This window comes from Nonomuraea sp. CX421, from assembly GCF_059358955.1.
The window spans coordinates 1-223,199 of the sequence record NZ_JCADBK010000011.1 but is presented as its reverse complement, the minus strand read 5'-3'; the positions used below and the strand labels follow the sequence as shown (position 1 = coordinate 223,199).

The following is a 223,199-nucleotide window of genomic DNA, read 5'->3' as shown; positions in this document are numbered from 1 at the left end:
GTGATCGGCTCGACGTAGGTGGCGTCGGCGAACTCGGGATCCGTCATGATCGTCGCCGGGTTGCTGTTGACCAGGATCACCCGGAAGCCCTCGTCGCGCAGCACGCGGCAGGCCTGGGTGCCGGAGTAGTCGAACTCGCACGCCTGCCCGATGACGATCGGCCCGGAGCCGATCACCAGGACGGACCGTATGTCCTCACGCTTGGGCACGGGTCATGACCTCGCAGAACTCGTCGAAGAGATAGGCCGCGTCATGGGGGCCGGCGGCGGCTTCGGGATGGTATTGCACGCTGAACGCCCGCCCGTCGAGCAGGCGCAGCCCCTCGACGCAGCGGTCGTTGAGGTTGACGTGGCTCACCTCGGCCTGACCGAAGGGCGTGTCGAACGGCCCGTCGAGCGGCGCCTCGACGGCGAACCCGTGGTTGTGGGCCGAGATCTCCACCTTGCCGGTGCGTACGTCCTGGACCGGCTGGTTGACCCCGCGGTGGCCGTAGCGCAGTTTGTAGGTGGACAGCCCGAGCGCGCGGCCGAAGAGCTGGTTGCCGAAGCAGATGCCGAAGAACGGCACCCGGGCCTCCAGCACGCCGCGCAGCGCCGAGACGTCGGCGGTGGCCGGGTCGCCCGGCCCGTTGGAGAAGAACACGCCGTCGGGCCCGACGGCCATGATCTGGTCGAAGGTCGCGGTGGCGGGCAGCACGTGCACCTCGCAGCCGCGCTCGGCCATCCGGTGCGGCGTCATCCCCTTGATGCCGAGGTCGACGGCCGCCACCGTGAACCGCCTGGCGCCGATGGCCGGCACCACGTAGGGCTCGGTGGTGGCCACCTCGGCGGCCAGGTCGGCGCCCTCCATGCGGGGCGCCCGGCGTACGCGCTCGACCAGGTCCTCGACCGGCTCGGTGGGAGCCGTGAAGATGCCGGCGCGCATGGCGCCGCGCTCGCGCAGGTGGCGGGTGAGGGCGCGGGTCCCGGGGATGGCGATGCCGACGACGCCCTGCTCCTTGAGATAGTCGCCGAGCGAGCCGGTGGCCCGCCAGCTGGAGACCACGCGCGACGGCTCGCGCACCACATAGCCGGCCACCCAGACGCGGCGCGACTCGGCATCCTCGTCGTTGACGCCGGTGTTGCCGATGTGCGGGGCCGTCATCGCGACGATCTGGCGGTGGTAGGACGGGTCGGTGAGGGTCTCCTGGTAGCCGGTCATGCCGGTGTTGAAGACCATCTCGCCGAACGTCTCACCCTCCGCGCCGTAGGGGGTGCCGTGGAAGACCCGCCCGTCTTCGAGTACGAGCAGCGCGTCGGTCACGTGAGCTTCCCTTCGAGGACTGTGGGCTTGCCGCGCAGGAACGTCGCCACTACCCGCCCGGGCAGCGTCATCCCCTCGTAGGGGGTGTTGCGGCTCTTGGAGGCGAACGCGGCGGGGTCGACCAGGGTGCGGGCGGCCGGATCGTAGAGGGTGAGATTGGCCGGGGCTCCGGGCTCGATCGGCCGGCCGTGGCCGGCCAGGCGGCCGATCCGGGCGGGCACGACCGACATGCGCTGGGCGACGCCCGCCCAGTCGAGCAGCCCGGTGTCCACCATGGCCTCCTGCACGACGCTGAGCGCGGTCTCCAGGCCGACCATGCCCATGGCGGCGGCCGACCACTCGGTCTCCTTGTCCTCGACCGGGTGGGGCGCGTGGTCGGTGGCGACGATGTCGATCGTGCCGTCGGCCAGCGCCGCGCGCACGGCCTCGACGTCGGCGCGGGTGCGCAGCGGCGGGTTGACCTTGTAGATCGGGTTGTAGGCGCCGGCCGGGGAGTGCTCGACGAGGTCGTCGGTGAGCAGCAGGTGGTGCGGGGTGACCTCGGCGGTGATGTTCCAGCCCTTGGACTTGGCCCAGCGGATGATCTCGACCGAGCCGGCCGTGGAGACGTGGCAGATGTGCAGCCGGGAGCCGACGTGCGCGGCGAGCAGGCAGTCGCGGGCGATGATCGCCTCCTCGGCGACCGCTGGCCAGCCGGTCAGCCCGAGCCGGCCGGAGACGACGCCTTCGTTCATCTGCGCGCCCTCGGTGAGCCGGGGCTCCTGGGCGTGCTGGGCGACGACGCCGTCGAACGCCTTGACGTACTCCAGGGCGCGGCGCATGAGCACCGCGTCGTCGACGCACCTGCCGTCGTCGGAGAAGACCCGGACCCGGGCGGCGGAGTCGGCCATCGCGCCGAGCTCGGCGAGCTGCCTGCCCTCCAGGCCGACGGTGACCGCGCCGACCGGCTGCACGTCGCAGTGGCCGAACTCGAGGCCGAGCCGCCACACCTGCTCGACCACGCCGGCGGTGTCGGCGACGGGTGAGGTGTTGGCCATGGCGTGCACGGCGGTGTAGCCGCCGCGGGCGGCGGACTGGGTGCCGGTCTGCACGGTCTCGGCGTCCTCGCGGCCGGGCTCGCGCAGGTGCGTGTGGAGGTCGACGAGGCCGGGCAGGGCGACCGCGCCGCCGCCGTCGACGGACCGGCCGCCAGGCGGCTGCGGGCCGATCTCCGCGATCAGGCCGTTCTCGACGCGCAGGTCGGTGGGCTCCGCGCCGAGGATCCTGACATCACGAATGATCAACGCGTCTCCTTCGCCACCGGTGTGTGCGGTGTGCTCGCTCACTGTGCGATCTCTCCCCCGAGGAGCAGGTACAGGACGGCCATGCGGATGGTCACGCCGTTGGCGACCTGCTCGACGATCGTCGAGCGCGCGGAGTCGGCCACCTCGGCGGCGATCTCCATGCCGCGGTTCATCGGGCCGGGGTGCATGACGATGGCGTCGTCGGGCATCCTGGCGAAGCGGTCGCGGTCGAGGCCGTAGCGGCGTGAGTATTCGCGCTCGCTCGGGAAGAAGGCGGCGTTCATCCGCTCCTTCTGCACCCGCAGCATCATCACCACGTCGGACTTGGGCAGCACCGCGTCGAGGTCGTAGGACACCTCGCACGGCCAGGTGTCGACCGAGACGGGCAGCAGGGTCGGCGGGGCCACCAGCGTCACCTGGGCGCCGAGCGTGTGCAGCAGCAGCACGTTGGACCGGGCGACTCGGCTGTGCAGCACGTCGCCGACGACGGTGACGCGGCGTCCGTCGAGCCCGCCGAGCCGGCGGCGCATCGAGAAGGCGTCGAGCAGCGCCTGGGTGGGGTGCTCGTGGGTGCCGTCTCCGGCGTTGACGACACTGCCGTGCACCCAGTTGGCCAGCCGGTGCGGGGCCCCGGAGGCGCTGTGGCGGATGACGACGGCGTCGGCCCCCATGGCCTCCAGGGTCAGCGCGGTGTCCTTGAGCGACTCGCCCTTGGAGACGCTGGAGCCCTTGGCGGAGAAGTTGATCACGTCGGCCGACAGCCGCTTGGCCGCCGCCTCGAAGGAGATGCGGGTGCGGGTGGAGTCCTCGAAGAACAGGTTGACCACCGTGCGTCCGCGCAGGGTGGGCAGCTTCTTGATGGAACGTTCCGAGACCCTGGCCAGCTCCTCGGCGGTGTCGAGGATGAGCAGGGCGTCGTCCCTGGAGAGGTCTCCGGCGGAGATGAGGTGACGGTTCACCGGCCGCCCTCCTTCATGAGCAGGACGGCGTCGCGGCCGTCGATCTCCTGGAGGTAGACCTTGACCTTCTCGCTCTTGGCGGTCGGGAGGTTCTTGCCGACGTAGTCGGCGCGGATGGGCAGCTCGCGGTGACCCCGGTCGACCAGGGTGGCGAGTTGCACGGCGGTCGGGCGGCCGAGGTCGTTGAGCGCGTCGAGCGCGGCCCGGACGGTGCGGCCGGAGTAGAGGACGTCGTCGACCAGGACGACGGTCTTGCCGTCGATGCCGTCGGGCGGCAGCTCGGTGCGGCCGAGCGGGCGGGCGGGGCGGAGCCGGAGGTCGTCGCGGTACATCGTGATGTCGATGGAGCCGACGGGGATCTTGACGCCTTCGAACCGCTCGATGCGGTCACCGAGCCGGCGGGCCAGGGTGGCGCCGCGGGTGGGGATGCCGAGGAGGACGACTTCGTCCGCGCCCTTCGTGCGTTCGAGGATCTCGTGCGCGATGCGGGTCAGCGCCCGATGGATGTCCGGGCCTTCGAGCACGGCCCTGGATTCGGACATGGGTAAACTCACCACCTTTCCCGCCTCACAGGACGGGTCTTAAAGGGTCTGGTCGGGACACACAGTACCAGGGGCTACCAGCCACAACAGGACCGGCGCCGCCCCGCCCGGCGGCGGAAGGCGTCCGCGTTCCTCGATTGGCAAAAGCAGGTTAAAAGGTAAAAACACCTCGTGTCAGCCCCGCCTCACCAGGGCACGTCTCCGGCAGCCCCACGAAACGTGCGGCTCGAACGGATCGACGGCCGGCGTCCCCCATCCCCGGCAGTGGCGTGCATTTGCCGGTTCTGGGGGGATATACGAGTGATGACATTCCACGTCGACTCCGAAGTGGGCACGCTTCGCCGGGTACTCCTGCACCAGCCCGATCTGGCACTCAAGCGGCTCACCCCGACCAATGCCCAGGCGTTCCTGTTCGACGACGTGCTGTGGGTGCAGCGGGCGATGGAGGAGCACGAGGAGTTCCAGCAGGTGCTGCGCGACCGCGGCGTCGAGGTCCACCTGCTGGCCGACCTGCTGCGCGAGACCGTCGAGATCCCCGAGGCCCGCAAGCACATCCTCGACGCGAGCATCGACGAGCGCTTCATGGGCCCGCTGGCCGTCGACGGCATCCGCAACACGCTCGACGCGATGGACTCCGCCACCCTGCAGATGTACCTGACCGGCGGCATCACCAAGCGCGAGCTGCTCGCCGCCGGCTGCGAGCCCAAGTCGGTCGCCTACCACACGCTCGCCGACGACGACTTCGTGCTGCCGCCGCTGCCCAACCACCTGTTCACCCGCGACACCTCCTGCTGGGTCTACGACGGCGTCTCGATCAACGCCATGAGGAAGAAGGCCCGGATGCGCGAGACGGTCAACATGGAGGCCGTCTACGAGTTCCACCCCACCTTCGCCGACGGCTTCAGCCGGCCCGCGACCGGCGGCTACCGGATCTGGCTGCCGGGTCAGGCGATCGCGCCGGCCACGCTGGAGGGCGGCGACGTGCTGGTCATCGGCCGCGGCGCGGTGCTCGTCGGGATCAGCGAGCGCACCCAGCCGCAGACGGTCGAGATGCTCGCCCAGCGCCTGTTCCAGGCCGGCTCGGCCAGCAGGATCGTCGCGCTGCACATGCCGCAGGCCCGCGCGTTCATGCACCTCGACACCGTGATGACCATGGTCGACGTCGGCGTGTTCACCAAGTACGCGGGGCTCGGCATGCTGCCCTCCTACACGATCGAGCCGGGCGACACCGAAAAGGAGCTGAAGGTCACCGACCACCGCCCCGAGGACATGCACCGGGCCATCGCCCACGCGCTCGGCCTGGACGAGATCACCGTGCTCACCCCCACCCAGGACGTACGCGCCGCCGAGCGCGAGCAGTGGGACGACGGCTGCAACGTGCTGGCCGTGGAGCCGGGCGTGGTCGTCGCCTACGAGCGCAACACGACGACCAACAACTACCTGCGCGACCACGGCATCGAGGTCATCACGATCCGGGGCAGCGAGCTCGGCCGGGGCCGTGGCGGGCCACGCTGCATGAGCTGCCCGCTCGAACGGGACGGCATCTGATGACCTCCGGGCGCGTGCCGCCCGGCCACCTCACACCTCGCGAACCCTAGGAGACCGCATGCGGGTCATCGTCGCGCTCGGCGGAAACGCGGTGCTGGAGCGCGGGCAGAAGCCGGACGCCGACACCCAGATCGCCCGCGTCGCGCTCTCGGCCAAGGCGCTCGCCAGGCTGGCGGAGAAGCACGAGCTGATCATCACCCACGGCAACGGCCCGCAGGTCGGCATGCTGGCGCTGCAGAGCGCCGCCGACCTCGGCCTGAGCGCCCCCTACCCCCTCGACTCGCTCGGCGCCGCGACCCAGGGCATGATCGGCTACTGGATGCTGCAGGCCCTGCAGAACGCCCTGCCCGGCCGGCAGATCCTGGCCATGGTCACCCAGACCCTCGTCTCGGCGGTCGATCCGGCCTTCGAGCATCCCACCAAGTTCGTCGGCCAGGTCTACGGCCAGGTGGAGGCCGAGAAGCTGGCCACCGAGCACGGCTGGACCGTCAGGCCCGACGGCCCGTACTGGCGGCGCGTCGTCCCCTCCCCCGCGCCGCAACGCGTGGTGGAGACCCGGCTGATCCGCCGGATGCTGCGCGAGCAGGTCGTGGTGATCTGCGCGGGCGGCGGGGGCGTCCCCGTGATCCGCGACGAGCACGGCCGCCTGTCGGGCGTCGAGGCGGTCATCGACAAGGACCTGACCGCCTCGATGCTGGCCGAGGCGCTCGACTGCGACGCGTTCCTGATCCTGACCGACGTGCCGCGGGTGATGCGTGACTTCGGCACGCCCCGGCAGAGCGAGATCGGCCACACCACGCCGCACGAGCTGCGCGACCTGGAGTTCCCGGCCGGCTCGATGGGGCCGAAGGTGGAGGCGGTCTGCCGGTTCGTGGAGACCACCGGCGACATGGCCGCGATCGGCCGGCTCGACCAGGCGGAGCAGATCCTGGAGGGCACGGCGGGCACGATCGTCACGCCCAACGCCAGGTGGCCGCTGACCAGCACGCTCTAGGCGTGGAAGGGGTTCACCGTGACACTGGCCCAGCGGCTCTTCCGCACCAAGCCCACCGCCCAGATCGTGGCGGAGGGCGGCCATGGCGAGGGCGGTGAGCTGCGCCGCACGATGTCACTGTGGCAGCTGACCCTGTTCAGCGTGGGCGCCACGCTCGGCACCGGCATCTTCGTCATCCTGGGCCAGGCCGTGCCGAAGGCCGGTCCGGCGGTGGTGGTGTCGTTCCTGCTCGCCGCCGTCACGGCGCTGTTCTCCGCACTGTCGTACGCGGAGCTGGCCGGCACGATCCCGGTGTCCGGCTCGTCCTACTCCTACGCGTACGCGACGCTGGGCGAGCTGGTCGCCTGGGTCTGCGGGTGGTGCCTGATGCTGGAGTACGCCGTGTCGGTCGCGGCGGTGGCCGTCGGCTGGGGCCAGTACCTCAACTCGTTCCTGCGGAGCCTGTTCGGCTGGACGCTGCCCGCCGCGATCATCGGGTCCCCGGGCCAGGACGGCGGTGTGATCAATCTCACGGCCATCCTCATCGTGGCGCTGGCGACCTGGCTGCTGCTGGGCGGCGCCTCCGAGAGCGCCACGGCCAACGCCGTCTTCGTGCTGATCAAGATCGGCGTGCTGGCGTTCTTCTGCGTGGTGGCCTTCACCGCCTTCCAGGCCGCGAACTTCACGCCCTTCGCGCCTCTCGGCATCGCCGGCATCACGGCTGCCGCGTCCCAGGTGTTCTTCTCCTACATCGGCTTCGACGCCGCCTCCACGGCGGGCGAGGAGGCCAAGAACCCCCGGCGCGACCTGCCGCTGGCGATCCTCCTGTCGCTGGTCATCGTGACGGTCGTCTACGTGGGCGTGACCGTGGCCGCCGTCGGCGCCATGCCGTGGACCTCGTTCGATCCGGAGAGCACCGAGGGCAGCCTCTCGCAGATCGTGGACGCCGCCACGGGCTCGACGTGGGCGGGCCTCATCGTCTCGTTCGGCGCCGTCATCGCGATCGCCAGCGTGGTGCTGACCGTCATCTACGGCCAGACCCGGATCCTGTTCGCCATGTCCCGCGACGGCCTGATCCCCCGCGTGTTCCAGAAGGTGAACCCGCGCCGCCAGGTGCCGGTCGCCAACACGCTCATCGTCGCGGTGTTCATCTCCGTGCTGGCCGGGCTGGTGCCGCTCGGCCAGCTCGCCGAGGCCACCAGCATCGGCACGCTGTTCGCGTTCGCGATCGTGAACATCGGCGTGCTCGTGCTCCGCTACCGCAGCCCGGAGTTGCCGCGCAGCTTCCGCACGCCGCTGTTCCCCCTCACGCCGGTGCTCGGCGCGATCTTCTGCGTCCTCGTGATGGCCGGACTCGCCGGCGTCACCTGGCTCGCGTTCGGCCTCTGGATGCTGCTCGGCCTCGCCTGCTACTTCTTGTACGGCTTCCGCTACTCGCGGCTGAACACCGAGGTCCGCTGATGATCTTCGAGTACGTGCTGAGCGGGTTCATCCCCGAGCCGCGGGGACGTGACGGGCTCACCCTGGCCATGCTGCTGGCCCGCCAGACCGGGGCGCGCCTGGCGGTGGCGTACGTGCAGCCGCCGGCCTGGTCGGCCCCCGGGCCGGGCAAGGCCGAGGAGACCGTGTGGCGCGCCTACCTCGAGGAGCAGGCCGCCGCCGCGCTCACGCAGGCCCGCAAACTGGCCGGTGACGGCGTGGACTACGTCGTGCGGACCGACAAGGGCAGCGGACGCGGGCTGGTGGAGCTGGCGCGCGGGCGCGGAGCCGACGTGGTCGTGATCGGCTCGGCGCCGCAGGGCGCCCGCGGCCGGATCTCGCTCGGCAGCACCGCCGACCAGTTGCTGCACTCCTCGTCCGTGCCGGTGCTGCTGGCGCCGCGCGGCTACGCCGAGGATCCGCCCGCCGCCTTCGACCGGCTCACCGTCGCCTACCGGCGCGGCGCGGGCGCCGACGCGGCGGTCACGGCGGCCGCCAAGGTGGCCCTCTCACTGAGCGTGCCGCTCCGGCTGGTGACGCTGGTGGTCCGGAGCGGCCGGCGAGTCAGGATCGAGGAGGAGATGCTGGCGCGGCTGCGCGACCAGGCGGTGGCCGACCTCGAGGCGGCGGCCCGGGGGCACCGGCGGCGCGTCGGGGTGGAGGTCGAGGTGCTGGAGGGGCGGACCGTGGCCCAGGCCCTCGCGGAGACGTCGTGGCCATCCGGGGAGCTGCTCATCTGCGCGTCGAGCGGCAGCGGGCCGCTGCGGCGGGTCTTCCTCGGTGACACCTCGCTGAAGATCGTCCGGGCCGCGACCTGCCCGGTGATGATGCTCACCCGCCAGGCTTGAACCACTTGAACCAACTGGTTCGCTCGGGAAACAGGGACGAAGTACTGTTACCCCCACGGGATAAGAGGGGCGTTTGAGGCGAATCCCACCGGATCGGATTCGACATCTTTTTTCCAATCAGCTTGACCTTCGGCGTCCACCCCTTTACCGTCACTGTGCGTAACCATACTGCGCGGCGTTCTGGGCGAAAACCCAGAGCCATGGCTACCGATGGTGCCGAGCCTGGCACCAGACCCCCCGGTGGCTCCGGCAAACGCCGCGGAGGAGCACAATCTACTGAGAGCGCTACATACGAGAGCCGGGGGGCCACACGATGCCGTCTGAGTACGCAAAGTCGCTGGGTGCACGACTCCGCGCCATCCGCACCCAGCAGGGCCTGTCCCTGCACGGAGTCGAGGAAAAGTCGCGTGGCAGGTGGAAAGCCGTTGTCGTGGGCTCGTACGAGCGTGGCGACCGCGCGGTCACGGTGCAGAAACTTGCCGAGCTTGCCGATTTCTACGGGGTGCCCGTCTCCGAGCTGCTGCCCGGCGGCGCCGCCCCCAGCCCGCTCGGCCCGACGCCCAAGCTTGTGATCGACCTGGAGCGACTGGCCACACTGCCGAAGGAGAAGGCGGGCGCCCTCGCCCGCTATGCCGCCACCATCCAGAGTCAGCGTGGCGACTACAACGGCAAGGTGCTGTCGATCCGCCAGGAGGACCTGCGTTCGCTGGCCGTGATCTATGACAAGTCGCCCAGCGAGCTGACTGAGGAGCTCATCAGCTGGGGAGTGCTCGACGCCGAGGCCCGCAGGGCCGTCGAGTCCTTCTGACACAGCTTCGGACGAGGGGCGCGCCACGACGACGGCGCGCCCCTCGCGCCGTCCTGGCCGCCTCTCCCCTGGCGTCACGCCGCCTCAGCCGGGCCCACCGCCCGCTCCGGCCGGCGATCCGGGGCTATCGCTGGTCGGGATCAGCCGGCCAGGGGAACGTCGACGGGAAGTTGGGGCTGGGCGGGAACGCCCAGAATGCCCTCCACTGTGCAGACGAAGGTCTCCGCCTCGGCCAGCAACTCGTCGGCGTCGGCGCCCGAGACGCCACGCACCATGCCCGCCTCGGCGGCCGCGCGCTTGGCGGCGGTCACCGAGAAGTAGGCGGCCCACTCGGCCAGCTGTGGCTCCGCCTCGGGCAGGAGCTCCCAGGCGCTGCGCAGCCGGCGTCTGCGGCCCTCCATGGGCCGGGGCCGGGCGGCCAGGATCGCCGCCGCGGCGCGCAGGGCCGCCAGATGCGCCGCCACATATCGGGATGCCGGGGTGCGCGCGGCCGCCGCCTCCGCCAGGCAGGAACGTGAATCCGTCAGGTGCGCCCGGACCGCGGGCGACAGCCGGGGACCCTGCGGGTCTCTAGACCGTGGTGCCATGTGCACGCCTCCTTGGGGTCGTGACGGCGCCCGGCGTTGCCGCCGGTGAAGCCCACGATCGCAGACGCCACCGACATTTCCGCCGGGCCGGCCGGACGAGGAGCTTCCCCTCTCCCCGTCCGGCCAGGACGCGCCCACTCGTCTCCGCCGACGACGAGGACCCGCCCTTCGCCCTTGGAGCCTGGTCGCGGGTCCCGCTTGGGGGAAGCGGGACCCGCGCCCAGGACCTCGACGTGAGCCGCGAGCCTCACGTCACTAGGTCGAACATAATTTCGATCACGCTCTGTGTCAACCTGTTCCACGAACACAGGTTCGATGAACCTGTTCCCACGTGCGTGTACACCGAAACGGCGCGTCCCCGCGCCTACGGGACGACGGAGAGGGCCCCCGAGGGGCAGAGACCGACCGCGCGGCGGGCGGCGGCCTCCTGGTCGGCCGGAGGCGACGGCTGGAGCAGCACGACCGTGCCGTCGTCCTCGCTCTGGTCGAACACCTCCGGGGCGGTGAGCACGCACATGCCCGCGCCAATGCACACCGTCGTGTCTGCCTTGATCTTCATGGTGACCTACCAGGTGACAGGGAGGCGGTGCACGCCGTAGATGCTCATGTCGGAGCGCATCGGCACCTCCTCCGGTGATACGGCCAAGCGTAGATCGGGAAAGCGGCGCAGCAGCGCCGGGTAGCCGACGCGCATCTCGGTCCGGGCCAGCTGCTGGCCGAGACACTGGTGGATGCCGTGGCCGAACGTCAGGTGCCCGCCGGCCGGCCGGGTGACGTCGAGCCGGTCGGGCTCGGGGAAGCGCTCCGGGTCGCGGTTGACGACGGGCAGGCTGAGCGTGACCGCCTCGCCCCGCCCGATCAGGGTGCCCTCGATCTCGACGTCCTCCAGCGCGGTCCTGACCGGGCCGATGTGGATGATCGTGAGGTAGCGCAGCAGCTCCTCGACGGCGTTGTCGACCAGGCCGGAATCGTCGCGCAGGACGGCGAGCTGGCCGGGGTTGGCGAGCAGCGCGTAGGTGCCGAGGCCCAGCATGTTGGCGGTCGTCTCGTGGCCGGCCACCAGCAGCAGGAAGGCGACGCCGGTCAGCTCCTCGTCGTTCAGCTCGCCGCCCGCGACCAGCCCGCTGAGCAGATCGTCGGCCGGCTCGGCGCGCTTGCGCTGGACCAGGCCGTAGAGGTAGGCGGAGATCCGGGTCATCGCGCCGACGACGTCCTCGGCCCTGCTGTCGAGCGCGAAGAGCACCTTGGAGTCGTCCTGGAACCGCCCGCGCTCGTCGTACGGCACCCCGAGCAGCTCGCAGATCACCAGCGACGGGATGGGCAGCGCGAAGTGCTCGACCAGGTCGACCGGCCGGCCCGCCGCCTCCATCCGGTCCAGGCACGCCTCGGTGATCTCCTCGATCCTGGACTCCAGCTGCTTCATCCTGCGTACGGTGAACTGCCCCGTCAGCAGCCTGCGGTAGCGCGTGTGCTCGGGCGCGTCCATGCGCAGGAAGAACCCCGGCGGCAGCCGGAACTCGTGCTCGCGCAACTCGTTGCTGAGCTCCAGCCGGGCCGGGATCGGCGTGTGCATGTGCTCGGGCCGGTTGCTGAAGCGCGGGTCGGCGAGCACCGCCCGGGCCGCCGCGTAGCCGGTGACCAGCCAGCCCCGATGACCGTCGGCGTAGGTCATGCGGTGGATCGGGCCCCGTTTTCGCAGCTCGGCCAGCTCGTCGGGCGGATCGAACGGGCGTTGGCGGGCGGTGGTCAGCGTCACGTCGGTCATGTGGTGGCTCCCTTCGGGTCACCATCCACAAAACAACATCCAATGCAAAGTTTCAACGGATGTAAATCATTATTCTGTGCAGTACAGTTCACGACATGGTGGGAATTCGGGAGCGCAAGAAGCAGCGCACGCGCCGCGCGCTGATCGAGGCCGCGCTCCGGCTGTTCGGCGAGAAGGGGTACGAGGAGACCACCCTGGCGGAGATAGCGACGGAGGCCGACGTGTCGACCCGCACGTTCTTCAGCTACTTCGCCAGCAAGGAGGACGTGCTCTTCCACGACACGGACGGCAGCCTCGCCGAGAGGCTCGCCCTGGTCGCGACCAGACGACCGGACGAGACGCCGTCGGAGCTGCTCCTGCGGATGGTGCGCGCCAGTGTCACCTGGACGGTCGACGACCAGGACTTCCGGCCGGAGGACGTGCGGCTGCGGATGCGGCTCATCATGACCGTCCCGGCTCTCCAGGCCCGTGCCCTGCACCTGCTGTTCGACAGCCAGCTACGGCTCACCCGGGCGCTGCACGAGGCCTACCCCGGGCAGCTCGGCCTGATGGAGGCCGCCGCCGCGGTGGGCGCGGTGGTGGGCGCCACCAAACTGGCCGCCGTGGTCAGTCTCAACCACGACGGCTCCACGGAGCGGGCCGCCGAGGCCGCTCTGGAGGCCGCCGAGATCACCGTCCGCGGCCTCGCCTCCCTCGACCGGCCGACCGGCCGCTAGGCCCTGCGGAAGGCGCCCCGCACGTGCACCGGCACGCCCTTGCCGAGCATCCCGGGCAGCACCTCGGCCACGTTCATCGGCATCCGGACACACCCGTGCGAAGCCGGGTGGAGCGGCACCGACAGCGCCCCGTGGAACGCGATGCCGCCGTTGAAGAAGATCGGGTTGTAGAGCTGGCCCAGATAGGACTTGTGCCATCCCGAGGCGCGCCACGTGGTCCGGTAGTCGCCCGTGGGCGTGCGGGCCGAGCCGCAGAAGCGCTGGCTCCTGCCCTGCCAGACGGCGGTCTCGCAGTAGGGGACACCGCTCCCCGAGGAGATGTGGGTGATCAGCCGGGGCGCGCCGCCGACGTACAGGACCATGATCTGCTTGGTCAGGTCGACCTCGGCGCGGGTCGGCCGGCCGCTCGCGACCAGCACCCTGGGCGCCCTCGGGCGCTCCAGCGCGGCCCAGGTGCGCCGGGCCACGGTGCTGCTCGGCGTGATGCCGTTGACCTTCTGGAACGCCCAGACGGCCGCCAGCGTGGCGCCGCCGTAGCGTCCGTCGGCCCTGCCCGGACGGTAGCCGAGCCCGGTGAGGCGCTTCTGCAGCCAGACGACCTCCTCGCCCTTGGCACCGAGCTTCAGCGTCTTGCGCGGTGCCGTGACCGGCGCCGCCACGGCCGCGACGGGCGCCGGGAGAGCGGCGGGAGCCGTGACGGGGGCGGCGAGCGGCCGGGCGTGCGCGCTGGACGCGCCGAGCCCTGCCAGGACGAGGGCGCTCGCCGTAACGACGGCAGCCATGCCGGGCAGGCGTCGTGCCAGCACCAAAACCACCCCTCATTCGGTATCAATCAAAGCAAAGGACACTACACCACCACCATGGCGCGGTAATGCCGCCATCACTCGCTTTAGAGTGTCCGCATGTCTGAGAAGTTGCCCGCCAACAGTCTTCTGGTCCGGTCGGCTCTGCGAGAGCGCGCAGCCACGGGCGAGATCGTGGTGCTGCCCGAGAAGGCGCCCACCGCCGCCACCGCCGCGGCCCAGCTCGGTTGCGACGTCGGGGCGATCGCCAACAGCCTCATCTTCGAGGCCGACGGCGCGCCGCTGCTCGTGCTGACGAGCGGCGCGCACCGCGTCGATGTCGAGCTCGTCGCCCGCGCCGCCGGAGTCCAGCGTGTACGGCGGGCGACCCCCGAGTTCGTCCGCGAGGCGACGGGCCAGCCGATCGGCGGCGTGGCCCCCGTCGGCCATCCGGCGCCCGTGCGGACCCTGGTGGACAACTGGCTGGCCAAGCACGAGGTGGTGTGGGCGGCCGGCGGACATCCGCTCACGGTCTTCCCCACCAGCTACGACGAGCTGCTGCGCATCACCGGCGGAGCCCCCGTCGACGTCGAGTAGGGTGCGACGCGTGATCGAGTTTCGCGGCGCGGGGCCTGACGAGTTCGGCGAACGGCTGGACACGGTGATCGACATCTACACCGCCGCCATGCGCCCGCCCGCGGACCAGATCTCCGGCCGCGCCAGCATTATGCGAAACCACGGGACATATCCGTATTTTCAGTGCTATTTCGCAGAATTGCGAGAGCCGGAGCACGAATTCTCCGCGAGCGGCCCGGGAGCCCGCGGCGCCCGGGGCAGCGGACGGAGCGCCCCGCCCGCGATCATCGTCGGCTTCGCCTACGGGTTCCGCGGCGCCCCCGGCCAGTGGTGGCACGACGTGGTGTACCGGGCGGTGGAGGAGAAGTCGGGCCCCGAGGCGGCCGAGGCCTGGCTGGGCAGCGCGTTCGAGCTGGCCGAGATCCACGTCCACCCCGACTACCAGGGCAAGGGCATCGGCCGCGCGATGGTCACGACCCTGTGCGCCGGACGCAGGGAGCGCTCGGCCGTGCTCTCCACCCACGACCGGCCCACCGTGGCCCGCCACCTCTACCGGAACATGGGCTTCGTCGACCTGCTGACCGGTTTCGTCTTCCCGGGCGGTCACGAAGAGTACGCGATCGCGGGCGCCCCTCTCCCTCTCCGCTGACATCGCCGCTGGTAAAACCTTGACCCGTGAGTTTGGCGGCCATGACCGGGGGCACCATTGGCTACGCAAGGTAATGGACGCTTTACCCCGCGTCTACCCGTCCCCTACCGCCACCCGCCCGGTCCCCCTGCGGGCGGGTGGCGGCCCCCCACCGAAACCCGCACCCGCTTACACAGCGCGCCCGCCCCCTTCACGGGAGCGGGCGCTTCGTGTCGCCGGACGACGTCAGACCGACGTCAGGCCGACATCGCCGCGGCGGGCGAGAGCCGCCGGAAGACCTCGCGGGACGCGCTCGACCGGTTGAACGTGATGAAGTGGATGCCCGGCGCCCCCTCGTCGAGCAGCCGCTGGCACAGCTCGACCCCGTGGTCGATGCCGAGCCGGCGCACGGCGGCCGGGTCGTCGGCCACGGCCTCGAAGCGGGCGGCCACGTCGGGCGGGAACGGCGCCCCCGACAGCTGCTCCGAGCGCGCGATCGTGCTCATCTGCGTCACGGGCATGATGCACGGGATGATCGGCGTGTCACACCCCTGGGCCGCCACCCGGTCGCGCAGCCGCAGGTAGTCGTCCGCCTGGAAGAACATCTGGGTGATCGCGTAGTCGGCCCCGGCCTCGCACTTGCGCACGAAATATTCGGTGTCGGACTCGATCGACGGCGAGCGCGGGTGCTTGAACGGGAACGCGGCCACGCCGACGCAGAAGTCACCGGACTGGCGGATCAACCGCACCAGGTCCTCGGCGTAGCGCACGCCCTCGGGGTGGCGGACCCACTCGCCCGTGGGATCGCCGGGCGGATCGCCCCGCACGGCCAGGATGTTGCGCACCCCGGCGTCGGCGAACCGGCCCACCAGGTGGCGCAGCTCCTTGATCGAGTGGTTGACCGCGGTGAAATGGGCCACAGGGGTCAGCGTGGTGTCGTGGGCGAGCCGCTCCACGATCTCGACCGTGCGGTCACGGTTGGAGCCGCCGGCTCCGTAGGTCACCGAGACGAAGGTCGGCCGGAGCGACTCGAGCTCCCGGATGGCCCGCCACAGCTGGCGCTCGCCATCGTCGGTCTTCGGTGGCATGAACTCGAAGGAGAAGGACCGCCCGCCGGCGGCGAGCAGCTCGCGGACGGTGGGAACCCGGTCGGGCAGGACGGAGGGTCGGCCAAGTGCCATGGCCCCAGGTTACCGTGACAACCCTGGAACGGGCGGTCACAGCGGTGCCTGGAGATCCGTGCCCGGTCGCCCGGCCACTAGTCTCAAGGGCATGAGCACCGAGGTCGCGAGCATGGACGTCCTGCGTGAGCAGGTTGACCGTTCCCTGCGCGAGTTCGTCGGACGGCGGCTTCCCGCCACCGGCGCCCCCGAGTTCGAGCCCCTGCGACTGGCCGCCGAGGAGCTGCTGTCGGGCGGCAAGCGGCTGCGCCCCGCGTTCTGCTACTGGGGCTGGCGCGGCGCGGGCGGCGGCGAGCTGCCCGAGATCTTCACGGCGGCGGCGTCACTGGAGTTGCTGCAGGCCAGCGCGCTGGTGCACGACGACGTGATGGACAAGAGCGACCTGCGCAGGGGCATGCCGTCCGCCCATCGCCGCTTCCAGTCGATGCACGCGAAGTCGGGCTGGCACGGCTCGGCCGAGCAGTTCGGCGAGGGCGCGGCGATCCTGCTGGGCAACCTGCTGCTGATCTGGTCGGGCGAGATGTGGCGCACCAGCGGCCTGCCGCCCGAGTCGCTCGCGGCGGCCCAGCCGGTGCACGACCACATGCGCACCGAGCTGATGTGCGGCCAGTACCTCGACCTGCTGGAGCAGGCGGGCGGCGAGAACACGTTCGAGTCGGCCCTGCGGGTCGCCCTCTACAAGAGCGGCAAGTACTCCGTCGAGCAGCCGCTCCGGCTCGGCCTGGTGCTCGCCGCCGGCGGGGCCGCGCCCTGGATGGACGAGCTGTGCACGACGTACGGCACCCGGGTGGGCATCGCGTTCCAGCTGCGCGACGACATCCTCGGAGTGTTCGGCGACCCGGCGCGCACCGGCAAGCCGGCCGGCGACGACCTGCGCGAGGGCAAGCGGACGATGCTGGTGGCCCGCACCCTGGCGGCCGCCTCCCCCGGGCAGGCCGAGACCGTGCGCCGCCTGCTCGGCGACCCCGACCTCGACGCGCGGGGCGTGGCGACGCTGCGGGGCGTCATCGAGGACACCGGCGCGCTGCGGGAGTGCGAGGACCTGATCGGCGACTACCTCGCCGAGGCGCTCGCCTCCCTGGAGAAGGCGCCGATCACGGCCGAGGCGCGCGCGGCCCTCGCCGAGCTGGCCGTCGCCGCCACCTCTCGCCGCACCTGAGCACCTGAGCGGCTGAGCGGCGTCCGCGGCGGCAGCGGCAGCGCACGGCCGGTGTCGCGCGGCCTTCGCCGGGTGGCCGCCGCGGGCGGTCAGGCCGCCAGGCGCTTGGCGAACTCAGCCGCCGCGGCGCCCGGATCGTCGGCCTCGGTGATGGCCCGCACCACCACGACGCGGGTGACCCCGTACGACCTGACCTCGTCGAGGTTGCCCAGGTCGATGCCGCCGATGCCGAACCACGGCCGGTCCGTGCCGAGTGAGGCCGCGTGCCTGAGCAGGGGCGGCCCCGGCGCGTGGCGGCCGGGCTTGGTCGGCGTGGGCCAGATCGGGCCGCAGCAGAAGTAGTCGACGCCGTCCTGCGCCGCGGCGGCGGACGCCTCGGCGGTGGAGTGGGTGGACCTTCCGATGAGGACGTCGTCGCCGAGTATCTCTCGCGCGACCCTCACCGGCAGGTCGTCCTGCCCCAGGTGGAGCACGTCGGCACGGGCGGCGTAGGCCACGTCGGCCCGGTCATTGACCGCCAGCAGCCTGCCGTGCCGGTCGCAGGCGTCGCGGAAGACCTCGAGCAGCGCGAGCTCCTCGCGCGCCTCCAAGCCCTTCTCGCGCAACTGGACGATGTCGACACCGCCCGCGAGCACCGCGTCGAGGAACTCGGCCAGGTCACCGCGGTCACGCCGGCCGTCGGTGCAGAGGTAGAGCCGCGCGTCAGAAACCGAGAGCCTGGGCACGCCGCTTGACCTCGGTATGACGACCCGCCTTGAGCGCCTGGACGGGCGAGCCGGGCAGGGAGTCGTCGGGGGTGAAGAGCCAGCGCAGCGCCTCGACGTCGTCGTAGCCGGCGTCGCGGAGCACGGTCAGCGTGCCCGGCAGGCCCTTCATCACGTCCTTTCCGTCGAGGAACACCGCGGGCACCTGTGGCCCGCCTCCTCCCCGGCGTACGCCGAGCACTTTGTGGTCCTTGAGAAGTTGCTTGGCACGGCCGATCGAAAGGTCGAGGCGCTCGGCCACTTGAGGAAGAGTGAGCCACTCGTCGACGAGCTGGTCGGTCTCCCGGTCGATCTGTGCAACAGAAAGCGTCACGAAACCACAACTACCACATGCCGTGCTTGCTCAAACAACACAATCCCGTAGAGAGACATCGGGATCTACCAGGCGTTCCGTATCAAGTCGCTGGCCGTCGCCGATGATCCGGCGCCCTTGGACGAGATCGCGGGGCCGGTCGACGGCCAGCACGGCGGCCAGCGCGTCGTCGGCGGTGAGCCAGCAGGCCGACCACTTTCCTCCAGGGTCGCCCCGGTAGAGCAGGCGGGACCCGGCCTGGTGGTGACCGGCGTACTGCAGCATGTGGCCGAACTGCTCCGACCAGAAGTAGGGCACCGGGTCGTACACCGCCTCCTGCCCCAGCAGGGTCGCCGCGGCGACGTCGGGGGCGCTCAGCGCGGTGTCCCAGTGCTCGACCCGGAGCCTGGCGCCGAAGCGGCGCGACCACCAGGCCGCGCAGTCGCCCACCGCCACCACGCCGGGCATCGAGGTGCGCAGGTGCTCGTCGGTGACGACGCCGTTGTGCAGGTCGAGGTCGGCGTCGGCGAGCCACTCGACCGCCGGGCGGACGCCGACGCCGGTGACCACCACGTCCGCCGGGACGAACTCGCCGCCGGCCAGCCGTACGCCGCCCTCGTCGACCGAGCCCACCAGGGTGCCGAGCCGCAGATCGACGCCGTCGTACCAGCCCTGGGTGCGGGCGCCGATCTCGGCGCCGACGGCCTGCGCGAGCGGGGCGGCGCCCGCCTCGATCACGGTGACCGCGCAACCGGCCCGCCGCGCGGCGCCGGCCACCTCGGCGCCGATCCAGCCGGCCCCGATGACGACCACGCGGGCGTCGGGCGTCAGCAGGGCGCGCAGCTCCAGCGCGTCGTCGAGGGTGCGCAGCACGTGCTGGGGCCCGTCTCCGGGCAGCCGGACGGGGTCGGCGCCGGTGGCGATGACCAGGCCGTCGTAGCCGAGCTCGCCCTCGCTGGTGACCACGACGCCCGGCCGCAGGGACGTGGCCGTCACGCCGGGCCGGAAGTCGACCTCCAGCTCGGCGAGGTCGGAGTCCACGAAGCTGGAGTCGACGTCGCCGAGCAGCACCGCCTTGGACAGCGGCGGCCGGTCGTACGGACGGTGCCGCTCCTGCCCGACCAGCGTGATCCCGCCGCCGAAACCACGGGCGCGCAGTGCCTCGACGCTGCGCAGCCCTGCCAGGCCCGCTCCCACCACCACGACACGCTTCACGGTCAAGACCATAACGGGGGCGGTGCCGGCCCGTCGCGCCGAGGCCTTAGGGTGGAAGGCGCATGACGCGCGGGAGTCCGGCCGTGACCGGGCTGAGAGGAAGGCTGCACCGGGCCTTCGACCGCAAGACACCTGATCCGGATCATGCCGGCGAAGGGAGCGCGAATGGATCTGATCGTGGGTGGCGGCGTCGTCGGGCTTTCGGTGGCCTGGCGGCTGAGCCGGGCCGGCCAGGACGTGACCGTGGTCGATCCGGCCCCCGCCACGGGCGCCTCGCACGCGGCGGCGGGCATGCTGGCGCCGGTCAGCGAGGTCGCCTACACCGAGCAGCCGCTGCTCCGGCTGGGCGCGGCCTCGCTGCGCGGCTGGCCGTCGTTCGCCGCCGAGCTGGCGGCCGACGCGGGGTTCGAGCCGGCCGGCGACCCGGCCGAGGCCGCCCGGATCGGGCTCGACCTGCGCGCCGACGGCACCCTCGATGTGGCGTTCGGGGCCGACGACCTGGCCGCGCTGGACGAGCTGGCCGCGTACATGGAGAAGCTGGGGCTGCCGGTCGAGCGGCTGACCGGGCGCGAGTGCCGCCGCCTGGAGCCGATGCTGGCACCGTCGGTGCGCGGCGGGCTGCTGGCGCCGGGCGACGCCTGGGTCGATCCGCGCCGCGTCACGGCGGCGCTGCTCGCCGCCCTGGAACGGCGGGGCGTCCCCCTGGTGCGGGCCCGGGTGAGCGAGCTCCTGCGCGACGGTGACGACGGTGACACGGTCGCGGGCGTACGGCTGGAGCCGCCGGGCGTGCCCGCGGAGATCCGGGCCGAGCGGGTCGTCCTGGCGGCCGGAGCGTGGAGCGCCGAGCTGGCCGCCGTCCCGGTACGTCCGGTGAAGGGGCAGATCATGCGGCTGCGCTCCGCCGAGCCGCTGCTGGGCCGGTGCGTGCGGGGCACGGTGCACGGGACCCCCGTCTACCTGGTGCCGCGCGGCGACGGCGAGCTGGTGGTCGGCGCCACCCAGGAGGAGCTCGGGTTCGACACGCGGGTGACCGCCGGCGGGCTCTACGAGCTGCTGCGCGACGCCCGGGAGCTGGTGCCGGGCGTCACCGAGCTGGAGGTGGCCGACATCGTGGCCGGGCTGCGGCCGGGCACCCCGGACAACGTCCCGATCATCGGCCCGAGCGCCGTCCCCGGGCTCGTGCTGGCCACCGGTCACCACCGGGGCGGGGTGCTGCTGGCGCCGCTGACGGCGGCCATCCTGCTGGGCGAGGAGACCGAGCTGGCCGCGCTGTGCTCCCCCGCGCGATTCGACGACGCCGGCACTCCCGGCACCGGCGGCGGCACCGACGGCGGCACCACAGAAGAGACCGAGAGCACCGACGCCGCATGGGCCCCCCGGCCGGCCACCCCGGGCCGGGCCGCGACCGCGCACACGGAGGAACGATGAAGGTGACGATCAACGGCAGCGCTCGCGAGCTGCCCCACGGCACGACCGTGGCGCAGGCCGTACGCATCCTGACCAGCGCCACGACCGGCGTGGCGGTGGCCGTCAACGACGAGGTGGTGACGCGCGGCACGTGGGAGACCACCGCGCTGAGCGACAGCGACCGCGTCGAGGTGCTCACGGCGGTGCAAGGTGGATGACCTGATCATCGCCGGGGAGAAGTTCTCCTCGCGGCTCATCATGGGCACCGGCGGCGCCCCGTCGCTCGAGGTGCTCGACCGGGCGCTCGTCGCCTCCGGCACGCGGCTGACGACGGTCGCGATGCGGCGGCTCGATCCGGCCGCGCGCGGCTCGGTGCTCGACGTGCTGCGCAGGCGCGACATCAAGGTGCTGCCCAACACGGCGGGCTGCTTCACGGCGGGCGACGCGGTGCTGACCGCCCGGCTGGCCAGGGAGGCGCTCGGCACCGACTGGGTCAAGCTGGAGGTGATCGCCGACGAGCGGACCCTGCTGCCCGACCCGATCGAGACGTTCGACGCGGCGGAGCGGCTGGTGGCCGACGGGTTCACGGTGCTGCCGTACATCGGCGACGACCCCGCGCTGGCGCGGCGGCTGGAGCAGGCGGGCTGCGCGGCGGTGATGCCGCTCGGCGCGCCCATCGGCTCGGGCCTGGGCATCCGCAACCCGCACAGCATCGAGCTCATCGTCGAGGCGGCCGGGGTGCCGGTGATCCTCGACGCCGGCATCGGCACGGCGAGCGACGCCGCGCTGGCGATGGAGCTCGGCTGCGACGCCGTGCTGCTCGCCACCGCGGTCACCCGGGCGCAGCGGCCCGACCTGATGGCGGCGGCCATGAAGGGCGCCGTCGAGGCGGGCCGGCTCGCCCGGCTGGCGGGCCGCATCCCCCGCCGCCGCTACGCGGAGGCGTCCTCGCCGGTGGGCCCGTGAAACAGGGGTAAAGGAGGGCCACGTCTCGGCATCGGTTTCGGGTGGTCAGGCCCTACGGGTGGCAAATCGCCCGTAAACTCAGCCGGGTGGACACGACGACTGCTGACCCCCTGGTAGGGCGGCTGCTCGACGGGCGCTATCGGATCGAGTCCCGCATCGCGCGGGGCGGCATGGCCACCGTCTACCTGGCGCTGGACATCCGGCTGGACCGTACTGTCGCGCTCAAGGTCATGCACCGCTCGCTGGCCGAGGACCCGGCGTTCGTGCGGCGGTTCATCGGCGAGGCCAAATCGGTGGCCAGTCTCTCGCACCCCAACGTGGTGCACGTCTTCGACCAGGGCACCGACGGTGACGTGGTCTACCTGTCGATGGAGTACGTTCCGGGCCGGACGCTCCGCGACACCCTGCGCGACCGGGGGCGGCTGCCCGCCCGCGAGGCACTGGAGATCATGATCCCGGTGCTCGCGGCGCTGGGCGCGGCCCACCAGGCCGGGATGGTCCACCGCGACGTCAAGCCCGAGAACGTCCTGCTGACCGACGACGGCCGGATCAAGGTCGTCGACTTCGGGCTGGCCAGGGCGATCGAGGCGACCAACCAGACCCGCACCGGCGTGATGATCGGCACGATCGGCTACATGTCGCCCGAGCAGGTGATGACCGGCGGCGCCGACGTGCGCAGCGACGTCTACGCGGCGGGCATCATGCTGTTCGAGCTGGTGACCGGGCAGCAGCCCTACGACGGCGAGACGCCGATGTCGGTGGCCTACCGGCACGTTCACGACCGGGTCCCGGCGCCGTCGTCGCTGGTGGCCGACGTGCCGCCGCTGATCGACACGCTGGTGGCGCACGCCACGGCCCGCGAGCCGGCCGACCGCCCGGCCGACGCCACCGCCATGCTCGTGGCGGCCGTCGACGCGCACCGGATGCTGCCCCGCCTGACCAACCCGCCCGTCTCTCACCCGCCCGTCTCCCAGCAGTCCGGGGCGCACTCGCGGGCCCACTCGATGCCGCAGGTCGCGCCTGCCCACACGCTCATCCAGCCGCGCGTCGAGGTGCCCGCGCAGGCGCCGCCGACCGGCCACCGGCGGGCCGGGTTCCGGCCCAACTGGTTCCTGGTCGCGCTGGCCGCCGTCATGGTGGTGGCGATCGGGCTGACCGGCTGGTACTTCTCGCAGACGAAGCTCGTCGCCGTGCCCGACAACCTGGTGGGCAAGAACGTCTCGGTGGCCGAGAGCAACTTGATCGCGCGCGGTTTCCAGGTGCGCAAGGCGCCGGGCCAGCACGACGAGAAGATGGCCGAGGGCCTGGTGCTGAGCACCGCCCCGGTCTCCGGGCAGGAGGTCGAGGGGGGCGCGACGATCACGCTGGTGCCCTCGCTCGGTCCCAAGCGGGTGCTGGTGCCCAAGGTCGAGGGCATGTCCGAGAGCGACGCCCGCGACGCCATCGCCCGCGCCGGGCTGCAGGTCGGCACGGTCAGGCGGCTGCCCAGCCAGCAAATCGAGCGCAACAAGGTGATCCGCACCTCGCCGCAGGTGGGCGACAAGGTCAAGGAGGACTCCAAGGTCGCCATCTACGTGAGCGCGGGCCTGGTCATGCCCGACGTCGGCGGGATGCCCAAGGACCAGGCCGCCGGCTACCTGCAGCAGCAGGGGTTCCAGGTGCAGGTCAACGAGGTCGACGACGACGCCGAGCCGTGCACGGTCATCGCGCAGTCGCCCAAGGTCAACGCGGAGGTCGACCCGGGCTCGGCGGCCACCATCACGGTGGCGCGCTGCCAGACCGACTTCTGGGACTGGTTCCGGGGTGACAACGAGGGCCGTGACGACCAGGAGTTCCGGCTCGTTCCCCAGGTGATGGGCAAGAACGTCCGCGACGCCAAGGCCGAGCTGGAGCAGCTCGGCTTCAAGGTCAAGGTGCGCAGGCTCGGCAACGGCGGCGTGGTGCAGTTCCAGCGGCCGATGCCCAACAGCGAGCGGCCGCCGGGCTCGGTGGTCTACCTCTGGCAGTGAGCCCGGCCCGGTGCGCGAGTTCAGGCGAGGTGGCCGTGCAGCCGCACCCGGGCCAAACCGCCGTCGGGGTGGATGTCGACGCGCACGTGGGTGACCGGGTCGGTGTGCTCGATCCGGAAGCGGTGCGGGGTGTCGGGTTGCAGCCGGGTCCTCGGCAGCAGGCCGATCTCGCGGTCGCCGTCGAGGCCGGTCAGTGACACCGCGCCGGGGGCGTTGAACAGCAGGTTGGTGGTGTCGATCTCGGCCAGCCGGACCCGGCCCCGCCCGGCCAGCCGGATGACCAGCCAGTCGTTGCCGCCGTCGCGCCGGCGCGCGGTCTCCCAGCCTTCGGCCTGGTGGCGGGCCAGGCCGGGGGCGATGGCGTTGTTCGGCGAGGAGTAGAAGTCGTCGGAGCAGGCGGTGACCAGGGCGCCGTTCTGGAGCGCGGCCAGGTCGAGGCCGAGGCCGTCGTAGACGGACAGGTCGGGGCGGGCCTCGCCGTGCACGCGCAGCCGGGCGACCCCGCCGTCGGGGTGGATGGCGAGCCGTACGTGCGTGTAGCGGCGCTCGTCGGTCACCTCGAAGGCGTGCTCGGCGTCGCCCCTGAGGCCCGACCTGGGCACCAGTTCCGTCCACTCGGCGGCCTGGAGCTCGGCGGGTGACGGGTGGCCGCCGGCCGTCGTGCCCTCCACCGAGGCGTACGGCGGGTAGTTGCCCGTGAACCAGGCCGTGTCGATCAGCACGCCGCGGATCACGCCGGGCACACCGAGCCGGACGATCGCCCAGTCGTGGCCCGGCTCGCGGCGGCGGCGGGTCTCCCACCCGTCGTACAGCTGCCCCTTGCTGCCGAACGTGGCCGCCTGGAAGCCGGGCCGGCCGGGGCGGATCAGGCTCTCCTTCTCGGCGAACGACTCGTCGCTGGCGGCCACGACCGAGCCGCCGAGCGTACGCAGGGCCAGGTCGGGCAGTGCGGTGAAGCCGGCCATCTAGCGCTCTCCCAGCAGCAGGGTTCCGTGCGGCTCGTCGTCCACGGGCCGGCCGCGCAGCCAGGTGGTCAGGACGGCGCCCTTGAGGGTGCGGCCGTGGTAGGGGGTGACGGGGTTGCGGTGGTGCAGGCGGTGGGCGTCGACCGAGGTGGCGGCTCTGGGGTCGAAGGCGACCAGGTCGGCGTCATTACCAGGTTTTATCCCGCCTTTCCCCGAAATTTCGGCTATTGCGGCGGGATTCGTGGACATCCAGCGGACCACGTCGTCCAGCCCGTACCCCCGCCGGGACGCCTCGGTCCAGACGGCGGACAGGCCCAGTTGCAGGGAGGAGACACCGCCCCAGGCGGCGGCGAAGTCGGGCACCTTGAGGTCGGCGGGCGAGGGCGAGTGGTCGGACACGACGCAGCTCAGCACGCCGCTCACCAGGCCGTCCCAGAGCCGGTCGCGGTTGGCCGCCGAGCGGATCGGCGGGCAGCACTTAAAGCTGGTGTCGCCCTCGGGCACCTGCTCGGCGGTCAGCGTCAGATAGTGAGGGCAGGTCTCGGCGGTGATCGCCAGCCCGTCGGCGCGGGCGGCGGCCAGCGCCTCCAGGCAGTCGGCGCTGGACACGTGCAGGATGTGCACCCGGGCGCCGGTCTCCCCGGCCAGCCGGATCACCCGCTCGACCGCGCCGCGCTCGGCAGCGCCGGGCCGCGAGTCCAGGAACTCCCGGTACGTCGGGCCGCCGGGTTCGGTCAGCAGCGCCGGGTCCTCGGCGTGCACCAGCAGGAGCCCGCCGAACCCGGCGACCTCCTCCAGCGCCCGCCTCGTCCCCGCCTCGTCCAGCGGCGGGAACTCCGGCACCCCCGACGGCGACAGGAAGCACTTGAAGCCGCGGACCCCCCGGTCGTGCAGCGGCCGGAGGTCCTTGAGGTTGCCGGGGACCGCGCCGCCCCAGAACGCGGTGTCGACGTGGCACCGCCCCTCGGCGGCGCGCAGCTTGGCCTCCAGGGCCACGACGTCCACGGTGGGCGGGACCGAGTTGAGCGGCATGTCGACGATCGTGGTGACCCCGCCCGCCGCCGCCGCGCGGGTGGCCGACGCGAAGCCCTCCCAGTGCGTACGGCCCGGTTCGTTCACGTGCACGTGCGTGTCGACCAGGCCGGGCAGCAGCGCGATGCCGCGCAGGTCGACGTCCTCGGCCGCCTCCAGCTCCGCGGAGTACTCGTGCAGCCCCGCGATCCGCCCCTCCCGCACGCCCACCGCCGCGGCGCGCTCTCCCTCGGGCAGCACGGCCCGCCGCGATCGGACCACCAGGTCGTACGGGGTCATGGCTTCCTCTCGGAGGTGACGGTCAGGACCGGTCACAGGCGGTCGGCGGCCAGGCGGGCCACCAGGCGTTCCAGGAGGGGCCCGGCCTCGGCCATGCAGCGGACCGGGTCGGGCTCCAGGTCGGTGAGCGCGTACGCCGCCTTGATGCCGGCCACCTGGAGCTCGGCGTCGGACAGGGTGCGGCGCCCGCAGACCGCGACCACGGGGACCCCCGCCTTGGCCGCCGCCTGCGCGACCCCGACCGGGGCCTTGCCGCGCAGCGACTGCTCGTCCAGCGACCCCTCTCCGACGATCACCAGCCGGGCGCCCTGGACGAGCTCACCGAAGCCCAGCAGGTCGAGGAGGTAGTCGATGCCGGGACGGATGTCGGCACGCAGGAAGGCGAGGGCGGCGAAGCCGACCCCGCCGGCGGCCCCGGCTCCCGGGGCTCCGGCGACGCCCATGGGCCGGGGCGCGCCGTCGTGCTCGACGGCGCCGACGAGGCCGTGGGTCCGGGTGGCGACGGCGGCCAGCCTGCCGAGGGCGGCCTCCAGGATCCTGACGTCGTCCGCGGTGGCCCCCTTCTGGGGACCGTAGACGGCCGCCGCCCCGTGGGGGCCCAGAAGCGGGTTGTCGACGTCGCTCGCCACCACGAACTCCACGCCGGAGACGTCCGGGAAGGCGGCCAGGTCGATGCGGTCCAGCTCGCGGAGGGCCGCCCCTCCCGGGCCGAGTTCCCTGCCCTCCGCGTCCAGGAGCCGCGCCCCGAGAGCCTGGACCATGCCCGCTCCCCCGTCGGTGCACGCGCTGCCGCCGAGGCCGAGCACGACACGTCGCGCGCCCCGCTCGACGGCGTCGGCGATGAGCTCGCCGGTGCCGTAGCTGGTGGCGGTGAGCGGCTCCCGGTCCCCGGGCAGCCGCCGCAGACCGGACGCCTCGGCGAGCTCGATGACGGCGGTCGGCCGTGCGTCCCGCGCGGACGGCCGGACGTCAGGAGCGGGAGGCCGGGCGTCCCGCACCGGCGGCCGGACATCGCGCGAGGGCCGGTCGACATCGCGTGTGGGTGGCGGTGCCGATCCGGCAGGCCGGTCATCGGCGGGCTCGCCGGTGGGGTGCCAGGCGTAGGCGGCCTGGACCGGCCGGCCGGTGGGCCCCGTCACCTCGCGGGTGATCCGGGTGAAGCCGCAGGCCACGACCGCGTCCACAGTGCCGTCGCCGCCGTCGGCCACCGGCAGCTCGACCGCCGGGACGCCGAGCCCGGCCGCCACCCTGGCCGCCACCTCGGCCGCCGTCAGCGACCCCTTGAACTTGTCCGGGGCGACCAGCACATGATCAACCACTAGGTACTCCCACGCGTCGGGCGGACAGCGGGCGGGCGCGCCCCAGGTGCGAGCGGGCGTGCCGTTGCCGCTTCATCATCACACCCCGGCCCGCGGCGTCTCCGGCCGGTCGCGCCTACGCCCCGCCCGCCGTCGGCGAGGCACCGCGGGCCCGCCCTGGGCGTGGTCAGCGTGGCGTGCTCGCGGCCCGGCCTGCCCGATCACGGTCGGACCTTCCCGGTGGTGGCGACCCCTCGGTCTTCGGCCAGGCGCAGCAGGCGGCGGTGCGCCCGGGCGCCCGCCCGTCCGGCGGCGTCATGCGCGACGGTCCGCAGCTCGCCGTCCTCGACCAGCGTCTCACCCCCGGCCAGCAGGCGGGCCAGGGGCGGCTGGCGCGTCGCGAACACCAGCGCGCAGACGGGGTCGGTCACCGCGCTCGCGAAGGGCTCATCGACCCGCCACAGCGCGATGTCGGCCAGCTTGCCCGGTTCGAGCGTGCCGAGCTCGTCCTGGCGGCCGAGGTTGCGGGCGCCGCCGAGCGTGGCCAGCTCCAGCGCCTGCCGGGCGGTGAGCGCGGTGGGCCCGTACCTCGCCCGCTGGAAGAGCAGCGCCTGCCGCATCTCGCCGGACAAGGTGGTCAGCTCGGAGGAGGCGGCGCCGTCGACGCCGAGGCCGACGTTCGCGCCGCGCCGCAGCATCTCCGACACCCTGGCGATGCCCGCGCCGAGCCGCCCATTGGAGCTGGGGCAGTGCGCCGAGCCGGTGCCGGTGGCGGCGAACCGGTCGATGTCGGAGTCGCTCAGGTGCACGGTGTGCGCGAACCACACGTCGGGCCCCAGCCAGCCGAGCTTCTCCATGTAGTCGACCGGCCGCACACCCGCCTGTTCCAGGCAGAGCCTCTCCTCGTCCAGCGTCTCGGCCAGGTGCGTGTGCAGGCGGACGCCCTTGTCCCTGGCCAGTTCGGCGGCCTTGGTCATCAGGTCGGCGCTGACCGAGAACGGCGAGCAGGGCGCGACCGCCACCCGCAGCTTCGAGGAGAACGACGGGTCGTGGTAGGCGTCGATCGCGTCAGCCGTGGCGGCGAGGATCTCGTCGAGGCGCTCGACCACGACATCGGGCGGCAGCCCGCCCCGCGAGGCGCCCCGGTCCATCGAGCCGCGCGCCGGGTGGAAGCGGATGCCCAGCTCGCGGGCGGCCTGCACACCGGCCGCGAACAGGTCGCCCCGGCCCTTGGGGAACAGGTAGTGATGGTCGCTGGAGGTCGTGCAGCCGGACAGCGCCAGATGGCCGAGGCCGGCGAGCGCGGCGTCCCTGACGACCTCGGCGTCCATCGCGGCCCACACCTCGTACGACGCCACCAGCCACTCGAACAGGGTCGCGTCCTGCGCCAGGCCCTGTGAGGCCCACTGGTAGAGGTGGTGATGGGTGTTGACCAGTCCGGGCGTGGCCAGGCACCCCGTGCCGTCGATCCGCGTCAGGTCCGTGGCACCGCCCGTGGCACCGTCCATGGCGCCGCCCGTGGCACCGGGCAGGTCCGTCATCGGGCCGACGGCGGCGATCCGGTCCCCCTCGATCCGGATATATCCGGACTCGATCTCGGGGCCGGCGACCGGCGCGACGTACACGTTCTCGATCAGTACGGCTCCGGCCGCCACGCCGGTCACCTGGCCGCCGCCTTCCGCGCCGCCGCCAGCCGTACCGCGTCGAGGATCTTCTCGTACCCCGTGCAGCGGCACAGGTTGCCCGCCAGGGCCTCGCGGATGTCGGCGTCGGAGGGCTGTCCGACCCGTTCGATGAGGTCGTGCGCCTGCACGACGAGGCCGGGGGTGCAGAAGCCGCACTGCACGGCCCCGCACTCGGCGAACGCCTCCTGCACCGGGTCGAGCCGGTCGCCCTCGGCGAGCCCCTCGACGGTGCGCACCCGGCGGCCCTCGGCCTGCCCGGCGGCGACGAGGCAGGCGCAGACCGGCGTGCCGTCCAGGTAGACCGTGCACGATCCGCACTCACCCTGCTCGCAGGCGTTCTTCGAGCCGGGCAGCCCGAGCCGCTCGCGGAGCACGTACAGCAGGCTCTCGCCCTCCCACACGTCGTCGGCGACCTGCTCGCGGCCGTTGACGGTGAACGTGACGCGCATCAGGCGGCCCTCCTTCCTCGGTGGTCGTTCCACGCCCAGGTGAGCGTGCGGCGGGCGAGCACGGCGATGGCGTGCCTGCGGTAGGCGGCGGTGCCGCGCACGTCGTCGATCGGCGCGGCCGCCGCGGCGCACAGCTCGCCGAACCGGCCGAGCAGCGCCGGGTCGAGCCGGGAGTCCCAGTCGAGCTCCCGGCCCAGGAACTCCTCGGCCTCCACCGCTCTGCGCGGCGTGGGCGCGGCCGAGCCGAGGCCGGTGCCGACCCGCCGCTCCCCGGGGTGCAGCGCGACGGCGAACGAGCACACCGCGATGACCATGGCGTTGCGGGTGCCGACCTTGGAGAAGTACTGCGGACCGGTGGCGGGCCTGAGGTGGAAGGCCCGGATCAGCTCGTCGGGCCGCAGCGCCGACCGCTTGACGCCCAGGTAGAACTCGTCGGCGGGGATCATCCTGACGCCGCCGTCGCGTGACGCGACCTCCACCACGGCGCCGGCGGCGAGCAGCGGCGGGTGGCTGTCGCCCGCGGGCGAGGCCGCGCCCAGGTTGCCGCCGACCGAGCCGCGGTTGCGGATCTGCGGCGAGCCCACCGTCCGCGACGCCTGCGCGAGCCCCGGCAGCGCCTCGCCCAGCTCGTCGATGATCCTGGTGTACGGCACCGCGGCGCCGACCCGGCAGACGCCGTCGGCCAGGGTCCAGGTCCGCAGCTCGGCCACGTTGCCCAGGTCCAGCAGCGCCACGGGCCGGCGCACATCGAAGTTGATCTCGACCATCACGTCGGTGCCGCCCTGGATGGGCACCGCCTCGGGCTGGTCCGCCTTGGCGGCCAGCGCCTCCTCCCACGTCGTGGGGCGCAAGAAGTCCATCGCTACTCCCAGGCGAATCCGGCGTCGGGGGCGTCCTCGCGCAGCACGCCGCCCTCGATCAGGCCGTACGGCCGGTCGGCCGCGTGGAACACCTCGCCCGCGTTGTCCAGCCCGAACGGCGACAGGTCCACCGCGAAGTGGTGTTTGTTCGGCATCTCCAGCCGGACCTCGCAGATCCCGTCACAGGTGTCCAGTACCCGCTTGCCCATGGCGTACAGCGTCTGCTGGAGCGACAGGCTGTGCGTCCCGGCGAACGCCTCCAGCAGGCACCGCCGTACCTCTGTGTAGGACTCGCCGAAGGAGTCCGGGGCGCTCGCGTGCCGCCACCGGGCGGTCACGGCGGTGGCCAGGACCCGGTCGGAGGTCGGCTGGAGCGTGGTGTACTCGTCGACCGCGAAGCCGTGGAACTCCGACCCGGTCGTGTTGAGCAGCACGAGGTCCCTGAGCCCGGAGACCACCGTGGTGCGGCCGTCGCCGTCGTGGTGGACCACGCAGGTGCGCACCTCGCCGCCGGCCCGCACGAACGAGTGCCCGGAGACGGGGATCCGGGCCCAGAAGTACTCCTCGATCTCCACCCGGGCGTGCCGGATCGCCGGCTGCGTGTCCACGAAGTGCCCGGCCAGCAGCCGCGCGAAGTTCTCGATCTGGCCGACGCCGTGCTTGCCGGCGAAGGCGTACACGGTGTTCTTCTGCGTGTCGGTCGGCAGCACCGCGGCGTTGTCGCCGGTCAGGTGGACGGCCTCCATGTCGCCGGAGAGCGACGAGCTGACGTTGACGTCCTTGAGGTGGTGCACCGCGCCGTCCCTGACGACGCGGACGAGCCTGGTCTCCGCCTTGCCGTAGCGGTTCGGGCCCAGGATGATCGACATCTAGCTCCCTCGGTAGGTGGAGTAGGCGTACGGGCTGAGCAGCAACGGCACGTGATAGTGCAGGTCCGGGTCGGTCACGGTGAAGGTGACGACCACCTCGGGGTAGAAGGTCTCGGCGAGGTAGGCCCCGGTGTCGAAGACGACCCGGTGGACTCCGGCCCCCGGCTGCCAGCCCTTGAGCCGTCCGTCGTCGTCGGTGCGGCCCTCGGCCAGGACCCGCCCGTCGTGCTCCAGCCGTACGCCGACGCCGGCGGCGGGGCGGCCGGTGACGGCGTCCAGCACATGGGTCGAGAAGCTCACGGCGCCTCCCCGAGCAGCTTGGCCAGCCGCAGCCGGGTGATCCTGGCGAGTTCGTCGCGGACCGTGCGGCGTTCGGTCTCGTCGTCGTGCTCCAGCCGCTCGCGCAGCCTGTCCAGCATCTGGCCGCCGGACAGGCCGGTGGCGCAGATCAGGTAGACGTGACCGAAACGCTCCTCGTAGGCGCGGTTCCCCTCGGCGAGCGCCTCCCGCAGGTCGTCCCGCACGCCCGACTGCTCCTGCCGCGACCACGCCGACTCCCGGTCCGCGCCGGCCGCGCGCTCCCCGATGCGCGGGTGCGCGCCGAGCGCCTCCAGCACCTCGGGCCAGGTCAGGTCGTGTACGGCCGCGTCCGCGGCGGCGGCCAGCCCGGCCGGGTCGCGGTAGGGACGGCCGGCCGCGACCGTCCGGGCGAAGACGCGGGAGGCGCAGCAGGTCAGCAGCTCCCGCTCGGCCTCGGCCGGTTCGCGGGCGTTGAAGGCGGCCAGACCGGTGAGCGTGTTGGGCATGCCAGAAGTACACACATGCCCGTCGTGCCCGGTCCATCCGTAAGAACTCTGAACTGCGCAACCGGTTGGCCAGGACTTTTCGTGTCATGCTCCAAGCGCCGCCCCCGGGCAGGCCCACCACCTGCGCGGACGCCGGCACGAGCCGCCTAGACTGTCACCCACCATGACCCTGACCTCTCTCATCGGCGGGCACGTCCTCGTCGCCGGCGGCCTCGCGACGGGCGGCCTGAAGTACATGGCCGAGATCGGCGCCGAGATGATCCAGGTGTTCGTCACCAACCCGCGCGCGTGGGCCCTCACCGCCGGCCGGCCCGACGAGGACGCCAAGCTGGCCGAGTCGGGCGTCGACACCTTCGTCCACGTCCCCTATCTGGCCAACTTCGGCTCGCCGACCCCCGCGACCCTGGCCGGCTCCGTCGCGCTGGTCCGCCACACGCTGCGCCGCGGCGTCGAGACGGGAGCCAAGGGGGTGGTGGTCCACACCGGATCGGCGGTCACCGGGTCACGTGACGACGCGATGCGCCAGGTGCGCGAGCACCTGCTGCCGTTGCTCGACGAGATCCCCGAGGGCGGGCCCGACCTGCTGCTGGAGCCGATGGCGGGGCAGGGCGCGATGCTCTGCGCCACGGTCCAGGATCTCGAGCCCTACCTCGCGGCGCTCGACTGGCACCCGCGCGCGGGTGTCTGCCTCGACACCTGCCACGCCTTCGCGGCGGGCCACGATCTGGCGGCCGAGGGCGGCGTGCGGGAGACCTTCGACCTCCTGCACCGGATCGCGCCGGGCCGGCTGAAGCTGATCCACGCCAACGACTCCAAGGACGTGTGCGGGTCCAAGAAGGACCGCCACGAGAACATCGGCGCCGGCCACATCGGCACCGCGCCGTTCGCCGCGCTGATGCGCCATCCGGCCGTGGCGGGGGTGCCGATCTGCATCGAGACGCCGGGCAAGGCCGAGAAGCACCGCGCCGACATCGAGCTGCTCAAGTCACTGCGCGACAGCTGACCGGCCACCCGGCGGCGATCGCCCGTCGTGCCGGAGTGATCCGCCGACCGCTGGGCTGATCGGCCGTCGTGTCCAGGTGCTCCGCCGCCCGCCCGGCTGATCCGCCGTCGTGTCGGGGCGCCCGCGCCGGCGATCCGACCGCCCCCGGAAGGCCGGATCGCCGCCGAGTCTCCGCGGCCGCTGCGGGCGCCCCTTCACGTAACCGGCAGGCGGGCCCTACCCCCCGGTCAAGGGCCCGACAACCGTGGTGACCAGCATGGTCACCGTGGAACCGGAGCATCACGCGGGCCTTTCGGCCCGGTCCCCCGATGCCCCGGGTGGCTTCCGATGCCGAAACACTACGGTCGCGATCTTGAAGGCGAAACCCCGTTGGCTCACAGCGCGTCGAACGGTCTGTAGTCAGCGGCATACGGAGAGTGTGTACGCGATGAACGGTCCTTCTGATTCGACGAACGGTCGATTACGGGGCTCGCGCACACCTTACGCATGGAGGTCACGAGGGATACCCGATTCAGCGCACCAGCCGCCCCGGCGTGACCAGGGACATCGCGACCATCACGGCAAAGGCCCCAGGATCGAGGGCGCGGACCCGGCGCCACCCGCTTCACACCCGCCCGCCGGGCGGCGCGGAATCGGCTCTAGGAGATGACGCTCAGGAGATGACGCTCAGGAGATGACGCTGCGGTGCTGGCGGACCAGGAGCTCGCGCACCTCGCGGCTGTGCCTCCGGCTGACCTGGAGCGTCTCGGTGCCCACGGTCAGGGTCACCCGTCCGCCCTCGAACCTGAGCTCGTTGACGTGCCGCACGGAGACCAGGGTGCTGCGGTGCACCCTGATGAAGCCCGCCTCGGCCCAGCGACGCTCCAGCGCCGCCAGCGACATGCGCAGGAGATAGCTGCCGTCGACCGTGTGCAGCCGCACGTAGTCGCCCTGGGCCTCGACGAACAGGACAGACTGCTGCGGCACGAACCTCGTGCGGCCGCCCAGTTCGACCGGGATGACGTCGTCGCGGCCCGGCTCGGCCGAGGGAGCCGCGGCGGCCTCCAGCCTGCGCACGGCCTCGGCCAGGCGCTCGGCCCGGACCGGCTTGAGGAGGTAGTCGACCGCCTCCAGCTCGAACGCCTGCACCGCGCACTCCTCGTGCGCGGTCACGAACACCAGCCGCGGCGGGCTGGGAAAGCCGCCCACCAGCCTGGCCAGGTCGAGCCCGTCGAGCCCGGGCATCCGGATGTCGAGGAACACGCCGTCGAGCCGCTCGCCCGTGCCGATCATCTGGACCATGTCCTGCAGCGCCTTGACCCCATCGTAGGCGGTCGCGACGTGCTCGACCCGGCCGTCCTGGCGCAGGAGATATGCCAACTCCTCCAGCGCGGGCACTTCATCGTCAACGGCCAGCAGACGCAGCATGGGTCCTACGCTGCCGCATGAACACCAAGGTCACAAGGGACATGCCAACGTCGCGTAAAGATTTGGCTACAGAGAGCTAAATTGAGTCTTGGGTACGCGCAGCCGCACCTTCGTGCCCGCGCCCAGCGACGTCTCCACGACGAGGCCGTAGCCCTCGCCGTAGATCTGCCGCATCCGCACGTCCACGTTGGCCAGCCCGATGCCGTTGCCCTCCCGCCGGGGATCGTCGTCGAGCATCCGGCGGGCCTGCTCGGGGTCCATGCCGGCGCCGTCGTCCTCGACCGAGATGTGCGCCTCCGGGCCCGCGTCACGCGCCACGACGCGCACCTCGCCGCTGCCGCCCCGGCTGCCCATGCCGTGCTTGATGGCGTTCTCCACCAGCGGCTGCAGGCACAGGAACGGCACCGGCACCGGCAGCACCTCCGGCGCCACCTGGAGGCTGAACCGCAGCCGGTCGCCGAACCTGGCACGTTCCAGCAGCAGGTAGCGGTCGACGCAGGTCAGCTCGTCGGCCAGGGTGGTGAAGTCGTGGGCCCGGCGCAGCGCGTAGCGGGCGAAGTCGGCGAAGTCGAGCAGCAGCTCGCGGGCGCGCACGGGGTCGGTGCGGATGAACGACGCGATCGTGGTCAGCGCGTTGTAGACGAAGTGCGGCGAGATCTGGGCCCGCAGCGCCCGCATCTCCGCCTCCAGCGCGCGGCGGCGCGACGAGTCGAGCTCGGCCAGCTCCAGCTGCCCCGACACCCAGCCGGCCACCTCGGTGACGGTGCGGACCAGCCCCGCGCTCAGCTCGTCGTCGAACGCGGCCAGCGCCCCGACGATCGTGCCGTCCACGGTCAGCGGCGCCACCACCGCTCCATACGGCTCGCCGGCGAACACCTGCGCCCGGCCGGCCGCCAGTGCCGTGCGCGCGTAGGTGAGCACCTCGTCGGTGCACGGCCCGTCCCAGGCCAGCGCCGCGTCGGTCGAGGTGATGGCGACGGCGTGGGTGCCGAGCAGGGCGCGCAGGTGGCGGACGGCGTGACGGGCAGAGTCGCGGTGCAGCCCCGTCCGCAGTGCCGGGGCGGCCATCGCGGCGAGGTGCAGCGTGGTGAACGTCGCCTCGTCCTTGGACCGGCGGCCGGACGCCCGGGGGCCGCGCCGCGAAACCCGGGCAAGGCCGTAGCCGAGGACGAAGGTCAAGGAGGAGAGCACCACGCATGCGGTGGTCAGCATGCGGGCAACCGTAGCGGGCCACGGACCGTGTGCGGGCGGAAACCCTACGGAGGGCCCTCGCCGGGTTCTTCCTGGTAGGAGTAACGCTGCTCGCGCCACGGGTCGGCCACGTTGTGGTAGCCGCGCTCCTCCCAGAAGCCCCGCCGATCCTCCAGCAGATATTCGATGCCGCGCACCCACTTGACGCTCTTCCACGCGTAGAGGTGGGGCACCACGATCCGCAGCGGAAAACCACGGTCGAGGCTGATCGGCTTGTCGTCGACCTCCATGGCGAACAGGGTGCCGGGTGCGGTGAAATCGGACATCCTGAGGTTGGCGCTGTAGCCGTACTCTGCCCAGATCATCACATGCCGGACACCCGGGTCGGGTGGCGCGAGGTCGAGGATGGTGGCGGGGCTCACCCCGCGCCACTCGACGCCCATGAGCGAGAACTTGGTGACGCAGTGGAAGTCGGCCACCACGTCGGCGCGGGGCAGCCGTTCGAAGTCGTCCCAGGCGAACCGGTGCTCCTCGCCGGAGGCGGTGGCACCGAAGACGCGGAAGTCCCAGCTGTCGGGCCTGAACTGGGGGACCCTGCCGTAGTGGATCACGGGACGGCCGCGCGGGACGTACTGGCCTGGGGGCAGGCGCGGCTCCTGCACGATCACTCCAATCGCACGCTCTCGTGGTCGTGAGCCATCCTGCCATCGCGCCGCCCCCGGTTCGCGCCCGGGTTGGGTGCGCTATTCTTGGGCGCTATGCGCAAGGCGTTCCAGTTTTGGTATGGCGACGGACCCGAGTCCGTTCGCCACCTGACGCTGCGCTGACCAGCAGACAGGCGAACAGAAGGCCCCGGGTCCGTTAAGGACCCGGGGCCTTCTCGCGTTTCCGGAGGAGAAAGAGCAGATGGTTATCGTGATGGGCCCGGAGGCCACCCCAGTCGACATCGAGTCGGTCGTCACCGTCGTCCAGGCGGCCGGCGTGGAGGCGTTCGTGAGCAGGGGCGTGCGGCGCACGATCGTGGGTCTGGTGGGTGACGTGACCCAGCTGGACGCGGCCGGCCTGCGGGGCATGGGCGGGGTACGCGACGTGATGCGCGTGTCGACGCCGTACAAACTGGTGAGCCGCGAGAACCATCCGGAGCGCTCGACCGTGCACGTGGGCGGGGTGCCGATCGGTCCCGACACCGTGACGCTGATCGCGGGGCCGTGCGCGGTGGAGACGCCGGGGCAGACGCTCGACGCTGCGCTGATGGCCAGGGCGGCGGGGGCGACGCTGCTGCGCGGCGGAGCGTTCAAGCCGCGCACGTCGCCGTACGCCTTCCAGGGGCTGGGCGAGCGGGGACTGCGCATCCTGGCCGACGTGCGCGAGGAGACCGGGCTGCCGATCGTCACCGAGGTCGTCGACGCGCAGGACGTGGAGCTGGTCGCGTCCTACGCCGACATGCTCCAGGTCGGCACCCGCAACGCGCAGAACTTCGCGCTGCTGCAGGCGGTCGGCACGGCGGGCCGGCCGGTCATGCTCAAGCGCGGCATGAACGCCACCATCGAGGAGTGGCTGATGGCCGCCGAGTACATCGCGCAGCGCGGCAACCTCGACATCGTGCTCTGCGAGCGGGGCATCCGCACGTTCGAGACCGCCACCCGCAACACCCTCGACGTCTCGGCGGTGCCGGTCGCCCAGCGCCTGTCGCACCTGCCGGTGATCGTCGACCCGTCGCACTCGGGCGGCCGGCGTGACCTGGTGCTGCCGCTGACCCGGGCGGCCATCGCGGTCGGCGCCGACGGCGTGATCATCGACGTGCATCCGCAGCCCGAGCTGGCGCTGTGCGACGGCCCGCAGGCGCTGATCGACGGCGACCTGGAGGAGCTGGCGGGGGTCATGCGCGACCTCCCGGCGCTCCTCGGCAAGTCGGCCGCGGTGGCGCAGCCCGCCTGACGGCGGGCCGTCCGCCCCCTCCATCCGGCGCCGGGTGGAGGGGGCCTGGTGTCAGAGGGTGTACTCCTGGATCGAGTCGGCCAGCTGGACGGCCAGCTCCTCGGCGTCGAGCCGCTTCTCGATCTGCTTCAGGTCCTCGATCTTGGCGCGGGTCTCGGCCCGCTTGGGGGCCAGGAGGCTGCAGCAGTCCTCGTCGGGCAGCTCGGAGATCTCCAGCGTGCCGAGGCGCCGCGCCTCGGCCATGATCTCGGTCTTGTCCCAGCCGATCAGCGGCCGCAGGATCGGCAGCTCGACCGCGTGGTCCTGGGCGGTGATGTTGGTCAGGGTCTGCGAGGAGACCTGGCCGAGCGCGTCACCGGTGATCAGCGCCGAGGCGCGGATGCGGTGGGCGACCTCCTCGGCCGTCTTGAGCATGAGCCGCCGCTGCGCGATCACCGCGAGCCGGTCCTGGCCCGAGGAGCGGATCGACTGCTGGGCCTTGCCGAACGGCACCACCCAGAGCCTCGACCTGCCCTGGAACCGGTCGAGCTTCCTGACCAGCGCGTAGGCCTTGTAGATCGACTCGGACGTGGTGAAGGGGATGCCCGAGAAGTGCAGGAAGTCGACGTGCAGGCCGCGCCGCATCATGCGGTAGGCCGCCACCGGCGAGTCGATGCCGCCGGACATGAGCACCAGGGCCCGGCCGCTGCTGCCGACCGGGAGCCCGCCCTGGCCGGGGATGCCCCCGGTGAAGACGAACACCTCGTCGCGGTCGACCTCAATGGAGAGGGTCAGCTCGGGGTGGCGCAGGTCGACCGGCAGGCCGTACTCGTCGTTGATGGCCCCGCCGACGAACCGGTCGAGCTCGTTGGAGCGCATCGGGAAGCGCTTGTCACGGCGGCGTGAGCGGACCGCGAACGCCGCGCCGCGCTTGACCTCCTCGCGGTCGCGGAAGAGCTCGATGCCGGCCTTGAGCACCGAGTCGGGGTCCTTGGCGACCCGCCAGGCGGGGTGGATCCAGACCAGCCCGGGCACGTCGGCGACCCGCCGGGCCACGGCCTCGGACTCCTCGACGGTGGCGCCCGGGGGCAGGAAGATCGCGACGACTCCGTGGCGGCGGCGGACGTCGACCTTGAGTCCGAGCTCCTGGAGCGCTTCGCGGATGTTGCTGATCAGGCGGCGCTCGAACAGCTCACGGTTCTTGCCCTTGAGGACGATCTCGCCCAGCTTGAGCAGAACGCACGGCTCGCCCAGGGCGGACATCGTCGTCATGGCTGAACCTCCGGGGGAAGACGGGGATACGGGCGTTAGAAGCAACGCCGCGACCTATGGAGTTTAGTCCGCCTCCGCCCCCGCACTCGCTTTGTCATGCTGGAGGACTTTTCACCTTCCCGACAGAGAAAATTGACAGATAGTCGAGATATCCATATGAATCGGACAGGGCGGCTGGCAAGATCACGGAGACCCCTATCGCAAGGAAGCTTTGACGAATGTCGGTTGTGAATCACTTCACCCATGGCCCGCTCACGCCCGTGCTCGCCTACGTGATGTCGTGCCTGGGGTGCATGCTCGGCCTGCGGCTGACCGCCCAGGCGCACGCCTCCCGAGGCGGCGCGCGGGTGCGCTGGCTGCTCGGCGCGGCCGTCTCCATCGGCGGCACGGGCATCTGGGTCATGCACTTCGTCGCCATGATGGGCTTCGCGGTCGAGGGCACCCAGATCAGGTACGACGTGCCGCTGACCGCCGCCTCCGTGGTCGTGGCCATCGTGGTCGTCGGCACCGGCCTGTTCCTCGTCTCCTACGGCGGGGGCCGGCCGCTCGCCCTGCTCGGCGGCGGCGCGCTCACCGGCCTGGGCGTGGCCAGCATGCACTACCTGGGCATGTACGCGATGAACATGTCCGCGCACGTCTCCTACGACCGCAGGATCGTGGCCGCCTCCGTGGTGATCGCCGTGGTGGCCGCGACCGTCGCGCTCTGGTTCACCCTGCGGGTCAGGAAGCCGATCTGGATCACCGGGGCGGCGCTCGTCATGGGTGTGGCCGTGGCCGGGATGCACTACACGGGGATGTACGCGATGGTCGTCACCCCCCACGCCGAGCCGGGAGTCCTGCCGGGCGCCGACGCGCTCGACTTCCTGGTGCCCCTGATGACCGTGATCTCCCTCATCACGCTGACCATGCTGCTCATGGTCATCCTGGCGCCGTCGGCGAAGGAACTGCACGAGGACGCCGAGCTGGACGCCCGGCTGGAGCGGCGCAGGCTCGTCACCCAGCGGCCGGCGCACCTCACCGGGCCCGTCCAGCGGCCTCTGCCGGCGGCCCCGGCGCCCGTCCAGGAGTGGGGCACGGAACCACCCATGTATCCCGCTCCCTCCCTTGGAGTCCCATCTTCCTCTAGGTCACGATCCCGACACAGGTAGTTGCGCTCCCCGCGACATACCGCCCATACTCCCTTAATTGCTGAGGGGGGCCCATGTCACCGATCGACCATTTCTCCTACGGGCTCATCACGCCCGTGCTCTCCTATGCCATGTCCAGCGTGGGATCCATGCTCGGGCTGCTGCTGGCTTCGCGGGCCCGTCTCGTCCAGGGCAGGGAGCGAGCATTCTGGCTCGTCGGAGCCGCCGTCGCGCTCGGCGGCACGGGCATCTGGACGATGCACTTCATCGCCATGATGGGCTTCGGGGTGCGCGGCACGGTGATCCGCTACGACGTGCCGCTCACCGCCGCCTCGGCGTTCCTCGCGGTCGTGGTCGTGGGCGCCGGGCTGTTCCTCGTCTCCTACCACGGCGAGCGCGTCGCCTACCTCCTCGGCGGCGGCCTGCTGACGGGCATCGGCGTGGCCGGCATGCACTACCTCGGCATGATCGCGATGAACATGTCCGGCCACGTCAGCTACGACCCGCTGATCGTCACGCTCTCCGTGCTCATCGCGATCGCCGCCGCGACCGTGGCGCTCTGGTTCACCATCCGCGTCACGGGCGCCGTCCAGCGGATCGGCGCGGCGTTGATCATGGGCATCGCGGTGACGGGCATGCACTACACCGGCATGTTCGCGATGGCGGTCGACGTGCACGAGACGACGACCCCGCTGGCCGGGTCCAAGGGGATCGACTTCCTGCTGCCACTGATCGTCGGCATCAGCCTGATCACCGTGGGCCTGCTGCTCGCCGTCATGCTGTCGCCGTCGGAACGCGAACTGCGCGGCGAGGAGGAGTTTCTGTCCCGTACGGAGACGGAGAAAGGCGACGAGGGCGCGCCGCAGGCGAATCTCTTCGGCACGCCCCGCGGTTGAGCTATCTCCTGGGTACGGCTTGCGACGCGTAGTGGGCCGCCGACTCGTCGCGGCGCAAGCCGTACCCTGAGGGGGGTTTTAGCGGTAACCCCGCTGACTCAGAAGGTACGGCCCGCCGCTTGCAAGCCGCTTACAGTCAGCCGAAGAAGACCTCGGCCTCCTCGTAGCGCGACACGGGCACCGTCTTGAGCTCGGCCGTCGCCTCGTCGAGGCCGACGCGCACGATGTCGGTGCCGCGCAGCGCGACCATCTTCCCGAAGTCACCCTCGTGGGCCGCGTCGATCGCCTGCAGGCCGAACCTGGTGGCCAGCACCCGGTCGAACGCGGTCGGGGTGCCGCCGCGCTGGATGTGGCCGAGCACGGTGGTGCGGGCCTCCTTGCCGGTGCGCTTCTCGATCTCCCTGGCCAGCACCTCGCCGATGCCGCCGAGCCGCACGTGGCCGAACGCGTCGAGCTCGCCGGCCTGCAGCTCCATCTGCCCCTCGATCGGGTGCGCCCCCTCGGCGACCACGAGGATCGGCGAGTAGCGGGTGCGGAAGCGGGACTCGACGTACTCGCAGACGCGGTCGATGTCGAACGGCTTCTCCGGGATGAGGATGACGTTGGCGCCGCCCGCCATGCCGGCGTGCAGCGCTATCCAGCCCGCGTGCCGGCCCATCACCTCACAGATCAAGGCCCGGTGGTGGGACTCGGCCGTGGTGTGCAGGCGGTCGATGGCCTCCGTCGCGATGTTGACGGCGGTGTCGAAACCGAAGGTGTAGTCGGTGCCGGACAGGTCGTTGTCGATCGTCTTGGGCACGCCGACGACCCTGACGTCGCGGTCGTAGAGCTGCTTGGCCACTCCGAGGGTGTCCTCGCCGCCGATGGCGATGAGCGCGTCGACACCCGTCGCCGCCAGGTTGTCCTTGATCCGGTCGACACCCCCCTCGATCTTCATGGGGTTGGTGCGCGACGAGCCCAGGATCGTGCCGCCTCGCGGCAGGATGCCACGGACGGCCTGGATGTCCAGGGGCATGGTCTCGCCTTCGAGGGGGCCACGCCAGCCGTCACGAAAGCCGACGAACTCGTGGCCGTAGGCGCCCACTCCCTTGCGGACCACGGCCCGGATGACCGCGTTGAGGCCGGGGCAGTCGCCACCCCCGGTGAGCACTCCAATACGCATGACGGGTTCCTCCCGATGAGCTTCACTACCAGAATCGCATTGTGCCCGCCTGTGCGGGCATTGGTCTAGACCAAATGCGAGCGTACCGAGCGAAACGTCTTCCGGGAGGAGAATCCGTGAGCGTGTTGGCGATAGACGCGGGCACGACGGGGGTCACGGCACTGGTGGTGACCGATGACGGCCAGATCGAGTCAAGGGGTTACCAGGAGTTCGCCCAGCATTTCCCAGAGCCGGGTTGGGTGGAGCACAACCCCGAGGAGATCTGGCAGGCCGCGCTGAGCGCCTGCGCCGTGGCGCTGCGCGGGGCGACCTCGGCGCCGGTCTGTGTCGGGATCACCAACCAGCGGGAGACCGCGGTGCTGTGGGACCGGCGCACCCTGGCGGCGCCGCGCCGGGCGATCGTCTGGCAGGACCGGCGCACCGCGGGCATCTGCGGCCGGCTGCGGGAGCAGGGGCACGAGCCGCGCGTCTCGGAGCTGACCGGGCTGCGGCTCGACCCCTACTTCACCGCCTCCAAGCTGGCCTGGCTGGCCGAGTACGATCCGCGCGCGTGGGCGGGCGTCACCGGCGGCGACGTGGTGATCGGCACCGTCGACTCCTACCTCATCGCCCGGCTCACCGGCGGCGCGCGGCACGTGACCGACCCGTCCAACGCCTCCCGCACCCTGCTGTACGGCCTGGCCTCGGGTGGCTGGGAGCCGGAGCTGTGCGAGCTGTTCGGGGTGCCCGAGGCGGCCCTGCCGGAGATCGTGCCCAACTACGGCGAGCTCGGCCGCACCGACCCCGGCGCCTTCCTCGGGCTCGACCTGCCGATCTCGGGCGTCGCGGGCGACCAGCAGGCGGCGCTGTTCGGGCAGACCTGCTTCGCGGTGGGCGACGTCAAGTGCACGTACGGCACGGGGTCGTTCATCCTGACCAACACGGGCGGCGAGATCGTCCGGTCGGAGGCCGGGCTGCTCACCACGGTCGCGTGGCAGACGCCCTCGGGCGAGCTGACGTACGCGCTGGAGGGGTCGATCTTCGTCACCGGCGCGGCCGTGCAGTGGCTGCGCGACGGGCTGGGCCTGATCGGCACCGCCCCTGAGTCGGAGGCGCTGGCGCGCACGGTGCCCGACAGCGGGGGCGTGGTGTTCGTCCCCGCGCTGACCGGTCTCGGCGCGCCGCACTGGGACCCGGAGGCGCGCGGCCTGATCACCGGCATCACCCGCGGCACGACCAGGGCCCACCTGGTCCGGGCCACCCTGGAGGCGATCGCGTTCGAGGTGCGCGACGTGGTCGAGGTGATGACCGGCGGATCGGCCCCGGTGCTCAAGGCCGACGGCGGAGCAAGCGTCAACGACCTGCTCATGCAACTGCAGGCCGACCAGCTCGGCGCGGTGGTCGAGCGGCCGGTGATCCAGGAGACCACCGCGCTGGGCGCCGCGTTCCTCGCGGGGCTGGGCGCCGGCGTGTGGGACTCGGCCGACGAGCTGCGCAAGACCTGGCGGCTCGACCGCCGGTTCGAGCCCGGCGAGCGCGACGACGCCGGCTACCGGCGCTGGCGGGCGGCCGTCCGGCTGGCGTCCACCCACGACTGAGCGATCGTCAACACGAGGTTGACGACAGGAGGTCGTCAACCTATGGTTGACGCATGGAGCAGACCGTTCGTCTCGACGACCTGATCAACGCGATCAAGAGCCGCCACCCCGACGGCGATCCCCTGAGCGAGCTGTCCGACGCGGTGACGCTGGGCGAGCACCTCGGCGAGGTGGCCGACCACCTGATCGGCCATTTCGTCGACCGGGCCAGGCACTCCGGGGCCTCCTGGACCGACATCGGCCGCAGCATGGGGGTCAGCAAGCAGGCCGCGCAGAAGCGGTTCGTGCCCAGGGAGGGCACCTCGCTGGCCGAGGAGCTCAACACCTACAGCCGCTTCACCGCGCGGGCGCGCAACGTCATCGTGCGGGCACAGGAGGAGGCCGGCGGGGCCGGGCACGACCACATTGGCGTCGGCCACCTCGTCCTCGGCCTGCTGCACGAGCCCGAGGCGCTCGCCGCCAAGGCCATCGAGGCACTCGGCGTCACGCTCGACGAGGTCAGGGAGGCGGTGCCGCCCACGCTCGGCCCCGCAGCCGACCCGCCGTCCGGAGTGCCGGCGTTCAGCGCACAGGGCAGGAAGGTGCTGGAGCTGACCGTCCGCGAGGCGCTGCGGCTCGGCCACAACTACGTGGGCACCGAGCACCTGCTGCTCGCCGCCCTGGCGATGGAGGACGATCCGGCGGTCACCGCCCTCGCCGGGCTCGGCGTGACCAGGGAGCCGGCCGAGCGGGAGGTCGTGCGGCTGCTCGACGCCATCGTGCGGGCCAGGGGAAAGCAGTCCTAGGCCGGACCGGCCGGGCCCTTGGCGAACCTGGTCAGCAGGTTGAGCGTCGCTCGGCGGGTGAAGGCGGAGGCGGCCCGCGTCACGCCGTGGCCGCACGCCTCACCTTTCATGCCGCACACCCAGCGCATGGTGCCGGAGGCGAACACCCCGGCGCCGCTGGGGGCGACGTAGTAGGTGCTGTTGCTGACGGTGGCCCGGCCGCCGCAGTCGACCGGCGACTCGGCCAGCACCTGGACGCCGTCCGGCGAGCCGGCCGCCACCTTGTCGGTCTCGACGCCCGCGAGCCCGGGGAAACTCCTTCCCCGGGTCCCTCTGAAGATCCAGTGGCCCGGCCTGCTCACCCGGTAGGTCGCCTCGGCCGGGAAGCAGTCGTACATCTGCCCGACCAGCCCGCTCTCCGGCTCCGACTGCCGCCAGAGCGGGCACTGGGTCTCCTTGTCACACATGATCATCCTGCCGTACAGCCCGATCCGCCAGTAGACGGCGTTGGCCCCGAGAAAGGCGAGGTTCGCGCCCCGGTCACGGGCCCGGGTGACGGCCTGCCGCATCTGCGGCGACCAGTACTCGTCATGGCCCAGCGACACCAACGCCCGGGCGCCACGCAGCACGCCGGGGCGCAGGTCCAGGCTCGTCAGGTAGGCCAGCGGCACCCCGCTCCGCTCCGCCAGCTGGATGGCGGACTGCTCGAAGTCGAGGAAGAGCCGGGCGCCCGAGCCGTCGTACGGACGGTCGAAGGTGACCTTGCGCGACCGGTCGTCGTAGCCGCCGGGCCCGGTGTACAGGCTGCGTCCGCCCCACAGGTTGTACGCCTGCCAGGTGGTGACCGCGTTGACGATCACCACCCGGCCCTCGGTCGAGGCCGAGCGTACGGTGATCGGGACGTAGCGCTGGCCGCCCGTGGACGCGTCCAGGCGCACCAGGTAGGCGCCCTCGGCCCAGCCGGTCGTGTCGACGGTGAGCGAGGGCTCCCAGTGGGCCGCGGTGACCATGCCCTCGACGACCTTCGGAGACGGCTGGCGTACGCCGTCGGTGCGGGCGGAGCGCCAGACGAGGGCCGGCCGGGCGCCCATCCGGAACGCCGACGCGGTGAAGCGCGGCGCGGTCGTGGAGACGAGCAGCCGGAACCTCTCCCCCGGCAGCACGCTGACCCGGTCGGCGTAGCCCTCGATCTCGTGCTCCCCGCCGCGCTCGGTGAGGCGCCACGGCACCCGCGCGGCGGGCCCCGCGAGCGGCGTGCGCGTGGGCGCGGCGGAGGCGGCCACGGGCGCGGACGCCGAGGCGGGCTTGGGGGCGTCAGGCGCGGAGACGGCGCCGCAACCGGCGGCCAGCAGGACGAGGACGGCGAGGACATGGCGCACGAGCACCCATGGTCGGGGCCGGGCTCCGGACGCTCCTCCCCCTTGGCGAAGTCCTTACCGGAGACGTGCCGGCCTCTGACGCGCGGGCGCCCGCCGGGCCAGTGCGGGGCCGCGCGGACGTCATACCCGCCGCGGGCCCGAAAGCCGGGCGCGCCCGTCCGGGCGGGCGTCCCAGGGCCCCGGCTACGCGGGGAGCACGCAGGACGGGCTCCTGACCTCGTACGCCTGTCCGGTCGGCTCGGGTACGCCGTCCTCCAGCGCGAACACCGTGACGCTGTCGGAGCGCTGGTTGGCCACGTACAGGCGGTCGCCGTCGATCGCGAAGTGCCGCGGCCACTCACCGCCCGACGGGACCTCGGCGACGGGTGAGAGGTCGTCGGCCCGCAGCACCGAGATCGTGTCAGGGCCGCGGTTGGCCACATAGACGAGGCCGTTCGCCACGGCGAGGTGCGAGGGCTGGTTGACCACCTCGCGCCTGGACGCGGGCGTGCCCTGCCTGCTCTCTCCGTCGATGAGGGTGACGATGCCGTCGAGCTCTCCTACCACGTAGAGGCGCGAGCCGGCGAAGGCCAGGTGCCGCGGGCCGGTGCCGGGGTCGAGGCGCAGCGACTCCAGCGGCGTGCCGTCGAGCGTGTAGCGGCGGATCTCGTCGGTGCCCAGGTCGCTGACGTACAGGAGGTCATCGTGGAAGACGCACTGGTGGGCGTGCGAGCCCTCCTGCCGGTCGGGCACCGGGCCCGCCCCCTCGTGACGCAGCGTGATCGGCTCCCCGGTGAACGCGCCGCCGGGGCCGAGGTGGTGCAGGCCGGCCGTGCCGTCACCGTAGTTGGCGACCGCGAGCAGTGTGCCCGAGGGATGCACGGCGACATGGCAGGGGCTGTCGCCGTCGCTGGAGCGTTCGTCCAGCGGTGCGAGGCCGCCTTCGGTGGTGAGCGCGGTGATCCAGCCCTGCGCCAGCTCCCCGACGGCGTACAGCACCGGCAGCGTGGGATGCGCGGCGAGGAACGACGGCGAGGCGAGGCGGGTCAGCCCGTCGCCGATCGTCTCGATGCCGGGGCCGTAGCCGCCGATGTACAGGCACTTCACAGGAAGGCTCCTCCATGCTTGACTGAGGCAATGACTTCGTTGATAAAAGCAAGGGTTTCTGAGGTCAGAACCTTCAACCGGTTCTATACGAAGGTGATGGGCATCCTCCAGGCGGGCATGCTCGACTCGCCCTATTCGCTGACCGAGGTGCGGGTGCTGTTCGAGCTCGCGCACGCCGGCCGGCTGGAGACCGGCGAGCTGCGCGCCCTGCTCGACCTCGACGCGGGCTATCTCAGCAGGATCCTGGGCCGGTTCGAGGCCGCCGGCCTGATCTCGCGGGAGCGTTCGGCCGCCGACGCGCGCAAGCAGGTGGTGAGCCTGACCGAGGCGGGCGCGGCCACGTTCGACGGGCTCGACGCGCGCTCCAGCGAGCAGATCGAGCGGCTGCTGGCCGGGCTGCCCGACGAACGGCAGCAGAGGCTGGTGGCCTGCATGGCGACGATCCGGGAGCTGCTCGGCGGGCCGGCGGAGCGCGAGCCGTACCTGATCAGGCCGCCGCGGACGGGCGACCTGGGCTGGGTGGTCCACCGGCACGGCGAGCTCTACAGCGCCGAGTGGGGCTGGGGCATGGAGTTCGAACGGCTCGTGGCCCGGATCGTGGCCGACTACGACCCCGCGCGCGACGCGGGGTGGATCGCCGAGGTCGGCGGCGAGCGCGCGGGGTGCGTGTTCTGCGTGCACGAGGACGACACGACCGCGCGGCTGCGGATGCTGCTCGTCGAGCCGTCCGCCCGGGGCCTCGGTCTCGGGCGGACGCTCGTCGAGGAGTGCGTGCGCCACGCCCGCGAGCGCGGCTACGAGCGGATCACGCTGTGGACCCGCGACTGCCTGGCCGGCGCCCGGCGCATCTACCAGGCGGCCGGGTTCGCGCTGGAGTCGGAGGCGCCGGGAACGGAGAACGGGATCGAGGTCACCGAGCAGAGGTGGACTCTCGGCCTGCGGCGTCCGGCTTAGAGCGCGCGGATGAGCTTCGCGCGGGACACGACAGGGCCTCTACCGAACGCCACCGGCCGGCCACACCAGGCGACCGCGAATCTCTCGCACTTTGGGCCTTCCATAGAAGAAGAGAGGAGTTAACGTCCAAGACATGTTCATCCGCAACCGATGGCCCGCGAGTGGAGACCTTAACGTTCCCGACACTTTTCGCCACAACTTCTGACCTATGATTCCCGGATTGATCGCATTTTTCGTCGGGGAGGGAATGCCATGGATGTCAACCACGAAAGCATGGAGCGTAGCGGCAAGCTCATCCGCGACGTGGGCGAAGACTTCGGCACGGACATCGCTCAGAGCTTCATGATGCTGCGCTCGATCGGCACCCACCTCGGCGACCCGGCCTCCGACGAGGCCGCACGGATCTTCCGCAAGGGCCAGGACGGTCACCCAGGCTACGACGCCGCGGTCCGTGACCTGGAGATGGCCTCGAAGAACATGGCGAAGGCCTACGAGGCCATCGGCCGGGCCATCGTGGCGATGAGCGAGAACGTCAGGACGGCCGACTGGGCGAGCATGGTCGACACCGGATCCGTGAGGACGATCATCGACTTCGGCGGGAGCCCGAACGACCCCATCAGCGTCCCGGCCACCCAGGTCGAGACGACCTGATCAGGAAGGGATGTCATGCCCCTCGGGCTGGGGAGCAAGGTCGCGCTGGGCAGTATGGCCGGCGCCGGCGCCGCCGGAATTCTGGCGCCCGAGGTCCTGTTCGGGATCTCTTATCTGAGCGGCGACCCGGACTGGATCCGGGACGCGGCCAATGTCCACGACGGCATCGCCGACAGGATCGACAAGACCTTCCAGGACGCGGACAAGGCCGCCACCGCGGTCTGGAAGGACAGCTCCGGTGAACCGGTCTCCGCCTTCAAGAGATTCTGGGAGAAGGAGTACGGCCCTGCCGTGTACAAGATCTCCGTCAAGCACCGCAACATGGCCCAGGCGTGCCGGGCCTACGCGAAGGTCGTCGAGGACACGAACCAGGCGCTGAGGGTGCTGTGCTGGATCATGACGGTGGACATGATGTTCACGATCGGATACCAGGTGCTCACCTGGAAGATCCTGGCGGCGGTCATGAAGAGGCAGGCGCTTCTGCTCAAGGAGGTATCCAGCAAGTTCGTCAAGATGTTGCTGCCGACCTTCATGTACTGGACCGCCGACAGCGCGGCCTACGCCGCGGGGGAGGTCGCGTTCCCCTTGGCCCTCAACTACCTGGGCGGGATCAAGACCGACATGTCCGGCGCCGAGGTCAGGTCGCTCGGCTACAACGCCACCGCCTTCCGCGAGCACTTCATCGCCACCGTGCTCTTCAACGGCATCATCGACGGCAGCCTCGCGACCATGGCGAAGATTCCAGGGGTGAAGGTCCTCGCCCAGGACGTCAAGTTGCCGAACGGGGTGGTCCTGAACACCGCCACCACCGTGCCCCGATTCCTGGCTTCGATCTCATACTCAGGGATCATGGACGTGCAGCACGGAGACAACCCCCTGCCCGGGGCCGAGAAAGGCCTGACCGAAGAGGAGATGTACCAGAAGCTCATCGTCCATGGAACGCGTACATTCTTCCCGAGGCCGCCCAAAAACTAGGAGAGCCCGCGAAGGCGTCCCCCGGCGGTTACCGGCGCGGGGGCGCCTGCCGGTCATCCTCGCCGAGGTAGGGGCGAGCGACGTCCATGAGACGCCGCGCCGCGTCCTCGGTCGCGCGCCGTGACGCGTCCAGGATGGCCTCGGCCAGTTCCTCTGAGCCCATCTTCATGGCCCTGGGATCGATGCGCAGGGAGGTCAGCTCCCCCGAGGACGAGACCTGGACCTTGATCCTGTCGTCAGCACCCGTCGCCTGCCCGCGCACGTCGCCGATCTGCTCCATGACCCCGGAAAGCTCCTCGGAGTTGGACTTGAACTCCGCCATGAGCCGGTCGAGCTCGAGGTCGCCGGTTGATCCATCCCGTTCCATCATGGTTTGGGACCCTATCTGATCAGAAGTGAACGTTCAGCACCGTGCGGCCCGGACAACGGGGACGCCGGAAGCCCTCGGGCAGGCGAAAGCCCGGGGCCACACGGGCTCCCGGGCTTCGGCGGGCTCAGCGCTGGGCCTGGAACATCCAGCGTTGCTTGTCGATGTCCTGGGTGGCGGCGATGAGCAGATCCTGGGTGACCGGGTCCGCCTCTTCGGTCGCCTCGACCCGCTCGCGCATCCGCTGGCCGATGCCGTCGAGGATGTCGCTCATACTGGCCACGACCTTGCCGTCCTCGATCCAGCCCCGCTCCGGCTGCGTCACCTTGGTGGTCTTACCGAGGGTGGTGGAGCGCCCGTCAGGGTTCAGGCCGACCGCCGCCGCCCGTTCGGCGATGGTGTCGGCGTGCCTCCGCGCCAGTGACGTCACCTCGTCCAGCTGGAGGTGGACCTGGCGGAAGTGCGAGCCGATCACGTTCCAGTGCATCTGCTTGGCGACCAGCGACAGGTCGATGAGATCGACCAGGGCTCCCTGCAAGGCCTCCGCGACCGTGTTCTTCGCGTCACCCGAAAGCGGGCCCGTGATCTTAGCCATGTCGTTTCCTCCCCGTTGGTTCGACAACATGCTCGTCTCTATATGCACCAAATCGGGCACTCTAATCATCCAGTTGACACTGCAATAGTGACAGTGTCATTGTGAGGGTATGAGCGACACCTGGACCATCGGCGAGCTGGCGGAGCGCGCGGCCGACCTGCTGCGCAGCCATGCCCAGCCGGTCAACGGCCGGGTCCGCGACGTGCCGGGCGAGCGCCTGATCAGGTGGTATACGACCATCGGCCTCGTCGACCCGCCCCTGTCCCGGCGCGGCCGCGTCGCCCGCTACGGCCGCCGCCACCTGTTGCAACTCGTCGCGGTCAAGCGGCTCCAGGCGGCCGGGAGGTCGATCGCGGACATCCAGACCGCCCTCGCCGGGGCGACCGACTCGATGCTGGAGGCGGCGGCGCTGCCGCTTCCTGGCGCTCCGGCGCCCGCCGCGCCGAGGGCCGGAGCGGTGGCTCCCGGGGCTCCCGGGGCTTCAGCGTCCGGAGCTCCGGTGCCGGCACCTGCTCGGGAGGCGCCGCAGTCACCTGGCGCCGATTCGGCGGCCACCCGCTCCCGGTTCTGGACCCGTCCGCCGTACGACGCCCGCGACTCGGGCGCTCCGCCGGCGCACGACGTACCTGACTCGGGCGGTCCGCTCGGGCCGCAGGGCACGCGCGGCTCCGACGGTGTACGTGTCTCGGGTGACGGGGCCCTGGTGCGGGGGGTCCGGCTCGCGACGGGGGTGATGCTGGTGCTCGACGGCGCCGGCCGCATCCCGACATCAGACGACATCCAGGCGGTGCTGACCGCGGCCGGGCCGCTGCTGGCGGCGCTCGACGAAAGGGACCTGCTATGAAGATCACCACGCTCGCGCCGGAGCGGTGCCGGCCGGTGCCCGACGCGGGGTTCGGCGCGCTGCGCACCGAAAGGGGCAACCTGCCGCTGGAGAGCGTCGACGTGACGGCCGGCATCTCCGGTCTCGTCGCCGGCGTCGAGGTGGCGCAGGGCTTCCGCAATCCGTTCGACGTCACCCTGGAGGCCACGTACGTCTTCCCGCTGCCGGACCGGGCGGCGGTGACGGCGTTCAGGATGGAGGCCGACGACCGGGTCATCGAGGGCGAGCTGAAGGAGCGCGGCCAGGCCAGAGCCGACTACGACCAGGCGTTGCGCGAGGGCCGCAGGGCCGCGATCGCCGAGGAGGAGCGGCCGGACGTCTTCACCATCAGGGTGGGCAACATCCTGCCCGGCGAACGCGTCACGGTCCGGCTGTCGCTCAGCCAGCCGTTGCCGTACGAAGACGGCGCGGCCACCTTCCGCTTCCCGCTGGTCGTCGCGCCCCGCTACGTGCCGGGCGTACCGCTCGACGGCCCGCCGGCGGGCGACGGCACCGTGCCCGACACCGACGCGGTGCCCGACGCCTCGCGTGTCACTCCCCCGGTGCTGCTGCCCGGATTCCCCGACCCGGTGCGCCTGTCGCTCGCCGCGACGGTCGACCCGGCCGGGCTGGACCTGCGCGAGCTGGCCTCCAGTCTGCACGTGGTCGAGGAGGAGGGCCACACGGTACGGCTGCGCCCCGGCGAACGCCTCGACCGCGACTTCATCCTGCGCCTGTCGTTCGAGACGTCCACGTCGTTGCAGCTCGACGACGAGGGGACGTTCGCGCTGACCGTGGTGCCGCCGGAGGCGCAGGCCACCCGGACGCCGCGCGACCTCGTGCTGCTGCTCGACCGGTCGGGCAGCATGAGCGGCTGGAAGATGGTCGCGGCCCGCCGCGCCGCAGCCCGCATCGTCGACACGCTCGCCGCCGAGGACCGCTTCGCGGTGCTGGCCTTCGACTCGGTGGTGGAGCAGGCGTTCGACGGGCTCGTGGCGGGCTCCGACCGCAACCGCTACCGGGCCGTCGAGCATCTGGCCCGCGTGGACGCCCGCGGCGGCACCGAGCTGCTGGAGCCGCTGCGCGAGGCCGTCGCGCTGCTGGAGCCCGCCGAGGGCAGGGATCGGGTGCTGGTCCTGGTCACCGACGGCCAGGTGGGCAACGAGGACCAGATCCTGGAGCGGGCGGGCGGCGCCCTGTCGGCCATGCGCGTCCACGTGGTCGGCATCGACCGGGCGGTGAACGCCGGGTTCCTGGGCCGGCTGGCCGGGCTGGGCGCGGGCCGGTGCGAGCTGGTCGAGTCGGAGGACCGGCTCGACGCGGCCATGGAGCAGATCCACCGCCGGATCGGCGCGCCCGTGGTGACGGACCTGTCGCTCAAGGGGCTCGACGTGGAGCCGGGCACGGTGACCCATCTGGGGTCGATGTTCCCCGGGGTCCCGCTGCGGGTGTACGGCCGGCGCCGTTCCGGCGACTCGGTGACCGTACGCGGCCTGGCGGCGGGCGCGCCGTGGGAGCGGCAGGTCGTGGGCACGGTGGTGGACAACCCCGCGCTGCGCGCCGTCTGGGCCCGCGCCCACCTGCGCGAGCTGGAGGACCGCTACGCCATGGGCGAGCACGAGCTGGAGTCCGAGATCGTCCGGGTCTCGCTCGAGTACGGCGTGCTGTGCCGCTTCACCGCCTACGTGGCGGTGGACACCCGGCAGGTCGCCGAGGGCGGGCCGGAGCACCGGGTGATCCAGCCGGTCGAGCCGCCGAGCGGCTGGGAGATGCCTTCGGCCCCGCCTCCGATGTCCGGGTTCGTGGCCCAGGCCGCGGTGATGGCCGCGCCCCCGGCGTTCCGGGCCGGGCCGGCGAGCTTCGAGGCGGCGCTGGAGGACGAGGGCTTCCGTGGCGCGCCATCGGGCAGGCCGGGAGGCGGCCCGGCCGGCAGACCGGCGGGCGGGCCGGCGGGAGGTCCGATGGGCGGCTCGGCCGGCAGCTCCGTGGGGCCGCGCGGGCCCGCCTTCGCGCCTCCCGTGCCGCCCCGTCCGGCCCGCCGCGCGCCGCAGGGCCTGGAGGCCGTCCGCGGGCAGTTGACGGCCGAGCTCGACCGGCTCAGGGCGCTGCCCGTGGCCGACGTGTTCTACCTGGCCGACCTGGGCTCCCGGCTGGCCGCCCTGTCCGCCTACCTGGGCGACCACGCGGAGCTCTCCGCGCTGGCCCGCGAGCTGGAGGCGGCCGAGCGGCCGGGGGCGGATCCGCGGGCGTTGCGGGCGCACGCCATCGAGGTGCTCACCGCCCTCACCGGCGGCGCACCGCACGGCGGATCGGCTCCGGAGCAGCCGCGCCGCCCCTTCTGGAAACGCGCCTGACCGGACGCCCAGGCGAGCGGGATCACCGCGTCGAGCCGGACGCGAGTCCGGCGTCGAGTGTCCAGGGCACGCGGACACGTCATGCCCGGCCTCGTCGCCCGCGTCCCGGGGTGAGGAACGGCCCGCGTCGACCGGCCGCGATCACATCAGCGGAGTCCATTCCTTGAGGAGCACGATCTCGTAGCCGTCCACCGCCGTGTAGGGATCGGTGCGCAGGATGTCGCGGAGTTCCGCCTCGTCCGTCACCTCGTACACGTGCAGGGCTCCGCTGTCGTCCGCCCAGGGGCCGGCGGTCACCAGCCGCCCGTCGGCCCGCAGCGCCCGCAGGTGCTCCCGGTGGGCCGGTCGGGCGTCGAGCCGCCGGGGGTCGCCGTCGAAAGCCAGTTGCACCACGTATCTCGCCATGCCCGGCACGTTAGGCCCCCGGCCCGCCGGGGCTCAGCATCGCCGGGCACCGGCGTGGTGTATCACCGGACACATGACGTACGCGCTGGACGACCTGCCGATGTTCCGCGACCTGGGCGAGCGGCTCGAACCGTTGGCCCGGCGCCGCCGCTACCCCGCCGGGCAGGTGCTGTGCACCGAGGGCGACCCGGCCGACCACCTGATCGTGCTGCTCGACGGCCAGGTCAGGGCGGAGCGGGTGGGCCCGGACGGCAGGCAGGTGGTGCTGGCCGTGGAGGACGCGCCGGTGGCCTTCGACAAGACGGCCCTGCTGGTGAACGGCCCGCACCGGGCCACGCTGACCGCCGTCACCCCGGCCGGGGTGGCCTACCTGCCGGCCTCGGCCGTGCTCGGCCTGATCGCCGCCGAGCCGGCAGTGGCGGCCCGGCTCCTGCGCACGCTCGCGCGGACCGTCCGCGACTTGGACGAGCGGCTCACGGACGCGGTGGTCCTCGACGTGCCGGGACGGGCCGCCAAGTGGCTGCTCCAGCACACCCCCGCGAGCACAGGCGGCACGGTGCGGCTGTGCGCCGGGCAGGCCGGGCTCGGGGCGGAGATCGGCGCGACCCGGGTGAGCGTCAACCGGGCGCTGCGGTCGTTCGAGCGGCGCGGGCTGATCGAGATCGGCCCCGGTGAGGTGACCGTGCTCGACGCCGGAACCCTGGCCAGAATCGCCGGTATGCCTATACTCCGGAAATGATCGCGTATGAGGGTTTCGGCGGGCGGGTGGGCAGGACGTTCGCGGGGTCGGAGTCGTGGTGGCCGACGCGGCCCACACCCGGTCCCGGCGCCCCGAACATCGTGATCGTCCTCGTTGACGACGTGGGCTTCGGCGACCTGGGCTGCTACGGCTCCGAGATCCCCACTCCGCACCTGGACGAGCTGGCCGGGCAGGGCGTCCAGTGGACCGACTTCCACGTCACGCCGATGTGCTCGCCCACCCGGGCCGCGTTGCTGACCGGAGTCGACCCGCACCTGGCCGGGGTGGGGCACATCGCCAACTCCGACCCCGGATTCCCCGGCTACGCCGGCGAGCTCGCTCCGGACGCCTTCACGATGGCCGAGCTCTTCCGGGCGGCCGGATGGCAGACCATGGCCGTGGGCAAGTGGCATCTCACCAAGGACTCCGACATGTCGGACGCCGGGCCCCGGCACGCCTGGCCGTTGCAGCGGGGATTCGACCGGTTCTACGGGTTCCTGGAGGCGTTCACCGACTTCCACCACCCGCACCGCCTCATCCGCGACAACTCCGCCGTCGAGGTGGACCGCTACCCCGACGGCTACCACCTGACCGACGACCTCACGCGCGAGGCCGTCGCGATGGTCCGGCAGGCGAGCACGGCGCGGACGCCCTTCCTGCTCTATCTGGCCCACGGCGCCGCCCACGCCCCGCTTCAGGCCCCGCCGGGCGACATCGCGCGCCACAGGGGCAGGTACGACGACGGCTGGGACGCGATCCGCGAACGCCGCTTCGCCCGCCAGCTCGACCTGGGCCTCTTCCCGCCCGGCACCGAGCTGCCACCCCGCAACGCCGAGCCGGGCGACGACGTCCCCGCCTGGGCGGACCTCTCCCCCGACCGTCGACGGGTGTTCGCCCGCTACATGGAGGTCTACGCCGCCATGATCACCGGGATCGACCGCAGCGTGGGCGCCCTGCGCGAGACCCTGGCCGAGCTGGGCGAGCTGGACAACACGATCTTCGTCTTCACCTCCGACAACGGCGCGTCCAGGGAGGGTGAGGAGCACGGCACCACCCAGTACCTGCGCACCCTGCTGTCCGCCAACAGCCGCCACGACCGGGAGGACCCCGCGGCCGACCTGGCCCGGCTCGACCTGATCGGCGGCCCGCGCACGCTCTCGCACTACCCGCGCGGCTGGGCGATGGCCTCCAACACGCCTTTCCGCCTGTACAAGCGCAACACCCACGCGGGTGGCCACGCCGTGCCGTTCCTCATCTCCTGGCCGGCGGGCCTGCCGCAGCGGGGAGAGCGTCGCGGCCAGTGGGGCTACGTCACGGACGTGCTGCCCACCCTGATCGAGCTGACCGGGATCGAGGCGCCCGAGGGCCGGCCCAGGAAGGGCGCCTCGCTGGTGAAGGCCCTGCACGACGCCGAGGCCGTACACGATCATCAGGAGCAGCTCGCCGAGTTGCAGGGACACCGCGGCTACCTGCGCGGCGAGTGGGAGATCGTCACCCGGCACGCCCCGCTGACTCCCTTCGGCGAGCACGAGTGGGAGCTGTACCACCGGCCGAGCGACCCCACCCAGCTGCGCGACAGGGCGGCCGAGCGGCCGGAGAAGGTGCGCGAGCTGGCCGCGGCCTGGGAGGAGGCGGCCCACGCCGGGCAGGTGTATCCGCTCGACGAGGGCTCGCGCCTGCGCTACCTGCTGCGGCCACCGTGGCATCGCGCCCCCCAGCCCGTACGGCTGACGCCGCGCACGCACACCCTGGAGCGGTGGCAGGCGTTGCAGCTCGTCCAGTGGCGCTCGTTCACCGTCGAGGCCCGCATCGGCGCCCCGGGCAGGGGCGTGCTGGTGGCGCACGGCGGGCAGGGCGGCGGCTACCTGCTCTACGTCGAGGACGAGCTGGTGTTCGCCCACAACGGCTACGGCGAGCTGCGCCTGCTCCACGCGGGCGCCCCCGGCGGGCACATCAGGGTTGAGGTCACCGCGCCGGGCGGCTGGCGGTGGGACGTGTCCGTGACCGTGGACGGCGAGCCGCGCGGCACGCTGACCGGCCTGCCCATGCTGGCGGCGTTCTGCCCCATGGAGGGGATCGACGTCGGCGTCGACCGGCGCTCTCCCGTGTCCTGGGACGTGTACGAGCGTCACGGCCCGTTCGCCTTCACCGGGGTGCTCGACGAGGTGGTCTACACCCCGGGCGACTTCGCCCCCGACGCCGGCGACAACTTCGTCGACCTCGTCAGGGAGATCGGCCGGAAGTACGAATAGGCGCCGACCGGAGCCGGCGGCCTGTTCGCCCGGCGGCCGCCGGAGCGGGAACGGCCCCGTGCGGCCCCTAGGCTGGAGAGGTGAGCACACTTGTCCTGGACGGCGGGCTGGCCACCCACCTCGAAGCACTCGGGGCCGACCTGAGCGACGAGCTCTGGTCCGCGCGGCTGCTGCTGGAGGATCCCGGCCTGATCCGGCGTGTCCACGCCGACTACTTCGCGGCCGGGGCCGACGTGGCCACGACCGCCAGTTACCAGGCCTCGCTTCAGGGGTTCGCGCGCCGGGGGCTGGACCTGACCCGGGCCGAGGGGCTCATCCGGCTCTCCGTGGAGCTGGCCGCGCAGGCCCGCGACGAGGCCGGTGGCGGCCTGGTGGCCGCGTCGGTCGGCCCCTACGGGGCCTTCCTGGCCGACGGGTCCGAATACACCGGTGACTACGACCTCGACGAGGACGGCCTGCTGGCCTGGCACCGGCCGCGCTGGGAGATCCTCGCCTCGACCGGGGCCGACCTGCTGGCCTGCGAGACCATCCCGTCCTACCCTGAGGCGCGGGCGCTGGCCCGGCTGCTGCGCGAGACGCCGTCGGTCAAGGCGTGGGTGAGCTTCTCCTGCCGCGACGGCGAGCACCTCAACGACGGCACGCCGATCAGCGAGGCCACCGCCCTGTTCACCGGCAGCACCCAGGTGGTGGCCGTGGGGGCCAACTGCACCGCGCCGCGGCACATCCCCGGTCTCATCGCCTCGCTCACCGGCGGGCTGCCTGTCGTCGTCTACCCCAACTCGGGCGAGACGTGGGACGCCGGGCGCCGCCGATGGCTGGGCCTGGCCGACCCCGTGGAGTACGGCCAGGCCGCCAAGGAGTGGGAGCGGGCCGGCGCCTCGCTGATCGGCGGCTGCTGCCGCACCGATCCCGGCTTCATCCGGCAGATCCGTGCCCACCTGTCCTGAACGGCCTCGGCAGGTCAGCCCTTGTGAGCCCGGGCGGTCCGTTCCATCTCGACCTTGGCGCTGGCGGCGTACTTGTCGACGTACTCCTGCTCCGACAGCTCCATGAGCGCGTACATGATCTCGTCGGTCACCGCGCGCAGCACCAGCCGGTCGTCCTCCATGCCGTAGTAGCGGGAGAAGTCGAGCGGCTTGCCGAACCGGACGCCGGGCCGGATGCCGAGTTTGGGCATCGGACGGCCGGGGGGCATCATCTCGAAGGTGTTGACCATGGCCCACGGGATGACCGGGGCGCGCGACTCCAGCGCCAGCCGGGCGACGCCGGTCTTGCCCTTGTAGAGACGGCCGTCGGGTGAACGGGTGCCCTCGGGGTAGATGCCTAGCAGGTTGCCCTCGCCCAGCACCCGCAGGCCGGTGCGCAGGGCGGCCTCGCTGGCCTTGCCGCCGGAGCGGTCGATCGGCACGGTGCCGACTCCGCTGAAGAACAGGCGGCTGAGGAAACCCTTGACGCCGCGGCCGGTGAAGTAGTCGGACTTGCCCAGCGAGATGACCTTGCGGCGTAGCTGGAGCGGCCCGAAGAAGTGGTCGGCGAACGACAGGTGGTTGCCGGCCAGGATCGCCGGGCCCTGCCTGGGCACGTTCTCGACACCCTCGGCCCAGGGCCGGAAGACGATGCGGAGGATCGGCCCCAAGATGGCCTTGACCACCCAGTAGAACACCCGGCCACCTCACATTCACGGCTTTCTCGGCGAGCAGAGTCATCTTCGCATCTCAGGACCGATGCTCCTACACCACCTCTCGCACAAAGCCCCAGGATCGTGCGACGATCGGGCCAATCCGGGATGAAATCCCTAAGAGGAGCTGTTATGCCGCTCATGCCAGGCGCGGAACCCTACCACCATGACGCGGGTCAGATCGGCGTGCTGCTGTGCCACGGTTTCACCGGCTCGCCGCAGTCGTTGCGGCCATGGGGTGAACACCTGGTCGATCACGGCCTGAGCGTCTCGTTGCCACGCCTGCCCGGCCACGGCACCTCCTGGCAGGAGATGAACCATACCCGGTGGGAGGACTGGTACGCCGAGGTGGAGAAGGCGTTCGAGGACCTCCAGGGCCGCTGCGCCGAGGTGTTCGTGGCGGGCCTGTCGATGGGAGGCTCCCTCGCGCTGCGCCTGGCCGAGGTGCACGGCGACGCGATCAGGGGCCTGGTGCTGGTGAACCCGTCGATCACCAACGACGTGCCGCTGCTCAAGCTGGCGCCGGTGCTGAAATGGTTTCTGTCGTCGGTGCCCGGCGTGGCCAACGACATCAAGAAACCCGGCGTGACCGAGGTGGGCTACGACCGCACCCCGGTCAAGGCCGCCGCCTCACTGCCGGCGCTGTGGTCACTGGTGCAGGCGGACCTGGACAGGGTCACGCAGCCGGTGCTCGTCTACCACAGCGCCGACGACCACGTGGTGAAACCGACCGGCGTGGCGATCATTCGTCAGAGGATCCCGCAGGCCACGATCGAGGAGCTGACCGATAGCTACCATGTTGCGACTCTGGACAACGATGCCTCCAGGATCTTTGCCGGGAGCCTCGACTTCATCAGGACCCATGCCTCGGTACCCTTGCGGAGGGACTGATCGCACCCAGGGGGAAGTCGCGATCGCTGCGGAGAGGCCGATCTAGGTGACGCCCCAGAGTGACGAGGACGAGGTCTGGCGGCAGATCGTCGCGTCCTTCAACGACACGGCCGAGCGCGACTCGGCCGATCAGCCATGGCCCGACAGCGAGAATCTCCCGGTCGAGCCGGTCCGCCGCGTGGTGAAGCCCCCGGAGTCCGCCGAAGCCGAGGACGGCCCCGAGGACGACGGCGACGAGGGCCACGCCCCGGCGTCCGACGACGACGAGGGGCACTTCCAGCCGCCCCCGCCGCCGCCGCTGCCCAAGCTCGACCTGCCCACCAAGCTCGCCTGGGTGGCGCTCTTCGGCGGCCCCGCCTACCTGCTGGTGGCGGCGATGGCCGGCTGGCGGATGGAGGGCTGGGCGCTGTTCACCGCCGTGGCGGCGTTCATCGGCGGCTTCGTGGCGCTGGTGGTGCGCATGGGCGACGGCCCGCCCAACGACTCGGGCTGGGACGACGGGGCCGTGCTCTAGCCGCGCCCCGGTCGCGCTCCCAGGAGCCGGCCGGCCGAGCGCCTCACAGCGGCTCAGGAGCGGCCGGGACGGCCTAGGAATCCGCCGGCAACGGCTCGCGCGGCCCGAACGACTCCACGACGTCGGTGTAGCGATCGGTGGCGTCGACGGCGTGCCCGACCGCCCACACCGCGCCCTTGCCCGCGAGGTAGGTGACCGCCTGCAGCCGGACACTGTTCCTGCCCCGCGCGGCTCCGCCCCGGATGATCGCGCAGTCGTCCTTCTCGCAGCGCAGCATGAACGGCTTCGCCGCGTGCGACGGGTCGTAGCCGGAGATCCAGTAGCGGCCCTTGCCGTCGCCGGTCACGCCGTAGAGGCGCGAGTCGGTGCCGGGCAGCTCGATCCGCTGCCAGCGCTTGCCGTTCCACGACAGCACGAGCGGCTCGACGTCGTCGGGCCCGTGGTAGACGCCGCCGACCGCCAGCGCCCGCTTGGCGCTGTCGACCTGTACGTCGCGCAGGTAGCCGCCCGGGATGTCGGGCACCTTCATGGTCTTCCACGCGTCGCCGGAGCGGTGCACGATCAACGGCCGGGTGCCGGTGTCGCCCACGGCGAACCCGGCGGACACCGCGTAGAGGGCGCCCTGGTCCGCGGTCTCCTGGACGGTCCAGCGGCCGTTCTGGCCGGTCACGATGAGCCCGGCGACGGAGTTGCCCTTGGCCGGGTCGCGGCTGGTGCCGCTGCCCACGGCCACGACCCGGCCGGGCTCGGCGGAGATGCCCCCCAGCCAGTCGCCCGCCCGCAGCCCGTCGGCCCGGACCCGGTCGAACCCGGTGATGCCGCCGTGGGCCAGATAGGGCAGGCCGTCACGGCCGTCGCCCACGGCCCACACGTCGTTCGGGGAGGCGGCGGCGATGCCGCGCAGATTGCCCGCGGTGGTGGCGTCGCGGACCGGCACCTCCGACCAGCTGTCGCCGTTCCAGTGGCGGATGGTGCCGCGGTTCTTCCAGACGTCCCAGATCTCCTGCTGGCCGACGGCCCACACGTCGCCCGAGGCGAGCGCGAGCACGTCGGAGAGCGAGCCGTCGGCGTCCAGGCGCACGCTCGTCGACTGCTGCCAGGCCTCGATCGAGTCCATCGAGGCGGGGCGTGGATCGGCATGCGCGGCGAGCGTGACCTGGGACAAGGCCACGGACGTCGCCAAGATCAAGGTGAGCGCACGCCGCCGAAAGCGACGGGTCATGAACAAATGCTACGGGCTGGCGGCCCGCCGCCCTGCCGTTAGGTGTCAATTCGCAACTCGGCGACGACCGGCAGATGGTCGGTGGCCTCGGCCAGATCGGCGGCCGGGGCGTCGGCGCCACCGCACGAGACGACTGTCAGCTCCGGGGCGGCGAACACCGCGTCGATGCGCGCCTGCGGGCGCCTGGCGGTGAACGTCAGGCCGTCGCCCGTGGGCGCGCGCGGGTAGCAGTCGACGAGCCGCCCCGCCAGATAGCGCCAGGTCGGCTCGTGATCACGCTCGTTGAAGTCGCCGCCCAGCACGACCGCCGCGCCGAACCAGGAGGCCGCTCTCTCCAGTAACGTCAGCGCCTCGGTCGCGTGGTGCAGCCGGGCCGCGCCGTTGAGGTCGAGATGGAGCGAGCCCACGGCGAGCCGCGCGCCGTCCACCTCCACGACCGCGATCGCCAGGCCGCGGATCTCCAGGCCCACGAAGACCCGGAGCACGTGGCTCTCGGCATGCAGCACCCTGACGCGGGGTGCGGCGAGCACCGCCACCCCGCCGAGCCGTCCTCCGGCCACCACCCGCAGCCCGGCCGCCTCGGCCAGCCCCTGCCGCCTGGCCCGCCAGTTGAGCAGTCGCGGCGCCTCCTGCAGGCACAGGACGTCGCACCGCATCGCGGTGATCACACGCAGCAGCGCGGGAACGCTGTCTCTCAACCCTCGGACGTTGTAGGTGCCCACCCTCACGGTCACGGACGGAATCCTGCCCCGTCAGCGCAGCCTGGCGAGGTCCGCCGCCCCCACCACCCCGGCGGAGGCGCCCAGCTCGGCCAGGCGGATCTCGGCGAGCGGCCGGTGCCCGTTGCCGGTCAGCCGCTCGGCGAACGCCTTGCGGGCCCGGTCGAGGAAGAGGTCGGCCGCCCGGGACACGCCACCGCCCACGATGAAGCAGCCGGGGTCGAGGATCGCGGCCAGGTCGGCCATGCCCTGGCCGAGCCAGTCGGCGAGGGTGTCGAACGCGGCCAGCGCCACCGCGTCGCCGCGCCGCGCGGCCTCGGTGACCTCCTCGCCCTCGATCTTGCCGCCGGCCAGGCCGAGCAGGATCCGGGCGTCCTCGGGCCGCTCCGCGGCGAGCTCCCTGGCCTCGATGACCAGCGCGTTGCCGCTGGCGTACTGCTCCCAGCAGCCCGTCTGGCCGCAGCCGCACGGCCGGCCGCCGGGCCGCACCTGCATGTGGCCGAGCTCGGCGCCCATGCCCCAGCGGCCCCGGTAGAGGCTGCCGTCGAACACCAGCCCGCCGCCGATGCCGGTGCCGAGCGTGACGCAGACCACGTGGGACTGGCCCCGGCCGGCGCCGAACCGGGTCTCGCCCCAGGCCATGGCGTTGGCGTCGTTCTCCACCACGATGGGCAGGCCGACCAGGCCGCTGATCTTCTTCTGCAGCGGCTCCTCGCGCCAGGCGAGGTTGGGCGCGAAGCGCACCATCGACCGGGTCTCGTCGACGAAACCGGCGGCGCCGACGCCGACGGCCTCGATCTCTCTGCCCTCGGCCAGCTCGCGGACGACGTCGGCCACCGTCTCGGCCACCAGGTCGGGCCGGTCGGCGGGAGTCGGCCGCAACGCCTCCTGGACGATCCGGCCCTCGTCGTCGACGATCCCCGCCCCGACTTTGGTGCCGCCGATGTCCACACCGATCGTGAGCATGTCGGATGTTCCCCTATCCCAGGTCTATGTGTTCGACGTGGTCGCGACCGTGGTCGTCGTCGCGGCGATCGCGGTCGTCGCGAGGCCTGCGGGGGGCCGGCCTGCTCAACGTGTCGATGGTCTGGCGGAAGGCGGCGAACAGCTCGCCGCCCGCGGCCACCAGATGCCCGGCCACGTCGCCGCCGGATTCGCGCTGCGCGGCCATCGCCCGGCAGACCGGGCAGGCGCGGCAGATGTACTCCTCCTGGGGCTCGGCCACCGCCTCGCTCCACACGTCCGTGTCCCTGCGCCCGCCACCGCCGGTGAAGGACTTGAACACGGTCCTGCCGACCTGGCGGGTGGCATGTCCCTGGATCGTGTCGAACAGCTTACGCGCCTCGTCGGCGACGGACCCGATCGGGTCTCGGTCGTTGCTCTCGGTCATCTGCCCCTCCCTGGCCACGGGTCCCTCACCCTCCTCACTCACGTCGCGTCCGATCGGGATCGTCTGCTCCGCTCGCTATGTCGGATTCGGCTCCTGAGCTGAACCGTACCCGGAGGACGCCGTCGCGGAGCACCGCGCCGCTGATCCCGCGTCGGGCCAGCGCCGACGGCAGCGCCAGGATCCGGCGGTAGGGGCCCGCGGTGATGATCAGCTCGTCGGCCTTGCGCGCCAGGTCGACGTCGGCCCGGTCGGCGCCGGGCAGGGACAGGGTCAGCTCGTCGGCCGAGAACCGCAGCGGCGGCTCGACCGCGGGGGCGGCGAACGGGTCGGAGCCGGCGTAGATCACCTCGCCGACGGCGGCCAGCGCGTCCTTGCCCACGGGCTCGGCGGGCAGGTAGGGGACGACATGGACGGGCAGCGGCGCGAACGACTGACCGGCCTCGTCGAGCAGCCGGGACTGGGCCGCCACCCACTGGTCGCGCCACTCGTCGGCGCCACCGGAGGGGAAGACCCGGTTGGCGATCACCGCGTCGACGCGGTAGCCGTACAGGTTGAGGGAGGTCAAGGTGCGCCTGGCCTCGGCGAGCACCACGGCCTCGGGCGTGAGCACCAGGCGCACGGAGGCGTGGTCGCCGGTGAGCAGCTCGCGCACCTCCAGCAGGCCGCGGTGGAAGCGCTCGGCCGCATTCATGACGTCGTCGCCGGGCGCGGTGACGTGGGCCACGCCGCGCACGAGCGGCGAGACGAACTTCATCAGCCTGCGGCCCATGGGCATCAGCCTGGTCATGTGCCAGTCGAGCGCCTCGGGCAGCGCCAGCAGCCGGAGCGTCTCGGCGGTGGGGGCGCAGTCGACGACGATGACGTCCCAGGTGCCCGACCGGGCGTGCTCGCGCAGCTCCAGCAGGGCGATGACCTCCTCGGCGCCCGGCAGGACGGTGATCTCCTCGGAGGTGATCTCGTCGAGCCCCAGCTCCGCCAGCAGCCCCCTGGCGTAGTCGCGCAGGTCGCCCCAGTGGCGCTCCATCGTCTTCTGCGTGTCGACCTGGTGCAGGTGCAGGCCCGGCGCGATCTCGCCCGGCTCGGCGCCGAGCGCGTCGGCCAGCGAGTGGGCGGTGTCGGTGGAGACGATCAGCGTCTTGAGGCCGCGCCGGGCCGCGAGCGTGGCCGTGGCCGCGGCGGCCGTGGTCTTGCCGACGCCGCCCTTCCCGGTGAAGAGCAGGACGCGGGGACTCACCTCAGCGACCTTCGGCGCGCTTCTTGAGGCCCTTGAGCGCGGTGTCCACGATCACCTTCTCCGCCTTGCGCTTGATCATGCCGATCATCGGGACCTTGAGATCGACCGCGAGCTCGTACGTCACGTCGGTGCCCCTGCCCGAGCCGGCCAGCAGATAACTCCCGGCCAGCTCCGAGATCATCTTGCCCGGCTCGACCACCCGCCAGCTCACGCTCTCGTCGTCGTGCCAGGTGTAGCCGAGCGTGTAGGTGTCGCTGATCACTCCCGCGTCGAGGACGAACCGCACCGTCTCGGGGCGGCCGTCGGCTCCGGTGGTGAGGATTTCGGCGCTCTTGACCTGGCCGGCCCACTCGGGGTAGGCCGGGAAGTCCGCGATGACCGCCATCACGCCCGCGCGATCGGCGTCGACGGTGATGCTCGAAGTGGTGCGATCAGCCATGCGAACACCGTAGTGCAGGATTCGCCCCTCGCGGTGGACTGCCCGCCCCGGCCCTGGCGCAGGTCGGATCACCATTCGAGGACGTACGGGACGCCCCTCCCGCGGAAGTGGCCGACGTTGACGCATTCGGTACGGCCGATGCGGGTGCGCTGGACGAGCGGCTGGTGCACGTGGCCGAACAGCGCGTAGCGCGGCTGCGTGCGGCGGATCGCCTCCAGCGTGGCCTCGCTGCCCCGCTCCAGCCGCCGGGCGACCACGTCGTACAGCAGCTCGGGCACCGCGGGCGGGATGTGGCAGCACAGCACGTCGACCTCGCCGACCGCCTCCACCTTCGCGGCGTACTCCTCGTCGCTGATCTCGTACGGCGTGCGGTACTCGGTCTTGAGGCCGCCGCCGACGAAGCCGAACCGCAGGCCGCCGATCTCCACGCTCTGGCCGTCGAACACCTGGTGGCCGTCGCGAAGGTAGTCGCCCCACAGCCGTGGGATGTCCACGTTGCCGTAGGTGAGGTAGGCGGGCTCGGGCATGGCGGCGAACAGCCTGGCGTACTGGGCCCGCACGTTGCGTTCGATGTGCTCGCGCGGATCGCCGTCGAGACTCGCCCACAGCCGCGCCGACATGGCCCTGGCCTCGTCGAACCTCTTGGCCGTGCGCAGCCCGATGAACTCCGCGGCCCGCTCGGCGCCGAACAGGTCGGCGAAGATGCCCTGCGCGTGGTCGTCGTAGTCGATGAAGAGGATCAGGTCGCCCAGGCAGACCAGCGCGTCGGCGCCGTCTCCGGCCCTGGCCAGCGCCTCGGCACTGCCATGGACATCACTGACGACATGGACCCTCATGCGGGGAATCCTACGAGTATCGGCTGCTAGCGTGATGAACAGCCTTGATAACGCCTGGATGACGAAGCTACCGGTGCGTAACTTATCCCGGTAACGTCCTGGTCGTCCCCATGCGTGCACCCGGAGGAGCTGATCCGTGCGCGAGTACTCCGTCCCCGTTCTGGTGGATGTGCCTGCCACCGCGAGCCTGCCCGACACGATCTTCGAGCGTGGCGAGCGGGAGCCCGGCGTCGTGGTCATGCGCCGCAAGGTCGGCGACGCCTGGCCGGCCGTCACCGCCGGCGAGCTGCGCGACCAGGTCGCCGCCCTGGCCAAGGGGCTCATCGCGGCGGGCGTCGAGCACGGCGACCGGGTCGCGCTGATGTCCCGCACCCGCTACGAGTGGACGCTCATCGACTACGCGATCTGGTCGATCGGCGCCGTCACCGTGCCGATCTACGAGACGTCCTCCGCCGACCAGGTCGGCTGGATCCTGTCCGACAGCGCGGCCAAGGCGGTCTTCGTCGAGCTCGACACGCACGAGGCGACCGTGCGCGAGGCCGCGCCGGAGCTGAAGGACGTCTGGCGGGTCGAGGCCGCGCTGGACGGCTCGCTGGACGGCTCCGCGGTGGCCGACGAGGTTCTGACCGGGCGCCGGGAGCGGGTGGGCGCGGCCGACCTGGCCACGATCGTCTACACCTCGGGCACCACCGGCAGGCCCAAGGGGTGCCGCATCACCCACGACAGCCTGCTGTTCACCGCCCGCAACGTGGTGAAGGGGCCGCTGGAGCCGCTGTTCGGCGGGCAGGCCCCCGCGGCGCTGCTGTTCCTGCCCCTGGCGCACATCTTCGCCCGGATGATCCAGGTCGCCATCATCGAGGCGGGCGCGATCCTGGCGCACACCCCCAACATGAAGAACGTCGCCCCCGACCTGGCCGACTTCAAGCCGACGTTCCTGCTGGGCGTGCCGAGGGTCTTCGAGAAGGTCTACAACGGCGCCGAGCAGAAGGCCGTCGCCGGCGGCAAAGGCAAGATCTTCGCCAAGGCCGTGGAGGTCGCCGTCGCCTACAGCCGGGCCGAGAGCTCCGGCGGCGCGGGTCTCGGGCTGCGGCTGCGCCGTGCGCTGTTCGACAGACTCGTGTACGGCAAGATCCGCGCGGCCACCGGCGGCCGGCTCAGCGCCGCGGTCTGCGGCGGCTCGGCCCTCGGCGAGCGGCTCGGCCACTTCTTCAGGGGCATCGGCATCGAGATCTTCGAGGGCTACGGCCTGACGGAGACCTCCGCCCCCTGCACGGTGAACATGCCCGGCGCGAACAAGATCGGCACCGTGGGCAAGCCGCTGCCCGGCGTGACGATCGGGATCGGCGAGGACGGCGAGATCCTGGCCAAGGGCCGGCACGTCTTCGACGGCTACTGGAACAACGACCAGGCCGCGACCGACGACTCCGGCTGGTACCACACGGGCGACGTCGGCGAACTCGACTCCGACGGCTACCTGCGGATCACCGGGCGCAAGAAGGAGATCCTGGTCACCGCGGCGGGCAAGAACGTCGCGCCGGGCCCGCTGGAGGACGCGCTGCGCGCCCACCCGCTGGTCTCCCAGGCCATGGTCGTCGGCGACGACCGGCCGTTCGTCGCCTCCCTGATCACCCTGGACCCCGAGGCGCTGGAGCAGTGGAAGGCGGCCAACGGCCGGGACGGAGCCTCGTCCTCCGGCCTGCGCGCCGACCCGCTCATCCTGGCCGAGGTGCAGAGCGCGGTCGACCGGGCCAACGCCTCGGTGTCCAAGGCGGAGCAGATCAAGAAGTTCGCGATCCTGGACACGGACATCACCGAGGAGAGCGGTCACCTGACGCCCACCCTCAAGATCAAGCGCAACGTCGTCCTGCGCGACTTCGCCGCCGACATCGAGGCTCTCTACTCCTGAGCCCGGCCCCTCTCGCGCGGGGCCGCGCGGTCACACGATGACCAGCTCGCCGACGTGCTCGGCCAGCACGCTCCGGGCCGGATCGGGCAGGCCGGCGTCGGAGACGAGCACGTCGGCCTCGCCGAGCCGGGCGATGGTGCTGATCCCGACCGTCCCCCACTTGGTGTGGTCGGCCAGCACGACGAGCCTGCTCGCCGCCTCGACCAGCGCGCGGTCGGTCTCGGCCTCCATCATGTTCGGCGTGGTGAACCCAGCCCGGACCGTCATCCCGTGCACACCGAGAAACAGCACGTCCACATTGAGCAGGCGGATCGCGGCCACGGCGACGGGGCCGACGAGCGCGTCCGACGGGGTGCGTACGCCGCCGGTGAGCACGACCGTCTGGTCCGGCCGGCCGGTGTGCAGGAAGACGTCGCCGATCCGGACCGAGTTGGTCACCACGGTCAGGCCGGGAGTGTTCGCCAGCCGGTGGGCGAGCGTGTAGGTGGTGGTGCCGGCCGAGAGCGCCACCGCGGTGCCGGGCCGCACCATGCTCGTCGCGCGGCGCGCGATGGCCTGTTTCTCCTCTTCCTGCTGCACCGACTTGGCGGCGAAGCCGGGCTCGTCGGTGGACCCGGTGCCAATCACGGTGGCACCGCCGTGCACCTTGGCCAGCAGCCCCCGCTCGGCGAGCACTTCGAGATCGCGGCGGATGGTGATGTCGGAGACGCCGAACTCGCGCACGAGGTCGACGACCCTGACACCGCCGTTCAGACGGACGAGCTCCAGAATGGCCTGCTGCCGCTGCGGGGCCAGCATCGCATCACCAGATCCCAACACTTTCCGACATGCCGTTGGGGGAATCATGACACGCCCCCGCGTCGGGGCAAGGTCTGAGCTTGGGGAACATGTCCGGAGCCCTGGTGAATCGTGAACGCTCGTGGCGGGTTGTGCAGGACCTTGGCAGTGATTGCCAGCGATTCGTCATGAAATCGTGCGTTGACAGTCCGAAATGTTGGCTTTTCGATGAAGGAAGGTGAGCGAACTCGGGGGAACTTGAGGGTCCGGGCAAGGAGGAACCACCGTGAACCAACGCATGCCCATCTCCCGCCGCAACTTGTTACTCGGCGCGGCCGCCACGTTCGGCGTCCCCGCCGTCCTCGCCGGCTGCGGCTCCGACCAGCCCGCCACACCGGGTAAGGCCTCCGGCAACAGCCTGGGGACCGTCACCATCGGCTCCAACGCCTCCGACGAGGTGCCGAAGAAGTCTCTCGCCTCGGTGCTGGAGAGCTTCACCTCGGCCCAGGTGAAGATCAACACCGTGGACCACAACACGTTCCAGGAGAACATCAACCGCTACCTCAGAGGCACCCCGGAGGACGTGTTCACCTGGTTCGCCGGCTACCGGATGCAGTTCTTCGCCGAGCAGGGGCTGGCGACCGACATCTCCGACGTGTGGCGGGAGATCGGCGGCGACTACACGCCCGCCTTCAAGGCCGCCTCCACCGGCAGCGACGGCAAGCAGTACTTCGTGCCCTTCACCTACTATCCGTGGGCGGTCTTCTACCGTAAGAGCCTCTGGGCGGAGAAGGGGTACGAGCCGCCCGCGACGCTGGACGAGTTCACCGCGCTGGCCAGGAAGATGAAGGCCGACGGGCTGATCCCGGTCGCGTTCGCCGACAAGGACGGCTGGCCCGCGATGGGCACGTTCGACATCATCAACATGCGGACCAACGGCTACGACTTCCACATCTCGCTCATGGCCGGCAAGGAGTCGTGGACCGACCCCCGGGTCAGGCAGGTCTTCGACACCTGGCGCGGGCTGATGGAGTTTCACCAGCCGGCGGCGCTGGGACGCACCTGGCAGGAGGCAGCGCAGTCGCTGCAGCAGAAGAAGACCGGGATGTACCTGCTCGGCATGTTCGTCGCCCAGCAGTTCCCGGAGAGCGAGCGCGACGACATCGACTTCTTCACCTTCCCCGAGATCAACCCCGCGTACGGGACCGACTCGATCGACGCCCCCATCGACGGCTACATGATCTCGGCCAAGGCCAAGAACGTCGAGGGCGCCAAGGCGCTGCTCAAGCACCTCGCGCAGGGCGCGTCACAGAACATCGCCACCAAGCTGGACCCGGGCACGCTGGCGGCCAGTTCCAAGGCCGACACCGCCGGCTACAGCGCGCTGCAGAAGCGGGGCGCCGAGCTGGTGTCCAAGGCGTCGCACATCGCGCAGTTCCTCGACCGCGACACGCGGCCCGACTTCGCCTCGACCGTGATGATCCCGTCACTGCAGTCCTTCGTCGGCGCACCCAACGAGATCGACTCGCTGCTCGCCGGCATCGAGAAGCAGAAGGCCAACATCTTCCGCTGATGGCAGTCAAGACCCGTCGCTACTCCGCCCGCGACGTGACCATCCTGGTCATCGGGCTGGGGGTGGCCATCGTCGTCAACGTGGGCCTCATCTGGGGGCCCACGCTGGCCAGCGTGGGCCTGTCCGGCACCGACTGGAACGGCATCGGCCCCATCGAGTGGATCGGCGGGGAGAACTACGCCGATCTGGCCGGCGAATATCCGCCGTTCTGGTCGGCCGTCCGCAACAACGTGCTCTGGCTGGGCTTCCTCGGGTTGATCGCGACCCCGTTCGGGCTGTTCTGCGCGGTGCTGCTGGACCGGCGGCTGCGGCTGTCGCGGGTCTACCAGAGCGCGCTGTACATGCCGGTCGTGCTGTCGCTGGCGGTAGTGGGGTTCATCGCGCAGCTCGTCTACTCCTCCGACTACGGCGTGCTGAACGCGGTGACCGGGCTGACCGTCGACTGGCTGGGCGACCGCTCGATCAACATCTGGGTGGTCATGGTGGCCGCCGGGTGGCGGCACGTCGGGTACGTGATGATCATCTATCTGGCCGGGCTCAAGGCGGTCGATCCCGCGCTGAAGGAGGCGGCGGCCATCGACGGGGCGAGCGAGTCGCAGACGTTCTTCCGGGTGGTGTTCCCGACGCTGCGGCCGATCAACGTGATCGTGCTGGTCATCACGGTGATCGAGGCGCTGCGCGCGTTCGACATCGTCTACGCCATCAACCGGGGCAGGAACGGGCTGGAGCTGCTGTCCGTGCTGGTCACCGAGAACATCGTGGGTGAGGCCAGCCGGATCGGGTTCGGCTCGGCCATCGCGGTGATCCTGCTCGCCATCTCGCTCGGGTTCATCGTCACGTACCTGTCGCAGCTGTTCAGGGAGGAACGATGACGCTCACCGCGCCCGTACCGGCCAGGACGTCGCGGCGGCCGGCCGCGCCGCCGCGCCGCCCGGTGCGCCCGCTGCGGGTGCTGCTGCACGTCTTCCTCGCCATGGTGGCGCTGGGCTGGCTGACGCCGCTCGCGCTGGCGGTCTACGCCTCGCTCCGCCCGTACGACGAGACGGCCCGGCTGGGTTACCTCTCGCTGCCCGAGCACCTGACCCTCGACTACTACGGGGAGGCGTGGAGCCAGGCCGAGTTGCCCCGCTACTACCTCAACACGCTCGTCATCGTGGTGCCCGGGGTGCTGATCACGCTGATGCTGGCGTCGTTCACGGCGTTCGCGATCGCCCGGCTGCGCATCCCGGGCCGCAGGACGTTGCTGATCGTCTTCACCGCGGGCAACCTGCTGCCGCCGCAGGTGCTGCTCACGCCGCTCTACACGCTCTACACGATGATCCCGCTGCCCGCGTGGCTGTCGGACTCGCAGGCGCTGTACGACTCCTACCTCGGGCTGATCCTCATCCACGTCGCGTTCCAGTTCGGCTTCTGCGTGTTCGTGATCGCGAACTTCATGCGCACGATCCCGGAGGAGATCAACGAGGCGGCGCTGGTCGACGGGGCCGGCGTGTGGCGGCGCTACTGGCAGCTGACGCTGCCGCTGTGCCGTCCCGTGCTGGCCGCGCTGTCCACGCTGCAGTTCACCTGGATGTACAACGACTTCCTGTGGGCGCTGGTGCTGATGTCCTCGGGCGACAAGCTGCCGGTCACCTCGGCGCTGAACAACCTGCGCGGGCAGTTCTTCACCGACTACAACCTGCTGGCGGCCGGGTCGGTGCTGGTGGCCCTGCCGACGCTGATCGTCTTCCAGCTCCTGCACAAGCAGTTCGTCGCCGGGCTCACGCTCGGCTCCACCAAGGGCTAGCCTTCGTGCCGGCCGTGCCGCCGCCGCGCACAGGAATGGCCGCGAGCTGAGCTCGCGGCCATTCCTGTAACGCTTTCAGCGGAAATGCGGGACGGCACTGCTGTTTCTGGGTGAATTCAGCTTGCGAACAAGGCCCCGCCGATATCCGAGCTGATCCCCTGGACCGAGGTCAGGGGCACCACGGGGCCTTCGTGGCATAGAGGGTGACCGAGGTGACGGTGGATCCTATGGAGAAACTCTGGAAATCGCAGAATTCGCGATGGCCGTCGGGCCAGGCCGGGTAGGTGACGTAGCCGGACCAGCCGCCGGCGGAGAACCTGGTGGCACTCCTGCCGATCGAGTAGGTGCCGCTGCAGTTCCTGCTCCAGCTCCCACCGCTGGTGTACGTGAGCACCGCGGAGGTCGTCTGGCATCCCATGGCCGCGACGTCGCCGGAGGTCGCGGATGCCGGCATCGGCGTAAGGAGCATGCCCGCGGCCAGCCCCACGGCCGCGATCCCGGTCTTCACTTTCCTACCGTTTAAATGCTTCACCAACAATTCCCCTATTGTGTGGTCGTGCATGTACGAGCCTGGTGCACCAGCTCGGTGAGATTCTTTCCCGCTCATTCGGGAAATAGATGTGCCATAAGTGACGATTCGCGCAATCCGTAACTGTGGACTGCTGCCGTTGCCGGGCCTTCATGTCACGATTCGTGGCGTTCCGTGGGCATGTTGTAGTGACGATTGAGGGACCCTGCGGTGCCCGGATGCCGTACGACCGGCCATGGTGAGATCGCGAGGTGTCAGAGCAGCGCGCGGAAGCGGGCCGCGGCCAGGTCCCAGGTCCATTCGCGGACGATCCAGTCGCGGCCGCGCGCGCCCATCTTCCGCGCCCGCTCCGGGTCGCCGAGCAGCTCGGCCAGCGCCCCGGCGACCTCACCCACGTCGGTGCCGTCGACCACCAGGCCGGTCTCGCCGTGGCGCACGGCGTCGGGGGCGCCGCCCGAGGCGCCCGCGACGACCGGCAGGCCGGTCGCCGACGCCTCCAGGAACACGATGCCCAGCCCCTCGACGTCGATCCCGCCCATCCTGGTGCGGCACGGCATGGCGAACACGTCGGCCGCCGCGTAGTAGCCGGGCAGGCTGGCCGCCGGGACGGTGCCGGTGAAGCGGATCGACTCCTGGCCTCCCGCCAGCTTGCGCAGCCTGCCCAGGTAGGGGCCGCCACCCACGAGCAGCAGCACCGCGCCGGGCACCGCCCTGAGCACCTCGGGCCAGGCTCTGATCAAAGTGTCCTGGCCCTTGCGCGCCACGAGCCGGGACACGCAGGCCACCACCGGCCGGTCGCCTAGACCCAGCTCGGCTCTGGGCGCGCCGGGGCGGAACTGGCCGGTGTCCACGCCGGGCGCCAGGCGCACCAGCTTGTCCGGCGCGATCGCGGCCACGAGCCGGCTGCGGGTGTATTCGCCGAGGTAGGTCACCACGTCGGCGTGCTCACCGATCCGGCGCAGCGCCGCGCGGAACCCGGGAGCGGCCGCCCAGGCGGCCTCGTGGCCGTGGGTCAGCATCACCACCCGCCGCGCGCCCGCCGCGCGCAGCCGGGGCGCGAGCAGCCCGAGCGGGGCCGCCGCGCCGAACACCACGGACCGCGCGCCGTGCTCGGCGACGAGCGAGGCCGCCCGGCGGGCGACGTCGCGTGTGGGCAGCATGAGCGAGCCGCTGTGACGGACGACCTGGTACGGCTGACGCCGGTCGAACTCGGCGCACCCCGGCCAGGCGGAGGCGTAGACGACCACGCCCGGGGTGCGCAGGGCGAGACCGTGCACGAACGACTGGATGCCGCCCGGCCGGGGCGGGAAGTCGTTCGTGACGATGACCACTCCGGTCACGGCGCCGGGACGCCGTTCAGCCCGGCCCAGGCGCGGGCCAGGGCGATGCGCTCGGGGGTGGAGGGGTGCGAGGCGTAGAGCAGGTACTCCACCGGGTCCGGGGACAGGTCGGAGATGTTGGTGGCCGCCAGGCGCTTCTGCATCGCGACGAACGTCACCGGATCCTTCGTCAGGTCCAGGGCGTGCACGTCGGCCCGGGCCTCGACGTGGCGGCTGATGGCGTTCTGGGCGGGGCCGGACAGCACGCCGGCCAGGGTCATCAGGCCCAGGAGCACGCCGACCGCCCTCGGGTCGGCCAGTGAGGCGACCTTGGCGCGCCGGCGTACCAGGTCGAAGGCCAGGAAGAGCAGGACGGCGCCGAAGGCGGCGCCCAGACCGCCGACGAGCGTCCCGTTGAGCACGTCGCGGCGCGCGGCGTGCCCCAGCTCGTGCGCGGCGACCAGCTCGACCTCGGCCTGCGGGGCCTTGAGCAGCGTGTCGTAGACGACGATCCGGCGCGTGGCGCCGAACCCGGAGACGTAGGCGTTCAGCGCGGTCGTGCGGCGTGAGGCGTCGGCGACCAGCACGTCCTCGACCGGCACGCCGTCCCGTTCGGCCATGGCCAGCAGGTTAGTGCGCAGGGAGCCCTCGGGCATGGAGTGGAAGTCGTTGAAGAGCGGCTCGAACACCACCGGGTAGACGAACGAGGCGACCACCGTCAGCGTGAACGCCCCGGCGGCGGCCGGGATCCACCACCGCCTCACCTTGCGCGCCAGCGCCACCACGGCCAGAGCCATGATCGACAGCAGCACGATGTTGACGCCCATGCTCTTGAGCCGGTCACCTGTCCACGCCGCCCAGTCCTGCGTGGACAGGCCGTACTCGCGCAGCCGGACCTCGAACCACATCCCCAGTGGCCACCGCAGGGCCTGCACGAGCGCGGTGAGCAGCAGCACGCCCAGGACCACCCGCAGCCACCAGGGCCCCTTGAGGCGGCCCAGCAGCCGCGTGCCGAACGGGGTGAGCACCAGCACTCCGGCGAACAGGATGCCGAGCCCGTAGGACAGGTAGCTCGGGACGCTGGTGGCGGCGTCGAACGCGGCCGCCCGGGCGATCTGGGCTGCGGTGAAGTCACGCGCCGGGTCGGGCGCCACGTCCGGGGCCCCGGCCGCCAGGGCCTGCCACGGAGTGGTGAACGCCACGACGGCCACGATGACGGCGCCGAGCACCGCCAGCGCCGCGCCCGCCTCCCAGCGCAGCCGCCGCTTCTCTCCGTCGCCGCCCGCTCCGTCTCCGTTTTCTCCGTCTCCGCCCGCTCCGGCCGGCCCAGGGTTCTCGCGCGACGCGCCGTCGGGCTCGGACGGAACGGCGGTGGAGCCGGCGGGCCCTTCCGATGCGCCCGGTACGTCCTTCGCGCCCGGTGCGTCCCTGGCCTCCGGTGCGTCCCTGGCCTCCGGTGCGTCCTTGGCGTCCTTGGCGTCCTGCCGATCGTCCATGCGCGCGTCCCCTTACGCCAGTTGCCGGCGCACGTACGCGCGCCACTGTGCCGTCAACGTCCCGACCGAGAGCCCCGCCGAGGCCAGCGCCCGGTCGACTCCTGCCCTCTGGGCATCACGGTAGAGCCTCACCAGAGTCCCTTCGCCGGATCGCTCGGCCAGGAAGCGACACGCCAGCCACGCCTCCTGGTACGAACGGGCCAGGCGCTCGGTGTCGTCCGTTGGCGCGAACGCCGCCGGCCCGGGGAGTTCGCGGGGCGGCCGCCCGGCCCGCACCTCCTCGGTCAGCTCCGCGGCGGCCACCGGCACGGCCAGCCCCGCGTCGCGGTAGCCGACATAGTCGGCGAACCCCTCGTACAGCCAGGTGGGAAGCCCCTCGGTGCCCGCGACGAGGTGGGTGAGCTCGTGCGTCAGGACGACGTCGCGGCCGGTCGGGGTGAGCCGCGCGAAGTTCTCCGGCACCACGATCACCCGGCCCGCGTCCGCCACGGCCGCCAGCCCGTCCACCTCGGCGACCCCGGCCAGCCGCGCCGCCTCCCCGGCCGAGCCGGGCACCAGCACGACGGGACGCACCGGCTGGCCGAGCACCTCCGCGACCCGCGCGCCGGCCAGGTCGGCCCTGCGGGCCAGGTCTCCGAGCAGCTCGCGGTCGGCGCCGGGATGCCCGGCGACGACCGCCCGCACGCCGTGCGAGACGCGCGCGCCGGGCCAGATCCCGCGCGCCTCGGGCGGCAGGCCCTCGGACGGGGACATGACCGCCCCAGGGTGCGGACCGAACGGGCCGGCCGCGGACGGCAGCGCGAGGAGCAGCACGGCCGCCAGCACGGCTCGACGGCTCACCTGCGCGGACACGTTGACCGATGGTAGTCGGCCCGCGGGTTCTCGACCCTCCGGTCCCGGCCGGGCCCGCGTGGGCCGAGAATCATGCTAGTTTAGCTGCATGCACATGCAGTCATCTGTCTCAGACTCCGCGTCCATGGGCAGCCTCAGTTCGGCATGGTCCCAGGTCGCCGCGTTCACGTCGGCGGTGGATGCGAGTCTGGGCAAGTGGCTCCTGGACGCCCACAGGGTCGGGCTCACGGAGTACCGCGCGCTGACGCACCTCGCCCAGGCTCCCGACAAGGAGCTGCGCGTGAACGATCTCGCCCAGCGGGTCGGCTTGAACCAGAGCTCCGTCACACGCCTGGTGAGTCGCCTGGAGGCGAAGAACCTGACTCGCCGCGACATCTGCCCTGACGACGGGCGCGGGGTCTACGCGGTCATCACCGAGCAGGGAGAGGGCCTGGTCCGGGAGGTGCGCGGCCCTTACGAGGAGCGGGTTCGCGAACTCCTCGGCCACGTGGCGGCGCACTATCCGCAGCTCGACGCGAGCCGGCTCAGCCGCGCTCTGAGCGACCTCGGCAACCTGGTCGTCCCCTGACGATCCCCCGCGCCCGATCGCGGGGGCCGAATCACGCGTTCTCATATGCATGTACATGCAGGAATCTACCCGAAAGGAACACCCATGAGCTGGCTCTACCTGGGAGTCGCCGTGATCTTCGAGATCGCGGTGGCCCTCTCGGCAAGCAAGGCGAAGGGCTTCACCCACCTGTGGTGGACCGCCGCGACCCTGGTCAGCGGCGCGATCGCGACCTTCTTCCTCAGCCTGGCACTTCTCACCTTCGACGTCGGCGTCGGTTATGCCCTCTGGACCTCGGTGGCAGGCGTCGGGATCGTCGTCGTCGGCGCACTGCTGCTCGGCGAGCGTCTGAACGGGAGGAAGCTCCTCGGCATCCTCATCGTCATCGCCGGCGTCGTCGGACTGCAACTCAGTGGAGCGGCCTGATGAGCCATCCGGCGTCCCCACCGCGCACCACCCGCTCGCCCCACACTCCCGCATCACGAAAGGACTGACCCCCATGACCGCGACAGGCGCACAGCACGGTTCCAAGGCCGGTGCGTGGCTCGTGCTCCTGCTGGCCGGAGCATTCGAGGTCGGCTACGCGCTCAGCGTCGGAGGCAGCGCGGGATTCACCGTCCTGGGCTGGTCCGTCTCCGCCGTCGTGTTCTTCCTGCTGACGCTCTTCTGCCTCAGCGTCGCTCTCCGGAACATCGACGTCGGGATCGGCTACGCCGTCTGGGCGGGCATCGGCGCAGTCGGCGCCGCCGTCCTCGGCCCGGTGTTCTTCGACGAGTCACTCACTGTCACTCGAGCGTTCTGGCTGGCAGTGATCATCGCGGGGGTCGTCTGGCTGAAGCTCGCGGACAGCCCCGAGCCCGAGGCCGGGAAAGCCGCGTCCACGTCTGACGCGCGAACCGTGACCGACCGGTGACCCCAGGAGGTTCGCGGTCGCACCGCCGGCATTCACCCGAAGCCGGGTCTCCCTCCTGAGCGGCCGGGAGTCACTCGGCGGAGCGAATCCCAGCGGTCTGCCGCGAACGACAAGTCGGCGACAGACCGCTGAGATTCCGCCAGCTCCCATTCGGCCCTACAGGTCACAGACCGGGACGTACCGCCCCCACGAACGACGACTTGCGCCACCCGCTGACCTTCTCGACGCGTACCGTGAAGCCGGTCCTCGGCGAATGGATCATTTTGCCCTTGCCGACGTACATGCCCACGTGACCGAGCCCGCGGAAGAACATCAGGTCTCCTGGCTGGAGGTTCTTCCAGGAGACCTTCTTCTTGATGCGTGCGTACTGGCTGTTCGTCACGCGCGGGATCGTCACCCCGGCCTTCCTCCAGGCGTACTGGACGAGGCCGGAGCAGTCGAACGAACCGGGTCCGGTGGCGCCGTACCGGTACGGGTCACCGATCTGGTTCCTGGCCACGGCGACGGCCGTGCGGGCCTTCGCCTGCTGCCGTGCGGCCTTCGATCTCTTCGCGGTCTTACTCTTCGCGGTCTTGTTCTTCCCGGACGCGACGGTCACCGATCCGGCGTTGGTCCGCGCGGGCGCCGTGGTCCGCACCGTGGCGCCCGTCGTGGCCGTCGTGGCCGTCGCGGGGGAAAGGGCCGAGCCGCTCGCCGTCGCCACCTCGGCCTGAGCGGGGTGCACCAGGCCGCCGGCCGTCACGGTCATCGTGAGGGCCACGCCACTCAGGGCAAGGCGGGACAGACGGGGGTTTTGCGAGGTAGACAGGATTTCTCCTTGGATCTTCCACGAACGCCTACCGGGTTAGCTGACGGATTCGGGCCTGGAAGTCGCCCTACGGCGCGATGCGCGCCGATTCACCCCTGATCCACGAAGGATCGCTGGGTCCCCGGTTCCGTGCCTCCTGGCTGCACGGATTCGGCAGGTCACCGGCCTCGCGTTCGAGGCGGACGGCGACCGGCGGATCTTTGTCTCGACCACATCGGCGGACCGATGTCGGCGGGCGGCGAACATGGCGTGTTCGCCGCGACGCCAGAACCTACGCCGCTTTGTCACGAACAAGCAAAGGCAGAGTCAAGCTGTAAAGATCCGATAAAGGTGTCAGTAAGGTGATGAGCCCCTGTTTATCAGGGGGTTCTGTAATGAGAATGTGACCCTCCTCACACTTGACGAAACGCCTGTGTGTCAGGTCCCAAATGTCACTTCTGTCGCGCTGTCACCCTGAGCCCCACATGCTGGAGGGTCCCGGCCGCGATCCGCTCGCGCTCGATCCGCCACAGCTCTCCGGCGACCTCCTCGGCGCCGGAGACCAACCTGCCGCCGAGGTAGCGGGACAGGTACGGCTGACGCCGTACGTCGTCGATCCGGAAGCGCGCGGCGATCCCGGCGAGCATGGCGTCACCGCGCGCGTATCCCGCGTGGGCGGCCCGCCAGCGCCCGGCCGGGTCCGGGCAGGGCCCGCGCGGGAAGTCGGCGAGCCCGGCGGCGGCCAGCAGCGCGCCCGCGTCGTAGAACCAGGCGGCGTCCGCCGCGCCGGCCCGGTCCCAGGCGAACTCGTCCACCGCCAGGGTCCCGCCGGGGGCCAGCAGCGCGGCCGCCCGGTCGAGCACGGCCTCCAGCGGGCTCATGTGGTGCAGCGAAAGCGACAGGATGATCACGTCGAACGGGTCGTCCCGATGACTCGCCAGGTCGGCCCGCACGGCGGGCACCCCGGCCGACCGCGCCGCCGCGACGGCCTCGGCCGAGATGTCCAGGGCGGTGACCTCGTGCCCGTGCCGGGCCAGCGCGGCGGCCAGCCCGCCGTCGCCGCACCCGGCGTCGAGGATCCGGACGGGCCCACCGGGCAGCACCTCGTCCAGCCAGTCCAGTTGATGGTCGTCGATCGTCTCCATGTGCCGAGCATCCACCGGCCGAGGCATGCGCACTACTGCGGATTCGGCATGAAAGGCATAAGCTCCATGCATGCTTGACCTTTGGTCGCTCCGGGTGCTGCACGAGGTGGGCAGGCTCGGCTCCTTCTCGGCCGCGGCCGGGGAGCTCTCGATGACCCAGCCGGCCGTGTCGCGGCAGATCGCCACCCTGGAGCGGCGGGCGGGCGTGCGGCTGTTCGACCGGCTGCCGCGCGGGGTACGGCCCACCGACGCCGGGCGGGCGGCGCTCGACCAGGCGTCGGAGATCCTCGACGGGGTCACGCTGTTCGAGACCCGGCTGCGCGCCTTCGCCGAGGCGGGCGCGGGGCGGGTGCGGGTGTCGGCCTTCCCCAGCGCGGCCACCGCCTACGTGCCCGACCGCTTCCGCGCCTTCGCCGCGCTGCACCCGGGCGTCGAGCTCTCCCTGACGGTCCGGGGCGGCCCAGACGACCCGTACGCCGGACTGCTGGCCGGACAGGCCGACGTGGCGCTGCTGACGTCCTGGGACCCCGAGCCGGGGCCGGGCGTCGAGCTGGTGCCGCTGATGGAGGACGACCTGCACGTCGCGCTCGCCCGCACCCATCCGCTGGCCCGGGGCGAGCGCGTACGGCTGCGCGACCTGGCGGACGAGGCCTGGATCGACGGCACCCACCCCGACTGCCTGGGGCCCCTCTCGCAGCTCACCACCGCCCTGGGCGGCCCGCCACGGGTCAGCCACCTGTGCGACGACTGGAACGGCAGGCAGGGGCTGGTCGCGGCGGGCGTGGGGGTGATGCTCTACCCGTCGATCGCGGGCCGGGCGGCACTCCGCGCCGACATCCGCCTGCTGCGTCCCTCTCCGCGCCTGCCCTCACGCCGCGTGCTGGCCGCGCTGCCGTCCGCCACGCCCTCCCCCGCCGTGGCCGCCTTCGTGGCTCTGCTGGCCCGCTGAGCGCCTCTCAGGGCCGGATGACGCCGACGATGCGGCGGCTGGAGAGGCTGCTGACCTTGATCACGTCGCCGGTCTGCGGGGCATGGACCATCTGGCCGTTGCCCGCGTAGATGCCCACGTGCCCCAGGCCCTCGCTGAAGATAAGGTCGCCGGGCTGCAGGTCGTTCGTGGAGACCTTGCGGCTGGCGCCCCACGCGTACTGCTGCCAGGTGGTGCGCGGCAGCGTGACGCCGCCCGCGCGCCAGGCGGCCTGGGTCAGCCCCGAGCAGTCGTAACCGCGCGGGCCGGTGCCGCCGAACACGTACGGCTTGCCGATCTGTGCGTAGGCGAACCTGAGCACGGCCGCGGCGTTGCCCGAGGCGGGGCCGGTGTACTTGATGCCGGTGCTGTTGGGGTTGCCGGCGTTGTAGGCGTTCAGCTTGTCCAGCAGCTTGCGTTGCTGGGCGACGAGCTTGAGCACCTCCGAGCGTTCCTTCTGGACCTCGTCGCGTTCCTTGTCGGCCTCGGCCAGCGCGGCCTCGGCCTTGTCGCGCTCGGCCTTGAGGCCGCGGTTCTCCCTGTCGAAGGCCGTCAGCTTCTGGGCCCGCTCCTGGGAGATCTGCCCCGCCAGCGCCAGCCCGCCCAGCAGGAAGGTGGGGTCGTCGGTCCCGGCCATGGAGGGCCAGGAGGTGATGTCGCCGCCCAGCTTGTAGGTGTCGACGGCCATCGAGATCACCTGCGAGCGCAGCTCGGCCACCGTGGCGAGCTTGCGCTTGTAACCGGTGTTGAGCCGGGTGTAGCGCGTCTGGGCCTCTTTGTGCTTCTCGGTCGCCGTGTTGTAGCGGTCGACGACCTTGTCGGCCTTGTCGTTGAGCTTCGCCAGCTTGGCCTTCGCCTGCGCGACCGTGGGCCGAGGATCGGCGAGCGCTCCACCCGTGGGAGACAGCAGCAGCCCGATCGTGAAACCCGCGGCCACCGTTACCCGGCCTAACCTCACAGCGTCGCCTCCCAGGGGATCCACTCTGGGGCGAAATAGTACAGAAGTGGTGGGTGTGAACTCACCTAAACGTCAGATTCGTAATCTACGCGCGGCCGAGGCGGCGCAGCAGCACATTCGCCGGAACCGGTCTGGCTCCCATCCGGCGCACGGACTCGGCCACCTCGCGGTCGGAGGAGACCACGGCGATGGCCCGGCCGGGCGGCTCGGCGCGGACGAGCTGGCGGATCAGGTCGTCGGCGATCTCGCCGGGCGCGCTGAAGAGCACCCGCACCCCGCGCGGCGCGACGACCTGGACCGGCGCGTTGAGCTCGGCCCCGTCGAAGACCACGGTGACCTCGACCCGGGTCTGCGCGACCAGCCCGCCGAGCCCGGTCATGAGGCGGTTGCGCTGGTCGGCGAGCGTGAGCGTGCCGTAGCCGGACTTGGTCACGTTGTAGCCGTCGATGATCAGGTGCACCTGCGGCAGCCCGAGCAGTTGGTCGAGCAGCTGCGGGTCGTCGTCGGACAGCGCGCGGGCGGGGACGCCGCGCACTCCGGGCCGCTCCCCCGCGACGCCCGCGACCGAGTCGGCGGGCCTGCTGATCGTGGTCGGCAGCGCCAGCTCCCGCCGCAGCCCGGCCGAGGCGTCCTGCAGCGCGTCGAGCAGCACCCTGACGCGCGCGTCCTCGATGCTGCGGCCCTCGCGGGCGGCCCGGCGCGAGGCTTCGAGCTGTTTCTCCACGTCGGCCAGCCGCTCGCGCAGCCGGCGCAGCTCGGACTCCCCCGCGTTGCCCGCGGCAGAGGCGGCCGTTCTGGCCTCCTCGGCCGCCTGCTCCATCTCCTCGGCCCGCCGCACGGCGGCCTTGGCCCGCTCACGGGCCTCGTGAAGCCTGCGGCGCAGGTCGGAGTTCTCCACCCGGGCGGCCTTGATCTGCTCGCGCAGCCGGTCGGCCTCCTCCTTGGCCGAGCTCTTCTGGGCGACCAGCTGCTCGCGCAGCCGGGTGACGACCTCCTCGCGCTCGGAGCCCTCGGCCGCGACAGCCGACTGCTCCAGGTCGGCCCGGGCGGCCTCGACCATGTCGGCCCAGCCGGGCGGGCGCGTCAGGTAGGCGGTGGCGGCGACCAGCACGGGATCGGCGGCGGGCGGGACGTTGCCCTCGGCTAGCGAGGCGACGAGCTCGGGCCAGCCCGCGGTCACCGACTCGGCGACCGCCTCGCGGAACTCCTTGTCGTTCTCCAGCTGGGCCGCGATGGGAGCGCTGCCCAGCTTGGCGCGCTTACGCGGGTCGAACTTGGCGATGCCGCGCAACGGCGGCGGCACGGAGACAGGGGGCATCGAACCGAGAACCTGGGCCGCCAGGTCGACCACATTGAGCCGCACCTGCTCGGGAAGCGGGCGAGACAGGCCTTCACCCGCTGAACTCATCCTCTGTCCCTTCGTGACATGCCCTTTCAGACAAGGGTACGGCTGCCGTGTACCTGACCGTAACGGCGACCCTTGTATGGACAAGCGCTTGGTTGAGGTATACGACTCGTACCTGACCCGGTGCTCGCCAAGGAGGTCCGCCGTGACGGAGGAGCTGCGCACATCCACCCGTGACCTGGACGAACTCCGTCACCGGCTGGACGCCTGGCTCCGCCGCCGGATCGGGACCCCGGTCGCCGTCTCCGAGCTGTCGCGGCCGTCGAGCAACGGCATGTCCAGCGAGACCCTCTTCTTCACCGTCTCCTTCCAGGGACGGCACGACCGCTGCGTGGCCAGGCTGGCGCCGTCGGCCGAGGCGGTGCCCGTCTTCCCTTCCTACGATCTGCGCGCCCAGTTCGAGATCATGCGCCTGGCCAGGGAGAAGGCCGGGGTGCCGGCACCGAGGGCGCTCTGGTTCGAGCCGGATCCGGCGCCGCTCGGCACGCCGTTCTTCGTCATGGAGCGCCTCGACGGACAGGTGCCGCCGGACGTCATGCCGTACACGTTCGAGGGCTGGCTGCTGGACGCGGCGCCGGCGCGCAGGCGCGCCCTGCAGGACGCGACGGTGGGGATCGTGGCGGCGCTGCACGATGCCCCGTTCACGGCGGACGACCTGGGCGTGCTCGGCCGGGGCGGGCTGCGCGCGCACATGGACGCGCAGCGCGCCTACTACACGTGGGCGCACGGCGAGCGGCCCATCCCGCTGCTGGAGCGGGCGTTCGACTGGCTGGAGGAGCACTGGCCGGGCGATCCGGGGCCCGACGTGCTGAGCTGGGGCGACGCCCGGATCGGGAACGTGGTGTACGACGACTTCACCCCGGTGGGGGTGCTCGACTGGGAGATGGCGGCGGTCGGACCCCGCGAGCTGGACCTGGCCTGGATGATCTTCCTGCACCGCTTCTTCCAGGACCTCACCGAGGCGCTGAACATGCCTGGGATTCCAGATTTCATGGAACGCGACGCCGTTTGCCAGAAGTATCGCGAGCTAACCGGATACATCCCTAAAAACATGGACTTCTACGAGCTGTACGCGGCCCTCCGGCACGGCATCATCATGGCCCGCGTCTGGCAGCGCAGGATCCACTTCGGCGAACAGCCCAGGCCCGACGACCCCGACGACCTGGTGCTGCACCGGCCCACCCTGGAGCGGATGCTCAGAGGTTAGCGTCGTAGACCAGCAGCGCGATCTGCACCCGGTTGTTCAACGCCAGCTTGGTGAAGATGCGCGAGACGTGCGCCTTGACCGTCGCCACGCTCATGAAGAGCTCCCGCGCGATCTCCGCGTTGGACCCACCCCGGCCGACGGCCAGCGCCACCTCCCGCTCCCGCTCGCTGAGCCTGCCGAGCAGGGCGCGGGCCCGGTCGGCCCGGCCGCCCGCGCCGCCCTCGGACACGTGCGCGATCAGCTGCCGCGTCACCACCGGCGACAGGATCGGCTCGCCCGCCGCCACCTTCCTGATCGCCCCGACCAGCTCGGCCGGCGGGATGTCCTTCAGCAGGAAACCCGCCGCCCCGGCCCGCAGCGCGCGCAGCACCTGGGCGTCGGCGTGGAACGTGGTGAGCACCAGCACCTCGGGCGGCGCCTTGGTGGCCCGCAGCCGTTCGGTGGCGGTGAGGCCGTCGACTCCGGGCATCCGGATGTCCATCAGCACCACGTCGGGACGGTGCTCGGCCACCAGCGACGGCACCCGCGCCCCGTCGTCCGCCTCGCCGACGATCGCGAGGTCGTCGGCGCCACCGAGGATCATCGACAGCCCGGCCCGCACGAGCGCGTCGTCGTCCACGATGAGCACCCTGATCGTCACGGCGTCCACGGTAACCACGCTCTCAACCGGAAGTCACCGCCGGGGGCGGCGCCGTACTTCAGCCGGCCGCCCGCGAGCTCGACCCGCTCGACCAGCCCGATCAGCCCGGCTCCCGCGCCGGGGATGCGCGAGCCCTGCTGGGCCCGGAGCGGATTGCGCACCTCGACCGTCAGGCCCTCGCCGGGCGCGCCCGACACGGCGACGGTGACCGGCGACCCGCCCGCGTGCTTGCGGGCGTTGGTGAGCGCCTCCTGCACCACGCGGTAGGCGTTGCGGCCGAGCCCCTGCGGCACCTCCGGTGGATCGGCCCCGGTCATCGACAGCGTCACCTCCATGCCCGCCCGCCGGCACTCCTCGACCAGCGCGGGCAGGTCGCCGAGCGTGGGCTGGGGCCGGTCGGGCACCGGGTCGTCCGGCGCGGAGGAGGGATGGCGCAGCACGCCGATCACCTCGCGCAGGTCCTGCAGCGCCAGGTGGGCGCTGTCCCGGATCGCGCCCGCCGCCCGGGCGATCTCCTCGGCGGGGGCGTCGGGCCGGAACTCCAGGGCGCCCGCGTGCAGGCTGAGCATCGAGATGCGGTGCGCCAGCACGTCGTGCATCTCCCTCGCGATCCGCTCACGCTCCAGCCGCCTGGCCTCCCCGGCCGCGATGGCGGCGCGCTGCCTGAGCGACCACACCAGCTGCCGCCTGGCCCGCACCACGATGCCCCACGCGAACACGGTCAGCACGATGGCCACCCCGAGGACCAGCTCCCCGGCCCGGCCGAGCTCGGGATCGGGCCTGAGCAGTACGTACGGCACCAGCATGACCAGGTTGAACAGGGCGAACGGGCCGGAGATCCGGAACGGCCGGTGGACGGCCACCGTGAACAGGCCGACGACCGCGGCCCCGCCGACCAGCGCCAGGCAGGACGAGAGCGCGGTGACGACGAGCGCGAACCCCAGCGGCCACCTGCGCCGCAGCCACACCGCCGCGCACGCCAGCACGCCGGCGACCTGCTCGACGACCACCAGTGGGCCCGGCACGCCGGTCAGCTCGGACGCGGTCAGCAGGGTGATGCCGCAGGCGGCGACGAACATCGCGAGGTCGACGATCCAGTCGCGCGTCGAGCGCCGGGCCGGCCTGCCGTCCGTGTCATCGCCCAGCAGGACGGAGGGCAGCGCCCAGTGGTATTCGTGCTCGCGCCGCTCGGTCACGGGTACTGAGGTTACGGGGCCGCACCGGGCCGCCGACAGCGACCAAAGTCGATGCCGCGTTCCGCCGGACGTGGCGAGCCGCGGGATTCCTGTCGATTGCCCATGCCCCTGCGCTGGACAAGCGGAATCTCGCGGCTCAGGGCTTGCCCCATTGAGGCTATGAGCCGCACTTGCAATGCGGTTGCAACCGCGTTGACCGTTGACGTCAAGAGCGCGGCTGATGGATGATCCGCGCGTGATCTTCGGAACAGCGCTCTCCTGCGAGGCCCTGAGCTGCCGCGCGGGCGGCCGGACGATCATCGAAGATCTCTCGCTGGAGCTGGCCGAGGGTGAGCGGGTGGCCCTGATGGGGCCGTCGGGTTCCGGCAAGACGACCCTCCTCACCACGCTGGCCGGGCTGCTCCCGCCGGCGTCGGGCCGCGTCCTGGTGCGCGGCGTCCCACTGGACGAACAGCCGGGGCTGCGCGCCGGGCTGGCCCTGGTCTTCCAGTCGTACGGCCTGCTGAGCCTCCTCACCGCGGCCGAGAACATCGAGGTGACACTGCGGGCCGCCGGCCATCGCCCCAAGGAGGCCGTGCGGGCGGCGGCCGCGGCGCTGGAGCGGCTGCGGGTGGCCCGGTTCGCCGACCATCTGGTCGAGGAGCTGTCCGGCGGCCAGCAGCAGCGCGTGGCCGTGGCCAGGGCGCTGGCGCTGCGCCCCCAGGTGCTGCTGGCCGACGAGCCGACGGCCGAGCAGGACCCCACGCACCGTGCGGCCGTGCTCGACGAGCTGCTCGCGGTGACCGGCGACGGCACCACGCTGGTGATCGCCACGCACGACCCCGAGGTGGCCGAGCGCTGCGACCGGGTGATCGAGCTGCGCGAGACGGCGCGCCGATGAGCGCGGTGCGCTGCGATGGCATCGTGCAGATCTACACGGCCCAGGACGTCGAGGTCGTCGCGCTGCGCGACGTTGACCTGGTCATCGATCCGGGCGAGACGGTGGCGCTGCTCGGCCCGTCCGGCGCGGGCAAGTCGACCCTGCTGTGGCTGCTGGCCGGGCTGCTGCGGCCGAGCGCCGGGCGACTCTGGCTCGACGGCGTCGAGGTGGGCCGCCTCGACCAGCGCAGGCTCGACCGGCTGCGCTCCTCGCACATCGGCATGGTCCTGCAGAACCCCGCCCGCAACGTGATCGGCTACCTGTCGGCCGCCCAGAACGTCGCGTTCGCCCAGCGCGCGGTCAGGACCGACCGGCGCAGGGTGCGCGACCTGCTGACCAGGGTGGGCCTCGGCGACATGGGCGCCCGGCCGGCCGGGCGCATGTCGGGCGGCGAGCAGCAGCGCCTGGCCGTGGCCGTCGCCCTGGCCAACGCGCCCCGGCTGCTGCTGGCCGACGAGCCCACCAGCCAGCTCGACGCCGGCTCGGGCTCCCGGGTGATCGACCTGATCAAGGACGCGGCGGAGCGGGACGGCACGACCGCCGTGGTGGTCACCCACGACGTCGCGGTCAGCGAGGCGCTGAGCCGTACCGTGACCATCAGGGACGGGCGGGTCGGCGCGGAGGGCAGACGCGGCGAGGACTTCGTGGTCGTGGGCCGGGAGGGCGCGGTGCAGGTGCCGCCCGAGTACCATCACCTGCTGCCACCCGGCTCGATGGCCAGAATCGAGCCGATCGAGGACGGCGTCGTGCTGCGGAGGGCCGACACGTGATCCTGCGCGGCCTGTGGGAGCGCCGGGCGCTCGCGTTGATCGTCCTGCTCATCGCCGTCGTGCCGATCGCGACGGCCGCCGTCGGGCCCGTCTACACGGCCGCCGCGCGCACCACGATCGTCCGGAACGCGATCGACGCCGCGCCCGCCGAAGGACGCGGCTGGCGCTACACCACCACCGGCCTCGATGTGAAGGGCAGCGTGGCCGCGTTCGTGGCGGGCGCCGGCTTCACCACCCCGCCCGTGTTCGGCATGGAGACCACCAGCGGCCGTCCCGGTGACGAGCGCGTCCTCCCGCTGATGTGGCAGGAAGGCCAGTGCGAGCACCTGCCGAGGGCCGTCGGCCGCTGCCCCGCGGCGAGCGGGGAGGTGCTGGCCTCCGAGGCGTCCGGGTTCAAGGTGGGCGACGAGGTGCTGCTGTCGTCGATCGTCACCAGCGACCCCGGCACCGGCAAGCTCGTGCCCGCCCCCCTGCGCGTGGTCGGCCTCTACCGGCCCGGCCCGGCGGACGACACGTACTGGTTCGGCCGGACACTGTTCGGCACCGGACGGACCGACGCGCTGTTCACCGTGCCGCAGACCCGCTTCGACACCCACGCGCTCGGCTCCCGCTGGACCGACTACGGCATCGTCTACGCCGACCCGCGCCGGCTCACCGGCGCCGACCTCGGCACGCTGGCGCGCATGCAGGCCGCCGCCGAGGCGGCGGGCCGCGACACCGACGACATCGTCTTCTCGCGCATGGCCGACACCCTGAAGGCGATGACCGCGCAGACCGACGCGCTGGACGTGCCGGCGCTGCTGGTCGTCGCCCAGCTGGTGGGCCTGGGCTGGCTGCTGCTGTTCCAGACCGTGGGCGACCTGGTGAGAGCGCGGGGCCCGGAGATCGCGCTGGCCCGGTTGCGCGGTCACGGCAGGCTGCGGGTCTGGCTGTTCGCGCTGGCGGAGCCGCTGCTGCTGCTGGCCACGGCGGTTCCGCTGGGCCTCGCGCTCGGACGGGTGGCGGCGGGGCTGATGATCGGCGCCCTGCTCCCCCGGGGCATCCCGGTCGACCTGCCGCCCGAGACGTTCGCGGCCGGCATCGCCGCCACGCTGGGCGGCGTGCTCGCCGCCGCGTTCGCGGCCTACCGCACGGCCACGCGCCCGGTCACCGAGGAGTGGCGCCGCACCCCGCGCGGCAGCGCCCGGGGGTGGGTGCTGGACGCCGTCGTGCTCGCGGTCGCCGCGGTCGGGCTGGTCGAGCTGCTGGCGGCCGGGGTGATCACGGACGTGTCCGGCCAGAGTTCGAGCGCGCTGGCCGTGCCCGGCCTGCTCGCGCTCGGGACGGGGCTGCTCGCCGGGCGGGCGCTGCCGTTGCTGAGCCGGCGGCTGTTCGGACTGACCAGGCGGTACGGCGGGATCGGGCCGTTCCTCGCGCTGCGGCAGGTCGCCCGGGGCCCAGTCACCGCGGGCAGTGTGATCGTGCTCGGCAGCGCGTTCGGGCTGGCCACCTTCGCCGTGTCGGCCTGGACGGCCACGCAGGGCGACTACCGGCAGGTCGCGGCGTTCCACAACGGCGCCCCCACGGCCCTGACCATCCGCCCGATGGAGCCGCGCGCGCTGACCGCCGCCCTCGACAAGGCCGACCCGACCGCCACGCTGGCCGCGCCCGTGATCAAGCTGCCCGGCCCGCCGCAGCTGGTCGCGACCGACCCCGTACGACTGGCGATGGTCGGCCACTGGGACCCCGAGCTGGCCGGCGGCACCTCGCTGGCCAAGGCCGCCGCCGCGCTGACCGGCACCCGATCTCCGCGTGTGTGGCTGCGCGGCGACCGGTTACGCGTGAGCCTGCGCCACGACCGGCCGCCCGATGGCTACACCTCGCGGCTGCGCGTCACCCTGCGAATCCCCGGTGAGGCGGAGCCGGTGGCGGTCCCCCTCGGGCTGCTGCGCGGGGCGAAGGGCGGCGACTACGCCTGGAACCTGCCTCCCGCCTGCGCCGACTCCCCGTGCGAGCTGCGCGCCGTGCACGTGGAGCTGATCGGCCCGCCGGACCAGGAGGCGAGCCCCTTCCTGCAGCTCCAGGTCACCGGGCTGGCCGTACGCGACGCGGGCGTCTGGACCACCCTGGACCCACCGGCCTGGACCGTGGACGGCGACCCGGCACGGACCGACGGCGGTTTCACCGCCTCCACGATCGACAACCAGACCCTGCGTCCGGCCACGCACGGCGGCGTGCTGCCCGCGATCGTGGTCGGCGCGACGGACGGGCGGCTGTCGCCGGGGCTCGACCAGTTGTTCGCCGTGCCCTCCGAACGGGTCGCCAACGCCGTCGCGGCCCCCGGTCTGGACGGCCCGGGCGTCCTGGTCGACCTGGAGGAGGCCGACCGGATCGCCTACGGCGTGCACGCCGGAGCGACGTACGAGATCTGGACGACCGCGGCCGACCCGACCGCGCTGGAGCGGGCGCTGCGCGAGCAGGGCGTCACCGTCGTGTCGGCGCGGACGGTGGACGATCTCGTGGCGGGCTACGCCGGCGAGGGGCCGGGGCTGGCACTCACGCTGCTGCTGGTGTCCGCCCTGGCCGCGGCGGCGCTGGCGCTCGGCCGGACCGTCCTCGCGCTGCACACGGCGGCCCGGCGGCGCGGCTACGAGCTGGCCGCGCTGGAGGCGTCCGGCGCGCGCGTGGCGGCGCTGCGCCTGTCCCTCATGCTGGAGCAGGTCATCACGATGGCGGCGGGCACGCTGGCCGGGCTGGCGGCCGGGCTGCTCGCGGCCCGGGTCGCGCTGTCGCGGGTGCCGCAGTTCGCGCAACCGCCGCTCACCCCGCCGCTGCCGCACGAGATCGCGCCCGGCCCGGTCGCGCTCGTCATCGGCGCCGCGCTGCTGGCCAGCCTGCTCGCCGCGGCCGTCGTCTCCGAGTCGCTGCTGCGCGGGGTCAAGGTCGAGCGCCTGCGCGACGCCCAGTCATGAGAGCCGGCGCCGCGGCTCGGCGGGCAACGGTCATGGGGGCGGAAGGCGCAACTGTCGGTCCTTCTCTCTAGGGTCTTGGTTCGTGGACGCGGTTCAAGGCACACTCGACGAGCTCGGCACCCCGCTGAGTGACGTCACGTTCGTGGTGTTCGACCTCGAGACGACCGGTGGGTCGCCGGCCGAGCACATGATCACCGAAATCGGTGCGGTCAAGGTGCGGGGCGGCGAGGTGCTGGGTGAGTTCTCCACGCTGGTCGACCCCGGCGGGCCGATCCCGCCGTTCATCTCCGTGCTCACCGGCATCACCGACGCCATGGTCGTGGCCGCGCCCCGGATCGAGTCGGTGCTGCCGAGCTTCCTGGAGTTCATCCACGGCACCACGCTGGTCGCCCACAACGCGGGCTTCGACACCCGCTTCGTCAAGGCGGCCTGCGCCGCCCACGGCTATCCGCCGCCGGCCAACCCGGTGGTCGACACCGTCGACCTGTCCCGCCGCGTGCTCACCCGTGACGAGACGCCCAACAGCAAGCTCGCCACGCTGGCCAGGTTCTTCCGCAGCGCGACCGAGCCGTGCCACCGCGCCCTGCAGGACGCCCGGGCGACCGTCGACGTGCTCCACGGGCTGATCGAGCGGGCGGGCTCCTTCGAGGTCCACACGCTGGAGGAGCTCAAGTCGTTCGTCCGCGCTCCGACGCCCGAGCAGCAGCGCAAGCGTCACCTCGCCGAGTCGGTGCCCCACTCCCCCGGGGTCTACCTCTTCGAGGACGCGCACGGCGAGGTCCTCTACATCGGCAAGAGCACCAACCTGCGCAACCGGGTCCGCTCCTACTTCACGGCCAGCGAGACCCGGCCGCGCATCCGCGAGATGGTCGGCATCGCCGAGCGCGTCCGCCACATCGTCTGCTCCACCGGGCTGGAGGCCGAGGTCAGGGAGCTGCGCCTGATCGGCGGCGCCAAGCCACGCTACAACCGCAGGTCCCGCTTCCCCGAGAAGGTCGTCTGGCTCAAGCTCACCCAGGAGCCGTTCCCCCGCCTGTCGATCGTCCGCGAGGTCAAGGACGACGGCGCCGCCTACCTCGGGCCGTTCAGCAACAGCCGCACCGCCGACGAGGCCCGCATCGCGCTGCACGAGGCGGTGCCGCTGCGCCAGTGCACCCAGCCCGTCACCCTGCGCACCCGCCGCTCGGCCTGCGTGCTGCTCGAGATGGGCCGCTGCGGGGCCCCATGCGAGGGCCGCGAGAGTCAGACCGACTACGCGATCCACGTCGAGAGCGCCCGCCGCGCCATGACGCTCGACGCCACGCCGGTCTTCTCGGCGGTGTCGGCCCGCATGGAGCGCCTGTCGGTGGAGCAGCGCTACGAAGAGGCGTCGGTCGACCGCGACCGGCTGGCCGCCTTCGTCCGCGCGGCGGCCCGCATGCAACGGCTGACCTCGATCACCAGGATTCCGCAGCTCATCGCCGCCAGCCCCGCTTTCGACGGTGGCTGGGACATCCACGTCGTCCGATACGGCCGGCTCACCGCCGCCGGTGTCATGCCGAGGGGCGCCCACCCCACGCCCTACGTCGAGTCCCTGGTCGCCACCGCCGAGACCGTCATCCCCGGCCCCGGTCCCGTCCACGCGGCCAGCGCCGAGGAGACCGAGTGCATCCTGCGCTGGCTCGAGTCACCGGGTGTGCGGCTGGTCGAGGTCGACGGCGAGTGGAGCCTGCCCGCCCACGGCGCGGCCCGCCACAAGGCCCGCATCGACCTCGCCTACCGGTCCCTCACCCCCCGGTCCCGAGAGCACCGTCCCCTTCGCTGAGCCACCGAGATGGGCGGCGCCCTCGGCGAACCGATAGGGTTGGGCCATGGTCACGGCTATCGTTCACATCAAGGCCGAAGTCGACCGGATTCCGGAGGTCGCGCAGACGATCGCCGAGATCGACGGGGTCAGCGAGGTCTACTCCATCACCGGCGAGTACGACCTGCTGGCCATGGTCCGGGTCGCCGCCTACGAGCAGATCGCCGAGGTCATCCCCGGCCGCCTCAACAAGGTGGCCGGCGTCCTGCACACCGAGACGCACATCGCCTTCCGCACCTACTCCAGGCACGACCTCGACGCGGCCTTCTCCATCGGCCTCGCCGAGTCAGACTGACCCGGGCCGCCCTCGGCACGCGATCCTCTCTGACCGGGCCTGCCACGGCACACGCTCCACCCTCTGACCGGGCGCGCCACGGCACGCGATCCTCTCTCTTACCTGGCCGCGCCACGGCACCACCGGCGCTTGGTCCGGTCCTCCTGACATCGCATCCACCACCCGGCGACCATCCCGGCAGGCGGCGATCCTCCCTGCCCCGGCCACCCCGTCGAGTAACCGGCACAGTCCCGGTCGCCCCGCCGCAGACCGACCTGTCGTCCGTGAGCGCACATCACCGACCCCTGATCTCGGCGCCGCCGTCATCCCCGATCCCGGCGCCGCCGCCATCTCCGGCGGATGGCGATCCTCCGCGTCCCGGCCGTGGCAGGGCAAGGCCCGCGGTGCCTCCGGCCCTGGTGGGCAAGGCCCCCGCGCATACGGGCGCGACGGTCCGGAGACGACGCAGCGCGGGCCCGGACATGATGTCCGGGCCCGCGCTGGTGAAACCGATCAGGGTGCGACCGAACAGGCCGCTTCAGCGCGTCAGCGCGTCAGCGACCGGTCCTCGCCCTCCGAGCCGACGCCGGCGTGCTCCTCGATCTCCTCGTGAGGATGACCCTCGTCGAGGGGGATCTTCTCGCCCCCGTACGCCTTGGACATACGGGCACGCAGCTTGCCGAGCGGACCGCGCATCCCCTTGGGCGGGATGCCCGAGGTGTCCTCGCGGACCGGCAGCATGGGCACCGGCTCCTTGCCACGCAGGTGCGCCTCGATGTCTTCGGCGGGCGGCGTGTGGATCTCGATGAACTCACCGTGCGGCAGGCGCTTGATCACACCGGACTCCACACCGTGCGAGACGACCGCGGCGTCGGAACGCTGCAGGCCCAGGCACATGCGGTAGGTGATGAGGTAGGCCAGCGCCGGCCCCACGAAAATCAGCACCCGGCCGACATAGGTCGTCCAGTTGAGGCTGACGTGGAAGAACGCCGAGATCTCGTCGTTGGCGCCGAGCAGCCAGAGCACGCCGTAGAACGTGATGGCGGCCATGCCGATCGAGGTGCGGTGCGGGTTGTTGCGGGGACGCTCGACGACGTGGTGCTCACGCCGGTCGCCCGTGACCCACTGTTCGATGAACGGATAGAGCGCCAGGCCCGTCATGATGATGCCCATCGGCACCAGGGCCGGGATGATCACACTCAGTGGCAGTGTGCCCGCGTGGGCGGTGCCGAAGAGGTTGATCTCCCAGGCCGGCATGAGTCTCAGCGAGCCTTCGAGGAAGCCCATGTAGAAGTCGGGCTGCGAACCCGCCGAGATGTCCGCCGGTGTATAGGGTCCGAACAACCAGATCGGGTTGATCTGGGCGAACGTCGCCATTCCCGCGACCGCCGCGAAGGTGAACAGGAAGTAGGCGCCGGCCTTGGCCATGAAGGCCGGGTAGAACGGCGCGCCGACCACGTTGCGGTTGTTGCGGCCCTTGCCAGGCATCTGCGTGTGCTTCTGCACCCACATGAGGACCATGTGGGCGGAGATGAGCGCCAGGAGGATGCCTGGGATGAGCAGGATGTGCAGGGAGTAGAACCGGGGGATGATATCGGTGCCCGGATACTCGCCGCCGAACAGGAAGAACGAGAGGTAGGTGCCGACCAGCGGCAGGGAGACGATCACTCCCTGGGTGATCCGCGCTCCCGCGCCGGAGAGCAGGTCGTCGGGCAGGGAGTAGCCGGTCAGGCCCTCGGCCAGCGCCAGCGTCAGCAGCAGGACACCGATGACCCAGTTGAGCTCGCGCGGCTTGCGGTAGGCCCCGGTGAAGAACACCCGGAGCATGTGCACCATCATGCCGGCCACGAACATCAGGGCGGCCCAGTGGTGCATCTGCCGCATCAGCAGGCCGCCGCGGACGTCGAAGCTGATCTCCAGCGCCGACGCGTAGGCCTGGGACATCATGACGCCCTTGAGCGGCGCGTAGGAGCCGTTGTAGACGACCTCGGTCATGCTGGGCTGGAACCAGAACGTCAGGAACGTACCGGTCAGCAGCAGGATGATGAAGGAGTAGAGGGCGATCTCACCGAGCAGGAAGGACCAGTGGTCCGGGAAGATCTTCCGCAGGTTGCGCTTGAGGAAGTTGCCTGCTCCGAGTCGGTCATCGAGGTAGCTCGACGGACCCGCGATGGCCTTGGGGACCGCTGTCAGGTCACTCATGCGTGGCCTCCCTTGGACCTGGCCTCCGCCTCAGCGTCGCCGCGCTCCCAGTAGCTGGGGCCGACCGGCACGTTGAAGTCCCCCTGGGCGATGAGGTATCCCTGCTCGTCGACCGAGATCGGCAGCTGCGGCAGCGGCCGGGCGGCCGGGCCGAAGATGACCTTGGCGCCGTCGGCGGCGTCGAACGTCGACTGGTGGCAGGGGCAGAGGATGTGGTGGGTGGTCTGCTCGTAGAGGGCCGCCGGGCAGCCCACGTGCGTGCAGATCTTGGAATAGGCCACGATGCCGTCGTGCGTCCAGTTGCGGTTGGTGCCCGACTTGATCTCGTCGGGCCTGAACTTGATCAGGATCAGGGTGGCCTTGGCGAGTGCGTTGAGGTCGTGCTCGTAGCCCTCGGGCACGACCGACAGGATGCCGCCGGGCGAGTTGAAGTCGGCCGCCCGGATGGGCTGGCCGGTGCCCTCGACGATGAGCCGGAGTGGCTTGCCCTCCTTGGTCTTCTCGCCCCAGACGGTGTGGCGCAGCGTCTCGCTGAACTTGGAGGCGGGCATCTTGGAGTTGTCGAGGTCACGCAGCAGCACCAGCGGGACCAGGCCCAGTGGCGCGGCGGCGAGCAGCAGCGTACGGCGGAGCAGCGGGCGCTTGACGAACCCGCTCTCCCTCGCGCCCTGCACGAAAGTGTCGGCGACGACCTCGCGGGTGTCCTCGTCGGAGGCCATCTCGTGGCGCTCCTGGATCAAGGAGTACTTCGGCATGATCTGGCGGACCCACACCACGATGCCGAAGGCCAGCCCCAGCAGCGCGAGCGTCAGCGTGCCGCCGAGCGCGAGGTTGGACATGCCGGTCGCCTCAGGACTGCCGACCTGGATCACCACGTAGAAGATGATGAAGGCGATCGCGGCGATGAAGGTGACCGCGAAGCAGAGCGCCACGACCTTCTCGGCCTTGCGCGCCTTGTGCTCATCCTGGAACGTGACGCCCGGGACGTCGCCCTCCTCGACCACGGGGACTTCGTCGCCGAGCATCGAGGTGCCCGGCGCGGGAGTGCCGATCACGCGCTTGGGAACGCGTTCGTCCGGCTGCTCGATCTCGTGCTCGTTGTCTGTCATGACTTCTGTCGCTTCTTCGCGGTGATCCAGATGGCGGCGAGAACCATGGCGCTGATGCCTGCGATCCAGCCTACGAGACCCTCGGTCACGGGGCCAATCCGCCCCAGGCCGAAGCCTCCGGGGTCGTTCTGCTCGCGGACCTGGGTGATGTAGGCGATCATGCTGCGCTTCTCTTCGGGGGTGATCGTCGTGTCGTTGAAGACCGGCATGGCCTGCGGACCGGTGATCATCGCCTCGTAGATCTGCGTGGGCGAGGCGTCGTTGAGGTTGGGCGCGTACTTGCCCTGGGTCAGGGCGCCGCCCGCGCCCGCCCAGTTGTGGCACTGGATGCAGTTGGCGCGGAACAGCTCACCGCCCTTGCCCGCGTCACCCTTCGCCGGGTCGACCTGCTCCTTGCCGGGCACCTGCGGGCCGCCGCCGAGCGACTGCACGTAGGCGCCGAGCTGGCGGATCTTCTCCTCGTTGACCCAGGGCGCGACCGGCTTGCGGGGCGCCTGGGCGCCCGGGTTGGCCGCGGGCATGCGGCCGGTGCTCACCTGGAAGTCGACGGCCGCCGCGCCCACGCCGATGAGCGTGGGCCCGGTGGAGGTGCCCTGGGCGTTGAGTCCGTGGCAGCTGGCACAGTGGGCCTGGAACAGGCTCCTCCCCTCGGCCACGTCATCGACCTTGCCGGACGCGAGTGCCGCGTCGGCAGGCCTGCTCGCCTGGATAAAGGCGGTGTATACCATCCCGACCAGCGCCAACGCCAAAATCAGGACGGCGTATCTCGCGAGGGGATGCCGCCGCCAAGCGGTGATCCTAGTCACAGAGATCCCGTTCCTTAACGAATAATGTAGATGGTCGCGAAAAGACCGATCCAGACGACGTCTACGAAGTGCCAGTAGTAGGACACGACGATGGCGCTGGTGGCCTGCTCATGCGTGAAGCGCTTCGCGGCGTACGTGCGTCCCAGCATGAACAGGAACGCGATCAGGCCACCCGTCACGTGCAGGCCGTGGAAGCCCGTCGTGAGGTAGAACACCGAGGTGTAGGCGTTGGCGGACAGAGTCGCACCCTCGCTCGCCAACTCGTAGTACTCGAACAGCTGCCCGGCGATGAAGACCGAGCCCATCAGGAAGCTGACGATGTACCAGAAGCGGAGCTTGCCGACCTGTCCCTTCTCAGCGGCCCACACGCCCAGCTGGCACGTCACACTCGACAGAACCAGGATGATCGTGTTGGCCGTCGCGAACGGGATGTTCAGGTGAGCGACTCCTTCAGCGGACGCGCCCTGGGGCAGGAGCGCGGGCCCCCACTCGAGGCCCTGCCCCTCGCTCACCGACCGGATGGTGAAGTACATCGCGAACAGCGCCGCGAAGAACATGAGTTCAGAGGACAGCCAGACGATCGTCCCGACGCTGACCAGGTTGGGTCTGCGAGACGAGTGTGCTGTCGTCGTCGAAGTAATTGCGGATGCTGTCGCCACGAGCAGCATTATTGCGGCTCCCGTGGTCGGTCCGGCGCACGACCCCCCGTTAGGGGGAACAAACCGGCGATCAACCTGCGATAATCGGCATAAAACCCCCCGCGAAGGCAGCGGTCTGGGATTGCACGCCGGAGCACCGGTACGATCCTGTAGACCATACAGCTACGACCGATAGTGAGTGCGACCGTGAGCACCGACGACACGATGAGGGTCCTCGTCTACAGCGACGACGCCGCCACCCGCGATGAGGTGAGGCTGGCGCTCGGCCGGCGTCCCGCCGCCGACGTCCCCTTCGTGGAGATCGTGGAGTGCGCCACCGAGCCCAAGGTGCACCAGTGGCTGGGCTCCGGCGAGATCGACGTGGCCGTCCTCGACGGCGAGACCCAGCCCGCCGGCGGCATGGGCGTCGCGCGCCAGGCCAAGGACGAGGTCTACGACTGCCCGCCGATCTGCCTGATCATCGCCCGGCGCGACGACCGCTGGCTGGCCGAGTGGTCCAAGGCCGACGCCGTCGTCCCGCAGCCGCTCGAGCCCATGGTGCTGGCCGACACCGTCGCCGACCTCATGCGTCGCCGCAACTCGACCCGACTCAACGCTAAGTAGGTGCCTTCCGTGGATGCCCGGACGACGTGGCCCGCCCTGCTGTCGGCTCTCCTCGCCGGTGAGCACCTGACCACCGACGAGACCGCCTGGGCGATGCGCGAGATCATGTCGGGCTCCGCGACGCCCTCCCAGATCGCCGGCTTCGCGATCGCGCTGCGCGCCAAGGGCGAGACCGTCGCCGAGGTCGCGGGCCTGGCCCGCACCATGCTGGAGCTGGCCACGCCGCTGCGCGTCGAGGGTCCGGTCGTCGACATCGTCGGCACCGGCGGCGACCGCGCCCACACCGTCAACGTCTCGACCATGGCCGCCATCGTGGCGGCCGCCGCCGGCGCCCGCGTGGTCAAGCACGGCAACCGGGCGGCCTCCTCCTCATGCGGCGCCGCCGACGTCCTGGAGCACCTCGGCATCCACCTCGACCTCACGCCCGAGCAGACCGCCGAGGTCGCGCGCGAGGCGGGCATCGCCTTCTGCTTCGCGCCGGTCTACCACCCCGCCCTGCGCTTCGCCGGTCCGCCGCGCAAGGAGATCGGCGTGCCGACGGTCTTCAACTTCCTGGGCCCGCTCACCAACCCGGCCCGGCCCGCCGCCCAGGCCATCGGCGTCTACGACAAGGCCATGCTGCCGGTCCTCGCGGGCGTCTTCGCCGAGCGTGGGGTGTCGGCGCTGGTGTTCCGCGGCGACGACGGCCTCGACGAGCTCACCATCGCCACCACGTCCACGGTGTGGACGGTCAGGGACGGCACGGCCACGCAGACCGTGTTCGATCCGGCCGTGCTGGGCATCCCTCGCGCCGACGCGGGGGCCCTGCGCGGCGGTGACGTGGCGTTCAACGCCCAGGCGGTGCACGACCTGGTGCGCGGCAAGACGGGCCCTGTGCGCGACGCCGTCCTGCTCAACACCGCCGCGGCCCTGGTGGCCCTCGGCGGGCCGGCCGACGACCTCGACTCGGCCATGATCGATGGATACGCCCGGGCGGTTCAGGCGGTCGACTCCGGCCGCGCCGCCGCCACGCTCGACCGCTGGGTCGCGATCAGCAACTCCCTGCGCTCCGTCTGACCCCGGCCCGCCACCGAGCCGCCTGAGCGGCTCAGAAGGTCATGGTGGGGCCGTCCTTGATGGAGCTCCACTGCAGCCACTGCTTCCAGTCCTCCTGCCAGTGGCCCCATCCGTTGGTGGGCTCCAGCGGCCTGGGCGAGCCGGTGATGATGATCGGGTCGCCGATCAGGGTGTTCTTGATGAACCACGCCGCGTTCTCCGGGCTGACGTTGACGCACCCGTGGCTGACGTTCGAGTTGCCCTGCGACCCCACCGACCAGGGCGCGCTGTGCACGTACTCGCCGCTGTTGGAGATGCGGACCGTGTTGTAGACCGTCAGCTGGTAGTAGCCGGCTGAGCCCGGGCCGATGCCGGGTGAGGTCATGACGGTCACGGGCTCGCGTGACATGGCCAGGTGGACGCCGGAGGTCGTGTGGTACTTCCAGGCGCCGCCCTGGCCCGCGCTCATCGGCATCCGGCGGATCACCCTGCCGTCGCGCTTCACGACCAGGACGTGGTCGTTGACGCTGCCCTTGGTGATCTGCGAGCGGCCGATCTTGAAGTCGACCTTGACGTCGCGCTTGCCGTACAGGCCGGTGCCGCCGCGCACGCCGGCCAGGCTGGCCTCGACGCGGACCTTGGTGTGGGCGGGCCAGTATTCGGCGGGCCGGAAGTCCACGTGCTTGTCGTCGAACCAGTGCCAGGCGCCCTTGACCGGCTGGGAGCTGTACACGACGAGGTTGCGCTCGATCGACACCCGGTCGGTGATGGGCTGGTCAAAGGCGATCATGATGGGCATGCCGACCCCGACCGTCAGGCCGGTGTCGTCCTTGTTGGGGGTGATCTGCGCGATGTCGAAGAGCTTGGTCGCCTTGACGGTGGAGAACGTGGTCGCGGACTGCTTCTCCTTGCCGTCGGCGTTGACGGCGACGCTGGTGACCGTGTAAGTGACTCCCGGCCTGGCGGTGCGGGTGCTCCGCCAGCGGGTCCCGTCGGCGCTCATGACACCCGGCAGGCCCCCTTCCTTGCCGGTGCCGGTGACCCGCACGTTCTTGAGCGTGCCGCTGTGGGCCGTCACGACCACCGCCTGGTCCGTGGGCACGTCCTTGGACCTGTCGGCGGGGAGGACCGTCGCCGAGGCGTCCGGTGCCATGGATCTGCGGGCCTCGTCGGCCGCGCTGATGCTCGAGGTGCAGGCTGTGAGTAGCGACAGGGCAAGCAGACCGGCAGATCCATGTACAAGACGTCCCACGAGTCACTCCCCCGTCCCGTTACATCCGTTCTACCTCCACTATTACCCCGCGTGATCGATTCGCCACATCCGCGTTCTGGTAAAGATCGCCAAAAAGCGGATGACCTCCACAAAGGAGGACACCCGCTTCGTTGGTCCGGCTCAGTGCGAGAAGTTGCCCCGGTAGTACTGGAACACGAACCCGATCATGGCCATGATGATCGCGAACAGGCCGATCAGGAACATCCAGAAGCCGATCACGAACCCGGCGAAGGCGAAGGCCGCCGCCAGACAGAGGAACAGCGGCCACCAGCTGCTGGGGCTGAAGAAGCCGATCTCGCCGGCGCCGTCGCTGATCTCGGCCTGCTTGTCGTCCTCGGGCTGGTTGCCGATGCGCCTGGCCGTGAACATGAGGTAGTAGCCGATCATGAACGCGAAGCCGACCGAGATGGCCATGGCCGTGGTGCCGACCGGCTCACCGACTCCGGTGGCGGCCTTGGTCCAGAACCAGTAGGCGATGTCGACTCCGGCGAAGAATAGACCGCACAACAGGAACAGCCAACCCTGAACTCTCATCAGGCCTCCACCTCCTGGGCGGACTTCGCGGTTACATGCGGGTAGTGCAGGTCGAAGGCGGGACGCTCAGACCGGATGCGCGGCAGCGAGGTGAAGTTGTGCCGCGGCGGCGGGCAGGAGGTCGCCCATTCGAGCGAGCCGCCGAAGCCCCAGGGGTCGTCGACGGTGACCTTGGGCGCGGTGCGCCAGGTCTTCCAGACGTTGTAGAAGAACGGCAGCGTCGAGGCTCCCAGCACGAACGCGCCCACCGACGAGATCATGTTGAGGTCGGCGAACCCGTCGATCGCGCTGTAGTCGGCGTAGCGGCGGGGGAAGCCGAGGACGCCGAGCCAGTGCTGGACGAGGAACGTCGCGTGGAAGCCGACGAACAGCAGCCAGAACTGGACCTTGCCGAGCCGGTCGTCGAGCATCTTGCCGGTGAACTTGGGCCACCAGAAGAAGAACCCGGCGAACATCGCGAACACCACGGTGCCGAAGACCACGTAGTGGAAGTGGGCGACGACGAAGTAGGTGTCGCTGATGTGGAAGTCGAGCGGCGGCGAGGCCAGGATCACCCCGGTCAGGCCACCGAGCAGGAACGTCACCAGGAAGCCGATGGAGAACAGCATCGGTGACTCGAAGCTGAGATGGCCCCGCCACATGGTGCCGATCCAGTTGAAGAACTTCACGCCCGTCGGCACCGCGATGAGGAACGTCATGAACGAGAAGAACGGCAGCAGCACCTGCCCGGTCGGGTACATGTGGTGCGCCCAGACCGTGATGGACAGGCCCGCGATGGCGATGGTCGCGGCGACCAGGCTGATGTAGCCGAAGATCGGCTTGCGGCTGAAGACCGGCAGGATCTCGGTGATGATGCCGAAGAACGGCAGCGCGATGATGTAGACCTCGGGATGGCCGAAGAACCAGAACAGGTGCTGCCAGAGCAGCGGCCCGCCGTTGTCGATGGCGAAGATATGGGTGCCGAACTTACGGTCGGCCTCCAGCGCCAGCAGCGCGGCGGCCAGCACCGGGAAGGCCATCAGCACCAGCATGCTGGTCAGCAGGATGTTCCAGGTGAAGATCGGCATCCGGAACATCGTCATGCCGGGCGCCCGCATGCAGATGATCGTGGTGATGAAGTTGACCGACCCGAGGATCGTGCCGAGACCGGACAGCGCCAGACCCATGATCCACAGGTCACCGCCCAGGCCCGGCGAGTAGACCGAGTCGGACAGCGGGGCGTAGGCGAACCAGCCGAAGGAGGCGGCGCCGTTGGGGGTGAAGAAGCCCGAGACGGCGATGATGCTGCCGAACAGGTAGAGCCAGTAGCTCACCATGTTGAGCCGGGGGAACGCCACGTCGGGCGCGCCGATCTGCAGCGGCATCAGCTCGTTGGCGAAACCGGCGAACAGCGGGGTCGCGAACATCAGCAGCATGATCGTGCCATGCATGGTGAACAGCTGGTTGAACTGCTCGTTGCTGGTGAACTGCAGCCCCGGCTGGGCCAGCTCGGCACGCATGACCAGCGCCATGATGCCGCCGATCAGGAAGAACGCGAAGGACGTGATCAGGTAGAGGTGTCCGATGATCTTGTGATCGGTGGAGGACAGCCACTTGGCGATCACCCGGCCCTTGGGAGTGGGCCTGGCCGTCGTCGCGAGTGGTTCTTGGATGGCGGTCACTGGGCACTTCCAGCCTGGGTCGCGATGTACTGGTCGAACTCAGCCTGCTTGACGAGCTTCACGTTGAACAACATGCGGCTGTGGTCGACACCGCACAGCTCGGCGCACCGACCGGCGTAGACGCCGGGCTTGTCGAGCGTGGTGATCTCGAACACTCGGCCCTTGTTGTTCTCGGGAACGCCGGGGATGACGTCCCGCTTGAACAGGAACTCCGGCACCCAGAAGGAGTGGATGACGTCGGGGGACTCGAGCTCGAACTCGATCCTCTTGCCCACCGGCAGGACCAACTGGGGGCCGGCCGTGTAGTCGCTGACCGGCTGGCCGACGACGGGCTGCAGCGTCTTGCCGCCGACCGTCGTCGTGAAGCGCCAGCTCCACTGGAACGCCTCGACCTTGACCTTGACGTCCGGACTGCCGGAGACGAACTCCAGGTCGCGGCTGTCGCGCGCGGTGAAGAAGAAGAACACCGACACCATGACCAGCGGGACCAGGGTGTAGAGCATCTCGATCGGCAGGTTGTAACGAACCTGCGGCGGAAGCTCGGCCTTCGCCCGTCGCTTGGTGTGGAAGATGCACGCCCACACGATCAGCCCGATGACCACGCCACCTGTGGCGAGTGCGGCGATCCAGGCACCGTTCCACAGACTCTGGACCAAGTCACCCTGGGTGGTGATGGGGTCCGGAAGGAGGCCACGAGACCAGTCGGCCTCGGGAATGTCATTAGCACACGCCGTAACGGAGGCCAGCAGCAACGCCAAAGCGGCGGCGCGCGGCACTCCGCGCCGGGCCAACGAACGCCGTGTCGAACGGCGAGTCGGACTCACGGATCGCCTACCCCACAAGTGAAGCCCAAGAGTCACTCTTGGGCGCTCGTATTTCCAAATGCACAGCTGATTGCTGACACATTAGCGCGCAAGGGCCCCGCCCCTCCGCGCGCCCCCTCGATGGCGCGCCGGGAGTGGGACCATAGGTCACGTGGCGTACTTCGACGCGGCCTCGACCGAGCCGCTTCACCCCCAGGCGCGCGAGGCGCTCCTGGCGGCGATCGACGTCGGCTGGGCCGACCCCGCGAGGCTGTACAACCAGGCCCGCCGTGCTCACCTGCTCCTGGAGCAGGCCCGCACGGAGGTGGCCGAGGCGCTCGGCGCGCGCCCGGACGAGGTTTCGTTCACCTCGTCCGGCACCCAGGCCGTGCATCTCGGCGTCCTCGGCACCCTACACGGCAGGCGGAGGGCCGGGCGCCATCTGGTCACGAGCGCGGTCGAGCACTCCAGCGTGCTGCACGCCGCCGGGGTGCACGAGCGCGACGGCGGCACGGCCGAGACCGTGGGGGTGGGCCTGACCGGACGGGTCGACCTCGAAGCCTTCGCCGCGGCCGTGGCCGGGCACGACACCGCGCTGGCGTGCCTGCAGACGGCCAACCACGAGGTCGGCACGCTGCAGCCGGTCACCGAGGCGGCCGAGATCTGCCGGCGGCACGGGGTGCCGCTCCTGGTGGACGCGGCGCAGACGGCGGGCCGGATGCCGATTCCGCCCGGCTGGTCGGTGCTGACGGCCAGCGCCCACAAGTGGGGCGGTCCCGCCGGGGTGGGCGTGCTGGCGGTGCGCAAGGGCACCAGGTTCCGCTCGTTCCTGCCGGAGGACGAACGCGAGCGCCGCCGCGTGCCCGGGTTCGAGAACGTTCCGGGGATCGTCGCGGCCGCGGCGGCCCTGCGGGCGATGACGGCGGAGGCGGCGCAGGAGTGCTCGCGCCTGTCGGCGCTCGTCGACCGGATCCGGGAGACCGTACCCAAGATCGTCCCCGATGTGGAGGTGATCGGTGAGCCCGTGGACCGGGCGCCGCACATCGTGACGTTCTCCTGCCTGTACGTCGACGGCGAGGCGCTGCTGACCGAGCTGGACAAGGCAGGGTTCGCCGTATCGTCCGGAAGCTCGTGCACCGCTAGTACGCTTCGTCCATCGCACGTTCTGGAAGCGATGGGCGTGCTCACCCACGGTAATGTCCGGGTCTCACTGCCCAGGGGCGCGTCCGCGGCGGAGGTCGACAGGTTTCTCGCCGTGCTGCCCGGCCTGGTGCGGCGGATCCGTCAGGACGCAGGAGTCGAATGACAGAGGTTACTCAGCCGGCGTTGACGATCGACGCGCTCGGGAAGAAGTGCCCGATCCCGATCATCATGCTCGCGGAGCAGATCAACCATGTGCCGCTCAACGCTGTGGTCTCGGTGCTGGCCGACGACCCGGCGGCCTACACCGACGTCCCAGCCTGGTGCCGCCTGAAGTCCCACCGTCACGTGGGCTCCTACGAGCTGCCCGGCGGCGGCTGGGCCATCCACGTACGGCGCAACTACTGAGACTCGGCGGCCCCGGAATGCCGTCCGAGTTCGTGGCAGGCCGTCCGATCTGGGTACGACCTCCCCTGGGGACATCACCGACTTCCAGGGGGAAACCAGATGAACACGGGACATTCACACGAGACCGCCCGTGACCTGATGCATCCGGGCGCTGAGTGCCTGCCCGCGCACGAGACGCTGGACCGGGCGGCGCAGCTGATGCGCGACGGCAACGTCGGGGCGCTGCCCGTCTGCGACTCCGACGGCCGCGTGACAGGGATCATCACCGACCGCGACATCGTGGTCAAGTGCGTGGCCGAGGGGCACGATCCGGCCAACGTGCGCGCCAGCGAGCTGGCCGCCGGGCTGGTCTCGGTGTCACCCGACGCCACGGCCGAGGAGGCGCTCACCCTCATGGAGGAGCACCGGATCAAAAGGCTGCCCGTGATGGAGAACGACCGCATCGTCGGCATGATCAGTGAGGCCGACCTGGCCAGGCACCTGCCGGACGACCAGCTCGCGGAGTTCGTGCACCGCGTCTACGCGAGCTCCTGAGCGATCGATCTCCCCGCCGCGCCGGGCGCGGCGGGGAGACGCGCGTTCAGGCGTGGTGGCAGCGGACGACCGCGGCCACCTCGGCGGCGGCGTCGGCCCCGTAGGCCGCGCCGAAGCGCTCAAGGAAGACCTTCTGCCCGAGTTCGTACTCCTGGCCGCCGACGCGCTCCAGCACGTGGGTGGCCGTCAGGTTGCCAACCTGGCCGCACCGTTCGAGAGGCAGGCCCCACGCCAGGCCGGCCAGGAAACCGGCGCGGAACGCGTCGCCGACGCCGGTCGGGTCGGCCTTGCCCCGCTCGGGCGCGGGGGCCACGTGCAGAGCCGGCTCACCCTGGCGTTCGATGACCGCCCCCTTGGGACCGAGCGTGGTGACGCGGACACCGACGCGGGACAGGATCTCTCCGTCGGACCAGCCGGTCTTCTGCTCGATGAGACCCTTCTCGTAGTCGTTGGAGAACAGGTAGGCAGCGCCGTCGACGAGGTCGCGGATCTGCTCGTCGGCCATGCGCGCCAGCTGCTGCGAGGGGTCGGCGGCGAACGGGATGCCGCGCTGACGGCACTCGTCGGTGTGGCGCAGCATCGCGTCGGGGTCGTTGGGGCTGATCAGCACCAGGTCGAGCCCGCCCACGCGGTCGGCGACCGGCCCGAGCTCGATCAGCCGCGCCTCGGCCATCGCCCCGGTGTAGAACGAGGCGATCTGGTTGTGGTGGTCGTCGGTGGTGCACAGGAAGCGCGCCGTGTGGTGGGTGTCGGAGACGTGCACCGAGACGCAGTCGACACCATGGCGCTCCAGCCACGAGCGGTAGTCGGCGAAGTCGTCGCCGACCGCCCCCACCAGGATCGGGGTCAGGCCCAGGCATCCCATGCCGAAGGAGATGTTCGCCGCGCAACCACCGCGGCGGATCTGCAGGTCGTCGACCAGGAACGACAGGGACACCCGGTCGAGTTGCTCGGCGATGAGCTGATCGCCGAAACTCCCCGGGAAGGTCATCAGTTGGTCGGTGGCGATGGAGCCGGTGACGGCGATGCGCACGGGATTCTTCTTCCTCGTTGTCAGCAGGCCAATTGAGCCTCACGAGGATACGGGAAGGTCCCGCCCGCACAAAGGCGAACGGGACCCGCCACGACGTGGTCTAGTTGAAGGAGTCGCCACAGGCACAGGACCCCGTGGCGTTGGGGTTGTCGATGGTGAACCCCTGCTTCTCGATCGTGTCGACGAAGTCGATGGACGCGCCCATCAGGTAGGGGGCGCTCATCCTGTCGGTGACCACGCTCACGCCGCCGAAGTCGGACACCACGTCGCCGTCCATCGAACGGTCGTCGAAGAAGAGCTGGTAGCGCAGGCCGGAGCAGCCGCCGGGCTGCACGGCCACGCGCAGCTGCAGGCTCTCCTCGCCCTGCTGCTCGAGCAGGCTCTTGACCTTCGCGGCGGCCGCGTCGGTCAGGATCAGGCCCTGCGTCGTGGTCTCGCTGCTCTCAACCGCCATCTGCTGACTCCCTAACCCGGCTGTCTGTTTCCGACGTCCTACTTAGACGCTACCAACACCAGCCGGTCGTCTAACATTCCCCGGCCCAGTGACCCGAAATAAACCGCCCGCGACCATGTGCCATGATGGAATCGTCACTTCGACGATAAGGGGGTACGGCCATGGCCACCCAGACTGGACTGCCGCTCTTCGTTCTCGGCCAGGACGCCGATCCGCACTCCGAGAAAGGCGTGGACTGCCCGGGCGAGCTGCCGCCCGCCTCCGACCCCGGGCTGGTGGAACGGGTGCGCAAGGCCAAGGAGGCGCTCGGCGACCGGCTGTTCGTGCTGGGCCACCACTACCAGCGTGACGAGGTCATCCAGTTCGCCGACGTGACGGGTGACTCCTTCAAGCTGGCCCGGCAGGCCGCCGCCCGGCCGGACGCCGAGTTCATCGTCTTCTGCGGCGTGCACTTCATGGCCGAGTCCGCCGACATCCTCACCGGCGACTCCCAGAAGGTGATCCTGCCCGATCTGGCCGCCGGCTGTTCGATGGCCGACATGGCCACGTTCGACCAGGTCGAGGAGTGCTGGGAGGCGCTGGAGGACGCGGGCCTGGCCGATCAGGTGATTCCGGTCACGTACATGAACTCCAGCGCCGACATCAAGGCCTTCTGCGGCCGCAACGGCGGCGCGGTGTGCACCTCCTCCAACGCCCGCCGGGCCCTGGAGTGGGCCTTCGAGCAGGGAGACAAGGTGCTGTTCCTGCCCGACCAGCACCTTGGGCGCAACACCGCCGTCCTGGAGATGGGCCTGTCGCTCGACGACTGCGTGGTGTGGAACCCGCACCGCCCCGGCGGCGGTCTCACGCGCGAGCAGCTCGACCGCGCGCGGATGATCCTGTGGAAGGGCCACTGTTCGGTGCACGGCCGCTTCACGGCCGAGTCGGTCGACGACGTACGCCGGCGCATCCCGGGCGTCAACGTGCTCGTCCACCCGGAGTGCCGGCACGAGGTGGTGCTGAAGGCCGACCACATCGGCTCCACCGAGCACATCATCGCCACCCTCCAGGCCGCGCCGTCGGGGTCGAGCTGGGCCATCGGCACCGAGCTCAACCTGGTCAAGCGGCTCGCCCGGATGTTCCCCGACAAGAACGTCTCGTTTCTCGACCGGACGGTCTGCTACTGCTCCACGATGAACCGCATCGACCTGCCGCACCTGGTGTGGGCTCTGGAGTCGCTGGCCCTCGGCGAGGTGGTCAACCAGATCACGGTCGACGAGGACACCACGCACTGGGCGAAGGTCGCCCTGGACCGCATGCTGGCCCTGCCGTAGGCGCCGCCTATTCGCCGAAGGCGTAGACCACCCGGACGCCGACCGTCAGGGTCTGGCGTCCGGGGCTGACCGACGGCTGGGCCTCGGCGGCCATCGTCGAGTAGGCCATCGGCTGTGGTCCGCCCCGCATCTCCTCGGTCACCGAGACCACCCGGCCGAGCGGCCGTCCCGCCAGCTCGGCGTACTGGGCCGCCTTGGCCGCGGCGTCGCGGAACGCGCGGACCCTGGCCCGGCCGAGCGTCTCGGCCGGATCGGACAGCTCGAACGCCACCCCGCCCAGCCTGGCCGCCTCGCCCACGCCCGCGACGGTGTCGATCACGCTGTCGGCCCGCGACAGGTCACGCACCACCGCCTCGACGCCCTGCGCCGCCCGGTAGGCCGAGACCTTGGGGTAGGCGTCGTACTCGGGGCCCAGCGACAGCTCGCTCGTGCGCAGGTCGTCCGCGGCGATCCCGGCCGCGCGCAGCGCCTCGGACAGGCGGGCCGCGGCGGCCCGGACGGCGGCGAACGCCTCTCCCGCCGTGGACCGGCGCACCTCGACTCCCGCGCTCAGCCGCATGACGTCGGGCGCGGCGGAGACGGAGCCCTCGCCGTCGACGGCGATCTGCTCGTGTTCGGTGTTCACGTGCACCCCCATGGGATCATAGGACGGTCAGCGTGTGCCCCTGGTGTAGCCACCGAGACGTGAACCCCCGGCCGCAGGGCGGCGAGGTCCGGCATTCCACCCCCCAATATGGCGTCTTTTTCGCCATTGTGGTGGGTGCGCCATCCTACGTCCGCCCTCCACGACCGCATATCCCGTCTGTCCGGAGGGGGCCGGACGTGTCTTCCCCTTTCCGGTCCGTGCGTCAGCGGCCTCAGACCGCGTCGACGATCGCGCCGGGATCGTCGAGCTCCACGTGGCGTCCGGAGCCGGGCAATCGGACGAGCTTGGCGTCCAGCTCGCCGGCCAGCCGTTCCCCGTACGGGTCCTTCGGCCCCACGCTGATCACCGTCACCGGCACATCGGGCATCGGGTGATCGGCGCGGACGGCGCGCAGGTCGGCGGCCATGCCACGGCAGGCCAGCCACTCCCCCACCGCCGCGGCCAGCACCGGCCCATCGCCGTGGACGCGGTCGCGGTCGTCGAGGCCGGTGCGCAGCCGATGGACGGCCGGGCCCAGCAGCCGCGCGACGGCGGCGGCCCCCCACGTGCGGCCCAGGACGGGCAGCCAGCGGCCGAAGGCCCGGCCCAGGACCGTACCGCACCGCCCGTCGCCGGCGGGGCGGGGGGCGACGAGCACCAGCTTGGAGACGCGCATCGGGTGCAACCGGGCGAACGCCTCCGCGTGCCAGGCGGCCACCGAGTGGGCGACCACGGTGACCTGTTGGGGATGGGCCGGGGCCAGCGCGGCCAGCCGGGCCGCCTCGCCGTACAGGGTGAGGGGGGTGGGCGAGGCCGGGCTGAGCCCCAGGCCGGGACGGTCGAAGCGGATCACCCGGTGGCTCCGGGCCAGTTCGGCGGCCACCCGGTCCCAGTGGAACCAGGCGCCCGCGAGGCCGGCGGAGACCAGCACGGCCGGACCGTTCCCCTGCTCGATCACGTGCGGCCTCGCACCGCGATCCGTGGCTGCGGGACCGTCGGCGGACGAGGGCGGGTCGGCGGTGAGGAGGCGGAGGGCGACGTACACGAGCCAGACGGCGAGCAGCGCGACCTGGGCGCGCTGAGCCAGGCCGGTCAGGTAGCCGGTCGCGGTGGCGGTGATCGCCAGCCCGGTGACGCCCAGGGACAGGCCCGTGAGGAGCCAGGCCGGCCACGTCCGCCAGCTCAGGCCGAACAACGCCATGACGGCCAGGACGGCGACGGAGGCGAGCACGCCGACGACGGCGTGGATGTGGTGCGACCACGACAGCGCGCTGTGCTCGCAGGCCGGGTCGCTCAGCACCGCGCAGTCGAGAGGGAACACCCCGCTCATGATCAGCAAGCCGCCGAGAACGGCGAACGCCAGCCAGCCGGGCCACTCACGCCGGGCGCGGGGCACCAGCGCCACCCCGGCCAGACAGGCCACCCCCGTCAGCGCGTCGGCTGAGCGGAACAGGCGGGTCCACGGCTGGTCACGGGCCGCCAGCTCGCTGATGTGGCCCGCGATCCGGTCCACTTCGGGGCTGGTGAACTGGCCGGTCACCCACGCACTGGACAGCACTGCGGCGACAATGAACGCAGAAGCCGCAAATCCCACCAATCTTCGCTCCACGCGATCATTAGATCACTATGCGTATTTAGAGCCCCGGGGCACCCCATACTGGGAACCATCGCCCCAGATCCTCCTCAAGCGGAAGCTCGGTGGAAAGCACCCCCCTGACCTGGAGTTCGAGCGCGTTGTCGCGGCGCTGCCCGGGAAGCGGGGCGAACGGATAGAAGGTGCCCCGCTTGTAGAGGTAGACGATCGCGAGCCGCCGCCCCTCGGGGTCGGCGAACGACGCCAGCGAGCAGAGCAGCGACGGGCCGAACCCGGCGCCCTCCAGCGAGGAGTTGACCGCGTGCAGCTCGGTCACCAGGTCGGAGAGGGCGTCAGGCGGGCGGCGCACCTGCAGCCAGGTGTAGCCGTAGTCGTCGTCGATATCCTCGACGCGCTCGCCGAGCAGCGCCTTCACGTCGCGTTCGAGGGTGGCGAAGGCTCCTCCCTCGGCGGCCCGGAAGGCGACCGAGCCGAGCCCGGTGGGCTCCAGGCCGGTGGCGGCCTGCAGGGTCACGGCGGCGGACGGGAGCGCGAACAACGCGTCGAGGTTGGGCTTGACCGGCTTGGACCGGCCGAACAGGGCGTCGAGCCAGCCCATGTCAGCCCCTTCCGAGCTGGGCGGAGATCTTCGAGAGCTGGTCCAGGCGGCGGTCGAGCGGCGGGTGGGTGGAGAACAGTGCGGCCATGGTCGCGCCCGGGGCGAGGGCGGGAGCGAAGTAGAAGGCGTTGAACGGCTCGGCCTCACGCAGGTCACGCGTCGGGATGCGGGCCATGTCGCCACTGATCTTGACCAGGGCGCTGGCCATGGCCGACGGCCGCTGGGTGAGCAACGCGCCCGCCCGGTCGGCGGCCAGCTCCCGGTAGCGCGACAGGGCACGGGTGAGCAGGAAGCTGACGGCGTAGACCACGACCGACACCAGCATGATGATCAGGCCGATGGGCAGGCCGCCCTGGCCGTTGCCGCGCCGGGAGCCGAGGCCCGAGTAGAGGGCGACCCTCGTCATGAGGCCGGCGAGGATGCCGAGGAACGAGGCGATCGTCATGACCGCCACGTCGCGGTGGGCGACGTGCGAGAGCTCGTGGGCCAGCACCCCTTCGAGCTCCTGGGGCTCCAGGCGGCGCAGGATGCCGGTCGTCACGCAGACGACGGACTTCTTCTGGTTGCGGCCGGTGGCGAACGCGTTGGGGACGTCGGAGTCCGCGATCGCCACCCGCGGCTTGGGCATGTCGGCCATGGCGCAGAGCCGGTCGATCATGCCGTGCAACTCGGGAGCCTGCTGCGGCGAGACCTCCCGCCCGCCCATCGCGAACAACGCGATGCGATCGGACAGGAAGTACTGCACCAGCAGCACGACCACCGCGATCAGCAGCACGGTCACCGCCTGAGCGCCCAGGGCGATCAGGACGCCGACGAACACCACGTAGAGCAGGCCGAGCAAGAACATCGTCACGAGCATGCGGCGGGTCAGGCCGCTGTCGGACGCGAACCGGGAACTCATGTCTAGCCCGGAATCAGGCCCTGATCGCCCAGCATCTCCCGGACCTCCTCGATCGAGGCGTCCGCGGGGGGAAGGATCAGCTCTGACGGCTCAAGACTGTCGTCGGGCAGCGCCTTGCCGACATGGCGCACCTTGTCGAGCAACGCGTGCAGCTTCTCGCGGAAGACGGCTTCGTCATCGGTCTCGATCGCCGTCTCCAGCTCGGTGTCGAGCTCGTTGAGGACGCCGATGTCGTCGGCCGAGATCTCCACCTGCCCCTCGCCCATGATTCTGACGATCATGCGCCCTCCCCCGGCTGGCGCAGCTGCTGCGTCGGCTGCTGTTGCTGCTGCTGCTGAGGCTGCTGTTGCTGCTGAGGCTGCTGCTGGCCCTGCTCGATGGCGCCCTGCGGAGCGGGGCCCTGACCGAGCTCGGACTTCATCCTGGCCAGCTCCAGCTCGACGTCCATGCCGCCGCCCATGCGGTCGAGCTCGGCCTGGATGTCGTCGCCACGGGTGCCGCTATAGTCGTCGAGCGCGCCGCTGGCGAGCAACTCGTCGATCGCGCCGGCCCGCGCCTGCATCTGCGCGGTCTTGTCCTCGGCACGCTGGATGGCCAGACCGACGTCGCCCATCTCCTCGGAGATGCCGGAGAACGCCTCGTTGATGCGCGTCTGCGCCTCGGCCGCGGTGTAGGTCGCCTTGATGGTCTCCTTCTTGGTGCGGAAGGAGTCGACCTTGGCCTGCAACCGCTGGGAGGCCGTGGTCAGCTTCTCCTCCTCGGCCTGCAGATTGTCATGCTGGATCTTCAGGTCGCTCATCTGCGTCTGCAGATTGGACCGGCGCTGCAGCGCCTCACGAGCCAGGTCCTCACGCCCCACGGACAGCGCCTTGCGGCCCTGCTCCTCATAGCGCTTCGCCTGCTGCTCAAGACCGTTGATCTGCAGCTCGACCCGCTTACGCGAGGTGGCGACGTCCGCCACGCCCCGACGCACCTTCTGCAGCAACTCGAGCTGCCGCTGATAGGAATAGTCGAGGGTCTCGCGTGGATCCTCCATCTTGTCCAAGGCCTTGTTGGCCTTGGACTTGAAGATCATTGAAAGTCTCTTCATCACGCTCATGCGCGTCGGCCGTCCCCTTCTTAGGTCGTGCTGGTGTTCACCCAGTGCAGCGCAGCCGCCTTGGGATTACCCTACGCATAACGCACGAGGGCGTCACTAAGTTGCAGTCCAGGTAGGGTTGGCATCGTGTTGCGACGCCGTTCCCAAACCTCCGTGGACGACTCCCCCGTCCCCATTGACGATCCTAAGCCCCAGGGTAAGGGTCGTCCCACACCCAAGCGCCGAGACGCCGAGAGCCGAAGGCGCCAGCCGGTCACGGCCCCCAAGGACCGCAAGGAGGCCTACCGGCAGTCACGCGCCAAGCAGGCCGCCGAGCGTGAACGGGCCCGCAAGGGCATGCTCGCCGGTGACGAGCGCTACTACCCCGCGCGCGACAAGGGCCCGGCGCGCAAGTTCGCCCGTGACTGGGTCGACTCGCGCCGGCTGCCGAGCCAGTACTTCCTGCCGTTCTCGATGCTCATCCTGCTGGCGACGTGGGTTCCGTGGCCCGCGGACATCAGGCCGCTGATCCTCAGCAGCGTGATCACGATCGGCTGGCCGATCATGATGGTCGGCGTCCTGTTCACCTCGATCTACGTGGCCTGGCGGATGAAGCGGCTGGTGGCCGAGAAATACCCGGACGAGAGCCTGCGGGGCGTCGGCTTCTACGCCGCGATGCGCGCCCTGCAGATCCGCAAGCTGCGCTTCCCGCCTCCCACGGTGCTGCCGGGCGGCAAGCCCGTCCCGCCGAAGAAGTAGCGCCGAGCCTCACCTCGGCGGCGTCCAGCGCAGGACGCCGCGCGTCACCCGCGGCGTCCATCCGGCGACCTCGCCGCCCCGCTCCAGGGCGTCGGCGGTGGCGCGCAGGAGCGCGTGATAGGACGGCATCGCGGGAGACGTCCTGCCCGTGACCAGGTCGTCCCAGCCGACGCCGCCCGTCCGCGAGTCGATCAGGCCGTATCCCCTGTCGGAGCGGTACGCGAACGGGATCATCCCACCGTTCCACCGGTCCTCGAGCGGCCCCTGGCGCAGGTCCGCGGAGTCGCGACGGCACAGCTCGCGCCAGCGGTCGCGGATGTCCCGGACGCTGGACGAGGGCGCGGTGGCGCCCAGGCCGAACGCTCCGGTGCCGTTGTGGCGCAGCAGCGAGGCGCGCAGGTCGTCGGGGAGGTCCAGGCCCATCTGCGCTTCGGCGATCGCGATCGTCCGTGCCCGGCCCGGCCGGCCGAGCGTGGCATGGGTTCGCGGCGCCCGGGTCTCCAGCCAGCGCTCGATGCGCCGCCACTGCCGGTCGACGGCCCTCTTCACCTTCGGATCGACCGGGCGCACCACCACCGGGCGGCGTCCGGGAGCGCACGCCGGATCGGGCGCGGAGGCCGATGACGTGGAGGCGGGCGGCGCGGTGGCGGATGGCGCGGTAGCGGATGGCGCGGTGGCCGACGGCGTGGCCGATGACATGGGCGATGACATGGCCGATGGCGTGGAGACGACCGGATCCGGAGCGACGGGATCCGCGGCCGGCTCTGGAGCGTGCTCGGAGGTCGGTTCGAGGGCTTTCCCCCACACCTGCTCGCCCGACGTCGCCACCCGGGTGGAGAACACGAGGACCGCCACGGCGAGCGCGCTCACCCCGAACAGCGCGGGCCAGGTCCGCCTCGTCCGCCGCACCGGGCGGCGGGGCAGGCCGGCGGGGATGACATCCCCCTGCTCCTGCTCGGTCCGCCCGTGCTCCGGCAGGCGGGCACGGCGGCGCAGCCGTACCGCTATCGCGGCCAGGATCGCGCCGGTCAGCGCCAGCCGTACGAGCTTCACCACGTCAGGCACCTTATCCCGAAACGGATCAGCTGACCGCTTAAGGTCGGGTACATGGAATTCCGTCACCTCGGTCGTAGCGGTCTCAAGGTCAGCGAGATCAGTTACGGCAACTGGCTCACCCATGGCTCCCAGGTGGAGGAGGACGCCGCCAAGCAGTGCGTCCAGGCCGCCCTCGACGAGGGCATCACCACGTTCGACACCGCCGACGTCTACGCCGGCACCAAGGCCGAGGCGGTGCTCGGCCGGGCGCTGAAGGACGTCCGCCGGGAGTCGCTGGAGATATTCACCAAGGTCTACTGGCCGACCGGAGCCGGGCCCAACGACCGTGGCCTGTCCCGCAAGCACATCACCGAGTCGATCAACGCCTCGCTGCGCCGCCTGCAGACCGACTACGTCGACCTCTACCAGGCGCACCGTTTCGACTTCGAGACCCCGCTCGAAGAGACCCTCAAGACCTTCGACGATCTCGTACGGCAGGGCAAGGTGCTGTACGTCGGGGTCAGCGAGTGGACCGCCGGCCAGATCGCCGAGGCGCTGAAGATCGCCGACGAGATGGGCTTCGACCGGATCGTGTCCAACCAGCCGCAGTACTCGATGCTGTGGCGGGTCATCGAGACGGAGGTCGTGCCGCTGAGCGAGCGCGAGGGCGTCGGCCAGATCGTCTGGTCGCCGATCGCCCAGGGCGTCCTCACCGGGAAGTACCTGCCCGGCCGGCAGCCGCCCGAGGGCTCGCGGGCGACCGACCCGGGCGGCAGCGCCATGATCTCCCGGTTCATGAAGGACGACGTGCTGACCAGGGTGCAGGAGCTCAAGCCGATCGCCGCCGACCTCGGGCTGAGCATGGCCCAGCTGGCGGTCGCCTGGGTGCTGCAGAACCCCAACGTGTCCAGCGCCATCGTCGGCGCCACCCGGCCCGAGCAGGTGCGCGACAACGTGAAGGCCGCGGGCGTCAAGCTCGACGCCGAGGTCCTCGGGCGGATCGACGACGCGCTCGGCCCGATCGTGGAGCGGGACCCCTCGAGGACCGTCAGCCCCGAATCGCGCCCGTAAACTCCGCCAAACGAAAACCCCTTGAGTCACGACACGACTCAAGGGGTTTTTCTAGGTGCTCTGTTCACTCCGGACGCAATGACAATCCCGTGTATTCGACGCGTTCCTCTTCCAGGAGAGCGACCTGCTCGACACCGAATTCGAGCAGCTCACGCCAGTTTTCGCCGATCCAGGACTCCGCGTCGGCCTGGCTCGGAAAAACCTCTCGGGGCAACGGCCGATCTGTCACCTCACCACCATGCGCGTTTTCATAACGCCACCGCCATGTCATGCATACGCTCCTTTTCCGCGGGTTCGCCGGCGCACCCTCCGACGGCACTGGCACCCTACTCCCGAGCCTGGAAGTCGATCGATGCCGCGCGCGTTTCGTGTCGCCCCCCCTGTCCCGCTGACCGCCGTTCCGAGGGGGTTTGTACGATCGGCGCGGTGAAGGTACTTCTCGCCGGTACGGCGGGCCCCGCGGGCTGGCCGGCGCCCGGCTGCCGGTGCGCCTCGTGCGCCCGCCCGCCGTCGGCGCACCGGCGGCCGTTCGAGCCCGTCGTGGACGGCGTGGCCGGGTTCCCGTTCCGAGACCTGCCGGGCGGCCATCGGTCGTTCGCCGGCGGGCACGGCCTGACCGGGCCGGACGGCGCCCGGCTGCTGTACGTGCCGGCGGGACGGACGCCGCTGGACGTGCCGGCGTGCGACCTCGTGCTCGCCGACCTGCTCGACGGGCCGGAGCGGCTCGGGCTGCTGCGGCGGGCGGGGGTGGTGGGCGAGCGCACCCAGGTGGTGGCCGTGGGCGTCGACCATCGCGTCAGGTCGGAGGAGGAGCTGGCCCGGCGGCTGGCGCTGTGGGGGGCGCGGGCCGTACCCGACGGGACCACGATCGACACCGGCCGGCCGCCGCCCCTGATGGCGCCCCCGCGCAGGACGTTGCTGCTGGGCGGGTCGCGGTCGGGCAAGTCGGCCGAGGCCGAGCTGCGCCTGGCGGCGGAGCCGTACGTGACCTATGTGGCCACCGGGCCGCAGGGCGAGGGCGACGCGGAGTGGGCCGCGCGGGTGCGCGCCCACCGGGAGCGCAGGCCCGGGCACTGGGCGACGCTGGAGACCGTCGACCTGGCGCGGGCCGTCCGCGAGGCCACCACGCCGCTGCTCGTGGACGGGCTCGGCACCTGGCTGGCCGCGGTTTTCGACGAGCACGGCGCCTGGGAGGGCGACCGGGCGCCGGTCTGGCGGCGGTGCGACGAGCTGGTGCGGGCGTGGCGGGACGCGGCGCGGCCGATCGTGGCGGTGTCCGACGAGGTGGGCATGGGCGTGGTGCCCGCCACGGCCGGCGGGCGGACCTTCAGGGACGCGCTCGGCCGTCTCAACGAGCGGCTGGCCGCCGAGTCGGAGGATGTGGCCCTGGTCGTCGCCGGCCGCCTCCTGCCGCTCTGAGAGCCCGCGGAGCGCCCCGGGGCCCGCCTGGGGCATGGGCGGCGCGGGACGGCCTGAGCGTACGCCCCTGGCCGCCCGGCTCAGGGGCGGACGGCCCGGGCGTACCAGCGACCGTCGAGCCGGTCCACGTGCAGCGGACGGCTGAAGCAGTCGGACAGGTTGGACGGGGTGAGGACGTCCGCCACGGGCCCGGCCGCCAGGACGCGGGCGTCGCACATGAGCATGGCGTGGGTCGTGGTCGAGGGCACCTCCTCCAGGTGGTGGGTCACCGTGATCGTGGTGAGCACCGGCCTGGTCTCCGCCAGGTCCTCGACCGCCGCGATGAGGTCCTCGCGGGCGGGCAGGTCGAGCCCGGCGAACGGCTCGTCGAGCAGCAGCACCGCCGGATCCGGCATGAGCGAGCGGGCCACCCGGATGCGGGCGCGCTCGCCCTGGGAGCACACCCGGAAGGGGCGGTCGGCCAGGTCCTTGCAGCCGAGGTCGGCCAGCAGCCGCAGCGCGCGCTCGTGCTCGGCGTCGCCGTACCTGTCCCAGAGCGGGGCGCTCGTCCCGGTGTGCCCGGTGAGCACCACGGTGTGCGCGGTCGCGCCCTCCTCCTCCAGCAGCTCCTCGTCGATGAGCCGCTGGCTGGAGGCCACCAGGCCGATGTGGCGGCGCAGCGACCGCACGTCGACCCGGCCGAGCCGGTGGCCCAGGACGCTCACCGTGCCCTCCGTCGGGTGCCGCACGGCGGCGGCCAGCGAGAGCAGCGTCGTCTTGCCGGCGCCATTGGGGCCGAGGATCGCCCAGTGCTCGCCGTACTCAACCCGCCAGTCGACGTCGCTCAGCAGTGCCTTGCCGACGACCCGGACACCTACGCCTTCGAGTTCAACCACGTGCATTCGGCCACCCTAGTGGCCCTTAGGATCGACCGTTATGCGGCTTCCTGGGCGGATCTTGGACCTGTTCGGTGACGACGCCGTCTGGTCCGGCGACCACGAGGGCATGAGCGGTGAGACACTGCGCGTCACGTTCCCCACGGGCGTCTACTACGTGAAGCAGGGCCCGGCCGCGCGCGGCGAGCGTGACCGGCTCGTGTGGCTCAGGCGGTGGATGGCGGTGCCGGAGGTCGTGGCGTTCGAGGGTGACGCGCTGGTGTTGTCGGACGTGGGCTGGCGCAGTCTGGAGCGCAAGGCGCCGCCTCCCCAGGCGGGCACGATCATGGGACGGGCGCTGCGCGCCCTGCACGGCGTACCGGTCGGCGAGTGTCCTTTCGACGAGCGGCTCGACGTCAAGCTGGGCCGGGCCCGCGAGCGGGTGGCGGCCGGGCTGGTCGATCCGCGCGACTTCGACGAGGCCCGGACGGGACTCACGCCGGAGCAGGTGTACGAGCGGCTCGTGGCCGAGCGGCCCGCCGAGGAGGACCTGGTCGTCACGCACGGCGACTTCACCCCGGCCAACGTGCTCGCGCCGCCCTCGGGCGAGCCGGTGCTGATCGACCTGGGCGCGCTCGGCGTGGCCGACCGGCACGTCGACCTGGCCCTCGCGCTGCGCGAGCTGGACGAGCGGTCCGGGGCCGACTTCCTGGCGGCGTACGGGCTCGCCGAGCCCGACCCGCGGCGGCTGGAGTACTACCGGATGCTGGACGAGCTGTTGTGATGCACGGGCTGCGCTTCGCGGTCGGCACACTCACCGTCTTCCCGGTCCGGGTGACGCGGGTGGACAGCGGAGTGGCGGGCCCGGCCATGCTGCTGGCGCCGGTCGTCGGGCTGGTCCTCGGCCTGCTGGCGAGCGTGCCGCTGCTGCTGCCGGGGCCGCCACTGCTGGGAGCCGCCCTGGCGGCCGGGACGCTGGCCGTGCTGACGCGCGGGCTGCACCTGGACGGGCTGGCCGACCTGGCCGACGGCCTGGGCAGCGGCAGGCCCGCCGGCCAGGCGCTCGCCGTCATGCGGAAGTCCGACATCGGGCCGTTCGGCGTGGTGACGCTGGTGCTCACGTTGCTCGTCCAGGTCGCCACCCTGTCGTCGGCCGGCCCCTGGGCCCTGGTGACCGCCTGCGTGACCGGCCGCCTGGCACTCACCTGGGCCTGCCGGTCCGGGGTCCCCGCCGCCCGCCCCGACGGGCTGGGCGCCCTGGTGGCGGGCACCGTACGTCCGGCCGCCGCCTGGCTCGTCACCCTCGTGGCCCTGGTCGCCGGCACCGCGCTCGGCCTGGCCGTACCGGCCTCGGGGACCTCGGGAACCTCGGGGGCCGGCCTGCCGGCTGTGGTCGTCCTGCCGCTGGCGACGCTCGCCGGGCTGGTGGCCGCGCTGCTGCTGCTCGCCCATGCCCGGCGGCGGCTGGGCGGCGTCACGGGCGACGTGCTCGGCGCGCTCGCCGAGACCGCCACCACGGCCGCCCTCGTCGTGTGCGCCGTCCTGGGCTGACGGCGACGACCGGTCAGGCGGCCGGCTGCGGCACGCGTACCGGAAAGCGCCTGAGCAGGAGAAACCCCGTCAAGGCGAGCAGCGCGGGTGCGGGTGCCTGCTCACCGGCTCACCTTCTCGGCGACGAGGGCGTTGAGGAGGGCGGCGCCGCGGGCGGCGTCGTCGACGCTGACGGCCAGCTCGCCACCGGAGCGGTAGCGGATGATCAGGCACTCGCCACCGCGCAGCATGATGGTCGCGGCACCCGGCAGGCCCCGGATGCCCCAGCCGCCGACCTGACTCGGATACCGCGTGTCCGACCAGGCTTTGTCGATCTTGGACAGCTGGATCCGGCGGGCCGGCCAGCCGAACGGCCCGAACCCGATCCGGAGGCCGTCGGCGGTGACGCGGCAGGTGAGGGAGGTGGTCAGCAGCCCGACGAGCAGCACGATGCCGAGCGGCGCAAGCACGGGGCCGACGGAGGCGCCCGCGACGTCGAGCACCGCGACGACGACCAGCCCGGCCGCCGCGACGGTGGTCACGGCGAGCAGCCAGGGATTGGTGAGGCGGCTGACCCACACCACGCGCTGCCCCGGCCTGAGGTCGAGCCGGGGCGGCTCGACGCCGGCGGGCGCCCGCAGGTCGGGGCCTCCCCTGCCGAGGTGGCCGGCGAGCAGCCCGGCGGCGGCGCTCACCAGGATCACCGTGATGACCTGCCACGGCTTCAGGACGGCGGCGGTCCAGTCGGGCGCGTCGAGGTTGGCCAGCAGGGTCGTGCCGCCCATGCCGAGCACGAACAGCCCGCCTCCGACGAGGGTGCCCCACCAGTAGGCGCGGCCCATCCTGCGGGCGAGCGTCCGCTCCCGCGCGGCGGCGACGAGCAGGAACCCCCAGATCACGATCCACATCGCCACCTGCACCGCCAGGCCGTCCGCGAACGACAGCTCGCCGTCGGGCGCTCCCGCCGGGCCCCAGTGCACGGCCAGCGGATCGGGCAGCCGGTCGCGCAGAGTCAACGGAACCGCGACCAGCGCGGCGGTGACGACCGTCCCCCAGAGGGCGGCGGCGGATCGGGGGTTCATGGCAACTCCTCAAGGATGGTGATGAGGTCTTCGCGGCGGTAGCCGTATCTTCTGGCCTCGTCCAGCAGCTCGCGTGCCCGCTCCACGAGCAGCGCGCGCCCGTCGGCGCGGCCGGCGACGCTGACGCCGCGTCCGCGCCTGAACTCCAGCAGCCCCTCGTCCCGCAGGTCGCGCAGCGCGCGCAGCACCGTGTTGGCGTTGATGCCGAGCGCGTCGGCCAGGTCGCGGGCCGGCGGCAACCGGTCTCCCGGCGTGTACGCCCCCTCGCCGATGGCGTGACGGATGGCGCTGGCCACCTGCTGGTGCAGGGGCCGCGCGTCGTTGAGATCGAGCGTGAGCAACATGGTGCTAATGACTATAGCACCATGTTGCGTAAATGATTCATGGGATGAACCCCTGTTTGTTAGTACCTGGAAACCCTGGATAGCATCGGTTTACGTGACCACTGTGCGGCTGAACTCAGCAGACCCCGTCTCTTTCGACACCGACGCACTGATCGTCGGGTTCCGTTCCGGCCCGGAGGGCCCTCGCCCCGCGACGGGAGCGGAAAGTCTCGACGCCGCCTTCGACGGGAAGCTCGCCACCTCCCTCGCCGCCGTCGGGTTCACCGGCAAGCCCGGCGAGATCGCCAAGGTGCCGGTGTTCGGCGCCATCACCGCGCCGCTGCTGGTCGCGGTCGGCCTGGGTGAGTCGCCCGACGCCGAGGGGCTGCGCCGCGCCGCCGGCGCCGCCGTGCGCTCGCTGGCCGGCACGGCCCGCGCCGCCCTGGCCCTGCCCGCCGCGTCGGCCCAGGAGGTCGAGGCCGTCGCGCTCGGCGCGCTGCTGGGCGCCTACGACTACTCCCGCTACCGCACCAACGGCGAGCGCAAGGAGCCGGTGGCCGAGCTGACCGTGCTCTCCGCCGAGGCTGGCGAGCACGGCCACGGCACGAGCGCCGCCGAGCGCGCCACCGTGCTGGCCGAGTCCGTCGCCCTGGTCCGCGATCTGGTCAACACACCGCCGTCCGACCTGTGGCCGGCGAAGTTCGCCGAGATCGCCGAGCGGACGGGCGCCGAGGCCGGGCTGACCGTCGAGGTGCTCGACGAGAAGCAGCTCAAGGACGGCGGCTACGGCGGTCTCGTCGGCGTCGGCCAGGGCTCGGTCAACCCGCCGCGCCTGGTCCGTCTCTCCTACACCCATCCGGAGGCCGGCAAGACGCTGGCGTTCGTGGGCAAGGGCATCACGTTCGACTCGGGCGGCCTGTCGCTCAAGCCGTCCGCGTCCATGGACTGGATGAAGTCCGACATGGGCGGCGCGGGCGCCGTCTTCGGGGCACTGGTCGGCATCGCCCGCCTGGGCCTGCCGGTCAACGCCGTCGGCTACCTCTGCCTGGCCGAGAACCTGCCCAGCGGCACCGCGCAGCGCCCGTCCGACGTCCTCCACAGCTACAGCGGCAAGACCGTCGAGGTGCTCGACACCGACGCCGAGGGCCGCCTGGTGCTCATGGACGGCATCGCGCGGGCGGCCGAGGACTCCCCCGACCTGATCGTCGACGTCGCCACCCTCACCGGCGCGCAGATCGTCGCGCTCGGCTGGCGCACGGCCGGCGTCATGGCCAACGACGACGCGATCAGGGAGCTCGTCGTCGAGGTCGCCGGCGACGCGGGCGAGGGCGCCTGGGGCATGCCGCTGCCCGAGGAGCTGCGCAAGGGCCTCGACTCCCCGATCGCCGACCTCGCCAACCTCCACCCCGAGCGCTGGGGCGGCATGCTGACCGCGGGCATCTTCCTGAAGGAGTTCGTGCCCGACGGGGTGCGCTGGGCGCACATCGACATGGCCGGACCCGCGTTCAACAAGGGCGAGCCGCACGGCTACACCCCCAAGGGCGGCACCGGCGCGATCACCCGCACCCTCATCGGACTCGCCGAGCGGCACGCGAGCATCTGAAACAAATGAAAAGATGACGGCATCACGAACACCCCGACAAGGAGCCTTCCTGTGGCCTACGACATCGTCGTCCTAGGTGGCGGCAGCGGCGGCTACGCCTGCGCGCTGCGGGCGGCCGAGCTGGGCAAGACCGTCGCCCTGATCGAAAAGGACAAGATCGGCGGCACCTGCCTCCACAGGGGATGCATCCCCACGAAGGCTCTGCTGCACTCCGCCGAGGTCGCCGACGAGACGCGCGAGAGCGAGACGTTCGGCGTCAAGGCGCGGTTCGAGGGCATCGACGTCCCCGGCGTCCACGCCTTCAAGGACAAGATCGTCACTCGCGCCTGGAAGGGCGTGCAGGGCCTGCTCAAGGGCGCGGGCGTGACGATCGTCGAGGGCGAGGGCCGCCTCGTCGCAGAGCGCGCGATCCAGGTCGGCTCCGAGGTCTACGAGGGCCGCGCCGTCGTGCTGGCCACCGGCTCGGCGCCCAGGTCGCTGCCCGGCCTGGAGATCGACGGTGAGCGTGTCATCACCAGCGAGCACACCCTGACCATGGACCACGTGCCGAGCTCCGTGGTGGTGCTGGGCGGCGGCGTGATCGGCGTCGAGCTGGCCAGCGTCTACCGCTCGTTCGGGGCCGAGGTCACGATCGTCGAGGCCCTGCCCCACCTGCTGCCGGCCGAGGAGGAGTCGAGCTCCAAGCTGCTGGAGCGCGCCTTCCGCCGCCGCGGCATCAAGTACGAACTGGGCGTCTTCTTCGAGAGCGCCAAGACCACCGACACGGGCGTGGTGGTCACCCTGGCCAACGGCAAGACCCTCGACGCCGAGATCCTGCTGGTCGCGGTCGGCCGCGGCGCCGTGTCCTCGGGCATGGGCTTCGAGGAGGCCGGCATCGCCATCGAGCGCGGCGCGGTCGTGGTCGACGAGCACTGCCAGACCTCCGTGCCGGGCGTCTACGCGATCGGCGACCTGATCCCCACGTTGCAGCTGGCGCACGCCGGGTTCGCCGAGGGCATCATGGTGGCCGAGCACATCGCCGGCCTCAACCCGCCGCCCATCGACTACGCGGGCGTGCCGCGCATCACCTACTCCGACCCCGAGGTCGCCTCGGTCGGCATCACCTCCGCCCAGGCCGCCGAGCGCGGGCTGGAGATCGTGGAGCAGGTCTACGACCTCGCCGGCAATCCCAAGAGCCAGATCCTCGGCACGGCGGGCGCCGTCAAGGTCATCGCCCAGAAGGACGGGCCGGTCGTCGGCGTCCACATGGTGGGCCGCCGCATCGGTGAGCTCGTCACCGAGGGGCAGCTGATCTACAACTGGGAGGCGCTGCCCGCAGAGGTCGCCCAGCTCATCCACGCACACCCGACCCAGTCCGAGGCCGTTGGTGAGGCGATGCTGGCCCTGGCCGGCAAGCCGCTGCACGTCCACAACTAGTCAAGCCCTCGAGATCAGAACGCGAGAGAAGATAACGATGCCGGTCTCCGTACAGATGCCCCAGCTCGGCGAGAGCGTTACCGAGGGCACGGTAACCCGTTGGCTGAAGAAGGAAGGCGAGCGCGTCGAGGCCGACGAGCCGCTCCTGGAGGTGTCGACCGACAAGGTCGACACCGAGATCCCGTCGCCGTCCGCGGGCGTCGTCACCAAGATCGTTGTGGCTGAGGACGAGACCGTCGAGGTCGGCGCCGAGCTGGCCATCATCGACGAGAACGGCCAGGCCGGCGGTGCCGCCCCGGCTCAGCAGGAGGCCCCGGCCGCGGAGCCGGAGCCCGCTCCCGCCTCCTCGATCCCCCAGCCCGCCCCGGCGCAGCCCGAGCCCGTCCAGCAGGCGCCGGCCCAGCAGGCTCCGCCCGCCCCGGCACCGCAGGCCCCGCCCGCGCCCGCACCGGCCCAGCAGGCTCCTGCTCCGCAGGCACCGGCACCGCAGGCCCCGGCTCCGCAGGCGCCCGCCGAGCAGGCCCCGCCGCAGCCCTCCGGCGAGAGCCCCTATGTGACGCCGCTGGTGCGCAAGCTCGCCAACGAGCACGGCGTCGACCTCGACGCCGTCAACGGCACCGGCGTGGGCGGCCGCATCCGCAAGCAGGACGTGCTGGAGGCGGCCAAGACGCAGCGCGCGCAGGCGGCCCCCGCCGCCCAGGCTCCGGCTCCCGCCGCCGCCCAGCCCGCCGCCGCGCCCGCCCAGGCCGCTGCTCCCGAGCCGGTCGAGGTCGACACCACGCTGCGCGGCCGCACCGAGAAGATGTCGCGCCTGCGGCAGACCATGTCCAAGCGCCTGGTCGAGTCGCTGCAGACCGCCGCGCAGCTCACCACGGTCGTCGAGGTCGACGTCACCAAGATCGCGCGGCTGCGCGACCAGGCCAAGGCCGACTTCCAGCGCCGCGAGGGCGTCAAGCTGTCGTTCATGCCGTTCTTCGAGATGGCCGCCATCGAGGCGCTCAAGCAGCACCCCAAGCTCAACGCGACGATCAACAACGAGACGATGGAGGTCACCTACTTCGACGTCGAGCACCTCGCCGTCGCCGTCGACACCGAGCGTGGCCTCATCGCGGCCGTCATCAAGAACGCCGGCGACCTCAACCTCGCCGGGCTCGCCCGCAAGACGGCCGACCTGGCCGAGCGCACCCGCGCCAACAAGGTGACCCCCGACGAGATCACCGGCGGCACGTTCACGCTCACCAACACCGGCAGCCGGGGCGCGCTGTTCGACACGCCGATCCTCAACCAGCCGCAGGTCGGCATGCTCGGCACCGGCGCGGTCGTCAAGCGTCCCGTGGTGATCGACACGCCCGAGGGCGAGGTCATCGCGATCCGCTCGATGGTCTACCTGGCGCTGACCTACGACCACCGCCTGGTCGACGGCGCCGACGCGGCCCGCTTCCTCACCACCATCAAGCGCCGCCTCGAAGAGGGCCGCTTCGAGGCCCAGCTCGGCCTCGCCTGATCCCTGGGCCGGCCCGGCGATCCGCCGGGCCGGCCCACCTCCCATGGCCGGCCGGCGTTCTCCGGCCGGCCCTTTCACGTTCCCCCACCCCACACCCACACCCCCATCCGTCACGGCGGGCCAAGCCGGCGCCGGACGCCGACCGGGGCTGGGGGCCTCCAGGGATACGGCCGCTGACCCGCACAGGGTGGCCCGCCGTGACGACGTCCTGTGGGCCGGGGCCGGCGCGTTCAGCAGGGCTGGTGGATATTTCGTGGCATGAGGGAGATATAGCGGGGATGGCTGTTGTGGTGAGCGGGGCGTCGGGCCTGCTGGGGAGTGCGCTGGTCAAGGCGCTCCGGGGTGACGGCGAGCGGGTCGTCACGTTGGTGCGGCGGGAGCCGCGCGGGGACGACGAGGTGTTCTGGCAGCCCGCCGAGAACGTGCTCGATCCGGCCGCGATCGAGGGTGCCGAGGCGGTGGTGCACCTGGCCGGTGCGCCGATCGCGGACCGGCGGTGGACCCCGGCCTACAAGCGGGAGCTGGTGCGCAGCCGCGTCGACAGCACGCGGACGCTGGTCGGCGCCCTGCGGGAGCTGTCCCAGCCGCCCGAGGTGCTGGTGTCGGCCTCCGGGGTCGACTTCTACGGAGACACCGGTGACCGGGTGGTCGACGAGGACACCGGCAGGGGCGAGGGGTTCCTGGCCGACCTTTGCGAGCGCTGGGAGGGCGAGGCGCGGGAGGCCGGGTCGTTCGGCGTGCGGACCGCCCAGCTGCGCACCGGGCTGGTGCTGAGCGGGCGGGGCGGGGCGCTCGGGCGGATGCTGCCGATCTTCAGGATGGGGCTGGGCGCGCCGCTGGGGTCGGGGAAGCAGTACTGGTCGTGGATCGCGGAGGACGACTGGGTGGGGGCCACGCTGCACATCCTGAAAAATCGGGATTTGTCGGGGCCGGTCAATCTCACCTCCCCTACCCCCGTCACCAACGCGGAGTTCACCAGGACCCTCGGAAAAGCCCTGCGCAAGGGCACCATGCCGATGCCCGTCCCGGCCTTCGCGCTGAGTTTGGGGATCGGTGAGTTCGCCAAAGAGGGGCTGCTGTCCGGACACAAGATCCTTCCCCGGAAGCTGCAGGACACGGGATACGGCTTCGCCCATACCAGTCTCGACGAGGCACTGCGCGCCGTACTCTAGTGTGCCGTCCGTCCTTCACCATCGAGGAGACTCCGACATGACCAGGTCAGGGCAGTCGCACATCCTTGCCATCGGCGGCGGATCGTTCCGCCAGAGCCGGCGCCACGGATTCATCCAGGCCAGCCCGCTGCTCCGGTACGCCCTCGACCTCACCGGCCAGGACCGCCCCAAGCTGGGCCTGCTCGCGACCGCCGTCGGCGACGACAGCGACTGGCTGCTGAAGATGTACGGCGCGTTCGCCGGCTGGGACGTCGAGCTGAGCCACCTGACCGTCTTCCCGATGCCCAACGTCGACGACCCGCGGGCGTGGATGCTGGAGCAGGACATGATCTACGTCAGCGGCGGCAGCGTGGCCAACCTGATGGCGCTCTGGCGGCTGCACGGGCTCGACGAGGCCTTCGAGGAGGCGTGGCGATCGGGCGTGGTGCTGTCCGGTCAGAGCGCGGGGGCGCTGTGCTGGCACGTCGGCGGCAACACCGACTCCTTCGGCCCCGAGCTGCGCGTGTGGGCCGACGGGCTGGCGTTCCTGCCCTATTCGTGCGGGGTGCACTACAACGGCGAGCCGCAGCGCCGCCCGCTGCTGCAGCAGTCGGTGGCCACCGGCGAGCTGCCCAGCGGCTACGCGGCCGACGAGGGCGTGGGGCTGCACTACGTCGGCACCGAGTTCATCCAGGCGGTCACCACCGACCCCGAGGGCTTCGCCTACCTGATCGAGCACGACGGGACCGGCGGGGTGAAGGAGTTCAGGATCGAGCCGCGGCTGCTGACCTCCTGAATTACCCTTCAGGGGTGACGGAACGGCACAATGGTCCCATGCGCCCCAAGCACGGGGTCGATCCCCACGCACTAGCCATCGTCCGCCTCGGTGTCGATGTCCCCTACGAGCAGGCCTGGGCGTTGCAGCGCCGCGTGCACGCCAAACGAATCGCCGGCGAGCTGACCGACACGGTTCTCCTGCTGGAGCATGCCCCGGTCTACACCGCGGGCCGGCGCACCGCGCCCCACGAGCGGCCCGCCGACGGCACGCCGGTGATCGACGTCGACCGGGGCGGCCGCGTCACCTGGCACGGTCCCGGCCAGCTGGTCGCCTACCCGGTCATCGCCATCACCGATGTGGTCACCTACATCTGCCGGCTCGAAGAGGCGATGATCCAGATCTGCGCCGACTTCGGCGTCACGGCGCGGCGCGCGACCGGGCGCGCCGGCGTGTGGGCGGCCGGCGACCCCAGCCTCGGCCTGCCCGATCGTCAGCTCGGCGCGGTCGGCATCCGGGTCGCCGGAGGCGTCACCATGCACGGCTTCGCGCTCAACTGCGCCAACGACCCCCGGTGGTTCAACCGGATCGTGCCGTGCGGCATCCCCGACGTGGGCGTCTCCTCACTGTCCGCCGAGACCGGCAGGCGGATCGTGGTCGAGGAGGTCCTGCCCATCGCCGAGAAGCGGCTGGCCGAGGCGCTCGGCATGGAGCCGTTCGACCTGCACGAAGAGGATCTGATGCGCCGCTGACGCCTGGCCTCTGGTCCAGGCGCGCCCTCCGCTCACGATCAGGCCTGTCCGGGCACAGCCTCCGCTCACGATCAGGCCTGTCCGGGCGCATCCTGCGCGCCTACGATCGGGCCTGTGAAGCGTCCCCTCGCCCTGCTTGTGGCCATCGTGGTGCACGCGCTGACGCTCGCCTGCGTCGTGCTGGGCACGTGGACGATCGTGGTCAACTCCGAGCTGCTCGCCGGGTGGCTGGTCGGCGCCCTGCTCATCGCGCTCGGCTGGATGCTGCGCCCCCGGCTCGGCGTCGCCATCCCCGCCGACGCCGAGGTGCTCGACCGTCCGGCGGCCAAGGAGCTGTACGGCGCCGCGGAACGGGTGGCCGACCGGATCGGCGTGCGGCGGCCCGGCAGGGTGGCGGTCCGCGACCTTGAGCCGGTCACGCGCTGCCTGCGCGGCGGACCGTTCAGGGAGCCGGTGCTGGTCGTCGGCCTGCCCCTGTGGCTGGCCCTGTCGCCGCGTCAGCGGGTGGTGGCGCTGGCCATGGCCTATGCCGAGACCCCGACCATGGAGGAGCTCGTCGTGGACGGCGCGCTGTCGACCCTGGGCGAGTGGCGGCAGGCGCTGATCGGGGCGGCGCCGCTGCGCGCGCGAGAGGAGGCGCAGACCAAGGTCGCGGCCTCGTCACTGGGCGGGCTGGACCATCCGGGCACCACTTACGAGGTGGCGGGGATGTTCGGCCGGCTCCTCGGGCGGGTGCTCGGCGGTCCGGTGCTGCTGACCGAGCACGTGCTGACCCGCCTGGCGCGGGCCGACGCCGACCGCGTCCGGCGCAGGCGTGAGGCGCTGGCCGCACGGATCGTCTCGGAGAGGGAGTTGGCCGAGCTCGGCGCGCTGCTGGCCAGCGGGCGCTATCTGGCGCCGATGCAGGCGGCGGCGCTGCGCGGCGAGAACATCACGGCCATCAGGGCGGGCGCCCTGGATCGCGCCCGGCTCTCCGAGGTGGCGCTGACGACGCCCGACCGGGAGTTGCTCGGCTCGGCCGAGTCGGATCGGATCGACGACGAGTTGCTCACCCACTACACCAGGGCGATCCGCGGCTTCGGCCTGATCAGCTGACCGCGCGACGCGCGGGCGCGGCGTGCGGGCGCGGCGCGGGTGGTTCGTGGGTGGTTCGTGGGTGGTTCGCCGGACGGGCACGGGTGGTTCGGGGGTGTTCGTGGAGTTCGTGGAGTTCGAGTTTCGAGGGGGGTTCGCCACCCGCGACTGAGCCGGTGCGGCCCGGGACGTAAGCTGTGGTGGTGACCGTTGCTCCTGAAGGCCGAAAGCTCCTCCGCCTGGAGGTGCGCAACGCCGAGACCCCTATCGAGCGCAAGCCCCCGTGGATCAAGACCAAGCTGAAGACGGGCCCCGAATACACCGAGCTCAAATCGCTCGTGCGCCGGGAGGGCCTGCACACGGTCTGTGAAGAGGCGGGCTGTCCCAATATCTACGAGTGCTGGGAAGACCGCGAGGCGACCTTCCTCATCGGCGGCGACCAGTGCACGCGCCGCTGCGACTTCTGCCAGATCGACACGGGCAAGCCCAAGGAGTACGACCGCGACGAGCCCCGCCGCGTGGCCGAGTCCGTCCAGCAGATGGGCCTGCGCTACGCCACGGTGACCGGGGTGGCCCGTGACGACCTGCCCGACGGCGGCGCCTGGCTCTACGCGGAGACCGCCCGGCAGATCCACGCGCTGCTGCCCGGCTGCGGCGTCGAGCTGCTGGTGCCCGACTTCAACGGCGACCGCGACCAGCTTGAGGAGGTCTTCTCGGCCGAGCCTGAGGTGTTCGCCCACAACGTGGAGACGGTGCCGCGCATCTTCAAGCGGATCCGCCCCGCGTTCCGCTACGACCGCTCCCTCGCGGTGATCACGATGGCCCGCGAGGCCGGTCTGGTCACCAAGTCCAACCTGATCCTGGGCATGGGCGAGACCCGCGAGGAGATCGTCGAGGCCATGCGCGACCTGCACGCGGCCGGCACCGACCTGCTCACGATCACCCAGTACCTTCGGCCCACGCCCCGGCATCACCCGGTGGAGCGCTGGGTCAAGCCGGAGGAGTTCGTGGAGCTCCAGGCCGAGGCCGAGGCCATCGGGTTCGCCGGGGTCCTGTCGGGGCCGCTGGTCCGTTCGTCCTACCGCGCGGGCCGGCTCTACCAGCAGGCGATCGCGGCACGCCAGACCACCTGAGCGTCGCCGCCCGCCCCAGACCGTTCCCCGGCTTCGGGGGGCGGTCTGTCGCATGTTCGGGGACGAAACCGGCGGGCCCGATCTTCCCGGCGGCCAGGTCCGGTCCGACACTGTGGAAGTGAACTTCGACGAACTGATCGGCAGGCTGGACCTCAGCACCAAGATCCGCATGCTCACCGGGGCCGACATGTGGTCGCTGCCGCCCGTTCCCGAGATCGGGCTCGAACGGCTGGTGATGAGCGACGGCCCGATCGGGGTGCGCGGTGAGCAGTGGAGCGCCGGCGATCCCTCGATCGCGCTGCCCAGCCCCACCGCCCTGGCCGCGACCTGGGACGTCGAGCTGGTCAGGCGGGTGGGCCGGCTGCTCGCCCAGGAGGCCAGGCGCAAGGGGGTGCACGTACTGCTGGCGCCGACGGTCAACCTGCACCGCTCCCCGCTGGGCGGGCGCCACTTCGAGTGCTTCTCCGAGGACCCCTTCCTGACCGGCGAGATCGCGGCCGGCTACGTCGAGGGAGTGCAGGAGGGCGGGGTCGGCACCACGCCCAAGCATTTCGTGGCCAACGACTTCGAGACCGACCGCTTCACCGTGAACGTCAGGGTGAGCGAGCAGGCGCTGCGCGAGGTCTATCTGCGGCCGTTCGAGCGGCTGGTGCGGGCGGGTGCCTGGGGCGTCATGACCGCCTACAACGCGGTCAACGGCATCACCATGACCGAGCACGCGCCGCTGGTCAACGGCGTGCTGAAGGGCGAGTGGGGGTTCGACGGGTGCGTGGTGTCCGACTGGACGGCGGTGCGCACCACCGAGGCGGCGGCGCTGGGCGGCACCGACGTGGCCATGCCGGGCCCGGGCGGGCCGTGGGGCGACAGGCTGGAGGCGGCCGTGCGCGCCGGACGTGTTCCCGAGGCGGCCGTCGACGACCGGGTCCGCCGCGTCCTGCGGCTCGCGCACCGCGTCGGCGCCCTGCGCCCGCCCGGTCCGTCGGGGGTGGCGGCCCAGCCGGTCGAGGCGTACGGCCGCGAACCAGCCGCAGCGGCGACTCCGCCGGACGCGACGTTCGGCCGCGAACCGGCCGGGGCGTTCGGCCACGAACCGGCCGAGGCGTACGGCCACGAACCGGCCGAGGCGGCGAGGCCGGAGGGTACGGAGATCGACGGGGTGGCGCTGGCCCGGGAGGTGGCCGCGCGGAGCTTCACCCTGCTCAGGAACGACCGCGACCTCCTCCCCCTGCGGGGCGTCCGGACCGTGGCGTTGATCGGGTCGGCCGCGGACGAGGCACGGGTGATGGGCGGCGGCAGCGCTCAGGTGTTCCCCGACCGGGTGGTCTCGCCGCTGGAAGGGCTGCGCGAACGGCCGGAGGTCGAGGTCCGCTACGCGCTGGGCACCGACCCGCGCGCCCGTCTGTCACCGTTGCCCGTGCCGGCCACGGCCTGGTTCCTCGACGGCGACGGCACGGTGCTGGCCGAGCACGCGTTGCCCGGCACAGAGGCGCGCTGGATCGGCCGGCTCCCGCGAGGCGTGGACGCCGCCAGGGTCAGGGCGGTCCGGATCGGCGCCACGTACACGCCCGGCCGGGCGGGCAGGCACGAGCTGTCGGTGTCCGGGGTCGGCGCGTTCACCGTGACGGTGGACGGCGAGACGGTGTTCGACGCCTCCGTCGAGGCGGCGGGCGGCGACCCCGCGGCCGCGTTCCTGGCGCCGCCCGAGGAGCGCTTCACGGTCGAGCTGGCCGAGGGCCGGCCGTACGAGCTGACCGTCACGCACGGGGCGCACGTGTTCGGCGACCTGGCGTTCGTGGCGTTCACGCTCGGCCACCGCGACCCGTCGCCCGGCGAGGAGGAGCTGATCGCCGAGGCGGTCCGCACGGCGGCCGGCTGTGACGTGGCGGTGGTGGTGGCGTCCACCACGCGGGAGGTGGAGAGCGAGGGCTTCGACCGCGCCGACCTGCGCCTGCCCGGTCACCAGGACAAGCTCATCAGCGCGGTGGCCGCCGCCAACCCGCGCACGGTCGTCGTGGTCAACGCCGGTTCGCCGGTGGAGATGCCGTGGCGCGACTCGGTGGCCGCGGTGCTGCTCACCTGGTTCCCCGGCCAGGAGGCGGGTGGGGCCCTGGCGGACGTGCTGTTCGGCGACGCCGAGCCGGGCGGCCGGCTGCCCACGACGTGGCCGGCCCGCCTGGCCGACGTGCCGGTCTGCGACGTCACGCCGGTCGACGGCGCGGTCGGCTACGACGAGGGCGTGCACATCGGCTACCGGGCCTGGGAGCGGGCCGGCCGGGCTCCCGCCTTCCGGTTCGGTCACGGTTTGGGCTACACCACCTGGTCCTACGACTCGATCGCGGCCGAGGGGTCCTCGGTCACGGTGGCGCTGACCAACACGGGCGAGCGGCCGGGCAGGGAGGTCGTCCAGATCTACGTCTCCACCGGCGGCCGGGACCGGCGGCTGGCCGGATTCGACGTGGTGGAGGCCGATCCCGGCCAGACGGTGATCACCACCATCGACCTGCCGGAGCGCGCCTTCCAGAGCTGGACGGCGGACGGCTGGCGGGTGGTCCCGGGCGAGCACACCGTGGAGGCGGCTCACGACGCGGGTGACCGGCGCCTGGCGGCGACGCTGCGGATCTGACGGCCCGGAGCCGCACGGGCAGGTCACGTTTTCCTTTCATCACCGGTTGGTTTGTATCCTTCAAGACATGGCGAAGTCCGTGGACCCAGAGAAGCCGGGGCGCATCAAGCAGCTCCGCATGATCGCGCAGGTCATCAAGCAGGCCAACCCCAAGGGGTTGCCGATCGTCTTCCTCTCGGCGGTCGGCACGCTCGCTGTGGTGATCGTGATCGGCCTGGTCACGGACTTCCTGTGGTATTCGGTGTTCCTCGGCATCCTGGCGGCCATCACCGTGGGCCTGGTGGTCTTCGGGCAGCTGGCGCAGAAGGCCCAATACTCGATCCTGCACGGTCAGACCGGCGCCGCCGCCGCGGTGCTGCAGGGCATGCGCGGCAACTGGCAGGTGACCCCGGCGATCGCGGTCAACCGTGACCAGGACTTGATCCACCTTATTGTCGGCCACCCGGGCGTGGTCCTGGTGTCCGAGGGGCCGGGCAACCGGGTCGGCCGGATGCTCGCGGCGGAGAAGAAGCGGGTCGCGCGGGTGGTGCTGGGCATCGAGATCTACGACATCCAGTGCGGCGACGGCGAGGGTCAGGTGCCGCTGGCCAAGCTGCAGCGCCACATCATGAAGCTGCCGCGCAACCTGAAGAAGCCCGCCGTCAACGAGGTCAAGGACCGCCTGCGGTCGCTGCCGAAGAACATGCCGATGCCCAAGGGGCCGATGCCCAAGGGCGCCCGCATGCCGCGCGGCCCCAAGATGCGCTAGTGCCGTCGGTTTCCTCGCGGGCCAACCGCGGCTGGTGGGACGGCAACGCCGACGACTACCAGGTCGAGCATGGCGACTTCCTGCGTGACACCGGTTTCGTCTGGTGTCCCGAAGGCGTCGACGAGGACGAGGCGGGCCTGCTGGGCGAGGTGCGCGGACGGCGGGTGCTGGAGGTCGGCTGCGGCGCGGCGCAGTGCGCGCGGTGGCTGGTGACGCGGGGCGCCCAGGTGGCGGCGTTCGACCTGTCGCACCGGCAGCTCCGTCACGCGCGGCGCATCGATCTCGACACCGGGGTGCGGGTGCCGGTGGTGCAGGCCGACGCCGAGGCGTTGCCGTTCGCCGACGCCTGTTTCGACCTGGCCTGCTCGGCCTTCGGGGCGCTGCCGTTCGTGGCCGATCCGCTGGCCGTGCTGCGCGAGGTGCGCCGGGTGCTGCGCCCCGGCGGCCGGTTCGTCTTCTCCGTCAGCCATCCGATCCGCTGGGCCTTCCCGGACGATCCGGGGCCGCGCGGGCTGACCTCCGACCGCTCCTACTTCGACCGCTCCCCCTACGTCGAACGCGACGACGACGGCACCCTGACCTATGTCGAGCACCACCGCACGATGGGCGACTGGGTCGGTCTCGTGGTCGCCTCCGGGCTGAGCCTCACCGGCCTGCTGGAGCCCGAATGGCCGGAGGGCCACGAGCGGGTATGGGGCGGCTGGAGCCCGCTGCGCGGCCGTCACCTGCCGGGCACCGCGATCTTCAGCGTAAATCTGGCGTGAAACCCCGGGCGTTCACGCCTGGGAGGAAACGACAGCGCGGGAGGGCCGTCAAGGGCCGGGCGGTGTGGTGACGGGTGGCTCAGCCCGGGCGTTTGTGGTTGTCGATGTACTCCTTGATGATCGATAGTGGTGCGCCGCCGCAGGAGGCGGCGAAGTACGACGGCGACCAGAAATGCCCGCCCCACAGGTACTTACGGATGTCTGCCGGATACTCCCTGCGCAGAAGCTGGGCGGACACGCCCTTGATGCTGTTCACCAGCGTCGAGAGGGCGACTTTGGGCGGGTAGTGCACGAGCAGGTGCACGTGATCTTCCTCGCCGTTGAACTCGGCCGGCTCCGCCCCGAAGCTGTCGCACGCCTCGATCATGATGTCTTCGCAGCGAGGCGGAATCTCGTTGGTGAACACACCACACCGATATTTCGGAATGAAGACCAAATGCGCGTGAAGCGAGTAGACAACGCTTCGCCCCCTTCTCATGCCGGGGTTCGGTTTTCCAATCCGGCGGCGTGGGCTTGGCGATAATGTGTTCGAGGTGAAGCTGGTGGTGCAGGTCAAGCTGCTGCCGACGCCTGAGCAGGCGGCGGCGCTGGAAGCGACGTTGCGCGCGGCCAACGACGCGGCCACCTGGGTGGTGGCGCTCGCCCACGACCGGCGGGTGTTTCGCAACTATGATCTGCGTAAGCACGTCTACGGGCAGGTCAAGGACAGGTACGGGCTGGCGGCTCAGGCCGCGCAGCATGTCATCAAGAAGGTCGCCGACGCCTACGCCACCCTGCACGCCAATCTCCGCAACGGCCATCTGGGCAGGCCCGGCTCCGCCCGGCGTGAACGGGTCCAGGCCAGGCCGATCGTCTTTCGTCCTGGCGCGGCCCAGCCGTTCGACGACCGCTGCCTGTCCTGGCAGCTGAACGCGCGCACGGTGTCGATCTGGACCACAGGTGGGCGAATGAAGGGCGTGGCGTTCACCGCTTCGGCCGATCAGCTCACCATGCTGGCCGCTCACCGTAAGGGCGAATCCGACCTTCTCTACCGCGATGGCATGTGGTTCCTCGTCGCCACTTGCGACCTGCCGGACGTGCCGGTGGGCGCGCCGGACGGATTCACCGGGGTGGATCTGGGGATCGCCAACATCGCCACCACCGCCACCAGCACCGGCGATGGTGTCCGCCACAGCGGCAAGACCTTGAACGCGGTCCGTCACCGCCACCGGGAGCTGCGCCGCCGCCTGCAGACCAAGCAGACCAAGTCCGCGAAACGGCTGCTGAAGAGACGCCGCCGCGCCGAGGCGCGTTTCGCCGCCGATCTCCACCACACCATCGCCAAGCGCATCGTGACCGAGGCTGCACGCACCGGGCGAGGCATCGCCCTGGAGAATCTCCAGGGCATCCGCGACCGGGTACGGCTCCGCAAGCCCCAGCGGGTCACGCTGCACACGTGGAGCTTTCACCAGCTCGGCCACTTCATCGCCTACAAGGGGGCCCGCGCCGGTGTCGCCCTGGTCTGGGTGGACCCGGCCTACACCTCGCAAGCCTGCTCGGCCTGCGGGCACGTGGCCAAGAACAACCGGCCCGACCAGGAAACCTTCGCCTGTACGTCGTGCGGCTTCGCTGAGCACGCCGACGTCAACGCAGCCCGCAACATCGCCGCACGCGGTGTCACCAGCTGGGCAGTGAGTCACGCTGCCTGACGCGGACCAAACCGTCAAAGCCACCGACGGCAAGGAACTGCAAGCTCAGCCCCTTCAGGGCTGAGAAGCTGACCTGCGCCCGTACATAGCCGCCATGGCGTGGAAGACCGCCCGCGGCTCCCAGCGGGTCTCGTCGACCATCCGCACCACGCCGTAGGAGCCGAGGTCGGCGGCGCCGAGCCGGGTGTAGCCGGCGAAGGTGAACCACAGGGCGGTGTCGACGCCCTCCTCCTCGAAGACGCCGAGCAGCTCGGTGAGGTAGCGGACCTGTTCCTGCTCGTCGGGCACCGCGCCGTCGGGCACCACCCAGGCGCTGCCGCCCTGGTCGGCCGCGCCGCGGTAGGGGCAGGTGCCGAACTCGGTCACCGCCACGGGCTTGCCGTGCTTGAAGTGGCCGCGCAGCTCCTCGCGGAAGCCGTCGGCGTTGTAGGCGGCGCGGTAGGCGTCGACGCCGACCAGGTCGAACGGGCTCCAGTCGACGAACTCCCACGGGGCTGCGGCGTAGGTCACCCGGCCGCCGAACAGCGGCCGCACGGTCTCGGCCGCCTCGGCCAGGAAGTCGTTGAACCGGGGCATGATGCCGGCCAGCGACCGCCACCAGTCCATGTCGGCCGTCATCATCGCACCGAGCCGGTCGCCGTAGCCGTCGCCGGGGATGAAGCCGGGGCCGAAGGCGGTGGTCTCGCAGCCGGTGACCAGCACCACCTCGGCGCCGCCGCGCCTCAGCGCCTCGGCGCGGGCGGCGCAGTCGGCGTACAGGGCGAGCATGCCGGGCGCGGGGACGTCCACCGGGAAGGGCGCGAACCAGACCTCGAGGCCGGCCTCGGCGGCCAGCTCGGCGGCGGTGCCCAGCCGCTCGGGGTCGGCTCCGGAGACGCGCACGACCTGGCAGTGTAAGTCGCCGGCGATGACCCGCATCTCGCGCCTGACGGTCTCGGCGTCGAACGCGTGGCGTGACCGGCCGGGTTCGGGCAGGAACCCGGTGTCATAGTTGATCCCCTTTTTCATGATTTATCTCCATAGCTTGCAGCGAATCCGTGGTCGAGCAGATCGAAGGCGAGATCGACCTCGTCGGCCAGCCGCCGCCCGGCCTCCGCGAGCGGCGCCCCACAGGTGAGCCGATGGAAGAACTGCTCCTGCAGCGTGGTGACCACGGCGGTGACCTGCGCCGCGAGGAGATGGGCGATCAGGTCGCCAGGTTCGCGCTCCAGCGCGGCGGCCAGCTCGTAGCGCTGACCGATGTGCGCCTGGTGGACCCCGGCGAGCAGCGCCGGACTGCCGGAGATCACCCGGACCCGCGTCAGCAGGCTCTCCGCGTCGACTCCCGGCGCCTCCCGGGCGGACGCGCGATAGTGCGCGCGCAGCGCGCCGAGCGGCGACAGACCCGGAGGACGCTCGGTCACGATCCGCGCCATGTCCTCCTTGACCTCGTCGAGGACCAGGCACTCCTTGGTCGCGAAATAGGCGAACAGCGTCACCTTCGCCACCCCGGCCGCCTCGGCGACCTCGTTGACGGTCACCTCGTCGTAGCCCCGCTCGGCGAACAGCCGCAGCGCCGCCTCGGCGATCCTCCGCCGCGTCTGCTCCTTCTTGCGCTCTCTGAGTCCCGCCATCATGCGGCAAGAGTAAAGCGTACCGGGTTCAATTTCAAACCCGGTACGCTTTTTTGTGAGACGAGCGGAGGGTCACATGCGGACGACCATCGTGTTGGAGGCGCGGTCGTGCAGTCCGCGGTGGTCGCGATCGAAGATCAGCGCGGGCACGGCCAGGATGAGGAGCACGGTGCGGGCCAGCACCGGCACCAGCCGGGGGTCACCGCCGTCCATCGCGGCCACCCTGATGCCGGCCAGGCGGTGGCCGAACGTCTGGCCCATCAACGCCACCAGCACGAGATACTGAGCCGCGAAGACCAGGGCCGGCACCCACGGCGACCGCGCCGGATCGACTCCCAGTAGGAGCTGGGTGACGAGCCAGGTGCAGATCATCCAGTCGATGACCAGCGCCAGGATCCGGCGCCCCCATCCGGCGATCGCGCCGCTGCCCTCCTCGGGCAGCCCCAGGCGCTGGCCCGGGTATCCGAGGTCGACTCCGGCCGACCGGACGCCTCCCAGCCAGGTCTGCGTCCACCGGGGTTCGTTGCCGCTCATGCCTCCACGGTATCCGGCCGCCGGACCGGTCCGGATTGTGACCCATTCGCGTCACGAGGCGGTCATGATGTTCGTCATGTCACACGGGGATGACCTTGACGCGCGCTTCGACGCGCTCGTCTCGCAGATCGGCGACGACGAGCGGCGCCGGATGCGCACGGCGGCCGCCAAGGCGGCACGCGCGTCGCGCGCCCCGAGACCCGCCACACCCGCCGGACCTCCGCGGCGGACGCCGCGCCTCCTGCTCGCCGTCGCCGTGGTGTTCGCCGTGGCCCTGGCCGGCGGCCTCGTCGTGGCCCTCCGCCCCGACGTGCTCTCGGCCATCCGGCAGGCGGCGGGCCCCGTGCCCGAGGAGACGCTGCCGGTGAGCTCCGCGCCCTGGGCGGCGGGGCCGTTCGCCGGGTCACCCGCCGAGACGTACGCGGACGGGATCGCCGGTTTCGTCATGCCACCGGCGACGGCGCTCGGCGGGCTGTCGGAGAAGGACGTGGCTACGGTGCTGAAGCGGACGCGCGAGCTGCTGGCGGCCGCCTACCTCGACCGCGCGACGCTCATGGGAGGCAGACCGGCGGCCTTCATCGAGGCGCTCGACCCCGCGCAGCGCGGCGCGTTCCGCGAGAACCTGGACCACGGGACGAAGGACGACTTCGACAGCCGCACCTGGGTGGTCAGTTTCGCCCCGAAGACCGCGGAGTTGTCCACCGACGTCATCAAGGTCAAGGGCAGGACCACGCTGGCCATGGCGAAGGAGGACGGCCTCACGGGCGTCCGGATGAAGATCAAGTACCTGCTCGTCTACGCCGTCCACCGCCCCGGGCAGCCCGCCACGACGATCCGGGTGGTCGTTCACTCGGAAGGCGAGCTGTTCGCCTATCGCGAGCACGGCAAGCTGGTCGTGTGGGTGGAGGGTCTCGGCCACAGCGCCACTCCCGCGCGCTGCGACGTGAAGGACGCCTTCATCCACCCTGTCTACGACGACTCGGCGCCCGACTCGGTGTCGCCCGACGGCCCGCCGTCCGACCCGTACGAGCTGGACCAGCCCGAACGTGAGGTCTGCGGCGCCTCGGACCCGACGTGAGCCCGCTTAACACATGCGAAACAAACGGGACACCGTTCGGAAACGGCCACGACTTAGCGTCGGCCTGATAGCCGGTTCGCACTGGGAGGTTTCGAGAGTGTTCAACTCCGCCGACGACGTCCTGAAGTTCATCAGGGACGAAGGAGTGCAGTTCGTCGATGTCAGGTTCACCGACCTGCCGGGGACGACTCACCACTTCACCTTCCCGGTCGAGAACTTCGACGCCAACGTCTTCACCGACGGCCTCATGTTCGACGGCTCGTCGATCCGCGGTTTCCAGGCGATTCACGAGTCGGACATGCTGCTGCTGCCCGACCCGACGAGCGCCGTGCTCGACCCGTTCCGCGATCACAAGACGCTCAACATCAACTTCTTCGTGCACGACCCGCTGACGGGCGAGGCCTACAGCCGTGACCCGCGCAACGTGGCACGGAAGGCCGAGGAATACCTCAAGGGCACCGGCATCGCCGACACGGTCTACTTCGGCCCCGAGGCCGAGTTCTACATCTTCGACGACGTCCGCTTCGAGACGAGGCAGAACGCCGGCTACTACTACATCGACTCCATCGAGGGCGCCTGGAACACCGGCAAGGCCACCGAGGGCGGCAACCTCGGCTACAAGCCGCGCTACAAGGGCGGCTACTTCCCGGTGCCGCCGATGGACCACTTCACCGACCTGCGCTCCGAGATGGTCCGCAACCTCATCGAGTGCGGCATCGACGTCGAGATGCAGCACCACGAGGTGGGCACCGCCGGGCAGGCCGAGATCGACTTCAGGTTCGGGACGCTGCTCAAGACGGCCGACAACCTGATGCTCTACAAGTACATCATCAAGAGCACCGCCATGGAGTACGGCCACACGGTCACCTTCATGCCCAAGCCGATCTTCGGCGACAACGGCTCCGGCATGCACTGCCACCAGTCGCTGTGGAAGGACGGGGCGCCCCTCTTCTACGACGAGGTGGGCTACGCGGGCCTGTCCGACACCGCCCGCTACTACATCGGCGGCCTGCTCAAGCACGCGGCGTCGCTGCTGGCGTTCACCAACCCGACGGTCAACTCCTACCACCGGCTGGTCCCGGGCTACGAGGCGCCGGTCAACCTGGTCTACAGCCAGCGCAACCGCTCGGCCTGCGTCCGCATCCCGATCACGGGCTCCAACCCCAAGGCCAAGCGCATCGAGTTCCGGGTGCCCGACCCGTCGTGCAACCCCTACTTCGCGTTCGCGGCCATGCTGATGGCGGGTCTCGACGGCATCCGCAACAAGATCGAGCCGCCGGAGCCGGTCGACAAGGACCTCTACGAGCTGCCGCCCGAGGAGGCCCGCCAGGTCCCGCAGGTCCCCGGCTCGCTCTCCGAGGTCCTCGACGCCCTGGAGGCCGACCACGACTACCTGCTCGAAGGCGGCGTGTTCACGCCCGACCTGATCGAGACGTGGATCGCCTACAAGCGCGAGAACGAGGTCGACCCGATCCGCCTGCGCCCGCACCCGCACGAGTTCGAGCTCTACTACGACGTGTGACGGCACGCTTTCCCGGCCTTCGTCGTTGCTGAGCGACGTCGGCCGAACAGAACGGCCCGGCGCCGATCCCTTGAACCCAAGTGATCGGTGCCGGGCCGTTCTTGCCGGAAGCCCTAGCCGCCGTCCTTGTCGGAGTCGGCGGCGAAGCCGATGACGCCCAGGTAGCCGTCATCCTCCTGGGTGACCTTCATGTGCATGTCCCACGGCAGCCCTCGGCCCGGGCCGGTGTCAGACCTGCTTGAGGAAGCCCGCGTCGACGGCGAGGTCCGCACCGGTCGTCGCCGCCGAGCGCGGCGAGGCCAGCAGGGCGATCGCGTCGGCGACCTCCTGAGGGGCGACCAGCCGTCCGATCGACAGATTCATCATCTCCGGCGCGACCCGGTCCATCACGGTGTCGCGGTCGGCGCCCGCCTGCCCGGCGATGATGTCGGCCGCGCCGCCCTCCTCGGTCCACCAGGCGGTGCGCACTGGCCCCGGGGAGACCGTGTTGACCCGGATGCCCTGCGGGGCGAACTCCTCCGACAGCGCCTTGGTCACGTTGTTCAGGGCCGCCTTGGCCGCGCTGTAGTCGACGTTCATCGGGGCCGGAAGCCGGGCGGAACCCGACGAGACGTTGACGATCGAGCCGCCGCCGCGCGCCAGCATCGGCGGGATGGCGGCCCGGACGAAGCGCACGACCGAGAACAGGTTGAACTCAAACATGACCCGCCAGTCCTCGTCGGCCGGGGCCAGGAAGGAGAAGCGCGGCAGAGCCACCCCGGGCGGCCTGCCACCGGCGTTGTTGACCAGGATGTCGAGCCCTCCGAACTCCGCCACGGCCCGCTCCACGACCTGGCCGGGCGCTTCGGGGTCCATCAGGTCGACCGGTACGTGGAGCAGGCCACCGCCCAGCTCCGCCAGCTCGGGGCTGGTCTTCCGGGAGACGGCCACGACTAGGGCCCCCTCGCCGAGCAGGGTGCGGGTCACGGCCAGGCCGATGCCCTTGGACGCGCCGGTGACGATCGCGACGCGACCGGAAAGCTGCAGATCCATACGTGTTCCTTCGCCATAGGGCCCTCCGGGCGACCGGAGGGATTCCATCGCCGAACACGCTAGGCGTGGGCCCCCGGCGCGGGCTGGCAGCGTTCGGACCGGTCATTCCGGCGGACTTCGGACCTGCAATCCCCCGGCACCGGCGGGCGGCGGCCAGGACGATCCCTGTCAGCCGCGCGTCACCTGATCGGAGGTGAGGCGGTAGAGCACGTGGGGCTGGAGGGGGCTGGCCGAGTGAATGTGCGGGTGCTCGAAGTCGTCGGCCGGGTCGCGGGTCATGCCGAGCCGTTCCATCACGGCGCGGGAGCGGAGGTTGCCGACGGCGGTCATGGAGACGATCTCGTCGAGGCCGGCGTCGAACCCGTGACGCACCGCCCGGCGGGCCGCCTCGATGGCGTAGCCGTGGCCCCAGGCGTGCCGGGTCAGCCGCCAGCCGACCTCCACCGACGGGTTGAAGTGCGCTTCGAACGTCTGCCGGGCCAGGCCGGTGAACCCGACGAACTCCCCGGTGGCGCGCACCTCCAGCGCCCACAGGCCGTAGCCCAGCTCGTCGAAGCGCTGCTCGATGCGGTCGACGAAGGCGTCACTCTGCGCCCGGGTCATCGTCGCGGGGAAGTGCTCCATCACCTCGGGGTCGGCGTTCATGGCCGCGAACGGCGCCCGATCGTCGTCGCGCCATCTGCGCATGATGAGCCGCTCTGTCTCCATTGATCAAAGATAGGACAGTCCTGGTGTACGGCTCAGCGGCGCGACCTGATGCCCGACGAGGCGTCGGCTTGGGTTCATGACCAGCGGATCGGCGCCGCGCTGGACGACGCCTCCACCCAGGACGCCGTCACGCTGGCTGAGTACGTCCACGAATCAGGTCACCGCGCCCCGCACCTGGGCGCCGACGAGGTGCTCGCGGCCTATCACCACTGGGGGGAAACGGAGCTCAAAGGCTGGTTCAGTGCCACACAGGAGCCGAGGCACGGATATCGGCGGGCACTCCTGTTGGCCGTGGCGGCGCTGGAGGGCGCACCGGTGGGCAGGGTGTTCAGCGCCGCCGAGCGCTTGTGCGAGGCCGTCGGCATCGACCATGACGCCGCCGTGCTGGCCGGCCTGGCCGAGCTGGTCACCCAACCGCGGTTGCGTGCCCGGTCTGTCGCGGAGGTGGTGAAGTGGGCCGAGTCCGGCGGGCGCGGCCAGGCCGCGGCTACGGAGGCCTTCCTTCATCTGAGCGGTCTGCGCTCCGCCAACGGTTCTTTGGTCCTGGTGCCGGAATCGACACGCGAAGCTCCGTTGATCACCACCTAGGTGTTCTCCGGCTACGAACGGCCGGACCTGGCCGCCCGGCTGAACGGCCAGGCCGGGCAGAGCCCGCCCGGCGCGGCCAGCTCACCGGGTTCCGACCAGTGACGGGTCAGTGGCCCACGGCCTGGCGGGAGGTGAGGGCGTCGAGGAGGCCGGGGAAGGCTCGGTCCATCTCGGTGCGGCGCAGGGCGTTCATCCGCGAGGTCCCGACGTAGTACTGCCGGATCAGGCCCGCCTCGCGCAGCACCTTGAAGTGGTGGGTGGCGGTGGACTTGCTGACCGGCATGTCGAACGTGCCGCAGGCGAGGTCGCTGCCGGCGGCGTCGAGCTGCGTGACGATGCTCCGGCGTACCGGATCCACCAGGGCCTCCAGCACCTGTTGCAGGTCGAACTCAGACACCTCGGGGTGCGGCGGCGTGCGTTCCATGAGCCCATAGTACGACAATGGTCGAAGTTTGACAGCCATCGTACTTGTGGGCAACAGTGGTCGCGTCGGCGATGAGCGAAGGAGTGCGGCGTGGCGAGGACTGTGCGTTTCCATGAGATCGGCGGGCCCGAGGTGATGCGGCTGGAGGACGTGGAGCCAGGCGAGCCGGGACCCGGTGAGGTGCGGATCCGGGTGGACGCGATCGGCGTCAACCGGGCCGAGGCGCTGTTCCGGCTGGGAGTGTACATCGAGCCGGTCAAGCAGTTCCCCGCCCGGCTCGGCACCGAGGGCGCCGGGGTGATCGAGGCGGTCGGGCCGGGGGTGACGGGACTCGCGGTGGGGCAGGCGATCAGCGTCGTGCCGGCCTTCTCACAGAACGACTACGGCGTGTACGCCGAGCGGGCCATCGTGCCGGCGAGCGCGCTCCTGCCCCGTCCGGACGGGGTGGACGCGGTGTCCGGGGCCGCCGTCTGGATGCCGTACCTCACGGCGTACGGCGCGATGGTGGAGGTGGGACGGATCCGGCCGGGCGACGTGGCGGTGGTGAACGCGGCCTCCAGCGGTGTCGGGCTGGCCGCCATCCACACGGCCGACCGGCTGGGCGCCACGCCGATCGCCGTCACCCGGACGCGCGACAAGCGGCAGCGGCTGATCGAGGAGGGCGCGGCCGAGGTGATCGTCTCGGAGGAGGAGGACGTGACGGCCCGCGTGCTGGCGCTGACCGGCGGCAGCGGCGCCGAGTACGTGTTCGACGCCGTCGCCGGGCCGGGCGTGGCGGAGCGGGCCCGAGCCGTGGCCCCCGGCGGGACGCTGTTCCTGTGGGGCATGCTGAGCGGGCAGCCGACGCCCTACCCGGGGTTCGACCTGGGCATGCCCAAGCTCAACATGCGCACGTACACGGTGCACGAGATCACCAGGGACCCGGAGCGGCTGCGCCGCGGCGCGGCGTTCGTCTCCTCGGGCCTGCGCTCCGGTGCCTTCCGCCCGGTGGTGGACCGTGTGTTCCCGCTGGAGGAGATCGCGGCGGCGCACCGGCACATGGAGTCCGGCACCCAGGTCGGCAAGATCGTGGTCAGCGTAACCCACTGAATGGGCCTCATCCGTGGTGGCGGGAGCGGATGCCGGTGATGCGCCGGAACAGGTCCCACCAGAAGGGCGCGCCGAACAGCAGCGCGACGTACGTCAGCAGGTAGCCGGGCCAGTGGCTGAGCGTGGTCAGCCGGTCCCACCAGGTGGCGCCGTTCCAGTGGATGGCCGGATCTCCCTCCTCGGGGATCGACAGGCTGACGATCGCGTGGTCGAACACCTTGACCAGGGCCGGCTGGCTGAGCGTGTCGGTGATGCACGGCACCGGGTCGGACTGCTCGCACCGCGTCTTGAGCTCGGTGTAGGCGTCGGGGCCGGCCTCGGCCACGGCGGTGACGGAGGCCCGAAAGGCGTTGTCACGCAGCAGCGTCTTGGCGTACTCGAGGCCGTCCATGGTGAACAGCAGCGTCACGAGGAGGCCCAGCACGGCCACGACCCACTTGACGTAGCGGCGGTAGAGCATGGACAGCCGCTGCATCTCGGCGTCGAACCAGGTCTCCACGCCCTGCCTGAAGCGGTCCAGGTCGCGCTGGGCGGACTCCCACACGCCCTTGAGGTGACCGTGGAGCGGGCTGCCCATCGTTCTGAGCTTCTCCAGCAGCCCGTCGACGCTGCCCGGGTCGGCGGCGGCCATCTCCATCATGGCGCCGGCGAACCGGCCCGGCGGGATGTCGGCGATGCTGGTGCGGCCGGTCTTCGGATGGTCGATCTCGCGAACCCGCTCGTAGAGCAGCTTCGTCATGACGTCCTCGGCCTTGGTCTCACTCACCGGCAACTCGGCTGTCTCGACGGGCGCTGGCTGGTCGCTGTGAACCGGCCGGGCGTCTCGGGCGAACGGCAGCGCGCCGAACACGTCGCGCGCCCTGGCCGGCAGCCACGACCTGCCTTCGGCGTCACTGCCGTCCATGGTGTCGCGCAGGTAGGCCCACAGGAACTTGCTGCGGATGGCCAGAAGCCGCACGAACGCCTCGTTGAGCCCGCTCACCAGCAGTGACAGGAGCAGGAACGACAGCACGAGGCCGAGGCCGAGATCAACGTAAACGGATAACAAGAGCGATCACCCCGCGCCTTGATACACCCGCGAGGGCACCGGCCGCAACGGACCGCACGTGATGGGTGAGGACCGTCAGGAGCCGTAGAAGACGCGGTCGACGACGCGGCGGGCGCGGCGGGTGACGCGGCGGTAGTCGTCGAGGAAGTCCTCCGAGCCGTCGGGCGGGTAGCCGAGGGTCTGGGCGATGCGGGCGCGTTCGCGGGCGTCGCCCGGGACGCTGTCGCCGGGGCGTCCCTTGACCAGCATGACGGCGTCCCTGACGCGGGAGGCGAACCGCCAGGCCTCCGCCAGCACCGCCTCGTCGGCGGCGTCCAGCAGACCTTCGGCCACGGCCGCGCGCAGGGCGGGCAGGGTGCGGGTGGTGCGCAGTGACGGGACCGCGCCGGCGTGGCGGAGCTGCAGGAGCTGGGCCACCCACTCGACGTCGGACAGCCCGCCGGGGCCCAGCTTGGTGTGCAGGGCGGGGTCGGCGCCGCGGGGCAGCCGCTCGGCCTCCATCCTGGCCTTCAGCCGCCTGATCTCGCGTACGGACTCCTCGGGCAGGCCGCCGGCCGGGTAGCGCAGCCTGTCGGCGAGCGAGACGAACGCGGCGCCCAGGTCGGCGTCGCCGGCCGAGAAGCGGGCGCGCAGCAGCGCCTGCGACTCCCACGACGACGACCAGCGGGCGTAGTAGGCCTCGTAGGAGGCCAGGGTGCGCACCAACGGGCCCTGGCGGCCCTCGGGGCGCAGGTCGGGGTCGATGAGCAGGGGCGGGTCGGGTGCGGGGAGGCTGAGCAGGCGGCGCAGCTCGTTGGCGATGGCGTGGGCGGCGTCGGTGGCCTCCCGTTCCGGGGCGCCCGGCTCGGGCGAGTGGACGAACATGACGTCGGCGTCGCTGGCGTAGGAGGACTCCATGCCGCCCAGCCGTCCCATGGCGATCACCGCGAACCGGGTGGGCACCCCGCCAGGGCCGTGGCTGCTGATCGCCGCGTCGAGGGCCGCCTGGATCGTCACGTCGTTCAGTGTGGACAGGGCGACCCCGACCTGCTCGATGTCGATGAGCCTGAACAGGTCGGCGACGGCGGTGCGGAACAACTCCCTGCGCCGCAGCGCCCGGACGGCGGCGACGGCCGTCTCGGGGGCGCCGGCGTGGCGGGAGACCGCTGCCGACGCCTCGGCCGGCAGCGCGTCAGAGCGGCGCACCGCCAGCTCGTCCTCGGAGCCCAGCAGCGCGACGGCGTCGGGGGCGTGCATGAGCAGGGTGGTCGCGTAGCGGCTGGTGCCGAGCACGCGCGCCATCCGCGCGGCGACCGCGGTCTCGTCGCGCAGCAGCCGGAGGTACCAGGGGGTGGCCCCGAGTTTGTCGCTGACCTGCCGGAAGCCGAGCAGCCCGGCGTCCGGGTCGGGCGTGTCGGCGAACCAGCCGAGCATGACCGGCAGCAGCGTGCGCTGTATCGCGGCCCGCCGCGAGACGCCGGAGGTGAGCGCGGCGAGGTGGCGCAGCGCCCCCTCGGGGTCGACGTAGCCGAGGGCGCGCAGCCGGGCGGCCGCCGCCGTGGTGGACAGCCGCGTCTCGGTCTCGGGCAGCCGGGCGACCGCCTGGAGCAGCGGGCGGTAGAAGAGCTTCTCGTGCAGCCGCCGGGCCTCCCTGGCGTGCCGCCGCCAGCGTTCGGTGAACTCTCCGACCGGGTCGGCCTGCATGCCGAGCGCCCTGCCGAGCCGGCGCAGGTCGGCGGGGTCGGCGGGCAGGACGTGGGTACGGCGCAGCCGGTGCAGCTGGAGCAGGTGCTCGACCTGGCGCAGGAAGGTGTAGGCCTCGGCCAGGCCGCGCGAGTCGTCGCGCCCCACGTAACCGCCCCTGGAGAGGGCGGCCAGCGCCGACAGCGTGGCCTTGCGGCGCAGCAGCGGATCGAGCCGCCCGTGGACGAGTTGGAGCAGCTGGACCGCGAACTCGATGTCGCGCAGCCCGCCGGGCCCCAGCTTGATCTGCCGCTCCCCCTCGGCCCGCACATGGGCCTCGACGCGGCGGCGCATGGCCTGGACGTCCTCGACGAAGTTGTCTCGGGTGGCGGCCGTCCAGACCAGGTCGTTGACCGCCTCGACGTAGGCGCCGCCCAGCTCCAGGTCGCCGGCCATCGGCCGGGCCTTGAGCAGCGCCTGGAACTCCCAGGTCTTGGCCCAGCGCCGGTAGTAGGCCAGGTGGCTGGCCAGCGTGCGCACCAGCGGCCCGGATCGCCCCTCGGGCCGCAGCCCGGCGTCGACCTCCCACAGTGAGCCCTCGGGCGTGGCGACGGTGCAGGCCCGCATCATGGCCTGGGCCAGCCTGGTGGCGGCCCGCAGCGCCTTGGTCTCGTCGGCGCCGTCGCGGGGCTCGGCCACGAAGATCACGTCGACGTCGCTGATGTAGTTGAGCTCCCTGGCTCCGGCCTTGCCCATGCCGATCACCGCGAGCCGTACGTCGCCGGCGTCGACCTCGGCCCGTGCGATGGCCAGGGCGGCCTCCAGGGCGGCGCCCGCGAGGTCGGACAGCTCGGCGGTCACCTCCGGCAGCGTGGCCTGGCCGGTGAGGTCGCGCGCGGCCAGGTGCAGGAGCCGGCCGCGGTAGGCGACGCGCAGCGCCACGAGGGCGTCGGCGACGGTCGCGCGTGGCTCGTCGTCGCCGGGCTCGGCGCCGACCGCGCGCAGCAGCTCGGCGCGGGCGTCGTCGAGCCGGGGCACGCCCAGCAGCGCCACCTGCCCGGGATGGCGCACCAGGTGGTCGCCCAGGGCGGCGCTCACACCGAGGACGGCCAGCAGGCGGGTCCTGAGCCGCTCGTCGGCGCGCAGGGAGCCGGCGAGGCCGGGCGCGCGTTCGGCCAGCCGGGTCAGCGTGGCCAGCGCGAGATCGGGATCGGCCACGTCGACCAGATCTTCCAGCAGCTCGTCGAACTCGGCTCCGGCCTGGTGGGCCAGCCGGGCGGCGGCGGCTCCGTCGGCGAACCCGAGCTTGGCCAGGCGCGCGGCTGTGGACTCGATCCTTGGCACCCCTCCATCTTGACAGCCCGCCTTGGTGAAGTCCTAAAGTGGAACGCAACGTTGCGTTGTGTTTGAGAAAGGGTCGCGATGGTTCCGTTGACGGTGACGTGGGGGCTGCTGGCGGCGTGGGCGGTGCACGACGCGGAGGAGCTGGCCACGATGGCGGGCTGGGCACGGCGAGCACGACCGCGCCTGGAACGGCGCTTCCCGGGCGACGGCGCCGTTGGTGGTGATCCCGTTCACGGTGTGGGCGTGGCGACGGCTGCGGGCCGCCGGGGTGCCGGTCAGCGGTGGTCCCGCCGCCGGGGCCGCGACGGCGGCCTTCCCGCTGGTGCTGGGCGGCGTCCACGCGCTGGCGCACATCCTGACCCGGCGCGGACCTCAGGCGCGCGGATCCCAGGCGCGCGGATCCAGGCGCGGCTCTCGGCATGATCCAGGGTTATCCCTAGGTCGTTCCCTGGGGCGCCGGCGCCGGGGTACTCCGTAACCTGCGGGTGGACCGGCATCGCGCGCGGCGGAGTCCGGCACGCGCGGGAGACGCGGCGCACCGGCCGGCCGGCGGAGGAGGCGATGGTTCAGGCACCGTTCGTCCAGCAGGAGGCACGGCAGTTCGGGGGCTACTGGCTGGGCAGGCGGCTCGGCGCCGGCGGGCAGGGCGTCGTGCACGAGGCGTACGGGCCCAGCGGGGAACGGGTCGCGGTCAAGCTGCTGCGGCTCGACCGGGGCGGCGCCGAGGAGGCACGGGGCCGGTTCGTCAAGGAGGTCGCCGCTGCCCGCCAGGTGGCGCCGTTCTGCACCGCCCGGGTGATCGCGGCCGACCTGGAGGCGGCGCAGCCGTACATCGTGAGTGAGTACGTCGACGGCCCCAGCCTGTCGCGGGCGGTGCGGGAACGCGGCCCGTACGACTCGGTCGAGTTGCACCGGCTCGCCACGGGGGTGGCGACGGCGCTGACGGCGATCCACCGGTCGGGGGTCGTCCACCGGGACCTCAAACCGGAGAACGTGGTCCTCGGCCCGGACGGGCCGAAAGTGATCGACTTCGGCATCGCCCGGCTGGACGGCGCGACCGTCACGGACGACGGCGTGGTGCCCATCGGCACGCCGGCCTACCTGTCGCCGGAGCGGGTGCGCGGCGAGCGGGCCGGCCGCGCGGCCGACGTGTGGGCGTGGGGCGCGGTGGTGTTGTTCGCGGCCACGGGACGGCCGCCGTTCGTCGCCGACACGCCGGCGGCGACGTACCACCAGATCGTGACCAGACGGCCGGACCTGTCCGCCCTGGACGGGACGCTGCGGCGGCTGGTGGACGCGGCGATGTCCGACGACCCGAGGCGGCGCCCGGACGCGAGGGAGCTGCTGGCCGCGTTGCTCGGCCGTGGCGACGGCACCGGTGCGCTGCTGGCGGCGGGCAGCGAGGCGGCGCGGGCGGTGCGCCGGCCGCCCGAGGTGCGCGCCGGACCGGCCGAGCGGCCGCTGGGCGAGGTGGCCGAGGGCGTCTACACCCGGCTCGGCCCGCAGGAGCGGGCTCTCGTGCCCGGCCTGCTGCTCCGGCTGGTGCCGGCCGGCGACGGCCCGGACGACACGCTCCGCTGGGCGGGCGTCGGCGATCTCCTGGACGGCACGCTCCCGCCGGACCGGGTGCGGCGGGTGCTGGGCGCGTTCGTCCGCGAGGACCTGCTCCAGCACGCCGGCGGCAGCATGACGCTGGCCGCCCCCGCCCTGATCCGCGCCTGGGACCGGATGCGCGGCTGGGTCGAGGAGGAGCGCGAGCGGCTGCGGGTGCACGCCCGCCTGAACGAGGCGGCCATGCGCTGGCGGGCCAACGGCCGCGACCCCGCCGACCTCTACCGCGGCTCGGCCCTGCGGACCGCGCTGGACTGGGCGGCCCAGCGCGACGGCCATCTCACCGCCAACCGCCTGGAACGGGCGTTCCTGGACACGTCGGAGGCGCGGGAGCGGGCCCAGGGCCGGTCCCGCAGGCAGGTCAGGGCGGGCATCGCCGCGCTCCTCGCCGTCGTGATCGGCACGGTGTCGATCCTGGTGGCGCGCGGTACGGCGGACGCCGCCCAGCGGGTGGAGAGCACCGCCAGGCGGACCGCCGAGGAGGCGGACCGGCTGCGGGCCACCGAGCCGGTCACCGCGATGCTGCTGAGCGTCGCCGCCTGGCGGCTGGCCCCCGGCGACCCTCGGGTGCTGGCGCAGCTGCGCGGGTCGCTGGCCCAGCGGGAGCTCAACGTGTTCCGGCCGCCGCCCCGGCAGGGCGCCGCCGTCTACGACCTCAGCTCGGACGGGAGCACGCTCGTCGCGGCGGGCGGCGGCCGGGCGAGCGTCTATGACGTGGCCACGCACCGTCTGGCCGGGGAGGTGACGGGCATCGGCGAGGACGCCCGGATGATCGCGCTCGGCCCGGACGGCCGGACGCTCGCGATCGGCGGACGCCGTTCCGTCCGGCTCTGGGACCTGACGACCGGGCGGCCGAGCGGGCCGCCCTTCGGCGCGGGCGCCTCGTACCTGGCCTTCGACGCGACCGGGGACGGTCTCGTCACGTTGTCGCCGGCGGGCGAGTGGCGGATCTGGCGCCTCGCGGGCGGCGGCCCGCCACGCCTGGCGGGCTCGGCCACCGGCCTGGCCGACCTGAAGGTGAGCGGCGGTACGCGGATCGAGCTGCTGCGGGACCGCGGCTACCAGGTCAGGGACGCGCGAGGGGCGGTGTCCACGCCCGGCGGATCCGGCCCGGCGAAGGGCGTGGCGGCGGCCGTCACCCCCGACGGCGGGACGCTGGCCCTGGCCGACGGCCCCGACGTGCGCCTCTGGGACCTCGCGGCGGCGCGATGGACGGGCCCCCGGCTGCGCGGCGCCGATCCGGTGGCGATGAGCTTCAACGCGGACGGCCGCTACCTGGCCACGTATGACGGGAGCGCCGTGAGCGTGTGGTCGCGCGACGGCGTCCGGCTCATGAACCATCCCGTCCGGGCCGTGAGCGGCGACCCGCGTTTCGGTGCCGGCGACCGCAGCCTGGCCTGCCTGCTGTCCGACGGCACCGTGGTGGTGCTGGACCTGGCCGGGCTGACCGACCCGGCCGCGCTGGTCCCGCGCGCGGTGTCCGGGGTGTTCGGGCCGCGCGCCGGATACGCCGCGCTGCAGGGGCCGGAGGGCACCGAGCTGCGGCGGCTGCCGGCGGCGGGCGCGCCGCCGCGGCGGCTGGGCGGCGCGGCGCTGCCCGGCACCGTCATGTCGTTCAGCGCCGACGGCCGGCTGCTCGCCGTCAGCACGCCCGACCAGGCCCGGGTGTCCGTCTGGAACGTTGCCGACGGCACCCTGGAGCGGACCCTGCCGATCGACGCCGGCCAGGTGAGGGGGCTGGCCTTCGGCCCGGCGAACGACGTGCTCGCGGTCGCCCCAGTGACCGGGACCTGGCGCCGCGCGCAACTCTGGGACGCGCGGCGCGGCGTCCCACTGGAGACGCTCGCCCAGCCGGGTGGCGAGGTGATGGCGTTCAGCCCGGACGGCCGGCGGCTGGCGGTCAACGGGGCCGCCAACAGCGGGGTCGTCACCCTGTCGCCCAGGAGCGTCCGGCAGCGGCCGTTCGGCCCGGACGCCGACGGCGTGCTGGGCCTGGCCTTCAGCCCCGACGGCGCCCTCGTGGCCACCGGCTGGTCCGAGGTCGGGGTGGACCTGTGGAACGCGGCCACGCTGGACCGGGTGCGGCGGCTGTCCGGCGCCGGGGAGGGATTCGACCAGTTCCAGGTGGTCGTCTTCAGCCCGGACGGGCGGCTCCTGGCGGCCGGTGGGCCCACCGGCCGGATCTGGTTGTGGAACGTCGCCGACGGCGGCCTCACCGGCCGGCCGGTCCCCGCGCACGCGGGCGGGGTCCTGGCCCTGGCCTTCGCTCCCGACGGCGGCACCCTTCACAGCCTCGGGACCGACGGAGCCCTGCGGAGCCTGCCGGTCAACCCCTCGGCCGTGGCCGCGGCCGTCTGCGCCCGCGCCGGGACCACCCTGTCCGCTCAGGACTGGAGCCGTCACATCCGCGACGTGCCCGCCCGTAAGGTCTGCTGACCCCGCCCGCTAAGGATCACCGATGCCACGCCATGAGACGTTCGTCGAGGACATCACCGTCACACCGGACCCGATCCGGCTGGGACCTGACGGGGCGACGGCCACCGTCGAGGCGATCCTCACGGGAGGGTCCGAGCCGGCCGGGACACTCGCCGCGCCCGACGGCTCCCTCACCCGGCTGCGCTTCGCCCCCGGTCCGCGAGAGGGCGCCTGGCGAGCCACGCACCGGTTCGGTCCGCGCGACGGGTCCGGCCTCTGGCGGGCCACGGTCGAGACCGGCCACGTGTTCACCGACCTGCCCTTCCTGGTCTCCGGCGGCCCGCCCCTGGGAGAGGCGCACTTCTCCGAGTTCGACGTCGTCCCGCGCGACATCGCGGCGGGTGAGATCGCTGTCGCCTCCGGTCACCTGCTCATCCGCGACGGCTCCGCCACCCTCCCGTACGGCGGGCAGCTCGTCTCGATCACCTTCCGGGCCTTCGACCCGGGCGAAGGGCTGGAGACCGGCGAAACGGCCACCGCGGTGCCGGTCGTCTGGGAGGAGATCGGTGAAGCGGTCACCGAATGGCGTTCCGGCCTCTTCAGCGCGGAGATCAGCACGCCGACCACCGGGCGGGTGCGCGCCGAGCTGATCGGGGGCCGCGACGGCGAGACCGCGGTCAGCCAGAGCGTGCCGGTCACCGTCGCCGCGTTCTCCCGGCCCCGGATCGACGCCGACATCACGTCCACCAGCAGGTCGACCGCACAGGTGAGCGGCCGGAACACGGTCACGTGCCTCCTGCACACCGGCACGGTCCACCGGTCCACCGGCGCCAAGGTCGGTGCCGGCAGCGTACGGATCGAGTACCGGAAGCCGAACGGCCGCTGGACCCCCGCCAAGGGCCCGGGCCGGGTGGGCCGCGCCGTGGGCGTGGTCAGCGGCGGCGTGTTCTCCGTCAAGAGCGAGCTCAGGGCGCGGGTCTCATGGCAGGCCGAGTACACGTGACCGGCCGGCTCAGCCGTGGGCGGCGGCCCTGACGACGCCGGCGAACGCCTCGGCCATCGGCCGCCAGGTGGCGATCAGCTTGTCCTCGGCCGCCTCGACCTCGGCGTTGAGCCGCTCGGCCGAGTCGAGCCCCGAGGCCGTGGTCCACGAGGCGAAGATCTCGGGCGTGGTCTCAGGATGGAACTGCACCGCCCAGGCCCTCTCGCCGAGCCGGTAGGCCTGGTTGGGGTAAAGGGCCCCGGTCATCAGCGGCACGGCCCCCTCGGGCAGCCGCGTCATCGCGTCGCGGTGATACTGGATCGCCACGGCGACGCCGATCCCGGACAGCAGCGGGTCGGTGGCGGCGGCCGGCAGCGCGGAGACCTCGCACAGGCCGACCTCCAGCCCGGCGCCGCCCCGCTCGACGGTCCCGCCGCAGGCCAGCGTCATCAACTGCGCCCCCAGGCAGATGGCCAGCGTGGGCGTGCCGTCGGCGACGGAGTCTCGCAGCAGGTCGCGGGTGGCGGGCAGCCAGGGGTAGTCCTCGTCCTCCCAGGCGGCGGCCTCGCCGCCGAGCACGATCAGCCCGTCGGCCGCCCGCGCGGGCGGTTCCTCGCCAAGGTACGGCCGGACGACGTCGCAGGCCGTTCCCAGCCAGTCGGCCAGGTACCCCAGCCCGGTGTCCGCCTCGTGCTCGATGACCGTGATCCGCATAACGGACAATTTATATGCAACCCCATCCTCTTGGACATACGTCACTTCGGACACCGGAGGAGCATCGAGGCCGGAGGGCGCGCAACGTCCCGTCGCCGGAGGACTACCGAGGCCCAAGAGCGCGGCCACGTCCTCCGCCGGAGGACTACCGGGGCCCGAAGGCGTGCCGCGTCCCGGCCGACCGGCTCACGTCAGGGCTCTGAGCCGGTCCAGCCTGGCCGGCTGCGGCCAGCGGACATCGGTCGCCCAGCCGCGCCGCTCCAGCAGCCGGATCAGCCTGGCGCTGGGGTCGATCTGGCCGGGCAGCACGCCGTGCCGGGCGCAGGTCGGGTCGGCGTGGTGCAGGTTGTGCCATGACTCGCCGAGCGACAGAACGGCCAGCCAGGAGACGTTGCGCGAGCGGTCCCTGACCGCGAACTCCGCCGTGCCGAACGTGTGGCAGATCGAGTTGATCGACCAGGTCACGTGGTGCTGGACGAAGACGCGTACCAGTCCGCCCCAGAACAGCGCGGTCAGCCACGAGCCGCCCGTCGCCCAACCGGCCAGTGCGGGCAGCGCCATGCTCGCCAGCACGACGGGCGCGTAGGCGAGGTCGTGTGAGAGCAGCCTGATCGGCCGGTCCTCCAGCAGGTCAGGGCAGAACCGCCGCCTCGACGTGCGCTCGGCCCGGAACAGCCAGCCGACGTGCGCGTGGAGCAGGCCCTTGGCCAGGGCGACCACGCCGGTGCCGTAGCGCCATGGCGAGTGCGGGTCTCCCTCGCGGTCGGCGTACTTGTGGTGCCTGCGGTGGTCGGCCACCCACCTGATCACCGGCCCCTGCAGCGACATCCCGCCGGCCAGCGCGAACGCCACCCGCAGCCAGGCCGGAGCGGCGAACGACCGGTGGGTGAAGTGCCTGTGGTAGCCGACCGTGATGCCGAACCCGGTGACCAGGTAGAAGACCAGCGCGATCGCCAGGTCGCGCCAGCCCACCCCCCACCCCCAGGCGAACGGCACCGCCACCAGCACGGCCAGGAACGGCACGACGACGAACAGCGCCACCATGACCCGCTCGAACCACGGCACCGGCGTGGCGGCGAGGTCTCGGGAAACGGTCATGTGCGCTGACGCTAGTCAGCTCCACGGCGCGGCGCTGTGGGCTCGGCGCACGATTCGCGACCGCGAGTTTGTCAGCTCGCGGCAAAGACGGCGGTCGCGGTCAGCGTGGCGCGATCCAGGCGCGGTCAGCGTGGCACGGTCCAGGCGCGGTCAGCGTGGCGCGATCCAGGTCGCGCGCGCGGCGGCCACGAGCGTGCCGTCGACCTCGTAGACGGCGCTCTCGCCGAACAGCTTGCGCCCCTCGCGGCCAGTGGCGCGCGCCACGATCGAGTACGCGCCGCCGGGGTGCACCCGCCGGTGCATCTGCACGGCCAGCCGCCCGAGCAGCGCGGACTCACCAGGCCGGAAATGGGCCCAGCCGGTGACGCAGTCGAGCGCGGCGCCCATGATCGAGGCGGGCACGCCGTCCTCGTCGGCCACCGTGAACGGCACCCGCCAGCCGGCGGCCACCAGGTCGGTGCCCTCGACCGGGCCGGGGAAGACGCGCAGCCCGTCGCCCGGCTCGCGCAGCCCGCAGGCGAAGCAGTCGGGGAACGCGTGCCCGTGCCAGCCGGCGAATCCCGCCTCGGCCCGGGCTGCGTCGTTGAACGGGACGAACTCGGGAGCGGTCAGGTCCTCGGCCACCGGGATGGCCTCGACCAGCAGCCGGTCGCCGTCGGACAGGGAGACGCTGTTGGCGACGTGCTCCAGGCGGAGCTCGGTCTCCAAGGGGGTGGGGGCGTGGAGCGTGACCTCGACGGCTGATCGGCTGCCGTTGAGCGCATCGGCCATGGACCCGGCTATCCAGCCGCCGTTGGCGGCTCCACCCGGTCCCCGGAAACGCTCGGGAACGGTCAACACGGTCTGCAGGGCAGCCGTCGTCATGCCACACCCTCCTCTGTTCGCCACCCATGGTGACGAAGAACCACAATTTTCGAATAAAACAGACCGATTTTACCTGAGCCCCACTTGACCAGGTCCGTCAGGGTGCCCTCACATCGGCCGACACAGGGACACAACGTCCTAAAACCGGCCACAGCTTCATGCCGTGCTTCCGTAAGATACGGAACTCTAATTGCACGCATGTGACCCGGGGGACACAAGTGCCGATCTCACACACGTGAGACGCCCCGCCGCTCGACCACTGGCCGAGGTCGCCGTTGGTCTTGCCGACGACCGGGCTGACCTCGAAGTGTCTCTAGATGCTCCGGCTCCGCCGCGGCCGGGCCCTGGACGCGATGACGTAGTCGACCCGGATCGCGCGGTAGACCTCTCGCTCCGCCACGCGATCCGGCAGTCCGTCGCGGCGGCTGCCGTCACCCGACTCCTGCTCGCCCTGGTACGTGACCGCCGTCTCGGGCGCCTCCTCGAACCGCAGCCGGTCGGCTCGTACCGTGGCGGCGAACACGATGTCGGCGGTCGCCGTCAACCACGCGTCGGGACGCCTGTCGCTCATCCGCGCTAACCTCAGGACCGCTTCCTGCCGGTCACGTCCCGCAACCGGCGCATGCCCGCCTTGCGGACCGCCTTCCCCAGCCCCTTCAACGCCGGCCCCAGCGCCTGCCGCTCTCCTGCCTCGGGGCCCGCACGCCCCTCGCCACCACCGTCGTCGCCTTCCTGCGCGCGCTCCGCTGCGCGGGCCTCCTCGCCCTCGTCCCGCTCCCCGGCACCGGCGGCCTCGCCGACCTCTTCTACCTCGCCTTCGGCGTGCCCTTCGGCCTCATCCTCGGCGCGGCCTTCATCACCGCCCTCAGCCTCGCCCTGCTCCTCGGCGCGGCCCTCCTCGCCCTCGTCCCGCTCCCCGGCACCGGCGGCCTCGCCGGCCTCCCCTACCTCGCCTTCGGCGTGCCCTTCGGCCTCATCCTCGGCGCGGCCCTCATCACCGCCCTCAGCCTCGCCCTGCTCCTCGGCGCGGCCCTCATCACCACCCTCAGCCTCACCCTGCTCCTCGGCGCGGCCCTCATCACCACCCTCAGCCTCGGTTTGGCTCTCGTCACGCTCCGCCCGGCCTTCGGGTCGATCCTCGGCCTCGTCCTCGGCGGGACCCTCGGCCTCGCCCTGGGCGCGACCCTCGTCGTGTTCGGTCTGGGCTTCGGGGTGATCCTCGGCTGTGGGAGGCGCTTCGCCTGTGGGCTTCTTCTCGCCGGGCTCTCCCTCACCCTCCGCACCGCCCTCGACATCTGTCGGCGCTTTCGCTTCCTCCCCGCGCTCGGTGCGGGCCTCCGCCTCCTCGGAGGGGGGTTCGGTTTCGCGTTCTTCAGGGCCGGACGGCTCGCGCTCGCCCCGGTCTCGACCGGCCTCGTCCTGAACGTCCGGTGCGGACGGCGGCGGGGCGGGCGCTTGGGCCGCTCCCGGCTGCGGGGTCGCGGCGGACACCGGAGCCGACGGTGGCGTAAGGGTGGACGACGCGTCGTGGACGGCGCCGCCGGCGGTCTGGGTGACGGAGCGGGCGGTCTCCGGCACCTGCCCCACGACGTCGCGGGCGGCGTCACCCACGGACTCGACGGTCCCCTGGAGCGCCGAACCCGCGCTCCTCCCCACCTCGCCGACGGCCCGGCCGGCTCCGGCGCCGACGTCACGGGTGGCCGCCCCCACCGCCGAGGTGAGGTTGTTCAGCATCTGCGGATTGTTGTCGATCGTCTTCAGCACATCCCGGATGATCAGGGCGACGTTGTCGAGCCGTACCTTCAGCAGCGCCTTGGCCTCCACGCCGACGATCTCGAGATTGACCCGCCCCAACGTCACGTCCACGCCGACGTGCAGTCTCAGCAGATCGAGCACGTCCGCTTCGAGCGAGACGCGCGCTCGGAGGTCCTCCACCTCCAGGTTGATCTTCTCGACCTTGACCGTGGGCACTCGCAGCAGGACGTCCGGGTCCGCGAGCCCGTTCTGCTGCGGCCGGCCAGTCCGCGCGGGCGGCTGCTCCGGAGGGCCTGAGAGATCCGTGGCGGCCTCTGGCAGATCGTCGGACATGACGTGTTCCTCTCCCCGAACGTGGATGGGCTCGGGAGGCCTCTAGCGGGACTGGGATTCCGCGGGCTCCGCCTCGCGCTGCGATTCGCCGGAGCGCTCGTCTTCTGACCGATCCTCCTGGGACGCCTCCTCCTCAGGCCGCTCCTCAGGCCGCTCCTCTTCGGGCTGCTCTCCCTCGGGCTGCTCTCCCTCGGACCGTTCGCCCTCCGACTCACCCTCGGGCCGCTCGGCGTCCGCGGCCTCGGTGTCCTCCTTGACCAGCTGGCCGTCGTGGATCTCGCCGCGCCAGCCCTTGATCTCCTCGGGATGCAGCAGGTCCTGCGTCATGACATGGCGTCCGAAGTGCTTGAACTCCAGGCGCGCGCGCCGGCCCTGTGCGCGCCACAGGTTCCCGACTTTCTCGAAGAACCCCTGCGCGTTGTACTCCAGGACGAGGACGATCCGGGTGAGGGTGGGCGTGAGTTCATGAAAGGTCACCGCGCCGTCGACGTATCCCTTCGCGCCTTCCGAGCGCCAGATGATCCGCTGGTCGGGCACCTGTTCGATGATCTTCGACTTCCAGGTCCGGTGTGACCAGAAGATCTGCGCCTTCCACGTCAGCTCCTCGTCGGACTCCTGCTTCACGTTCTCGACCTTCTTCATGAAGCTCGGGAAGTCCGCGAAATTCGTCCACTGGTTGTAGACCACGCTGATCGGGGCGCCGACGTCGAGGAACTCGACCACGTTCGTCACCCTGGTCTTGTCGCCTTCCGCTCGGCCTGCCGATTTGCCGTCGCGGCCGACGACCTTCTTGACCGCCTTCCCGACCCGGCTCAGCACTCCGGGCTTGGAGGAGGATTCCTTCCCCTCCTCTTCCGGCGTGTTCTCCCCCGGCCCCTGCGAGTCCTCCTTCGACTCCTCGGCGTTCTTTCCCGGTCCGTCGGGACTTCCCGGCTCCTCGGAGGCGTTCTCCTCCGGTGCTTCCTCGGACGCCTCCGCACCCTTCGGGGCAGTGCTCGCGCCGGGATTATCGCCGCGTTCGGCGTAGTTGGTCAGCCGGCCGGTAACCCCCGTGACCTTGTCGGTCACCGAGCCCAGCATCTTCGCTCCGATGGCCCCCGCGAGACCGCGGCATTCCTTCGACAGCCGGTCCAGAGGGAGCGCCCCGACGACGCCCTGCGGCTCTTTCGATTCCTCTGTCATCAGGGATCACCTCGATACCGGAGCGCCACGCTGAGAGGGAACGGACTCCTCCTTCGGCTGAGCCTCGCCCTCCTGGCCCTTTTCCTGACGCTCGCCCTGATCGGCGGCCTCGGCCGCCTTGGGCTCGCCAGTCTCGCCGCTCTGTCCGGCCTCGCCGGCCTCTCCGGCCTCTCCGGCCTCTCCGGCCTCTCCGGCCTCACCCGATTCGGGCACCTTCGAACCGGCCCCTGGTGCCTTCGAAACCGTTTCAGTCGCCGTCTCGGCAGCCTTCCCCGCCGTCTCGGCAGCCTTCCCGGCAGGCTCGGCGGCCTGTCGCAGCCCCTCGGCCCGCTGGTGGATCATGTCGCTGAGCGCGTTGATCTGCTTGCTCGTCACAGCCACGGCCGCGGCCTTGCCCGCCTCCGTCAGGTCACCGCGAATGCGGTCGGCGGCCTGGCTCAGCTCAGGCGACCCGAGTGCCTGTAGCCCCTTCTGCAGCAGTTCGCCCTTTTGTGACTTCAGCCCACCGGCCACGCCGGCCACGGCCAGGGTGGCCGCCGCCCGCAGCTTGCGGCGGCGCCCGAAGAAGTATCCGGCGGCGACGGCCAGCGCCACCTTTGCCCCGCATTTCATGGTTACCGTCCTTGGAGGGTGGCCCACGAGAGCCACCCGATCGTCGACAGATGCTCACGTTCCTCGTCCAAGTTCGCCGTGCCCAGCTAACCGGACAAAAAACGCATAAGCACATAAAACGGCCAATATCCTGCCTGGGGCTACCCGGAGACGACGGCCCCGCGCAGGACGTCCCATCGCGCCCACGTCCTGTCCGAGCCGTCTAGGTGCTCGAATTCCGCGAGTCTCGATAAAACCGTGCATGGCCGCTAAGGTCGATGATCAACATGGGACACCACCGTAGGAGCTGAACGATGAGCACCGTCCTACGATTCGACCACGGGCCCTTGGAGGAGGCGGGGCGGCACCTGATGGACGTCTCAGCAGAGTTCCAGCGGCGCACCCAAGCCGCGTTCGCGGTCGTACATGGCACGGGTGAGACGGCATGGGCGGGCAGTGTCACCGGGACGGCCATGGACGGGATCATCGATCTGCTCCAGCAGGCCTGCGGACGGTTGCACGGCAACCTCCAGCTGACCGGCGAGGGCATCCAGATGATGGCTCACACCCTTCACAAAAGCGAGCTCGACGCCCAGGCCATCGTCGACCCGCCCAGGACAGCGCCCGACGTTCCCTCGCTCTGACCGATGGCACTGACCCTTCCGGCCCACTTGCAGTCACCCTTCAGCCTGCTCGGCGTGGAATGGCCACAAGAGGACGAGGACCACCTCCGAGCGTGCGGGGCCGCCCTCCGGACCTGCGCCACCTCCCTGACGAACGAGGTCAACCCGGCGGCTGACGGCGCCATCAAGCACGCCGCCACGAACAACTCCGGCGACCACATCGACGAGCTCAACGCCTACTGGGCCGACTACCAGGATGAGGGCGACCAGGCCGGCCACCTGAAGAGCCTCGCGGCCTCCCTGCACGCCCTGGCCGACGGCCATGACCTGTTCGCCAGGATCGTCGAGATCCTCAAGGGCGTTCTCCTAGTGCTCGCGACCTACGTGCTCTTCGCGCTGGTCTGGGCGGCGAGCGCGGCGGTGATCTCCGGCGGCCTCGCGGCCGTCAAGGCCCGGGGCACCATCGCCATCCTGCGTGCCTTCGCGAGGAAGGCGGTGGCGACCCTACGCCGCAGGCTCGAACAGGCCTTCGGCCAGAAGCTGATCCGCGCGGTGGAGACCCGCCTGCGCCGCATACTCGGCGCCAAGGCCCCCACCTTCGTCAACCTGACAAAGTGGAGCACGCTGGTGCGCACAAGCTTGGCGACATCAGCGCTGCTGGTCGTAGAGGCCCCGGACCAGCATTCGCCTCCCCCGATGGGCCCCAGAGACGGCATCCCCGGCGGAGAAGGCTACCGCTTCGGCAGTGGACGGCCTCAGGTGTTGGGCTATGACCATCCGTTCCCCTATGACCCTGACGTGAAGCCGACTCCAGGCGACTACCTGAGCTGGTACGCCTGGCGGGCGAGGTTACGCGGCGCCCAGTTGATCCGTCCCGATCTCAAGGACGGGCTCGCCGCCTACGAGCACTACGCGGCGGGCTCCGGCACCGATTTCGAGATCGACTACGAACGGGCCTACACCGAGGACAGGGGGATCCGGGAAAAGGTCGATCAAGGGATCCAAACCGCGAAGGACGAGGCCGTGCGCCTCTACCGAGAAAGTGGACGCACCGACTTCCAGATGACGGGTGGAGTGCTTCACACGGCCGCCGCAACGGAGAACTGGGACAAGACGCTCGGTGGACACGTGCAGTGGGGCAACGCCGATGTCAAGGTCAGCGGCAACCAGGCGACGATGACCATCACCATCCACGCCGAAGAGCGGTACAACTTCAACAGGGGAGAGACCGATGCCGCCACCGGAGCAGCCGACGACGACAACGGACGCTTCGAAACCCTCGGGTGGGCCAGGTCTTACCACTCCCATGGCGCGTTGACGCGAACCGTGACCTGGACGATCCCCTGAGCCGCCGGCCCCCGCCTACAGCACCGGCAGGTAGCGGCCCAGTTCGTACTCGGTGACGTGGCGCTGGTATTCGCGCCACTCCGCCCGCTTGTTGCGCAGGAAGAAGTCGAAGACGTGCTCACCCAGCGTCTCGGCCACCAGCTCACTGCGTTCCATCACCGCGATGGCCTCGTCCAGTGAGCCCGGCAGCGGCTGGATGCCGAGGGCCCGCCGCTCGGCGCTGGTCAGGGTCCAGACGTTGTCCTCGGCGGCCGGCGGGAGCTCGTAGCCCTCCTCGATGCCCTTGAGCCCGGCCGCCAGAATCAGCGCGAAGGACAGATAGGGGTTGCAGGCGGAGTCGAGCGACCGGAACTCGATCCGGGTCGAGCCGCCCTTGTGCGGCTTGTACATGGGGACGCGTACGAGCGCGGAGCGGTTGTTGTGGCCCCAGCACACGTAGGACGGCGCCTCACCGCCCTGACCGGCGATGGCCTCGGCCCCGCCCCACAGCCGCTTGTAGGAGTTGACCCACTGGTTGGTGATGGCCGTGATCTCGGCGGCGTGCCTGAGCAGGCCCGCGATGAACGAACGCCCGGTCTTGGACAGCTGGTAGTCGGCCCCGGCCTCGTAGAAGGCGTTGCGGTCGCCCTCGAAGAGCGACATGTGCGTGTGCATGCCGGAGCCGGGGTGCTCGGTGAACGGCTTGGGCATGAACGACGCCCAGATGCCCTGCTCCAGCGCGACCTCCTTCATGACCAGGCGGAAGGTCATGATGTTGTCGGCCGTGGTCAGCGCGTCGGCGTAGCGCAGGTCGATCTCCTGCTGGCCGGGCGCGCCCTCATGGTGGCTGTACTCGACCGAGATGCCCATCGACTCCAGCATCATGATCGCCTGACGGCGGAAGTCGTGACCGGAGCTGTGCGGGGTGTGGTCGAAGTAGCCGCCGGAGTCGATCGGCTCCGGCCGCTGGCCCGGCTCGGGACGGTTCTTCAGCAGGAAGAACTCGACCTCGGGGTGGGTGTAGAAGGTGAAGCCCATGTCGGCGCACTTGGCCAGGGCGCGCTTGAGCACCCAGCGCGGGTCGGCGTGCGACGGGGAGCCGTCGGGCATCAGGATGTCGCAGAAGATGCGCCCGGCGCCGGGCGTCTCGCTGCGCCACGGCAGGATCTGGAAGGTCGCCGGGTCGGGCTTGGCCAGCATGTCGGCCTCGTAGACCCGGGCGAATCCCTCGATCGCCGAGCCGTCGAAGCCGATGCCCTCGGCGAAGGCTCCCTCGAGCTCGGCCGGCGCGATCGCGACCGACTTGAGGAAGCCGAGCACGTCGGTGAACCAGAGCCGGATGAACCGGATGTCGCGTTCCTCGAGCGTGCGGAGCACGAACTCCTGCTGGCGATCCAAGGCGTCCCCTTGTGAATACAGTGCTGGTCTCCTATCAGGATGCCGTGTCCGTGTTTCGCACAGGTTACGGGGGGTGCCGGTGCGAGCCTCGCTGACAAACCGTCCGGCCCGACCTACTGTGATCAAGCAGTCAGTCTCGGGGGAGGCAATGGGTGGCTACGGACCTGCTCAATCACAAGCTCGATCGGGCCTTCGACCACATCGACGCGGGTGGTAAAGGCGTCATCGAGCGGGAGGACCTACTGGGGCTGGCCGCCCGCATCGTGGTGGGGTTCGGCGAGTCGCCCACCTCGGTGATCGGCAGCAGCCTCGTCGGCGGGTTCGACGCGATCTGGTCGGCCCTGATGGAGACTCTCGGCCGCGACGGCTACTCCCGCATCTCACGGGAGGAGTTCCGCGTCGGCATGGACAAGGCGTTCATCTCAGGCGACCGCTACGACCCGGTGTTCCGTCCGGCCATGGAGGCGGTGGCCGAGCTCTGCGACGGCGACGGCGACGGGATGGTCGGGCCGCGGGAGTTCCGCATGCTGCTGAGCGCGTACGGCACCGCCTACGACGACGTGGACGAGGCGTTCGACCGGCTCGACCGGGCGGGCAGGGGCGTGCTCACCGTGGACGAGGTGGTCCTCGCGGCCCGGCAGTTCTACGTGAGCGATGACCCCGGCGCGGCGGGCAACTGGCTCTTCGGTCCGCTATGAGCACCGACGTGATCACCTCCGTGAGGACCGCGCTGCGGTCCGTGCTGCACTGGAAACCGCCGGCGCCGCGCAGTGGCGGCCCGGCGGCCTGGGCGCTGCTGCCGCTCACCGAGCGGGTGCCGGCGCTGGCCGCCCCGTGCCGCATGCACCCGGCCGTCTACGCGATCGAGGCGGCCGTGATCGACTGGGCGCGCCGTACGGGGCTGCGGGCCGATCCGGGGGTGGGCTTCCACCGCATCGCCGGGCGGGCGTTCGCCGGGTTCGACGCGGCCGCGGCGGCCCTGTTCGCGCAGTGGCTGACGTGGCTGTTCCATCTGGACGACGAGATGGACGAGGGACAGGGCCGGTTGGAGATCTTCCAGGGCATGCTGGCCGGCGCCTCGTCGCATCCGCTGGAGGCCGCGTTCGCCGATCTGTGGCGGGTGACGAGCGCCCGGATGAGCGACCTGTGGCGGGCCAGGTTCGCGGTCAACCTGCAGCGCCAGCACGACGCCTGCCGGCTGGAGGCGGCCAACCGCGCGGCCGGCCGGATCCCGACGCTGCAGCAGTATCCGGCGCTGCGCCGGGCCACGGTCGGCCCCTACCTGTACGACCTGGTCGAGCCGTGCCTGCGGGTCGAGGTGCCGCCCTGGCTGCACGGCTGCGAGCCGTGGCGCGAGCTGGTCGATGCCTGCAACGACGTCACGGCGTGGTGCAACGACGTGGCCTCGCGGCCGAAGGAGGCCGGCGACGGGCACAACCTGGTCGTGATCGCCATGCACGAGCTGGGCCTGAACCAGCGGCAAGCCGTCGCCTGGGTGCTCGACCGGATCGTCGAGCGCTGCGGCGACATGCGCGAGGCGGCCGGGCGGCTGCCGCTCGACGCGTTCGGGCCGCGTACGGCCAGGGACGTCAGCAAGGTGGCCTGTGCCTACCTGGCCGCGCCGCGGGCGCACCTCGACTGGCTGATGGAGTCCGCCAGGTATGCCTGAAACGGGCGCGCGGCTCAGGGCCGGGCGTCAGGACGGGCCCGCGGCGAGCGCGTCGCCCGTGGCGGTGCGCCGGTAGACGACCTCCTTGCCGATCCGCATCCCCACGGTGAGCCCGCTGCCGCTGAGCACGCGTAGATGCTGGCTGACCGCCCCGGGGGTGACGGCCATCCGATGGGCCAGGGCGGAGGTGGTGCTCGGCTCGGCCAGCGCGAGCAGGATCCGCGCCCTGCTCCGGCCGATGAGGGCCGCCAGCGCGCCCGGCGCGGGTGGCGGCCCGTCCTCCCAGAGTCCGCCGACGCCGAGCACCGGATAGACGAGCATCGACTGGTACGGGGCCGACATGACCGCCACCGAAGGCCAGTAGAACGCGCTCGGCACCAGCACCAGCCCGTCGCCGTGTAGTCCGGCCGGCTCGCACCACGGCCGATCGACGAGCAGCCGCTCCCCGGTCCACACCACTGCCGGGTCGAGCGCGGCGAACAGCTCCCGTGCCCCGCCGTGGGCCAGCTGCCGCGACCTGCGCAGCACGTCGCGTTCCAGCAACGCCCGGACACGCGGCCAGTACTCCGCGAAGCACGCCGCCCAGTACGCCTCCAGCGCGCCGGCCACTCTGGCCACGCCGGCCTCCGGGTCGTCCCTGAACCGCCCGATCACGGCGGGGTCGGCGCCCTCGACCAGGCCGGCCTCGTACGCGGCCACATCGGGCGGTGTACGGCGGACCCGGTCGAGCTCGGCGGCGAAGTCGGGGTAGGGCGTGTCGGGCGGCGGGGTGAGGAAGTCGGCCAGGTAGCCGGACGGCGGGACGAGCGCGAACAACTCGGCCAGGTCGAGCCCGGCCAGGTGACCCCGCACGCCGGTGATCCACGGCAGGTGGATGGCCTGCCGGGCGGGGTCGCGCAGCGTGCGGAGGCTGGCCACCAGCTCCCACATCGGCGAGAACGCGAACCTGATCCGGGCCACGTCCTCCGGTCTCAACGTCCAGATCACCACACGTTTTAGTGTGCACTAAATCGTTCGCGGGCCAGGACCGAGTTGCTCACCCTTGTCTCCGTGACGACGACTATCCGCGAGAAGCCCGGTTTCCTGCAGTCCCGGCTGGGCGGCCTGCCGCGCCCGTTCTGGGCGCTGTGGAGCGGCACGCTGGTCAACCGCCTGGGCACCATGGTGATGCCGTTCACCGGCGTCTACCTGACCCAGGCGCGCGGGCTGCCGCTGGCGGCGGTGGGCGCGGTGATGGCGGTGTTCGGCGTGGGGTCGCTGCTCTCCCAACTGCTGGCGGGGGTGCTCACCGACCGGATCGGCCGCCGGGCCACGCTGGCGGGCGGCATGCTGGCCACCGCCGTCACGATGCTCGCGCTCGGCTACAGCACCTCGCTGCCGGCGATCCTGGCGGCCATGTTCGCGCTGGGCCTGGTGATCGACGCCTACCGGCCCGCGTCCAACGCGCTGGTCGCCGATCTCGTCTCTCCGGCGGAGCGGCCGCGCGCCTACGGGCTGCTGTTCTGGGCGATCAACCTCGGGTACGCCGTCGGCATGACGGCGGGCGGCTGGCTGGCCCGGCTGGGGTTCGGCTGGCTGTTCTGGATCGACGCCGCCTGCTGCGTGATCTTCGCCGTGCTGGTCTGGCGGGCGGTCCCGGAGACCAGGCCCGCCGACCGGCAGGAGACGGGCGGGGGGTTCGGCGTGGTGCTGCGCGACCGGCTGATGCTCGGCTTCACCGCGGTCGTGCTGGGCAACGCGCTGCTCTACTCGCAGACGTTCACCATGCTGCCCGTGGCCATGACCTCGGTGGTGGGGCTGTCGACCGAGCAGTTCGGCATGGCCATGGCGTTGAACGGCGTGCTCATCGTCATCGTGCAACCGCTGGTGTCGGGGTGGCTGGGCCGCCTCGATCCGTCCAGGACGTTCGCGCTGGGGCTGGCCGTCATGGGCGTGGGCTTCGCGCTGACCGCGTTCGTCACCACGACAGGCTGGCTGGCCGTCACCATCGCCGTGTGGACGGCGGGCGAGATCGTCACGGCCGGGATCGCGGGCACGATCGTCGCCACGCTGGCCCCGCCTCACCTGCGCGGACGTTACTCAGGGCTGTTCGGGTTCGCCTGGTCGGCGGCCGCGGTGCTGGCGCCGCTGCTCGGCGGCGCGCTCCTCGAGATCGACCCGTCGGCGCTCTGGTTCACGACCGGCGGAGTGGGCCTGGTCTCGGCCGTGGGCATGCTCGCGCTCGGGCCGGCGATCAGGCGGCGCTGACCAGGCGTTGATCCGTCGGTCGGCGGTGACGTCGGCGGGCAGAGTCGGCGGCGACTTTGGCGGCAGCGACCGGCTCCAGGAGGAGGAACCGCCGTCCACACGGACCTGCCGCTGTAGAAAAGCGCCATATGCCGCGAACGCCGTTCGGCTTTACCCTGGATCCTGCCATGCTGACCTTCACCGCGCTGGGACCGTTCCAAGCCTGGGCCGACGGGGCCCCGCTCGAACTCGGCGGCCAGCGGCAACGAGCGGTGCTCGCGCGCCTGCTCGTCGCCGGTGGCCGGGCCGTGCCCGTCACCACTCTCATCGACGAGCTCTGGCCCGGCTCCCCGCCGGCCCAGGCGCTGTCGACCATCCAGGGCTACGTCTCGCGGCTGCGGCGGGCGCTCGAACCCGGCCGGGCGCCGCGTGAGGAGGCCGAGGTGCTGGTGTCGGCCGCGCCCGGCTACGCGCTGCGCGCCTCGGCCGAGCAGGTCGACGCGTGGCGGTTCGAGAGCCTCGTGCAGTCCGACGGCCCGCCCGCGATGGTGTGGGAGGCCATGGACACCGCGCTCGGGTTGTGGCGCGGGCCCGCGCTGGCCGAGTTCGCCGACCTGACGTGGGCGTCCACGGAGGCGGGCCGGCTGGAGGAGCTGCGACTGGTCGCCGTCGAACGGCGGGCCGACGCCGGGCTGGCGCTCGGGCGGGCGACGGCGCTGGTGGCCGACCTGGAGGCGCACGCCTCGGCCTATCCCCTGCGTGAGGAGGCCTGGCGACTGCTCGCGCTGGGCCTCTACCGGACCGGCCGCCAGGGCGACGCGCTCGGCGCGCTGCGCCGGGCCCGCGCCGTCTGGCGCGACGAGCTGGGGCTGGATCTGACCAGCGGGCTGCAGCGGCTGGAGAGCGACATGCTGGCCCAGCGCGTGGAGGACATCCCCGCGCCGCCGAGCCCGCCTCCCGTGGAGAGCCCGGTGGAGGTCCTGCGGGTGCTGGTGGCCGACGACCAGGCCCTGGTACGAGCCGGGCTCCAGGCCGTGCTGAGCGGTGAGCCGGGGCTGGAGCCGGTCGGCGAGGCGGCCGACGGCGAGCAGGCGATCGCGGCGGTGCGGGAGTTCCGGCCCGACGTGGTGCTGCTCGACATCCAGATGCCGCACCTGGACGGCCTGGCCGCGGCCCGCCGGATCCTGGCCGACGACCACCCGCCCAAGGTGATCATGATGACCACGTTCGGCAGCGACGAGAACCTCTACGCGGCGCTGCGGGCCGGGGTGAGCGGCTTCGTGCTCAAGACCTCGCCTCCCGAGCAGCTCGTGGCCGCCATCCGGGCCGCGGCCGCCGGCGACGCGCTGATCGACCAGGCGGTCACCACGAGGCTCATCGCGGGGTTCGCGGGCCGGACCGACCCGGCCTCTCCCCCGCAGCTCGCGGGGCTCTCCGACGAGCGCATCGACGTGCTCAAACTCGTCGCCCGCGGCCTGACGAACCGGCAGATCGCGCAGACCCTGTGCCTCACGGAGCCGGCCGTCTCGGAGGAGGTGGCGGCGCTGCTCGACCACCTCGGCCTGTTCGAGCGGGCCCAGCTGGTCGTGGCCGCCTACGAGTCCGGCCTGGTCACTCCCGGAGCCGTGGCCGTGAAATAGCACGCTTTTCGCCGCTTGAACGATAAAAATCAGGTCGTACTAGTCTTGTCGCGTGGCACAACTGCGGATCGCCCTCGCCCAGACGAACCCGACGGTAGGCGACCTCGCCGGCAACGCCGGCAAACTGGTCGCCTGGACCCGCGATGCCGCCGACCGGGGCGCGCATCTGGTGGTGTTCACCGAGATGTTCCTCACCGGCTACCCGGCGGAGGACCTCGTGCTGCGCACCTCCTTCGTGGACGCGAGCATCAGGACCCTTGAGGAGACGGCGGTCCGGCTGCGGGACGAAGGGCTGGGCGAGCTTCCGGTGGTGGTCGGCTACGTCGACCGGGCCGGCCTCGCGCCGCGCGTCGGCCAGCCCAAGGGCGCGCCGCTCGACGCGGCCGCGGTCCTCCACCGGGGCGAGGTGATCCTCCGCACGGCCAAGCACCACCTGCCCAACTACGGCGTTTTCGACGAGTACCGCTACTTCGTGCGCGGCGACCGGCTGCCGATCTTCCGGCTGCACGGGGTGGACGTCGCCATCGCCGTCTGCGAGGACCTCTGGCAGGACGGCGGGCCGGTGGCCGTCGTCGGGCGGGCCGGCGCCGGGCTGCTGGTGGTGCCGAACGCCTCGCCGTACGAGAAGGAGAAGGACGACGTACGGCTGGAGCTGTGCGCGCGCAGGGCGCGTGAGGCGGGCTGCGCGCTCGTCTACGTCAACCAGGTCGGCGGGCAGGACGAACTGGTCTTCGACGGCGACTCCGTCGTGGTGGACGCGGCGGGCCAGCCGGTCGCCCGGGCGGCGCAGTTCCGTGAGGAGCTACTCACCGTCGACCTCGACCTGCCGGTCTCGGACGCCGAGCCCGGCGCGTACCCGTACGACGCCGGCGACGGCACCACGATCACCGTGGACCGCGTGGTGCTCTCCGACGCGCCCGTCGAGGCCTACACTCCCGAGCCGCCCTCGCCGGCCGAGCGCCTGGACACGCACGCGGAGGTCTACTCGGCGCTGGTGCTGGCCGTACGCGACTACGCGGCCAAGAACGGCTTCCAGTCGGTGATCCTCGGCCTGTCGGGTGGCATCGACTCGGCACTCACCGCGACGATCGCCGCCGACGCGATCGGCCCCGACCGGGTGCACGTGGTGCTGATGCCGTCGCGCTACTCCTCCGACCACTCGGTGAGCGACGCCGAGGAACTGGTCAACAGGCAGGGCCTCCACTCCCAGGTCGTGCCGATCGCGGAGATCGTCACCGCGTTCGAGAAGGAGATCGGCCTGTCCGGGCTGGCCGCCGAGAACCTCCAGGCCCGCGTGCGCGGCATGATCCTGATGGGGCTGTCCAACGAGCACGGCCACCTGGTGCTGACCACGGGCAACAAGAGCGAGCTGGCGACCGGCTACTCGACCCTCTACGGCGACTCGGCCGGCGGCTTCGCGCCGATCAAGGACGTGCCGAAGACGATGGTGTGGGAGCTGGCCAGGTGGCGCAACGAGCACACCGACCCGTCCTTCCTGCTCCGGGCCGAGCAGCCCATCCCGGACAACTCGATCACCAAGGAGCCGAGCGCCGAACTCCGTCCCGACCAGCGCGACACCGACTCGCTGCCGCCCTACGAGGTGCTCGACCGGCTGCTGGACGACTACGTCGAGAAGGACATGGGCTCGCACGAGCTGATCGCGGCGGGTCACGACCCCGACCTGGTGACCCGGGTCATCCGGCTGGTGGACCTGGCCGAGTACAAGCGCCGGCAGTATCCGCCGGGTCCGAAGATCACCCCGAAGAACTTCGGCCGCGACCGCCGCCTCCCCATCACCAACAGATGGCGCGAGATCCCCTCCTGACGGGAGGACAATGGATGAGCAGGTGACTCCCTGACCCTGCGGCATAGACTTGCGAGCATGAGCGCCGCGCACGAAGAGTACGAAGACCTTCATCGCCTGGTCGATCGGCTCACCCCAGACCAGGCACGAGCCGTGCGTGCGGTCATTCTGCAGCTCGTTCCGGCCCATCAGCCCCAACAGGCCCCTCCGCTCGAAGACGGCCGCTACAGACGATTCCCCTTCGCCAAGACGATGCACGCGGAACACGACTTGGCAGCCCGTTCAGAAGACATCATCCGCAACGAACTCGGCGGATACGCTTCGTGATCGTCTGCGACACCGGCCCCCTCGTCGCGCTGTTCAACGAGGCCGACGACGACCACGAACGCTGCCTCGCTTTCCTCGAACGCCACCCCGGCCCGCTCGTCATACCGGGCCCGATCCTCACTGAGGTCTGCTGGCTTGTCGAATCCCGTGTCGGTGCCGAAGTCGAGGCCCCAATTCCTTCAGTCGATCGTCGACGACGTCCTCACCCTGGAAGCAGTAGTCACTCAGGACATCGCACGCATGGCCGAACTCGTCCGGACCTACGCGGACTTCCCGTTGGGTGCTGCCGACGCCTCGGTAGTCGCCGTGGCTGAGCGCCTGAACGTCCACGAGATCGCCACGCTGGACCGCCGGCACTTCCACGTCGTGAAACCGAGGCACATCAACGCCTTCACCTTGTTTCCCTAACTCGGCCGTCCACACCACGGCAGGCTCATGGACCTGCCCGAATCGGAACATCCTGACGTCGATGGGTCAGGTGTCCCGGTCTCCGTTGAGGACGCGGGCCATCCACTCCAGTGAGCCTGTGCTGAGCGCTTCGTTCGCGAGGCGCTTGGCGGACGGCGTCTTCAGCGCGGCCAGTGAGCTGTCGATCCACGGCTGCACGTTCTGGTGTCCCTGCTCGCGGTACTCGATACAGACTCATGAACGCCGCGCGCTCGGGGTCGCCGCCTTCCAACGCGGTGATGACACTGGCGATGATCGCTGCCCGAAAGGAGTGGTCGGCGATGCTCTGTGACGAAAGCCGTCAGCCGAGCAGCCCGGTACTGAACAGGTGCGCATCAACGCCGCTTATGTGGGCGAGGTCGCCCGGCATCGTGAGCACGTCTCGCTGCCTGGGAGCACAGCCGCCCGACAGAGTGATCCCCATCGGCCCGGTTCAGGCGGCGAAAAGGAGCGTGAGGCCGCCGAGGGTGTAGCAGATCATCAGGACGAAGAGCGGGATCTGTCCCGCGACGGCCCTGGCCGGGGGCAGCAGGCGGACGGAACGGTCGTGCGCCGCGACCACACCGGCCACGTGCCCGGCCACGATGGCCAGCACCTGCACCGTGGCGATCGTCCCGGGGCTGACGACGTCCTGGGCGACCTCGGCGTCGAGGCCCAGGGTGAGGATGACCGCGCGCTGGCCCTCGATGACCAGCAGCGAGAAGTAGTGGGCGATCAGGTAGCCGATCGCGATCGGGATCAGCGAGTGGGCGAACCTCGGCGCGAGGCCGCGCGCGCCGCCGATCAGCCCGGCCACGCCCAGGCAGGCGGCGTAGAGCGCGGCCACGCCGGCGATGGCCGCGAGCAGGCCCAGCGTGCCGAGCCCCGTGCGGCCGAGCGGGCCCGACTGGAGCGCGTCCACCCAGGCCGGGGCCGTGGAGAAGCCGTCGTAACCGGTGCTGCCGAGCAGCACGCAGACCGTGGCCACCAGGCCGGGCGCGGGCGCGATGGCGTCCAGGCCGTCGAACGGGTTGCGCAGCACGCGCCTGCCGTCGGCCCGCCTGCCGAGTGGTGACAGGTGGCCGATCAGCGTCGAGTACGCCTCGAACGGGTCGCCGCGCTCCAGCCAGGCGTGGCCGTACACGAGGGTGCCGGTCAGCTGCGTGGTGGCGTACAGGATGAAGAAGATCAGGAGGGTGAGGGGCGCGGCGGGTTCGGGGGCGACGAGCTCCATCCAGGTGAAGGCCAGCAGGCCGGCGCCGGCCGGCCAGTAGCCGAGCCGCGACGGCAGGGCGCGGCGCGGCCGGTCGGGCAGCAGGCGGAACGGGTTCAGCGTCCGCCACACCGGCCCGAACAGCAGCGACGCGGGCACCAGCCCGACCCAGAACAGCACGTACACGAGGTACGGCGCCGGGTTGTCAGTATCGGGGCCGAACAGCAGCAGCCCCGCGGTGTAGACGACGGCCAGCAGGGTCAGCACGCGCGCCGGCCGGGCGGGCAGCCGGAGCGCCACCACGCGCCCCGCCCGGTCACCGCTGAACCGGGAGTCGGCCCACAGCAGGCCGAGCGCCAGGAACGACACGACGAGCGCCGCGAACGCCCCCGCGTAGGCGTAGAACGCCGGGATGGGCAGATCGCTCCGCGAGCCGACCCCGTGCGCCAGCACCCCGTCCAGCAGACCGGTCATCTCACCGCCAGCTGGGTCAGGACCAGCTTGCTCTCGTGGGTCTCCACCTCGAAGACCCCGGTCAGGTCCGCGGGGAAGCGTACGGTGACCGGCACGCCCGGCGGCAGCTCGGCCTCGACGTCGTAGCCGTGCACGTGCAGCTCGTCGGCGACGTCACTGGTCACGGTGATGCGCACGGGCTGGCCGCGCCGGGCCTCCAGCCAGCCGGACGGCGGGCTGACCCGGCCGCCCTGGACGCGGATCTCCGCGTGCGCCTCGCCGGGCGCGGGAGCGGGCGCCGACGTGACCACCTCGTGGCTGTTGCCGGGGTCGCGGTGGGTCCGCGACATCGGCCCGCATCCCGCCACCAGGAGCGCCGCCACGGCGACCGCTCCTGTCACGCGAGCGCTCCGGCCTCGCCGGCGCGCCGCGGACGCCCCGGTCTGAGCGATCACGCGGGGACCTCGGCTTCGGCCGGGGCCGGTTCGGCGGCCGGGCGGCGGCGCGGGGCGAGGACGACGACGGCGCACAGCACCCACACACCGGTGAGCAGCCCCCGGATCCAGCCCGGCCCCAGCGGGATCAGCGGGATCAGCTGCACCATCCGGTCGTAGGCGTCGGCCACGGCCAGGCAGCCGAGGACGATGGTGAACCAGCCGAACACCGGCCGTCCCACCCGCAGCGCGGCCCCCAGGCAGATCCACCAGGCGGCCATGAGCAGCAGCGCCACGGCCGCGAGCAGGGTGTCCTCGGCCGCCGCCGCGACCACGTCGAGCGCCAGGCCGATCAGCCCGGCGACGGCGCCGGCCATGACGAGCCGGTACGCCCGCCCGGAGACCGCGCCCGTCTTCGGGGACCCGCCGTCGCCCGAGGGGTCCCCGGCCTGGCGGCGGGCCGGGCGGCCCGACCGGACGCAGAACAGGACGGCGAGCAGCGCGAGCACGAGCGAACCGCCGAGCGCGAGCTGGGTCTCCAGCTTGCCGAGCCCGGACGCGCCGAACCAGTCACAGCCGGCGGGCAGCCGCGCCTCCGAGGCGCTGTAGTCGGCGCACAGGTACAGCTTGACGACCTTGACCGGCTCGGCCACCCAGCGGCTGGACCCGCCGGACAGGGCCGGCGCCTGTGCCGCGCACACGGGGAGCACGGCGGGGGTGGACCCGCCCGTGTCGCCCTGCCAGCAGTTGCCAGTGCCCTGGCCGTCCCACCACACGTCGAGCCCGTTGGGCCGCCGCTCCCCCGTCGGGCTGACGCCGAAGACGTTGCCCTCGTAGCGGTTGAAGTTGGACGTGTCGGTCTGTTTGGCCAGCTCTGTCTCGCCCCGGACGAACGCCGGCACACCGAACAGCTGGAACGCCGCGCGCCGGTGCCCCCAGACCTGGTTGTTCTTGAACACGTTGTAGTTGCCGCCCGCGACGAGCACCCCGGTGCCCGTCGGGACGCCCACCTGCGGGCAGACCACGCCCTTCTCGTAGCCGCGCTGGGCCGGGGGCTTGGCGCACGTGCCGTCGCGGATGTACCGGTAGTAGTCCACGTTGTTGTCGTAGATCTTGTTGTTCTCGAACTTGGCGTGGTTCTGCGGCAGTCCTGGGTGGTCGGGCCAGAGGCTGTCCATGGTGGCGCCGACCGAGTTGTCGTAGAACTCGTTGTCGTGGACCCACATCGAGTCGCCGGCGGTGCCCGAGTAGCCGAGCGCGTTGTGGTGGCTCTTGCAGCGGCGGATCTCGATGGCGTAGCGGGGGACGTCGTGGCCGCGGCCGTCGTTGATGTTGGACGCGCTGCCCGGGTAGAGGCCGCCGTCGCCGTTCCCGTACGACTCGCAGTCGGTGTAGAGGCCGTGGTCGCTGGCGAAGGTCAGGAAGCCGTACTCGTCGTTCCACCGGGTGAGGACCTGGTCGATGACGAACCCGTCGGTCTCCAGGACGTACAGGGAGTTGAAGGTGGTGCGCTGGGCGGTGAAGTTGCGGAAGTAAATGCCGTTCGTACGGTCCGCCCGGATGGCGTTGAGCTTGTGGTATTCGGCGTCGATGACCACGTCGAGCGGGTTCGCACCGGTGCCCTCGATCTGCAGGTCGCGCTTGCCGAGGATGGCCACCAGGTTCTGATTGTGGGGGCACTGCTGCTGTTGTTCGAAGCTGAGGATCTGGTAGCCCCAGTCGGACCAGCGGGCCTGGAGGTTGGCGCAGTCTCCGGTGGGGGCGGGCCGGCTGGGCTCTTCGCTGTAGAGGCCGGGCAGGATCGCGATCGTCATCCCGGGCTTGTTCACCTGGTCGACGGCTTCCTGGAGGTGCCGGAAGCCGTCGCGCCGGCACCGCTCGAAGAGGGTGCGGTTGCGCTCCTTGAGGGCGGCGGGGAAACCGGCGATCCGCCGTTCGAAGTCGGCCTCGCCGGTCTTGCAGACCAGCAGGTCGGGCTCGGAGGTGCGCAGGACCGGCACGCTGCCCGTGCCGTCCGGCAGCGTGACCGGCCGTTCCTCGTGCGCCAGGGCCGAGCCGGCGGCCAGCAGCAGGCCGAACACCAGGGCGACGACGATCGCGATCCTGCGTAAGGAGGGCATGGGCGCGAGATTAGAACAAGGCTCACGTTCTTGCCTAGCCTCTGACGGCCACCCGCACAGATCTTCACAAGATCGCGACGAACCCCGCCTGAACGGGCGGCCGGACGGCGCCGAAGAGGGAACTCAGGCGGCCAGGCCGGGCAGCAGGTGGTCGACGATCCGCTCGGCGAGGTCGGCGGGGAGGTCGCCGGCGGGGCCCCACTTGTGGTGCCAGATCATCGCCCCCGACAGGATGGCCATGCACATCTCCACCTCGATGTCCGGCCGCAGCTCACCGGAGGCGACGCCGCGCCGGATCACCTCGCGCAACGCCTGCCTGCGGGGCTCGATCGCGATGTCGACGAACCGCTCCATCAGCCGCGGGTAGCGGTCGGACTCGCTGAAGGCGATGTTCATCACGCATCGGGTGCGGCCCTGGCCCGCCTCGCTGCGCATCGAGTCGAGCAGGACGATCAGGTCGTCGCGCACCGAGACCCCGGCGAGCCGCGGCAGCGGGGCCTGGAGCGTGGCCAGCGCGTCGGCCACCAGGTCCTCCTTGTTGGACCAGCGCCGGTAGATGGTCGTCTTGCCGACGCCGGCCCGGGACGCGATCGCCTCGATGGACAGCTCGACGAGGCCCGTGCCCTCGCCGATCAGGTCGAGGGTGGCGTCGATGATCGCCTTTTCGGCCTTCTCGCTGCGCGGGCGGCCCGCCGGGCGGGCCGTCGCCGGTTCCTGAATCGTCATCGGGGCCTCACCCTACCGCCGCTGTTTCCTTCGTTCGCGCCTGCTGGACCGGACGGACCTTGCCCGGCATCCACTTCGCCACCACAGCGGCGCCGATCAGGGTGAACGCGGCCGACACCAGGGCCGTGACGTGCATGCCGCCGATGAACGCGGCGAACGCGGGCTGCATCAGGGCCTGCCCCTGCGCGCCCAGGCTCTCGGCGACACCCGCCGTGGCCATGATCGACTCTCCGGCGGCGTGCCGGGCGCCGGGCGGCAGCGCGGTCAGGGCAGGGGCGATCTCGCCCCGGTAGCTGGAGGACAGGACCGAGCCGAGCACGGCCACGCCGAGCGCGCCCGCGACCTGGCGGACGGTGTTGCTCATGGCCGAGCCGACGCCGGCCTTCTCCCTGGGGAGCGACTCCATGATCGCGGTGGTGGCGGGCGGCATGATGTTGGCCATCGCGGCGCCCTGGACGAAGAAGATGACCTCGATCAGGACGATCGGCGTGTGCTGGTCGAGGAACGCGTAGCTGCCCAGCGCCAGGGTGATCACGATCATGCTCACGGTGGACGACAGCTTGGCCCCGAACCGCTCGTTCACCCGCTGGCTGAGCGGCGCGAAGATGAGCTGCGCCGCCGCGAACGGAATCATCAGCGCCCCCGCCTGGATCGGGCTGTAGCCGAGCACGATCTGCAGGTAGAAGGTGAGGAAGAACATCCCGCCCATCATCGCGAAGAACACGATGCCGACCATGCCGATGGCCGTGCTGAACCTCGGGTTGGTGAAGTTGCGCACGTCGAAGGCCGGATGGTCGCTGCGCCGCTCCCACCAGACGAACACCGCCAGCACGGCAGCCCCGAACAACGCCGGCCCGTAGACCTCAGGGCTGGTCACGGTGGCCAGCTCGCCGCCGCGGATGATGCCGTAGACCACGGCGACCAGACCGACGATGGAGAGCAGCACGCCGACCGGGTCGAGCCTGGACGGCTTGGGGTCACGCGACTCGGGCACCACCCTGGCGATGAGGATCATGCTGACCACCACGATCGGCACGTTGACCAGGAAGATCGAGCCCCACCAGAAGCGCTCGATCAGCAACCCGCCCGTGATGGGGCCGATCGCGATCGCCAGCCCCACGCCGCCGGCCCAGACGCCGATCGCCTTGCCCCGCTCACCGGGCGGGAAGATGTTGGAGATGATGGCCAGCGTGGCCGGCATGATGGCGGCGCCGCCGATGCCCATCGCCGCCCTGGCCAGGATCAGCTGCGTCGGATCCTGGGAGTAGGCGCTGATCAGCGAGGCCAGCCCGAACAACAGCATGCCGATGAAGAGCATCCGCTTGCGCCCGGTGCGGTCACCGATCACGCCGAAGGTGAACAGCAACCCGGCGAACACCAGCGTGTAGGAGTTGATCGCCCATTCCAGCTCGCTCTGCGTCGCGCCCAGCCCCTCGACCGGGTCGGCGATGGTCTTCATCGCCACGTTGAGGATCGTGTTGTCGAGCACCACCGCCAGCAGGCTGAACACCAGCACGCCGAGAATCGCCCATCTCCGTGGATGGCCCTGGTCCAGCCGGTCCTGCGTCGCGTCCATGAGCACATCCTAATTTCGATACGGTCGAGTTTCGCAACAGGACCGTATCGCAACCCATTTCGATACGCAACAGTACCGTTTCGAAATGGGGGTCAGTGTGCCGCGGCGGACTCCAGGCTCGGCTCCATGACGGCCCCGGCCACTCCGGGGCGCCGCCGCCAGAACGGCAACGCGAGCACCACCATGAACATCCCCACCAGCCCGGCCATGACGAAGGCCCAGGTGGCGCCGTGCGCGTCGATGATCGCCCCGGCGACGGGCGCGGAGGCCGCACCACCGATCAGCAGGGCGGTGCCGTGCAGGCCCATCGCCTCACCCCGGGCCCCCGAGGGCACCCAGCGGCTGACCCCCTCGACCGTGGAGGACAGGGCGGGGGCGCAGAGCAGCCCGGCCGGCAGCAGGGCGAGGACCAGCCATCGCCAGTCGCCGCCCGCCAGCCCCACGGGCACGGTCAGCGCGCCCATGAGCCCGATGAGCAGCAGGGGCGAGAACCCACGGCTCAGCCCGCCGTAGACGAAGCCGCCGAGCAGGGAGTAGAGGCACCAGATGGCCACGGCGAGCCCGATCCACGCCGTCTGCCCGGTGTGCTCCATGGTGCCGACCAGGGCCAGCTCGGTCGCGGTGAGCACGAACGTGGCCGCGGCCGCGGTGCCGAGCAGCGCGACCATGCCCGGCGTGAGCCACTGCCGTCGCGGCACCCGCGCCACGGGCTCGTCGAGCTCCTCGGCCGAACGGATCGGCGGGTCGAGCAGGATCAGCGTCAGGCCGGAGCCGGTCAGGCCGACCGCGATGATCATCATCGTCGGCCCGCCGCCCAGCATGGTCACCCCGGCCACGGCCAGCGCCGGGCCGGTCATATAGGAGATCTCGACCAGCATCGAGTCGAGCGAGAAGCCCATCCGGCGCTGCTCCGGGGGCACCACGGCGGCCAGGCACTGCCTGATCACGCCGAACACCGGCAGCACCAGCAGCCCGGCCACCGCCGCCGCGCCGACCAGCACCGGGAACGGCAGCGCCCAGGCGCAGGACCAGAACGCCGCCTGCGCCCCGGTGGTGACGACCAGCACCGGCCGCAGCCCGTGCCGGTCGACGAGCCTGCCCGACAGCGGCGAGCCGACGGCCATGCCGATCGTGCTGGCCATGGTGACCAGCCCGGCCCGGCCGAAGCCGAGCCCCATGCCGTGGGCGACGTGCAGCGTCAACGCCATGCCCGTCGCGGTGGCCGGGACCCGCGCGAGCAGGCCCACCAGGAGCAGGGTCCGGACGCCGGGCAGCCTGAACAGGCGCCGGTAAGGCTCGATTGCCATGATGATTGCTTACCTCCGCAGCCATTCTGGCAAGGCGTACCGACAGTTTCGCCATCGGTTTCGCGGGTGGCATCATCGGAGAGGTCCGGGGACGCCACAGGGGCGCCTCGAGACTTTCTCTGGAGGGTCCACCCATGTCCTCTTCCACCACGCTGTACGGCGGCGCCGGCGGTCGCAGACTCACCGTGCGCGACATCGCGGCGGCCAAGGCACGCGGCGAGAGATGGCCCATGCTGACGGCGTACGACGCGATGACGGCCCGCGTGTTCGACCAGGCGGGCATCCCCGTCCTGCTGGTCGGCGACTCCGCCGCGATGGTCGTCTACGGCTACGAGTCGACGGTGCCCGTCACCGTCGACGACCTGCTCCCGCTCACGGCGGCCGTGGTGCGGGGCTCCTCGCGCGCCCTCGTGGTGGCCGACCTGCCGTTCGGTTCCTACCAGTCGTCACCGGCGCAGGCCCTGGAGACGGCCGCCCGCTTCATGAAGGAGGCGGGCGCGCACGCGATCAAGCTGGAGGGCGGCCGCCGCGTGGTGCCCCAGGTCGAGGCGCTGGTCGCGGCGGGGGTGCCGGTCATGGCGCACCTCGGCCTGACCCCGCAGTCGGTCAACACGCTCGGCGGCTACCGGGTCCAGGGCCGCGGCGAGTCGGGTGACGAGCTCATGAAGGACGCCAAGGACCTGGAGCGGGCCGGGGCGTTCGCGGTGGTGCTGGAGTGCGTGCCCGCCGACCTGGCCGTACGGGTCACGGCGTCCCTGTCGATCCCCACCGTCGGCATCGGCGCCGGCGCCGGCACCGACGCGCAGGTGCTGGTCTGGCAGGACCTCATGGGCCTGACCCCACGCCCGGCGAGGTTCGTCAAGCGCTACTCGGCGCTGGGCGAGGAGCTGGACCGGGCCGCCCGCGCCTTCGCCGCCGACGTCGGCTCCGGCGCCTTCCCCGCCCCAGAGCACACCTACGAGTGACCGCGTCCGAGCGATCGCGTACAAGTGACCGCGTACAAGTGACCGCGTACAAGTGACCGCGTCCGAGTGACCGCGTCCGAGTGACCGCGTACAAGTGATCAGTTCGCGCCCCCGCGAAGCGCGCGCCGCCGGTCAGGCCAGGGTGGCCGGGTCCGTGTTGGACCCGCACACCACGACCGCGACCCGCTCGCCGGGGGCGGGAACGTACGCGCCCGACAGCAGCGCGGCGTAGGCGGTCGCGCCCGCGTGCTCGGCCGCCACACGGTGCCGTTCCCACAGCGTACGGCGGGCCGCCACGATCGCCTCGTCGGGCACGAGCACGCTGCTCACCCCCGCCCGGGAGCAGACGTCGAAGGCCAGCCCGCCCAGCCGGGTGGCGCCGAGGGCGTCGGCCGCGACCCCGCTGACCGGGACGGGCACCGGCCGCCCCGCCTTCAGCGCGTCGTGCAGGGTCGGGATCAGCACCGGTTCGACGGCCACCACCCGCGTCGCCGAGCCGCGCACGCCGAGGGTGATGCCGGCGACGAACCCGCCACCGCCCACGGCCACCAGGACGGTGTCCACTCCGCCGGTCTGCTCCACCAGCTCCAGCCCGGTCGTGCCCTGCCCGGCGATCACCTCGGGCTGGTCGTAGGCGTGCACCTCCAGCGCCCCCGTCTCGGCGGCGCGTTTGGCGGCGGCCTCGGCGGCGGCCGAGTAGACGGCCCCGCCCTGGGTGATCTCGGCGCCCAGCGCGCGCAGCCCGGCGATCTTCACCGGGCTGGTCACGTCGGGCACGAAGATCTCGGCGCGGACGCCGAGCGAGCGGGCGGCGTGGGCGACGGCGAGCCCGTGGTTGCCTCCGCTGGCCGCGATCACCCCGCCCGGCGGCAGCCGACCGGCGGACAGGATCCGGTTGAACGCCCCGCGCACCTTGAACGATCCGGAGTGCTGGAGCAGCTCCAGCTTGAGGAACAGGCCAGGCGCGACCTCGAGCACCGGCGTGCGCAGCACGTGACCGGCGATCCGCCCGGCCGCCCCCACCACGTCCTCGTACGTCACCGACGTCACAGCTCCTCCTCGATCGCCCGTTTGAGTTCGGCCATCCGCGCCTCGTCGCGCCGGTGGAACACCCACTGCTTGACGCGCCTCAATCCTGTGTCAACGCCTGCTCGATGTCGGCCCAGAGGTCCTCAGGGTGCTCGATGCCCACCGCGACGCGCACGGTGCCCTCGCCGATGCCGTGCCGGGCCAGTTCCTCGACACTGAGCGACCGGTGGGACGTGGTCGCCGGGTGCAGGACGAGCGTTTCCACCCCGCCCAGCGAGGGGGCCAGGAGTGCCAGGCGTACCGCGGCCATGAACCTCTCCCCCGCCGCCCGGCCGCCGGCCAGGTCGAAGGAGAACACGCCGCCGAAGTCGGGCAGCAGCTTGCCGGCCAGCTCGTACGACGGATGCGAGGGCAGGCCGGGCCAGTGCACCGCGCTCACGGCGGGATGCCCGGACAGCCGGGTGGCGATCAGGCGGGCGTTCGAGCAGTGCCGTTCCATCCGCAGCCCCAGGGTCTGCAGGCCGCGCAGCGTGAGCCAGGACGCGAACGGATCCGCCGTGACGCCCAGCTCGATCGCGAACTGCCAGACCTTGCGGTACAGCTCGTCGCCGGCGAAGACGGCGATGCCGCCGAGCACGTCGGTGTGCCCGGACAGGTACTTGGTCGTGGAGTGCACCACGATGTCCGCGCCGTGCTCGATCGGCCGGCAGAGCACGGGCGAGGCGAACGTGTTGTCCACGACCGACACGATCCCCGCCTCGCGCGCGGCCGCGCACATCCCCGGCAGGTCTGCGACCTGGGCGATCGGGTTGGCGATGGTCTCCAGGTAGACGAGCCTGGTCTCGGGCCGCACGGCGTCGCGCAGGGCCGCGGGATCGTCTTCGGGCACATAGTCGACCGTGATGCCGAACCTGCCGGCCAGCTCCTTGATCATCGCGGCCGTCCCGCCGTACAGCGCCCGCTGCGCGATGAGGTGGTCGCCCGGCTGGAGCAGGCCGAGCAGCACGGCGTTGATCGCGCCCATGCCGGAGCCGGTGGCGACGGCCGCGACCCCGCCTTCGAGATCGGCGATCGCCGTCTCCAGGGAGCGGACGGTGGGGTTGGTGTAGCGGCCATAGACGAACGGGCCGTCGGGGCGGCCCATGGCGTCCGCCATCACGGCGGGGTCGTCGAACACGAATCCGGACGTCTGGTAGATCGGCACCGCGATCGGGCGGCTGCCCTCGATCGGCGGCTGCGGCAGGTGGACGGCGCGCGTTTCCGGATGGAGTTCACTCATAACCTTAAGGATGTCCCCTGAAAGCCCCAATGTCAGATTTTGCGGACACAAAGAATGCTCGACCCGCCCTGCCGCCGGGTGCCCGGACGCGGCGACCCGCCTCCCGGCACACGCTGATCTCCGACGTCCGCCGAGAGCTGACAACGCTCCCGGCGACCGGGCGACTGCGCGAGGCTGGAGATATGAAGGCGACGTTCGTGCTCGTGCACAGCCTGTCCGTGGGTCCGTCGACGTGGGAGCCGGTGGCCCGCGCGCTGGAGCGCCGTGGGCAGGCGGCCGTGGTGCCCGATCTGACCGGTGTGGCCCAGGGTGGGCCTCCCTACTGGCCGCAGGTGGTGGAGGCGGTGCGCGCGGCGACACCCGAGACGGCGATCGTGCTGGCCGGCCACAGCAACGCCGGCCTGTACCTCCCGGTGGTGCGTGAGGGGCTGGGCGAGCGGGTGGTGTCGTGCCTGTTCGCCGACGCGCACCTGCCGCCGGCCGAGGGGCTGGTCCGGGTGGCCGATGAGGCGTTCCTCCCGTTCCTGCGCGAGCTGGCCGACGAGTCCGGGGTGCTGCCGCGCTGGACCGACTGGTGGAGCGAGGAGGACGTCGCGGCCCTGCTGCCCGATCCGGCGACGCGGGCGCGGGTGGTCGAGGAGCAGCCCCGCCTGCCGCTCGCCGCCTACACCCAGTCCATCCCGGTCCCCGCCGGGTGGGACACGGTCAGGTGCGCCTGCCTCTGGTACGGCCCGCCGTACGACAAGGTGGCGGAGGAGGCGGCGCGGCGCGGCTGGCCCGTGCTGCGCACCCCCGGCCGGCACCTGCACCAGGTCGTCGATCCGGAGGGAGTGGCCGACGCGCTGCTGAAGCTCTCGCGCACATCGTGACTTCCGGTGGAACGGCATCGGCTCGTCGAGGATCGTCCGGCTCACCCGGTCCGAGAGCCGACCCGCCATGCATCAGCTGTACGACCGCGAAAGCGACGGCATGACGGTCATTCAGGCGGACGAGGTCGGGAAGAGCCGGCGTCCTGCTTGGGCGAGGCCGGCACCAGGATCTCCTCGGTGTCCTTGCGGCGGGTGACCCAGATGTAGACCAGCGCGCCGACGAACAGCACGATCGAGGTCCACTGGTTGATCCTCAGCCCCAGCAACGTCACCGCGTGGTCCACTCCGCCGACCGGGTCGATCCGCAGCCCCTCGATCCAGAACCTCCCCAGCGTGTAGCCGGCGACGTAGAGGGCGAACAGGCGGCCATGTCGCAGCGTGAGCCGCCTGCCGGCCAGGATCAGCCCGAAACCGAGCGCCACGTTCCACAACGACTCGTACAGGAACGTCGGATGGTAGAGCACGCCCGGCTCGCCTCCGTGCGCCTGGTCGATCTCCAGGCCCCACGGCAACGTGGTCGGACCGCCGTACAGCTCCTGGTTGAACCAGTTGCCCCAGCGGGCGATCGCCTGCCCGAACGCGATGCCGGGCGCGACCGTGTCGGCCACGGCACTGAGGGACAGCCTCCGGCGGCGGCAGGCCAGCCACACGCCCACGCCACCCAGAGCGACCGCGCCCCAGATGCTGAGCCCGCCCTCCCAGATGAACAGCGCCTGGTAGGGCTCCTTGATCGCGCGCGGGCCGAAGTAGGTCTGCCAGTCGACGACGACGTGGTAGAGGCGGGCGCCGATCAGGCCGAAGATCACCCCGGGAACCGCGATGTCGCTGATCGTGCCTTTCTCGCCGCCCCGGGCGCGCCATCGGCGCTCGCTCAGCCAGACGCCGAAGACGATTCCGACGATGAAGCACAACGCGTAGGCCCGGATCGGGATGAATCCGAGATGCCAGACACCCACGGAAGGGCTGGGAATCAAGGCGAGGGGCATGGCGGCGACGGTAGCGGATGCGACCTCACTTGGCAGCGTCTGTGACCTGATCGTGCGTGACGCGGCCCGCCGGGCGGCTGTGACCGTCCGCTCAGATGTCGGTGACGCGGATGCCGGCGTGCGCCTTGTAGCGGCGGTTGATCGAGATGAGGTTGGCCGTCAGCGCCTCGACCTGGGCGGCGTTGCGCAGCCGGCCACCGTAGACGCCCCGCACCCCGGGGATGACCGCGGCCAGCGCCTGCACCAGGTCGGTGGCCTCCCGGTCCTCGCCGAGCACCAGCACGTCGAGGTCCACCTTGTCCACCGCGGGGTCCATCAGCACCACGGCGGACACGTGGTGGAACGCGGCCACCACCCGGCTGTCCGGCAGCACGGCGGCGGCCTGCTGGGCGGCGCTGCCCTCCTCGACCGGCAGCGCGAAGGCGCCCTTCTTGTCGAACCCGAGCGGGTTGACGCAGTCGATGACGATCTTCCCGGCCAGTTCGGCGCGCAGCGACTCCAGCAGGGCCTTGTGCCCGTCGTACGGCACCGCCACGATCACGACGTCCGCCTCGGTGGCGACCACCGCGTTCTCCGCGCCGCGCGCGCCGTGCCCGATCGAGTCGGCCGCCTCCTGCGCCCGCCCGGCGCTGCGCGATCCGATCAGCACCGGATGCCCCGCCAGCGCGAACCGCCGCGCCAGCCCCTTCCCCTGGTCGCCGGTGCCGCCGAGGATGCCGATGGAAAGTCCGCTCACGTCAGTCATAGGCGGCATCATGCCATCCCCCCTCAAAACCACCCTCAGGCCACCCCCACCTGACTCCCCTGCTCGGGCAGGGTGCGCCAACCGGTCGGCGTGGGCGGGGCCCGTCGTGCACGATGGTCTGATGGACCCTGCATCGGTGGCCCTGCTCCGAGACCTTCTCGCCGAGACGGGCTGGATCGAGCGCACCCGGGAGTTCGGCCTGGCGCTGCGGGCCACGCGATCACCGGGCGGCCTGCTGCTCGTGGGCACGCCCGACGAGGAGCCCTGGCACCTGACCGCCCATCTCGACGACGAGGCGAGGCTGTCGGGCCTGACGCAGCTCACTCCCACGCTCGTGCGCTGGGCTCCGCCCGCCGACGCGCCTGCCCACCTGCGGATCGGGCTCGACCGCATCCACCGGGCCGGGCGGGGCGAGACGCTGTTCGTGGTGACCGAGCGCCAGGCTCCGGTGCCGCTGCTCGAACGCGTCGACGACGCCCGCCGTACGGGGGCCACCATCCTGGCGCTGGAGGGCGCCGACGGCGAGCTGGCCGGGCTGGCCCACGACGCGATCGCCGTGCCGGCGCGCGGGCCCGTCACCTTCGACGGCGCCCAGCACCTGGTCAGCACCGCCGCCGGTGAGCAGCCCCGGCGTCCCGGCCTGCGTGAGCGACTGGCCCGCCTGCTGGAGAAGGTCAGCGGTCCGCACGTCAACGACTGACCCCGGCGACGAGGTCAGAGCGGCTGGAGGTGGCCGACCAGGGTGGCGTCGAGGGCCACCGTGGCGTCCTCGATCGCGCTGATCACGACCGCCTGCACGGGGTCGGGCTGACCCGACCGGGTGCGGCTGATCCGCGTGACGGCGTCCAGCCGCCGTGACCCAACGTCGCGCAGATCGCTGACCCGCACCTCGCCCTCGGGCACGTCGAGCAGGGCCAGCGCGGGCACGATCGCCACCCCGTGCCCGGCCGCCACCAGCGCCAGCGTGGGCCCGAAGTCCGTGATGACGTGCACCTTGCGCGGCTCGAAGCCGTGCAGCCCGGCCAGGCGGTCCAGCGCCTGCCCGCTCGCCTGGCCGGGCTCGCCGGCCACCCACGGCACCTCCGCCAGGTCGGCGACCGAACGGGGCGGGTCGGGCCAGTCCGGAGGCATCACGATGCGGTACTCGTCGACGTAGAAGGCGTGGGTGGCCAGCGACGGCTGGGCGAGCACGGGCAGGCTCATGTCCTGCTCGGTGATCAGCACGTCGACGGCGCCGAGTCTCAGCTCCTGCAGCGCGGGCGGACCGTACACCTCGTGGATGATCGGGACGATCTGGGGATGGCGGGCGGCCAGGTCACGCATGGCCGGCACCAGCATGTGCTTGATCACCGTGGGGAAGGCCGCGATCCGCACCGGGCCCGCCAGCCGTTCGGTGAAGCGGGTGAGCTCGCGACGCGCCTCGGCCAGCTCGTCCTCGACCCGTTCGGCGTAGCCGGCGAGCACCCGGCCGGCCGGGGTGAGGGAGACGCGGCGCTGGGAGCGGTCGATGAGCGCCAGCCCGACCTCGCGCTCAAGCTGGGCGAGCTGCTGCGAGACGGCCGAGGGGGTCAGGTAGAGGGCTTCGGCGGCCCGCATCACTCCGCCTCGGCGGGCGACCTCGTGCAGCACCCGTAATCGCCGGGGGTCGATCTCCATGCAGGAGAGCTTACGCCCTCATGCAGATTTCTTTAATTGCGCTTTAGATCATCAGGTTCGGACAATGGCCCTCATGGATCTTCTCCTCGACGCTCTCGGCTGGCTCGGCGCGGGCCTGCTCGTGCTCGGCTACGGCCTCATCTCGACCTCGCGGCTGTCCGGGGACAGCGTGGCGTACCAGGTCATCAACGTGGTCGGCTCGATCACCCTGATGGTCAACAGCGCCTACAACGACGCCTGGCCGTCGGCCGGTCTCAACCTGGTGTGGGCCGCGATCGGCGTGGTCGCCCTGGTCAAGCTCGTCCGGATCACCACCGCCCCGTGATCGCCGAGCCGGCCGGGATCGGAGATCAGTCGTCGTCCTGGTCGGCCTCATCCCATGCCTTGTTGCGGTCGGCGGCGCGCTGCAGCGCGCCGGCGGCCTCCTGTTCGCTCGCGTAGGGACCCATCCGGTCCTTGTTGGGGCAGCCCTTTTCGGGCTCGACCCGCATGTGCTTGAGACAGAACCACCACTGGCCATCGCTCACGAGGCTCATTCTGCCCCGTAGACTCGTCTTTCATGACGACACTGCTCCAGCCAGGGCGAGTTTCGCCCATCCGGAAGGTTCCCGCCCACATCGAGCGGCCGGAGTACGTCGGCAAGAAGCGCCCCAAGACCGGCGAGTCCGACGTCAAGACCCCGGAAACGATCGAGCGGATGCGCGTGGCGGGCCAGATCGCCGCGCAGGCCCTCGAAGAGGTCGGCAAGCACGTCCAGCCGGGTGTCACCACCGACGAGCTCGACCGCGTCGGCCACGAGTTCCTCATCGGCCACGGCGCCTACCCGAGCACGCTCGGCTACAAGGGCTATCCCAAGTCGCTGTGCACCTCGATCAACGAGGTGATCTGCCACGGCATCCCCGACGACACCGTGCTGCGCGAGGGCGACATCGTCAACGTCGACATCACCGCGTTCATCGGCGGCGTCCACGGCGACACCGACGCCACGTTCCTGGTGGGCGAGGTCGACGAGGAGTCGCGGCTGCTGGTCGAGCGCACCCGCGAGGCCATGATGCGGGCGATCAAGGCGGTGGCGCCGGGCCGGCAGCTCAACGTGGTGGGGCGGGTCATCGAGGCCTACGCCAAGAGATTCGGCTATGGAGTGGTGCGCGACTTCACCGGTCACGGCATCGGCACGACGTTCCACTCCGGTCTGATGGTGCCCCACTACGACGACCCGTCTCTGCGGGTGGAGCTGGTGCCGGGCATGACGTTCACCATCGAGCCGATGCTGACGCTGGGCACGATCGACTATGACATCTGGCCCGACAAGTGGACCGCGGTGACCAGGGACCGCAAGCGCACGGCGCAGTTCGAGCACACGATCATGGTGACCGAGACCGGCAGCGAGATCCTCACTCTGCCCTAGGCACCGCGCCGGTGACCGTGGTGCCCTCACCCGGCACGCTGTTGACCGACAGGCTGCCGCCGACGTCGGCGAAGGCGGCCCGCATCCGCGCGATGCCCCGCCCCACGGCCCTGCCCGGGTCGAACCCGGCGCCGTGATCGCTCACCGTCATGCGCAGGCCGCTCCCGCCGATGGTCACCGCGATCGACACCACCTCGGCGCCGCTGTGCGCCTCGACGTTGGCCAGCGCCTCGCGGATGGCGGTCAGCACCGCCTGCGCGATGCGCGACGGCACGTCGGTGGCGGGCAGCGCCCACGTCTCCACACGGATGCCGGTGCGCTCGGACCACTCCGTCACATCGCATTCGAGCGCCTCGGCCAGGCTTCGTCCCCCACGCATGCGTGTCTCTTTGGACAACTCAACTCGCCTTCCTGAGCACCCGAGCATCGCAGGCCCCCCGGAGCCCGCATTCGTCCGCGCCGCGCGCGATCCCCCGGTGAGCTGCGCGTCAGCTGTGGAAGTAATGCCCGTCTCCCCTTCAGGCAAGGCTACCCGGCGGCTCGGAGACGCGTTGCCTCCGGTTATGTTGCCCTGGCCATCCGGCTACTCGCCCTTGTCGGCACGGTTGAGGCGGGCGAGGTAGGCGTTGTAGGAGTCGAGCTCGGGGTCACCCGCGCCGCTGCGGTCGGCCCGCCGGTCGGCCCGGCGGGCCTGTCGGTCCTCGTCCTTGTACCACTGGACGGCGATGGTCAGCAGCACGATGAGCGTCGGTATCTCACCGAACCCCCAGGCGATCGCCCCGCCGTTCTGCTGCTCCTGGAGCAGCGACTCTCCCCAGGTGCGGCCCAGTTGTTCGTACCAGCCGGACGCGATCAGGGTGCCCGTCATCATCAGCGCCACCCCGAAGAACGCGTGGAACGGCATGGTCACGAACAGCGTCAGGAGCTTGCCGACGTACGGCAGGCGGTGCGGCGCCGGGTCGACCCCGATGATGACCCAGAAGAACAGCGACCCGCTGATCAGGAAGTGCAGGGTCATCCAGATGTGCCCGAGGTGCTCCTCCATGGCCGAGGCGAACAACGGCGTGAAGTAGAGCGCGTAGGTCGAGACGATGAAGAGGGCGGTGGCGATGGCCGGATGGGCGAGGACCCGGACGACCCGGCTGTGCAGGATGGTCGTCAGCCACTCGCGCGGCCCGCGGTCGCCCCGCCTGACGGCCGGCCTGATCGCGCGCAGGGCGAGCGTGACGGGCCCGCCGAGCACCAGGAAGATCGGCACGATCATGGACAGCGTCATGTGCTCGATCATGTGCACGTCGAACATGACCTTGGCGTAGCGGGCCAGGCCGCTCTGGGTGGCGAAGACCAGGATCGCCACACCGGCGAACCACGACACGGTGCGTCCCCACGGCCAGGAGTCGCCACGCCTGAGCAGCCTGACCACCCCGGCGCCGTACAGGCCGGCCAGCGCGGCGGCGACCAGCGCGAAGAACAGGTCGAGCCACCAGAGCGAGAGGACGTTGCCCACCGTGATCGGCGGCGGCATCGGGAAGCCGAGCAGGTCGAAGGCGCGGTCGGCGGGCAGGATGACCGGCGGCGGCGCGGTGCGCGAGAGCGCGACGGCCAGGCCCATGGTGGCGAGCATGAGCAGCGTCTCGCCGCCCGCCAGCCGGGTGAACGCGTGGGGCCGCCCGTCGCCGAGGCTCACCAGCGTGCGCTGCCGGTGCCACCAGCCCACGTAGCCGAGCAGCACGAACGCGACGATCTTCGCCACGACCAGCAGGCCGTAGGACGACGTCCAGAGGTCGGAGACGTTGGCCAGCCGCGCGATGACGCTGAACACGCCGGACAGGCCGACGCCGACGTAGCACCACAGGGCGAGCCTGGAGAACCTGGCGGCGGCGATGTCGAGCCGAGGCAGGCCGCGCACGGCGTGCAGCGCGACGACGACGAGCCCGCCCACCCACAGGGCGAGCGAGAGCAGGTGCAGCGACAGGCCGGAGACGGCCAGGTCGTGGTTGGGCGAGGAGGCGGAGTGGCCGGTGAGCGCCGGCGGCAGCAGCGTCACCAGCGCCAGCACCAGCAGGGCGGCCGACGCGCCCGCGGTGATGGCCCCGCGCGAGAACAGCGCGATCGCCATCGCGAACAGCACCACGAGCGTGAGCGCGATGCCCTGGCTGGTCTGGGTGGCGTAGCTGGTCAGGTAGTTGCCGGTGAGCACCTGGGTGACCGGCCGGCCCCACGAGTCGGCCACGCCGAACAGCAGCGTGAGGAAGGCCGCGGCGCCCCAGGCCACCGCGGTCCACGAGGCGGCCTGCACGTCGCGCAGCGCGTCGCGGCCGAGCACGCCCTTGTCGTTGGGCAGCAGCATGGTGGCCGTCAGCAGCAGGCCGACGGTGAGGACGCCCGCCACGTCCATGGCGAGCTTGGACAGCGGCAGCCCCCACCGGGTGATCACGCCGGCGTCGGGCAGCCCGGCGATGATCCGGGGGAAGGCCGCGCCTCCCACGATCATGGCGATCACCAGTCCGGCGACGGCCGCGGCGGACGCGACGACCGCCAGACGCGCGGCCCTGGTCACGGCTTCTTCTTGCGCATGCTGAGCAGGAACCCGACCCCGATGCCGGCCAGCGCTCCGACGACGACGAGCAGCCAGACGGGGAATGCGACCGAGGACTCCTCCTGGGACGCCGCCTGCGTGGCGTCCGGCTGCGACGCCTGTCCTGCCGTCTGCGCGGCGGTGGGGGCGGCGGTCGGCTCAGCCGACGTGGACGGCGCCGTGGACGGCTCGGCGGTCGGCTCGGCGGTCGGCGGCGCGCCCTTGACGGTGAACGGGATCTCGCCCTCCACCGGGTGACCGTCGGAGGAGACGACGCGGTAGGCGATCGTGTAGGCGCCGTCGGGCAGGGTGCCGCCGAGCCGCTGCGTCACCACCGCTCCGTCGGTCGCGGGGGCGCCGAGCTGGTGCTCGGCGCCGTCCGCGGCACGGACGATGACGAACGGCATGCGGACCTTGGCGGTGAACTCGAGCGTGACCTCGTCGATCGTCTTGACCGTCGCGTCCTTGGCCGGGTCGCTGCGCTTGAGCGCGTCGTGTGCCAGGGCGGGCACGGCGGCGCCGATCACGAGCAGGGCGGCGAGGATCGCGGTGAGGGACGCGAGCAGGGTTCTCTTCATGGCACCCCCAGGCTACCGACGCCGCCCCACGGTCCGGGACTCAGTCACAGACCGGCGCAGGCCAGGGCCCGCTGGTATCCCTCCACCGCGCCGTGGGTGTCGCCCAGCTGCTCCATCGTCTCGGCCGCGGCGTACCAGGTGCCGGCCGCGCGGCGGGAGTCGGGCAGCGGCGTGAGCCACTCACGCACCGCGGCCAGCTCGCGCTCGGCGGAGGCGAGGTCGCCGAGGCCGCCGTGGGCGCGGCTCAGCAGCAGGTGGGCCTCGGCCTCCAGGGCGCGGGCGGTGGTCGGCAGCAGCTCCTGTCCGGCGCGGCCGTGGGCGATCGCCCGCTCGAGGTTGCCCGCCATGATCTCGATGCGGGCGAGCTCGACCTGGGTGTTGGCCCGGTCGAGGGTGCTCGCCGACGTCTGCGCCAGCTCCTGCTCGGTGCGCAGCAGCACGGTGCGGACCTCGTCGACGGAGTCGGGGCGGACCCGGAGCTTCAGGGTGGCGTACGCCACACGGGTGCGGGCGAGGCTGCGCGGCTGGCCGTTCTCCGACTGGATGGCCAGTGCGCGCTCGGCGAAGCTCAGCGACTCCTCACCGTGGCCGGTGCTCTCGGCCACGACGGCGGCGTTCCAGCAGGCCGCGACGATCGAGCGGGGGGTGTTGAGCATCTCGGCCGCGTTGAGCAGCTCGGCGGCGAACTGGCGGGCGCGCAGCAGGTCGCCGCTGTGCAGGTAGGCGATGAGCAGGGTCGCGCCGAGCTCCATCAGCCCGTCGGACCAGGCCGGCCGCGCCGAACCGCCGAGGATCGCCTCGCCGACCTTGACCGCCTCGCTCAGCCGGTCGCTCTGCCGGTAGACGCGGCACAGGGCGATCGCGACGTCGATGTGGCGCTCCGCGCTGAGCTCCTCGGCCCGCAGCCTGTTGAGGACGTCGATCGCCTCGTCAAGCTCGCCGCAGGCCTCCATGGCCAGCGCCAGGCCGAATTCGGTGTCTTGACGGAGCGACGTGAGACCTGTCAGGTTGTTGTTCGCCAGCAGCTCACCGAAGCGGGTGCGGGCCTCCCGCACCTCACCGTTCTCGAGGGCGAGCCTCGCGTAACCGAGCGCGAGCTCGATGTCCTCCAGCTGCTCGGCGGTGACTCCGTTGAGGAGATAGGAGAGCGAACAGTCGAGCTTCTGAGCCAGCAACTCCAGGACGGCCGGAGTCGGGGTACGCTTGCCACTCTCGATCAAGGAGACGTAGCTGTCCGACAACTCTGGGTGTGCGAGCTGCGCCTGAGACAGCCCGCGCTGCCGCCTCACTGTCTTGATGCGGAGTCCGACCAGGTCAGATGTAGTCACAGCTGCTACTCCCTGAGATGATTACGTCCGAACAACACATAGGCGAGGGAGAACCCCCATGCGCACGCGCATTGCCCTGTCCGTAGTAGGCACGTTTCTCACGGCCGTGGTGGCCGTAGGAAGCAATGCTACGACCGCGATGGCCGACTCGTCTCCTGTCGCGCCTGCGATATCGGCACAATTCGAAGTCCCCTCCTGCTGCTAGCCCGAGCCGTCCGCACTGACGGCCGACGACGTCCCCCACCATGAAGGTCCATGCCTGGCGCCGCACACACCGCGGCCTGCGGGGTGGGGGGCGCTGTTCGGGTTTCTCCCGATCAGCCCGCCCGCAGCGCGAGGAAGAAGTCCACTCTGTCCGCCATCGCTGACAGATCCCTGCCGGTGAGCTCCTCGACCCTCCTGATCCGATAGCGGACCGTGTTGACGTGCACGTGCAACCGCTCGGCGCACGCGTGCCACGACCCGGCGCAGTCGAGGAAGGTGCCCAGGGTCCGCACCAGCTCCGACTGGTGCAGCCGGTCATAGTCGGCCAGCGGCCCCAGCAGCCGTCCGGCGAACGACCGCCGCACGTCGCCCGGCACCGTGGCCAGCAGGAGCGCGTGCGTGTAGATCTCGTCGCTGGTCACCACGCCGCCCGAGCGGGCCTCGGCCAGCCTCCTGGCGTGACCGGCCTCCTCGACGCCGCCCTTGACGGCCGCCGCGCCGGTCAGCTCGCCGCTCAGCCCGACGCAGACGTGGCCGTCGGGCAGGGCCGCCAGGACCTCGACGCCGCGGCGCAGCCGCTGCGCCAGCCCGGCGACGGTCGTGCCGCGCAGCGGCACCAGCGCCACCGCGCCGTCCGCGTGCGCCGCCGCGACGACCTCGCGGCCCAGGAGCTCCTCCAGCACCGGCCCGCCCAGCGCCGCCGGGCCGGGCCCGCGTCTCGCGTCCGGCCGCGGCACGGTGACGTGCGCCACCGCGTACGGCTCCGCCGCGTCGATGCCGCAGGTGCGCAGCCCGGCGTTGAGCTCGGCCGGGTCGGCGCCGGCCAGGGCGGCCCTGACGAGCTGCTCGGTCAGCCGCCGCTCGACCCGGCGGCCCTCCTCCATCCGGCTGCGTTCAAGGGCCACGCAGGCGGCCAGCTCGTAGCCGAGGTCGGCCCGGTCCATCAGGTCGCCGTCGCAGGCCAGCACCCAGCCCGCCGCCCGGTGTCCGCTGCCCACGCCGAAGACCGTGTGGCGTCCGGCCGGGCAGGGCAGCCGGGTGGCGGTCAGGTAGGCCCGCGCGAGCCGTACCGGATCGTCCACGGAGCCGACGATCACCTCGCCGGACGCGGAGAGCACCGCGCCCGTGACGCCGAGTTCGGCGGCGGTCAGCTCGAACAGATCGGGCAGGCCGGCGCCCTCGGCGACGGCGGCCACCAGCCTGCGGTGGCGGCCGAGCGCGGCGCGCATGTCGCCGGGCAGGCGGGACGCGACGCGCTCGGCGATCGCCCGGAAGGAGACCTCGGTGGGCACGTCGAGCAGCGGCAGCCCGGCCTCCTCGCAGGCCGCGACCACGTCGGCCGGGATGTGGCCCAGCCGGGCGCGGCCCGCGCCGAGCGCGGACACCCCGGCCTCGACCAGCGCGGCCACGAACCGGGCGGAGTCGGCGGGGGTGTGCCGCCACATGAGCCCGGTGAGCACCAGCTCGCCGCCCGACAGGTAGCGTCCGGGCTCGGGCAGGTCGGTGATGTGCACGGTGTGGAACTCGCGGCCGGGGTCGCCGGTGAGCAGCGTGAGACTCAGCCCGTCGACGGCCAGCAGGTCCCTTATGCGCACTTGGAGGAATATACAAGGCATCCCGTCAAGTGCTGACTCCGATTTCACGTCCCGCGCATAGGCTGACCGGCCCCGCCGGTGCTCTACTCGGATGATGACCGAAACGGCGGGTGTGACGCGGCAGGACGTCGGCGCGAGCGCGCGGCGGCCCGACGCCACGCTCAAGGTGACGGGCGAGTTCGCCTACGCCTCCGACCTGTGGCTCGACGGCATGGTGTGGGGCGTGACGCTGCGCAGCCCGCACGCCTCGGCGTGGATCCGGTCGATCGACGTCGGGCCCGCGCTGGCGATGCCGGGCGTGCTCGCCGTGCTCACCCACGAGGACGTGCCGGGCGAGAAGCACTACGGCCTGGAGCTGAAGGACCAGCCGGTGCTCGCCGTCGACCAGGTGCGCTACCAGGGCGAACCGGTGGCTCTGGTGGCGGCCGAGCATCCGGAGACCGCGCGCCGGGCCGCGGCGGCGATCGTGGTGGACTACGAGCCGCGCGAGGCGGTGACCGACCCGCGCGCGGCCACGAGCTTCGTCAGGCGGCAGCCGGTCGTGGTCGGCGACACGTTCGAGGCCGACGTCGTGGTGACCGGCGAGTACGAGGTCGGCATGCAGGACCAGGCGTTCCTGGGGCCGGAGTCGGGGCTGGCGGTCCCCGCCGAGGACGGCGGCGTCGACCTCTACATCGCCACCCAGTGGCTGCACGTTGACCGCGACCAGCTCGCGCCGTGCCTCGGCCTGCCGCGGGAGAAGGTACGGCTGACGCTCTCCGGGGTGGGCGGCGCCTTCGGGGCCCGGGAGGACCTGTCGATGCAGGTGCACGCCTGCATGCTGGCGTTGCGGCTGAACCGGCCCGTGAAGATCGTGTACGGCCGCGAGGAGTCGTTCTTCGGTCACGTGCACCGCCATCCCGCCTGGATGCGCTACGAGCACGGCGCCACCCGTGACGGCCGGCTCGTGTACGTCAAGGCCGACATCCTGCTCGACGGCGGCGCCTACTGCTCCTCGTCGCCGGCGGTCGTCGGCAACGCCGCCTCGCTGGGCGTGGGGCCGTACGAGGTGCCGAACGTGCGGGTCGTGGCGACCGGCGTCTACACCAACAACCCGCCGTGCGGGGCGATGCGCGGGTTCGGCGCGGTGCAGGCCTGCTACGCCTACGAGTCGCAGATGGACCGCCTGGCCGAGGCGTGCGGGCTGTCGCCGGTCGAGATCCGGGTGCGCAACGCCGTGTCGCAGGGGTCGGCGCTGATCACCGGCCAGGTGATCGACTCGCCCGCGCCGCTCGCCGAGATGCTGCGCGAGCTGGAGGCGATGCCGCTACCCGGCCCGGCCGCCGCCGACCTGCGCGCGCTGCCGGGCGGCGTCTCGCAGACCACCCACGGCGAGTCCGTACGGCGTGGCGTCGGCTACGGCGTGGGCATCAAGAACATCTGCTTCTCCGAGGGCTTCGACGACTACTCGACGGCCAGGGTGCGGGCCGAGCTGGTCGGCGGCGAGCCGCACGTCACCGTGCACACCGCGGCGGCCGAGGTCGGGCAGGGCCTGGTGACCGTCCAGGCCCAGATCGCCCGCACCGAGCTGGGCGTCCAGAACGTGACCGTGGCCACGGCCGACACGGCGGTCGGCTCGGCGGGCTCGTCCTCGGCCTCCCGGCAGTCCTATGTCACCGGTGGCGCGGTGAAGGCGGCCTGCGAAGCCGTACGGGCTCGGTTCGACGGGTTGCCCGCCCGGGAGGCGCTGGAGAGGTTCGGGCCGATCGAGGAGACGCGGGAGTACCGCCACCGGCCCACCTACCCGCTGCACCCCGAGACGGGGCAGGGCGACTCGCACACCCAGTTGGCCCTGTGCGTGCACCGGGCCGTGGTGGACGTGGACGTGGAGCTGGGCCTGGTGAAGGTGGTCGAGCTGGCCGCCGTCCAGGACGTGGGCCGGATCCTGAACCCGCAGGCGCTGGAGGGCCAGATCCACGGCGGGTCCGCGCAGGGGCTCGGGCTGGCGCTGATGGAGGAGATCCGGCTGCGCGACGGACAGGTGCTGAACCCGTCGTTCACCGACTACCTGATCCCCACCATCCTCGACATGCCGCCGATGGTGACGACGATCCTGGAGAATCCCGACCCCGCCGCGCCGTACGGACTGCGCGGGGCGGGCGAGCCGCCCACGCTGTCGTCCACGCCCGCCATCGCGGCGGCGGTGCGGGCGGCGACGGGCCGCGAGTTGACGCGCGTTCCCATCAGACCGGAAGATATCGCCCTGGTTTGACAGACGGGGAGGTTCCGATGACGGACGCGCGTGAAGCGGCCAAGGCGGAGTTCGAGCGGTTCGACAGCGACGGCGACGGCCTGCTGACGGCCGCCGAGATCAGGCAGGTCAACCTGGCGCTGGGCGCCCAGGGCGCCACCAGCGAGGAGATCGAGGCGTTCATCGCCTCGGCAGACCGCGACGGCGACGGCCAGATCGGGCTGGAGGAGTTCGCCGCCCTGGTGGGCGGCGGCAAGCACGAGAAAGCGTGATCATCTCTCCAGCCGGGTAGGTTTGCCGCGATTCCCCCTGATCATGAGGGGGGATGGCTGTGCTCGACAAGCTCTTCGAGCTGTCCGGGCGGGGAAGCGACGCCGGCCGCGAGGTGCGTGGCGGGGTCACCACCTTCATGGCGATGGCCTACATCATCCTGCTCAACCCGATCATCCTGGCCGGCGCGCAGGACGTCACCGGCGCCCGGCTCACCATCGCGCAGCTGACCACGTCGACGGCGCTGGCCGCGGCCGTCAGCACGCTGCTGATGGCGTTCGCCGGCAACGCGCCGTTCGGCCTGGCGGCCGGGCTGGGGCTGAACGCCCTCGTCGCCTACCAGGCCGCCCCGCACATGACCTGGCCGCAGGCGATGGGCCTGGTCGTGCTCGAAGGCGTGGTCATCATCGTGCTCGCCGTGACCGGCCTGCGGACTCTGATCATGAACGCGATCCCGCTGGCGCTGAAGCACGCCATCAGCGTCGGGATCGGGATGTTCATCGCGCTGGTCGGGCTGGTCGACGCCGGGTTCGTCACCACGGGGACGGGCACTCCGGTGCAGCTCGGCGCGACCGGGCACCTCACGGGCTGGCCGGTCGCCGTCTTCTGCTTCGGCCTGCTCCTGATGATCGTCCTGTACGCACGCAGGGTCCCGGCGGCCATCCTGATCAGCATCGCGGTGACCACCGTGGTGGCCGTGGCGGTGAACTCGCTGGCCACCATCGCGCCCGGGGCGTGGGGCGTGGTGACGCCGCGGATGCCGGAGTCGCTGGTCGCCGCGCCGGACTTCGGGCTGGTGGGGCAGGTGGACGTGTTCGGCGGGTTCGCCCGGGCCGGCGCGCTGACGGCCACCGTGGTGCTGTTCACCCTGGTGCTGTCCGGGTTCTTCGACGCCATGGGCACGATCATCGGCGTCAGCGACGAGGCCGGGCTGGTCGACGAACGCGGCCGGGTGCCGAGGCTGGGCCGCATCCTCACCGTGGACGGCGTCGCGGGCGTCGTCGGCGGGGTGACGAGCGCGTCGGCCAACACGGTGTTCGTGGAGTCGGCGGCGGGCGTCGGCGAAGGGGCGCGCACCGGGCTGGCCTCCGTCGTGACGGGCGCGCTGCTCGGTCTCACGCTGCTCTTCACGCCACTGGCGGCCGTGGTGCCCGCCGCGGCCGCCGCCCCGGCGCTGGTGCTCGTCGGGGCGCTGATGATGACGCAGAGCCGCAACGTGCCGTGGGAGGACCTGGAACTGGCGGTGCCTGCGTTCCTGACGATCGCGCTGATGCCGTTCACGTACTCGATCACCAACGGGGTGGGTGCCGGGGTGATCACCTACACGCTCATCAAGGCGGCGCGGGGGAAGCGCGCCCAGATCCCGTGGCTGCTCTGGGTCGTGTCGCTGGTCTTCCTCGCGTACTTCGGGATCTCCGCGCTGCAGAACCTCTTCGGCTGAGCGCTAGCGGATGTCGGGGGTGTTGCAGGCCACGCCGTTGCCGTCGACGTCGACGTACCAGGCGTATTCGGGGTGGACGCCCTTGGTGTAGGGGCCGTCGCCGGCCGCCACGGCCTCCTTGCAGCTGGCGTAGCGGCGATCGCGCGTGGGGCGGTCACCGGTCTCCAGGGCGGCCGGGCCCGTCGAGACGGGCAGGCTCGTGTCAGGCACGCCGGTGGTGGGGACGCCCGTGCCGGGATCGCCCGTGCTGGGGACACCCGTGCCGGGGTCGCCCGTGTTCGGGTCGCCGGGGTTGGGGTTGGGGTTGCCCGGGTCAGCTGGGTTCGGGCCGGGAGTGCCCGCGCCCGCCGGGTCGCCCAGGAGGCGGGCGGCGATCGCGTCGGCCTCCTCCTTGGTGAACCCGGCGATGCTCAGACTGTCGCCGTCCATGCTCTGGGTGACGATGGGCGCCGCCACCACGGTCGCGGGCACCAGCACGACGGCGACCTGACGCTGGTCGGTCACCAGCTCGTCGATGAGCTCGGCCACCTTGTCGCGGAAGGCGGGGGCGATCGCGACGCGGACCGAGTAGGTGCCGTCCTTCTCGCGCACCGGGGCGATCCGCTGCACGGCGTTGACCGTGACCCCGTCCTCCAACAGGTAGCAGGTGGTCTGCCGTTCGTCGAGCACGGCCTGGACGCCGGGGCACGGAGCCGCCTTGGTCTCGCGGACCGGGGCGAAGTGGATGGGCGTGGCCAGCCGGCGCGGCGGCGTGCCCCCGAGGAACGGGGCGTCGGGACTCTTGGTCATCAGCACGGCCACGGTGCCGGCCACACCGGCCAGGAGCACGACCAGGACGAGCGAGACGATCAGCACGATGGTGGTCACTCGGCTGGCCTGCGGCTCTTCCTCGACCGCGGAGGGGCTCTCTCCCGGGCTGTCCATCCTTGACGACACCATCCTGAGGTTCGGGCTGCGGGTGAGCTTATCGAGGACGGGCAGAACCCAGGTAATCAGCAGAACAATCCTCAATTCTCTCGTGACAGGCGGCGGAACTGAGGAACGAGGACAGGGCGACGGCAGCCACCGGCGCCCGGTGAAACGGAAGTGGCCCCATGAAGGTCGGCGTTCCCCGCGAGATCAAGGACAACGAGTATCGCGTCGCGCTCACCCCGGCGGGTGCGCACGAGTTCATCCGGCACGGCCACCAGGTCCTCGTCGAGCGCGGGGCGGGCGTCGGCTCGGCGCTGCCCGACGCCGACTTCGAGGGGGTGGGCGCGACCATGGTCGGCGAGGCGGACGAGGTGTGGGCCGAGGGCGATCTGATCCTGAAGGTGAAGGAGCCGGTGGCCGAGGAGTATCACCGGATGCGCAAGGGGCAGGTGCTGTTCACCTACCTCCATCTGGCCGCCTCACGGGCGTGCACCATGGCGATGCTCAACGCGGGCGTCACCGGAGTCGCCTACGAGACCGTACAGACCCCCGAAGGCGCGCTGCCCCTGCTGGCGCCCATGTCGGAGGTCGCCGGCCGGCTCGCGCCACAGGTCGGGGCCTACCATCTGATGCGCTCGCAGGACGGCAGGGGCGTGCTGATGGGCGGCGTGTCCGGGGTGCACGCGGCTCGCGTGGTGGTGATCGGGGCCGGCGTGTCGGGCATGAACGCGGCGGCCATCGCGCTCGGCATGCAGGCCGAGGTGCTGCTGCTCGACCGGAACATCGACAAGCTGCGCCAGGCGGACATGATCTACCAGGGCCACTGCCAGACCGTCGCCTCCAACTCGCTGGAGATCGAGCTGGCGGTCCTGAGCGCCGACCTGGTGATCGGCGCGGTGCTCATCCCCGGCGCGCGGGCGCCTCGGCTGGTCTCCAGCGAGCTGGTCAGCCGGATGAGGCCGGGCTCGGTGCTGGTGGACATCTCGATCGACCAGGGCGGCTGCTTCGAGGACTCACGCCCGACGACGCACGCCGAGCCGACCTATCCGGTGCACGACTCGATCTTCTACTGCGTGGCCAACATGCCCGGCGCCGTGCCGCACACCTCGACGTACGCGCTCACGAACGTGACGCTCCCGTACGCGCTGGCCATCGCCGACCTGGGCTGGAGGGACGCGATGCGCCAGGATCGGGCCCTGTCGCTCGGCCTGAGCACCCACGAGGGACGCCTGACGAGCAGGCCGGTCGCCGAGGCGCACCGGCTGGAGTCCATACCGCTGGAGGACGTCCTCGAATAGCGCCCGCTCAGAGGTGCTCCATCACGAACACCGCAGTGGTGTCGGCCCGCAGGGCCTGGAAGATGTGCGGGGTGTCGCCGGGATAGCGGACGTAGTCGCCGGGCCCGAGCTCGGCCGGCTCCTCGGCCGGGCCCGCCAGCGCCCGGCCGCTGCTCAGCACCACGTGCTCGCTGGTGCCCGGCGGGTGGGCGGCCGAGAGCTGGGCCCGGCCCGGCTGGGCCACGATCCGGTAGATGTCGCGCCGGGCGTTGGGCGGGCAGGAGGCGAGCAGCGTGGCCGCGTAGCCGGCCTGCTCGGAGTGGGCGACCGGCCCATCGCCGGCCCGGATCACCCGGACGTCCGGCCGCGGCGGATCGACCAGCGCGCTGAACGGCACGCCGAGCGCGGAGCCGAGCGCCCACAGCGTCTCCACGCTGGGATTGCCGGTGCCGGATTCGAGCTGGGAGAGGGTGGACTTGGCCAGCCCCGCCCGCCTGGCCAGCTCGGTCAGCGACAGCCCGGCGCGGGCGCGCTCGCGCCGGATCGCCCCGGCGATCAGCCCGATGAGGTCGGAGGGCGCCCGCACGCCCTCGCTCGCGGAACCGGTTCTCACCTGTTCGCTCCAGAAGTCGATCTGTTCGGCTTGACGAACACCGTCCATCGCGTTCAGCCTAGTGCGCGGACGTTCGCCCTAACGAACCCTTGAGCCGATCCGGAGACAATCATGGGACACCTCGGCATCGTCGCCCACAGCACGGAGGGCGCGGCGCTCTGCTTCCTCGCCTACTGCCAGGAGGGGTTCCGGCGGACCGGCCGCCACGAGCACCCCGACGTGACCCTCGACTACATCGCCTTCGGCCGCAGCATGCCCGCGTGGGAGGCGGGCGATCACGCCTCGATCAGGGCCACGCTGTCGACCAGCGTCGACCGGCTGGCCCGGGCGGGCGCCGGTTTCTTCGCCTGCCCCGACAACACCGCGCACCTGGCCCTCGAACACCCTGGCCCGGAGCTCGCGCTGCCCGGCCTGCACCTGGCCGAGGTCGTCGCCGAACAGGCCGCCGCCGACGGCCACCGGAGGGTCGGCGTCCTCGGCACGACGTACCTCATGGACGGCCCCGTCTACCCCCGAGCGATGGCCGCCCGTGGCATCGCCACCGAGGTGCCGGACCCGGCCGACCGCGACCTGGTCAACAGGATCATCTTCGAGGAGCTGGTGAACGGCGTCTTCACCGACGAGTCCAGGCGGGCGTACGTGCGCGTCGTCGAACGACTGGCCGGGCGGGGCTGCGACGCGGTCGCGCTGGTGTGCACCGAGATCCCGCTCCTGGTGACCCCGGAGGTCTCTCCCCTGCCCACGCTCGACTCGACCCGGCTGCTGGCCCGCGCGGCCTACGATGTCGCCGTGGGCGACCGGCCGCCGCCCACGTGGCGCGGCGGCCCGGTGGCCGGCTGACCGGCGACGCCGCCCCGGGTCAGAACCTGCCGGGGCGGGCGGCCGTCGTCACTGGCCGGTCGTCACTGGCCGGTCGTCACTGGTCGGTGGGGCTGGCGCTCGGCGAGAGCGTCTCCATCGGCGTCTGTCCCTGCGGCTCGGGCGGCAGCGGAGCCACGTCGGCCGTGGTGGTGATGGCGTCCGGCCCACCACAGGTGGAGCCGGGCTCCGGGGTGTCCTTGCCGTTCTGGAACTTCTTGATGAAGGCGCCCAGCTTGGGGTCGTCAGGGCTGTCCAGCTTGAGCTGGTGCCCCCACGACGAGGCCACGATCGGCGCCGGAAGGTTGGGGAAGGGGCTCATCAGCATGAATTCCTGCTGGCCGGTCGAGGTGGCCACCTCGGTCAGCTTGTCGATCTGCGCCTTGGGCAGGTCGGGCCGGTAGGTGATCCAGACGGCGCCGTGCTCCAGGGAGTGCACCGCGTGCTCGCTGTGGATCGGCTTGGCGTAGACGTCGCACTGCTGCCAGTAGTTGTTGTGCTCACCGCCGACGGGCGGCGTCTCCTTGTAGGAGACCTGCTTCCACACGTGGTCGCCGCCGTCATAGGAGTAGTTGGCCACCGCGTCGAGCGACGTCTCCCGAGACTGCTTGACCAGGTAGAAACCGACCAGACCGACGAGCAACACGATGACGGCGCCCCCGGACCCCCACATGAGGAACGCGGTGCGACGCTCCTTGCGCTTCTGCTCGGCCCGCATCCGCTGCAGATGCTCCCGCCGCGCCTGCGCCTTCTCCTTCATCGTTCCTCCATCAGCCTGCCAATCTCGGGTCACCCTATGCCCTCCGGGCGTATGCGGAGAATAAGGCGGTCGAAAGCGATCGTTCCTCCCTTCTCGTACGAGATGGATAGGCTGGACTCGCCATGCGTAATCCTGCGAAGAACCCACTGCTCATCGCCGGCGCCGTGCTGATCGCCGGCGCGGCGGTCCTCCTGTTCGTGCTCGGCCGAGGCGCGGACCCGGCCGAGACCTCCGCCGAGGCCGGGTTCGCCCGCGACATGGGCGTCCACCACGCGCAGGCCGTCGACATGTCGTTCATCATCAGGGACAAGACGCAGTCCAAGGAGATCCGCAACCTGGCCTTCGACATCATCACCACGCAGTCCACGCAGCGCGGCATGTTCATCGGCTGGCTGGAGCAGTGGGGGCTCGGCCTGTCGACCGACCTGCGGCCGATGGCCTGGATGCGAGGCCACGGCCACGGCGCCGCGACGACCGGGGCCGCCGAGCCCGGTGTGATGCCGGGCATGGCCAGCGCCGCTGAGCTGACCAAGCTCAAGGAGCTGCAGGGCACCGAGGCCGAGGTGCTCTTCCTGCAGCTGATGATCCGCCACCACGAGGGCGGGGTGCGGATGGCCGAGGGTCTGCTGAAGCTGTCCGACCGCGACGAGGTGGTCAACATGGCCCAGAAGATCGTCAAGGGGCAGAGCGGCGAGATCAAGCTGATGACCGACATGCTCGGGCATCGGGGCGCGCAGCCGTAGTCGTGAGCGTTGACGCGGTCGTCGTGGGATCGGGCCCCAACGGGCTGGTCGCGGCGATCGAGCTGGCCCGCGCCGGACGCCGGGTGCTGCTGCTGGAGGCGGCCGAACAGTTCGGCGGCGGGCTGCGGTCGGCGGAGCTGACACTGCCCGGCCGGGTGCACGATCTCGGCGCGACCGTGATGGCGATGGCGCTCGCCTCACCCGCGATGCGCGGGCTCGGACTGGAAGGGCGCGGGCCGGGGCAGGTCGAGTTCGTCCATCCCGGCGTGGCGGCCGCGCATCCGCTCGACGACCGGCCGGCCGTGCTCGTGCACCGCGACGCCGGCCGCACGCGTGAGGGGCTCGGCGCCGACGGCGCGGTCTGGGACGCGACCGCCGGGGCGGCGGCGCGGGCCGGGTTCCCGCTGGTCGACCTGCTGGTGAAGCCGCTCGGGCCGTGGCGGCCGGATCCGCGCGCGTTCGCGGCCGCGGCGAGGTTCGGGGTCGCGGCGGCGCTGTCGGCCACGACGTTCGCCCGGCGGGCCCTGCGCACGGTCGAGGGCCGCGCGGTGTTCGCCGGCATGGCCGCGCACTCCGTGCTCGACCTGCGCTCGCCCATCACCAGCGGGTACGGCCTGCTGCTCGCCTCGCTGGCCCACCTGGTCGGCTGGCCGCTGGTGAAGGGCGGCTCGCAGCTCCTGGCCGACGCCCTGGTGGCCAGGCTGCGTGAGCTGGGCGGCGAGGCGGTCACCGGCCACCGGGTGCGGCGCCTCGACGAGCTCACCGGCCTGGGCGCCGAGACGATCGTGCTGGACGTGATGCCCCGGCAGTTCCTGGAGATGGCCGAGCTGCCCGCGCGCTACCGTCGCCGGCTGGAGCGCTACCGCTACGGGCCGGGGGTGTTCAAGCTCGACTGGGCGCTCGACGGGCCGGTGCCGTGGCGCGATCCGGCCGTCGCCGCGGCGGGGACCGTCCATCTGGGCGGCACCCTGGAGGAGATCGCGCTGAGCGAGGCCGAGGTGGCCGCCGGGCGTCACTCGCCCCGGCCGTACGTCCTGCTCACCCAGCCCTACGCGGCCGATCCGACGCGGGGCGGCCACACGCTGTGGGCCTACTGCCATGTCCCGAACGGCTCACCCGTGGACATGACGGGGGCGATCGAGGCGCAGATCGAGCGCTACGCGCCCGGCTTCCGCGACCGGGTGCTGGCCCGCCACGCGATGGGCCCGGCCGACCTGGAGGCGTGGAATCCCAACCTGGTGGGCGGCGACATCGGGGGCGGGCTGGCCGGCCTGCGTCAGTTCGTCAACCGCCCGGTCTGGTCGCCGGCGCCCTGGCGCACCCCGCTGCCCGGCGTCTTCCTCTGCTCGGCCTCGACGCCGCCGGGGGGCGCGGTGCACGGGATGGGCGGCTGGCAGGCCGCCCGCCTCGCCACCCGCGATTAGGCCAGCTCCTCGGCGATCGCCGCGGCGAACGCGTCCACGTCGGCCTCGGTGGTGTCGAACGCGCACATCCACCGCACCTCGCCCGTCGCCTCGTTCCAGGTGTAGAAGCGGAAGCGCTTCTGCAGCCGCTCGGTGACGTCCTTGGGCAGGACGGCGAAGACCGCGTTGGCCTCGACCGGCCGCGGCACCTCGACCCCGGGAAGGTCGCGCACCGCCTCGGCCAGCCGCCGCCCCATCGCGTTGGCCTGCCGGGCGTTGCGCAGCCACAGGTCACCGGAGAGCAGCGCCTCGAACTGGGCCGACACGAACCTCATCTTCGACGACAGCTGCATGAACGTCTTGCGGAGGTAGTCGATCCCGGTGGCCGCCGAGGGGTTGAGCACCACGACGGCCTCGCCGTACAGCATGCCGATCTTCGTGCCGCCGAAGGAGAGCACGTCGACGCCCGCGTCGGTGGCGAGCGCCCGCATCGGGACTTCGAGGGCGGCGGCGGCGTTGGTCAGCCGCGAGCCGTCGAGGTGGACGAGCAGGCCGCGCTCGTGCGCGTGGGCGCAGATCGCGGCCATCTCCTCGGGCGTGTAGACGGTGCCGAGCTCAGTGGTGTTGGAGATGGACACGACGCGCGGCTGGGCCCGGTGCACGTCGCCGAAGCCCCACGCCTGGCGGTCGATCAGCTCGGGCGTGAGCTTGCCGTCGGGCGTGGGCACGGGCAGCAGCTTGATGCCGCCCACCACCTCGGGGGCGCCGCCCTCGTCGGTGTTGATGTGGGCGGTCTCCGCGCAGATGACCGCCTCCCACTGGGCGGTCATCGCGCGCAGCGATACGACATTGGCGGCGGTGCCGTTGAACACCGGCCAGGCCTGCGCCTGCTCGCCGAAGTGACGCTGGAAGACCTCGCGCAGCGCTTCGGTGTAGACGTCGTCGCCGTAGGCGATCTGGTGGCCGCCGTTGGCGTCGGCGATGGCCCGCAGGATGTCGGGGTGCACCCCGGCGTAGTTGTCGCTGGCGAACGCCTTGAGCAGGGGGTCGTGCCGGGGAGTCACTGGGTGAGGTCCAATCGCGTGCCGTTGAGGTCGGCGGCGGGCCGGTCGTAGAGCCCGCCGATGGCCCGGGCCAGGTCGGTCACGTCGGTGAAACCGGCGAACTTCGCCTCGGGCTTGGCCGCCCGCATGGCGTCGTTGACCAGGGCCTTGACGACGAGGATGACGGCGGCGGAGCCGGTGCCGCGCAGCGCGTCGGCCAGGGAGAGGGTCCACGCCTCGGCGGCGGCCTTGGCGGCGGCGTAGGCGGCGCCCCCGGCGGTGGGGTGCCCGGCGGCCTTGGCCGAGACGATCACGAACCGGCCGTCCCGGCTCCTGCGCAGCAGCGGCTCGAAGGCCAGCGACACGTGCTGGAGGGTACGGATCAGCAGGTCGTGCAGGTCGTTCCAGTCCTCCAGCCGGGTCTCGGCGAAGCTACCGGAGCCGCGCCAGCCGCCGACCAGGTGCACCACGCCGTCGACGCCGCCGTGCTCGCGTTCGACGCGGGCCGCCAGTTCGAGCACGGCCTCGCGGTCGAGCAGGTCGACGTCGTCCTTGTCGACGGAGATCACGGTGTCACCGTTTTTGCGGAAATATTCGGACACTGCCTGACCTGTGGGGCCCGCAGCGCCGGTTACCAGAATGATCATCCCCAGATCCCCTTAGTCGATTCGACCACGTCCGTCAGCTTACGGCGCAGCGCCTCGTAGAACATGCTGAGGGGGAACTCATCCGGCAGCACCGCGTCGACCTTGGCCTTCTGCTCCTCGGGCAGCGCCTCGACGCCCTTGGCCCAGGTGGAGGCCGGATGCGGCTCGACGTAGGCGCTGACCAGCTCGTAGGCGGCCAGCCAGTGGGCCAGCTTGGACCGGTCGATGCTGTCGCGGTAGAGCTTCTCCACCTCGCCGCGCAGGTCGGCCACCCCGCCGGCGACCCGCTCCCAGTCGATCGTGAGCCGGTTGTCGGTCCACCGGACGATGTCGTTGCGGTGCAGGTAGGCGAAGAGCAGCTGGCCGCCGAGCCCGTCGTAGTTGCGCACCCGCTCGCCGGTGATCGGGAACCGGAAGAGCCGGTCGAACAGGATGGCGTGCTGGACGTACCGGGCGTGCGGCACGCCCTGCTCCTCCAGCCGCACGGCCTCGCCGAACGCGGTCAGGTCGCAGCGCAGCTCCTCCAGGGAGTAGAGCCAGTACGGCATCCGCTGCTTGATCATGAACGGGTCGAACGGCAGGTCGCCATGGCTGTGCGTGCGGTCGTGGATCAGGTCCCACATGACGTAGGTGTCCTGGGCGAGCTGCTGGGAGTCGAGCAGCCTGGCCGCGTCCGGCGGCAGGTCCAGCCTGAGCGTCTCGGTGGCGGCCCGGGACACCCGCCGGAACCTGGCGGCCTCACGGTCGGCGAAGATCGCGCCCCAGGTGAACCGCTCGGGAGTCCGCCGTACGGCCACCGTCTCGGGGAAGAGCACGGCCGAGTGGGTGTCGTAGCCGGCGGTGAACGCCTCGAACGCGACGGGCACGAACATCGGGTTGTCGTAGCCGTTCGCCTCCAGCCGGGCCAGCCACCCGGGCCAGATGGTGCGCAGCCAGACGGCCTCGAGGTTGCGGTCGGCGTTGCCGTTCTGGGTGTACATGGGGAACACCACGAGGTGCTCCAGTCCGTCGACGCGCTGGGTGTCGGGGTGGAACAGCTCCAGCGAGTCGAGGAAGTCGGGGACGCCCAGATCCTGCTCCGACCACCTGGCGAGGTCGTCCTGGACGGCCTGGAGGTAGGCGGCGTCGTGCGGGAAGTACGGCGCCAGCTCGCCCACGCGGGCGGCGACGGCCGCGACCAGTTCCTTGCCCCGCTCCTTGTGCTCGGGCACCGAGCCGTCCTTGACCTGGAGCGGCCGCAGTTCCTCGACAGCGGCGGCGAGCCCGGCGAACAGCGCGGCCTTGGTGTCGTCGCGATCCCCGGAGGCGGTGGCGGCGGGCACGCGGGCCGCCCAGGTGACGACGTTGCCCCAGAGCCTGCGGTGGTCGTAGTCGTCGATCGAGTCGTCGCCGAACAGGTCGGAGTCGGCGAACACGACGACGCGGCCCCGGCCGTGGCGCAGGGCGACGGCCAGCGGGGCGGCGGCGGGGGCGGCGGCCGGGGAGGTGGCGAACAGGACGGTGGCGCCCTCACCTGGCACGAGCACACCCGCGCGGTAGAAGCAGGCCGTTCTGACACCCGCGAGGAGGCCGTCGGTGGTGGCTCGCTCGGCCAGCACCCAGGTGGCGACGTCACGGTGGGCGTGCGCGGGGTCGCGCGCGGTGGTGTGCTCGATGCCGACGCCGAACCGGGCCAGCAGCTCGGCCAGGTTGTTGCCGTACTTGTCCTGCTCCTCCTCGGCCAGCACGACGAGCCCGCCGCCCTCGGCCACGAACGCCTCGACGGCGTCGAGCTCGGCGGCGGACAGGACCGGGCTGCCAGAACCGGTGGTGCGCTCCCAGCGCTCGCCCGAGGGGTGCGCGATGACCAGCACGTCCTGGTCCTGGAGCGCCTCCGCCGAAAGCTCACCCTCGGTCCGGGCCGTCACGGTGTGCCCCAGGTGCCGCAGCGCCGCCGCCGCGCGGGCATAGCTGTTGTCGTCGGGGTGGGCGGGACTGATGGTCTCGGCCACCTCTCGCCGGATGGTCCACGACTCGCTGTGGGCCTCGTCGAACAGCACCCTGGGGAAAGCCTGCATGAAATATCTCCTGTATCTTCCGCCCTACAACGGAAAATATACACAGAGAGCACCTATGCTCTACCAAACCCTCCCGAATGGTGAGATTCAGGCAGCGCCCGGCCGCACCACGCCCGTCTCGTACGCGAACACGACCGCCTGGGCCCGGTCACGCAGCCCGAGTTTCATCAGCACCCGCGCCACGTGCGTCTTGACCGTCGCCTCCCCCACGTACAACTCCTGGGCGATCTCGGCGTTGGTGATGCCGCGCGCCAGCATCTGGAGCACCTCCAGCTCGCGTGGCGTCAGCCCGTCCAGCATGGGCGACGGCTTGGGCTCGGCCCGGCCCGCGAACGTGGCGATCACCCGGCTGGTGACCGCCGGGTCGAGCAGCGCGTCACCGGCGTGCACGACCCGGATCGCCTCGATGAGCTGCTCGGGCGGCGACACCTTGAGCAGGAAGCCGCTGGTGCCGGCGCGCAGCGCCGCGTAGAGATTCTCGTCGCTGTCGAACGTGGTCAGCGTGATGACCTTGGGCGGCGACGGCGCGTCGAGGAGCTCCCTGGCCGCCGACAGCCCGTCGAGCCGCGGCATCGAGATGTCCATCAGCACGATGTCGGGCCGGGTCCGCCTGGCGACCGCGATGGCGTCGCGCCCGTCGGCCGCCTCGCCGACGACCTCCATGCCCGGCTCGCTCTCCACGATCATGCGCAGCCCGGCCCTGACCATCGCCTGGTCGTCGACGATGACGATTCGAATGCTCACATCCGGAGGCTAAACCGCGCCCCCCGCCTTTGAACACCCAGGTCAAGCCGTACACAAGTCAGTTACAAGCTCATGACAGCCGGACGCTCTGCCTGATGCGGGCCTGGGTGGCGTCGTCGCAGCTGTTCTTGGCGCAGAAGTACATCAGCAGCATCATCGGCTCGGGCCGGCGGTCGACGATGTAGGTGACGAAACCGAGCCGCACGCCGCTGTTGCGGTCGGTCAGCGAGCCGGTGTAGCGGGTGGCCGGGCTGGTGCCCGCCTGCTCGGTGACCGGGCCGCTCACGTCGATCTTGCCGGGCAGCAGGCCCTCCAGGGTCGCCCGCATCTGGACGTCGGTGGCGGTGGTGCTGAGCGTCTCGGAGAGCTGGACGTAGACGCCGACGGCGCCGTCGGGGTCGTCGGTGATGATCGGCACCACCGGGGTCCAGTCGGCGCCCGCGCCGGACACGAACAACGTCTCGAACTCGGCGACGTGCGGCGAGGCCACCGCGAAGAGGTCGCCGTGGGTCCGCACACTCCAGCCGGCCGGATGCTCGAACGACAGCGGCGCGGCCGGCGTGCTCTGGTAGCGGGTCCAGGCATCACCCCGCTGGGTCATGACCAGGAGCACGACCAGGGCCAGCGCCGCGACCGCCGCGGTGATCGTGGCGGCGATGATCGGCAGCCGCCCTGGCCGGCCGGGGCGCGCCGGGCGGCGGTGCCGCACCCCGGAGAGCTGAGTGGGCGGCGGCGCGGCCGGGTGGCCGCTGATGGCGTCGCGCAGCGCGGTGACGAACTCGGCGCAGCTCGGGTAGCGCTCCTCCGGCGACTTGGCCAGCGCGCGGTTCATCACCACGTCGACGTCGGCCGGCAGCTCCGGCCGCACCTGCGACAGCGGCGTGGGCTGCTCGGCCAGGTGCGCCCAGAGCAGCGCGATGTCGTTGTCGCGCTGAAAGGGCAGCCGCCCGGACAGCGCCTCGTAGACCACGCAGGCCAGCGCGTACTGGTCGCACCTGCCGTCGATGTGCTCCTTGTTGATCTGCTCGGGCGACATGTAGCGCGGTGTGCCGATGAACTGGTCGGTCTGCGTCAGCCCGGAGATGGACGTGCGGTGCTTGGTGATGCCGAAGTCGGTCAGGTAGACGTGATCGCCGGCCAGCAGGATGTTGGCCGGCTTCACGTCGCGGTGGATCAGGTCGTGCGCGTGCGCCGCGTCGAGCGCGGCGGCGACCTGGACGAAGATCTGGTTGGCCTGCGCGATCGGCAGCGGCCCCCGGTCGTAGATGAGGCGGCGCAGGTCGAGCCCGTCGACGTAGCGCATCGAGATGTACAGCACGCCGTCGGCGTCGGCGTTGGCCTCGTAGATCGGGATGATGTTGGGGTGCTCGATGCTGGCGACCGTCCTGGACTCCAGGATGAACCTCTGCCGGAAGCGGTCGTCGACGCTGAGCACCGGATTGAGGATCTTGAGCGCGACGCGGCGGCTCAGCCTCGGATCGAGCGCCAGGTAGACGACGGCCATGCCGCCCTTGCCGACGATGTCCTCGATGTAATATCCGGCCACCTCCTGGCCGATGAGGGATCTATCGTTCAATTGCATCACGTCTCGCTGGGGTTACCGCAGTAGCCGCAGAACCGGTGCGCGTGCCCCAGCCGCATCCCGCACGCCGTGCAGTACTTGACGGACGGATCCTGGGACTTGACGGGCGGGTCCTGCGTGGTGAGCACCTGCTTCTGCTGGGGGATGATCGCGAAGGGCTGCGACCTGCGCACGACCACGGTCTGGTTGGACCCCTCGTCGAGCGGCGGTTGACGCTGGCCGGCCAGTGGCGGCAGGTCGGGCGGCGGCTCCTCGGGCGCGCGGCGCCGCCACAGCACGAACGCCCCGGCGCCCGCCGCCATGAACAGCACGCCGGCCACCACGATGAACGGCCACAGCGGCGTGGACCGGCTCACCGGCGCCGCCGCCTTCTTCGTGCCCTGATCCTCGGGGCCGCCCCGCTTGGCCAGTGAGTCCTTCAGCAGCGTGGCGGCCACCACATTGCCGGGATAGAGCTCCAGCACGCGCTGGAAGCCCGGCGCGGCCTCGGTGTAGTACTTGGTGTGGTAGCGGGTCAGCGCCGCCTCGAAGGCGGTGTCGATCGGGCCTCTGCGCGGCGTCACCCCGGCCTTGGTCAGAGCCGCGTTGATCTCCCTGACGCCGATCATCCTGGCGTCCTTGCCGCCGCCGATGAGCATGCCGATGATGTGGCCGTCCTTGTCGCCGATGACCGGCGCCCCGCGCAGGCCGCGGTCGGCCAGGCCGCCCAGCTTGACCGGCTCGTCCACCTTCTTGTCGGGGTCGGCGAACTGCCTGCCCTTCTCACCGGTGCCGCCGCCCTTGCCGAGGTGGGCGATCTCGACGGTCTCCTTGACCTCAGGGCCGGGCCTGCCGATGAAGCCCGCGATGTTCGTGGGCGAGCCCTGCTGGTCGGGCACCTTGTCGGCGAGCGGGGCCGTGGGCAGGCCGACGCTGCCGATGACCCGGCCCGACGTCGTCAGCACGGCGGGGCTGTCGGGCCGGGGCCCGGCCTTGACGAGCTCGGCCTTGAGACCCTTGGGGTCGGCCGGCGAGACGTTGGGGAAGACCGTGATGTCGGTGCTGACCTCGAAGATGCAGGTGGCCTTGGCCGACTTGGGCGGGTAGCACTGCCGCAGGTGCTTGTCGAGCAGGTCGTCCTTGAGCTTGTGCCGCTCGAAGTCGGCCGGGATCTTCACGTCGTGGTGCTCGGCGAAGATCCGGTTGGCCGCGTAGACGGCCACGTCCTGTTCGTTCTTGACGACCCGGGTGAGTGTGACGATCGCTCCCTCGGGGCTGACCACGGTGCCCGTGCCCACGCCGATGGGCACGTCGTAGGACCGTTCCACGTGCACCAGGTCACCTATGTGGTCGAGCAGGGTGATCTCGACATGCGCGGTGGCCTCGACGCGCACCACGGCCGGAGTCACCAGATCGGTGATGCCGCTGGGGTGCTCGTGCGCCGCCACGGGCAGGGCGAGCAGCACGAGTGCCACCGCGGCACCGCCGGCCAGAGCTGTGAGACGCGCCATCTCCGCTCCTCTTTCCGAGGGATAGATTCAGGGTCCCAATCACCTGCCGTAAGTCAATAGATGAACGCTAGACAAGCGCTTGCTCAGCACCTGACGTTCACAGACGGGCCACGCGATCGGCGTCGACGGCCTCGGCACGTCCGCCGGAATGGCTCCGCGCCGGACCGGCTCGGCGACGAAGAGATTGAGCACCCCCACTAGACCCCATCGCGGAAATCGTCACCGGTGTTACGCGGGTGCTCGGAAAACTTGATCCCCGGGCTCGTCACCAGGGTCGCCCACGCCACGAATCCGGCCACCGACGCGGCGTCCGTAGGCACAAGGACGGGTGGGCGGCTTCTACAGGCGCCGCTTCGCGGGGAGCCTCGGACGCCCGTCATCGAGGTCGACACGTGCGCTGCGCCGCGGGGATCTCACCGGGACGACACGCTCAACGCGACGCTCGCTCAGTCTCGCCGCTCGATCAGGTCGGCGGGGTCGAAGCTGACGGGGTACGGCTTGCGCAGGGTGACGACGCTCCCGGCCTTGTAAGCGGCGGGCGGCCGGTAGGTCTCGCCGTCGAGCTCGTAGACGTAGACGGTGGGGCCTTCGGCCAGCTCGATGCGCCAGTAGACCGGAATGCCCGCCGCCGCGTACGCCTCCGTCTTGAGGAGCCGGTCGCGCGCCTGCGTGCTCGGACTGACCACTTCCACCGCGAGCCGGATGTCAGCGGGCGAGAACATGAGCCGCACCGCCTCCACCGAGGTGACCGGCACGACCGCGAGATCGGGAATGTAGAAGTCCTTGTCGCTCACCCGCAGGTTGATGGTGGTCAGCGCCTCCAGATCCGGAGGGCCGGCGTTCTCCAGCATGATCAAGGCACGCGTGATGACACGCTGGTGTAGCGGGGTGGGGGCAGGGCTCACCAGTAGGCTCCCGTTGAAGAGCTCATAGCGATTCCCGTCATCCGGGAACTTGAGCAGGTCGTCGACAGAGAAGGGTGGCACGCCAGGAAGGACCGTGCGCCCAGTCGTCGGTTCGGTCGTCGCCAATGCGGTCACCCACCCATCGTCACGGATCACGCCCTTGCGCACATGCTACTTCCCCACCTTCCCTGACTCTCTGTCATAGGGCCGCCACTCTTCGGCGCCGCGGCGGACGGCGGCGTGGACCGCGCGGGCGAGCCGGGCGCCCCAGGTCGAGCGGGGGCCCGCGAACAGCTCCTCGGTGCCGCCGGCCGATACGACGACGCAGACCGCGTCGGAGGCGGTGCCCGTGCCGGCGAAGCCCGCCTCGGCCAGCGCCTGGGCCTTGGCCTCCGTCACCGTCATGACGGCGTTGACCAGCGCGGCGTCGGTCATCGCGACCGGCAACGTGGCCATGATGTTGATCGTGCCCACCGGCGGGGCGACGCCCAGCATCGGGGCCAGCTCCGGGTCGGCGGCGCCTTCGGGTGCGGCGGCCCACGTCGGCACGCGCAGCCCGACGGTGGCGACGGCCCGCACGCCCCCGTCCTCGGCGGTCACGTACCGGTCCACGGAGGCGGCCGTCATCATCCCCACCCCTTCACCCGGGGGCGCCAGCCCGGCCAGGTGCTCGACCGGGTCCGTCCGCGCGTAGCCGGCCACGACCTGCGCGTTCAAGACCCAGGAGCGGGGGCCGATGCCGCCGCCGAGCATGGCCGAGGAGATCGCCCGCCGGCCAGGCCCTAACTCCCACAGCAGCGATCCCAGCCGCGCGCCCTCTTCGACCCGGTAGGTGAGTTTCACGTTCCTCCTCTGACGAGATGGACGACGGGACGCCCGTCCGGGCCCGGCTCGATCTTCACGTGCGCGTCGAAGTGCGTGCCGACGAGTTCCTCGGTGAGCACGTCGGCGGGCTTGCCGGCGGCCACCGCGCGACCCCGGGCGAGCAGCAGCAGGGTGTCGGCGTACAGGCCGGCGAGGGTCAGGTCGTGCAGCGTGGTGACGACGGTGAGGCCGTCGGCCAGGCGCAGCCGGTCGACCAGATCGAGCACCTGCTGCTGGTGGCCGAGGTCCAGAGCGGTGGTGGGCTCGTCGAGCAGGAGTACGAGCGCCTGCTGGGTGAGCGCCCTGGCCAGCACCACGCGTTGCCGCTCCCCGCCGGACAGCTCGCCCACCCGGCGGGCCGCGAAGCCGGTCAGGTCGAGCCGGTCGAGCACCGACGCGGTGATGTCCCGGTCGTGGCGGCTCTCCCTGCCGAAGTGGGAGACGTACGGAGTGCGGCCCAGCAGGGCGTAGTCGAACACCGTCATGTCGGGCGGCAGCGCCGGGCTCTGGGGCGCGTAGGCGACCAGGCGGGCCCGGTCCCTGGGCCGCAGCGCGGCGGCGGGGCGGCCATCGAGCGTCACCTCGCCCCGGTGGGCGACCAGGCCCATGACGGCCTTGACCAGGGTGGACTTACCGGCGCCGTTCGGGCCGATGACGGCCAGCCACTCGCCGCGCCGGACGCGGAGGCCGACCTCGGTGAGCACCTCGCGCTCGCCGAGCCGTACGGACAGAGAGGTCGTCTCGATCACGTGGCGGCCTGCCGGGTCATCCGCAACACGGCGACGAAGAACGGCGCGCCGACGAACATGGTGACGACCCCGATGGGCAGCTCGGCGGGGGCCATGACGGTGCGAGCCAGCAGGTCGGCGAGCACCAGGAAGGCGGCGCCGCCGATCAGCGAGAGCGGCAGCACGATCCGGTACGAGCCGCCCGCGAGCCGCCTGACCGCGTGCGGGATGACAATGCCGACGAAGCCGATCAGGCCGCTGGCTGCGACGGCCGCCGCGGTGGCCAGCGAGGCGGCCAGCAGGACCGCCAGCCGCACCGCGCCCGCCCGCAGGCCCAGGCCGGTGGCCTCCTCGTCGCCGACGGACAGCACGTCGAGCAGGCGGCCGTGCAGGATCAGCAGCACGGAGGACACGGCGGCGTACGGCAGGACCGTCCAGAGCTGGTCCCACCCGCCGCCGACGTCGCCCAGGATCCAGGAGTAGATCCGCTGCAGTTCCTCCACCTTCAGTTGCTGGACGAACGTCTGGATCGCGGTCAGGAACGAGGTGACCGCCACCCCGGCCAGCACGAGCGTCGCCGTGCCGCCCGCCCGGCCGGCGGTGTTGCCCAGGACGTACGCCAGGAAGACGCCGCCGACCGCGCCCGCGAAGGCGGCCACCGGGACGCCGCCGGGCAGGCCGGGCAGCAACACGATCACCACGGTCGCGGCCAGTCCGGCGCCGGCCGCGGCGCCCAGCAGGTACGGGTCGGCCAGCGGGTTGCGGAACACACCCTGGTAGCCGGCCCCGGCGATGGCCAGCAGCCCGCCCACCACGGCCGCGACGAGCACTCTGGGCAGGCGGAGCTCGTACAGGAGTCCCTGCTCGACGGGGGTGAGGCCGGAGTCGACCGTCACGAACGGCAGCCAGTCGAGCGCCTGCAGGACCACCTGCCACGGTGAGATGTCGGCGGCGCCGCCGAGCAGGCCGGCCAGCATGGCGCCGGCCAGCACGACGAGCGCCACGGCGACCTGGAGCGGACGGGCGCGGGACGGGCGGGCCTGGAGGGGCCCGTGTTCCGCGCCCGCCCGCGAGCCGGGCCGGGCCAGGGGCGAGCGGCTGGAGAGCACTAGCGGCCGGCCGCCTTGGCGACCGCGGCGCCGACCGTCTCGGCGAAGTCCACGACGCGCGGCCCCCAGCGGGAGGCGATGTCGTCGTCGAGCTGCACCACCTGGTCGTTCCTGATGGCGGACAGTCCCTTCCAGCCCGGCCGCTCGGCCAGCGTCGCCTTGCTCTGCCCGCAGCACTTGACGTCGGCCAGGAAGATCAGGTCGGGATCGGCCTCGGCGACGAACTCGGCTGACAGCTTGGGATAGCCGCCCGCCGGGTCCGGGGCCTTGTCGGCGATGTTGGTGAGGCCGAAGATGCCGTAGATCTGGCCGATGAAGGTGGTGGACGTCACGGCGTAGGGCGTCTGGTCGAGCTCGTGGTAGTAGGTGAGCTCGTGGTCCTTGGGCGTCTCGGCGGCCAGCTTGGCCAGTGACGCCTTCATGCCGGTCACGAGCTCGCCGGCCCGGTCCTGGTTGCCGGTGGCGGCGCCGAGGTCGGTCATCTGGTCGTAGGCGTCGTCGAGGTCGGCCGGGGCCGTCTCCAGCAGCACCGGCACGTTCACCTTGCCGAGCTGGGCGACGATCTGTTCGAGGTCGTCGGAGAGGATGACCAGGTCGGGCTTCTCGGCGACGATCGCCTCGACGTTCGGCTTGTAGCCGGACAGGGCGGTCTTGGGGGCCTGCGGCGGGTGGTTCGACTGGTCGTCGACGGCGATCACCTGGGGGCCGGCGCCGATCGCGAAGAGCGTCTCGGTGTGGACGGCCGAGAGGGAGATGATCCGCTCGGGCCGGCGCTCGATGGTGACCTTGCCGTTGGCGGCCTCGACGGTGACCGGGAATCCGGTGCCCGTGGTGGCGGTGCCCGTGGTGGCGGTGGTGGTGGGGGATGCGGCGGGGGCCGCGGACGTGCTGGCTGTCGTGCCGCTCTGACCACATCCGGTCAGGACGAGCGTTCCCAGCAGCGCGCCCGCGAAGGCCGTACGTACGGGCCTCACGAGAAGTCCTTTCACACTGTCGGAACCGAGAGACCCGCGGAATGCGACGGATCACCCTTTTCCACGAGGGTTGACGTCAGCGCAGAGGCAGGCGACCTGGCTATGACAGTTGCGGGACAGCGCCGGATTCGCACCGGACTTCGCTGCAACACTGCGCGTCGGACAAACGCTATCAATCCTCCGCATCCACCTGAAGTCAAGGGCCGCTCCACTGACGTATCCCGTGGTCGGGGCGGCGGGTCAGGCCGCGCTCACCGCTCCACCGGCAGCCGTGGTCCTGTGCTGCGCTCTGGAGCAAGCGCTGGTCGACATCGGTCTGAAGCGGGATTGGGGCGCTTTTGGATCAGCCCGGAGGAGACTTCCGGGCCATGCACCTTCCCATGGGCTCGGTCTCGCGCCTATCACGCGTTCTGCGCCTGAGCCTCGCCGTGGCCGTCGTCTCGCTGGGCGGCGTGATGGTCTCCTCCGCGCCCGCCGCGGCGGTCAGCCGTTCCACCATCGTCTCCGTGGCCCAGGGCCAGCTCAACAACGCGGCCCGCAACCACGAGTCGCCACCAACCCTCACGACGGCAACGGCAACGGCAACGACATCAAAACCCTCACCCCCATCCGCCACCGTCCGCTGACGGACGCACCGCCACGGTCGGCGAACCGCGAAAGGACCCCGGGAGCACCCGGGGTCCTTCGTGTTGTGCCCGCCGGAGGTGCCCCCCGGTCACGGCGTAGTAGGTGACCGCCGCCGGCCGGCCTGACCGAGAACCTCATGCCTCGTCACGGAAGCTGAAAAACTGTGCGGAAATTCCTTGACGACTGATCATTTGTCGTTATCGTCGAAAGCCAACGACGTCGGAGAATCTTGCTGGAGAAACTTATACGGAGTGTCATCATGCCTCCACAAAGGAGCGACCCCCCGAATGTGACCGCGGTCCTCGGGATCGGGCAAGCGGCCCTGACCTGAGGCGAGATCGACCACGGTTTCCCGCGGAGCCCGGAGACCGTGTGCGCCCCGTCGTCCCGCATAAAGCGACGCCACGAATCCGTGAGGAGGAATGCGGCCGCCGCGTCGAATCGCCGCGCCACAACTCGCGCCTCGTCATTCCACTGCTGCTCTCCGTATTCTTCTCCGCCGTGTTCTTCTCCGCCGTGTTCTTCTCCGCCGTGTTCTTCTCCGCCGTGTTCTTCTCCGCCGTGTTCTTCTCCGCCGTGTTCTTCTCCGCCGTGTTCTTCTCCGCCGTGTTCTTCTCCGCCGTGTTCTTCTCCGCCGTATTCTCCGCGTTCATCAGAGTGTGCCGGACGGCGGCTCGGGTGCCGGGGAGATGCCGGGCGGCGACGTCGCCCGCGCCCGTGTGGGCCGCGCCGCCGCCGACGCCGCCGATGCTGACGCCGATGCCGATGCCGATGCCGCCGCCGGCCGCAACGATCGGCCGATCCCTTAGGAGAACAAGATGCAGTTACGGCTCCTGGGTCCGATCGAGCTGCTGAGCGACGGCCATCAGGTCCCGCTCGGGGGAACCAAACCACGGGTGCTGCTCGCCACCCTGCTCCTGACCTCCGGCCGGGTGATCACCGTCGAGCGGCTCATCGAGGCGATCTGGCAGGACGCGCCGCCGGCCAGCGCGCGCGGTGTGCTGCAGACCTATGTCGCCTCCCTGCGCCGCGCGTTCGCCGACGCGGGCCTGCCGGAGGTCATCGTCTCGCACCGGCTGGGCTACGCCGCCGAGATCCCGCCGGACAGCCTGGACAAGGACGTCTTCGAGCGGCTCGTCGACGAGGGCCGGCGGGCGGCGCGCGACGGCAGCCACCAGGAGGCGGCGCGCTCGTTCCGTACGGCCCTGGCGCTGTGGCGAGGCCCGGCCCTGGGCGGGATCGGCGACGTCTACCTGCGCGCGGAGTCGGCCAGGCTGGAGGAGCTGCGGCTGGCGGCGCTCGAGGAGCGGATCGCGGCCGATCTGGCGGCGGGTGAGGACGACGGCCTGATCGACGAGCTCAGCGAGCTCGTCACGGCCCATCCGGCGCGCGAGCGGCTGCGCCGCGACCTCATGGTCCTGCTCTATCGGGCCGGCCGGCAGGCGGACGCGCTCACTGCCTACCAGCGGGGCCGGCAGGTGCTGGTCGAGGAACTGGGCATCGAACCGGGGCCGGAGCTGCGCCGCGTACACGAGGCCATCCTGCGCTCCGATCCCGCGCTGCTGCGCGTGGCGAAGGCCGCCCCGCCCCGGCAGTTGCCCGGGCCGCCCCCCGACTTCACCGCCCGAGAGGAGGAGCTCGCCGAACTGCGCGACCGGCTCACCGGGCAGGACAGCATGCCGATCTGCGTGATCTTCGGGCCGGGCGGCGTCGGCAAGTCGGCCCTGGCACTGCGCGTCTCGCACGAGATCGCGGAGCACTACCCCGACGGGCAGTTGCACGTCGAACTGCGCGGCACCACGGAGGTGCCCGCCACCCCGCAGGAGGTGCTCGGCCGGCTGTTACGCGATCTGGAGCCCGGCGCGTTGCCGCCCGGCACGCTGGAGGAGTGCGCCGCCCGCTACCGCACCCTGCTGGCCGGCCGGCGCAAGCTGATCGTGCTGGAGGACGCCGCCGCCGAACGGCAGGTCCGGCCGCTGCTGCCGGGCGCCCCCGGCTGCGGGGTGATCGTCACCTCCCGCAACCGGCTGACCGGCCTGGCCGGCGCGTCGGTGCTGGACCTGGGCCTGTTGTCCGACCATGCCGCTCTTCACCTTCTCGGGCGGGTGGCCGGGCCGGAGCGCGTCGCCGCCGACCCGGACGCGGCGGCGCGCATCGTACGGCAGTGCGGTGGCCTGCCGCTCGCGTTGCGCATCGCCGGGGCGCGGCTGGCGTCCCGCCGCCACTGGCCGGTGGCCCGGCTGGCCGACCGGCTGGCCGACGAGCAGGGCAGGCTGGACGAGCTGGCCGCCGGAGACCAGGAGGTCCGGGCCGGCATCGCCCTCAGTTACGACCTGCTGCCGCCCGAGACGCGGGCCACGCTGCGCCGCCTGGGCCTGCTCGGCCTGCCGTACATCCCGGTGTGGGTGGCGGCGGCGGCCATGGAGTCCGGCCTGGACGAGGCCGAGCAGGTGCTGGATCAACTCGTGGACGTCTCCCTCGCCGGCGTGGTGGACGCCGACGCGACCGGCCGGGCCCGCTACCGGCTGCACGACCTGATCCGGCTGTTCGCCCGGGAACGCGCGCACGGAGAGGAGCCGGAGGCGGAGCGCGCGGCGATGGTGCGCCGGGTGCTCGGCGGGTGGTTGTGGTTGCTCGAACGGCTCAGCGAGGCGGTGCCCAGCGGCTGGATCCCGATGCGCGCCACCATCGGCCTCTCGCGGCCGGTGGACCCGGAGGTGGCGCGAATGGCGCTGGCCGATCCGCACGGCTGGTTCCGCGGCGAGGAGGAGTCGCTGATCGTCGCGGTGGAGCTGGCGGCGGCCATGGATCTCGACGACATCGCCGTGGGGCTGGCCTCCGCGCTGTCCTCGGTGGCCTTCGAGGGCAGCCGGTACGTCTTCGACAACCCGTTCGCCACCTGGCACCGTACGCACGAGGCGGCGCTGGCGGTGGCCCGGCGCATGGACAACGCGCCGGGTGAGGCGACCCTGCTCGCCGGCCTCGGCCACCTGCACTACGAACGTGACCGTTACGCCGAGTCCCGCGAGTACCTGGGCCAGGCGCTGTCCCTGTTCCGCTCCGCGCGGGACGCCCGCGGCGAGGCCACCACGCTCGCCACCCTCGGCGCCGCCTGCCGGGAGCAGGGTTACCTGCCCGAGGCGCTGCACTTCCTGGACCGGGCGAGCGCGCTGTGGACGGGCCTGGCCGACCCGGCGGCCCTGGCCCACGTCAGGCGGCTGACCGGCAGCGTGCACCTGGAGCGCGGCGACTACCCGGCCTGCCGGGCCGGCCTGGACGCCGCGCTGTCGTTGTACCGGGAGGCGGGCAACCGCCGCGGCGAGGGGCTGGCCCTGCGCTCGCTGTCCCTGTACCACCGGGCCCAGGGTGAGCTGGCGCGTGCGGAGGAGCACTGTGAGCGCGCGCTGGCCATCTCCCGCGATCTGGGCGACCGGCTGATCGAGGCGTACTGCATGCGTGCCCTTGGCAAGACGTGGGTGCGGCTCGGCCGGTTCGACACGGCACGCCGGGCCCTGGAGGAAGCGCTCGCCGTGTGCCGGACACTCGACGACCGCTGGGGCGAGGCGTGCACCCTGCGCGTGCTCGGCGAGCTCGACCTGGCCGAGGGGCGGCTCTACCAGGCCAGGAGCCGCCTCGGGGAGTCGCTGGAGTTGTGGGAGACGCTGCGCACCGCCCTGTTCCGCGCCCGTACGCTGCGCGACCTGGCCCTGGTGCACAAGGCGCTCGGCGAGGACGCCGCCGCCAAGACGACCTTGGACGAGGCGATGGAGATCTTCCGGCTGCACGAGGCCCGTGAGGCGCGCGAGCTCGGCGGGTGAGACTCCTGCAGCGCGGTTACAGCGCCTTTGGAGCGGCGCGGTGCATCATGTGGCGTCGGCGTCCTCAGATGGAACGCCATGAGACATCACGGAGGCCCGTATGCCGGAGATCGTGCTCCTGTCCGACGCGCGGATCGCGGAGGTGCCGGTGAAGGAGTGCGACGAACCCTTGGTGGATCTGCGTGCTCTGGAGTCCCTCCAGGTCGACCGGCGTCTCGCCGATCCCGGAGGCGCGTACGCGCGCGTCCGGCTGAGCGTGGCCGATCGCCTGGTCGCCGCGCAGACCCGGCTGCCCCGTCGACTGCGCCTGATGGTGGTGGAGGGATTCCGCCCGGCCGCTCTACAACACCACTACTTCGCCGGCTCCGTGGCCGCGCACCGGGCGGCCCACCCGGACTGGGATGAGCAACGGGCCCACCTGGAGGCCAGCAGGTACGTCTCCCCGCCCGAAGTGGCCCCGCACGTCTCCGGCGGCGCGGTGGACCTGACCCTGTGCACCGCCTCGGGCGTCGAGCTCCCGATGGGCACGGAGGTCAACGCCACCCCGCCGGAGAGCGACGAGGCGTGCTACACCGCCTTCCCCGGCATCTCCGCCGAGGCCCGCCGCAACCGCGACATCCTCGGAGCGGCCATGACGTCCGCCGGGTTCGTCAACTACCCGACCGAGTGGTGGCACTGGTCCTACGGCGACCGCTACTGGGCGTTCACCACGGGCGCGCGTTACGCCCGCTACGGCATGAGCGCCGGTCCCGCCCGCTGAGCCCGCCGCCGAGGAGATCCCGGGGCTCGGCCGGAAATTCTTCCGGGCGGCACTGTAGAACCCGTTTTCGCGGGCAGGAACGTCCGCTATGCCCCCTCTCCTCGTCGCGGCCGTGGTAGCGCTCCTGGCCGGTGTGACAGTCGCCCTCAGTCAGAAGGCATGGCCCGTGGCGTGGCTGTGCACCGGCCTCGGCCTGGCCCTCTTGTCCGATGCCGGCGTCATCCCCGGTTAACGCCAATGCCGGGTAGTTAAGGTCCTGCGAAGTGTGTTGAGGTGGATCGGCGTGAAGGTCCTCACATGAGAACGGAGATCCAGTAGAACGGGTGATCTTCTACCACCGCCCGCACAGAAC

General features: G+C 71.5%; 220 protein-coding genes and 2 riboswitches (1 of these 222 running past the window's edge). Of the genes, 98 read left to right on the top strand and 122 right to left on the bottom strand.

Annotated elements, in window-relative coordinates:
• The 5 genes in view from carB to pyrR are tightly spaced (at most 38 nt apart) and all read right to left on the bottom strand, a layout consistent with a single transcriptional unit that may run on beyond the window.
• On the bottom strand, nt 1–209 hold the start of the coding sequence (gene carB / locus AC5L3X_RS21720; protein ID WP_494859153.1) for a carbamoyl-phosphate synthase large subunit. 3,079 nt of this gene lie to the left of the window's left edge; the window shows 209 of its 3,288 coding nt (coding positions 1–209); its start codon is at nt 207–209; the stop codon falls past the left edge of the window.
• Nucleotides 196–1,302: a glutamine-hydrolyzing carbamoyl-phosphate synthase small subunit gene (carA, locus tag AC5L3X_RS21715; protein ID WP_494859151.1), complete on the bottom strand. Its 1,107-nt coding sequence runs from the start codon at nt 1,300–1,302 to the stop codon at nt 196–198. The genes carB and carA overlap by 14 nt, the downstream gene beginning before the upstream one ends.
• Entirely contained in the window at nt 1,299–2,585 is a 1,287-nt protein-coding gene (locus AC5L3X_RS21710; protein WP_189128706.1) for a dihydroorotase, read from the bottom strand. The genes carA and AC5L3X_RS21710 overlap by 4 nt, the downstream gene beginning before the upstream one ends.
• 38 nt (nt 2,586–2,623) lie before the next feature.
• Nucleotides 2,624–3,544 carry an aspartate carbamoyltransferase catalytic subunit gene (locus tag AC5L3X_RS21705; RefSeq protein ID WP_189128705.1) on the bottom strand — a complete coding sequence of 307 codons (921 nt, stop codon included), beginning with the start codon at nt 3,542–3,544 and terminating at the stop codon, nt 2,624–2,626.
• Complete coding sequence (pyrR, locus tag AC5L3X_RS21700; protein WP_189128704.1) at nt 3,541–4,086, bottom strand: bifunctional pyr operon transcriptional regulator/uracil phosphoribosyltransferase PyrR; 546 nt, start codon at nt 4,084–4,086, stop codon at nt 3,541–3,543. Before pyrR ends, AC5L3X_RS21705 begins: the two co-directional genes overlap by 4 nt.
• A gap of 303 nt (nt 4,087–4,389) precedes the next feature.
• Between pyrR and AC5L3X_RS21695 the strand changes: the two genes are divergently transcribed.
• The 5 genes from AC5L3X_RS21695 to bldD all read left to right on the top strand — a co-directional run bounded on the left by AC5L3X_RS21695 (nt 4,390) and on the right by bldD (nt 9,742).
• Nucleotides 4,390–5,634, top strand: coding sequence for an arginine deiminase (locus AC5L3X_RS21695; protein ID WP_494859169.1), 1,245 nt, complete (start codon nt 4,390–4,392; stop codon nt 5,632–5,634).
• 58 nt (nt 5,635–5,692) lie between these two features.
• Nucleotides 5,693–6,628: a carbamate kinase gene (gene arcC, locus AC5L3X_RS21690; RefSeq protein WP_494859149.1), complete on the top strand. Its 936-nt coding sequence runs from the start codon at nt 5,693–5,695 to the stop codon at nt 6,626–6,628.
• Between the two features lie 18 nt (nt 6,629–6,646).
• The gene (locus tag AC5L3X_RS21685; protein ID WP_494859147.1) at nt 6,647–8,068 is read left to right on the top strand and encodes an amino acid permease; all 1,422 of its coding nucleotides are present in this window, start codon (nt 6,647–6,649) and stop codon (nt 8,066–8,068) included.
• On the top strand, nt 8,068–8,934 hold the full coding sequence (locus tag AC5L3X_RS21680; RefSeq protein ID WP_494859145.1) for a universal stress protein: 867 nt from the start codon (nt 8,068–8,070) through the stop codon (nt 8,932–8,934). Before AC5L3X_RS21685 ends, AC5L3X_RS21680 begins: the two co-directional genes overlap by 1 nt.
• 313 nt (nt 8,935–9,247) lie before the next feature.
• Entirely contained in the window at nt 9,248–9,742 is a 495-nt protein-coding gene (gene bldD, locus AC5L3X_RS21675; protein ID WP_026214021.1) for a transcriptional regulator BldD, read from the top strand.
• A gap of 140 nt (nt 9,743–9,882) precedes the next feature.
• Here bldD and AC5L3X_RS21670 read toward each other — a convergent pair whose 3' ends face one another.
• From AC5L3X_RS21670 to AC5L3X_RS21660, 3 genes are all read right to left on the bottom strand, one after another.
• Nucleotides 9,883–10,329: an SAV_6107 family HEPN domain-containing protein gene (locus AC5L3X_RS21670; RefSeq protein WP_189128700.1), complete on the bottom strand. Its 447-nt coding sequence runs from the start codon at nt 10,327–10,329 to the stop codon at nt 9,883–9,885.
• A 364-nt stretch (nt 10,330–10,693) separates the two neighbouring features.
• Nucleotides 10,694–10,888 carry a ferredoxin gene (locus AC5L3X_RS21665; RefSeq protein WP_189128699.1) on the bottom strand — a complete coding sequence of 65 codons (195 nt, stop codon included), beginning with the start codon at nt 10,886–10,888 and terminating at the stop codon, nt 10,694–10,696.
• A 6-nt stretch (nt 10,889–10,894) separates the two neighbouring features.
• On the bottom strand, nt 10,895–12,094 hold the full coding sequence (locus AC5L3X_RS21660; protein WP_494859140.1) for a cytochrome P450: 1,200 nt from the start codon (nt 12,092–12,094) through the stop codon (nt 10,895–10,897).
• Between the two features lie 95 nt (nt 12,095–12,189).
• Here AC5L3X_RS21660 and AC5L3X_RS21655 point away from each other — a divergent pair, with 95 nt between their 5' ends.
• Nucleotides 12,190–12,810, top strand: coding sequence for a TetR/AcrR family transcriptional regulator (locus AC5L3X_RS21655; protein ID WP_494859138.1), 621 nt, complete (start codon nt 12,190–12,192; stop codon nt 12,808–12,810).
• Here AC5L3X_RS21655 and AC5L3X_RS21650 read toward each other — a convergent pair.
• On the bottom strand, nt 12,807–13,592 hold the full coding sequence (locus AC5L3X_RS21650) for a L,D-transpeptidase family protein (protein ID WP_494859137.1): 786 nt from the start codon (nt 13,590–13,592) through the stop codon (nt 12,807–12,809). The genes AC5L3X_RS21655 and AC5L3X_RS21650 overlap by 4 nt on opposite strands.
• Before the next feature lie 120 nt (nt 13,593–13,712).
• On the opposite strand from AC5L3X_RS21650, the gene AC5L3X_RS21645 reads away from it, so the two are divergent.
• Complete coding sequence (locus AC5L3X_RS21645; protein WP_189128695.1) at nt 13,713–14,189, top strand: YbaK/EbsC family protein; 477 nt, start codon at nt 13,713–13,715, stop codon at nt 14,187–14,189.
• A gap of 10 nt (nt 14,190–14,199) precedes the next feature.
• Nucleotides 14,200–14,817: a GNAT family N-acetyltransferase gene (locus AC5L3X_RS21640; RefSeq protein WP_494859135.1), complete on the top strand. Its 618-nt coding sequence runs from the start codon at nt 14,200–14,202 to the stop codon at nt 14,815–14,817.
• 236 nt (nt 14,818–15,053) lie between these two features.
• On the opposite strand, the gene metF is transcribed toward AC5L3X_RS21640, so the two are convergent.
• A complete protein-coding gene (gene metF / locus AC5L3X_RS21635) occupies nt 15,054–15,977 on the bottom strand; it encodes a methylenetetrahydrofolate reductase [NAD(P)H] (protein ID WP_494859134.1) in 924 nt (307 codons plus the stop codon).
• A gap of 91 nt (nt 15,978–16,068) precedes the next feature.
• Between metF and AC5L3X_RS21630 the strand changes: the two genes are divergently transcribed.
• Nucleotides 16,069–17,136: a polyprenyl synthetase family protein gene (locus tag AC5L3X_RS21630; RefSeq protein WP_494859132.1), complete on the top strand. Its 1,068-nt coding sequence runs from the start codon at nt 16,069–16,071 to the stop codon at nt 17,134–17,136.
• Nucleotides 17,137–17,225: 89 nt separating this feature from the next.
• Here AC5L3X_RS21630 and thiE read toward each other — a convergent pair whose 3' ends face one another.
• From thiE to AC5L3X_RS21615, 3 genes are read right to left on the bottom strand one after another with little or no spacing between them, the layout of a single operon-like run.
• Entirely contained in the window at nt 17,226–17,861 is a 636-nt protein-coding gene (gene thiE / locus AC5L3X_RS21625; RefSeq protein WP_189128692.1) for a thiamine phosphate synthase, read from the bottom strand.
• Nucleotides 17,839–18,213 carry an Rv2175c family DNA-binding protein gene (locus tag AC5L3X_RS21620; protein WP_494859130.1) on the bottom strand — a complete coding sequence of 125 codons (375 nt, stop codon included), beginning with the start codon at nt 18,211–18,213 and terminating at the stop codon, nt 17,839–17,841. Before AC5L3X_RS21620 ends, thiE begins: the two co-directional genes overlap by 23 nt.
• A 30-nt stretch (nt 18,214–18,243) precedes the next feature.
• The gene (locus AC5L3X_RS21615) at nt 18,244–19,407 is read right to left on the bottom strand and encodes an NAD(P)/FAD-dependent oxidoreductase (protein ID WP_494859128.1); all 1,164 of its coding nucleotides are present in this window, start codon (nt 19,405–19,407) and stop codon (nt 18,244–18,246) included.
• A gap of 59 nt (nt 19,408–19,466) precedes the next feature.
• Nucleotides 19,467–19,583, top strand: a riboswitch (TPP riboswitch).
• Here AC5L3X_RS21615 and thiO point away from each other — a divergent pair.
• From thiO to pknB, 4 genes are all read left to right on the top strand, one after another.
• Nucleotides 19,573–20,835 (top strand): glycine oxidase ThiO, encoded by a 1,263-nt coding sequence (thiO, locus tag AC5L3X_RS21610; RefSeq protein WP_494859127.1) that lies wholly within the window; start codon nt 19,573–19,575, stop codon nt 20,833–20,835. Its footprint overlaps the riboswitch before it by 11 nt.
• Nucleotides 20,832–21,032 carry a sulfur carrier protein ThiS gene (gene thiS, locus AC5L3X_RS21605; RefSeq protein ID WP_189128688.1) on the top strand — a complete coding sequence of 67 codons (201 nt, stop codon included), beginning with the start codon at nt 20,832–20,834 and terminating at the stop codon, nt 21,030–21,032. The genes thiO and thiS overlap by 4 nt, the downstream gene beginning before the upstream one ends.
• On the top strand, nt 21,025–21,780 hold the full coding sequence (locus AC5L3X_RS21600; protein ID WP_189128687.1) for a thiazole synthase: 756 nt from the start codon (nt 21,025–21,027) through the stop codon (nt 21,778–21,780). The genes thiS and AC5L3X_RS21600 overlap by 8 nt, the downstream gene beginning before the upstream one ends.
• Before the next feature lie 86 nt (nt 21,781–21,866).
• The gene (pknB, locus tag AC5L3X_RS21595) at nt 21,867–23,789 is read left to right on the top strand and encodes a Stk1 family PASTA domain-containing Ser/Thr kinase (RefSeq protein ID WP_494859125.1); all 1,923 of its coding nucleotides are present in this window, start codon (nt 21,867–21,869) and stop codon (nt 23,787–23,789) included.
• Between the two features lie 20 nt (nt 23,790–23,809).
• On the opposite strand, the gene alc is transcribed toward pknB, so the two are convergent.
• The 9 genes from alc to uraD all read right to left on the bottom strand — a co-directional run bounded on the left by alc (nt 23,810) and on the right by uraD (nt 32,032).
• Complete coding sequence (gene alc / locus AC5L3X_RS21590) at nt 23,810–24,754, bottom strand: allantoicase (protein WP_494859123.1); 945 nt, start codon at nt 24,752–24,754, stop codon at nt 23,810–23,812.
• Nucleotides 24,755–26,065: an allantoinase AllB gene (gene allB / locus AC5L3X_RS21585; RefSeq protein WP_494859121.1), complete on the bottom strand. Its 1,311-nt coding sequence runs from the start codon at nt 26,063–26,065 to the stop codon at nt 24,755–24,757.
• Between the two features lie 32 nt (nt 26,066–26,097).
• Nucleotides 26,098–27,384, bottom strand: coding sequence for a glycerate kinase (locus tag AC5L3X_RS21580; RefSeq protein ID WP_494859119.1), 1,287 nt, complete (start codon nt 27,382–27,384; stop codon nt 26,098–26,100).
• 200 nt (nt 27,385–27,584) lie between these two features.
• The gene (locus AC5L3X_RS21575; RefSeq protein ID WP_494859167.1) at nt 27,585–29,018 is read right to left on the bottom strand and encodes an 8-oxoguanine deaminase; all 1,434 of its coding nucleotides are present in this window, start codon (nt 29,016–29,018) and stop codon (nt 27,585–27,587) included.
• A gap of 5 nt (nt 29,019–29,023) precedes the next feature.
• A complete protein-coding gene (locus AC5L3X_RS21570) occupies nt 29,024–29,497 on the bottom strand; it encodes a (2Fe-2S)-binding protein (protein WP_494859117.1) in 474 nt (157 codons plus the stop codon).
• On the bottom strand, nt 29,497–30,357 hold the full coding sequence (locus tag AC5L3X_RS21565; RefSeq protein ID WP_494859115.1) for an FAD binding domain-containing protein: 861 nt from the start codon (nt 30,355–30,357) through the stop codon (nt 29,497–29,499). Before AC5L3X_RS21565 ends, AC5L3X_RS21570 begins: the two co-directional genes overlap by 1 nt.
• Nucleotides 30,358–30,359: 2 nt before the next feature.
• The gene (gene pucL / locus AC5L3X_RS21560) at nt 30,360–31,226 is read right to left on the bottom strand and encodes a factor-independent urate hydroxylase (protein WP_494859113.1); all 867 of its coding nucleotides are present in this window, start codon (nt 31,224–31,226) and stop codon (nt 30,360–30,362) included.
• Nucleotides 31,227–31,526, bottom strand: a complete 300-nt coding sequence (uraH, locus tag AC5L3X_RS21555; RefSeq protein WP_189128681.1) for a hydroxyisourate hydrolase — start codon at nt 31,524–31,526, stop codon at nt 31,227–31,229.
• Nucleotides 31,523–32,032 carry a 2-oxo-4-hydroxy-4-carboxy-5-ureidoimidazoline decarboxylase gene (uraD, locus tag AC5L3X_RS21550; RefSeq protein WP_494859111.1) on the bottom strand — a complete coding sequence of 170 codons (510 nt, stop codon included), beginning with the start codon at nt 32,030–32,032 and terminating at the stop codon, nt 31,523–31,525. Before uraD ends, uraH begins: the two co-directional genes overlap by 4 nt.
• Nucleotides 32,033–32,195: 163 nt before the next feature.
• Here uraD and AC5L3X_RS21545 point away from each other — a divergent pair, with 163 nt between their 5' ends.
• Nucleotides 32,196–33,035, top strand: a complete 840-nt coding sequence (locus AC5L3X_RS21545) for a deoxyribonuclease IV (protein WP_189128679.1) — start codon at nt 32,196–32,198, stop codon at nt 33,033–33,035.
• A 666-nt stretch (nt 33,036–33,701) separates the two neighbouring features.
• Here the strand turns inward: AC5L3X_RS21545 and AC5L3X_RS21540 are convergent.
• The 3 genes from AC5L3X_RS21540 to AC5L3X_RS21530 all read right to left on the bottom strand — a co-directional run bounded on the left by AC5L3X_RS21540 (nt 33,702) and on the right by AC5L3X_RS21530 (nt 36,295).
• Entirely contained in the window at nt 33,702–34,442 is a 741-nt protein-coding gene (locus AC5L3X_RS21540) for a LytR/AlgR family response regulator transcription factor (RefSeq protein WP_189128678.1), read from the bottom strand.
• Between the two features lie 66 nt (nt 34,443–34,508).
• Entirely contained in the window at nt 34,509–35,654 is a 1,146-nt protein-coding gene (locus AC5L3X_RS21535; protein WP_189128677.1) for a sensor histidine kinase, read from the bottom strand.
• A gap of 44 nt (nt 35,655–35,698) precedes the next feature.
• Nucleotides 35,699–36,295, bottom strand: coding sequence for a molybdopterin-dependent oxidoreductase (locus AC5L3X_RS21530; RefSeq protein ID WP_225264281.1), 597 nt, complete (start codon nt 36,293–36,295; stop codon nt 35,699–35,701).
• 244 nt (nt 36,296–36,539) lie between these two features.
• Between AC5L3X_RS21530 and aroF the strand changes: the two genes are divergently transcribed.
• Nucleotides 36,540–37,571, top strand: a complete 1,032-nt coding sequence (gene aroF, locus AC5L3X_RS21525) for a 3-deoxy-7-phosphoheptulonate synthase (RefSeq protein ID WP_494859108.1) — start codon at nt 36,540–36,542, stop codon at nt 37,569–37,571.
• A 51-nt stretch (nt 37,572–37,622) separates the two neighbouring features.
• Here aroF and thiI read toward each other — a convergent pair whose 3' ends face one another.
• Nucleotides 37,623–38,822: a tRNA uracil 4-sulfurtransferase ThiI gene (gene thiI, locus AC5L3X_RS21520; protein ID WP_494859107.1), complete on the bottom strand. Its 1,200-nt coding sequence runs from the start codon at nt 38,820–38,822 to the stop codon at nt 37,623–37,625.
• Between the two features lie 218 nt (nt 38,823–39,040).
• Here thiI and AC5L3X_RS21515 point away from each other — a divergent pair, with 218 nt between their 5' ends.
• Nucleotides 39,041–39,970 (top strand): MHYT domain-containing protein, encoded by a 930-nt coding sequence (locus AC5L3X_RS21515; protein WP_494859105.1) that lies wholly within the window; start codon nt 39,041–39,043, stop codon nt 39,968–39,970.
• Between the two features lie 53 nt (nt 39,971–40,023).
• Nucleotides 40,024–40,845 (top strand): MHYT domain-containing protein, encoded by an 822-nt coding sequence (locus tag AC5L3X_RS21510; RefSeq protein WP_494859103.1) that lies wholly within the window; start codon nt 40,024–40,026, stop codon nt 40,843–40,845.
• A 136-nt stretch (nt 40,846–40,981) separates the two neighbouring features.
• Here AC5L3X_RS21510 and AC5L3X_RS21505 read toward each other — a convergent pair whose 3' ends face one another.
• The gene (locus AC5L3X_RS21505; RefSeq protein WP_189128672.1) at nt 40,982–42,007 is read right to left on the bottom strand and encodes a 6-phosphofructokinase; all 1,026 of its coding nucleotides are present in this window, start codon (nt 42,005–42,007) and stop codon (nt 40,982–40,984) included.
• A gap of 116 nt (nt 42,008–42,123) precedes the next feature.
• Here AC5L3X_RS21505 and AC5L3X_RS21500 point away from each other — a divergent pair, with 116 nt between their 5' ends.
• Together AC5L3X_RS21500 and AC5L3X_RS21495 are read left to right on the top strand one after the other, a co-directional pair.
• The gene (locus AC5L3X_RS21500; protein WP_494859101.1) at nt 42,124–43,584 is read left to right on the top strand and encodes an FGGY family carbohydrate kinase; all 1,461 of its coding nucleotides are present in this window, start codon (nt 42,124–42,126) and stop codon (nt 43,582–43,584) included.
• 53 nt (nt 43,585–43,637) lie between these two features.
• Nucleotides 43,638–44,369, top strand: a complete 732-nt coding sequence (locus tag AC5L3X_RS21495; RefSeq protein WP_494859098.1) for a Clp protease N-terminal domain-containing protein — start codon at nt 43,638–43,640, stop codon at nt 44,367–44,369.
• Here the strand turns inward: AC5L3X_RS21495 and AC5L3X_RS21490 are convergent.
• A complete protein-coding gene (locus AC5L3X_RS21490) occupies nt 44,366–45,727 on the bottom strand; it encodes a N,N-dimethylformamidase beta subunit family domain-containing protein (protein WP_494859097.1) in 1,362 nt (453 codons plus the stop codon). The two genes, AC5L3X_RS21495 and AC5L3X_RS21490, sit on opposite strands and share 4 nt — an antisense overlap.
• Nucleotides 45,728–45,910: 183 nt before the next feature.
• Nucleotides 45,911–46,813, bottom strand: coding sequence for a lactonase family protein (locus AC5L3X_RS21485; protein ID WP_494859095.1), 903 nt, complete (start codon nt 46,811–46,813; stop codon nt 45,911–45,913).
• 96 nt (nt 46,814–46,909) lie between these two features.
• Here AC5L3X_RS21485 and AC5L3X_RS21480 point away from each other — a divergent pair, with 96 nt between their 5' ends.
• The 3 genes from AC5L3X_RS21480 to AC5L3X_RS21470 all read left to right on the top strand — a co-directional run bounded on the left by AC5L3X_RS21480 (nt 46,910) and on the right by AC5L3X_RS21470 (nt 49,393).
• The gene (locus AC5L3X_RS21480) at nt 46,910–47,767 is read left to right on the top strand and encodes a bifunctional helix-turn-helix transcriptional regulator/GNAT family N-acetyltransferase (RefSeq protein ID WP_494859165.1); all 858 of its coding nucleotides are present in this window, start codon (nt 46,910–46,912) and stop codon (nt 47,765–47,767) included.
• Nucleotides 47,768–48,019: 252 nt separating this feature from the next.
• Entirely contained in the window at nt 48,020–48,418 is a 399-nt protein-coding gene (locus tag AC5L3X_RS21475; protein ID WP_494859094.1) for a hypothetical protein, read from the top strand.
• A 15-nt stretch (nt 48,419–48,433) separates the two neighbouring features.
• A complete protein-coding gene (locus tag AC5L3X_RS21470; protein ID WP_494859092.1) occupies nt 48,434–49,393 on the top strand; it encodes a WXG100-like domain-containing protein in 960 nt (319 codons plus the stop codon).
• Nucleotides 49,394–49,421: 28 nt separating this feature from the next.
• Here AC5L3X_RS21470 and AC5L3X_RS21465 read toward each other — a convergent pair whose 3' ends face one another.
• Together AC5L3X_RS21465 and AC5L3X_RS21460 are read right to left on the bottom strand one after the other, a co-directional pair.
• A complete protein-coding gene (locus AC5L3X_RS21465) occupies nt 49,422–49,763 on the bottom strand; it encodes a YbaB/EbfC family nucleoid-associated protein (RefSeq protein WP_494859091.1) in 342 nt (113 codons plus the stop codon).
• Nucleotides 49,764–49,887: 124 nt separating this feature from the next.
• Nucleotides 49,888–50,355 carry a Dps family protein gene (locus AC5L3X_RS21460; RefSeq protein ID WP_494859089.1) on the bottom strand — a complete coding sequence of 156 codons (468 nt, stop codon included), beginning with the start codon at nt 50,353–50,355 and terminating at the stop codon, nt 49,888–49,890.
• A gap of 109 nt (nt 50,356–50,464) precedes the next feature.
• On the opposite strand from AC5L3X_RS21460, the gene AC5L3X_RS21455 reads away from it, so the two are divergent.
• Nucleotides 50,465–51,199 carry a helix-turn-helix domain-containing protein gene (locus tag AC5L3X_RS21455; protein WP_494859088.1) on the top strand — a complete coding sequence of 245 codons (735 nt, stop codon included), beginning with the start codon at nt 50,465–50,467 and terminating at the stop codon, nt 51,197–51,199.
• Nucleotides 51,196–53,571: a VIT domain-containing protein gene (locus AC5L3X_RS21450; protein WP_494859086.1), complete on the top strand. Its 2,376-nt coding sequence runs from the start codon at nt 51,196–51,198 to the stop codon at nt 53,569–53,571. The genes AC5L3X_RS21455 and AC5L3X_RS21450 overlap by 4 nt, the downstream gene beginning before the upstream one ends.
• 141 nt (nt 53,572–53,712) lie before the next feature.
• Here AC5L3X_RS21450 and AC5L3X_RS21445 read toward each other — a convergent pair whose 3' ends face one another.
• Nucleotides 53,713–53,976 (bottom strand): YciI family protein, encoded by a 264-nt coding sequence (locus AC5L3X_RS21445; protein ID WP_494859084.1) that lies wholly within the window; start codon nt 53,974–53,976, stop codon nt 53,713–53,715.
• Between the two features lie 73 nt (nt 53,977–54,049).
• Between AC5L3X_RS21445 and AC5L3X_RS21440 the strand changes: the two genes are divergently transcribed.
• The 3 genes from AC5L3X_RS21440 (at nt 54,050) to mmuM (ending at nt 57,914) form a co-directional block, all read left to right on the top strand.
• Nucleotides 54,050–54,715 (top strand): Crp/Fnr family transcriptional regulator, encoded by a 666-nt coding sequence (locus tag AC5L3X_RS21440; RefSeq protein ID WP_494859082.1) that lies wholly within the window; start codon nt 54,050–54,052, stop codon nt 54,713–54,715.
• Nucleotides 54,712–56,967: an arylsulfatase gene (locus AC5L3X_RS21435; protein ID WP_494859080.1), complete on the top strand. Its 2,256-nt coding sequence runs from the start codon at nt 54,712–54,714 to the stop codon at nt 56,965–56,967. Before AC5L3X_RS21440 ends, AC5L3X_RS21435 begins: the two co-directional genes overlap by 4 nt.
• A gap of 80 nt (nt 56,968–57,047) precedes the next feature.
• Complete coding sequence (gene mmuM / locus AC5L3X_RS21430; protein ID WP_494859078.1) at nt 57,048–57,914, top strand: homocysteine S-methyltransferase; 867 nt, start codon at nt 57,048–57,050, stop codon at nt 57,912–57,914.
• Between the two features lie 14 nt (nt 57,915–57,928).
• Here the strand turns inward: mmuM and AC5L3X_RS21425 are convergent, their stop codons facing one another.
• Nucleotides 57,929–58,630 (bottom strand): lysophospholipid acyltransferase family protein, encoded by a 702-nt coding sequence (locus AC5L3X_RS21425; protein ID WP_494859077.1) that lies wholly within the window; start codon nt 58,628–58,630, stop codon nt 57,929–57,931.
• Between the two features lie 147 nt (nt 58,631–58,777).
• Between AC5L3X_RS21425 and AC5L3X_RS21420 the strand changes: the two genes are divergently transcribed.
• Both AC5L3X_RS21420 and AC5L3X_RS21415 read left to right on the top strand, forming a co-directional pair.
• Complete coding sequence (locus tag AC5L3X_RS21420) at nt 58,778–59,536, top strand: alpha/beta hydrolase (protein WP_494859076.1); 759 nt, start codon at nt 58,778–58,780, stop codon at nt 59,534–59,536.
• Nucleotides 59,537–59,582: 46 nt separating this feature from the next.
• Nucleotides 59,583–60,050, top strand: coding sequence for a hypothetical protein (locus AC5L3X_RS21415; protein ID WP_494859075.1), 468 nt, complete (start codon nt 59,583–59,585; stop codon nt 60,048–60,050).
• A 73-nt stretch (nt 60,051–60,123) separates the two neighbouring features.
• On the opposite strand, the gene AC5L3X_RS21410 is transcribed toward AC5L3X_RS21415, so the two are convergent.
• The 7 genes from AC5L3X_RS21410 to AC5L3X_RS21380 all read right to left on the bottom strand — a co-directional run bounded on the left by AC5L3X_RS21410 (nt 60,124) and on the right by AC5L3X_RS21380 (nt 65,890).
• A complete protein-coding gene (locus AC5L3X_RS21410; RefSeq protein ID WP_494859074.1) occupies nt 60,124–61,272 on the bottom strand; it encodes a hypothetical protein in 1,149 nt (382 codons plus the stop codon).
• A gap of 38 nt (nt 61,273–61,310) precedes the next feature.
• Nucleotides 61,311–62,006 (bottom strand): endonuclease/exonuclease/phosphatase family protein, encoded by a 696-nt coding sequence (locus AC5L3X_RS21405; protein ID WP_189125893.1) that lies wholly within the window; start codon nt 62,004–62,006, stop codon nt 61,311–61,313.
• An 18-nt stretch (nt 62,007–62,024) separates the two neighbouring features.
• Nucleotides 62,025–62,957, bottom strand: a complete 933-nt coding sequence (locus AC5L3X_RS21400) for an ROK family glucokinase (protein WP_189125894.1) — start codon at nt 62,955–62,957, stop codon at nt 62,025–62,027.
• 13 nt (nt 62,958–62,970) lie between these two features.
• Nucleotides 62,971–63,381 (bottom strand): DUF5304 family protein, encoded by a 411-nt coding sequence (locus AC5L3X_RS21395; RefSeq protein WP_494859073.1) that lies wholly within the window; start codon nt 63,379–63,381, stop codon nt 62,971–62,973.
• A 34-nt stretch (nt 63,382–63,415) separates the two neighbouring features.
• Nucleotides 63,416–64,615 carry an ArsA family ATPase gene (locus AC5L3X_RS21390; protein ID WP_494859072.1) on the bottom strand — a complete coding sequence of 400 codons (1,200 nt, stop codon included), beginning with the start codon at nt 64,613–64,615 and terminating at the stop codon, nt 63,416–63,418.
• Between the two features lies 1 nt (nt 64,616).
• Nucleotides 64,617–65,054: an SRPBCC family protein gene (locus tag AC5L3X_RS21385; RefSeq protein ID WP_494859071.1), complete on the bottom strand. Its 438-nt coding sequence runs from the start codon at nt 65,052–65,054 to the stop codon at nt 64,617–64,619.
• 68 nt (nt 65,055–65,122) lie between these two features.
• On the bottom strand, nt 65,123–65,890 hold the full coding sequence (locus AC5L3X_RS21380; RefSeq protein ID WP_189125898.1) for a metallophosphoesterase family protein: 768 nt from the start codon (nt 65,888–65,890) through the stop codon (nt 65,123–65,125).
• Nucleotides 65,891–66,026: 136 nt separating this feature from the next.
• On the opposite strand from AC5L3X_RS21380, the gene AC5L3X_RS21375 reads away from it, so the two are divergent.
• Complete coding sequence (locus tag AC5L3X_RS21375; RefSeq protein ID WP_494859069.1) at nt 66,027–67,796, top strand: AMP-dependent synthetase/ligase; 1,770 nt, start codon at nt 66,027–66,029, stop codon at nt 67,794–67,796.
• A gap of 30 nt (nt 67,797–67,826) precedes the next feature.
• On the opposite strand, the gene AC5L3X_RS21370 is transcribed toward AC5L3X_RS21375, so the two are convergent.
• Nucleotides 67,827–68,594 (bottom strand): DeoR/GlpR family DNA-binding transcription regulator, encoded by a 768-nt coding sequence (locus tag AC5L3X_RS21370; RefSeq protein WP_189125900.1) that lies wholly within the window; start codon nt 68,592–68,594, stop codon nt 67,827–67,829.
• Between the two features lie 265 nt (nt 68,595–68,859).
• Here AC5L3X_RS21370 and AC5L3X_RS21365 point away from each other — a divergent pair, with 265 nt between their 5' ends.
• The 3 genes from AC5L3X_RS21365 to AC5L3X_RS21355 are packed head-to-tail and all read left to right on the top strand — an operon-like array spanning nt 68,860 to nt 71,932.
• Nucleotides 68,860–70,146, top strand: coding sequence for an ABC transporter substrate-binding protein (locus AC5L3X_RS21365; protein WP_494859067.1), 1,287 nt, complete (start codon nt 68,860–68,862; stop codon nt 70,144–70,146).
• Nucleotides 70,146–71,018, top strand: a complete 873-nt coding sequence (locus tag AC5L3X_RS21360) for a carbohydrate ABC transporter permease (protein WP_189125901.1) — start codon at nt 70,146–70,148, stop codon at nt 71,016–71,018. The genes AC5L3X_RS21365 and AC5L3X_RS21360 overlap by 1 nt, the downstream gene beginning before the upstream one ends.
• A complete protein-coding gene (locus tag AC5L3X_RS21355; protein WP_189125902.1) occupies nt 71,015–71,932 on the top strand; it encodes a carbohydrate ABC transporter permease in 918 nt (305 codons plus the stop codon). Before AC5L3X_RS21360 ends, AC5L3X_RS21355 begins: the two co-directional genes overlap by 4 nt.
• A 169-nt stretch (nt 71,933–72,101) precedes the next feature.
• Here the strand turns inward: AC5L3X_RS21355 and AC5L3X_RS21350 are convergent, their stop codons facing one another.
• From AC5L3X_RS21350 to AC5L3X_RS21335, 4 genes are all read right to left on the bottom strand, one after another.
• Nucleotides 72,102–72,440 (bottom strand): hypothetical protein, encoded by a 339-nt coding sequence (locus AC5L3X_RS21350; RefSeq protein ID WP_494859065.1) that lies wholly within the window; start codon nt 72,438–72,440, stop codon nt 72,102–72,104.
• A 275-nt stretch (nt 72,441–72,715) separates the two neighbouring features.
• A complete protein-coding gene (locus AC5L3X_RS21345; RefSeq protein ID WP_494859063.1) occupies nt 72,716–73,801 on the bottom strand; it encodes a glycosyltransferase family 4 protein in 1,086 nt (361 codons plus the stop codon).
• Entirely contained in the window at nt 73,798–75,276 is a 1,479-nt protein-coding gene (locus tag AC5L3X_RS21340; RefSeq protein ID WP_494859061.1) for a M48 family metallopeptidase, read from the bottom strand. Before AC5L3X_RS21340 ends, AC5L3X_RS21345 begins: the two co-directional genes overlap by 4 nt.
• 12 nt (nt 75,277–75,288) lie before the next feature.
• Nucleotides 75,289–76,128, bottom strand: a complete 840-nt coding sequence (locus AC5L3X_RS21335) for a gluzincin family metallopeptidase (protein WP_494859060.1) — start codon at nt 76,126–76,128, stop codon at nt 75,289–75,291.
• Nucleotides 76,129–76,252: 124 nt separating this feature from the next.
• Here AC5L3X_RS21335 and AC5L3X_RS21330 point away from each other — a divergent pair, with 124 nt between their 5' ends.
• The 3 genes from AC5L3X_RS21330 (at nt 76,253) to AC5L3X_RS21320 (ending at nt 77,588) form a co-directional block, all read left to right on the top strand.
• Nucleotides 76,253–76,696: a MarR family winged helix-turn-helix transcriptional regulator gene (locus AC5L3X_RS21330; RefSeq protein ID WP_494859058.1), complete on the top strand. Its 444-nt coding sequence runs from the start codon at nt 76,253–76,255 to the stop codon at nt 76,694–76,696.
• 45 nt (nt 76,697–76,741) lie between these two features.
• On the top strand, nt 76,742–77,101 hold the full coding sequence (locus tag AC5L3X_RS21325) for a DMT family transporter (RefSeq protein ID WP_494859056.1): 360 nt from the start codon (nt 76,742–76,744) through the stop codon (nt 77,099–77,101).
• Nucleotides 77,102–77,174: 73 nt separating this feature from the next.
• A complete protein-coding gene (locus tag AC5L3X_RS21320) occupies nt 77,175–77,588 on the top strand; it encodes a DMT family transporter (protein ID WP_494859055.1) in 414 nt (137 codons plus the stop codon).
• A 163-nt stretch (nt 77,589–77,751) separates the two neighbouring features.
• Here the strand turns inward: AC5L3X_RS21320 and AC5L3X_RS21315 are convergent, their stop codons facing one another.
• On the bottom strand, nt 77,752–78,348 hold the full coding sequence (locus tag AC5L3X_RS21315; RefSeq protein ID WP_494859054.1) for a C40 family peptidase: 597 nt from the start codon (nt 78,346–78,348) through the stop codon (nt 77,752–77,754).
• A 58-nt stretch (nt 78,349–78,406) separates the two neighbouring features.
• Nucleotides 78,407–78,562: riboswitch (cyclic di-AMP (ydaO/yuaA leader) on the bottom strand.
• A 265-nt stretch (nt 78,563–78,827) separates the two neighbouring features.
• A complete protein-coding gene (locus tag AC5L3X_RS21310; protein WP_189125910.1) occupies nt 78,828–79,520 on the bottom strand; it encodes a class I SAM-dependent methyltransferase in 693 nt (230 codons plus the stop codon).
• A gap of 70 nt (nt 79,521–79,590) precedes the next feature.
• Here AC5L3X_RS21310 and AC5L3X_RS21305 point away from each other — a divergent pair, with 70 nt between their 5' ends.
• Nucleotides 79,591–80,469, top strand: a complete 879-nt coding sequence (locus tag AC5L3X_RS21305; RefSeq protein ID WP_494859051.1) for a LysR family transcriptional regulator — start codon at nt 79,591–79,593, stop codon at nt 80,467–80,469.
• Between the two features lie 7 nt (nt 80,470–80,476).
• Here the strand turns inward: AC5L3X_RS21305 and AC5L3X_RS21300 are convergent, their stop codons facing one another.
• Both AC5L3X_RS21300 and AC5L3X_RS21295 read right to left on the bottom strand, forming a co-directional pair.
• Nucleotides 80,477–81,424, bottom strand: coding sequence for a C40 family peptidase (locus AC5L3X_RS21300; RefSeq protein ID WP_494859049.1), 948 nt, complete (start codon nt 81,422–81,424; stop codon nt 80,477–80,479).
• A gap of 106 nt (nt 81,425–81,530) precedes the next feature.
• Nucleotides 81,531–82,853, bottom strand: coding sequence for an NYN domain-containing protein (locus tag AC5L3X_RS21295; protein WP_189125913.1), 1,323 nt, complete (start codon nt 82,851–82,853; stop codon nt 81,531–81,533).
• A 142-nt stretch (nt 82,854–82,995) separates the two neighbouring features.
• Between AC5L3X_RS21295 and AC5L3X_RS21290 the strand changes: the two genes are divergently transcribed.
• Entirely contained in the window at nt 82,996–84,057 is a 1,062-nt protein-coding gene (locus tag AC5L3X_RS21290) for a phosphotransferase family protein (protein WP_494859047.1), read from the top strand.
• Here AC5L3X_RS21290 and AC5L3X_RS21285 read toward each other — a convergent pair.
• Both AC5L3X_RS21285 and AC5L3X_RS21280 read right to left on the bottom strand, forming a co-directional pair.
• A complete protein-coding gene (locus tag AC5L3X_RS21285) occupies nt 84,047–84,697 on the bottom strand; it encodes a response regulator transcription factor (RefSeq protein WP_494859046.1) in 651 nt (216 codons plus the stop codon). The two genes, AC5L3X_RS21290 and AC5L3X_RS21285, sit on opposite strands and share 11 nt — an antisense overlap.
• On the bottom strand, nt 84,694–85,893 hold the full coding sequence (locus AC5L3X_RS21280; protein ID WP_494859044.1) for a sensor histidine kinase: 1,200 nt from the start codon (nt 85,891–85,893) through the stop codon (nt 84,694–84,696). Before AC5L3X_RS21280 ends, AC5L3X_RS21285 begins: the two co-directional genes overlap by 4 nt.
• A gap of 235 nt (nt 85,894–86,128) precedes the next feature.
• Here AC5L3X_RS21280 and AC5L3X_RS21275 point away from each other — a divergent pair, with 235 nt between their 5' ends.
• The 5 genes from AC5L3X_RS21275 (at nt 86,129) to AC5L3X_RS21255 (ending at nt 92,671) form a co-directional block, all read left to right on the top strand.
• Nucleotides 86,129–86,773 carry an ATP-binding cassette domain-containing protein gene (locus tag AC5L3X_RS21275; protein WP_494859042.1) on the top strand — a complete coding sequence of 215 codons (645 nt, stop codon included), beginning with the start codon at nt 86,129–86,131 and terminating at the stop codon, nt 86,771–86,773.
• Nucleotides 86,770–87,582 (top strand): ABC transporter ATP-binding protein, encoded by an 813-nt coding sequence (locus AC5L3X_RS21270; RefSeq protein WP_494859040.1) that lies wholly within the window; start codon nt 86,770–86,772, stop codon nt 87,580–87,582. The genes AC5L3X_RS21275 and AC5L3X_RS21270 overlap by 4 nt, the downstream gene beginning before the upstream one ends.
• Entirely contained in the window at nt 87,579–90,533 is a 2,955-nt protein-coding gene (locus tag AC5L3X_RS21265) for an FtsX-like permease family protein (protein ID WP_494859038.1), read from the top strand. Before AC5L3X_RS21270 ends, AC5L3X_RS21265 begins: the two co-directional genes overlap by 4 nt.
• 82 nt (nt 90,534–90,615) lie before the next feature.
• On the top strand, nt 90,616–92,337 hold the full coding sequence (locus AC5L3X_RS21260; protein WP_494859036.1) for a DEDD exonuclease domain-containing protein: 1,722 nt from the start codon (nt 90,616–90,618) through the stop codon (nt 92,335–92,337).
• 46 nt (nt 92,338–92,383) lie between these two features.
• Entirely contained in the window at nt 92,384–92,671 is a 288-nt protein-coding gene (locus tag AC5L3X_RS21255) for an Lrp/AsnC family transcriptional regulator (protein WP_189125921.1), read from the top strand.
• A gap of 525 nt (nt 92,672–93,196) precedes the next feature.
• On the opposite strand, the gene qcrB is transcribed toward AC5L3X_RS21255, so the two are convergent.
• From qcrB to ctaE, 4 genes are read right to left on the bottom strand one after another with little or no spacing between them, the layout of a single operon-like run.
• Entirely contained in the window at nt 93,197–94,852 is a 1,656-nt protein-coding gene (gene qcrB, locus AC5L3X_RS21250) for a cytochrome bc1 complex cytochrome b subunit (protein WP_494859034.1), read from the bottom strand.
• Nucleotides 94,849–95,961 carry a cytochrome bc1 complex Rieske iron-sulfur subunit gene (qcrA, locus tag AC5L3X_RS21245; RefSeq protein ID WP_494859032.1) on the bottom strand — a complete coding sequence of 371 codons (1,113 nt, stop codon included), beginning with the start codon at nt 95,959–95,961 and terminating at the stop codon, nt 94,849–94,851. The genes qcrB and qcrA overlap by 4 nt, the downstream gene beginning before the upstream one ends.
• Nucleotides 95,958–96,767: a cytochrome bc1 complex diheme cytochrome c subunit gene (gene qcrC / locus AC5L3X_RS21240; RefSeq protein WP_494859030.1), complete on the bottom strand. Its 810-nt coding sequence runs from the start codon at nt 96,765–96,767 to the stop codon at nt 95,958–95,960. Before qcrC ends, qcrA begins: the two co-directional genes overlap by 4 nt.
• 14 nt (nt 96,768–96,781) lie before the next feature.
• Complete coding sequence (ctaE, locus tag AC5L3X_RS21235) at nt 96,782–97,435, bottom strand: aa3-type cytochrome oxidase subunit III (protein WP_189125925.1); 654 nt, start codon at nt 97,433–97,435, stop codon at nt 96,782–96,784.
• 195 nt (nt 97,436–97,630) lie between these two features.
• On the opposite strand from ctaE, the gene AC5L3X_RS21230 reads away from it, so the two are divergent.
• Both AC5L3X_RS21230 and trpD read left to right on the top strand, forming a co-directional pair.
• The gene (locus AC5L3X_RS21230; RefSeq protein WP_189126058.1) at nt 97,631–98,029 is read left to right on the top strand and encodes a response regulator transcription factor; all 399 of its coding nucleotides are present in this window, start codon (nt 97,631–97,633) and stop codon (nt 98,027–98,029) included.
• Nucleotides 98,030–98,038: 9 nt separating this feature from the next.
• Complete coding sequence (gene trpD / locus AC5L3X_RS21225) at nt 98,039–99,085, top strand: anthranilate phosphoribosyltransferase (protein WP_189125926.1); 1,047 nt, start codon at nt 98,039–98,041, stop codon at nt 99,083–99,085.
• Between the two features lie 31 nt (nt 99,086–99,116).
• Here trpD and AC5L3X_RS21220 read toward each other — a convergent pair whose 3' ends face one another.
• The 4 genes from AC5L3X_RS21220 to ctaC form a co-directional block, all read right to left on the bottom strand.
• Nucleotides 99,117–100,217, bottom strand: coding sequence for a L,D-transpeptidase (locus AC5L3X_RS21220; protein WP_494859028.1), 1,101 nt, complete (start codon nt 100,215–100,217; stop codon nt 99,117–99,119).
• Nucleotides 100,218–100,457: 240 nt separating this feature from the next.
• Complete coding sequence (locus AC5L3X_RS21215; protein ID WP_494859026.1) at nt 100,458–100,871, bottom strand: cytochrome c oxidase subunit 4; 414 nt, start codon at nt 100,869–100,871, stop codon at nt 100,458–100,460.
• Nucleotides 100,871–102,532: an aa3-type cytochrome oxidase subunit I gene (gene ctaD, locus AC5L3X_RS21210; protein ID WP_494859024.1), complete on the bottom strand. Its 1,662-nt coding sequence runs from the start codon at nt 102,530–102,532 to the stop codon at nt 100,871–100,873. Before ctaD ends, AC5L3X_RS21215 begins: the two co-directional genes overlap by 1 nt.
• The gene (gene ctaC / locus AC5L3X_RS21205; protein ID WP_494859163.1) at nt 102,529–103,308 is read right to left on the bottom strand and encodes an aa3-type cytochrome oxidase subunit II; all 780 of its coding nucleotides are present in this window, start codon (nt 103,306–103,308) and stop codon (nt 102,529–102,531) included. Before ctaC ends, ctaD begins: the two co-directional genes overlap by 4 nt.
• 199 nt (nt 103,309–103,507) lie before the next feature.
• Between ctaC and AC5L3X_RS21200 the strand changes: the two genes are divergently transcribed.
• From AC5L3X_RS21200 to AC5L3X_RS21190, 3 genes are all read left to right on the top strand, one after another.
• Nucleotides 103,508–104,641 carry a cysteine desulfurase family protein gene (locus AC5L3X_RS21200; RefSeq protein WP_494859022.1) on the top strand — a complete coding sequence of 378 codons (1,134 nt, stop codon included), beginning with the start codon at nt 103,508–103,510 and terminating at the stop codon, nt 104,639–104,641.
• Nucleotides 104,638–104,883 carry a sulfurtransferase TusA family protein gene (locus AC5L3X_RS21195; protein ID WP_189125932.1) on the top strand — a complete coding sequence of 82 codons (246 nt, stop codon included), beginning with the start codon at nt 104,638–104,640 and terminating at the stop codon, nt 104,881–104,883. The genes AC5L3X_RS21200 and AC5L3X_RS21195 overlap by 4 nt, the downstream gene beginning before the upstream one ends.
• A gap of 99 nt (nt 104,884–104,982) precedes the next feature.
• On the top strand, nt 104,983–105,417 hold the full coding sequence (locus tag AC5L3X_RS21190) for a CBS domain-containing protein (RefSeq protein WP_494859020.1): 435 nt from the start codon (nt 104,983–104,985) through the stop codon (nt 105,415–105,417).
• A 46-nt stretch (nt 105,418–105,463) separates the two neighbouring features.
• On the opposite strand, the gene AC5L3X_RS21185 is transcribed toward AC5L3X_RS21190, so the two are convergent.
• Entirely contained in the window at nt 105,464–106,450 is a 987-nt protein-coding gene (locus AC5L3X_RS21185) for a carbohydrate kinase family protein (protein WP_189125934.1), read from the bottom strand.
• Nucleotides 106,451–106,550: 100 nt separating this feature from the next.
• Nucleotides 106,551–106,904 (bottom strand): iron-sulfur cluster insertion protein ErpA, encoded by a 354-nt coding sequence (erpA, locus tag AC5L3X_RS21180; RefSeq protein ID WP_189125935.1) that lies wholly within the window; start codon nt 106,902–106,904, stop codon nt 106,551–106,553.
• 161 nt (nt 106,905–107,065) lie between these two features.
• On the opposite strand from erpA, the gene nadA reads away from it, so the two are divergent.
• On the top strand, nt 107,066–108,217 hold the full coding sequence (gene nadA / locus AC5L3X_RS21175; protein WP_494859018.1) for a quinolinate synthase NadA: 1,152 nt from the start codon (nt 107,066–107,068) through the stop codon (nt 108,215–108,217).
• Between the two features lie 7 nt (nt 108,218–108,224).
• On the opposite strand, the gene AC5L3X_RS21170 is transcribed toward nadA, so the two are convergent.
• From AC5L3X_RS21170 to AC5L3X_RS21145, 6 genes are all read right to left on the bottom strand, one after another.
• Nucleotides 108,225–108,842 (bottom strand): SIMPL domain-containing protein, encoded by a 618-nt coding sequence (locus AC5L3X_RS21170; RefSeq protein ID WP_494859016.1) that lies wholly within the window; start codon nt 108,840–108,842, stop codon nt 108,225–108,227.
• 232 nt (nt 108,843–109,074) lie between these two features.
• Entirely contained in the window at nt 109,075–110,400 is a 1,326-nt protein-coding gene (locus AC5L3X_RS21165) for an alpha/beta fold hydrolase (protein WP_494859014.1), read from the bottom strand.
• A gap of 76 nt (nt 110,401–110,476) precedes the next feature.
• Nucleotides 110,477–111,034, bottom strand: coding sequence for a PspA-associated protein PspAB (gene pspAB, locus AC5L3X_RS21160; protein WP_189125938.1), 558 nt, complete (start codon nt 111,032–111,034; stop codon nt 110,477–110,479).
• A gap of 1 nt (nt 111,035) precedes the next feature.
• Nucleotides 111,036–111,935 carry a zinc metalloprotease HtpX gene (gene htpX / locus AC5L3X_RS21155; RefSeq protein WP_189125939.1) on the bottom strand — a complete coding sequence of 300 codons (900 nt, stop codon included), beginning with the start codon at nt 111,933–111,935 and terminating at the stop codon, nt 111,036–111,038.
• A gap of 2 nt (nt 111,936–111,937) precedes the next feature.
• On the bottom strand, nt 111,938–112,216 hold the full coding sequence (gene pspAA, locus AC5L3X_RS21150; protein WP_189125940.1) for a PspA-associated protein PspAA: 279 nt from the start codon (nt 112,214–112,216) through the stop codon (nt 111,938–111,940).
• Complete coding sequence (locus tag AC5L3X_RS21145) at nt 112,213–113,034, bottom strand: PspA/IM30 family protein (RefSeq protein WP_225263569.1); 822 nt, start codon at nt 113,032–113,034, stop codon at nt 112,213–112,215. The genes pspAA and AC5L3X_RS21145 overlap by 4 nt, the downstream gene beginning before the upstream one ends.
• A 126-nt stretch (nt 113,035–113,160) precedes the next feature.
• Between AC5L3X_RS21145 and AC5L3X_RS21140 the strand changes: the two genes are divergently transcribed.
• Complete coding sequence (locus AC5L3X_RS21140) at nt 113,161–113,772, top strand: DUF3043 domain-containing protein (RefSeq protein ID WP_225263567.1); 612 nt, start codon at nt 113,161–113,163, stop codon at nt 113,770–113,772.
• A gap of 9 nt (nt 113,773–113,781) precedes the next feature.
• Here AC5L3X_RS21140 and AC5L3X_RS21135 read toward each other — a convergent pair whose 3' ends face one another.
• Nucleotides 113,782–114,828 (bottom strand): SMI1/KNR4 family protein, encoded by a 1,047-nt coding sequence (locus AC5L3X_RS21135; protein WP_494859011.1) that lies wholly within the window; start codon nt 114,826–114,828, stop codon nt 113,782–113,784.
• Nucleotides 114,829–114,879: 51 nt separating this feature from the next.
• Between AC5L3X_RS21135 and AC5L3X_RS21130 the strand changes: the two genes are divergently transcribed.
• The gene (locus tag AC5L3X_RS21130) at nt 114,880–115,878 is read left to right on the top strand and encodes an aldo/keto reductase family protein (protein WP_494859009.1); all 999 of its coding nucleotides are present in this window, start codon (nt 114,880–114,882) and stop codon (nt 115,876–115,878) included.
• Between the two features lie 64 nt (nt 115,879–115,942).
• Here the strand turns inward: AC5L3X_RS21130 and AC5L3X_RS21125 are convergent, their stop codons facing one another.
• Entirely contained in the window at nt 115,943–116,149 is a 207-nt protein-coding gene (locus tag AC5L3X_RS21125; protein ID WP_189125944.1) for a hypothetical protein, read from the bottom strand.
• Nucleotides 116,150–116,304: 155 nt separating this feature from the next.
• Between AC5L3X_RS21125 and AC5L3X_RS21120 the strand changes: the two genes are divergently transcribed.
• The gene (locus AC5L3X_RS21120; RefSeq protein ID WP_494859007.1) at nt 116,305–117,297 is read left to right on the top strand and encodes a bifunctional adenosylcobinamide kinase/adenosylcobinamide-phosphate guanylyltransferase; all 993 of its coding nucleotides are present in this window, start codon (nt 116,305–116,307) and stop codon (nt 117,295–117,297) included.
• Nucleotides 117,298–117,377: 80 nt separating this feature from the next.
• On the opposite strand, the gene AC5L3X_RS21115 is transcribed toward AC5L3X_RS21120, so the two are convergent.
• Nucleotides 117,378–118,178, bottom strand: a complete 801-nt coding sequence (locus AC5L3X_RS21115; RefSeq protein ID WP_494859005.1) for an ABC transporter ATP-binding protein — start codon at nt 118,176–118,178, stop codon at nt 117,378–117,380.
• A gap of 34 nt (nt 118,179–118,212) precedes the next feature.
• Here AC5L3X_RS21115 and AC5L3X_RS21110 point away from each other — a divergent pair, with 34 nt between their 5' ends.
• Both AC5L3X_RS21110 and AC5L3X_RS21105 read left to right on the top strand, forming a co-directional pair.
• On the top strand, nt 118,213–118,935 hold the full coding sequence (locus AC5L3X_RS21110) for an aminoglycoside 3'-phosphotransferase (protein ID WP_494859003.1): 723 nt from the start codon (nt 118,213–118,215) through the stop codon (nt 118,933–118,935).
• Entirely contained in the window at nt 118,935–119,702 is a 768-nt protein-coding gene (locus AC5L3X_RS21105; RefSeq protein WP_494859161.1) for an adenosylcobinamide-GDP ribazoletransferase, read from the top strand. The genes AC5L3X_RS21110 and AC5L3X_RS21105 overlap by 1 nt, the downstream gene beginning before the upstream one ends.
• 101 nt (nt 119,703–119,803) lie before the next feature.
• Here AC5L3X_RS21105 and AC5L3X_RS21100 read toward each other — a convergent pair whose 3' ends face one another.
• Complete coding sequence (locus AC5L3X_RS21100; RefSeq protein ID WP_494859001.1) at nt 119,804–120,763, bottom strand: hypothetical protein; 960 nt, start codon at nt 120,761–120,763, stop codon at nt 119,804–119,806.
• A complete protein-coding gene (locus AC5L3X_RS21095; protein ID WP_189125951.1) occupies nt 120,760–121,107 on the bottom strand; it encodes a GntR family transcriptional regulator in 348 nt (115 codons plus the stop codon). Before AC5L3X_RS21095 ends, AC5L3X_RS21100 begins: the two co-directional genes overlap by 4 nt.
• Before the next feature lie 94 nt (nt 121,108–121,201).
• On the opposite strand from AC5L3X_RS21095, the gene AC5L3X_RS21090 reads away from it, so the two are divergent.
• The 11 genes from AC5L3X_RS21090 to AC5L3X_RS21040 all read left to right on the top strand — a co-directional run bounded on the left by AC5L3X_RS21090 (nt 121,202) and on the right by AC5L3X_RS21040 (nt 134,629).
• Nucleotides 121,202–122,689 carry a leucyl aminopeptidase gene (locus AC5L3X_RS21090; RefSeq protein ID WP_494858999.1) on the top strand — a complete coding sequence of 496 codons (1,488 nt, stop codon included), beginning with the start codon at nt 121,202–121,204 and terminating at the stop codon, nt 122,687–122,689.
• 51 nt (nt 122,690–122,740) lie between these two features.
• Nucleotides 122,741–124,105, top strand: coding sequence for a dihydrolipoyl dehydrogenase (gene lpdA / locus AC5L3X_RS21085; protein WP_494858997.1), 1,365 nt, complete (start codon nt 122,741–122,743; stop codon nt 124,103–124,105).
• Nucleotides 124,106–124,142: 37 nt separating this feature from the next.
• Nucleotides 124,143–125,609: a 2-oxoglutarate dehydrogenase, E2 component, dihydrolipoamide succinyltransferase gene (sucB, locus tag AC5L3X_RS21080; protein ID WP_494858995.1), complete on the top strand. Its 1,467-nt coding sequence runs from the start codon at nt 124,143–124,145 to the stop codon at nt 125,607–125,609.
• 278 nt (nt 125,610–125,887) lie between these two features.
• A complete protein-coding gene (locus AC5L3X_RS21075) occupies nt 125,888–126,781 on the top strand; it encodes a TIGR01777 family oxidoreductase (protein ID WP_494858993.1) in 894 nt (297 codons plus the stop codon).
• A gap of 37 nt (nt 126,782–126,818) precedes the next feature.
• Nucleotides 126,819–127,556, top strand: a complete 738-nt coding sequence (locus tag AC5L3X_RS21070) for a Type 1 glutamine amidotransferase-like domain-containing protein (RefSeq protein ID WP_494858991.1) — start codon at nt 126,819–126,821, stop codon at nt 127,554–127,556.
• Between the two features lie 38 nt (nt 127,557–127,594).
• Nucleotides 127,595–128,287 carry a lipoyl(octanoyl) transferase LipB gene (lipB, locus tag AC5L3X_RS21065; RefSeq protein ID WP_494858989.1) on the top strand — a complete coding sequence of 231 codons (693 nt, stop codon included), beginning with the start codon at nt 127,595–127,597 and terminating at the stop codon, nt 128,285–128,287.
• A gap of 114 nt (nt 128,288–128,401) precedes the next feature.
• Nucleotides 128,402–129,382 (top strand): M48 family metalloprotease, encoded by a 981-nt coding sequence (locus tag AC5L3X_RS21060; protein WP_494858988.1) that lies wholly within the window; start codon nt 128,402–128,404, stop codon nt 129,380–129,382.
• 182 nt (nt 129,383–129,564) lie between these two features.
• Entirely contained in the window at nt 129,565–130,494 is a 930-nt protein-coding gene (gene lipA / locus AC5L3X_RS21055) for a lipoyl synthase (RefSeq protein WP_189125959.1), read from the top strand.
• 118 nt (nt 130,495–130,612) lie between these two features.
• Nucleotides 130,613–133,117, top strand: a complete 2,505-nt coding sequence (locus AC5L3X_RS21050) for a beta-glucosidase H (RefSeq protein ID WP_494858986.1) — start codon at nt 130,613–130,615, stop codon at nt 133,115–133,117.
• A 67-nt stretch (nt 133,118–133,184) separates the two neighbouring features.
• Nucleotides 133,185–133,865, top strand: a complete 681-nt coding sequence (locus AC5L3X_RS21045; RefSeq protein ID WP_494858984.1) for a DUF4191 domain-containing protein — start codon at nt 133,185–133,187, stop codon at nt 133,863–133,865.
• Entirely contained in the window at nt 133,865–134,629 is a 765-nt protein-coding gene (locus AC5L3X_RS21040) for a class I SAM-dependent methyltransferase (RefSeq protein ID WP_494858983.1), read from the top strand. Before AC5L3X_RS21045 ends, AC5L3X_RS21040 begins: the two co-directional genes overlap by 1 nt.
• A 79-nt stretch (nt 134,630–134,708) precedes the next feature.
• Here the strand turns inward: AC5L3X_RS21040 and tnpA are convergent, their stop codons facing one another.
• Nucleotides 134,709–135,107, bottom strand: coding sequence for an IS200/IS605 family transposase (gene tnpA / locus AC5L3X_RS21035; protein ID WP_494858982.1), 399 nt, complete (start codon nt 135,105–135,107; stop codon nt 134,709–134,711).
• Here tnpA and AC5L3X_RS21030 point away from each other — a divergent pair.
• On the top strand, nt 135,106–136,317 hold the full coding sequence (locus tag AC5L3X_RS21030) for an RNA-guided endonuclease InsQ/TnpB family protein (RefSeq protein ID WP_494858981.1): 1,212 nt from the start codon (nt 135,106–135,108) through the stop codon (nt 136,315–136,317). The genes tnpA and AC5L3X_RS21030 overlap by 2 nt on opposite strands.
• A gap of 54 nt (nt 136,318–136,371) precedes the next feature.
• Here AC5L3X_RS21030 and AC5L3X_RS21025 read toward each other — a convergent pair whose 3' ends face one another.
• From AC5L3X_RS21025 to AC5L3X_RS21015, 3 genes are all read right to left on the bottom strand, one after another.
• Complete coding sequence (locus AC5L3X_RS21025) at nt 136,372–137,325, bottom strand: glycoside hydrolase family 113 protein (protein WP_494858979.1); 954 nt, start codon at nt 137,323–137,325, stop codon at nt 136,372–136,374.
• On the bottom strand, nt 137,322–137,933 hold the full coding sequence (locus tag AC5L3X_RS21020) for a TetR/AcrR family transcriptional regulator (RefSeq protein ID WP_494858977.1): 612 nt from the start codon (nt 137,931–137,933) through the stop codon (nt 137,322–137,324). Before AC5L3X_RS21020 ends, AC5L3X_RS21025 begins: the two co-directional genes overlap by 4 nt.
• A 69-nt stretch (nt 137,934–138,002) precedes the next feature.
• The gene (locus tag AC5L3X_RS21015) at nt 138,003–138,464 is read right to left on the bottom strand and encodes an RDD family protein (RefSeq protein WP_189125964.1); all 462 of its coding nucleotides are present in this window, start codon (nt 138,462–138,464) and stop codon (nt 138,003–138,005) included.
• A gap of 76 nt (nt 138,465–138,540) precedes the next feature.
• On the opposite strand from AC5L3X_RS21015, the gene AC5L3X_RS21010 reads away from it, so the two are divergent.
• Entirely contained in the window at nt 138,541–139,542 is a 1,002-nt protein-coding gene (locus AC5L3X_RS21010; protein WP_494858975.1) for a hypothetical protein, read from the top strand.
• Nucleotides 139,543–139,639: 97 nt separating this feature from the next.
• A complete protein-coding gene (gene glnA, locus AC5L3X_RS21005) occupies nt 139,640–141,064 on the top strand; it encodes a type I glutamate--ammonia ligase (protein WP_189125966.1) in 1,425 nt (474 codons plus the stop codon).
• A gap of 228 nt (nt 141,065–141,292) precedes the next feature.
• On the opposite strand, the gene AC5L3X_RS21000 is transcribed toward glnA (AC5L3X_RS21005), so the two are convergent.
• Both AC5L3X_RS21000 and AC5L3X_RS20995 read right to left on the bottom strand, forming a co-directional pair.
• Nucleotides 141,293–142,096: an SDR family NAD(P)-dependent oxidoreductase gene (locus AC5L3X_RS21000; protein ID WP_494858973.1), complete on the bottom strand. Its 804-nt coding sequence runs from the start codon at nt 142,094–142,096 to the stop codon at nt 141,293–141,295.
• Between the two features lie 168 nt (nt 142,097–142,264).
• Entirely contained in the window at nt 142,265–142,804 is a 540-nt protein-coding gene (locus tag AC5L3X_RS20995) for a GNAT family N-acetyltransferase (RefSeq protein ID WP_494858972.1), read from the bottom strand.
• A gap of 48 nt (nt 142,805–142,852) precedes the next feature.
• On the opposite strand from AC5L3X_RS20995, the gene AC5L3X_RS20990 reads away from it, so the two are divergent.
• Complete coding sequence (locus AC5L3X_RS20990) at nt 142,853–143,392, top strand: hypothetical protein (protein ID WP_494858971.1); 540 nt, start codon at nt 142,853–142,855, stop codon at nt 143,390–143,392.
• A gap of 106 nt (nt 143,393–143,498) precedes the next feature.
• Here the strand turns inward: AC5L3X_RS20990 and AC5L3X_RS20985 are convergent, their stop codons facing one another.
• Nucleotides 143,499–143,816, bottom strand: a complete 318-nt coding sequence (locus tag AC5L3X_RS20985; protein WP_494858969.1) for an ArsR/SmtB family transcription factor — start codon at nt 143,814–143,816, stop codon at nt 143,499–143,501.
• Nucleotides 143,817–143,906: 90 nt separating this feature from the next.
• On the opposite strand from AC5L3X_RS20985, the gene AC5L3X_RS20980 reads away from it, so the two are divergent.
• Nucleotides 143,907–144,905, top strand: coding sequence for a zinc-dependent alcohol dehydrogenase family protein (locus tag AC5L3X_RS20980; protein WP_494858968.1), 999 nt, complete (start codon nt 143,907–143,909; stop codon nt 144,903–144,905).
• Between the two features lie 7 nt (nt 144,906–144,912).
• Here the strand turns inward: AC5L3X_RS20980 and AC5L3X_RS20975 are convergent, their stop codons facing one another.
• Nucleotides 144,913–145,953: a hypothetical protein gene (locus tag AC5L3X_RS20975; RefSeq protein ID WP_494858967.1), complete on the bottom strand. Its 1,041-nt coding sequence runs from the start codon at nt 145,951–145,953 to the stop codon at nt 144,913–144,915.
• Between the two features lie 75 nt (nt 145,954–146,028).
• A complete protein-coding gene (locus AC5L3X_RS20970; protein ID WP_494858966.1) occupies nt 146,029–148,959 on the bottom strand; it encodes a bifunctional [glutamine synthetase] adenylyltransferase/[glutamine synthetase]-adenylyl-L-tyrosine phosphorylase in 2,931 nt (976 codons plus the stop codon).
• 78 nt (nt 148,960–149,037) lie between these two features.
• Between AC5L3X_RS20970 and AC5L3X_RS20965 the strand changes: the two genes are divergently transcribed.
• From AC5L3X_RS20965 to AC5L3X_RS20955, 3 genes are all read left to right on the top strand, one after another.
• Nucleotides 149,038–149,382, top strand: a complete 345-nt coding sequence (locus AC5L3X_RS20965; protein WP_494858965.1) for an HXXEE domain-containing protein — start codon at nt 149,038–149,040, stop codon at nt 149,380–149,382.
• Nucleotides 149,383–149,520: 138 nt separating this feature from the next.
• Entirely contained in the window at nt 149,521–153,006 is a 3,486-nt protein-coding gene (locus tag AC5L3X_RS20960) for a protein kinase domain-containing protein (protein ID WP_494858963.1), read from the top strand.
• A 22-nt stretch (nt 153,007–153,028) separates the two neighbouring features.
• A complete protein-coding gene (locus AC5L3X_RS20955; protein ID WP_494858962.1) occupies nt 153,029–153,988 on the top strand; it encodes a hypothetical protein in 960 nt (319 codons plus the stop codon).
• A gap of 9 nt (nt 153,989–153,997) precedes the next feature.
• On the opposite strand, the gene AC5L3X_RS20950 is transcribed toward AC5L3X_RS20955, so the two are convergent.
• The 7 genes from AC5L3X_RS20950 to AC5L3X_RS20920 all read right to left on the bottom strand — a co-directional run bounded on the left by AC5L3X_RS20950 (nt 153,998) and on the right by AC5L3X_RS20920 (nt 160,507).
• Complete coding sequence (locus tag AC5L3X_RS20950) at nt 153,998–154,681, bottom strand: type 1 glutamine amidotransferase (RefSeq protein ID WP_494858961.1); 684 nt, start codon at nt 154,679–154,681, stop codon at nt 153,998–154,000.
• Between the two features lie 186 nt (nt 154,682–154,867).
• Nucleotides 154,868–155,779, bottom strand: coding sequence for an acyl-CoA desaturase (locus AC5L3X_RS20945; RefSeq protein WP_494858960.1), 912 nt, complete (start codon nt 155,777–155,779; stop codon nt 154,868–154,870).
• A 150-nt stretch (nt 155,780–155,929) separates the two neighbouring features.
• The gene (locus AC5L3X_RS20940; protein ID WP_494858958.1) at nt 155,930–156,643 is read right to left on the bottom strand and encodes a PaaI family thioesterase; all 714 of its coding nucleotides are present in this window, start codon (nt 156,641–156,643) and stop codon (nt 155,930–155,932) included.
• A 313-nt stretch (nt 156,644–156,956) separates the two neighbouring features.
• Entirely contained in the window at nt 156,957–157,214 is a 258-nt protein-coding gene (locus AC5L3X_RS20935; RefSeq protein ID WP_494858957.1) for a hypothetical protein, read from the bottom strand.
• Nucleotides 157,215–157,225: 11 nt separating this feature from the next.
• A complete protein-coding gene (locus AC5L3X_RS20930; protein WP_494858956.1) occupies nt 157,226–158,731 on the bottom strand; it encodes a hypothetical protein in 1,506 nt (501 codons plus the stop codon).
• Nucleotides 158,732–158,773: 42 nt separating this feature from the next.
• Complete coding sequence (locus tag AC5L3X_RS20925; protein WP_494858955.1) at nt 158,774–159,913, bottom strand: SRPBCC family protein; 1,140 nt, start codon at nt 159,911–159,913, stop codon at nt 158,774–158,776.
• Nucleotides 159,914–159,919: 6 nt separating this feature from the next.
• Nucleotides 159,920–160,507: a hypothetical protein gene (locus AC5L3X_RS20920; RefSeq protein ID WP_494858953.1), complete on the bottom strand. Its 588-nt coding sequence runs from the start codon at nt 160,505–160,507 to the stop codon at nt 159,920–159,922.
• Between the two features lie 311 nt (nt 160,508–160,818).
• Here AC5L3X_RS20920 and AC5L3X_RS20915 point away from each other — a divergent pair, with 311 nt between their 5' ends.
• Together AC5L3X_RS20915 and AC5L3X_RS20910 are read left to right on the top strand one after the other, a co-directional pair.
• On the top strand, nt 160,819–161,148 hold the full coding sequence (locus AC5L3X_RS20915; RefSeq protein ID WP_494858951.1) for a hypothetical protein: 330 nt from the start codon (nt 160,819–160,821) through the stop codon (nt 161,146–161,148).
• A gap of 54 nt (nt 161,149–161,202) precedes the next feature.
• Nucleotides 161,203–162,474 (top strand): WXG100-like domain-containing protein, encoded by a 1,272-nt coding sequence (locus tag AC5L3X_RS20910; protein WP_494858950.1) that lies wholly within the window; start codon nt 161,203–161,205, stop codon nt 162,472–162,474.
• A 15-nt stretch (nt 162,475–162,489) separates the two neighbouring features.
• Here the strand turns inward: AC5L3X_RS20910 and glnA (AC5L3X_RS20905) are convergent, their stop codons facing one another.
• Nucleotides 162,490–163,851, bottom strand: a complete 1,362-nt coding sequence (glnA, locus tag AC5L3X_RS20905; protein WP_494858948.1) for a type I glutamate--ammonia ligase — start codon at nt 163,849–163,851, stop codon at nt 162,490–162,492.
• Between the two features lie 152 nt (nt 163,852–164,003).
• On the opposite strand from glnA (AC5L3X_RS20905), the gene AC5L3X_RS20900 reads away from it, so the two are divergent.
• On the top strand, nt 164,004–164,549 hold the full coding sequence (locus AC5L3X_RS20900; protein ID WP_494858946.1) for an EF-hand domain-containing protein: 546 nt from the start codon (nt 164,004–164,006) through the stop codon (nt 164,547–164,549).
• 8 nt (nt 164,550–164,557) lie between these two features.
• Entirely contained in the window at nt 164,558–165,520 is a 963-nt protein-coding gene (locus AC5L3X_RS20895) for a terpene synthase family protein (protein ID WP_225263556.1), read from the top strand.
• A gap of 27 nt (nt 165,521–165,547) precedes the next feature.
• Here the strand turns inward: AC5L3X_RS20895 and AC5L3X_RS20890 are convergent, their stop codons facing one another.
• On the bottom strand, nt 165,548–166,510 hold the full coding sequence (locus AC5L3X_RS20890) for a DUF5937 family protein (RefSeq protein ID WP_494858944.1): 963 nt from the start codon (nt 166,508–166,510) through the stop codon (nt 165,548–165,550).
• Nucleotides 166,511–166,570: 60 nt separating this feature from the next.
• Here AC5L3X_RS20890 and AC5L3X_RS20885 point away from each other — a divergent pair, with 60 nt between their 5' ends.
• The 5 genes from AC5L3X_RS20885 (at nt 166,571) to AC5L3X_RS20865 (ending at nt 171,925) form a co-directional block, all read left to right on the top strand.
• Nucleotides 166,571–167,767, top strand: coding sequence for an MDR family MFS transporter (locus tag AC5L3X_RS20885; RefSeq protein WP_494858942.1), 1,197 nt, complete (start codon nt 166,571–166,573; stop codon nt 167,765–167,767).
• Nucleotides 167,768–167,934: 167 nt separating this feature from the next.
• A complete protein-coding gene (locus tag AC5L3X_RS20880) occupies nt 167,935–169,386 on the top strand; it encodes a BTAD domain-containing putative transcriptional regulator (protein ID WP_494858940.1) in 1,452 nt (483 codons plus the stop codon).
• A 52-nt stretch (nt 169,387–169,438) separates the two neighbouring features.
• Complete coding sequence (locus AC5L3X_RS20875; protein WP_494858938.1) at nt 169,439–171,211, top strand: NAD+ synthase; 1,773 nt, start codon at nt 169,439–169,441, stop codon at nt 171,209–171,211.
• A gap of 57 nt (nt 171,212–171,268) precedes the next feature.
• On the top strand, nt 171,269–171,517 hold the full coding sequence (locus AC5L3X_RS20870) for a hypothetical protein (RefSeq protein WP_494858936.1): 249 nt from the start codon (nt 171,269–171,271) through the stop codon (nt 171,515–171,517).
• A 135-nt stretch (nt 171,518–171,652) separates the two neighbouring features.
• Nucleotides 171,653–171,925, top strand: a complete 273-nt coding sequence (locus tag AC5L3X_RS20865) for a hypothetical protein (RefSeq protein WP_494858934.1) — start codon at nt 171,653–171,655, stop codon at nt 171,923–171,925.
• 66 nt (nt 171,926–171,991) lie between these two features.
• Here AC5L3X_RS20865 and AC5L3X_RS20860 read toward each other — a convergent pair whose 3' ends face one another.
• The 7 genes from AC5L3X_RS20860 to AC5L3X_RS20830 form a co-directional block, all read right to left on the bottom strand.
• Nucleotides 171,992–172,123: a hypothetical protein gene (locus AC5L3X_RS20860; protein ID WP_494858932.1), complete on the bottom strand. Its 132-nt coding sequence runs from the start codon at nt 172,121–172,123 to the stop codon at nt 171,992–171,994.
• A 274-nt stretch (nt 172,124–172,397) separates the two neighbouring features.
• On the bottom strand, nt 172,398–173,630 hold the full coding sequence (locus AC5L3X_RS20855) for a hypothetical protein (RefSeq protein ID WP_494858931.1): 1,233 nt from the start codon (nt 173,628–173,630) through the stop codon (nt 172,398–172,400).
• On the bottom strand, nt 173,627–174,010 hold the full coding sequence (locus AC5L3X_RS20850; RefSeq protein WP_494858929.1) for a cupredoxin domain-containing protein: 384 nt from the start codon (nt 174,008–174,010) through the stop codon (nt 173,627–173,629). Before AC5L3X_RS20850 ends, AC5L3X_RS20855 begins: the two co-directional genes overlap by 4 nt.
• 50 nt (nt 174,011–174,060) lie before the next feature.
• Nucleotides 174,061–176,163: a right-handed parallel beta-helix repeat-containing protein gene (locus tag AC5L3X_RS20845; RefSeq protein ID WP_494858927.1), complete on the bottom strand. Its 2,103-nt coding sequence runs from the start codon at nt 176,161–176,163 to the stop codon at nt 174,061–174,063.
• 123 nt (nt 176,164–176,286) lie between these two features.
• Nucleotides 176,287–176,889: a TetR/AcrR family transcriptional regulator gene (locus tag AC5L3X_RS20840; protein WP_494858926.1), complete on the bottom strand. Its 603-nt coding sequence runs from the start codon at nt 176,887–176,889 to the stop codon at nt 176,287–176,289.
• Nucleotides 176,890–176,896: 7 nt separating this feature from the next.
• The gene (locus AC5L3X_RS20835) at nt 176,897–178,465 is read right to left on the bottom strand and encodes an MFS transporter (RefSeq protein WP_494858924.1); all 1,569 of its coding nucleotides are present in this window, start codon (nt 178,463–178,465) and stop codon (nt 176,897–176,899) included.
• A gap of 92 nt (nt 178,466–178,557) precedes the next feature.
• Nucleotides 178,558–179,772 carry an MFS transporter gene (locus tag AC5L3X_RS20830; RefSeq protein ID WP_494858922.1) on the bottom strand — a complete coding sequence of 405 codons (1,215 nt, stop codon included), beginning with the start codon at nt 179,770–179,772 and terminating at the stop codon, nt 178,558–178,560.
• Between the two features lie 134 nt (nt 179,773–179,906).
• Between AC5L3X_RS20830 and panB the strand changes: the two genes are divergently transcribed.
• Nucleotides 179,907–180,737, top strand: coding sequence for a 3-methyl-2-oxobutanoate hydroxymethyltransferase (panB, locus tag AC5L3X_RS20825; protein ID WP_494858920.1), 831 nt, complete (start codon nt 179,907–179,909; stop codon nt 180,735–180,737).
• Between the two features lie 132 nt (nt 180,738–180,869).
• On the opposite strand, the gene AC5L3X_RS20820 is transcribed toward panB, so the two are convergent.
• Nucleotides 180,870–181,787, bottom strand: a complete 918-nt coding sequence (locus AC5L3X_RS20820; protein ID WP_494858919.1) for a threonine/serine dehydratase — start codon at nt 181,785–181,787, stop codon at nt 180,870–180,872.
• Between the two features lie 79 nt (nt 181,788–181,866).
• Nucleotides 181,867–183,045 (bottom strand): trans-sulfuration enzyme family protein, encoded by a 1,179-nt coding sequence (locus AC5L3X_RS20815; protein WP_494858917.1) that lies wholly within the window; start codon nt 183,043–183,045, stop codon nt 181,867–181,869.
• Between the two features lie 182 nt (nt 183,046–183,227).
• Here AC5L3X_RS20815 and AC5L3X_RS20810 point away from each other — a divergent pair, with 182 nt between their 5' ends.
• A complete protein-coding gene (locus AC5L3X_RS20810) occupies nt 183,228–183,914 on the top strand; it encodes an alpha/beta fold hydrolase (RefSeq protein WP_494858915.1) in 687 nt (228 codons plus the stop codon).
• Between the two features lie 107 nt (nt 183,915–184,021).
• Here the strand turns inward: AC5L3X_RS20810 and lgt are convergent, their stop codons facing one another.
• Both lgt and npdG read right to left on the bottom strand, forming a co-directional pair.
• On the bottom strand, nt 184,022–184,900 hold the full coding sequence (gene lgt, locus AC5L3X_RS20805; RefSeq protein ID WP_494858913.1) for a prolipoprotein diacylglyceryl transferase: 879 nt from the start codon (nt 184,898–184,900) through the stop codon (nt 184,022–184,024).
• A gap of 91 nt (nt 184,901–184,991) precedes the next feature.
• Entirely contained in the window at nt 184,992–185,645 is a 654-nt protein-coding gene (gene npdG, locus AC5L3X_RS20800) for an NADPH-dependent F420 reductase (protein WP_494858911.1), read from the bottom strand.
• A 121-nt stretch (nt 185,646–185,766) separates the two neighbouring features.
• Between npdG and AC5L3X_RS20795 the strand changes: the two genes are divergently transcribed.
• A complete protein-coding gene (locus tag AC5L3X_RS20795; protein WP_494858910.1) occupies nt 185,767–186,345 on the top strand; it encodes a hypothetical protein in 579 nt (192 codons plus the stop codon).
• A 14-nt stretch (nt 186,346–186,359) separates the two neighbouring features.
• On the opposite strand, the gene AC5L3X_RS20790 is transcribed toward AC5L3X_RS20795, so the two are convergent.
• Nucleotides 186,360–187,301, bottom strand: coding sequence for a LysR family transcriptional regulator (locus AC5L3X_RS20790; protein ID WP_494858908.1), 942 nt, complete (start codon nt 187,299–187,301; stop codon nt 186,360–186,362).
• A 73-nt stretch (nt 187,302–187,374) separates the two neighbouring features.
• On the opposite strand from AC5L3X_RS20790, the gene AC5L3X_RS20785 reads away from it, so the two are divergent.
• A complete protein-coding gene (locus AC5L3X_RS20785) occupies nt 187,375–187,626 on the top strand; it encodes a CBU_0592 family membrane protein (RefSeq protein WP_494858906.1) in 252 nt (83 codons plus the stop codon).
• A 25-nt stretch (nt 187,627–187,651) separates the two neighbouring features.
• On the opposite strand, the gene AC5L3X_RS20780 is transcribed toward AC5L3X_RS20785, so the two are convergent.
• Nucleotides 187,652–187,837, bottom strand: a complete 186-nt coding sequence (locus AC5L3X_RS20780) for a hypothetical protein (protein WP_189126000.1) — start codon at nt 187,835–187,837, stop codon at nt 187,652–187,654.
• 23 nt (nt 187,838–187,860) lie between these two features.
• Here AC5L3X_RS20780 and map point away from each other — a divergent pair, with 23 nt between their 5' ends.
• Nucleotides 187,861–188,709 (top strand): type I methionyl aminopeptidase, encoded by an 849-nt coding sequence (gene map / locus AC5L3X_RS20775; protein WP_494858904.1) that lies wholly within the window; start codon nt 187,861–187,863, stop codon nt 188,707–188,709.
• On the opposite strand, the gene AC5L3X_RS20770 is transcribed toward map, so the two are convergent.
• The 5 genes from AC5L3X_RS20770 to AC5L3X_RS20750 all read right to left on the bottom strand — a co-directional run bounded on the left by AC5L3X_RS20770 (nt 188,696) and on the right by AC5L3X_RS20750 (nt 194,992).
• Entirely contained in the window at nt 188,696–189,088 is a 393-nt protein-coding gene (locus AC5L3X_RS20770) for a sensor histidine kinase (protein WP_494858903.1), read from the bottom strand. The two genes, map and AC5L3X_RS20770, sit on opposite strands and share 14 nt — an antisense overlap.
• A gap of 204 nt (nt 189,089–189,292) precedes the next feature.
• Nucleotides 189,293–191,269, bottom strand: a complete 1,977-nt coding sequence (locus tag AC5L3X_RS20765) for a bifunctional copper resistance protein CopD/cytochrome c oxidase assembly protein (RefSeq protein WP_494858901.1) — start codon at nt 191,267–191,269, stop codon at nt 189,293–189,295.
• The gene (locus AC5L3X_RS20760; RefSeq protein ID WP_494858899.1) at nt 191,266–191,865 is read right to left on the bottom strand and encodes a copper resistance CopC family protein; all 600 of its coding nucleotides are present in this window, start codon (nt 191,863–191,865) and stop codon (nt 191,266–191,268) included. Before AC5L3X_RS20760 ends, AC5L3X_RS20765 begins: the two co-directional genes overlap by 4 nt.
• A gap of 44 nt (nt 191,866–191,909) precedes the next feature.
• On the bottom strand, nt 191,910–193,193 hold the full coding sequence (locus tag AC5L3X_RS20755; protein WP_494858897.1) for a helix-turn-helix domain-containing protein: 1,284 nt from the start codon (nt 193,191–193,193) through the stop codon (nt 191,910–191,912).
• Nucleotides 193,194–193,510: 317 nt separating this feature from the next.
• Nucleotides 193,511–194,992: a PucR family transcriptional regulator gene (locus AC5L3X_RS20750; RefSeq protein WP_494858896.1), complete on the bottom strand. Its 1,482-nt coding sequence runs from the start codon at nt 194,990–194,992 to the stop codon at nt 193,511–193,513.
• 91 nt (nt 194,993–195,083) lie between these two features.
• On the opposite strand from AC5L3X_RS20750, the gene AC5L3X_RS20745 reads away from it, so the two are divergent.
• The 3 genes from AC5L3X_RS20745 to AC5L3X_RS20735 are packed head-to-tail and all read left to right on the top strand — an operon-like array spanning nt 195,084 to nt 198,933.
• Nucleotides 195,084–197,243 carry a molybdopterin cofactor-binding domain-containing protein gene (locus AC5L3X_RS20745; protein ID WP_494858894.1) on the top strand — a complete coding sequence of 720 codons (2,160 nt, stop codon included), beginning with the start codon at nt 195,084–195,086 and terminating at the stop codon, nt 197,241–197,243.
• 17 nt (nt 197,244–197,260) lie between these two features.
• Nucleotides 197,261–197,494 (top strand): EF-hand domain-containing protein, encoded by a 234-nt coding sequence (locus AC5L3X_RS20740; protein WP_189126007.1) that lies wholly within the window; start codon nt 197,261–197,263, stop codon nt 197,492–197,494.
• 53 nt (nt 197,495–197,547) lie between these two features.
• On the top strand, nt 197,548–198,933 hold the full coding sequence (locus AC5L3X_RS20735; RefSeq protein WP_494858892.1) for an NCS2 family permease: 1,386 nt from the start codon (nt 197,548–197,550) through the stop codon (nt 198,931–198,933).
• Between the two features lie 3 nt (nt 198,934–198,936).
• On the opposite strand, the gene AC5L3X_RS20730 is transcribed toward AC5L3X_RS20735, so the two are convergent.
• On the bottom strand, nt 198,937–199,857 hold the full coding sequence (locus AC5L3X_RS20730) for an excalibur calcium-binding domain-containing protein (protein ID WP_494858890.1): 921 nt from the start codon (nt 199,855–199,857) through the stop codon (nt 198,937–198,939).
• Between the two features lie 170 nt (nt 199,858–200,027).
• On the opposite strand from AC5L3X_RS20730, the gene ald reads away from it, so the two are divergent.
• Complete coding sequence (gene ald, locus AC5L3X_RS20725) at nt 200,028–201,143, top strand: alanine dehydrogenase (protein WP_494858888.1); 1,116 nt, start codon at nt 200,028–200,030, stop codon at nt 201,141–201,143.
• Between the two features lie 7 nt (nt 201,144–201,150).
• On the opposite strand, the gene AC5L3X_RS20720 is transcribed toward ald, so the two are convergent.
• Complete coding sequence (locus AC5L3X_RS20720) at nt 201,151–201,783, bottom strand: helix-turn-helix domain-containing protein (RefSeq protein WP_189126011.1); 633 nt, start codon at nt 201,781–201,783, stop codon at nt 201,151–201,153.
• Nucleotides 201,784–201,846: 63 nt separating this feature from the next.
• Between AC5L3X_RS20720 and AC5L3X_RS20715 the strand changes: the two genes are divergently transcribed.
• Complete coding sequence (locus tag AC5L3X_RS20715; protein ID WP_494858886.1) at nt 201,847–202,575, top strand: aspartate/glutamate racemase family protein; 729 nt, start codon at nt 201,847–201,849, stop codon at nt 202,573–202,575.
• A gap of 76 nt (nt 202,576–202,651) precedes the next feature.
• Here AC5L3X_RS20715 and AC5L3X_RS20710 read toward each other — a convergent pair whose 3' ends face one another.
• Complete coding sequence (locus tag AC5L3X_RS20710; protein ID WP_494858884.1) at nt 202,652–203,353, bottom strand: thioredoxin-like domain-containing protein; 702 nt, start codon at nt 203,351–203,353, stop codon at nt 202,652–202,654.
• Between the two features lie 122 nt (nt 203,354–203,475).
• Here AC5L3X_RS20710 and AC5L3X_RS20705 point away from each other — a divergent pair, with 122 nt between their 5' ends.
• Nucleotides 203,476–204,096 carry a DUF305 domain-containing protein gene (locus tag AC5L3X_RS20705; RefSeq protein WP_494858883.1) on the top strand — a complete coding sequence of 207 codons (621 nt, stop codon included), beginning with the start codon at nt 203,476–203,478 and terminating at the stop codon, nt 204,094–204,096.
• Between the two features lie 2 nt (nt 204,097–204,098).
• Nucleotides 204,099–205,520 (top strand): phytoene desaturase family protein, encoded by a 1,422-nt coding sequence (locus AC5L3X_RS20700; protein WP_494858881.1) that lies wholly within the window; start codon nt 204,099–204,101, stop codon nt 205,518–205,520.
• Here AC5L3X_RS20700 and AC5L3X_RS20695 read toward each other — a convergent pair.
• The 11 genes from AC5L3X_RS20695 to AC5L3X_RS20645 form a co-directional block, all read right to left on the bottom strand.
• Complete coding sequence (locus AC5L3X_RS20695; protein ID WP_494858880.1) at nt 205,517–206,563, bottom strand: threonine aldolase family protein; 1,047 nt, start codon at nt 206,561–206,563, stop codon at nt 205,517–205,519. The genes AC5L3X_RS20700 and AC5L3X_RS20695 overlap by 4 nt on opposite strands.
• Nucleotides 206,560–207,189 (bottom strand): SDR family NAD(P)-dependent oxidoreductase, encoded by a 630-nt coding sequence (locus AC5L3X_RS20690; RefSeq protein ID WP_494858879.1) that lies wholly within the window; start codon nt 207,187–207,189, stop codon nt 206,560–206,562. Before AC5L3X_RS20690 ends, AC5L3X_RS20695 begins: the two co-directional genes overlap by 4 nt.
• The gene (locus tag AC5L3X_RS20685) at nt 207,186–209,246 is read right to left on the bottom strand and encodes a DUF6421 family protein (protein WP_494858877.1); all 2,061 of its coding nucleotides are present in this window, start codon (nt 209,244–209,246) and stop codon (nt 207,186–207,188) included. Before AC5L3X_RS20685 ends, AC5L3X_RS20690 begins: the two co-directional genes overlap by 4 nt.
• Nucleotides 209,247–209,333: 87 nt before the next feature.
• Nucleotides 209,334–209,990 (bottom strand): response regulator, encoded by a 657-nt coding sequence (locus AC5L3X_RS20680; protein ID WP_494858876.1) that lies wholly within the window; start codon nt 209,988–209,990, stop codon nt 209,334–209,336.
• Nucleotides 209,991–210,060: 70 nt separating this feature from the next.
• Complete coding sequence (locus AC5L3X_RS20675; protein ID WP_189126020.1) at nt 210,061–211,572, bottom strand: serine/threonine protein kinase; 1,512 nt, start codon at nt 211,570–211,572, stop codon at nt 210,061–210,063.
• A complete protein-coding gene (locus tag AC5L3X_RS20670; RefSeq protein WP_494858875.1) occupies nt 211,572–213,062 on the bottom strand; it encodes a hypothetical protein in 1,491 nt (496 codons plus the stop codon). Before AC5L3X_RS20670 ends, AC5L3X_RS20675 begins: the two co-directional genes overlap by 1 nt.
• A gap of 446 nt (nt 213,063–213,508) precedes the next feature.
• On the bottom strand, nt 213,509–214,135 hold the full coding sequence (locus AC5L3X_RS20665) for a Uma2 family endonuclease (protein WP_494858873.1): 627 nt from the start codon (nt 214,133–214,135) through the stop codon (nt 213,509–213,511).
• A gap of 3 nt (nt 214,136–214,138) precedes the next feature.
• The gene (locus AC5L3X_RS20660; RefSeq protein ID WP_494858871.1) at nt 214,139–214,810 is read right to left on the bottom strand and encodes an adenosylcobinamide amidohydrolase; all 672 of its coding nucleotides are present in this window, start codon (nt 214,808–214,810) and stop codon (nt 214,139–214,141) included.
• Nucleotides 214,807–215,580, bottom strand: coding sequence for an ABC transporter ATP-binding protein (locus tag AC5L3X_RS20655; RefSeq protein WP_494858870.1), 774 nt, complete (start codon nt 215,578–215,580; stop codon nt 214,807–214,809). Before AC5L3X_RS20655 ends, AC5L3X_RS20660 begins: the two co-directional genes overlap by 4 nt.
• Entirely contained in the window at nt 215,577–216,563 is a 987-nt protein-coding gene (locus AC5L3X_RS20650) for a FecCD family ABC transporter permease (protein ID WP_494859159.1), read from the bottom strand. Before AC5L3X_RS20650 ends, AC5L3X_RS20655 begins: the two co-directional genes overlap by 4 nt.
• 104 nt (nt 216,564–216,667) lie before the next feature.
• Entirely contained in the window at nt 216,668–217,642 is a 975-nt protein-coding gene (locus AC5L3X_RS20645) for an ABC transporter substrate-binding protein (RefSeq protein WP_494858869.1), read from the bottom strand.
• A gap of 368 nt (nt 217,643–218,010) precedes the next feature.
• On the opposite strand from AC5L3X_RS20645, the gene AC5L3X_RS20640 reads away from it, so the two are divergent.
• The 4 genes from AC5L3X_RS20640 to AC5L3X_RS20625 all read left to right on the top strand — a co-directional run bounded on the left by AC5L3X_RS20640 (nt 218,011) and on the right by AC5L3X_RS20625 (nt 222,847).
• The gene (locus tag AC5L3X_RS20640) at nt 218,011–218,268 is read left to right on the top strand and encodes a hypothetical protein (protein WP_494858868.1); all 258 of its coding nucleotides are present in this window, start codon (nt 218,011–218,013) and stop codon (nt 218,266–218,268) included.
• Nucleotides 218,269–218,641: 373 nt separating this feature from the next.
• Nucleotides 218,642–219,124, top strand: a complete 483-nt coding sequence (locus AC5L3X_RS20635; RefSeq protein ID WP_494858867.1) for a hypothetical protein — start codon at nt 218,642–218,644, stop codon at nt 219,122–219,124.
• Nucleotides 219,088–222,087, top strand: a complete 3,000-nt coding sequence (locus AC5L3X_RS20630; protein WP_494858866.1) for an AfsR/SARP family transcriptional regulator — start codon at nt 219,088–219,090, stop codon at nt 222,085–222,087. The genes AC5L3X_RS20635 and AC5L3X_RS20630 overlap by 37 nt, the downstream gene beginning before the upstream one ends.
• Nucleotides 222,088–222,187: 100 nt before the next feature.
• Complete coding sequence (locus tag AC5L3X_RS20625; RefSeq protein ID WP_494858865.1) at nt 222,188–222,847, top strand: M15 family metallopeptidase; 660 nt, start codon at nt 222,188–222,190, stop codon at nt 222,845–222,847.
• Nucleotides 222,848–223,199: the final 352 nt, after the last annotated feature.

What these genes read in the sequence shown, in the direction of transcription:
- pyrR (WP_189128704.1), bottom strand. Translation starts at nt 4,086, where the DNA reads ATGTCCGAATCCAGGGCCGTGCTCGAAGGCCCGGACATCCATCGGGCG.
- AC5L3X_RS21695 (WP_494859169.1), top strand. Translation starts at nt 4,390, where the DNA reads ATGACATTCCACGTCGACTCCGAAGTGGGCACGCTTCGCCGGGTACTC.
- arcC (WP_494859149.1), top strand. Translation starts at nt 5,693, where the DNA reads ATGCGGGTCATCGTCGCGCTCGGCGGAAACGCGGTGCTGGAGCGCGGG.
- AC5L3X_RS21680 (WP_494859145.1), top strand. Translation starts at nt 8,068, where the DNA reads ATGATCTTCGAGTACGTGCTGAGCGGGTTCATCCCCGAGCCGCGGGGA.
- bldD (WP_026214021.1), top strand. Translation starts at nt 9,248, where the DNA reads ATGCCGTCTGAGTACGCAAAGTCGCTGGGTGCACGACTCCGCGCCATC.
- AC5L3X_RS21670 (WP_189128700.1), bottom strand. Translation starts at nt 10,329, where the DNA reads ATGGCACCACGGTCTAGAGACCCGCAGGGTCCCCGGCTGTCGCCCGCG.
- AC5L3X_RS21665 (WP_189128699.1), bottom strand. Translation starts at nt 10,888, where the DNA reads ATGAAGATCAAGGCAGACACGACGGTGTGCATTGGCGCGGGCATGTGC.
- AC5L3X_RS21660 (WP_494859140.1), bottom strand. Translation starts at nt 12,094, where the DNA reads ATGACCGACGTGACGCTGACCACCGCCCGCCAACGCCCGTTCGATCCG.
- AC5L3X_RS21655 (WP_494859138.1), top strand. Translation starts at nt 12,190, where the DNA reads ATGGTGGGAATTCGGGAGCGCAAGAAGCAGCGCACGCGCCGCGCGCTG.
- AC5L3X_RS21650 (WP_494859137.1), bottom strand. Translation starts at nt 13,592, where the DNA reads ATGGCTGCCGTCGTTACGGCGAGCGCCCTCGTCCTGGCAGGGCTCGGC.
- AC5L3X_RS21645 (WP_189128695.1), top strand. Translation starts at nt 13,713, where the DNA reads ATGTCTGAGAAGTTGCCCGCCAACAGTCTTCTGGTCCGGTCGGCTCTG.
- metF (WP_494859134.1), bottom strand. Translation starts at nt 15,977, where the DNA reads ATGGCACTTGGCCGACCCTCCGTCCTGCCCGACCGGGTTCCCACCGTC.
- AC5L3X_RS21630 (WP_494859132.1), top strand. Translation starts at nt 16,069, where the DNA reads ATGAGCACCGAGGTCGCGAGCATGGACGTCCTGCGTGAGCAGGTTGAC.
- thiO (WP_494859127.1), top strand. Translation starts at nt 19,573, where the DNA reads ATGGATCTGATCGTGGGTGGCGGCGTCGTCGGGCTTTCGGTGGCCTGG.
- thiS (WP_189128688.1), top strand. Translation starts at nt 20,832, where the DNA reads ATGAAGGTGACGATCAACGGCAGCGCTCGCGAGCTGCCCCACGGCACG.
- alc (WP_494859123.1), bottom strand. Translation starts at nt 24,754, where the DNA reads ATGGCCGGCTTCACCGCACTGCCCGACCTGGCCCTGCGTACGCTCGGC.
- allB (WP_494859121.1), bottom strand. Translation starts at nt 26,065, where the DNA reads ATGACCCCGTACGACCTGGTGGTCCGATCGCGGCGGGCCGTGCTGCCC.
- AC5L3X_RS21570 (WP_494859117.1), bottom strand. Translation starts at nt 29,497, where the DNA reads ATGCGCGTCACGTTCACCGTCAACGGCCGCGAGCAGGTCGCCGACGAC.
- AC5L3X_RS21565 (WP_494859115.1), bottom strand. Translation starts at nt 30,357, where the DNA reads ATGGACTTCTTGCGCCCCACGACGTGGGAGGAGGCGCTGGCCGCCAAG.
- pucL (WP_494859113.1), bottom strand. Translation starts at nt 31,226, where the DNA reads ATGTCGATCATCCTGGGCCCGAACCGCTACGGCAAGGCGGAGACCAGG.
- uraD (WP_494859111.1), bottom strand. Translation starts at nt 32,032, where the DNA reads ATGCCCAACACGCTCACCGGTCTGGCCGCCTTCAACGCCCGCGAACCG.
- AC5L3X_RS21545 (WP_189128679.1), top strand. Translation starts at nt 32,196, where the DNA reads ATGACCCTGACCTCTCTCATCGGCGGGCACGTCCTCGTCGCCGGCGGC.
- AC5L3X_RS21540 (WP_189128678.1), bottom strand. Translation starts at nt 34,442, where the DNA reads ATGCTGCGTCTGCTGGCCGTTGACGATGAAGTGCCCGCGCTGGAGGAG.
- AC5L3X_RS21535 (WP_189128677.1), bottom strand. Translation starts at nt 35,654, where the DNA reads ATGCTGACCACCGCATGCGTGGTGCTCTCCTCCTTGACCTTCGTCCTC.
- aroF (WP_494859108.1), top strand. Translation starts at nt 36,540, where the DNA reads ATGGTTATCGTGATGGGCCCGGAGGCCACCCCAGTCGACATCGAGTCG.
- thiI (WP_494859107.1), bottom strand. Translation starts at nt 38,822, where the DNA reads ATGACGACGATGTCCGCCCTGGGCGAGCCGTGCGTTCTGCTCAAGCTG.
- AC5L3X_RS21515 (WP_494859105.1), top strand. Translation starts at nt 39,041, where the DNA reads ATGTCGGTTGTGAATCACTTCACCCATGGCCCGCTCACGCCCGTGCTC.
- AC5L3X_RS21510 (WP_494859103.1), top strand. Translation starts at nt 40,024, where the DNA reads ATGTCACCGATCGACCATTTCTCCTACGGGCTCATCACGCCCGTGCTC.
- AC5L3X_RS21505 (WP_189128672.1), bottom strand. Translation starts at nt 42,007, where the DNA reads ATGCGTATTGGAGTGCTCACCGGGGGTGGCGACTGCCCCGGCCTCAAC.
- AC5L3X_RS21495 (WP_494859098.1), top strand. Translation starts at nt 43,638, where the DNA reads ATGGAGCAGACCGTTCGTCTCGACGACCTGATCAACGCGATCAAGAGC.
- AC5L3X_RS21480 (WP_494859165.1), top strand. Translation starts at nt 46,910, where the DNA reads ATGGGCATCCTCCAGGCGGGCATGCTCGACTCGCCCTATTCGCTGACC.
- AC5L3X_RS21475 (WP_494859094.1), top strand. Translation starts at nt 48,020, where the DNA reads ATGGATGTCAACCACGAAAGCATGGAGCGTAGCGGCAAGCTCATCCGC.
- AC5L3X_RS21470 (WP_494859092.1), top strand. Translation starts at nt 48,434, where the DNA reads ATGCCCCTCGGGCTGGGGAGCAAGGTCGCGCTGGGCAGTATGGCCGGC.
- AC5L3X_RS21465 (WP_494859091.1), bottom strand. Translation starts at nt 49,763, where the DNA reads ATGATGGAACGGGATGGATCAACCGGCGACCTCGAGCTCGACCGGCTC.
- AC5L3X_RS21460 (WP_494859089.1), bottom strand. Translation starts at nt 50,355, where the DNA reads ATGGCTAAGATCACGGGCCCGCTTTCGGGTGACGCGAAGAACACGGTC.
- AC5L3X_RS21455 (WP_494859088.1), top strand. Translation starts at nt 50,465, where the DNA reads ATGAGCGACACCTGGACCATCGGCGAGCTGGCGGAGCGCGCGGCCGAC.
- AC5L3X_RS21450 (WP_494859086.1), top strand. Translation starts at nt 51,196, where the DNA reads ATGAAGATCACCACGCTCGCGCCGGAGCGGTGCCGGCCGGTGCCCGAC.
- AC5L3X_RS21445 (WP_494859084.1), bottom strand. Translation starts at nt 53,976, where the DNA reads ATGGCGAGATACGTGGTGCAACTGGCTTTCGACGGCGACCCCCGGCGG.
- AC5L3X_RS21440 (WP_494859082.1), top strand. Translation starts at nt 54,050, where the DNA reads ATGACGTACGCGCTGGACGACCTGCCGATGTTCCGCGACCTGGGCGAG.
- AC5L3X_RS21435 (WP_494859080.1), top strand. Translation starts at nt 54,712, where the DNA reads ATGATCGCGTATGAGGGTTTCGGCGGGCGGGTGGGCAGGACGTTCGCG.
- AC5L3X_RS21420 (WP_494859076.1), top strand. Translation starts at nt 58,778, where the DNA reads ATGCCGCTCATGCCAGGCGCGGAACCCTACCACCATGACGCGGGTCAG.
- AC5L3X_RS21410 (WP_494859074.1), bottom strand. Translation starts at nt 61,272, where the DNA reads ATGACCCGTCGCTTTCGGCGGCGTGCGCTCACCTTGATCTTGGCGACG.
- AC5L3X_RS21400 (WP_189125894.1), bottom strand. Translation starts at nt 62,957, where the DNA reads ATGCTCACGATCGGTGTGGACATCGGCGGCACCAAAGTCGGGGCGGGG.
- AC5L3X_RS21395 (WP_494859073.1), bottom strand. Translation starts at nt 63,381, where the DNA reads ATGACCGAGAGCAACGACCGAGACCCGATCGGGTCCGTCGCCGACGAG.
- AC5L3X_RS21385 (WP_494859071.1), bottom strand. Translation starts at nt 65,054, where the DNA reads ATGGCTGATCGCACCACTTCGAGCATCACCGTCGACGCCGATCGCGCG.
- AC5L3X_RS21380 (WP_189125898.1), bottom strand. Translation starts at nt 65,890, where the DNA reads ATGAGGGTCCATGTCGTCAGTGATGTCCATGGCAGTGCCGAGGCGCTG.
- AC5L3X_RS21370 (WP_189125900.1), bottom strand. Translation starts at nt 68,594, where the DNA reads ATGCTGGCCCCGCAGCGGCAGCAGGCCATTCTGGAGCTCGTCCGTCTG.
- AC5L3X_RS21360 (WP_189125901.1), top strand. Translation starts at nt 70,146, where the DNA reads ATGGCAGTCAAGACCCGTCGCTACTCCGCCCGCGACGTGACCATCCTG.
- AC5L3X_RS21355 (WP_189125902.1), top strand. Translation starts at nt 71,015, where the DNA reads ATGACGCTCACCGCGCCCGTACCGGCCAGGACGTCGCGGCGGCCGGCC.
- AC5L3X_RS21340 (WP_494859061.1), bottom strand. Translation starts at nt 75,276, where the DNA reads ATGGACGATCGGCAGGACGCCAAGGACGCCAAGGACGCACCGGAGGCC.
- AC5L3X_RS21330 (WP_494859058.1), top strand. Translation starts at nt 76,253, where the DNA reads ATGGGCAGCCTCAGTTCGGCATGGTCCCAGGTCGCCGCGTTCACGTCG.
- AC5L3X_RS21325 (WP_494859056.1), top strand. Translation starts at nt 76,742, where the DNA reads ATGCATGTACATGCAGGAATCTACCCGAAAGGAACACCCATGAGCTGG.
- AC5L3X_RS21320 (WP_494859055.1), top strand. Translation starts at nt 77,175, where the DNA reads ATGACCGCGACAGGCGCACAGCACGGTTCCAAGGCCGGTGCGTGGCTC.
- AC5L3X_RS21310 (WP_189125910.1), bottom strand. Translation starts at nt 79,520, where the DNA reads ATGGAGACGATCGACGACCATCAACTGGACTGGCTGGACGAGGTGCTG.
- AC5L3X_RS21305 (WP_494859051.1), top strand. Translation starts at nt 79,591, where the DNA reads ATGCTTGACCTTTGGTCGCTCCGGGTGCTGCACGAGGTGGGCAGGCTC.
- AC5L3X_RS21295 (WP_189125913.1), bottom strand. Translation starts at nt 82,853, where the DNA reads ATGAGTTCAGCGGGTGAAGGCCTGTCTCGCCCGCTTCCCGAGCAGGTG.
- AC5L3X_RS21270 (WP_494859040.1), top strand. Translation starts at nt 86,770, where the DNA reads ATGAGCGCGGTGCGCTGCGATGGCATCGTGCAGATCTACACGGCCCAG.
- AC5L3X_RS21255 (WP_189125921.1), top strand. Translation starts at nt 92,384, where the DNA reads ATGGTCACGGCTATCGTTCACATCAAGGCCGAAGTCGACCGGATTCCG.
- qcrB (WP_494859034.1), bottom strand. Translation starts at nt 94,852, where the DNA reads ATGAGTGACCTGACAGCGGTCCCCAAGGCCATCGCGGGTCCGTCGAGC.
- qcrA (WP_494859032.1), bottom strand. Translation starts at nt 95,961, where the DNA reads ATGACAGACAACGAGCACGAGATCGAGCAGCCGGACGAACGCGTTCCC.
- ctaE (WP_189125925.1), bottom strand. Translation starts at nt 97,435, where the DNA reads ATGCTGCTCGTGGCGACAGCATCCGCAATTACTTCGACGACGACAGCA.
- AC5L3X_RS21230 (WP_189126058.1), top strand. Translation starts at nt 97,631, where the DNA reads ATGAGGGTCCTCGTCTACAGCGACGACGCCGCCACCCGCGATGAGGTG.
- AC5L3X_RS21220 (WP_494859028.1), bottom strand. Translation starts at nt 100,217, where the DNA reads ATGGCACCGGACGCCTCGGCGACGGTCCTCCCCGCCGACAGGTCCAAG.
- AC5L3X_RS21215 (WP_494859026.1), bottom strand. Translation starts at nt 100,871, where the DNA reads ATGAGAGTTCAGGGTTGGCTGTTCCTGTTGTGCGGTCTATTCTTCGCC.
- AC5L3X_RS21195 (WP_189125932.1), top strand. Translation starts at nt 104,638, where the DNA reads ATGACAGAGGTTACTCAGCCGGCGTTGACGATCGACGCGCTCGGGAAG.
- AC5L3X_RS21190 (WP_494859020.1), top strand. Translation starts at nt 104,983, where the DNA reads ATGAACACGGGACATTCACACGAGACCGCCCGTGACCTGATGCATCCG.
- erpA (WP_189125935.1), bottom strand. Translation starts at nt 106,904, where the DNA reads ATGGCGGTTGAGAGCAGCGAGACCACGACGCAGGGCCTGATCCTGACC.
- nadA (WP_494859018.1), top strand. Translation starts at nt 107,066, where the DNA reads ATGGCCACCCAGACTGGACTGCCGCTCTTCGTTCTCGGCCAGGACGCC.
- pspAB (WP_189125938.1), bottom strand. Translation starts at nt 111,034, where the DNA reads ATGGGCTGGCTCGACGCCCTGTTCGGCCGGTCCAAGCCGGTCAAGCCC.
- htpX (WP_189125939.1), bottom strand. Translation starts at nt 111,935, where the DNA reads ATGAGTTCCCGGTTCGCGTCCGACAGCGGCCTGACCCGCCGCATGCTC.
- pspAA (WP_189125940.1), bottom strand. Translation starts at nt 112,216, where the DNA reads ATGATCGTCAGAATCATGGGCGAGGGGCAGGTGGAGATCTCGGCCGAC.
- AC5L3X_RS21145 (WP_225263569.1), bottom strand. Translation starts at nt 113,034, where the DNA reads ATGAGCGTGATGAAGAGACTTTCAATGATCTTCAAGTCCAAGGCCAAC.
- AC5L3X_RS21130 (WP_494859009.1), top strand. Translation starts at nt 114,880, where the DNA reads ATGGAATTCCGTCACCTCGGTCGTAGCGGTCTCAAGGTCAGCGAGATC.
- AC5L3X_RS21125 (WP_189125944.1), bottom strand. Translation starts at nt 116,149, where the DNA reads ATGACATGGCGGTGGCGTTATGAAAACGCGCATGGTGGTGAGGTGACA.
- AC5L3X_RS21115 (WP_494859005.1), bottom strand. Translation starts at nt 118,178, where the DNA reads ATGCACGTGGTTGAACTCGAAGGCGTAGGTGTCCGGGTCGTCGGCAAG.
- AC5L3X_RS21110 (WP_494859003.1), top strand. Translation starts at nt 118,213, where the DNA reads ATGCGGCTTCCTGGGCGGATCTTGGACCTGTTCGGTGACGACGCCGTC.
- AC5L3X_RS21105 (WP_494859161.1), top strand. Translation starts at nt 118,935, where the DNA reads ATGCACGGGCTGCGCTTCGCGGTCGGCACACTCACCGTCTTCCCGGTC.
- AC5L3X_RS21100 (WP_494859001.1), bottom strand. Translation starts at nt 120,763, where the DNA reads ATGAACCCCCGATCCGCCGCCGCCCTCTGGGGGACGGTCGTCACCGCC.
- AC5L3X_RS21095 (WP_189125951.1), bottom strand. Translation starts at nt 121,107, where the DNA reads ATGTTGCTCACGCTCGATCTCAACGACGCGCGGCCCCTGCACCAGCAG.
- sucB (WP_494858995.1), top strand. Translation starts at nt 124,143, where the DNA reads ATGCCGGTCTCCGTACAGATGCCCCAGCTCGGCGAGAGCGTTACCGAG.
- AC5L3X_RS21075 (WP_494858993.1), top strand. Translation starts at nt 125,888, where the DNA reads ATGGCTGTTGTGGTGAGCGGGGCGTCGGGCCTGCTGGGGAGTGCGCTG.
- AC5L3X_RS21070 (WP_494858991.1), top strand. Translation starts at nt 126,819, where the DNA reads ATGACCAGGTCAGGGCAGTCGCACATCCTTGCCATCGGCGGCGGATCG.
- lipB (WP_494858989.1), top strand. Translation starts at nt 127,595, where the DNA reads ATGCGCCCCAAGCACGGGGTCGATCCCCACGCACTAGCCATCGTCCGC.
- AC5L3X_RS21045 (WP_494858984.1), top strand. Translation starts at nt 133,185, where the DNA reads ATGGCGAAGTCCGTGGACCCAGAGAAGCCGGGGCGCATCAAGCAGCTC.
- AC5L3X_RS21030 (WP_494858981.1), top strand. Translation starts at nt 135,106, where the DNA reads ATGCCGGGGTTCGGTTTTCCAATCCGGCGGCGTGGGCTTGGCGATAAT.
- tnpA (WP_494858982.1), bottom strand. Translation starts at nt 135,107, where the DNA reads ATGAGAAGGGGGCGAAGCGTTGTCTACTCGCTTCACGCGCATTTGGTC.
- AC5L3X_RS21025 (WP_494858979.1), bottom strand. Translation starts at nt 137,325, where the DNA reads ATGAAAAAGGGGATCAACTATGACACCGGGTTCCTGCCCGAACCCGGC.
- AC5L3X_RS21020 (WP_494858977.1), bottom strand. Translation starts at nt 137,933, where the DNA reads ATGATGGCGGGACTCAGAGAGCGCAAGAAGGAGCAGACGCGGCGGAGG.
- AC5L3X_RS21015 (WP_189125964.1), bottom strand. Translation starts at nt 138,464, where the DNA reads ATGAGCGGCAACGAACCCCGGTGGACGCAGACCTGGCTGGGAGGCGTC.
- AC5L3X_RS21010 (WP_494858975.1), top strand. Translation starts at nt 138,541, where the DNA reads ATGTCACACGGGGATGACCTTGACGCGCGCTTCGACGCGCTCGTCTCG.
- AC5L3X_RS21000 (WP_494858973.1), bottom strand. Translation starts at nt 142,096, where the DNA reads ATGGATCTGCAGCTTTCCGGTCGCGTCGCGATCGTCACCGGCGCGTCC.
- AC5L3X_RS20995 (WP_494858972.1), bottom strand. Translation starts at nt 142,804, where the DNA reads ATGGAGACAGAGCGGCTCATCATGCGCAGATGGCGCGACGACGATCGG.
- AC5L3X_RS20990 (WP_494858971.1), top strand. Translation starts at nt 142,853, where the DNA reads ATGCCCGACGAGGCGTCGGCTTGGGTTCATGACCAGCGGATCGGCGCC.
- AC5L3X_RS20985 (WP_494858969.1), bottom strand. Translation starts at nt 143,816, where the DNA reads ATGGAACGCACGCCGCCGCACCCCGAGGTGTCTGAGTTCGACCTGCAA.
- AC5L3X_RS20965 (WP_494858965.1), top strand. Translation starts at nt 149,038, where the DNA reads ATGGTTCCGTTGACGGTGACGTGGGGGCTGCTGGCGGCGTGGGCGGTG.
- AC5L3X_RS20960 (WP_494858963.1), top strand. Translation starts at nt 149,521, where the DNA reads ATGGTTCAGGCACCGTTCGTCCAGCAGGAGGCACGGCAGTTCGGGGGC.
- AC5L3X_RS20955 (WP_494858962.1), top strand. Translation starts at nt 153,029, where the DNA reads ATGCCACGCCATGAGACGTTCGTCGAGGACATCACCGTCACACCGGAC.
- AC5L3X_RS20950 (WP_494858961.1), bottom strand. Translation starts at nt 154,681, where the DNA reads ATGCGGATCACGGTCATCGAGCACGAGGCGGACACCGGGCTGGGGTAC.
- AC5L3X_RS20945 (WP_494858960.1), bottom strand. Translation starts at nt 155,779, where the DNA reads ATGACCGTTTCCCGAGACCTCGCCGCCACGCCGGTGCCGTGGTTCGAG.
- AC5L3X_RS20940 (WP_494858958.1), bottom strand. Translation starts at nt 156,643, where the DNA reads ATGACGACGGCTGCCCTGCAGACCGTGTTGACCGTTCCCGAGCGTTTC.
- AC5L3X_RS20935 (WP_494858957.1), bottom strand. Translation starts at nt 157,214, where the DNA reads ATGAGCGACAGGCGTCCCGACGCGTGGTTGACGGCGACCGCCGACATC.
- AC5L3X_RS20930 (WP_494858956.1), bottom strand. Translation starts at nt 158,731, where the DNA reads ATGTCCGACGATCTGCCAGAGGCCGCCACGGATCTCTCAGGCCCTCCG.
- AC5L3X_RS20925 (WP_494858955.1), bottom strand. Translation starts at nt 159,913, where the DNA reads ATGACAGAGGAATCGAAAGAGCCGCAGGGCGTCGTCGGGGCGCTCCCT.
- AC5L3X_RS20915 (WP_494858951.1), top strand. Translation starts at nt 160,819, where the DNA reads ATGAGCACCGTCCTACGATTCGACCACGGGCCCTTGGAGGAGGCGGGG.
- AC5L3X_RS20880 (WP_494858940.1), top strand. Translation starts at nt 167,935, where the DNA reads ATGCTGACCTTCACCGCGCTGGGACCGTTCCAAGCCTGGGCCGACGGG.
- AC5L3X_RS20870 (WP_494858936.1), top strand. Translation starts at nt 171,269, where the DNA reads ATGAGCGCCGCGCACGAAGAGTACGAAGACCTTCATCGCCTGGTCGAT.
- AC5L3X_RS20855 (WP_494858931.1), bottom strand. Translation starts at nt 173,630, where the DNA reads ATGACCGGTCTGCTGGACGGGGTGCTGGCGCACGGGGTCGGCTCGCGG.
- AC5L3X_RS20845 (WP_494858927.1), bottom strand. Translation starts at nt 176,163, where the DNA reads ATGCCCTCCTTACGCAGGATCGCGATCGTCGTCGCCCTGGTGTTCGGC.
- AC5L3X_RS20840 (WP_494858926.1), bottom strand. Translation starts at nt 176,889, where the DNA reads ATGACGATTCAGGAACCGGCGACGGCCCGCCCGGCGGGCCGCCCGCGC.
- AC5L3X_RS20835 (WP_494858924.1), bottom strand. Translation starts at nt 178,465, where the DNA reads ATGGACGCGACGCAGGACCGGCTGGACCAGGGCCATCCACGGAGATGG.
- AC5L3X_RS20830 (WP_494858922.1), bottom strand. Translation starts at nt 179,772, where the DNA reads ATGGCAATCGAGCCTTACCGGCGCCTGTTCAGGCTGCCCGGCGTCCGG.
- panB (WP_494858920.1), top strand. Translation starts at nt 179,907, where the DNA reads ATGTCCTCTTCCACCACGCTGTACGGCGGCGCCGGCGGTCGCAGACTC.
- AC5L3X_RS20815 (WP_494858917.1), bottom strand. Translation starts at nt 183,045, where the DNA reads ATGAGTGAACTCCATCCGGAAACGCGCGCCGTCCACCTGCCGCAGCCG.
- AC5L3X_RS20810 (WP_494858915.1), top strand. Translation starts at nt 183,228, where the DNA reads ATGAAGGCGACGTTCGTGCTCGTGCACAGCCTGTCCGTGGGTCCGTCG.
- lgt (WP_494858913.1), bottom strand. Translation starts at nt 184,900, where the DNA reads ATGCCCCTCGCCTTGATTCCCAGCCCTTCCGTGGGTGTCTGGCATCTC.
- npdG (WP_494858911.1), bottom strand. Translation starts at nt 185,645, where the DNA reads ATGACTGACGTGAGCGGACTTTCCATCGGCATCCTCGGCGGCACCGGC.
- AC5L3X_RS20795 (WP_494858910.1), top strand. Translation starts at nt 185,767, where the DNA reads ATGGACCCTGCATCGGTGGCCCTGCTCCGAGACCTTCTCGCCGAGACG.
- AC5L3X_RS20790 (WP_494858908.1), bottom strand. Translation starts at nt 187,301, where the DNA reads ATGGAGATCGACCCCCGGCGATTACGGGTGCTGCACGAGGTCGCCCGC.
- AC5L3X_RS20785 (WP_494858906.1), top strand. Translation starts at nt 187,375, where the DNA reads ATGGATCTTCTCCTCGACGCTCTCGGCTGGCTCGGCGCGGGCCTGCTC.
- AC5L3X_RS20780 (WP_189126000.1), bottom strand. Translation starts at nt 187,837, where the DNA reads ATGAGCCTCGTGAGCGATGGCCAGTGGTGGTTCTGTCTCAAGCACATG.
- map (WP_494858904.1), top strand. Translation starts at nt 187,861, where the DNA reads ATGACGACACTGCTCCAGCCAGGGCGAGTTTCGCCCATCCGGAAGGTT.
- AC5L3X_RS20770 (WP_494858903.1), bottom strand. Translation starts at nt 189,088, where the DNA reads ATGCGTGGGGGACGAAGCCTGGCCGAGGCGCTCGAATGCGATGTGACG.
- AC5L3X_RS20760 (WP_494858899.1), bottom strand. Translation starts at nt 191,865, where the DNA reads ATGAAGAGAACCCTGCTCGCGTCCCTCACCGCGATCCTCGCCGCCCTG.
- AC5L3X_RS20745 (WP_494858894.1), top strand. Translation starts at nt 195,084, where the DNA reads ATGATGACCGAAACGGCGGGTGTGACGCGGCAGGACGTCGGCGCGAGC.
- AC5L3X_RS20740 (WP_189126007.1), top strand. Translation starts at nt 197,261, where the DNA reads ATGACGGACGCGCGTGAAGCGGCCAAGGCGGAGTTCGAGCGGTTCGAC.
- AC5L3X_RS20735 (WP_494858892.1), top strand. Translation starts at nt 197,548, where the DNA reads ATGGCTGTGCTCGACAAGCTCTTCGAGCTGTCCGGGCGGGGAAGCGAC.
- AC5L3X_RS20730 (WP_494858890.1), bottom strand. Translation starts at nt 199,857, where the DNA reads ATGGACAGCCCGGGAGAGAGCCCCTCCGCGGTCGAGGAAGAGCCGCAG.
- ald (WP_494858888.1), top strand. Translation starts at nt 200,028, where the DNA reads ATGAAGGTCGGCGTTCCCCGCGAGATCAAGGACAACGAGTATCGCGTC.
- AC5L3X_RS20720 (WP_189126011.1), bottom strand. Translation starts at nt 201,783, where the DNA reads ATGGACGGTGTTCGTCAAGCCGAACAGATCGACTTCTGGAGCGAACAG.
- AC5L3X_RS20715 (WP_494858886.1), top strand. Translation starts at nt 201,847, where the DNA reads ATGGGACACCTCGGCATCGTCGCCCACAGCACGGAGGGCGCGGCGCTC.
- AC5L3X_RS20710 (WP_494858884.1), bottom strand. Translation starts at nt 203,353, where the DNA reads ATGAAGGAGAAGGCGCAGGCGCGGCGGGAGCATCTGCAGCGGATGCGG.
- AC5L3X_RS20705 (WP_494858883.1), top strand. Translation starts at nt 203,476, where the DNA reads ATGCGTAATCCTGCGAAGAACCCACTGCTCATCGCCGGCGCCGTGCTG.
- AC5L3X_RS20690 (WP_494858879.1), bottom strand. Translation starts at nt 207,189, where the DNA reads ATGATCATTCTGGTAACCGGCGCTGCGGGCCCCACAGGTCAGGCAGTG.
- AC5L3X_RS20685 (WP_494858877.1), bottom strand. Translation starts at nt 209,246, where the DNA reads ATGCAGGCTTTCCCCAGGGTGCTGTTCGACGAGGCCCACAGCGAGTCG.
- AC5L3X_RS20675 (WP_189126020.1), bottom strand. Translation starts at nt 211,572, where the DNA reads ATGCAATTGAACGATAGATCCCTCATCGGCCAGGAGGTGGCCGGATAT.
- AC5L3X_RS20670 (WP_494858875.1), bottom strand. Translation starts at nt 213,062, where the DNA reads ATGGCGCGTCTCACAGCTCTGGCCGGCGGTGCCGCGGTGGCACTCGTG.
- AC5L3X_RS20640 (WP_494858868.1), top strand. Translation starts at nt 218,011, where the DNA reads ATGCACCTTCCCATGGGCTCGGTCTCGCGCCTATCACGCGTTCTGCGC.
- AC5L3X_RS20630 (WP_494858866.1), top strand. Translation starts at nt 219,088, where the DNA reads ATGCAGTTACGGCTCCTGGGTCCGATCGAGCTGCTGAGCGACGGCCAT.
- AC5L3X_RS20625 (WP_494858865.1), top strand. Translation starts at nt 222,188, where the DNA reads ATGCCGGAGATCGTGCTCCTGTCCGACGCGCGGATCGCGGAGGTGCCG.